This window comes from Fictibacillus sp. Mic-4 (genome assembly GCF_049843615.1).
Lineage (GTDB): Bacteria > Bacillota > Bacilli > Bacillales > Fictibacillaceae > Fictibacillus_A > Fictibacillus_A gelatini.
The window spans coordinates 1-203828 of the sequence record NZ_JBBHZM010000002.1; the positions used below are offsets into that span (position 1 = coordinate 1).

A 203828-nucleotide genomic window follows, 5' to 3' on the forward strand; every position below is an offset into this window, starting at 1 on the left:
AGGGCGGCATGGACGTCTATTGAACAGCAAAAAGTTGATACTGCCACACACCTGATTGAAATGGCACAGAAAAAAAAGAACGTTCAAGTCAAACCGAATGCAGCTCAAATCTTGCGAACGAATATCGATTGGGTTCATTCCAATCAACGTTCGACGGTCAAGCTGTTGGACCATCTCGTTTCGTTATTGCCCAAACGGGGATATTTCATCAGCTACGAGTATAAAGATGGCAGTACGGTCGATCTTTCGGTTCAATTTGATACGCTTGATGAGACTGCACAATATTTACATGATCTGACAGAATCGCCATTTATTCATGAGGCTACACTTCTTGAAGTCACTACGGCTTCATTAGAACAAGATGAAAATGATGCAGGCTCAAACACATCTACTGATCCATTCTCGGTGCTGCCGCGATATATTGCCAAATACGAACTGAACATGAACACGAACGCGCTACAAGCAAGGAAGAAAGGATGATTCGTTTGGCAAGACGCTTTAATTTAACAATAATCTTGACGATAAGCTGCCTCATTCTCTTACTTGGCTTAGTCAGCTATTTATACGTTGGGGTATACCGGCCGTTACATCATCAGTTAAACGAGGCGAAAGCGGAAGCAGCGGGTAAGGAAAAGGAATTGCAGCGATTGGAAAATAGTAAACATAAGAAAAAGAAGGTTGCTCCAATCAACATTGCTTTGTTGCAACAGGAAGTTCCCGTTAAACCGTTAGTGGATCAGTTTTTGTTGCAGTTAAAGAGAGCTGAAACCGTTTCAGGCTGCTCGATTGCAACGATGAAATTTGGAGATGGAGAAGCGGAGCAAGTGCAGCCGGATCGAAATACGGACGAAAATAATCCGCCGGCTGCTGATAGCAACAAGCCGCAATCGAGCACTGTAAATGGCGTGAATGAAGCGGTAACAACGAATGGCACGGAACAAAAGAAAACAAAGCTTGAGGGCATGCCTGAAGAGTTAAAGCAAGTCAACGTAAGCCTGGAAGTGAAAGTCCCTGATTATAACGCGTGGAAAAAGTTTCTCTCCGAGATCGAATCATCGAAAAGAATTACCTACATTACTGCAATAAAGTTTGCGGGGCCTCAAGAGTCGACCGGGATGTCTACTGCAGCGGAGCCATTAACGTACTCTGTCGAGCTCTCGGCCTTTTATTTGCCAGAACTGACGGAATTGGTTAAAGAGTTGCCAGAGTCTCATTACGATCTGCCATCCGGTAAAGAAAATCCATTATTCACTACGCCTAAAGCGCGCTAATCAATAGCAAGAGGATTTAAACCTCCTGCTATTTTTCTTGTTCTATTAACTACTTCTTTTACATACGATTTAGTAGATGATAGATAAAGGAGCGGGTTTGATTGAAGGATCAACGGCAAATTACAGTGCTTATTAATGGGCAAGATAAGCCGCTTAAAGAGACAGGAGAAGGATCCGTGAATACGGCAGAAGAATTAGCTGCATCCGTTTATTCGGATTCTGTGCCTAAAACATTCACCGCCGAGGAAGAAGGGAAAGTTCTTGATTTTCAAGCGATTCTAGAGCGGAAGTCGTCAATCGAATTTCCACAAGTGAAACAAAAAAAGAAAAAGAAAATGACATGGAGACCGGGACGGTTACCGGTAAAGAAAAAAAGCGCTCCTCGTTTTTCAAAGCAATTGCTTATGGCGGTTATAGGAGCGGTTGTCATCGGCTCAGGGTTCGGTGCCGTCCTTTTAATGTTATTTACGGGTGAACTTTCCGGGGCAAAAGGAGAAGTGACCGCAAACCTGCCAGCAAGTGGTGTTGTGCAAACTTCGAAAGTAGCCATACATGATATCGCGCTTGATTTTCATGTCGCACAGGGCGGGATTTATCAATCGAAGGAGACGGCAAACCGATTGGCGAGCAGCATTCGTGCGAAAGGATATGCCGCGACTGTTTACGAACTGGATAGCCGTTATTTTGTTTATATTGGGGTGGGAAATAATGAAGAGCAGGCAAAATCGCTCGCTGACATGTATAAAAACAATGGAATTGACGTGTACATGAAGCCGTTAAATGTGACGTATAAACAACTGAAGGCCACGAACAAGCAGGATGAAGCGTTTTTTGTGAATGGGAAAATTTTGCTTCAAAACATGATAACACTGGCGAAGGCCCCATCTTCCAGCAAGGGAAGTGAACAATCGATCCAAAAAGATTTTTCCAGCTGGAAAGATTATTTAAATCAACAGAAGGGCAGCTGGAACACAAAGCAGAAGCAAGCCGCTTTACATTATGAAAAGGATCTTGAACAGACGTTGAAACAGTTAGGAAGCAAATCAAATGGGGAAGTAAATTGGAAATTCCAACAATCTGCGTTAAACAGCCTTGTCTCCTATACGAAGCTTCTTGATACGTTGAAATAAGCTCTACCGGGTAAAAAATAAATTTTACCCGGTCGCTTTAGTTTTAAAATGAAGTTTTTATTTTCGTTTCGAATTCCTGAACTGTTAAAGCGTTTAATTCATTAAAACCGGAACCTTCAAGTGCAATCGTTTTACCACCGATAATCGGGTAAACCCCTTGCCATCCGCCAACAAGTATATACTGTTTCGTTCCTTTTAACGGTTTAAGGAATGCGATATATTCTCCTTCTGCCATTGGTCCAGGATACACTTTATTTAACGGATTTTCCGGAGCGGGTAGTGGATCAATGCCGGTCGATACGACAGAAATAATCTGTGGTCCGCTGCCTTTGATATATCTTTTCGTTTGAAAGCTTTGAACGAAATTTACAAGCTTGCCGCCTTGTACCGATTTCCCCAGCGAACGCTCCAGATGGGCTGTATTAAACCAGCCAAATGCGATGATGGTCGACTCATTCCGCAATTCTTTCAAATTTGCCATTGGCTTCGTATCGACAACAACTGTAGGAACGCCAGGTTGCCTGGCGTTTGCGTTTGTGTGAAAACCTAAAAAAATGAGCAAACAAATAACCGTTTTCAACAGTTTCATAACGAATCACCTCTTTTTCTATTGTTCATAACCATCAGTGCCATTATGTATTACAAAGTGGTTACAATTGAAAAAAATTAGTCATAAACTGGCGGAAAATGACGAAAGACTAAAAGAAGCAATTTAACGATACAAATTATTGTCTAATTTTAGGGGATTTGATATGCTAAAGGTAAGCCCTTTTCAATTAGACATGATGTAATAACGTTTAAAAGGAGATAATTTTTTCCTCAATCCTTTTAAACAACTTCTAAAAAAGGGTGAGATTTCATGCCAAACCTCATTTTAGCCTCTTCTTCTCCTCGGAGAAAAGAACTTCTATCTATGGCCGATTTTCTATTTGAAGTGATTCCAAGCCGTATTGAAGAGGTCATGGATCCTACTTTATCCCCGGACAAACTCGTTTGTTCACTTGCCGAACAAAAAGCCAGAGATGTGTTTGAGTCCCATCCGGAATGTGTCGTTTTAGGTGCGGATACGATTGTCGTCTTTGGCGGCCAAATGCTTGGAAAGCCGAAAGACCGGGAAGAAGCGATAGCAATACTTACAATGTTATCCGGACAAACCCACTCGGTTTATACGGGCAATTGCATCATTTCAAAAGACAAGATCAGTTTGTTTTCCGACCGGACGGAAGTTACTTTTTGGCCATTAACGGAAAAAGAAATTTTGCACTATGTGAATAGCGGAGAACCAATGGATAAAGCGGGAGGATACGGCATTCAAGGAAGAGGTGCGACTCTCGTTCAATCGATCAACGGCGATTTTTACAATGTGATGGGGCTACCAATCTCGAAGGTTGTTCGAGAACTTGAATCGTTTGGTATCAGCGCAGTCAGTCAAAGAGATATCAAATAAGGAGGAAAGACGTAAGTGGAAAGTACACCGCTTATGATTCGAGATTATCCCGCCCATGAAAGACCGCGTGAAAGAATGCTAAATGAAGGCCCTGAAGCATTATCGAATCAAGAGTTGCTTGCGATATTGCTAAGGACTGGAACAAAGAAGGAATCGGTTTTGCATCTGGCAAACCGAATCGTTCAACATTTTGAAGGATTGCGTATGTTGAAAAATGCGACGATTGGGGAATTAAAAGAAATTAATGGCATTGGTGATGTAAAAGCGGTAGAATTAATAGCGGCAATTGAACTTGGAAGAAGAATTAGCCGGCTTCAATTTGATGAACGTTATGCCATTCGTTCACCGGAAGATGGCGCCAATTATTTAATGGATGAACTTCGCTTTCTTGAACAAGAACATTTCGTCTGTCTCTACTTAAATACGAAAAACCAGGTCATTCACAAGAAAACGATTTTTATTGGCAGTTTGAATTCTTCTATTGTTCATCCGCGGGAAGTATTTAAAGAAGGAATTCGCCGGTCCGCTGCGTCATTGATTTGTTTTCACAATCATCCAAGCGGCGATCCCTCGCCAAGCAGTGAAGATATAGATGTGACAAAGCGATTGGTCGAGTGCGGAAAGATTCTCGGAATCGAAATGCTCGATCATATTATTATCGGTGATCGAAAATATGTCAGTTTAAAAGAAAAAGGGTATGTTTAACATTGTCTTTTTTGCCCCGCTTGTCGTATAATCATATTTATGAGTTTTGCTTGATATGAAAGGAGTTTACATAAATGTTTGGTGGATTTTCAAAAGACTTAGGGATTGACTTAGGAACAGCAAACACCCTTGTATACGTGAAGGGGAAGGGTGTTGTTGTGCGTGAACCTTCCGTTGTTGCGCTGCGTACAGATACAGGATCAATTGAAGCTGTAGGTAATGCCGCAAAAAATATGATCGGGCGTACACCCGGAAACATCGTTGCAGTAAGACCGATGAAAGACGGGGTTATTGCAGATTTTGAAACGACAGCTACAATGATGAAATATTTTATTCAACAGGCGCAAAAGAACCGTTCGGTGTTTGCTAGAAAACCAAACGTTATGGTATGTGTGCCTTCAGGCATTACAGCTGTTGAAAAGCGTGCCGTAGAAGATGCGACAAAACAGGCCGGGGCAAGAGAGGCTTTTACCATTGAAGAACCTTTTGCAGCCGCGATCGGAGCGGATCTTCCTGTTTGGGAACCGACCGGAAGCATGGTTGTTGATATTGGCGGTGGAACGACTGAAGTTGCAATCATTTCTCTTGGTGGAATTGTAACGAGCCAATCGATCCGAGTCGCCGGTGATGAAATGGACGACGCGATTATTCAATATATTAAAAAGACGTACAATTTAATGATTGGGGAACGTACAGCTGAGACATTGAAACTTGAGATCGGTTCCGCCGGTTCGGCTGAAGGTGTACAAGATATGGATATCCGTGGGCGAGATTTGTTGACGGGTCTGCCGAAAACGATTACGATTACAGCTGAAGAAGTTTCCGGTGCACTTCGTGACACGGTAAACAGCATTATGGATGCGGTTAAAGTGACGCTTGAGAAGACTCCTCCGGAACTTGCGGCTGACATTATGGACCGAGGCATTGTATTGACAGGTGGCGGGGCGCTCTTGCGTAACCTTGATAAAGTGATTAGCGAAGAAACGAAAATGCCTGTCATTGTTGCAGAAAATGCCCTTGACTGTGTAGCGATCGGAACAGGCCGCGCGCTTGAGAACTTACACCTTTTCCACTCTAAAGCGGGGATTACCGCACGTAAATCAAAGGTTTAAGAAGGTGTTAAATCATGCCACAGTTTTTTTCCAATAAGCGGCTTATTATTCTTCTCGTAAGTATTATTATTTTAGTGGCACTGATTGGTTTTTCAATGAAAGATCGTGAAGAATTAACATGGCCGGAGAAATTTTTAAAAGATACGGTAGGATTCACCCAATCTATCTTTTATAAACCCGCTAACTTAGTAGCGGGTTTCTTTGAGAATATCGGTGAAATGAAAAATATGTATCATGAAAACAAGCTCTTGAAAGCTAAATTGGACGAATATGCCCAGATGGCTGTCGATGTCAAACGATTGAATAAGGAAAATAAAGACCTCAGAAAGCAGCTAGGGATTCAAGGAGATCTCTCAGACTATAAGGTGAGACAGGCGACCGTCATTGGCCGCTCCCCTGATAAATGGAATAAATTTATTTTCATTGATAAAGGGTCAAATGCCGGTGTTCAGCCGAAAATGGCCGTTCGGACGACGGAAGGATTCATTGGCAAAGTTGTTAAGGTTGGAGCGTTTTATTCAACCGTCCAACTGATAAGCGATAACGATCGAACCAACCGCGTTTCCGCCATTGTTCAAGGAAACAAACGTGTTTTTGGTACAATTGAAGGCTATGATGACAAAAAACGAAGATTGCTTTTAAAGAAGATCCCGATTGAAGCGAAAGTTAAAAAAGGGCAAAAAGTCGTGACGAGCGGATTGGGCGAAGTGTTCCCAAGCGGTTTATTGATCGGGGAAGTAACCGATGTGAAACCGGACGAATATGGCTTGACCAAAACGGCTTATGTAAAGCCTGCAGCTGATTTGTACGATCTCGACCATGTGATGATTTTAGATCGAACAGCGCAAAAGTTAGATGAAAACGTGTTGAACGAGAAGGGGGAAGAATAATGTACCGCATTCTTCTTCCTTTTCTTACCTATATTGCTTTTGTTTTTGAAAGTACCGTAATGCAAGTCGTTAATCCCAAACAGGATTGGGGAATTCTATTAATCCCTCATTTTTCACTCGTAATCATTATTTTCGTAGCGAGTTATTTAAAGCCTTCTTATGGGATTGTTTACGGATTAATATTTGGGTTGTTAACTGATTTAATGTACACAGATTTAATCGGCATTTACATGTTTTCAACCGCACTGGTCGCTTATATTACCGCGGTTTTATCCAGATTTTTGTTTGGGAATCTATTTGTAACGCTCGTTCTTACGATATTAGGTGTTGCCGTGCTTGAGTTTTTAGTTTATGGGCTTAATACTTTAGTTGGGGTTGCAAATGAGAGTGTCGATCTTTTTCTTTATAATCGACTAATCTCAACTCTCATTTTAAACGGAGTATTTGCGATACTCATTTATTATCCACTCCTTAAATTTTTGCGAAAAATGAAAGATAGCATCGGTGAAAATTAGGTGTGCAGAAGGTTTTTTAACATTTTCGTCGAATGTTAACATGTTGAGGTGAACGATAGGATGCAAAAACAACTCCAACATCATGTAACCATTAAAGGAACGAAAGATGGCCTCACTTTGCTCTTGGATGATACATGTTCGTTCGGGCAGCTCGTTGAAGAGCTTGAAAATAAATTATCGGCGGACCATGGTCAATTATTTAACGGGCCGCTTATTACTGTAAGGGTAAAAACGGGGAATCGCTATTTAACGGATGAACAGTGTGATACCATTCGCGAAATTATTGGTCAGAAGAAAAATTTACTTGTCGATCAATTTGAATCGAATGTCATTACGAAGGCCGAAGCCGAAGAAATGAAAAAAGATGCTACAGTCGTCACCGTTTCAAAAGTGATTCGTTCCGGCCAGGTTTTAAGCGTACAGGGGGATCTCCTTTTAATCGGAGATGTCAACCCGGGAGGTATGATTAAGGCGACGGGAAATATATTCGTGTTAGGAGCGCTCAATGGGATGGCCCATGGCGGATGCACCGGTAACAGGCAGGCAGTTATCGCGGCATCCCTCATGAAACCATCACAGCTTCGGATTGCAGAGTTGATTAATCGGGCACCGGATCATTATGACGAAGCAGGTCACGAAATGGAATGTGCTTATATTCCTGATGATGACGAGCGCATTGTAATTGAACGATTAAGTATCGTACATAAAATCAGACCCAATTTGAATCGTTTGTAGCGGATGGACTTCGCATTCATATAGAAAGGGGAATAAAGCATGGGAGAGGCAATCGTTATTACGTCTGGAAAAGGTGGAGTTGGCAAGACGACAACTTCTGCTAATATTGGTACATCTCTTGCCCTTTCAGGCAAAAAAGTTTGTTTAGTGGATACAGATATCGGTCTTCGCAATCTTGATGTGTTAATGGGTCTGGAAAACCGAATTATTTATGATCTCGTTGATGTTGTGGAGGGACGCTGCAAGCTTCATCAAGCTTTAATTAAAGATAAACGTTTTGAATGCCTGTATTTGCTTCCAGCTGCACAAACAAAGGATAAATCGTCCGTTCAGCCTGAGCAAATGAAACAAATTATTCAAGAATTAAAGCAAGATTATGATTATATCATTATTGACTGTCCTGCCGGAATTGAACAGGGATTCAAAAACGCGGTTGCCGGTGCGGATAAGTCGATTGTTGTGACCAATCCTGAAACAGCATCTGTTCGTGATGCGGACCGGATTATCGGGCTCCTGGAACAAGAAGATGTTGAGCCACCGAAGCTCATTGTGAACCGCGTACGAAGCAATTTGATGAAAAGCGGGGACAGCCTCGATGTCGATGAAATCGTCTCCATTTTAGCGATTGAATTAATCGGAGTTGTTGTCGATGACGAAAATGTCATTAAAGCAGCAAATAAAGGAGAGCCAATTGCGTTAAATCCAAATAGCAAAGCATCGATCGCCTACCGCAACATCGCAAGGCGGATATTGGGCGAATCGGTTCCTTTGACGCCAATTGAAGAGGAAAAAGGCTTCTTTTCTAAGATTAAGATGCTATTAGGAATGAAGTAAGAAACGGAGGGGAATTCCAATTTCTCTCCGTTTTTTTTGTAATAACTTCTCCGGACAAGTCATAGGATGAGGTAAATACTTTATGGACGGGGGGGTTGCCGGTCGTGAGAAATCGTGCTGATGAAATACGACAGCGCTACAGGGATCGAATAAAATCAAGTTCAGTAGTCGAAAATCATTATTCATATCCAAAAAACATTCATTTCGAAGAAGATGATGATCAAGAAAAAAAGAAACATCCGCTTTTTCATTTTCCATTCTTCTTATTTCAAATACTCGTTTCTATTTGTTTGTTTTTAGCAGTGGGGATTGCATTTAAAAATCATAATGATGAGGCCATAAAAGCACAGCGATTTGTGAAGAAATTATATAACGAGGAATTTCAATTTGCGTCCGTGAAAAAATGGTATGAAAACCAGTTTGGAAAACCACTTGCTCTTTTTCCGGATAAACAAAAGACATCGACATCCAACGATAAGACGAAATTGGCAAAGAAAAATGATTTTTCTGTACCAGTTAACGGAAGAGTATATGAAAGCTTCCAAAAAAACGGAAAGGGTATTTTAATTGAAACGGGCAAAAATTCAAATGTTGATACGTTGAAAGATGGCTATGTTACGTTTGTTGGCGATAAAGGGAATTTAGGGAAAACAGTCATCATCCAGCATAGCGATGGAGAAGAATCGTGGTATGGAATGCTTGATAGTGTGAATCGCCAGATTAAACTGTACAGCTACATTAAAAGCGGCATAACGCTTGGAAAAGTGACGCCAAATAAAGATGGGAAAACGGGTACGTATTATTTAGCGATTAAAAAAGGAGATGAATTCATCGATCCAAGCAAGGTGATCAATTTTGAATAATTTCTTTTTTTCTTATTTAAAAAAGGTGAAAATTAATCCTTTATTCTGGCTTGTCATCGGGCTTGCGCTAATGACTGGCCACTTTCGGCAAATGATTCTTTTGTTTCTGATTGTTTTTTTTCATGAGATGGGTCATTTTATGGGGGCTCATCTTTTTCAATGGCGAATTAAAAAAGTAGAATTGCTGCCATTTGGGGGCGTCGCGGAAGTAGATGAACACGGAAATCGGCCTTTTCAAGAAGAGTTTATCATTACTATTCTCGGACCCTTGCAGCACATATGGATGATTGGGGTATCCTTTCTTTTATGGCATTTTGGCGTTTGGACGAATAGCGAACATGAATGGTTCCTCCACATGAATATGACAATCGTTTGTTTTAATTTATTACCGATTATGCCACTCGATGGCGGGAAACTGCTTTTTATTTTCTTTGCCCGCTATCTCCCTTTTAAAAGAGCGCATTCTCTATTTCTTATCGTTTCATTTCTTTTTTTGCTTCTCTTTTTCATCGTGTTCGTTTCACGCAATCCGCTTCACTTAAATTCATGGATCATTTTTATTTTTTTAGTCATTACCCATTTTTTCGAATGGAAGCAGCGCCCTTATGTATTTATGCGTTTTCTGATGGAACGAATTTATCACGCTTCTTCTTCCTCACGTAAAGAAAAAAAGCTTATTTATGTTGATCGGAATACCATTGTTTCTGATGTTCTTGCCCTGTTTCAAAAAGGGGTTTACCATGTGATCATCATAAAAGAGCCGCTTCGAAAAAAAGAGATTGAAGAAAAGCAATTGTTAGATGTCTATTTTGCTTCCAATCAAGTGCAATGTGCGATCGGCCGCCTTTTTCGATAAACGAAAAAGAGGGGTCTTTCTTTGTATTGGTCTGTTCGGCCGGAATGTTTTATTATGATAAAATAAAAGCAGTATGATTGAAGTGAGGTCTTGAAGTTTGGATATAAAAATTATTATCGATGCCCGAATGATTGAAAAGCGGATCGCTATATTGGAAAATGGCAAGCTGGTTGATTTAAAGATAGAACGGCCAAGCAGTCAGCCGATGCCAGGCTCCATCTATAAAGGGCGAGTGACAAAGGTGTTGCCCGGTATGCAGGCGGCCTTTGTCGACATTGGAACGGAAAAAAACGGATTTATTCATCGCGATGATTTAGTTTCTTTTCAACGATCTTCTTATGATCATGGAAAAAAACAGCAAATGAACATTTCATCGTTTGTTAAAGAAGGGGAAGAACTGCTCGTACAAGTCGTGAAAGAGGAGTTTGGCACAAAAGGCGCGAAACTGACGGGAATGCTTTCGATTCCAGGCCGTCATCTTGTTTACTTGCCTAAATCCGCCCATGTAGGGGTTTCAAAGAAAATAAAAAGCAGCGATGAACGGGAAAAGTGGCGGGAAATCGGCCAAAAGTGGGTCGGAGATGAAGACGGGATGATTTTTCGGACATCAAGCGAAGGACAGAATGACAAAGCGCTGAAAATAGAATATGATCATTTAGCCCGGCAATATGAAGCGATCATTCAACAGGTGGAAGCGGCAAAATGCCCATCCCTTATTCATCAAGAAAATAATTGGTATGAGCGGATTGGCCGTTACATCGTCACTAAATCCGTTGAAGAAATAATTATAGATGATCGTGATGGATATGAAACATTATTGAAATGGGCAGAAAATGCCTCCGGCTTGAAAGAAAAAATAAAATTATATACAGGGAAAGAAAATATTTTTGCTCATTATGCTATTGAAAGTGAAATTGAAAAAGCCTTATGGCCTCACGTCTGGTTAAAAAATGGCGCTTCATTGCGAATTGATCATACGGAAGCGTTAACCGTCATCGATGTCAATACGGATAAATACATAGGAAGAACGAACAGACAGGAAACCGTGTTAAATACAAATTTGCTTGCAGCAGAAGAGATCGCCAGGCAGCTCCGTCTTCGTGACATTAGCGGTATGATTGTAATTGATTTTATTACAATGAAGGAAAAAGAAGATCAGAGCAAAGTCATCGCCGCTTTAAAAAGATGGCTAACGAATGATCCAATGACAACGGTGATTTACGGTTTTACCGCAATGGGTGTCCTTGAACTTACGAGGAAGAAGGAAAGGCGCCCGCTATATGATGTATTATCAAGTAAATGCCCTGTCTGTTCGGGGACGGGTCATGTTCTTTCGGCGGAAACTATAGCGTATCAACTCGAACGTGCCTTATGGGAGCGGCGCTTTATGGATGAGGAAGGAATCTGGATAGAATGCTCGGGGCAAGTGGCAGGGCTCCTTAAAGAAAAGTATGGTGAAGAGCTAAATGAGCTCGAAAATATATTAAATTATAAAATCACGATGACAGAGACGGAATATCCTTATGCGAAATTTGAAATTCGTCATGTCGGCACAATCGATGAAATACAAAAAAGAATCAACCGATATCATTGACAATCATGGATCAAACGTGGTATGATTCTTCCGTTAGTGTTTTTGGAGCACCCGCTCCAACCGCGCAGATCAGGTTTTAAGCATTGATGCACCTGTGATGGCGAGTCTGAGTTTAAGAGGAGGTGCACATCGATGTACGCAATTATTCAAACGGGTGGTAAACAACTTAAAGTTGAAGAAGGTCAAGCAATTTACGTTGAGAAGCTTGATGTTGAAGCCGGCGAAACTGTAACATTTGAAGATGTTCTTATGATTGGCGGAGACAACCTTAAAGTAGGTTCTCCTTTAGTGGAAGGTGCGACTGTAACTGGCAAAGTTGAAAAGCATGGTCGCGAAAAGAAAGTGATCGTTTACAAGTTTAAAGCGAAGAAAAACTATCGCCGCAAACAAGGTCACCGTCAACCGTACACTAAAGTTGTAATCGAAAAAATCAACGGTTAATTCCAATGATTAAAGTTTCGATTATTCGAAATCAAAATGGCGTTATCCGCTCCTTTATAATGAAAGGACATGCGGAGTCCGGACCCTATGGACAAGACCTTGTCTGTGCTGGAGCATCTGCTGTGTCATTCGGAACGATTAATGCTATTGAAGAGCTCTGTCAGTTTACTCCGGATGTAGAAACACGCGAAGATGGCGGTTTCTTGCGGATGGATTTACCTGATATGGCTTGCGATGAACCTTTTCGTAAAGCCCAGGTTTTATTAGAAGGTATGATCGTATCGTTAAAGACGATAGAACGTGACTATAGTCAATATATTCAAGTCAATGAAGAAAAAAAGCGGATTTGACCGCTGAAGATACTCAAATAGCAGGAGGTGGAACAAATGCTTAAATTGAATCTTCAATACTTCGCATCTAAAAAAGGTGTTGGTAGCACAAAGAACGGTCGTGACTCCATCTCTAAGCGTCTTGGTGCGAAACGTGCAGACGGACAATTTGTAACAGGTGGTTCTATTCTTTACCGTCAACGCGGTACGAAAATCTACCCTGGAACAAATGTAGGTAAAGGCGGAGACGATACTCTTTTCGCGAAGGTAGACGGTGTCGTTCGTTTCGAACGTCTTGGTCGAGATCGTAAAAAAGTAAGCGTATATCCAATCGCAAACGAAGCGTAAGGAATTTAGCTCTAACCTGATTGGTTAGGGCTTTTTATTTTTTAAGACTTAATAAGCAATTCATGAGAAGAGGGACAATATGGCTAAAAAATGGACGACAGTTGAAGTTTTGCGCCATGCGAGACATGACTGGATGAATGATCTCCAATTAATTAAAGCGAATTTGTCATTAAATCGAATCGAGAGGGCAAATGAAATTATTGATGAGATTATTCGTTCCGCCAGAAATGAATCCAACGTAATGAATTTGAACACACCGGAGCTTTTCGAGTATTTAATTACATTTAATTGGAGCAAACATCCGATTGACTTAAAATTCCAAGTGGATGGAAAAGTCAGGGATTTGCATACATACGAAGAAACATTGCTAAATGGATGCCGGTTGATTTTGTCTTTACTTAATAGCCATGCAAGTATGAAGACGGAAAATAAAATTCGATTAACGATAGCGACTGATCCACTCCTCCTATCGTTTCATTTTACGGGTGGCATAGAGAACCGTGAAATGATGGAAGATGCCCTGGAAGATTTCAAAAAAACACATAAAACGTTTTCCATTATCGAAAGCTATATTCGTCAAGATGAATTGTTTTTGAGTCTAACGTTTGTCGATTAAAAACATATATAGTTTTACAGAAAAGAGGTGAGGAACATGTTTGTCGATCAAGTCAGAGTATTTGTCAAGGGCGGTGACGGAGGAAATGGCATGGTTGCGTTTCGTCGCGAAAAATACGTTCCAAACGGAGGTCCTGCAGGAGGCGATGGCGGACGTGGAGCAAACGTTATTTTTGAAGTTGAAGAAGGGCTCCGTACGTTAATGGACTTTCGCTACAATCGCCATTTTAAAGCTCCCCGGGGCGAACATGGAATGTCAAAAGGGATGCATGGAAAAAATGCGGAGGATATGATCGTTAAAGTGCCTCCGGGTACCGTTGTTACAGATGCGGAAACAGGACAGGTCATCGCCGACCTGGTTCATCATGGCCAGCGCGCCATCATCGCAAAAGGCGGCCGTGGCGGAAGAGGAAATACCCGTTTTGCGACGCCGGCTAACCCGGCTCCTGAAATTGCCGAAAATGGAGAGCCCGGTGAAGAAAAAGAAGTCGTTCTCGAGCTTAAGGTTTTAGCAGATGTCGGACTTGTCGGCTTTCCGAGTGTAGGAAAATCAACACTATTGTCCGTTGTCTCAGCTGCGAAACCGAAAATCGCCGCATATCATTTTACGACGATCACACCAAATCTTGGCGTAGTCGCGGTAGAAGATGGCAGAAGCTTTGTCATGGCCGACCTTCCGGGATTAATTGAAGGCGCCCATCAGGGAGTGGGCCTCGGTCACCAATTTTTGCGGCATATTGAAAGAACGAGGGTTATTCTTCATGTGATTGATATGTCCGGCATGGAAGGCCGGGATCCTTTTGACGATTATGTGAAAATCAATCAAGAATTAAAAGAATATAACCTGCGCCTGACAGAAAGGCCGCAAATTGTTGTCGCCAATAAAATGGATATTCCGGGAGCGGAAGAAAACTTAGAGCGTTTTAAAGAGCAATTAAAAGAAGAAGTGCCGGTTTTCCCGATTTCCGCTGTAACGCGAGAAGGCTTGCGCGAAGTGTTATTTGCTACAGCTGACCTATTGGAGGAAACACCTGAATTTCCGCTTATTCATGAAGAGAAAGAAGGGACGAATCGAGTCGTTTACAAGCATGAAAAAGAAGAAGCAGGGTTTTACATTACAAGAGACCCTGACGGCACCTTCGTTTTAAATGGCCCGAAAATTGAAAAACTGTTTAAAATGACGGATTTCTCCCGGGATGAATCGGTTAAACGTTTTGCAAGGCAAATGCGGTCACTCGGTGTTGATGAAGCATTGCGTGAAAGAGGCGCCGAGAATGGTGACACGATACGAATCTTAAAATATGAATTTGAATTTATTGAATAGATTGCACATTTGTGCAGTCTATTTGTCTTTTTGAGATAGACATTTTTGACCGAAATCGTTTATACTAAGGGTGAAGAATGATGGGGGTTAAAAATGATGAAGGAACACCAATTTTACATGGTTCGAGAAGATGTTTTGTCGGAATCGATGCAAAAGGCATTGGAGGCAAAATCGTTAATTGAAAGAGGAAAAGTGAAAACGGTTGCAGAAGCGGCTGCGCAGGTTGGTTTAAGCCGCAGTGCGTTTTATAAATACCGCGACGGAATCTTCCCTTTCCATACGATGGTGAGGGAAAAGATCATTACATTGTTCATTAATTTAGAAGACCGCTCAGGTGCACTATCCAGCCTGCTAACGGTAGTGGCCAGCATGGGATGCAATGTTCTTACAATTAATCAAACCATTCCGCTTCAAGGAAGGGCGAATGTCACCTTAACAATCGAAACAAATGCATTAAAAGGTGAAATTAATGACCTGTTAACAACGCTGAAAAAAATGGAAGCCGTTGAACGAGTTGAAGTGATTGGCTCAGGGGCATAAAAAAGAAGCTGAAATACAGCCTCTTTTTTATGCCCTTTGTTCTCATCAGCTTTGTTCAAACAAGTAGCCTTTTATCCTTAATGCCTCGCATACTGCATCCAGTTGCTTTTTGGAAGGTGCCTCAAGCGTATGGAGGTGGATGCCCTCTGTCAATACGCTTAAAAGAACGGCATTGGTTTCTTTTAAGCGTTCCATGAAATCTTCCACTTCCTTCCGGTTGCTTAACATAAGAGAGGCTGTTAAATCTCCGTATATCGGATGTTCAACCATTACATCTTTTACCGTTACGCCATGATCGACGATCGTGAAAAGCTCATCTTTTGTTTGCCCGGGTGTATGAATGGAGGCGATAACTTGAATGTATGGTTTATCCTTCGGTTCGTTCTTTATATAGACATACCCTTGTGAAGTAGCGATAATCGGCTCCTTTTTCGCTTTTAAAAGAGATATGTCCTGGACAATCACTTGTCTTGATACATTCGTTTTGGAAGCTAATTCGCTTCCTTTAAGAGGCTTGTCGCTTTCTTTAAGCCATTTTAAAAGTAGCGACCGCCTGTCCTCTCCTAAAATCTTTTCTTCTTTCAATGAATGGTCAACTCCTTTTCGCTAAATAACTTTGAGCTATATCTTGAAATGCTTGTGTGACCACTTCTATATCTTCTTTCGTCGTTTGCCATCCGAGTGTCATTCTAATGAGTTCGCGTGCCTCGTCAGGTGTTCTTCCGATCGCTAGAAGAGAGGGGGAAGGGTTTTGTTTCCCGACCTGGCATGCAGAACCGGTTGAGACGGCAATTTGGCGCCGGTTTAATTCAAGCATAGCAAGCTGCCCTTCCATTCCTATAATTCGAATCGGAATATAGTGAGGTAACGAATAGTCGTTATGCCCTTCATAAAAAAATAGCTCGTCTCTATCCATTATACGCGATAAAAAATAGGAGCGCAGTTTTTCAACATGAGTTTGCCATTCCTTCATCTTAGCCACCATCGATTGGGCAGCGGTTACGAAAGAGACGATTCCCGGTGTATTGAGCGTTCCGGGACGCATCCCTTTTTCATGGGTAACCCCGGAAAGAAACGGCCGACTGGAACGTTCAGGTGAAATATAAAGCGCCCCAACCCCTTTTGGTCCGTAAATTTTATGAGCGGAGAGAGTGATGGCATCCAGATTCATTTTTCTTACATCTAATGGAATCTTTCCGAACGTTTGGACACAGTCGCTATGAAACAATATGCCTTGTTCTTTTAAAAAGCGTCCGATTTCTTCAAGAGGTTGGATCGTTCCAATTTCACTGTTTCCATGATGAATTGTGACTAGAATTGAATCTTCACGCAAGTGCTTCCTTACTTCCGAAAGAGAAACACGCCCATCTGAACCAACATTGATATAGGTCACATCAAAACCTTGATCTTGTAAATAGCCAAGTGTATGTTTAACCGAGCTATGTTCAAGGTGGGTACTGATGATATGTCTTCCCTTATGTTGATAGCCGCGAACAAGGCTCGTAATCGCCAGGAAGTTTCCTTCTGAGCCGCCGCTTGTAAACGTAATTCCTTCCGACGTGCCGCCAAAACAGCCCGCGAGTTCCCTTCTTGCATATTCTACTAAGTCATGAGCCTTTGTTCCGATATTGTGAAGGCTTTCTGTATTTCCAAAAAAGTTTTTCGCAGTTTGAGTGTATGCATTAAGGGCTTCTTCTGACATTGGCGTCGTCGCAGCATAATCTAAATAAATCATTTTTCATCCTCTTTTCTTAAACGATGGAATTTCCAACCTTTCTTAAAAAAACTCTTGTCATAAGTTTAAATCTGTGTAAAGATAAGTGTCAAGACAGGTGTTAACTAAACCAAAAATTGGTGGTGGGATAGGCATGAATGTAACTCAAAGTGATGTACTCATCATCGGCTCTGGTGTTGCCGGTTTAATGGCAGCAGATTTTTTGCGTACGAAATTAAATGTGACAATTATCACAAAGTCAACCTTTCAACAAAGCAATTCGTATTATGCACAAGGGGGCATATCAGCTTCCATTGATCCGAATGACCATTGGACCGATCATTTTCTCGATACGATAACAGCAGGATGTTTTCATAATGAAGCAACGTTAACAGAGTTATTAGTCCAGGAAGCACCGGATATTATCGAACGGCTTGTTTCGATCGGCGTTCCTTTTGATAAAACCGCGAGTGGCGGTCTTTCTCTCGGCAGGGAAGGGGGGCACCGCTATCCGCGAATCGTCCATGCCGGCGGGGACCAGACCGGCGCTTTTATCGTCAAGACGCTCTACGATCGGCTCAGGAAAAGCATAAGAATAGAAGAACACGAATTTGCTGGTGACTTGATCATACAGGATGGCAAATGTATCGGTGTTTGGACAAAAAATAAAGATGACAATATTCATTTTTACTATGCCAAACATATTATTTTGGCAACCGGGGGGATGGCCGGATTATATGAAGTGACGTCCAATGACGAAACGATTACCGGGGACGGGATAGCAATGGCTTATCGAGCCGGTGCAGCTTTATCAGATTTAGAATTTGTCCAGTTCCATCCGACGATGCTTTATTCTCAAGGAAAAGTGCACGGTCTTGTTTCTGAAGCGGTTCGCGGGGAAGGTGCACGTCTTGTGACGGAAGATGGGACGCCAATTATGGAAGGGAGGCACCCTCTTGAAGACTTAGCTCCACGCGATATCGTGGCGCGGGCGATATTCGAAAAAATGGAAGAAGGTTTGCCCGTATATCTTGATATTACAGCGGTGAAAGATTTCACAACGCGATTTCCTTCGATTACAAAACTTTGTGAAAAAGCTAACATACCGATTGAAAACGGACGTATTCCCATTAAGCCAGGGGCCCATTTTTCGATGGGCGGTGTCATAACCGATGAATGGGGAGAAACATCGATTCCGCATTTGTACGCGATCGGAGAAGTCGCACGCACAGGGGTTCACGGCGCAAATCGGCTCGCAAGTAATTCACTGTTAGAAGGAATGGTATTTGCCAAACGGACGGCAACGCATATTTTATCTGCTGATTGTGACATGGCACAACCGGTTTATACGATTCCATCAACGTATTCGCCATTAATTCTTCCTGATAAATTGGCGATTAAAAAGACAATGGGCGAAAAGGCTGGCATCGTTCGTCATCCCGTAGAATTAAAAGAAGCGATTTCATGGTTTGAAAGCTTTGACTTTAGTAAATGTAATATGTTTTGTTCGACCTATGATCTTGAAGTGATCAATATGCTTACTGTCGGATGGCTTACTGCAACATCGGCACTTATGCGGACGGAAAGCAGAGGTGGGCATTATAGGAGCGATTACCCTGTTCCAAATGATCAAGAATGGCTGAAACGACAACTGATTAGAAAGAAGGTTAACGATGAATACGTTACAAGTGAAAAAGAAATTGCAAGAGTTCTTTCTTGAAGATATAGGAGAAGGCGATTTAACAAGCTCCACCCTTTTTTCCGAAAATGATTGGGCGGAGGGCCGGTTGATCGCCAAACAAAAAGGAGTGTTTTGCGGAGTTGACGTTTTAGGTGAAGGTTATCGCCTGCTTGATGACCGCTTTGAAATCACTCCATTCATAAAAGACGGAGATCCAATAGAAGAAGGACAGTTGCTCGCACTAGTAAAAGGGCCGGTTCAGGCTTTGCTCACGGGAGAACGTGTCATTTTAAACTTAATACAACGGATGTCAGGTGTGGCAACATTGACAAAAATAGCGGTTGATACCGTAAATAGTGAGCATACAAGAATTTGTGATACGAGAAAGACGACGCCAGGTCTTCGAATGTTTGAAAAATATGCGGTCACATGCGGAGGCGGCTTCAATCACCGATTGGGACTATATGATGGCGTCATGATTAAAGATAATCATATTGCGCACACGGGAAGCATTACAAATGCCGTTTGCCAGGTGAAAGAAAAATTAGGACACATGGTGAAAATTTTAGTCGAAACAGAAAAAAGAGAACAAGTTGAAGAAGCTGTCCAGGCCGGGGCAGATGTCATCATGTTTGATAACCGTTCTCCGGAAGAAATTAAAGAATTTATAAAGCTTGTACCTGAATCGATTATGACAGAAGCATCCGGAGGAATTACGCTTTCAAATTTGGCCGAGTATGGAAAAACGGGTGTTGATTATATTTCCTTAGGAATGTTAACCCATTCAGCTGTTTCGCTTGATATTAGTTTAAATATAAGTGGAGGAATGAAAGATGAGCGTATTGGAAGCTTTTCAACTTAAATCCAGTCTTCCTGACAACTATCTCTCAATGAATAATCGCCAGATGGAAGAGCGGGTACGAGAAATTAAAGAATTGTTCGGTGCACGTTTATATATTCCGGGCCACCATTATCAAAAAGATGAAGTGATTCAATTTGCCGATGCTACGGGAGATTCACTTCAACTTGCACAACTTGCCGCTCAAAATAAGGAAGCCGAGTATATTGTCTTTTGTGGCGTTCATTTTATGGCAGAAACGGCGGATATTTTAACTGAAGAGAGGCAAAAGGTCATTCTTCCGGATATGCGGGCGGGCTGTTCAATGGCCGATATGGCGGACATTTATCAAACCGAACGGGCGTGGGAAAAGCTGCAAACCCTTTTTGGCGACACAATTTTACCATTGACATATGTCAATTCAACAGCGGCTATTAAAGCGTTTTGCGGAAAACATGGCGGTGCAACGGTCACTTCTTCGAATGCGGAGAAAATGGTTCGGTGGGCATTCACCCAGCAAGAACGCATCTTATTTTTGCCAGATCAGCATCTTGGAAGAAATACCGCTTATCAAATTGGAATCCCGCTTAACGAAATGGCCATTTGGGACCCCATAGCCGAGCAATTAGAATATGATGGAGATGTCCAAAATATAAAAGTCATTTTGTGGAAAGGACATTGTTCGGTTCATGAAAAGTTTACGGTCGAAAACATAAACGACATTCGCCGGAAAAATCCTGATATGAACGTGATTGTTCACCCAGAATGTAGCTGGGAAGTAGTTCAACAAGCTGATTTCGCAGGATCAACGAATTATATCATCCAGCAATTAGAAAAGGCTCCGGCAGGCAGCAGCTGGGCGATCGGTACGGAAATGAATCTTGTTAACCGTTTAGCAAAACACCACACGGATAAAACAGTCATTTCCCTTAATCCAAACATGTGCCCTTGTTTGACGATGAACCGAATCGATCTTCCGCATTTACTGTGGGCACTTGAATCGATTGAAAAAGGAAAATTAATAAATGAAATTAAAGTAGATAAAGAAACGTCCGAGTATGCTATTTGTGCATTAAACCGCATGCTTGATCGTGCATAATTTCGAAAAGTGAAGGCATTCGCCTTCACTTTTCTTATGTCATAAGGGTAAAAAAAGAGGCATAAATTTGTAGAGGACGAAATGTGAGTAGCAAAATGCCTAATTTTTCATATACTGTAAAGAAATTTGGCAGGAGGGAGTTTTGTTCTCGTGAGAATTCACATTGTGCAAAAAGGAGATACGTTAGAGAAAATTGCAAATAAATACAATGTCTCCGTTGAAGAAATTAAAAATGTAAATATCGGTATTGGCACAGGGGAACTTGAACGCGGTTCGAAAGTGAAAATACCGTCACCGGAAGTTGTGATCAATCGTTATGAAAAAAAGAAAACGCCATTTAAAATGCCGGGGTTTAAAAAAGAGGCACCGAAAGAAATGCCTAAAAAGGAAATGCCGGTAAAAGAAATGCCTAAAAAGGAGATGCCGATAAAAGAAGCACCGAAAAAGGAAGTGCCAAAAAAAGAAGCTCCGAAAAAGGAACAGCCTCTTAAAGAGTTTCTAAAAAAAGAAGTGCCAAAAGCAGTGCCGAAAGTTATTCCAAAAGTTGTGCCAAAATTTATGCCGAAAAAAGAAGTGCCGAAAGAAGTAAAAAAAGAAGTACCAGCAAAAGAAATTCCAAAAAATATACCGATAAAAGAAGAGATTCCTAAAAATGTCCCACTGAAAGAAACAGTGCCTCCTAAAAAAGATGTCGTTGTTCAAAAAGAAGCGGCTAAAAAGGATATCCCTCTACCAATGCCGCCAATTGCTCATCCAATTCCGGTCATGCCAGGTAAGGCGGAAATGCCCGCCGCGCCAATTCCGGTTATGCCAGGGAAAGCAGAAATGCCCGCTGCACCGGTGCCGGGAAAAGCCGAAATTCCTGCTGCGCCGATTCATCCTTCTAAAGATATGCAGCCAATGTATATACCGAAACCATTAACACCTATGCATGAAAAAGATTTTATCGGACTTGCGGAATCTTCATCCATACCACCAAACTTGCACTGGAGTCACCCGAATCCCGCTCCTTATCCACAAAATATAAATTATGTTCCACCTATGTATATGGCGCCAAACCAGGAATATGGGAAAGATGGGATGGATCTTCATCTCGCAAAACATCCATTTCTTATTGAAGAATCTTCGACAATGATGAATCAAATGTACACAGGGATGCCAACAATGTTTGGCCAGCCATATGGACATCTTGACCCGCCGCAAGAGTATACGATGCCTGGTCATGACTATCAGGCAATGCAGACGCCGGGAATGGATCAGGGAATGACACATGTTCAAAGCGGCAAGCCAGCGTATTCAGGAACTGCTCCTTATATGCCGCCTGCACCTTATGGAGGAGGTGCTTCACCTTATGGAACAATGGGAACAGGTCAGCAACAGGCAGGATCACCAATGGGAAGTCCATATATGCCGCAAGGGCCGCAGCAAATGTCCCATAGTCAAATACCGGGTGGACCATCATATGGCCATATGCCGGCACCGACACATGGATCGATGTATTCTCCATCCGGACCGCAATATGACATGTATGGAAGCTATCATCCACAAATGATGCCGGGGCAAATGCCTTTAGGCGAAACGAGAATACCAATGGATTATTACGGCGGTTACCAAATGCCGTTTATGTCCCAATATAGCCAGGTTCCACAGATGTATGAACCAATGCCGACCTCTCCTGATGTGACGATGCAGCCGAGAGGATTCGCGGGAATGCATGCAAATATGTCCGAAAACATGCCAAATCCATACAGCCAGGCTCAAGCGAAAAATGAACCAGGTAAAATGCATGGAGAGAACGATGAACAATAAAGGATATGGAGACGGTTTCGGGCGAAATCGTCTCTTTTTAAACAGCTTAATTTCAATGGGATTAGATGTTCAGTCGTATTATTTTATCAAATGGAATGTTTGCATGGTTGAAACGAGATTTCAAAATTTCGTATTAAAAGGTTTTCAATCAAAAGATGAGTGCAAAAATCAATTGGAGTTATCCAATTGGTTTTCCCAATTCAAAGATCCTTCAATCGGGACATATACAATCTATCCAAATCGAAAAAGAATCATGTATTCAGAAAATATGTATTGGGGCATTATGCCTTATTATTCGGGAAGTGGTCTTGATTTAAAATATTTTCGTGATGTTAAGCACGGTCTAAGGTGCATTCATGAATTTCATAAACAAAGCACGTTGCATGGCACCGGCCCCCTTTTAGCATCGCTGCCGACTTATAATTTGTATAAAAAATGGAAAAAGCGCCATAATAAATTTGTTGAAAATGTAACGAAAACAAGAGTATCCGATTCGATGCGAAATGAATTAAAGGAAATGATGAAATGGGGGAAATGGTCGTTAGAGCATCTTCCAAAAACGGAATTAATTGAGCTTGAAAATTCCGCAAGACAACATGGGTACGTCTGTCATGGAGATGTCGCACCTCATAATTTCATTCGTCTTTCGGAAAAAAAAGTGATTCTTATTGATTATGATTTATTATCGGTTGTTCCTCACGAATATGATTATCTTCAATACGTTAATCGATGCATGCCTTATTGGAACTGGTCAAACCAACTTTTGAAAAAATTAAATCATGCCGTACTTGAATCTTGCCTTGAAAAACGCTGGTTTTTAATTGCCCTGGTTTTCCCGACGGATTTGTACCGGGAATGGAACCGCGTATTGGAAAGAAGAAATAAAAACGAATTAAGTGAAATGATCCGTTTTACGAAAGATGATTTTGGCTACCGGAAAAAATTTATAGAAAAACTCATGAAAGAATTGTCATGAGGAAAAGTTACCTAAAACTAACAGTGTAAGAAAGGTCTCCAAAAGCCATTCTATTGGTGAAAGGAGGTTTTTTGCATTGAAGAAAATGGTTTGTGGTTTAACGGTTTTAACATTGGCAGCAGGACTTGCGGGATGTAATACGAAAAAAAATGCGTTAAATACGCGTTACAATAATGATGTAAGACCGATTGGATACTATACAAATGAACCAGATAACCGTTATGATTTAACAAAAGGTCCGATTACAGATATGGCGGATAATGACCGTTATGATGTAACAAGAAGACCTGGCACAACGATTACGGATAACCGTATGAATGTCACTTCTTATGACAGGAATTATAACGGGGCCCTTGCCAAACGAATTACCGATAAAGTTACGGCTATGAAGGATGTAAACGATGCACACGTTATTATTACTGATAACACCGTCATTGTAGGATATACACCAAAACATATTCGTAACCGAACATTGGATGATAAGGTTCATGATGCGGTAAAACGTATGGTACCGAATCGAGATGTTGATGTCGTTTCCGATAAAGCGGTTGTCAATCGAATTAAAAATGTGGATAAAAGACTGCGCCAGGGACGACCATACAATGAAGTGTCTTCTGATGTCAATGCGATTTTAAATGATATAACAAATGCGGTAAAACGTCCTTTCCAAAACAACGTTAGATAAGAGAACAGTTTCGAGCTGTTCTCTTTTTTTCTTTTGTCCGAACTTCCTCTATGGTATGATAATATAAAAACATATGCTCGGCATTTTGTGGGAGAGAAGAAATTTTGATTGAAAATATAAGAGGAACGATTGAATACATATGTGCAGAATATGCTGTAATTAAAACCGGGGGAATTGGATATAAAATTCTTTGCCCTAATCCGTTTATTTATCAATTGGACAATGAAGAGACGATCTATACTTATCAATATGTCAGAGAGGACATTCTTGCACTTTACGGATTTAAAACAAGAAAAGAGCGGGATCTTTTCATTAAATTGTTAAATGTTTCGGGAATCGGGCCAAAAGGGGCTTTAGCTATTGTCGCTTTCGGTCGGCCGGAACAAGTCATTTCGGCGATCGAAAAGGAAGATGAGGCCTTTTTAATCAAGTTTCCCGGAGTAGGCAAGAAAACGGCGCGGCAAATGATTCTTGACTTAAAAGGGAAGTTATCCGATTTTGCCTCCGACGTTCCTGAAGAAGGCCTTTTTGCTAATGTACCGGTTGAACCATCGGAAAGTCTTGAAGAAGCGATCGAAGCGCTGGCGGCTTTAGGGTATGCGAAAAAAGAAATTAACAAAATATTACCTGAGCTGAAAAAAGAAGAAATGACAACGGACCAATATATCCGGTTAGCGTTACAAAAGCTTGTGAATCGTTAGGAGTGTGATTCATATGGATGAGAGGCTTTTATCTTCTGAAGGAAATCATGAAGAAGAATTATATGAACTAAGCTTAAGGCCGGAATTTTTGCATCAATATATTGGCCAAAAAAAGGTTAAAGAAAATTTGCGGATTTTCATTCAAGCGGCGAAAATGAGAAATGAGCCGCTTGATCATTGTTTATTATATGGACCTCCAGGATTAGGAAAAACGACACTGGCTGCCATTATTGCAAATGAGATGAATGTCAACTTTCGATCGACGAGCGGTCCGGCCATTGAACGGCCGGGGGATCTTGCCGCCATTTTAACTTCTCTTGAAGCGGGAGATGTTCTTTTTATTGATGAAATTCATCGGCTTTCGCGGGCGATTGAAGAAATTCTTTATTCGGCAATGGAAGACTTTTGCCTTGATATTGTAATTGGAAAAGGGGAGACAGCAAGATCTGTCAGGCTTGACCTTCCTCCATTTACGCTCGTTGGCGCAACAACAAGAGCCGGGTCCTTGTCCGCACCGTTAAGGGACCGATTTGGGGTAATGGCAAGACTTGAGTATTATACAAATGAAGACTTAACCGAAATTGTAAAACGAACCGGAGAAGTGTTTGGAATGGAGATTGAACATGAGTCTGCAAGCGAAATAGCAAGAAGGTCGCGAGGAACACCACGTATTGCCAATCGCCTGTTTAAACGGATTCGTGATTTTGCCCAGGTCGAGGGGAATAAGGTTGCAACACTTCCGCTTACCATTAAAGCGCTTGAATTGTTGCAAGTCGATCGTTTAGGATTGGATCATATTGACCATAAATTATTAAAAGGGATCATTAACCATTATAAAGGCGGTCCTGTTGGTTTAGAGACAATTGCAGCAACAATTGGGGAAGAGGCGCACACGATTGAAGATGTATATGAGCCATACCTTTTGCAAATCGGTTTTTTGCAGCGGACGCCAAGAGGGAGAATGGTAACGGCTAACGTGTATGACTACTTTGGAATGGAGGCGCCCAAATTGCAATGAACATGTCCAAATTATTGATTCTCGTTGGTATAATCTTTATTATTATCGGGGGACTATGGACATTTATAGGAAAATTGCCAGGTGACATCGTATTCAAAAAAGGGAACACAACTATATATTTTCCCATTGTGACAAGCATTGTCGCCAGTATATTGTTATCATTGATTTTTTACATTATCGGACGTTTTAAGTAACAGAAAAAAAGTAAGGTGAAGATTAAAAATGGACATCAATTTATTTGACTTTCACTTGCCCGAAGAGCTAATTGCGCAAACGCCGCTGAAAGACCGGACTGCTTCCAGGCTGATGGTGTTGGATCCGGCGACAGGGGAAGTAATGCATGACCAATTTAAACATATTATTGACTATTTCGAGCCGGGCGATTGTTTAGTATTGAACGATACGAAAGTATTACCCGCAAGACTTTACGGTGAAAAAGAAGATACGAAAGCAAAGATCGAAGTCCTTTTATTGAAAGAAATTGGAGACGATCAATGGGAGACGCTTGTGAAGCCGGCAAAACGGGTAAAGGCCGGAACGGTTGTTTCTTTTGGAGATGGTCGTCTTAAAGCGACTTGCATAAAGGAAACCGATCAAGGTGGAAGAATTTTTAAATTTAGCTATGAAGGGATTTTTTATGAAATCCTCGATTCATTAGGAGAAATGCCTTTGCCGCCATACATAAAAGAACAGTTGGAAGAAAAGGACCGTTATCAGACCGTTTATGCCGTTCATCAGGGTTCGGCGGCGGCTCCAACTGCTGGATTACATTTTACGACCGAATTGCTGGAAGACATTCAAAAGAAAGGTGTTCATGTGACGTTCATCACCCTGCACGTCGGACTCGGTACATTCAGGCCAGTTTCGGTTGAAAAGATTGAAGAGCATGATATGCATGCGGAATTTTATCAAATGACAAAAGGAACAGCAGACCTTTTGAACCGCGTAAGAAAAGAAGGAGGACGGATCATTTCTGTCGGGACGACAAGTACAAGAACGCTCGAGACGATCGCGCAAAAATTTAATGGCGAATTCCATGAAGATTCAGGCTGGACCGATATTTTCATTTATCCGGGCTACACATTTCGAGCGATCGATGGAATGATCACAAACTTCCATCTGCCGAAATCAACATTGATTATGCTCGTTAGTGCACTTGCAGGCAGAGAAAATGTATTGAGGGCATATAATGAAGCCGTTAAAAATAACTATCGATTTTTCAGTTTCGGTGACGCCATGCTTATTTTGGAAGGGAGAAAGAAACACGAATGACAGCCGCTGTCCGCTATGAATTAATTAAAACATGTAAACAATCAGGAGCGCGTCTTGGGAAGCTCCATACCCCGCATGGAGTTATCGAAACACCAGTCTTTATGCCGGTCGGGACACTTGCCACTGTAAAAACGATGAGCCCGGAAGAATTGAAAGAAATTGGTGCCGGAATTATTTTAAGCAATACGTACCATTTATGGCTAAGGCCGGGACATGAAATTGTTCGCGAAGCCGGTGGTCTTCATCCATTCATGAACTGGGATCGGGCGATTTTAACCGATTCTGGCGGTTTTCAAGTGTTTAGCCTGAGCGACCTTCGCGAAATAACTGAAGAAGGCGTTCATTTCCGCAATCATTTAAGTGGGGAAAAGCTATTTTTAAGTCCAGAAGGTGCAATGGAAATCCAAAATGCTCTCGGGTCGGACATTATGATGGCGTTTGACGAATGTCCGCCATATCCAGCTGAATTTGAGTATATGAAGGCTTCTGTTGAACGGACAACAAGATGGGCGGAGCGCTGCCTTAACGCACATAAACGGCCTGAAGATCAAGCGTTATTCGGAATCGTACAGGGCGGGGAATATGAAGAACTTCGTAAATTGAGCGCGGAATCTCTCGTATCTCTTGACTTCCCTGGATACGCCATTGGCGGACTATCCGTTGGCGAACCAAAAGACATTATGAACCGCGTCCTCGAATTTACGACACCATTATTGCCGCAAAATAAACCGCGTTACTTGATGGGGGTTGGGTCTCCTGATTCTCTCATTGACGGTGCTATTCGCGGTGTTGATATGTTTGATTGTGTTTTGCCTACCCGCATTGCAAGAAATGGGACATGCATGACGAGCAAGGGACGCCTCGTCGTTCGAAATGCGAAATATGCCCATGACTACAGGCCGCTCGATGAACATTGCGATTGTTATGCGTGCAAAAACTATTCACGCGCATACATTCGCCATTTAGTGAAGTGTAATGAAACGTTTGGATTTAGACTTACAAGTTACCATAACCTTTATTTTTTGGTAAACTTAATGGAGCAGGTAAAACAAGCTATTCGCGAAGACCGCTTGCTTGATTTCCGTAACGAATTTTTTGAACAATACGGATTTAATAAACCTGACGCTAAAAACTTTTAATAATCATTGGACTGCTTGAAAGGGGGGAATAAAATGGGAGGCTCGTTAGTAAGCTTGTTGCCGATTCTTTTAATGTTTGTCATTTTTTATTTCTTGTTGATTCGGCCAAACCAAAAAAGACAAAAGGCCGTACAGCAAATGCAGGCTAGCCTGAAAAAAGGGGACAAAGTTGTCACGATTGGCGGTTTGCATGGAACGATTGAAGCGATTGAAGAAAACACAGTCGTCATCCGTTGCCATAACGCAACATTAACGTTTGATCGAAATGCGATCAGGCAAACAGTAGAACAATCATAAAAACTAAAACCCGCGAGTAGCGGGTTTTTTATTTTTGGCTTGAATTAACGCCCATAATGCCGCCAAGTATGCTTAAAAGCAGAAAAATGCCGTGATACATATATTGCTTGGAATTAAACGTGCTATCAAATCCAAGAAATTGAACGAGAAAAACGAGAAGAGAAAAGACAATGGCGGTCGTAGCGCCTAAAAGCCAGCCTTTTTCCTTTCCGCTTTTCCCTGAGACAAACCCGCCTATAAACCATGAAATGAGTGATAAAGCTAACGTTACCCAGTTAAGCTTCGATTCGGTAACTGAAGAAAAGCGAAGAATTAATGAAAGTATAACGCTGCTTAATAATATTAAAATAAGAATTGTGATTAAGCCTCTGACAATAGCTGATCCCATATGCCTTGTCTCCATTTATATTTCCTCCTCATTTTTTGTTTAAAAACTTGTCCTTTGTATAACCATATTCGCTTGTTTGAAAAATAGAAGTAAATATCGCCAATTTACGATTTCCAAAACCTGCGACTTATGAATAGATGTTGCAATGGTCACACTAACCATTGATATGAAAAAGGAAAGGAGGGTAGGCATTGGAATATTATACAATTATTTTGCGAACGCTTGTCATTTATTTTCTAATCATTGTCGTCTTTCGAATTATGGGAAAACGTGAAATCGGGAAATTAAGCATCGTCGATTTTGTTGTTTCGATAATGATTGCCGAAATAGCGGTCATTGCTATTGAAGACCCAAAGCTTCCAATGTTATACTCTCTAATCCCTATTTTTGTCCTGATGGCGATTCAACTGATTCTTGCTTTATTTTCTTTAAAAAGTAAAAAAGTGAGAGAACTGGTGGATGGAAAGCCGTCGGTCATTATCAACCATGGAAAAATTGATGAGCATGAAATGAGGAAACAGCGATATAATTTCGATGATCTAATGATCCAACTGAGAGAAAACAACATTAAAAATTTAACGGATGTTGAATTCGGCATTTTAGAATCGACGGGAAAATTATCCGTCATAAAAAAAGATGAAACATTAATGCTTCCCGTTATTTTAGATGGGTTAATTCAGGAAGATCATTTAGAAAAATTCGGGAAAACCCCCTTCTGGTTACGGCGCGAATTAAAGAAATTAGGAATAAAAGATATAAAAAACATCTCTTTTTGCGTAATTGATGATCATGATCAATTGATTATTGATCTAAAGGATGAAAAAAAATAACCTTTTTGTCCAAAAAAGGTTATTTTTTATATCCATCTTTTAATGATCGGGAAATGGCCTAAATCTTCGCGTTTAATTAATTTAAAGAGGAAAAGGCAAAGTAGATAAAAGAATGTAGTGATTGAAACGCACAATAATGTTCCGATGAGCTGACTATACATCGGAAATATATAACGATAAAGAAAAGCGGCAAATAAAGCAGTTACGACAATACATAAGAAGCCTTTTATATAGTCTTTTATGACAATCGTATAACTTATCGCTTTTACAACGGTTGCAAAATGAAGCAGGGTGACCACGACTGTCCCTAAGGCAATGGCAATCGCTGCTCCCATAATTCCGAATTCAGGTCTTGAAGCGATGACGAATATCGCCGCTAATTTAACGATCGCCCCAATCAAGCTATTGATCATCGCCGCTTTCGCAAGATCTAATGCCTGTAATACAGCCTGGAGCGGCCCTTGAAAATAAAGAAAAATGAAAAGCGGCGTCATCACTTTTAAATAAGAAGCGGATGAGGGTGCATCATACATTAAATCCATAATTGGAACGGCAAATACATAAGTGACAATAACTGCGATTCCACCTGAAATGAGCGAAAGACGAAGCGCCTGATTTAAACGATGTTCGATTAAAACGAAATTTTTATTTGCATTTGCTTCACTAATGGCAGGGACTAGCGAAATTGATAACGAATAAGTAATGAATGTGGGTAATAACAATAAAGGCATGACATAGCCTTCCAATTCACCGTATTGGCTCGTGGCAACGGCAGTGCTAATGCCGGCAATGGCTAAACTGCGGGCAACGACAATCGGCTCGAAAAAATAAGAAACAGAGCCGATAAGCTGGCTTCCAGTTGTAGGAAGGGCGATGTTAAGTAATTCTTTGAATGTTGATTTTCCTCCTTTCAACTGGTTGAAAAACCCTTTTCTTACTTTCATCGTCTTTTTCATTTTAAACATGGAAAACATATAAAGAAGAGAGGCTGCTTCTCCTAAAATAACGGAAATCATTGCACCTGCTGCAGCATACTCAACACCATACGGCAAGAACAGGCTGGATAATAGGGCAACTAATGTAATGCGGACAATTTGTTCAATGACCTGTGAATAAGCGGAAGGACGCATATTCTGCAATCCCTGGAAATAACCGCGCAGGACCGAAGAGACTGCAATAATAGGGATGACAGGGCTGATCGCGATCAATGGGTAAAAGGTGCGCCGGTCTGTAAAGAAATAGTTTGCTAAAATAGGAGCAGCCGAGATCATGATCGTTGTAAAAATAATACTAAGTACACCGGTAATGGCTAAGGAAACGACTAAAATCCGTTTAATTTTTTTACGGTCACCCTGTGCGTCGGCTTCGGCGACTAATTTTGAGATAGCGACTGGAAGTCCGAGCCGTGTTAATGTGATCGTTAAAAGAAAGGTGGGGACGGCCATCATATAAAGTCCAACACCTTCGCCGCCCATAATGCGGGCCATGACCATTCTATTAATAAACCCAAGCACTTTTGTAATTAATCCTGCTAAAATTAATAATAAAGTCCCTTGAACCAATGTTTGTTTTGACATGCAAACTCCCCGCCTTTAACAAATAGGAAATCTAAAGAATAGGACATCTATCCTTAACCTATTTATATGGATGAGTGGGACAAAGCATGACAAGTAGTTTTAATTTCACGGAAAGAAGCCGATGATAAATAAAGAGGGGTGAACCTGATGGCTGTAGATGAGATGGATCAGATGAAAGAGGATGTAAAGCCTGCGATTATAAGTAAGCTAGAGGAATTCCACAGTTTAGGGTATGAAAGTGTTACCGAAGATGAATTATGGGAATTTATCCTTCATCAGTCAAAAAAGAAAAAGCTTCAAGGAAGATTGTATGAAGTCGTTAACTGTATACTTACATTAAAGATCCATGATTTTATGAATTGGCTAACATTAGAGGCTTATAAAAAAGATGCGGAGCTCTATCGAGGTCAGCCGTAGGGAGGTGATCTCTTTATTTTTGCTTTAAGAGCAAAAATTGTTCATCAACCGACATAAAATTGACAGAAAAAAACACCAATCGATATAATAGTTTAGGTTACTACAATACATAATGGTTCGTATTTTAGTAAGTTCAGCATGAAGGGGGAAAGTCAGCTAATGAAGAAGAAAAAAGGCAATATCGTTACGTTTTTTATCCTTTTAGCCGCCTTTGCAATACTTATCGCATTTACAACAGGGCCAATCGTTAAAGGGATTAAGCTTGGCCTCGACCTTCAGGGAGGATTTGAAGTCCTCTATCAAGTCAAGCCGGCAAAAGAAGGCCAGAAAATCGATAAAGAAACGTTGAACAGTACTGTTCAGGCGTTGAATAACCGGATCAACGTCCTCGGCGTATCCGAGCCGAACATCCAGATTGAAGGAAAAGACCGGATACGGGTTCAACTCGCGGGTGTGAAAGATCAAAACGAAGCGAGGAAGATTTTGTCCACGCAGGCGAATTTAACGTTTCGTGATGTGAACGACAACGTGCTCCTCGACGGTTCTGATTTAAAAGGCGGCGGGGCAAAAGTCGGATATGACCAGGCCAACCGACCGATTGTTACGTTGAAATTAAAAGATGCGAATAAGTTCGCTCAAGTGACGAAAAAGGTAAAGGATATGGGTCCTGGAAAAAACTTGCTCGTCATCTGGCTTGATTTTGAAAAAGGAGATTCCTATAAAAAAGAAGCGGCGAAAAAAAAGCCGAAATTTATTTCAGCTCCCAGGGTGGATGAGGTGTTAAACACGAAAGATGTTCAAATTACGGGTGACTTTACCTTAAAAGAAGCGCAAAATTTGGCGGACATTTTAAATGCCGGTTCGCTGCCTGTAAAACTATCTGAAAAGTACTCGACGTCAGTAGGCGCGAAATTTGGACAGGAAGCATTGCATGACACATTATTCGCTTCGTTTATTGGCGTAGCCGTCATCTATTTGTTTATGTTGTTCTATTACCGTTTTCCAGGCTTTATTGCCATTATTACCTTAACGATTTATACGTGGCTCATTCTCGTTCTCTTTTATGCGATGGGCGCCGTCCTTACATTGCCAGGAATTGCGGCGTTAGTGCTCGGGATCGGGATGGCGGTCGATGCCAATATTATCACCTATGAACGGATTAAAGATGAAATGCGGAGCGGAAAATCGGTTATGAGTGCCTTCAAGGCAGGGAATCGCCGCTCGTTTACGACGATTTTTGATGCAAACATTACGACGATCTTAGCGGCAGCCGTATTATTTGCTTTTGGGACAAGCTCTGTTAAAGGATTCGCGCTCGTCTTGATCATTTCCGTCCTCGCCAGCTTTTTGACAGCGGTCTATGGAACGCGTATTTTCTTAGGACTCTGGGTGAAGAGCCGGGTTCTTGACAAGAAGCCGGGTTACTTTGGCGTAAAGGAGCGTGACATCCGTGAACTTTAAATATGATTTTGTGCACCATCGAAAAATTTTCTTCATGTTCTCTGCGATCATAACGATTGCCGGCATTTTATGCTTGTTCATTTTTAAATTAAACCTGGGGCTCGATTTTTCGAGCGGTACCCGTGTGCAAATTACGAGTGATCATCGGCTAAACGATATCGATATAAAAAATGATTTTGAAAAGATGGGATTAAAACCCGAATCGGTTGTTCTATCCGGGGCAAAAGATAATATTGCCAGTGTCTCGTTTAAAGGGGTATTATCGAAAGAAGAAATCGCGAAAGTGAAAGAGCAGTACGGGGATAAAAATACGAATGCCAACACCGTTGACCCGATGATCGGAAGGGAATTGGCACGAAATGCGCTCTTTGCCGTATTGATCGCTTCGATCGGAATCATTATTTATGTTTCCATCCGCTTTGAATGGCTTATGGCGTTAGCTTCAATCATCGCTTTATTGCATGATGCCTTTATGATCATCGCTATATTTAGCATTTTGCGACTTGAAGTTGATCTTACATTTGTTGCCGCCGTTCTAACGATCGTTGGTTATTCGATCAATGATACGATCGTTGTTTTTGACCGGATTCGGGAAAATATGAAGCTATCGAAAGTGAAAACATCTGAACAACTGGCAAAAGTGATCAACGACAGCATTCTCCAAACGTTTACACGGTCGATCAATACCGTTTTAACCGTTATCATCGCGGCATTGGCTTTGCTTATTTTCGGAAGCGAATCGATCCGTAATTTCTCGATCGCCCTATTGATCGGCTTAGTATTCGGAGCATACTCATCGATTTGCATCGCTTCACAAGTATGGTTTGTCTGGAAAAGCAAACAAATGAAAAAACAAAAATTAAAGCCTGCAACGAATAAAGCATAGGTTTCAAAACATTGTCCATTGTCACCTCCTAACTCGTCTAGTATAATAAACGAGTTAAGAGGTGATTTTTATGTTAAAGGCGAAAACGAGGTGGAACGTTCTGCCCGTTGATGAAGAAAAAGCAGCAACTATAGCCTCTTCACTAAAACTGCCAGAGCTTCTCGCAAAGCTTTTAGTGTCACGGGGAATCGACACACCGGAAGATGCAGAGCATTTTTTATTTGATGGATCGGATCATTTGTACGATCCTTTTTTAATGGACGGTATGGATGTAACTGTTAAACGTATACATAAAGCCATTTCCGATAAAGAAAAAATTCTCGTTTTCGGAGATTATGATGCTGATGGTGTCTCGAGTACATCGGTCATGGTATTTACGTTAAAGGAATTACAAGCGGATTTTGATTACTATATCCCGAATCGTTTTACAGAAGGATACGGCCCTAATGAAAATGCCCTTCGCTGGGCAAAAGAGGAGGGCTTTCAATTAATCATTACGGTCGATACTGGTATTAGCGCTGTTCATGAAGCACAAGTCGCAAAAGAACTTGGGCTGGATTTTATCGTGACGGACCATCATGAACCACCGCCTGTGCTTCCCGATGCCTATAGCATCATCAATCCGAAAAAGCCGGGCTGCCCTTACCCGTTTAAAGGTCTTGCGGGTGTTGGTGTCGCTTTTAAAGTATCACATGCGCTTTTAGGACGAGCGCCTCTTCAGTTGCTAGATATTGCCGCCATCGGAACGATCGCCGACCTTGTTCCGCTTATTGGAGAGAACCGGATATTAGCACGCGAAGGAATCAAGGCACTAAAACAAACGGATAAACCGGGTTTAAAAGCATTGTTAAAGGTAGCGGATTTGCATGATAAAGATTTAAATGCAGAACATATCGGTTTTGCGATCGGGCCGCGCGTCAATGCTGCTGGTCGCCTCGATTCGGCCATTCCCGCTGTTGAACTGTTTACTACTGATGATCATGAGGAAGCGAAATTGTTAGCCGAAGAAATTGATCAAATGAACAAAAGCCGCCAGACGATTGTCAATGAAATGACGAAGGAAGCGATTGATGTCGTCGAATCTAATTTTCCGCTGGAAGAAAACCGCGTGCTCGTTGTCGCAAAAGAAGATTGGAATCCTGGCGTCATCGGAATTGTCGCATCAAGGCTTGTGGAAAAATTTTATCGGCCGACGATCGTCTTAAGCATTGATCAAGAAAAAGGGGTGGCGAAAGGATCGGCGCGAAGCATTGAAGGATTTGACATGTTTGAAAATTTATCAACGTGCCGTGATATTTTGCCGCATTTTGGGGGACATCCAATGGCTGCGGGGATGACGCTTGCCATCGATGATGTTGATGAGTTGAGAGAACGTTTAAACCGGTTGGCATTTGAAAAATTGGCGGAAGAGGATTTAAAGCCAATTACACAAGTTGATATTGAATGCCGGTTGGAAGATATTACGATTGAAACGATCGAACAAATGAACAAACTTGCACCATTTGGAGTCAGTAATCCTGTTCCGAGAGTGCTGCTTAAAGACATGCAAATCCGGGAAATGAAAAAGATTGGAAGCCAGTCTAATCATTTGAAATTGCAGTTTACCGATGGACAAGCAGTGCTTGATACAATCGGGTTTCAAAAAGGAGACCTGATGGATGAAATGACATACCATTCTACTGTATCCGCCGTTGGTGAACTTTCCATTAATGAATGGAACGGTTACCGCAAGCCGCAGCTAATGATTCATGATATGGCGGTTAATGAGTGGCAGCTCTTCGATTTTCGCGGAATAAGGGATGTTAAAAAGAGGATTCATGACATTCCTGAAGAAAAAGCGGTCTATATCGCTTTTCGTGAAGAAAGTCTTGAATGGTTTGGGCTTCATGAATGGAAGGGACGCGTCATTATGCCGCAGTCAAATAAAGAAGCGGCGTTTGAAGGCAAATATGTCATTTTTCTGGATGTCCCGAATACGAAAGAAGAACTCGATTGCCTGCTAGAAAACACGGCTGTGCCAGAGCGAACTTACGTCGTTTTTCATCAAGATAACGACCATTTTTTCTCGACGATTCCGTCTCGTGACCACTTTAGCTGGTATTATAAATTTCTTTACAAACGAAAAACATTTAATTTGCAAAAAAACGGAAACGAATTGGCGCGATTAAAAGGATGGTCGGCTGAGACGATCCAATTCATGTCCAGGGTGTTTTTTGAGCTGGAATTTGTTACAATAAAGGATGGTGTGATTTACTTAAATGACCATCCGAAGAAAAAAGATTTACAAGAGTCAAATGCATACAGGAGAAAATTAGAACAAGTGGAAATCGAAAATGAACTAGTTTACTCCTCCTATAACGATTTGAAAAATTGGTTTAAAAATAAACATGCTTGTAAGATGAAACAGGAGGTTTAAAAATGAATTATAAACAGTATATTTCTGTCGTAGAAAATTTCCCGATGGAAGGGATTCGCTTTAAAGACATTACGACTTTAATGCAAGATGGAGAAGTTTACAAAAAGGCAATTGACGATATTGCCGCATATGCAGAGAAGGTCCAGGCGGACGTTGTCGTTGGACCAGAGGCGAGAGGATTTATCGTTGGATGTCCGGTCGCTTATAAGCTAGGTATCGGTTTTGTTCCTGTACGTAAAGATGGAAAGCTTCCTCGGGAAGTGGTGAAAGTAGACTACGGGAAAGAGTACGGAAAAGATGTGTTGACGATGCATAAAGACGCGATTCAACCGGGACAGCGCGTTCTCATCACAGATGATCTTTTGGCGACTGGCGGGACGATTGATGCAACCGTTCAACTAGTAGAAAAACTTGGCGGGATCGTAGTTGGGATCGCTTTCATGATCGAGCTCACGTATCTTGACGGCCGCAATAAACTTTCAGGTTATGACATTTTTACGTTAACACAATATTAATATAATAAAAAAAGGCACTCCTCAAGTGCCTTTTTTTATTATAGGATAAAGAAAAATCGACAAATTTCGTTGTTCTCCTTTACAGCCTACAAGATTTTGAAGATAATAGAAGCTATATACTATTTCTAGACAAGGTGATCCGATGACGATTGAAGAAGTGTTACAAAAAGCGGGGAACTATTTATCTGATGAAGATTTACAATTAATTGAGCGTGCTTATGAATACGCAAAGGATGCACATGAAGGGCAATTGCGTCATTCGGGCGATCCTTATATCCAGCATCCTGTTGAGGTAGCCGGCATTCTCGTAGACTTGCAAATGGATCCGGTGACCGTTGCAGCCGGATTTCTTCATGACGTAGTGGAAGATACGCCTGTTACTTTGAAAGATATTAGCGAAAAATTCAATGAAGAAGTAGCCATGCTTGTCGACGGGGTTACGAAGCTGAAAAAAATTAAATTTAAGTCAAAAGAAGAGCAGCAGGCGGAAAACCACCGGAAAATGTTTGTCGCCATGGCTCAGGACATTCGCTGCATTTTGATCAAATTAGCTGACCGCTTGCATAATATGCGGACATTAAAATATATGACGAAAGAAAAACAGATCCAAAAAGCGAACGAAACGCTTGAAATCTTCGCTCCGCTTGCCCATCGGCTAGGGATTTCAAAAATTAAGTGGGAGCTTGAAGATATTGCGCTTCGATACTTAAATCCGCAGCAATATTACAGGATCGTCAATTTAATGCAACAAAAGCGAACCGAACGGGAGCAATATGTCGAAAAAGTCATGGATCAAATCCGCGATCAATTGAAAGATGTAAATATTAAAGCGGAAATCTCCGGACGGCCAAAACATATTTACTCCATCTACCGCAAAATGGCAAAACAAAACAAACAGTTTAACGAAATTTATGATCTCCTTGCCGTTCGAGTCATCGTTAGCAGCATTAAAGACTGCTATGCGGTCCTTGGAATCATCCATACATGTTGGAAGCCAATGCCGGGAAGGTTTAAAGACTATATTGCGATGCCGAAAGCAAACATGTACCAGTCCCTTCATACGACCGTTATTGGGCCGAAGGGCGACCCGCTCGAAGTGCAAATTCGAACGGCGGAAATGCATAAAATTGCCGAGTACGGTATTGCTGCACACTGGGCCTATAAGGAAGGCGTGAAAAAAACACCGCAAAACAGCTTTGAAGATAAATTGACATGGTTCCGCGAAATTCTTGAATGGCAAGACGATGCGACGGATGCTGAAGAATTTATGGAATCGCTAAAAGTAGATTTGTTTTCAGACATGGTCTTTGTTTTTACGCCAAAAGGAGACGTGTTCGAACTCCCGGCCGGATCTGTCCCGATTGATTTTGCCTACCGGATTCATAGTGAAATCGGCAATAAATGTATCGGGGCAAAAGTAAACGGAAAGATGGTAACCCTTGATTATAAATTAAAAACGGGCGATATTGTTGAGATTTTAACGAGTAAACATAGTTACGGACCAAGCCAGGATTGGCTAAAAATAACGCAAAGCTCGCATGCGAAAAATAAAATCCGGCAATTTTTCAAACGGGAACGGCGCGAAGAAAATGTCGCAAAAGGAAAGGAACTCGTTGAAAAAGAAGTGAAAAATCACGGGTTCGAATTGAAAGATGTCTTTACAAATGAAAACATCGAGGCCGTTGTCCGCAAATTTAATTTTTCAAATGAAGAAGACATGTATGCTGCGGTCGGTTATAACGGCATTACTGCCGCGCAAATTGCGACAAGGCTGACGGAAAAATTACGCCGGCAAAACCAGGCGGCGCAAAATGACCAGGTCATTGAAAAGGTTGTTGAATCAAAAAATTATCCTGCGAAAAAGAAAACGGATACCGGCATTGTCGTGAAAGGGATCGACAATTTGCTCATTCGGCTGGCCAGATGCTGCAATCCTGTGCCCGGTGATGAAATTGTCGGTTTTATTACAAAAGGACGTGGCGTTTCTGTCCATCGTGCGGATTGTGTCAACGTCAGTACAGAAGACGTGGAAGACCGACTTCTCTCCGTTGAATGGGAAGGCGATTCTGAGCAGCCAAAAAGCTATAATGTCGATATTGAAATCAATGGTTTCGACCGCCGCGGCTTGCTGAATGAAGTCTTGCAAGCTGTTGCTGAGACGAAAACGAACATTACGGCCGTCTCGGGACGCTCTGACCGCAATAAAATGGCGACAATCCATATGTCGATTTCGATTCATAATGTAAACCATTTGCAGAAAGTGGTCGAAAGAATTAAGCGGATACCGGATATTTATGCCGTCACACGGATTATGCAATAAATGAAGAGGGGATCGGTTATGAGAATCGTTTTACAGCGTGTAAAACAGGCATCGGTAACGGTAGGCGGCCAAATTGTAGGAAAGATCCATCACGGCCTTTTACTTCTCGTCGGTGTAACCCATGATGATACAGATGACGATGCCAGAGTACTGGCTGAAAAAATTCCTAATTTGCGAATTTTTGAAGATGACGAGCAAAAAATGAATCTGTCTCTCATCGATGTTGGAGGAGAAGTATTATCCGTCTCCCAATTTACGTTATATGGGGACACCCGAAAAGGGCGCCGTCCGAGCTTTATAGGCGCGGCTAAGCCAACATATGCACGTGCTCTCTATGAAGCTTTTAATGAAAAATTGCGTGAAAAAGGCTTGACGGTAGAAACCGGAGAATTTGGTGCGATGATGGACGTTTCGCTTATCAATGATGGTCCTGTTACGCTTATTTTAGATACAAAAGAATGGCTTAAATAAAACGCTCCGTTTGAAAATTCACCTTTTGGAAACACTAAAGAAAAAGGTGAAGGAGCGGTACAATGCGTCAAGGTGATCGAGAAAATCAAACAACTAACGGACTTAATCAGATGATGGGCGTTGACTTTCATGATTTTTTACAAAAAGAACAGGGCTTAACGAATCTTGAACTTGCCGAAGAATTTAACCTGTCACTAAACCATGTCCGAAAATTAAAGAAAAAAATTAATCGCTAAAACTATTGACAGATTTCTGCTTCATGAGTAAGATAAAAGACAATTCTAAAAAATACTGCCAATGACGGAGAAAAGTAATTAAACCCCACATGTTAAGAGAGGAAATGCCTTAGGCTGTGAGCAATTCCCATGATGATTTAATGAAAGACACTCCAGAGGTTTCAATTCGAACGGATTACCTTGTAGAGTTGGACGTAAGCAAACGTTACTTGCAAGAGCGGAAGCGTAGAAAGCTTCAATTCAGGGTGGCACCGCGGGTAAATACTCTCGTCCCTATTTTTTCGGAAAATAGGGGTGGGAGTTTTTTTGTTGCTATAAAAAACCCTTTAGTAGTATCAGGAGGTTATAAGAGTGAACATTCAAATTCCAAGAGGTACGCAAGATTTATTGCCGGGTGTAGTTGAGCATTGGCAATATGTCGAACAAAAAGCACGTGAAATTTGTGCCCGTTTTAATTACAAAGAAATACGGACGCCGATTTTTGAACATACCGAACTTTTTAAACGGAGTGTTGGAGATACAACGGACATCGTTCAAAAAGAAATGTATACTTTTACGGATCGTGGGGACCGGAGTTTGACGCTTCGTCCAGAAGGGACTGCGCCTGTCGTTCGCGCATTTGTGGAAAATAAATTATTTGGGGCACCACAGCAACCGGTGAAATTATATTATAATGGCCCGATGTTCCGCTATGAACGGCCGCAGGCAGGAAGAATGAGGCAATTTGTCCAGTTCGGTGCTGAAGCGTTAGGAAGCGCCGATCCTTCTATCGATGCCGAGATAATCTCACTTGCGATGACCGTTTATGAAGAGCTCGGTTTAAAAAGCTTACGTCTTGTCATTAACACGCTCGGGGATTCAGAAAGCCGGAAAGCGCATAGAGAAGCGCTGATTGCTCACTTTAAACCGAGAATTGAAGAGTTTTGCCACGATTGCCAAAATCGAATTGAGACAAACCCACTCAGGATTTTAGACTGCAAGAAAGACCGCGATCATGAGTTAATGGGAAGTGCTCCTTCCATTTATGATTACTTGAACGAGGAATCCCGCCACTATTTTGAGGCAGTCAAACAGGCACTTGATAGCATGGGAATGAATTATGTCATTGATCCAGCGCTTGTCCGCGGGCTCGATTATTATAACCATACCGCTTTTGAGATTATGAGTGAGGCGGAAGGATTCGGGGCGATTACAACGTTATGCGGCGGCGGCAGGTACAACGGACTTGCCGAAGAAATAGGCGGGCCAAAGACGCCGGGAATTGGTTTTGCGATGAGCATTGAGCGTCTGCTTTTGGCCCTTAATGCTGAAGGTATTTCGCTTCCGATTCGTGAACAACTTGACGTATTTTTAGTCACGATGGGGGAAGAGCCAAAAGCAAAAGCGCCAGGTTTGCTTTACCAATTCCGCAAAGCGGGCCTCTCGGCTGATAAAGATTATCTTGATAAAAAAATGAAAGCACAATTTAAAGCGGCCGATCGGCTGAATGCAAAATTTGTTGCAGTACTTGGTGATGACGAGCTAAATAGCGGAGTCATTTCTGTAAAAGAAATGGAAACAGGGGCACAGGAGGAAGTGCCGCTAACGAAAGTGATTCAGTTTATAAAGGAACGGATGTAGGAGGAGAAACAATATGCCAGCAAGAACACATCAGTGTGGAAAGTTACACGAAAAACAAATCGGGCAAGTCGTCCAGCTTCAAGGGTGGGTGCAAAAGCGCCGCGATCTTGGAGGGCTTATTTTCATCGATTTGCGGGACCGTTCAGGAATTGTTCAAGTCGTGTTTAATCCAGAAGTGTCTAAAGAGGCAATAGAGCTTGCGGAAAAAGTCCGCAGCGAATATGTGCTATCGGTTAAAGGAACGGTTGTTGAACGGGCTCCTGAAACCGTCAATGAAAAACTAGCAACGGGTAAAATCGAAATTCAAGCGGAAGAACTCGAAATTATAAATGCCGCGAAAACACCACCGTTTTCGATTAGTGATGACATTGAAATCAATGAAGATGTGAGATTAAAATATCGCTATTTAGATCTTCGTCGCCCTATGATGCAAGAGACAATTAAGCTCCGCCATCGAGTGACGAAAATGATCAGGGATTACCTTGACAAAAACGAGTTTTTTGAAATTGAAACACCGATGCTCACCAAAAGTACACCTGAAGGAGCGCGGGATTATCTTGTTCCAAGCCGGGTGCATCCAGGCCAATTTTACGCATTGCCGCAATCGCCTCAGCTCTTTAAGCAATTATTGATGGTCTCCGGTTTTGAACGGTATTACCAGATTGTTCGCTGTTTCCGTGATGAAGACTTGCGCGCCGACCGTCAGCCTGAATTTACGCAAGTCGACATTGAAACATCGTTCATGACACAAGAAGAACTTTTAAACATGATGGAAGCGATGATGGTTGAACTCGTGAGAGAAACGAGAAATGTAGAGATCGAAACGCCGTTTCCGCGTATGACCTATAAAGAAGCGATGGACCGATACGGATCAGATAAGCCAGATACCCGCTTCGCAATGGAACTTGTCAATGTCTCAGAACTTGTGAAGGAGTCAGGTTTCAAAGTATTTGCCGATACGGTTCAAGCGGGCGGAGAGGTTAAAGCGTTAAATGTGAAAGGACAAGCTGCTAACTATTCCCGAAAAGATATCGATCAATTAACCGAATTCGTGAAACGTTATGGGGCTAAAGGCCTTGCCTGGCTAAAAGTCGAAGAAAATAGCTTAAAAGGGCCGATCGCCAAATTCTTTACGGAAGAAGAGACTGTAGCTTTATTGCAGGCACTCGCAGGTGAGGCAGGCGATTTGTTTTTATTTGTCGCCGACAAACCGAAGGTAGTAAGCGACAGTCTAGGGGCACTTCGTCTGAAGCTCGGAAAAGATTTAAACTTAATTGACGAGAATCAATTAAATTTCCTATGGGTATTAGACTTCCCGCTATTGGAACATGACGAAGAAGAAGATCGTTATGTGGCGATGCATCATCCTTTCACAATGCCAAAAGATGAGGATATTCCACTATTAGAATCTGCACCCGGTGAAGTTCGAGCGAAAGCATATGACCTTGTGTTAAATGGTTATGAGCTTGGTGGCGGTTCACAGCGGATTTACCGCCGCGAGATTCAAGAGAAAATGTTTGCGGCACTTGGATTTACTCCGGAGGCAGCACGTGCGGAATTCGGCTTTTTAATGGATGCATTTGAATATGGCACACCGCCGCACGGTGGAATTGCCCTTGGATTAGACCGTCTTGTCATGTTGCTTGCCAAACGAAACAATCTTCGTGACACGATTGCCTTCCCGAAAACGGCAAGCGCAAGCTGTTTGATGACAAACGCACCATCCAGTGTCAGTGACAAGCAGTTAAATGATCTCCATCTCGAGGTGAAAATAGGAGAAAAGAACGAATAATTAGAATTTTATAAAATAAGACGCGTTTTGTCTTGTATTTCACCTTTATGTATGCTATGATTCAATCATAAGAAAGAGTCCTGAGGTGCTCGTCGCTACCGAATGTTTTGAGCCAACACTTTTTAAATGGGAGCCTGGTGTTTCTGAATGGCGTATATGCCTCTTACCTACATAGGGGACATACAAATTTCAGAACAGGGCACCCACCTGCGAGAGCAGGTTCAAAACTAGGGAATGGCGGCACAGTTGGGACTCTTTTTGTTCGTTTAAAATCCACCGGATCAATTCCGGTGGGTTTTATTTTTTAATGCTAAATCCTGCCAGCAAAAAACAAAATAGCTTTAGAATTTGTTACGCAGTTGATTTTACATAGCAAAATGGTTTATTCTTTAAAAATGATAATGGATAGACGTTTGAAAGGAGAACTATATGTTACATCAGTTTTCACGTAATGAGCTTGCTGTCGGTGAAGACGGCTTACATGCATTAAAAAACAGCACGGTAGCAGTGCTCGGGGTCGGTGGTGTCGGTTCATTTTCGGCAGAAGCGTTGGCGCGCTCCGGAGTCGGTAAATTGGTTCTTGTTGACAAAGATAATGTAGATATAACGAATATTAACCGCCAAATCCACTCGCTACTTTCGACAATTGGACAATCAAAAGTAGAGTTAATGAAACAGCGCATTGCTGACATCAATCCTGATTGTGAAGTGATCGCTTTACAAATGTTTTATACGGAAGAAACGTATGAACAATTTTTTGCGTACGATCTTGATTATGTTGTCGATGCATCCGATACGATCACATACAAGGTTCACTTGATGAAAGAATGTCTGAAACGAAACATTCCGATCATTTCAAGCATGGGCGTGGCGAACAAATTAGATCCTACAAGGCTAAAGATTACAGATATTTCAAAAACAAGCCATGATCCAATTGCAAAAGTCGTCCGCGCCCGCCTGCGTAAAGAAGGAATCCATAAAGGAATTGATGTCGTCTTCTCGGATGAAACGCCGGTTCAAATCAGGGAAGATATTCGTGAGAAAATTGTTCCGGAAGACGCGCCCGGAATTCGCAAGGCTAAAATGCCTCCTTCATCCAATGCTTTCGTTCCGTCCGTCTCAGGACTTTTTATGGCGGGACACGTCATTAACAAGCTGCTAGAAAAACATCAAATCAAGATCAATCGTCTTCATTAAAAAAGGCCGCAACAGTGCGGCTTTTTTATTTTGCTAATTTTTCTAAATTCCCATTTTTATCCATGCGGAAGCTTTGTGCAGGTTCAGTATCGTCCTGAAGAAGAACCATTCTCCTGGCCCGGTCCATAATTTGCAATAAAGCTTGATAATCTTCCTGGACGGTTTTAAACTCTTTTTCAAGCTTCAGCAATTGGTCGGTCAATTCTTTATTCTTTTGCATAAGTTCATTTGTTTGTCTGCGAAGAGTGTTGTTTTCATCTTCGAGTTTTCCGGATGATAAGCCGTTTTGACGGATATTCTCCAAAAATTGAATGCAATCGTCAAGTGTAATTTCATTTTTCGTTGATGGTTGATGAACGCTTGAGAATTCGCTCGTGTAAACGGATGATTGTGGCATGGGCCGTTCAATATAAGGCGTCTTGAAAAATTCATCCGGATTATATGTTTCTTCATCAAGCGGAGCCGTTTGCTTGACCGCCCCTTTCGGTTTTGCCTGCTGGGCTTTCGCAAGCGCCCGTTGCCGTTCTTTCCGTTGCTTTTTCGCTATTTTTAATGCTTGCTCATAACGTTTTCGAACGATTGCATTCCATCTGAAACCGACCGCAGCACTCGTCCGATCAAGCTTATCGCCAACTTCCTCAAACGCGTGAAGCTGTGTGCTTCCTTCCCGAACATGGCGAAGAACCGTTTCGGCAAGCAGTAAATCGTCTTCTTCCGACCATGCATCTTGTCTTACTTTTATCACGATTCGATCTCTCCTTATCTGGTATTGATTCATAATTTTCAAGTTTATAGTTTCATTTTTTGCCAAATAGGAGAAATCTATACGTGATTAGATAAAAAATTGCTAGATTGGATAAAAGACTGCTAGATTATTCATTTCGCTTTCGTTCATTAAAATAATCAAGGCGTTTTTGAATATTTTTTTCATACCCGCGTAAAGTCGGTTCATAAAACGTTTTTCCTTCCATATGATCTGGCAAATATTGCTGAACGACATAACCGTCCTTAAAATTGTGCGGATATTGATAACCTTCCCCATGTCCTAAGCCTTTTGCCCCTTTGTAGTGGGCATCCCGCAAGTGAAGCGGAACTTGTCCGGTTTTTTCATTTTTTACCGCATCCATTGCCCGGTCGATCGCCATAATCGTCGAATTGCTTTTTGGGGCGGTGGCTAAATAAAGGACAGCTTCTGCAAGTGGTATTCTTGCTTCGGGCATGCCGATAAAATCGACGGCATAGGCTGCGGCCTGTGCGATGAGCAGGGCATTCGGATCAGCTAGGCCGATATCTTCGGCTGCATGGACATAAAGCCTTCTCGCAATGAAACGTGGATCTTCGCCTGCATAGATCATTTTAGCAAGCCAATATATGGCGGCATCCGGGTCCGAACCACGGATGCTTTTAATAAAGGCGGATATTGTATCATAATGGTTGTCCCCTTTTTTATCATATTGGAGGACACGCTTTTGAATCGATTCTTCAGCGATTTCAAGCGTAATGTGAATCTCTCCATGTTTGCCCGGTCTAGTCGTTAAGACGGCCAATTCAAGCGCATTTAATGCCGTTCGTGCATCGCCGTTGGCAACAGATACAAGGTGGTTTAACGCGTCTTCGTCCATTTCAATATCGTATTTACCATAGCCTCTTTCTTTATCTTGTAAACTTGTAATGATAATTTGGCGGATATGATGATCCGTCAATGGCTCGAAACGAAACAGGCGGCTTCTGGAGAGAAGAGCGGGATTGATTTCGAACATAGGACTTTCTGTCGTCGCGCCAATTAAAATGATGGTTCCATCTTCGACAAACGGAAGAAGTGCATCTTGTTGACTTTTGTTAAACCGGTGGATTTCATCGATAAATAAAACCGTTTTTACCTTGTCCATCATTAATCGATCTTTCGCTTCTTGAGTGACCCGCTTAATGTCAGCGACGCCACTTGTTACGGCATTCAATTGCGAGAAGAAAGCCGCCGTTGAATTGGCGATAATTTTTGCAAGTGTTGTTTTCCCTGTACCCGGCGGGCCGAAAAAAATCATCGGGGTTAATTGATCGGCCTCAATCGCGCGACGAAGCAGTTTTCCCTCGCCGACGATGTGGGATTGCCCGATAAATTCATTCACTGTACGCGGCCGCATACGATTGGCAAGCGGCCCCATCTTTTCTTTTTCATTTTCATGATGTGCCGAAAATAAATCCATGTCGCTCCCCCTTGATTTAAAAACGTTATGCAAGTTTAATTTCGCTTATTGACTCTACTATACACTTCTTTTTTATGCAAGGAGAAGTCTTTCATGCTATAATAGTACGGATTTATGTATGGAACGGAGTGAGCAATATGAAAATTTCTACAAAAGGACGTTACGGATTAACGATTATGATGGCATTGGCGAAAAAGTACGGTGAAGGGCCCGTTGCGCTGAAAGTCATTGCCAAGGAGCATCATCTATCAGAACACTATTTGGAGCAGTTAATTGCACCATTGCGCAATGCAGGACTTGTGAAAAGTATAAGGGGGGCATATGGAGGTTATATTTTAGCTAAAGATGCTAAATCGATAACTGCCGGAGATATTATTCGAGTTTTAGAGGGGCCAATTACCCCGGTTGAAGTGATGGAAGATGAAGAACCGGCAAAACGGAATTTATGGATGAAGATTCGCGATGCGGTTAAAAATGTACTGGACAATACAACATTGGAAGACCTGGCAACGTATCAAGATGACGGCAGCCAAGAAGGATATATGTTCTATATTTAAAAAAATGTGAAAGGATTAGGAACAGATGAACCATATTTATGTCGATCATGCCGCCACATCTCCCGTACATCCGGAAGTTGTAGAGGAGATGCTTCCCTATTTAACAGAGCATTTTGGGAATCCTTCGAGCATTCATTTTTTTGGCAGAAAAACGAGACAAGTTCTCGATGAAGCGCGGATGATTTGCGCGAGGAGCATTGGGGCCACTGCAAATGACATTATATTTACAAGCGGCGGAACGGAAGCTGATAATGCTGCATTATTTGGAATAGCGAACGAAAATAAGGCACGCGGCAAGCATATTATTACAACACAGATCGAACATCATGCTGTACTGCATACGTGCCATGAACTTGAAAAAAGAGGGTTTGAAGTAACGTATTTGCCTGTCGACCAATTCGGGCGCATCGCGCTTTCTGATTTACAGGCTGCACTGCGGGATGATACGATACTTGTGTCCATTATGTATGGAAATAATGAAGTCGGGACACTCCAGGATATACCGGCTATCGGAAAAATGCTGGAGGAACATCCCGCTTATTTTCATACGGATGCTGTTCAAGCATATGGTCTTGTGGACATCGATGTGAACGAACTGCATATTGATTTATTAAGTATATCAGGTCATAAAATTAATGGTCCTAAAGGAACGGGATTTTTATATGTGCGTGAAGGCATCGCCTTTCGCCCTCATCTTTTTGGTGGGGAACAAGAGCGCAAAAAGAGGGCAGGAACTGAAAATGTGGCCGGAATTCATGGACTCGCTAAAGCGGTTTCCATCATGTCCCAACAACGCCATGAACGGTTGAAAACGTACGAAAGTTTCCGAGATAAGATGTTATCGATCTTTAATGAAGAAGGAATTCAATTCGAATTAAATGGAGACAAGGAGCACTATCTCCCTCATATTTTAAACGTCAGCTTCCCGGGTATAAAAGCGGAAGTGATGCTTGTCAATCTTGATCTTGCCGGTATTGCGGCATCGAGCGGTTCCGCCTGTACGGCAGGTTCCGTCTTGCCTTCACACGTACTAGTTGCGATGTTTGGAGAAACAGACCGTGTAAAAACGGCTATTCGCTATAGTTTCGGGCTTGGCAACACACTCGAGAAAATCGAACAAGTCTCATGTGAGACAGTGAAAATTGTTAAACGGCTGCAAAAATAAAATACTTATATGAAGTGAGGTGAATCGCATGGCATCGAGAAACTTACAAAAGGCGCCTCAAGAAACCCGGGTCGTTATCGGAATGTCCGGCGGTGTTGACTCCTCTGTTGCCGCACTTATGTTGAAGAAACAGGGGTTTGATGTTGTCGGCATTTTTATGAAAAACTGGGATGATACCGACGAATTTGGCGTCTGCACGGCTACGGAAGATTTTAACGATGTAATTAAAGTATGCAACCAGATCGGCATCCCTTATTATGCGGTTAATTTTGAAAAAGAATATTGGGACAAGGTGTTTACCTACTTTTTAGAAGAATATAAGGCGGGACGGACACCGAACCCGGACGTTATGTGCAATAAAGAAATTAAGTTTAAAGCGTTTCTTGAGCATGCGTTAAACCTAGGAGCTGACTATGTGGCGACTGGCCATTATGCCCGTATTCAAGAGACGGGCGATGAAGTCCAAATGCTCCGGGGAATCGATGACAATAAAGATCAGACCTATTTTTTAAACCAGCTTTCCCAAGAACAGCTCTCGAAAGTCATGTTCCCTATCGGTGAGCTGACAAAACCAGAAATTCGCGAGATCGCAGCTGAAGCTAATTTAGCGACGGCAAAGAAAAAAGACTCGACCGGCATATGCTTCATCGGCGAGCGAGACTTTAAAGAATTTTTAAGTCATTATTTGCCTGCACAGCCAGGGACAATGCAAACACTTGATGGAGAAGTGAAAGGCAAACATGACGGGTTAATGTACTATACGATCGGCCAACGCCATGGTCTTGGCATTGGTGGAAATGGCGATCCATGGTTTGTTGTCGGCAAAAATTTAAAAGAAAACATTCTATATGTTGAACAAGGGTTTCATCATGAAGCGTTATACAGTGATCGTTTAACGGCCATTAACGTGAATTGGGTGAGCGATAAACCGATGAAAGACTTGTTTCATTGCACGGCCAAATTCCGTTATCGCCAGCCGGATAGAGGGGTGACGGTTAAGGTCGGAAAAACGAATACGGTAGAGGTCATCTTTGATGAACCACAACGTGCAGTCACTCCGGGACAGGCTGTCGTTTTTTACGATGGCGATGTATGCCTCGGAGGAGCGACCATCGATCAAGTGTTTAAAAATGATAGGCGCATTCCTTATTTGTAAAACCAACCTTAAAATGAAGGTTGGTTTTTTGATATACTTATTGTGAAACAAAGTCAGGAGGGTCAGTTGTGTCAGTAAATGACTATTTGAAAAAAGGTAAATTTGAAGAAGCCGCTAATATATTAAATGAACAAATTGAAAAAGACCCGGACAACCCGGTTCATTATATCAATTTTGGCAATTTACTTACAGCTGTTCATGAGCATGAAAAAGCACTCGTTTTCTTTGAAAAAGCGCTGGAGATCGATCCAGCTGCCGCCAGTGCCCATTATAGCGCAGGCATTACTTTCTATAAATTGGAGCGGTTCGATGAAGCGATTCAAATGTTTTTAAAAGGAATTGAAAAAGGCCTGAATGACGCAGATAGTTATTTTATGCTCGGCATGTGTTATGTACATAAAGAGGAGTCCATCCGCGCATTGCCCCATTTTTTACGAGCTATCGAGTTAAATGATGAAGATGTTGATTCGTTATTTCAATACGGATTATGCCTGGCTCGTGTAGGTCAAGTCGACCAGGCTTCCAGTATGTTTAAAAAAGTGATTGACAAAGATTCAAAGCATGCAGATGCGTATTATAATCTTGGCGTCGCTTATGCCTTTTTTGAAAACGAAGAAGAAGCACTCGACATGTTTAATGCGGCTCTCCGAATTCAGCCCGATCATTATTTGGCAGCAAACGGGAAAAAGAAAATGGAAGAAAAGTTAGGAAAATGATGAAAATGGAGTTTTGAAGGATGGAAAAACAGCCTTCTTTTGATTTATTTGGCGAACACGGGCGTTATATTAAAGGAACATTGCTGGCAACCGTTTTTGTCAATCATGAAAATTTATATACTGTAGCTAGAATTAGAGTCCGTGAAACGAATGAAAATTACGATGAAAAAGAAGTGATGATCGTAGGAACGCTTCCGCCTTTGCATGAAGATGAAACATATATTTTTTTCGGTTCGTTTAAAGAACATCCGAAATACGGAAAGCAATATACAGTCACACATTTTCGCAAAGATTTGCCGCAATCGCGAGAAGGGATCATTCACTATTTGTCAGGTGATTTTTTTCAAGGAATCGGGAAAAAAACAGCTGAGGCGATTGTCGATACGCTTGGTGAAAATGCGATTACAAAAATACTTGAAAATCCCGATGTTTTAAATTCGATACCGAAATTAACGGAGGAGAAAGCGCAAAAGCTTTATGCTTCGCTCATCGAACATCAAGGTCTCGAGCAAGTGATGATTACATTGAGTCAGTACGGCATCGGCCCACAATTGTCGATGAAAATTTATCAAACATACGAAGAAAATGCGCTTTCGATCATACAGAACAACCCCTATCAATTAATTTATGATATCGAGGGAATCGGTTTTCAGCGGGCAGATGAAATCGGAAGGGGAATCGGTCTTTCCTTATTGCATCCTGACCGGATACGGGCGGCCTGCCTTTATATTCTTCAGGAAATCGGAGCGGAATTTGGACACGTTTACCTCCCGATGCAAACAGTCATCAAGGAAGTTCAAAAACTGCTCGGGAGCGGAAAGGACACGATTGAAGAATCGACAGTTTTTCGCGAAATTGAAGGATTGCGCGAAGAAAAGAAAATCATCATTGAGGAAGACAGGGTGTATATCCCATCGCTTTACTATGCGGAAAAAGGACTGGCAAACATCATCCGTTCCATTTCGGCTCAAGATGAATATAAGGACGCGTTTGCAACATCCGAATTTCTAAAAGCGCTCGGAGATTTAGAAGAACGACTTTCGATTGAGTACGGAGAGTCACAAAAAGAGGCCATCGAAACCGCGCTATATTCACCGATAATGATATTGACAGGTGGTCCAGGAACGGGGAAAACGACCGTTATTAAAGGAATTGTTGAGCTTTACGGCGAGCTTCACGGCGTATCCCTGGATCCTTCTATGTATAAAAAAGATGAACCTTTCCCCATTTTGCTCGTTGCCCCTACTGGACGGGCGGCAAAACGAATGACCGAATCGACAGGTATTCCGGCCAGTACCATTCACCGATTGCTTGGATGGAAAGGCGGTTCGGGATTTGAACGGGATGATGATCATCCGTTAGAAGGGAAGTTGCTTATCATCGACGAAATGTCAATGGTTGATATATGGCTCGCCTATGCATTATTTAAGGCGTTGCCAAAACAAATGCAAGTCATTATTGTCGGCGATGAAGACCAACTCCCGTCTGTTGGACCGGGGCAAGTGTTAAGTGACCTCATTTCGTCGGGTGTCATACCTACTGTTGCTTTGTCTGATATATACAGACAAGCTAAAGGGTCCTCCATTATTGATTTGGCCCACCATATTAAAAATGGCGAAGTACCTAACGATTTACTGGGCAAACACAGTGACCGGCGTTTTTTTCCATGTACGCAAAACCAGGTGATGGATGTAATCAGGCAAGTTTGTGAAAATGCGTATCGAAAAGGATATTCAAAAAAGGATATTCAAGTGCTTGCCCCGATGTACAAAGGGAATGCAGGGATTAATCAGTTAAACGAACAGCTGCAACAATTATTTAATCCAAAATCCGATCAAAAGCGGGAAATTGTAATTAATCATCTCGTATATCGGGTTGGCGATAAAGTACTCCAGCTCGTGAATCAGCCAGAAGACCATGTATACAATGGAGATATTGGTGAAATCGCATCCATTATTTATGCGAAAGAAACAGTGGATAAGCAAGACCAAATTGTCGTCCGTTTTGATGAAGTTGAAGTCGTCTATAACCGACAGTCTTTTCATCATCTTACACATGCTTATTGCTGTTCCATTCATAAATCGCAAGGAAGTGAATTCCCTATAGTCGTATTGCCGATTGTGAAAAGTTACTATCGAATGCTGCGGAGGAATTTAGTCTACACGGCTGTTACAAGAAGTAAAGAATTTTTAATATTATGCGGTGAAATTAACGCCTTTGAAATGGCCGTTAAACGAAATAATGAGGCGAATCGATACTCAATGCTAAACGAACGGCTGAAAAAACAGGGCATGGAAAACGTTTCAAGCATGAACAACCAACCATAGAGGAAAGCTAAGAAATGTTCGGAAGGGTGGGGGTACTTTGCGAACATTTTCCTTATTAAAAAGGATAAGCGTCATCGATCAAAAGAGCCAGAAGTCAGCAGGAAAAGTGGAAGACATTTTCATTGACCAAACTGGAAAAGTCCATGGCTTTGTCATATGCAAGCAAAGATTTTTTGCACGAAAATGTTTCGTTTCTTTTTCCGACGTTTCTTTTCCTAATGACCAGACGATGTTCGTTTCTGAGTGCCGAATGTCGCCTAAAGGGTTTAAAGAACAAAGATTAAAACCTTTCTTTACGATGACACTAAAGCCGCGATTTTTCCTTAAACAACCGATATATTCAAACGAAGGGGAAACGGTAGCTGTCATTGAGGATGTATATTTTTCCACTGATTGGGGCACCATTGTAGCTATTGAGGTGACGGAAGGATTGTTTTCAGATTTAATGGAGGGCAGGAAACTTAAATATGCCAACCAACCTCTATTAATTGGAAAGGATTCCTTTTTCGTCCGGTAGTTATAAAGGAGGCCTTCAATCAATGGTTTGTCCGAACTGCGGCCGAAAAGACATCGGTAAAATTGGTGTTAACCAGTATTATTGCTGGAATTGTTTTATTGAACTTTCCATTATCAACGGGCGGCTCTCTTTGCATCAAGTGGAAGAAGACGGCTCGCTCACAACACTCGATGATTTATTTGAAGATTATGATTTAACGATTGATGGACAAGCGCCATAAAGAGGGGCTCATGCCGAACATGAGCCCCTCCTTCATAGAAACATTTCCATAAGGTTAAGCTAACAGGTAGGAGGTGATCAAATTGAGTCGCCAGGAAGGGATAAAATGGATGACCCGCTTATCTGTGATGCTGCTCGCCTTTTTATGCTTTTTTGTTTTTTTGAAGCTTTCGCCGATTTGGAAGCCCATTTTATCGATTATTAAAGCCGCATTTATTCCGTTTTTTATTGCCGTATTTATTACGTATTTGCTTCATCCTCTTGTCGAAAAGCTATATGCAAAAGGATTTCCAAGGACGTTAGCTATTCTGCTTATTTATATTTTATTTTTTGGCGGAATTGGATTGGGTCTTTACAAAGGAATTCCAAATATGATCGCTCAAATGAGAGAGTTGATGACAAATATTCCTGATATAACAAAGACGTATGAGCAATGGCTCATGGAAGTAGATCATCATACATCTAAACTTCCGCATACCATCCATGTTCGGATTGAAGAATATATTCAATCCATTGAAAAATATGTCGAAAAAATGGCCTCGACAGCCGTAGATTCGATTAGAAAAATTGTTGATTATTTTTTTGTATTCATTATTATCCCATTTCTTGTGTTTTACTTTTTAAAAGATATTGAAAAAATTAAGCGAACCATCTGGTATATCACGCCCAGGAAATGGCGAAAAGAAGGAAAACGACTTCTGCATGATATTGATGAATCGCTGGGTGGATACATACGGGGGCAAATTCTTGTCGGACTGATCCTTGGTGGAGCAGCTACACTGGCATTATGGGCAATTCATATGCCTTATCCGATATTGCTAGGAGCGCTAATAGCGGTTACGGATATTATTCCTTATTTTGGACCTATTTTAGGAGCGATTCCTGTTATTTTTATCGCATTGACGATTTCCGTAAAAATGGTCATCATTGTTATTGTCATAATGCTCGTACTTCAATTTATCGAAGGGAATTTGCTCGGGCCGTTTATTATCGGCAGAAGCTTACAAATACATCCGGTACTGATTATTTTTGCCCTTTTAGTAGGCGGTGAAATTGGCGGAATACCCGGCTTGATTCTTGGTGTTCCGGTGTTTGCCGTTTTAAAAGTTATTTTTATGCATATTCGCAATTATCGATTGTCATTAAAGTTTGACAAAGAAAGTTAAGAATGCTTATACTACTAATTAGATATGCAGTAAAAACGATGAGGGAACTTAGTATGTGCAAGGCCTTTTTAAGAGAGGAGTGCCCGAGGCTGAAAGGCATTCTAAAAGAAGCGGCACAGAAGCTATTCCAGAGTGCAGCTAATCACTGCCGTCACCCTGCGTTAAAGGGTTTTAAGGTGATGAATGATTTTTTTATTATTCATAACCAGGGTGGTACCGCGTGAAACAACTCTCGTCCCTGATTTTAGGGCGGGAGTTTTTTGTTTTTCCGAATTTGTATTCAATTAAGAAGGGAGATAGGGAAATGAAACAATTAACTTCAGCACAAGTAAGGCAAATGTTTTTAGATTTCTTCCAGGAGAAAGGCCACCATGTTGAACCAAGTGCATCACTCGTTCCGCATGATGACCCGTCGCTATTGTGGATTAATAGCGGTGTCGCTACATTAAAGAAATATTTTGACGGCCGGGTCATTCCGGAAAATCCCCGTATCGTTAATGCGCAAAAATCGATCCGTACGAACGATATTGAGAATGTTGGGATTACAACGAGGCACCATACATTTTTTGAAATGTTGGGGAACTTTTCGATTGGCGATTATTTTAAAGAAGGCGCTATTCTCTGGGCATGGGAGTTTTTAACGAGTGACAAGTGGATTGGCTTCGACCCATCGAGGCTGTCAGTAACCATACATCCGGAAGATGATGAAGCATATGACATTTGGCTAAATAAAATCGGTATCCCGGAAGAACGTATTATTCGGTTGGAAGGAAACTTCTGGGATATTGGTGAAGGCCCGAGCGGACCAAACAGTGAAATTTTCTATGACCGAGGCCCGGCTTACGGAAATGATCCGAATGATCCAGAGCTTTATCCAGGAGGGGAAAATGACCGTTACTTAGAAGTTTGGAACCTTGTTTTCTCTCAATTCAACCATAATCCCGATGGTACATATACTCCGCTTCCGAAGAAAAACATTGATACGGGAATGGGTCTTGAACGGATGGTATGCGTCATTCAAGATGTACCAACCAACTTTGATACTGATCTATTTATGCCGATCATCCGCAAAACAGAGGAAATTTCTCATGTCCAATACGGTCAGAGTAAAGAACAGGATACTGCGTTTAAAGTGATTGCAGACCATATTCGTACGGTGACGTTCGCGGTATCAGACAATGCGCTTCCGTCCAACGAAGGACGGGGATACATTCTTCGCCGCCTCATACGCCGGGCAATCCGGTTTGCGAAAAAAATCGGTTTAGATCGTCCGTTCATGTTTGAACTCGTACCAGTTGTTGCTGATATCATGGTTGATTATTATCCGGAAGTAAAAGAAAAGGTGCCATTTATTCAAAAAGTCGTGAAAAATGAAGAAGAACGCTTCCATGAAACGATTAATGAGGGTCTGGCAATTTTAGAAGAAGTGATTGCAAAAGAAAAGAAAAAAGCCAGTACGGTCATTAGCGGCGAGGATGCTTTTAAATTATATGATACATTCGGTTTCCCATTTGAATTGACCGAAGAGTATGCTGAAGAACATGGCATGACGGTTGACCGAGAAGGATTTGAAACAGAAATGGAAGCTCAGCGCGAGCGGGCGCGAAAAGCAAGACAAGACATTGATTCCATGCAGGTGCAGGGCGGCGTGCTTAGCGAGATTAAAGTCGAAAGCGAATTTGTCGGCTATGATCAGGAGAAAAGTTCCTCTGTTATTTTAGAACTCTTGCAAAACGGCGAAAGGGTTGAAGCGCTTGGCGAAGGGGATGAAGGTCAAATCATTCTCGATGTCACCCCATTTTATGCGGAAAGTGGGGGCCAAATTGCCGACCAGGGAACGATTACTGGTGAAGGGCTTGAACTATTTGTAAAAGATGTCCAGAAAGCGCCTAATGGCCAAAACCTTCATACGATCGTTGTGAAAAAAGGAATCGTTCAGCCGGATATGAAAGTGAGAGCTCATGTGAACGAAGAAAAAAGAGCATCCATTGTGAAAAACCATACGGCCACACACCTATTGCATCAGGCGTTAAAAGATGTATTAGGCAAACATGTCAATCAGGCGGGCTCGCTTGTCGCACCTGATCGCCTGCGTTTTGACTTTTCGCACTTTGGCAGCATATCTCCTGAAGAATTGGAACAAATCGAAGAAATTGTAAATAAAAAGATCTGGCGAAATATCGCTGTCACGAAAATGTACAAACCGCTTGATGAAGCAAAAGCAATGGGTGCAATGGCGCTTTTCGGTGAAAAATATGGCAAAATCGTTCGTGTCGTGCAAATTGGCGACTATAGTTTAGAGCTATGCGGCGGTTGCCATGTGAACAATACAGCGGAAATCGGATTGTTCAAAATTGTTGCTGAAACAGGTATCGGTGCAGGAACGCGCCGCATTGAAGCTGTTACAGGCGAACATGCCTATCGGTTGTTAAAAGAACAAGTAAACCTTTTGAAAGACGTTTCGCAGCTTTTAAAAACAAACATGAAAGAGGTTCCTTCAAGAGTCGAAGCCTTGCAAGGTCAACTGCGCGATCTTCAACGTGAAAAAGAGTCTCTTGCAGCTAAACTCGGGTCAATGGAAGCAGGAAACCTTCTTAATGAAAAACAAGAAATAAATGGTGTTTCCGTTCTCGTAAAAAAAGTAAATGCAGCGGATATGAACAGCCTTCGATCAATCGTTGATGATTTGAAAAATAAACTCGAAAGCGGAATTATTGTTCTAGGTAGCGTCAATAATGAAAAAGTAAATATTGTAGCCGGGGTGACAAAAGATTTAATCGTGAAAGGCTATCATGCAGGAAATCTTGTAAAAGAAGTCGCAAGCCGCTGCGGAGGTGGCGGAGGTGGCCGTCCGGATATGGCTCAAGCCGGCGGGAAAAATCCGGAAAAATTAGAGGAAGCCTTGCAATCTGCAATAAATTTAATTAAAACTGTTTCCTAAATTTTCTTAGATAGGGTACAATGTGAGTATAATCTTATATTTTGTATAAAATTTAAATGAAATTTGTACAAAAAAAGGGAGAAGCTAGAGAAAGAGGTGTTGGCGTGTGAGTTCAATGGACAAGACGATGAAGTTTAGTTTTAATGATGATTCAATGGATACGAATGTCAAAAAAGTGCTGTTAACTGTTTATAATGCATTGCAGGAAAAAGGCTATAATCCAATTAACCAGATCGTAGGCTACCTTTTGTCCGGGGATCCCGCCTATATTCCTCGCCACAATGATGCAAGAAGCATGATCCGTAAACTCGAACGAGACGAGTTAATTGAGGAGCTTGTTAAATCTTATTTAGCCAATCAAAAAGAAGGAACGATCTAATGGCAAGAATTCTTGGGCTAGATGTCGGCTCGGCTACGATTGGCGTCGCGGTAAGCGACGAACTAGGCTGGACCGCACAGGGAATTGAAACGATTAAGCGAAAAAGCCATCTCCCTGATGAAGCATTTGACCGCATCGGTGAATTAATCAACGATTACGCCATTGAAAAAGTGGTCGTTGGTTTACCGAAAAACATGAATGGGACGATTGGTCCCAGCGGCGAGGCGTGCCAGGCATTCGCCGGGCAGCTGAAAGACCGTTTTGGGCTACCTGTTGAATTATGGGACGAGCGATTAACAACAATGGCCGCCGAAAGAACGTTAATTTCGGCAGATGTCAGCCGGAAAAAACGAAAAAAAGTGATAGACAAAATGGCAGCCAGCTTAATTTTACAAAGTTATTTAGATCATAGCGGTCGATAAATTGAAAGAGGTGACGAAAATCATGGCAACTGAAGAAAGAGAACAAATTGTGATTCCTGGCGAAAATGGAGAAGAAAACTTATTTGAAGTGCTGCTAACGATTGATGGAAGTACGACACCAACGGGACATTCGTATATGCTGCTTGTACCTGTCGGAGAAGACCATGACAACGATGATGAGGAAGAACAGGAAGTTTTTCCTTTCCGCTATGTTGAAAAGGGCGAGAATGACGACGATTTAGAGCTTTACCCTCTTGAAACTGAAGAAGAATGGCAAATGGTTCAAGAAGTGCTTGATGCGTTGTCTGATGAAGATTTAGAGGAATAATCGAGAAACGGCCAATGGAAAAGATTTTCCATGGCCGTTTCTTATTAAAAAAAGATCCTGTATTCTTCTGACATTTTTCGATTTTTTCTTATAAAACTAGACATGTTACCGACTTATAGTATAATAAAGCAGAATGAAAGGGGAGAATATGGTGGTTCAAGGCGACTCTTTTAACTCTGCTAAAATCCAAAAGAAACGACCTGTTTGGAAGATCTTGCTATTCGTATTTGTAGCGATTATCGGGGTCATTATCCTTTTATGTATCGCCGGATCGATTTATATAAAAAATGAACTTGGTCCAGTTGATCCTGGCAATAAAAAGCCGGTTACAGTTGAAATTCCAATTGGTTCGTCAACCCAGGATATCGGGCACCTTCTTAAGGAAAAAAACTTAATTGAAAGCAGCACGCTTTTCCGTTACTATATCCTTTATAAAGAAGAAAGCGGCTTTAAAGCAGGGGTTTATGAACTGAACCGATCAATGGACGCCGATCAAATTATTGCCGCATTAAAAGATGGGAAACATCTTAAAAAGCAAAGAAAGGTGACGATCCCTGAAGGATTTACAGTCCCGCAAACGGCTGAAGCGATTAGTAAAGCAACAGGAAAAAATAAGAACGATATTTTAAAAATAATGAATGATGAAACGTTTTTAAAAGACTTAAAAGCGAAATATCCGGTACTTGGAAAGGAAATTTTCAATAAAAAACTATACTATCCTTTAGAAGGATATTTATTCCCGGCTACCTATGAGATTGACGCGAAAGGCGCAGATCCAAAAAAAATCATCGAAAAAATGGTGAAGAAAACAAATGATGTCATAAATGAATATGGTGCTGATTTTGAGCAAAGCAAAAAATCGACGTTTACCATTCTTACACTGGCTTCGCTTATTGAAGAAGAATCGCAACGGCCGGAAGATCGCGCCAAAATTTCGGGTGTGTTTTATAACCGATTAGCCAAAGGAATGAAGCTCGAATCAGATCCTACTGTTAAGTATGCAATGAAAAAATTCAATGTGAAAGTGTATTATAAAGATTTGAAAATTAATTCGCCATATAACACGTATAAATATAAAGGTCTGCCTGTCGGTCCTATCGCTTCCCCGGGAGAAGAATCCATTAAGGCGGCGCTGCACCCGACGAAATCAGATTACCTTTTCTTCTATGCAAGACCGAACGGTGAAGTAATTTATACAAAAACGTTAAAAGAACATGATGAAGTGTATAAAAAATATCACCATGAATGGGACAAGATCGCAAGGAAAAGCTAACATAGAAACAAAATGGTACGTATCTCAGAAAGAGGAGGCTTCCTATGGTCAAAACAGATGTAGAACGTTATATTGAACAGTTGATCCCGAAAAGGGGAGCTCTTATTGAAGAGATGGAAGAGTATGCGAAAAATAATGGTGTTCCGATTATGGATATTGTCGGAATCGAAGCTTTGTTACAGGTGCTTCGTTTATATCAACCAAAAAAAATTCTTGAAGTCGGAACAGCCATTGGCTATTCTGCCATTCGAATGGCTCTCTGCTTGCCGGACTCCATCATTTGGACGATCGAACGGGATGAAGAACGGTATGACCTTGCGCTTGCCAATATTAAAAAGGCAGGCTTAGATGGAAGGATCGAAGTATTATATGGTGATGCAACCGATCTAGTGGATGAAGTAGCCGAAAAAGGACCGTTCGATTTTATTTTTATTGATGCGGCCAAAGGACAATATGAACGTTATTTTGAAAATTATGGTAATGCACTTGGGGATAAGGGAGTCATCGTTTCCGACAATGTCCTGTTTAAAGGGTATGTAGCCAATGATGAAAATCTGGAAAGCAGACGAATGCGCTCCCTTGTGAAAAAAATCCGAAATTATAATGATTTTATAATGAAGCATCCCGGATTTGTGACAACAATACTGCCTGTAGGAGACGGAATGGCAATCAGCATTAAAAAAGAAAAAGCAGATTAGACCTGAGGCCAGGGCTGGAAGGAGAAGATAAATGGCAAGAAAACCAATTATAATCGGAGTAGCTGGCGGCTCGGGTTCAGGAAAAACGACGGTAGCAAAAGAAATTTACCGCCAGTTTTCGGATCAGTCGATCTTGATCATTGAACAAGATTCCTACTATAAAGATCAATCCGAAAAAACGATGGAAGAGAGATTAAAAACGAATTACGATCATCCTCTTGCGTTTGATAATGATTTGCTTATTGAGCAAATTAACCGCCTTTTGGAATATAAAACCATCGAAAAGCCAGTATATGACTATACAGTTCACACAAGAAGTGATAAAATTATTCCAGTTGAACCGAAAGACGTCATCATTTTAGAAGGAATTTTAATACTGGAAGACGAGCGGTTACGCAACTTAATGGATATAAAGGTATTTGTCGATACTGACGCAGATGTGCGTATAATACGTAGAATGGTTAGAGACATCAGGGATCGCGGGCGAACCCTGGAATCGGTAATTGACCAATATATATCCGTAGTTCGTCCGATGCATAATCAATTTATTGAACCTACAAAACGTTATGCTGATATCATTATCCCTGAAGGTGGACAAAATCGTGTCGCTATCGACCTGATGGTAACGAAAATTCGAACCATATTGGAAGAAAAGGCGATTTTGGGAAAAATGAGGTGAATGTTGCCTCATTTTTTCCCATATAGTAAAGCAATTCCCGTGTAACCGCTTTATTTTTAAAGGATTGCTATACATATCTAACCGTTTGAAAAATATATAGTAATCAAGGACATTCAATTATCGAAGGAGTGAATACGCCGATGGCAGAGGAAAAAAAACACTACATGACATTAGAAGGTAAAGAGAAGTTAGAAAAAGAACTTGAATATTTAAAAACCGAAAAGCGTAAAGAAGTTGTTGAACGCATTAAAGTAGCTCGCAGTTTCGGTGATCTTTCGGAGAACTCTGAATATGATGCAGCGAAAGATGAACAAGCTTTCGTTGAATCAAGGATCGTTCAATTGGAAAAGATGATTCGCAATAGCGTGATCATAGAAGATTCGCAGGAAGCGCCGGATACCGTTACGATTGGTAAATCCGTTAAATTTGTTGAACTTCCTGATGGCGAAGAAGAAACGTACATGATCGTCGGAAGCGCCGAAGCCGATCCTTTTGAAGGGAAGATTTCAAACGATTCCCCAATGGCAAAAAGTTTATTGGGGAAAAAGATTGGTGATGAAGTAGCTGTTCAAACGCCTGGCGGGGAAATTCTCGTAAGGATTTTAGAAGTGAAATAACAAAAATAGCAGTTTCACGATTTGTGAAGCTGCTATTTTTTGTTTTAACCGAATGGTATTCGACCACAATAGTAAAAAGAGGTGGTCGGGTGAATATTCAAAAACGTCTAATCCTATTAGGGGTCATTTTTTTATGCTGCATGTCCTTGTTGATTGCGAGGCTTATGCAAATTCAACTCATTTCTACCGAGTCATTTTCTAAACATCAAATCAATTTAATAGCTGAAAGCGTGAAACAAAGGACTCATTCGTTAACGATTAACGATGGGAGAGGACAGTTTGTTGATCGTAATGGCTTACTTATATCTGCTGAAATGAAGCCTGCGATCGTTTTATTTCCGTTTTTGCAAAATAAGCATTGGCCGATTGATAAAATAGCTGAAATATTACGTATTCGTCCGTCCTTTTTAACACAGTCATTGAAAACAAAAGATCGGCCGTTTATTTTAGATTGTCAGTTAACAGAACAGCAAATGGAACAGGTGAATGATTTGAAAATACCTGGTGTTTATGCACAATATATCGCCAGAAAAAAATCAGCCCCATTTGCCAATCATCTCCTCGGGGTCACAGGGGAAGATCCGGATTATATTCGCAAAATGTATCCTGAAAGACTAGAAAAAGGAGACATTGCCATAAACACGAAAATAGGGAAGACAGGTTTGCAAAAAGCATTTGATCCTTTTTTGCTTTCTGAAGGGGAAACGAAACTGATTTACCATGTTGATAGAGCAGGTGGGCCATTATTCGGGCTTGATGTGAAATATGCTGCACAGGCTAACCCGTATTACCCGGTTACTGTTCAAACGACCATTGACAAAAGAAAGCAGCAAATTTTAGAAAAGGCGATTGACCAACAACGGATTCGAATGGTGGGGCTGTTCTGCTTGATGTGGCAACAAGTGAATTACTTGGGATGGTAAGCCGCCCTGTAACCGATGGTTTAAGCGCAAACGAAATGTTACGAAGGCATTCACCAGGCTCTATCTTTAAGATTGTAACAGCCGCCGCCGCAATTGAAAATGACACAGTTTCATCTTGGCGGACGTTTAATTGTGATCTTGGAATCGATCAAAAAAAGGCGCGAATTCCAGCGGGCAGGCTATCGTTCAATGAAAGCTTTGCCCAAAGTTGCAACGCGACATTCGGCATATTGGCGAACGAGTTGATTTTAAAGAAACAAAACGTTATTGAAAATTATGCGAAGCGGCTCGGATTGTTAGGGATATCCGGATGGACGGGTGATATTTACCACTTTGAGCATTTTCGCCAATTTCCTGAAGAAGAGAAAGGAGTCGTATGGAAAAGGAAAAGAGATAAAACGATCCCGCTCGCTGTCAGCCAAACAGCGATTGGCCAGCTGAACGTTCAAGTGAGCCCGCTTGCCATCGCTAATATGATGGCGACCATCGCCAGGGGAGGTAAAGGTAAAGAAGTACGAGCTGTAACGTCCATTCGTTATAAAAATGGCTCAACATTGGCGAGTTTCCCTTCCCATCAATTGTACAAAGAAACGATTTCAAACTATACAGCGATGAAGCTTCAGGAACTTCTCCGCCTTGTCGTTACCCATTCTAAAGGGACAGGTATGGCACTGAATGGTCTTCCTTATGCTGTTGCGGGTAAATCCGGGACGGCGGAAAAAGGCAAAGGTAATTCAAAAAATAATAAATGGTTTGCCGGATATTTTCCGTTCGATCGCCCAAAGTATGCTTTAGTTGTCGTTGATCTCGATCAAAAAACGGAAAACCGAACGATTAAAGCATTCTCCCAAATCGTGACTGAACTATATAAAAGTGACAGTAAGTAGTGCAGGGATCTTTCTAAGAAATCACAATGTCCGCAAAATATTTTGTTGAAAGGATGTATCGTGTTAAAATTGGGGTAGCAAATTGAAGGGGGTAGCTATCCATATGGCAAACAAACTACGATACCAATCACGGCATGAAAAACGGAAACAAAATCGGATGTTAAATATAGCGATTGGAATTGTGGTCATCTTAATTCTTATTGTAGGTACCAGCATTTTTCTGGGTGGAAATAATGATTCCGCGACAGATAACAGTCATAAAAATGTCACAACGGCTACTTCACCTCGCGAGAAGGATAAAAGCAAAGATGATTTCGTCGTAGATGAAGGAAAGAAGAAAGAGGAAAAGAGTGACAAGTCGACCGATGATAAAAAGTCGAAAGATGAAAAGGAAAAGTCGAAAGATGAAGTAAAAGGAGGAGGACCCGAGGGACCGTGGGAACCTATCGGCACTTCGCAAAAAGAGCCGCATACGAAATCATACGATATGAATTCCGAAGACTGGAAGGAAATGACGAAAGCATTATCTTATGCTTCGGGAATTTCCGAAAGTGACATGACCATATTATGGCTTGGGAACGGAGGGGGTCCCGATAAATCGTTAGGACGTGTAAAGTCCAAATCGGATCCATCAAAAAAATATACGATTATGCTTCAATGGGTGCCTGAAAAAGGTTGGCAGCCAACAAGCGTTGAACCTTTACAATAAACCTGCCTCAATTTGGCAGGTTTATTTCATTCTTGAAATAATAAGAAATCTATGTTATCTTGTAACCTGTAAACGATTAAAACATAGTATATTGATAGGAATTATAATATTAATTATACTGGAGATGGACATCATGGGCAGAGAATTTATCGATATGTTTGATGAGTGGGCGGATTCGTATGACTTATCCGTTACAGGCCACGATAAAGAATATAGAGAAGTGTTTGATCGTTATGATGATATTTTAACGACGGTAGCATCTAAATCAATTGGGACCGTTGTTGAGTTTGGCGTCGGGACAGGAAACCTCACCGAAAAGCTGCTTTCGTTTGGAAGGACCGTATATGGCATTGAGCCATCAAAAGCAATGAGGGAAAAAGCGAAAGCCCGCTTTCCGCAGATTTCTTTTTTTGACGGGGATTTTTTACAATTCCCTGCTCTGCCGGAAAAAGTAGATTCGATTGTAAGCACATATGCTTTTCATCATTTAACAGATGAAGAAAAGGATCAAGCCCTCCAATTATATAGCCAGCTTTTAAATGAAAATGGTAAAATTGTATTTGCAGATACGGCTTTTCTTCATGAACAAGACAGACAGGAGCGTCATGAAATGGTTAAACGGCAAGGGTATTACAATTTGTTGAACGACCTTAAAACGGAATATTATACAACCATTGATATATTGCATGACCTCTTTACAAAAAACGGATTTGACGTTTCATTTAAAAAATTGAATGTATATGTCTGGTTAATGGAGGCCGTAAAAAAATAACGTAAATGGAGTGTAATGATGAGAATCGGTATTATTGGCGCAATGGAAGAAGAAGTAATCATACTTCGCGATCAACTACAAAACAAAGAGGAAAGGCAATTGGCCGGTTGTGAGTTTTATGCAGGGCAAATTAACGGGATCGATATCGTTTTGCTTAAATCCGGAATCGGCAAGGTGAATGCGGCGATTGGAACCACCTTGCTGATTCAATTGTATCGTCCAGACTACATTATTAATACTGGTTCCGCAGGAGGATTTCATAAAGAATTAAATGTTGGGGATGTTGTCATCTCGACAGAAGTCCGTCATCATGATGTCGATGCAACGATTTTTGGCTATGAATATGGCCAGGTGCCGCAAATGCCTGCTTATTATAAGCCTGATCGCTTATTGATTGATATTGCCAAAAAAAGCGGCGAAAAGGTTAGCGGTATTCAAGTCGTAAAAGGACTCATCGCCTCAGGAGACTCGTTTATGAGCGATCACGAGCGAGTGGAATTTATCCGGACAAAATTTAACGACTTGTACGCAGCGGAAATGGAATCGGCTGCGATCGCACAGGTATGTTACCAGTTCAACTTGCCATTTGTGATCATCAGGTCGCTTTCCGACATTGCCGGAGTCGATGCTAGATTATCTTACGACCAATTTTTAGAAACGGCCTCCAAACATTCGGCTGAGCTCGTACTATTAATGATAGAGGAGTTGAAGAAGCATGGTTAAAAAAATGAATGTAGAAAGTTTTAATTTAGATCACACAAAAGTAGCGGCGCCTTATGTTAGGCTCGCCGGGATAACGGAAGGGAAAAACGGCGATATCATTCATAAATACGATATTCGTTTTTGCCAGCCGAACAAAGAGCATATGGAAATGCCGGCTCTTCACTCATTGGAACATTTAATGGCCGAAAATATTCGCAACCATCACTCTACTGTTGTTGATATAAGCCCAATGGGGTGCCAGACAGGATTTTATTTATCGGTTATCAATCATGACAATTATGAAGAGATATTAGAAGTGCTCGAAAAAACATTGAATGATGTACTTGAAGCTGATGAAGTCCCTGCATGCAATGAAGTACAATGCGGGTGGGCGGCAAGTCATAGCCTGGAAGGCGCAAAAGATATCGCCCGAAAAATGCTTTCAAGGAAAAACGAATGGACAAAAATTTTTGCAGACTAATTTATCGGTTCGAAAAACCAGGGTCCCAGGCCCGCTTTTTGGACCTTCCATAAGGAGTCGTTTTTATGACGGTATACAAAAGCATACATGACGTCATCGGAAATACACCGCTCTTAGAAATTACTCAATTTAACTTGCCAAACAGTGTCCGTCTTTTTGCGAAATTGGAGTATTTAAATCCGGGCGGCAGCGTGAAGGATCGATTAGGAAAAGAATTAATAGAGGATGCAATGCGGACTGGAAAACTGAAACCCGGCGGAACGATTATTGAACCGACTGCGGGAAATACAGGAATTGGACTTGCACTTTGCGCCATTAATAAAAATATTTCAGTCATTTTTGTTATCCCCGAAAAATTTAGCAGTGAAAAGCAAGCATTGATGAAAGCATTAGGTGCACAAATTGTCCATACGCCGACTGAGTTAGGAATGAAGGGTGCCATTGAAAAAACAAATGAGCTGCTGGCCGAAATTCCCGGATCATACTCACCCGCACAGTTTTCCAATCCCGCCAATCCCCTCGCGTATTACAAAACGCTTGGGCCTGAAATTTGGAGGGATCTACAAGGAAAAGTGGATATTTTTGTTGCCGGTGCCGGAACTGGCGGCACATTTATGGGTTGTGCCAGCTTTTTAAAAGAAAAAAATCCGAGAGTAAAAACAGTTATTGTCGAGCCGGAAGGATCAATCTTAAATGGCGGCAAGTCCGGACCGCACAAAACCGAAGGAATTGGAATGGAGTTTTTGCCGGAATATATGGATCCAGCTTATTTTGATTCCATTCATACCATTTCTGACAGCCATGCTTTTCAACGGGTGAAAGAGCTTGCTGAAAAAGAAGGATTGCTTGTAGGCAGTTCATCTGGCGCTGCTTTTCACGCCGCATTGATCGAAGCGGAAAATGCACCCATCGGATCAACTATCGTTACGATTTTTCCTGATGGCAGTGAACGATACTTAAGCAAAAAAATATACGAAGGGGGCATTTAATATGAAACGAAAAACAAAATTAATTCACGGTGGAATTGACGGAGATTCTCATACAGGTGCCGTTTCTGTACCGATTTATCAAGTAAGTACGTATAAACAAGAGGAAATCGGAGTTCATCGCGGCTATGAATATTCACGAACAGGGAATCCTACCCGTTTTGCGTTAGAAGAATTAATTGCCGATTTAGAAGAAGGAAAACGAGGATTTGCTTTCGGATCCGGAATGGCAGCTATAACAGCTGTCATGATGCTTTTTAATTCAGGTGACCATGTTGTTTTGACTGATGACGTATATGGTGGTACGTATCGTGTGATGACAAAAGTATTGAATCGGCTGGGGATCGATTCAACGTTTGTCGATACAACCGATTTAAGCGAGATAGAGCGGGCGATTAAGCCAAATACAAAAGCGTTATATATCGAAACGCCGACAAACCCGTTATTAAAGGTAACGGACATTAAGGCGGTAGCGAAATTAGCCAACGAGCGGGATCTATTATTGATCGTTGATAATACGTTTAATACCCCTTACTGGCAAAATCCGCTTTCATTAGGTGCTGACATCGTTCTCCATTCCGCAACGAAGTATATCGGGGGCCATAGCGATGTTGTCGCAGGTCTTGTCGTTGTAAACAACGCTGATCTCGGAGAAGACTTGCATTTTATTCAAAATTCAACGGGAGGCATTCTTGGTCCTCAAGATTCCTGGTTGCTAATTAGAGGATTGAAAACGCTCGGTTTACGCATGGAAGCACATGAAGAAAATACGAAAAAAATTGTTAAATTTCTCGTGCAACATCCATCTGTTAAAAAAGTTTACTATCCGGGACTTGAAAGTCATCCGCAGCATAAAATAGCGAAATGCCAGGCCGACGGTTTCGGAGGGATGGTCTCATTTGATGTCGGAAGTGAAGAGAAAGCGGCAGAAGTTCTAAAGAAAGTACGCTATTTTACTTTGGCTGAAAGCCTCGGGGCAGTTGAAAGCTTAATTTCCGTTCCGGCAAAAATGACCCATGCATCTATTCCAAAAGAGCGCAGGGAAGAACTTGGCATTACAGATGGACTAATAAGGATCTCGGTCGGAATAGAAGACGTGGATGATTTAATCGAAGATTTAACTAATGCTTTAAATTAATGCCGGCTCCCTTATTCGTTAAAGAATAAGGGAGCTTTATTTTGACAGTATTTACTTGACGGCAAACGGGACGATTTATGTTATCGTAGTGGTAGAGTAGGAGGTTAAGAGCATGGAAGCAAAAACAAGACAAGCATTAAAAGCGAAAATAGCCGATTTCCGCCGATTTGGATTTATCCTTTTGGCCCTTTCCGTTATCCTTTATCTTGGACTCGTTATTCCTTTTGACGGGAAGGAAATAGGGGGATCGATCGTACTTGGCGCATCTTCGTTTGTTGTACTCATCTTTAGCATAATCATGTTCCTTGTCGAACGAAAGCTGAAAAACAAATTAAAGAAATATCAATAAACAACCGGAAGCTGAACGATTCAGCCGCCGGTTGTTTTATAAAAAGAAAACCTCTTCAATCATGAAGAGGCTTATGATTCGGCAATGCACTCATACATAAAAAATATCATTAAGATAATGCTCAATCCATAAAGTAAAGCTTCCTGCATATGAGGCGACCTCCTTTATGTGTACTTTTTCTTCTTTACCCGGATTTTTAAAATATTAATCATTATTTTGATAAAAGCTGCCGAAAAAAGGTCATTGTCAAAAACAATAGCCTTTTTTAAGCATGTTCGTTATATTGCTGCTTTCGATAAAACTCATGAAACAATTTCATTAACGCCTTTTTTTCAATCCGCGACACATAACTTCTAGAAATCCCGAGTTGCTTAGCAATTTCCCTTTGCGTTTTTTCTTTTTGCAAATCCAGGCCAAACCGTCCGATAATGACTTCTTTCTCCCGCTCATCCAGAACATGGATGTAATCGTAAATCTTCTTTTTTTGCATTTTCAATTCGATTGTATCGACAACATCTTCGGTCTCTGCCTTTAAGACATCAATTAAGGTAATTTCATTAACACTTACTGTTTATCTGTGTACGTTGAAGCCTTGATATATAAGGATAAATCAAAGTCATCATCACGTTGGATTTTTTCTTTTTTATAAACGGCCTTCTCAAGCACCGATTTGAGAAGGTTGTTTTTTATTTGTGGCTCATCTGTTTCGTTGTAAATTTTGAGTACATTCTCAAGTTTCGGGATGATATTTTTTTGTGCTGTTTCACGGTTTAATTCTTCTTCGAGTTCTTTTTTCGCTGTTGATAATGAAAACTTCACTTTGTTTAATCGATCTGCAAGCGTTTTAGATCGTTCCAGATACGTATCTACATCATATATCCCTTTTTCTAATAAGTCGTGCAAATTTCCTATTTGTTTTTCTAGATCAGACTTTTCTTTTTCAAGAGATTTAACTGCATTTTCTTTTAATGTAATCACGTTTTTATTATCGTTTTTAGGCATTTCATTTTGTCTCCACTGAGCTTTAAATTGATCAAGAGTCAATTGAAGCCCTGCAATTAGCTTTCCTTCAACATATTCAAATCGGCTGCTTTTACTTTGACAAAAATCGTTATAGCACTTTATATGTGGTTTCTGATCAGTATAGGGTCTGAGAATCATTGATGCACCGCAATGACCACATCTAATAAGGCCAGCAAGTGGATTCGTTATGCCGTTTTCAAGCTGATAGGGAACATGGTACTTTTCTTTTAGAATTTCCTGTGCTTTGTAATAGGTGTCTGCACTAACGAGTGGTTTATGTTTTCCCTTTACATCAATCCATTCAGCTTTTGGTCTTGTACGGGTATCACGATTTTTATTTGGATCTGTTGACTTTTTACGTTCTTTCTTTTTCCACTGTAACCGTCCGATATAAACTGCATTTTTTAAAATGGTCAAAACAGAAGACGGTTTCCACTCAATACCAGAGTAAGTCCGATACCCCAATTCATTTAATTTGTTTGCGATTTTACTAGATCCCATACGCTGTTTAGGGTCATCATGTGTATACCATTCAAAGATCATTTTTACGACTGGCGCTTGTTCCGGGTGTGGAACTAGATAGCGCTCCTTACTATCTTTGTGTATATTATAACCATAAGGAGGGCGGGTTCCGATATAATTTCCTTCTTCCACGGATCGGATCCTGCCGCCCTGCAGACGACGGTTTATTATTTTTAGTTCTTTACGCGCCATAAAAGCTTCGAATTCGCTGTATTCCTCGTCCCATTCATCGTTAAGATCATATGTTTTTCGTGGCGTTATAATTTTTGTATTCGTCATTTGAAAGGTCTCTAAGATTAAACCTTGTTCTTTCATGTTACCGCGTCCGAGACGATCCATATCCATGCAAAGGACAGCGTCATATTTACCTTGCTCAACTTCCTGAAGTAATTCTAACATTTGCGGCCTAAATGCAAGGCTTTCACCTGAAACAATTTCTTCACGGATTTTAACGACATTTATATTTTTTTCTTTAGCGATTTTTAATAATGCTTTTCTGTGTTTGGCAAGAGTTTCGCCTTCGCCTCGTGCTTCAGCTTCAAGATCAGCACGAGATTTTCTTAAGTACATACAGACTCTTTCCATAAATAAATCCCCTTTTTTTCTAAGTTAATACACATTATTAATTAAAACAGACATTGATGTTAAAGTTCAACACTAAATATTCTTCTTGGGAAAAATGAGGTTAATTCCAGCATGTTATTTGGGGGTATTTAACTCGATTTTCCCAATGTATCAATAATGTTAATAGTTTATAATTAAAGTTAAGATTATGTAATAAATTGACTGGAAGGGTAAAATGATGAATATAATTAGGGGGCGTACTAATTGGGATTCGTTATAGACCAGATTCAAAGAACCATTATCGAAAAAAATTTAACTCCTAGCGATGTGGCAATAGCAAATGGTTTATCGAATTCTTTTATGAGCAGGCTATTGTCTCAAAAGACAAAAGAGCATAATTTTGGCAATGTAATTTTAATAATTAATTGGTTATTCCCCAATTTAGATACTCGTAAAGAGCTGATTTTTGATTATTATAAAAAAATTACAAAGCCGGAAAATATAAGAGCGGCCTATGAATGGCTTTGGATGAACTGGGAAAGAGATGAGTTACGATCTCTAATTTCTATGAGAAAAAAATCAAGAGACTATCGGGATCTTGAATTCAATGAAATATATTCACTGTTACTTGAAAGATCTGAAATAAAATCCGAAAATGAATTGGAACGAAAAAGGGAACTTTCGCGGCTTCTAAATAAAGCAGGAATGATTAAAGAAAAATCCAAACAGGAAAGTGTTAAGTGTTTATGTACCATTTTTCAAATGAATGTTTATGGTGATCTTAACGAATATGACATGGTGGAAAAGCTTTACGATACTATTGATGTAAACAAATTGGGAAAAAAAGAAAAGTACCTCAAATATTCATTTAAAGTACGTTTAAATGAATTGTTATCTCAGAGGTACTGGAAACAAAACAACCTAAATGAAGCACGCAAGGTAACAATTGAACTTATTCAAAACGTTGAAAACAAGTATATGTTAGCTTCAGCCTATCATCGTCTTGGTATGACTTATTGTTTTGTTAACCGCGAAACATCTGTAAATTATGTAAAAAAATCAATCGAAATATTTAGATCAATTAATCGAAACATGATAGCTGATTTGATTGAAAAAAAGAATATTCCCTTTATTTATTCAGTTTGGGGGGAGACATACACCCAAACTGATGATAAAATGGAATTAGCACATAATTACATCTCATGCGGAAACCCCAAAATAGGATTGGAATTAATCAAGGATTTTGATAATAATGATCCGTTTATTTGCTTTTACAAAGGAAAAGCAACCAAAAATGTTAACCTTTTAAAAAAGTCTTATGAAATTTTTACAAAAGAATGGCATGATCATTTTTATGCTCAACTACCTCTTAAAGAATTGGAAGTTTTAAAGGAGGCAATACCATGCTAAAACTTAAAAATCAAATAATGTCACTACTTATTGTTGGAGTAATGGCATTGTCTTTATATTCACCAAACACATCAAGTGCACCAAGCAAATCGTCATACTCAGGTGTTACAGTTCAATATCATCCAGTTGACCCCGGAACCGGGGGCTAAAATATATTACCTTTCAAGCGACAAATCCTTAATGGATCTGTCGCTTGAGTCGTTTTATGGGGGTTTCATTTTTTAGAATGGTATTCAAATTGAAAAAAAATCTATAATTTTCCATCCGGAAAAATGAGTTGAGAATTGCCAGAGTTAGGTATAAAATATAATCACATACAAGAACAAGTGTTCTTGTTCTTACAATGTGGACGTGAGAGGGGAAGTCATTTCGATGGCAAAGACAGAAAAAATCAAAGTGACAAAAGAACTTGCAGATGCTATCCAATTAATTTTACATACTTCAAAAGGAATCGAGGCAGAAATGTTTCTAAATCAAATTAAAAAAAAACCGTAACCTCTGCATAAAAAGAGGAACGGTTTTATTTTTTCTTTTCTTTTGCCTTAATACCCTCCGCGATAGTCAAAGCCATATCGGCAAGCTCTTTTTGCTTTTCATATGGAAGCGATAATAATTGTTCAATAAGTTCTTTTGCTTCTCTTGAAATACTTTCATCTTTTCTAAAATCGTATTCTTCTTCTGGATCCGAATTGCTTTCAATATACCCCGCTGCTTCCATTAATTCTTTATACGTAACATTCTTAAGATGTTTTGAAAGCTTTTTTAAAGTAGATGGTTTTGGTTTTTGGGTACCATCTTCAATTCTGGCTATAGTCCCATTACTTACACCTGATACTATTGAAAGTTGTCTTTGACTTTCATAGCCACTTTTTTCCCTTAATTCTGCAAAATAAAGACCAAATTGTTTTAGATCCATAAATTTGTAAACCACCTAGTTTAAATTTATATTTTTATTTTATCAGACGTGTTGCGTTGATGAAACAATTAGGATGTGTATTCAACAACAAATTTTTTAAAAAATGTGTTGCGCTAACTACACAGTTGATGTATACTTTGTTGTGTAGAGAACGAAACAATAAAAACAACCAGGAAGTAATCGAGGTGAATAAATTGGTAAAAATTAAACTTCGTGTTGATGTTCTAGAAAAATTACAAAGCGAAAAAGGTTGGAACGATACAGAACTAGCAAAACATATGGGTATTTCACGAAGCAGACTTTGGAGAGCTAAATTACCTGAGAACCATAGCGAATATTGTTCTCCAGGAGAAAGTTTAATTATCGGAGCTCTCAGTGCATTCCCGGACAAAAAATTTGATGATTTATTTTTTTTAAAGAATGTGTGTAGTTGAGTACACAATATTAATTACCCATAAAAGGGAGGTGCAATAAATGAAAACACTTAACAGGGCAGTCCAACAGGAATTACCTCATAAGATAGATCGAGGTGATTCCAACATGGAAGGTTACAAATACATCCAAACCATTAACATGGGTAAAACCCGAGTTCACATTTATCAGCCTGAAAACCAGACGGAAGAAGAAAGAAAAAAAGTCCTTCGCGAGTATACTATGGCAGGTTGGGCCCTATGGAATTCACTTTCCGACGAACAAAAAATCCGCATCAATGAAGAAGCAATGGCTACTCAAAATTCTAATCAATAATTTCGCTAATCTGTATGTACCATCGTCCGTACGGTAGCAATTACCAATTAAATTATATCATGCGGATGTGTAGAAAAATGTTAACCAATTCTACAAATTGGAGGGGAAGAAAGTGGGATCAATTTCATTGGATTACTGGAAAGAAGCCCTTGAAAAAGCACATGTTGAAGTTGAGCAATTGAAAACAATTCAAGATTCAGAGGAATTCTTTAACTATCCGTCAGTGGTTCGGCTTGCTATTGTTACGTATCAAAAAGAACTAGAACGGGATAGCATCCCCAATCTACAAGCAATCATTGAAAAACGTACAAAAGAGGAGGAAGAACACATTGAGTATAGGCCAAGCGTTAAAGGAAGGCCTGCACTATCAGAAAATGAAGCAACAAGAATTAGCTAAGGCCACGCATTATTCCGTGAAAAGTGTTTCCGCCTGGACAAATGAAAGCCGGCCGATTCCGGAAGATATGCGATCTGTAGTCAGTCAAATCGTTGACTATCCCGACTTGTATCTTGAACAATGGTTGGAAGCAACAGGCGGTGTCGGGTTGCCGGTTCTCGATGGAGATTTTGTCGATCGTCACCCGGCTGCAATGAAAGAATTAGTTACGAGGGAAACACAAATGGCCCTCGACCGACTGGGACAAGCCTCTTTCACAAAGCCCATACATATTCAGACGAAAGAGGAACGGGAAGAAATGAAAACAGTTATTAAGCAGTTATTAGACGCGGCATGTACCATAATCAACTTGATTTCAATTCTTTGCAGGGAATACCGATTTTCCTTTAGAGAAATTTGTCAGTCGTGGTGTGTGTCGTTGGTCGCAAGAAGAATGATAAAAAAAAGAAAGGGATGGACAAGCTATGGAAATTAGACAAGCAGCAAAAATCCATTTGTTACCGGCTGAATTGGGATTGATTAAAACTGCAATGAGGGCTTACAGTTACCAAATTGAAGGTTGGAAAAAGCGCCTGTTTGACATTGCCTTTGGGAGAGTACTCAAATCGAATGGGACACTTGAAATGGACGGTATGGAAATGGAATACGTCACGATGGCTTTAAGAAAGTATGGATGGTTTCATTTCATGAATCAGCGAAAAGAAACGGCAAAGATTTATTTTGAACTTGCTCAATGGATTAAAGAGAAAAAAGTTGAGTTCCAACAAAAAAACAATCCATTAAAAAAAGCAGCAAGCGCGTGATCCAGACGGCTTACTGCAGAACCAAAGTAACTAATACAATTGTACAATTCCCTCCACATAATTGCAAACTATGTCGAAACCGGGATTTATCCCGGTCTGACCGGGGATAGCCTCCCGGCACTGATGAGACAGGCTATTGAAAGGAGAAGAGAAAGTGGATCTCGAGAAAAAAGCATTTGAATTAGAAAAACGTGTTGCTGAATTGGAAAAGAAAATAGCAGCATTGTTAGATTCAACCCCTGCTGCAACAGAGGCTGAATCATATTTTGAAACAAGAGTTAGAAAAATTGTTAATGAAGAATTTGATAATTTTTTCCACGAATTAGCACTAGGTAACTAATTTATTCCCTCTCTTAGCATGGACTACTTGGTCCCTGCATCAGGATCAGGAACGATAGCTCCCCATTTCTCCCCCAATTTGTTCCTGGTTCTGATGGTGCGACTAAGTTAAGCACCGGAAAGAAGGTGAAATTATGACCAAAAAAGAGAAGCAAGCTATCCGCCTACAGATTTGCATGCTGCTTGATCAACATCGAGAGGATCCCACATCTGATCATCTAGAGCAAGCTAAAAAGCTGTCAAAATTGCTGTTGGAAGACGAATACGAACCAAAGAAGGGGGAGTGGTCGATTGCTGAAAAATATTACCTGGTCAACCATGTGCCGGTTATTGGTTTTAACAAAACAGCAAAGAACCTTAAGCGATCATTGAAGGATGCAAAAGTAATGTACACGAGGCTTATGAAAGGACAAATCAATACCGTAGGTGTTTTTGACGAAAAAATAACCCGCCTGGGGTAGAAGGCGAGTTACATTTCAATATATTCATAAGTCAAGTTTACCAGAATTTAAGATTCATAGCAAAGAAGGTGAAATATCATGGCTGGGCTCATCATGGACGTTTATGTATGCGATTGTTGTGACCAATGCTTTGCTGTGGAAGATGCGGAAGAACCAAAGTTTTGCCCGGTTTGTGAAAGTGAAATTTTTGAGTTCTCACATTCAGGCGAACTGGAAATGAAGGAGGAGTAGGTTCATGAAAAACGGAAAAAATCCAACTCGAAAGCAAAAAGCTCTTATTAAGGAAATGGGACTAAATCCTGAAAACTGGTTGGTCAGCAAGAGTCTACATAATCAACTGCTTCTCATACATCGCTGGACTGGTGCAAAAAGAACATTGCAGGCTTAAAAACTGATAAAGGGAGAGATCGGGGTAATGGAAAATGAATTAAGGGCAATGGGGTTTGTGATCCAGCCCCGGCTGTCCTTTAAAAATGTTCGTGATCAAATGATTTATCAATTTTTTATGTGTGGAGCTAATTTTGAATCGAATTCGGTCTGTAAAAGAGGGCAACTTGTTATCTCTATTTCCTCTCTTTGTGAAGAAACTGGTTGGCCATATGGAGTGATCAGGGGAGCCATTAATCGGCTTGAAAAACACGGTTACATTTCAACTGAAACCTTAAGTCAAAAAAGAGGGATTAAGGTGACAATCACCGATTACAACAATTTACAATCACTCGAAAATTACCGAAAAATGAACAAAGAGAATAACAATGAAGATAACAAAGAGGGTAACAAACAGGATAACAAATGGATTAACAAACAGGATGAAGCTGAAATCCCTTTTGCACCAACGGGTGAAGGCGATTCTAAAATAGCTATTAACAAAGAGAATAACAAACAGAATGACAAAGAGAACAACAATCAGAATAACAAACAGGTTAACAATACTATAACATCATTTAATAACATCATTATAAACAGCAATATAAACAACATAAAACATTATTTAAAAGACTTACCCGGACGTTTGTTAAATTTAACGTCTGAAACGGAAATCGAGTCCTTTGTTGACTTTGCAGAGAAAGTCAACCCCTTATCCCTAACTAAAAAGATTGTGGTTAGATATTTTAATACCATTCGCCTGACAAGAAGCACTTGCAAAATTTCAGCCAATGTTTTGGCGACACTTTGGGAGAAATTCCAGAAATACAACACGGATCAGCTTCACTTCGCCATGTTACAACATTGTATTCACCATGACGACAAAAAAGAACAATATACGCTCGGTATCTTGCGAAATACGGATATTCATGAAGCGCGGCGAAAGCTTCTGGTCTTAATAAATAAAAATGCAAGGGAGGAAATTGTGAATGCAATCAGTCAGCAAAGTGATGGGGAATATCACTATGGCTTTTAAGGTACTCGATACTTTTGAATGCGAATGCGGACAAGTTGTAGAACTGATTGAAACACCGATTCTTGGCGGCCCGCAAAAAGGGCAGCTGATGCAATACAAAAAAAATTGCAGATGTGAGGATTTGAAGATCCTAGAGAAAATTCGCCAGGACAACAGGGAGCAAGCCAAGCGGAAAGTTACCAAAATTTTCGACCTTCACAGTTTAATTAATCCCAAATTGAAAGAAGCGACTTTCGGCAGCTTCCGGAGGGATTTACCTGAAAATACGCCTGAACAAAATCAGTCCCTTTCCGCAGCCTATTTCAAAGCTACGGAATATGTCAAAACATTTAAGTTAGAGGAGCCGAAAAACTTACTTTTTCAAGGAACTTTCGGAAACGGAAAAAGCCATTTGGCCGTATCAATTGCCAAAGCGATCCGTGATAAAGGCTACAGCGTAATTTTTATCTCAACTCCTAAACTCCTGACAAAAATCAGGTCTACATACAACAAGAATTCGGAGCAAACAGAGCTTGATGTTATCCGGCACATTGAATTGGCCGATTTAGTGGTCTTCGATGATATCGGCGCGGAAAGCACAAATGAAGGATGGGCCATGCAGAAGCTTTTTGAAGTTTTTGATCAGCGTAGTGGAAAGCACAATGTCTTTACAACCAATCTCAGTTCGCAGGAATTTGAGGCGAAGAAAGATCTTAAACGAATTTTTTCACGGTTGATGCAAGATACCGAACCGGTTGTTATCAATGCAAAAGATTACCGTAAACGACATTTGAAAAAGGCGGTGTCTTCCTAATGCCAGATTCACTTGGATATGGAATGTATCTTTTTCAGCCGGAAACGGATCCGAAAAAAGTTAAAGAGGCAGCGAAAGCCTGGGAAGAATGGTGCCGTAAATTTTTAGAGGAACATTATCCTGAAAAGGCAGGGGAAACGGCTTGATGATAAATTCGCCGAACATTTTACGCCGGGCGGTCGAGCAGAGAAAAGAAATGATCATTCGTGAATTGATCAGCTGTGGGGTTTTCGAACATCCAGACGGGAGGCAACTTTATGAATTAACTCTTTCCGAGCTTGAGGATGAATATCGATATATCAATTTGCATCGGGAAGGGGATGTGGTGTTTTGAAAGCAGGAAAAGAACTCGATGCACTGATCGCTGAAAAGGTCATGGGGTGGCATCGAAAAGGTTTTCCCGGGGGCGGAGGAGGTTTTATTGCTTGGGTTGACAAAAAAGGAAACATACAACGATATATTCAAGATTGTACTTTTCATGCTTGCCGTTGTGAATATTCGGTGATTATTCAGCTTTCATTCCCAAAAACAACGAATTTGGTATCCCTCGTGATCTACATTTGAATGCTTGCCTGGAACGTAAAAACGGAGTGGATGAGCTTGTGGAAAGCATCAAAGATCGTACACGTTTCGAAAATGAATTGATAAGAGGATCTCGCCATCCCTTCGTCCTCCTTGTGGAAGACCTGGAAGGGTACCAGAAAATTTTGAACGGAAATTACCGAAGCAGGTATGACCCTAAGGCTTTGCTTGGAAGTTTAAAAACATTTGAAGCACGGTACAATTTTTCAACGGTTTTTATTTCGCCGGTTACATCAGGGAACTACATATATCATCATTTCTTATACCGTGCTCGTGAGTTGTTAAAGAACTAATAGGAGGGATAAATATTGGACAGCATCAACCCTGATCATTACAAGGTTGGAGGCATCGAGACAATCGATATTATGAAGGCGAAGTTAACGAAAGAACAATTTGAAGGCTATTTGCTAGGCAACATTTTGAAATACACGTCCCGTTATCGGCATAAGAACGGAGTGGAAGATTTACACAAAGCAGGGTGGTATCTTAGCAGGCTTATTGATTTACTTGAAGATAACAAGTAAAGGAGCGCTAACCATGTGGAGGGTATATGAGCAGGGGTTAAACGAACGGATTGCGGAATTGAAACTTGAACGAGAGAAGTTAAGGAAAAATTTAGCCAATTGTGAGCTACGGTTGCAGCTGGCCAACGAAGAAAAAGAAGCCTTCGACAAAGCTTTCGAGGAAATGGCTATGAGGGAAGGATGGGCAGAATGACCAAAAATGAAATCAAAGCTCTTCGAGCAAAGCACCATAACAATGAAATTGTGCTTATGCTTCTTGAGGAAATTGAACGCCTGGAGAAAACACGAATACAGCAAGCAGACCGGATCGGTCGGCAGAAAAAACGGCTGCGTGAACTGGAGAGGAAGGGGATGGCAAAGTGAACCTTAAAAAACTGTTCGAAATGCAACAGGAATTGGACGACCATATTATCAAAGAACACGGGTTAGAGGGGCAGAATCTTTTACCTGATAAGAATCTCGCACTGCAAGTAGAACTCGGTGAACTTGCCAATGAATGGCGTAGGTTTAAGTTTTGGAGCCATAATCGGGAGCCACGGTTAAAAGAACTTGACCGTCAAGCTTCAAGAATTGATAAAACGGTCTACAAAAACCCACTCCTAGAAGAGTACGTGGATTGTATCCATTTCACCCTTTCTATTGGGTTAGAGCTTTATATTGAAAATGGTGACCTTTATATTGATGACCTTTGTAGAGGAATTGCTCTTGAAAAACGTGTAAACGTTCATGAACAATTTAGTTACTTATTTTTCCTTTCGTCTGGAATTTTATCGGGGAAATGGCAAAGGTTTATCAATGCACTACTAGGCCTCGGTGAAATGCTCGGCTTTAGCTGGGAGCAAATCGAAGCAGCGTACATGAAAAAGAATGCAGTGAATCATAGGAGGCAGGAGAGTGGTTATTGATGCAATCTTTCACTCCGGAATACTGGAAAGCCTTTAATGCCGGTAGAGAATACGAGCGAAAACGCTGCATGGCTGTTTTTATCGCCAAAATTGAAAAGTTGCAAGAAGTGAAAGGCATTGGCGAGACCACTTTGCAAAAAATTATTGAGTCGATTAATACGCCTTTGAAACTTGGGGGTGACAAACATTGAGTAATGAAGAACGAGAATCGATGATCGAATGGCTTTATGCCATGACTGGATATGGGCCATCTTGTTTTAAAGACTGGTCGGATGAAAAACTTACAAACTACTATTACAGTCTTTTGGAAAAAAGGGCGAATGAATAATGGCCCGCCGGAAATGGTATCTGCTCTTTCGACTTGAGGAAGGGCAGAAAGTCTTCCTTTATGAGCCGTTGCAGAAACATGAATTGAACAGCCGAAAAAGAAAGGGATGGAAAGTCATTTAAGTGAATGGAGGGCGAGGAAGTCATGAGCCAGTTAGACATTTTCGATATTCTTGACGGAAATCCAAAGGTCTTTTTCAAGTACGGCGCAATGTATGCCCGGGTGATAGATGGGATACAGCCGGTTCCCGTTGAATTAGGTGACGGTACACTTTATCCAGGGGAATTTGTTTCAAAGTTAGGGGATAAGAAAAGGACTAGTTTTGAAATGGGAAAGGGATATTATCTGCGTTACTGCGGTATGGTAGATTCCCTTTTGTTATTCAGTGTGAATGAGTTTGTTTCTGATTTTTATTACGCCTTTCATTACATTGATCGGAACACGCTAGTGGTTGGATCGCATAAAGGTGTGAGAGATATTCGGATTTCGAGGCTAAAGAAGCTGCCAGGGCTCTGATCCCCTGGCGGAGTTTGTGGAAGTAAAAACAGTATTGACCGATTTTTTTAAAATAAACAAAGCCGGATCGTCTCCGGCTCTCCCTAATTTGATTATACACTAGGGGGCGGTACCGGTGAATAAAGAAAAAATGATGACAGCGGAAATAGATTTGATGCGAAACAATGTTTGTTATGTTGTGAAGGATGGTGCCTTGATTGAACAGGAACTCCCTCAATATGGTGAGACGGTGATCGTCACGCTTGGCGGCAAGGTCGATCGGTTTGAAACAAAGGTGAAAAGGAAGGTATGAATACAGGTAGATTTGAACCAAAATGCGAAGTAAGTGGAGGCGAAAACATGTTAAGAAAAATTAGGCGAATTGTCAAAGAGTTTATTACATTTAAGTATGAATCGGAGGCAGAAATGTTAGAACATGGCGGTTCTATGTGTGCTAGAGGTTACGGTGTATACGAAGTTAAAAATGGATATATAGTCACATACGAGAAAAATATTTAACGTTGGATTCCGGATAAAAACGATAAACTTAATAAAATCAGCCTAACGGAAAAACCGAGGGCACTGATCAAAGCAGGAATTTTTCCTGCCATGATTGGTGTTCTCTTTTATTTTTATAAATGGAGGTTTGTACATGAAGAATAGTTTAAAGGATCAGCTGAAACAATGGAAGAAGCAAAATATGCCACAAGTCAAACAAAAAAGGAAAAGAAGGATAAAGCATTAACACGACGTGATTTTGAGGAACTCATGGGAATTCGACGCCCGAGATATGAACGTGGACGAGGCGGCGCTTTCCGCCAACGATAGAAAAAAGGGGGAACACAGAATATGAAAAAACAAATAAATTTTAATGTGCCTGAAATTAATGTTAAAGCGACTCGTAAAGCAGTTGAACGCATTTTAGAAAAGTACCGTGAGTATTTATTGACATTGCCAAGCGATTTTTTCCCTAAAATCACTCCTTCATATTCTTTGCTTCCTCCTACGAACACTAATGCCTTCCACAGTTCAACGGAGGAAGCTTCCATTGAACGGTTGGAATATGAGAAGGCAAGAAACGATTTTATGGGGAACATTCATGCTGCTGTGAATTCACTTAAACCGGATGAACGGTTCATTATTGTGAAACGATATATGGAAGAATACATTGGCTATGACCCGGATATTTGGGCTGAACTAGGCGTGGGGAAAACCAAATTTTACGACATCAAAGAAAAAGGGATGCTGCGCCTGGCTTTTGCATTAAAAATCGAAGTTTACAAGAAAAGAAACGGGGTGAAAAGTGCATGAACCTCGTTGAACCTATTCGCGATAAAGAAATTGTTGCCGAAATTAAAGCATATTTGAAGGAGCAAAATGAACGGAATTATATTTTGTTCCTTCTTGGGATCAATACTGGATTACGCATTTCCGATATTTTAAACTTAAGGGTAAGGGACGTTGAAGGTTGGTATATTACGATCAGAGAAAAGAAAACCCGGAAACATAAACGAATAAAGATGACCAGTGAATTGAAGAAAGCACTGCGTGATTATATTCAAGATAAACCTAAAAATGAATTCTTAATTAAAAGCCGGAAAGGGAAAAACAAACCGATAACAAGAGGAGCAGCGTACATCATTTTAAATCAAGTAGCCCGGGAATTCGGTTTAGAATCGATCGGAACACATTCATTGCGAAAAACATATGGATATCATTTCTACAAACAATTTAAGGATGTCGCAGCATTACAAGAAATATTTAACCATGCGGATCCCAAGATCACTCTACGCTACATTGGCATCAACCAGGACACACTTGACAGCATGATGAAGAAATTCAAAATTTGAGTCTCTTTATTTTTTGTCTCTTTTTTAATTCGCTTCATTTTTATTTTGTATAATTCGTTTTTAAGATTGGCTGAAACTGTTGATTTATAAAGATCGGTTGGCATGGGGCGAATTATACACTTTATAAGATATGGATAATTCATTGGTGCAAAAAAGAGGGCGAAACAGTATAATTTATTTAAGAAAATGCGGTTTATCATCGAGAAAGGTTGGCATATAAAATGGAAAAGACATATATTAAAACAATATGGGTTAAGCGTTTCGATGAACTTGAGGGACTAATGAAATCTGCTGAAAATCTAGGTTTCGTGTATGAAATAATATGTTTAGAAGTAATGCAACCTAACGAGGTGTTTAAAGAGGGTTTTCCTGGTCCACGATATGAAATGAAATTATTTGAACCAAAACAAAACTAAGCATCCTTTCGTGGAGCTTTTTATATGTAAACTAAGAAAGACCGCACATTAACTATGCGGTCTTTCTTTATAAGATATGGATAATTCATAAGGCTAAAAAGGCGTTAAGGATGAAAGGAGAGATGATTTTGAATACGGCCATTTATGTTAGAAATGATGAAGATGGTAAGACACTTAACGAACTGGTGAGCTTTGCCAAAAGCAAAGGATGGAATGTAATTAAATTTTATGTAGATAATGGGTTCAGTGGTTTAGATGATAATAGACCTCAATTGCAACAATTACTTAAAGATACGCTTTCAAATAATGACATTGATGTTGTTCTAGTTGAGGGTGCAAAACATTTATCGAGAGATTTTACATCATTCCGGAACATTAAAGAAAAATTGAATGAAAATGGTGTGAAATTGTACTCGACTAGTTATGACGCTCATTATCCACATACTTTTTACGAACTTTCTGCGGAGGATTTGCGAACTTTCCGCGAACTTTTTTGAAGATAAATTGTGAACTTTTAACGGACGAATTTTTGTTTAAGGCATGTTATATTTGTATTAAGGAGACAAGTTAATAAAAGGAAGGTGAAAAACCGTACTTACCTTCCTGCTTCTTATGAGGTTAAGCATCCTTTCGAGGATGCTTTTTATTTTGGTTAAAAAAGAGGTGATCAATGCATGAAAAGAAAATGTATCGAATGCTCCTTACCAAACCTAGCATTGCGTCTTCTGATGTTTCACGATCTCGATTCGGATCAGCAGATTCTTGTGCGAAATCGCTTAAAGCTTCATTTACATAAGACTCAGGCATCGGTGCTAAATTAACCTTACTCAACTTAAGCATTTCCAGTAAATCTTTTGGTATTTTTTCCATTTCAGGAACTAATAAAAGATCATTTTCCGTGATTGGTTGGTCTAATTGAAAAATAGCCTCAACTCTTGCAATATCATAAGGTTGTCCATGTCTTGAGGTTGGTATAACAGTAATTAGAGTTTCTTGATTGTGACAAGTATACAATAAATTTTCCGCCTTTCTTCTTTTTCTCTATGTTTACTACTTCTTCCATAATTGCGTTTTCGACATGAAATATCATAATCCTTTTTGACACGACATTATTTGTGGTGTTTTTTATTTGTTGCTTATAGGTAATGACGGCGGACTAAGAATTGGAATTGGAGTGATTTGTAGTGGCGAAAAATCAATTTATTTCAACAGAAAACTTTGCAAAGGTAAGATACTCAGAAATCCCTATTCATGAAACGAGCCATTCTCAAGCTCACTGGGCTTTGATGTATTTATTAAAAAATTCATATGTAAAAATGAATGCCTATAATGAAATAGAAGTCCAAAAACTCATTAAGTGCCTAAAGATTTTAAAGCTTAAAGTGACAATAAAACAAAATTATTATCCGAAAAACTCAATACAGGCTGATAATGAAGTGGGCATTTATGAGTTTATGTTGGATAATTTTCTTGATGATAGAATAGACGGATGCTTGCCGCCGTCCAATCAACGTAAGAATTAACGCCTAAACAGTAGGTGTTTTTATTTTGCCGTCTTTATCTATAAGGAGTAAATAATTTAACTGTTTTCTCTAAAGAAAGTAAACAAATAGTCAACTTAATTGCAGGATATTATCCTTTTTTGGCGAAAAATGTAGCCGAAGGGGGGATTAATTTATGAAATGCGGACACTGTCGAATGCAACGAGATCATCATTAAGAGACCACACAGTCATTATTGTGAAAAGTGTTTTTTAAAAATACTGAATGAGAAGTTGAAGTGAAGTTAAATGGAATACAAAACAAGAGAACAGAAACGTAAGTTCTATGACAGTCCAGCCTGGAAGCAAAAGCGTAAGCAAATAAAGCAGCGTGACAACTATGAGTGCCAGGAGTGCAAACGGCAGGGGCGAGTATCAATTGATACGAATGAATACAGCGAAGGTGCCAAGCGTAAAAAGATTCAGCTGCTTGTCGACCATATTAAGGAGCTGGAGGATTATCCCGAGCTTGCTCTCGTTGATGAGAACCTTGAGACCTTATGTGTTCGCTGCCATAATATCAAGCACGGTAGGGAATTCGGTAAGAAGGAAAACAAATGGGCTGATGATGAGCGCTGGTGATTTGGAATTGTATTAAAATACGATACAATTCTGACAATGATACCCCCCGGTCAAAAATTTTGGGGCTTTTCCGACGGCGGGGCACCGGGGGGCGGGCTCGATTTCCGAGATTTTTCATCATTTTATCACGTTAGGGGGTGGGTAAAGTTGGCAGTTAAGATCACAGAATTACAAAAACAGCTTATGGATCGGATTGATACTAGTGATTTAGTCCAAGTCGAGAAAGTCGAACGATATATTGACCTAGTAAAATCATTTAGACGGATAAACAAAATCATCAACAAAGAGGGGGAATCCATAACAACAGAAAACGGATCGCAGCGGTTCACGAAAGCCCACCCTCTAATCAGTGAGCGGAATAAAATCAACGCTTCTTTATTGAGTATCGAAAAGTCATTTGGTTTCGAGATTGAAAAGGAGACCAAATATGGCGCTCGTGACCTTATATGATTAGTCATAAATATGTGGATGAATACATCCGTCTTTATGAAAACGGAAAAATAAAACTCAATAAAGAGCGGATCATGCTTATTGATCACCTTAGAAAGAATGTACTGACCCGTGACGATCTTTATTTTGATGATGTTTTAATTGAAAACTTTGTTAAATTTTCTGAGAAATGGTATTTCAAGCTTGAGGCGTTTCAAAAATTTATTGCGGCTTTCGTGTTTCTATTTTATAAAAAGGACAAGAGTAATTTTTACGAACAGTTTTTAATTATGATGGCCCGCGGCGGTGGAAAGAACGGCTTTATTTCTGCGTTAAGTCATTTTTTCATTAGTCCGTTGCACGGCATTCCGAGATATAACATTTCAATTGTTGCTAATAGTGAATTGCAGGCAAAGACGTCATTTAAAGAAGTGTACGACTGTATTAGTGAAAACAATGTACTCGAAGATATGTTCTACTGCACAAAAGTTGAGATTACAAGTAATGACACTAAAAGTGTTCTACAGTACCACACGTCCAACGCCAGCACAAAAGACGGCCTCCGGGATGGTGCTGTTATCTATGATGAGATTCACCAATACGAAAATTTTGATACTGTTAATGTATTCTCTAGCGGCCTTGGAAAAGTGCCAAATGCTAGAGAATTTTTTATTGGCACGGATGGTTATGTTCGAGAAGGTTTTCTTGACAAAATGAAAGAGCGCGCCATGAACATTTTGGAAGGAAAAGAATTGGATGATCCTCTTTTCCCGTTTATCTGCAAGATTGACGATCCTAAAGAGGTTGACAATCCTGATGTGTGGGAAAAGGCGAATCCAATGTTTTGCCAACCAAGAAGCACCTATGCCAATGGACTGTTTAAAAAGGTACTTGCCCAGTATAAACAACTGGCAAATAATCCTTCTGGTCGTGAAGAGTTTATGACCAAACGGATGAATTTACCGGAAGTTGATCTAGAAAAGTCTGTTGCCAGCTGGGATGACATTATGGCAACTAATAGACCGTTCCCTGACTTAACACATCGAATTTGTGTTGGTGGTTTGGATTTTGCGTCAATAAAGGATTTCGCGGCTGTGGGATTGCTCTTTAAAGTTGGTGAGGACTACGTTTGGAAAACTCACTCGTTCGTCCGTAAAGGATTTTTAGACACAGTGAAATTAAAGGTTCCAATCAAAGAATGGGAACAACAAGGTTTTCTAACGATTGTTGATGAGCCTGTCATCGATATTCGTCATATCGTCGATTGGTTCGTCGAAATGCGGGAGCATTACGGCCTAACGAAAATTGTGGCGGACACATTCCGGCTAGATCTTGTGAAAACTGCACTTGAAGCAGAAGGATTTGAATTGGTATTCATCCGGAACCCACGGGCGATCCATTCGTTGCTCGCTCCACGCGTTGAGACCATGTTTGCGAAACACAAAATTATTTTTGGGGATAATCCACTAATGCGTTGGTATACCAATAACGTTTACGTTCATATCAAGAAGGACGGAAACAAGGAGTATTTGAAAAAGGACGAGTTTAGAAGAAAAACAGATGGCTTCCAAGCATTTATTCATGCCTTATTTGAAGCGGATAATACTCTGTTAGACGATGAGGACTTTTTCTTGGATGCCATTGATTTTTAAAGAAGAAGGGGGTGGGATATTGGGATTTCTGGATTTTTTTAAAACAAGAAATAGAGAATTAGAATTCATGCTCGATTTTGATCTGATTGAGGAAACGACGAATAAAATTCACATGAAAAAGTTGGCCATTCAAATTTGTATCGACATGATCGGACGGACCATCAGCCAATCGGTCTTTCGTGTGAAAAATGGAAATGAAATCATTAAGGACGAATTGTATTACCGGTTAAATGTACGGCCGAATTTGAACATGACGGCTTCAATGTTTTGGCAAACACTTATCCACAAACTGATTGTGGATAATGAAGTACTCGTAATAAAAGCGGATAATGATGATCTGCTAATCGCCGATTCGTTTTCCCGAACAGAATATGCTGTATTCGAAGACAGTTTCAAAGATGTTACAGTTAAAAACTACACGTTCAACCGGACGTTTAAATCAAGTGAAGTCATTTATCTTCAATACACGAACGAAAAATTGTCTGCTCTATTGGATGGTCTATATACCGATTACGGGGAATTGTTCGGTAGAATCTTAGAGTTTCAAAAACGAAAGGGGCAAATTCGTGGAGTAGTTGATGTAGAGGGGATTTATGACAAAAGCGATAAAAACACTGATAGGATACAAAACTATATCAATAAGATTTATAAGGCGTACAGTGAAAAATCCGTTGCCGTAGTCCCTCAACAAAAAGGTTTTAAGTACGAAGAGATGCAAAATGGCCAATCGCAAAGCGTGGATGAAGTAAACAAGGTGACCGATGGATTTTTGGACCAAGTTGCAAGGGCATTAGGGATCCCCATTGTTTTATTGCGCGGTGATATGGCGGATGTGGAAAATCTCACGAGAAACTACATGAATTTTTGCATTGATCCTTTGCTTAAAAAAATAAAAGATGAATTGGATGGAAAGCTTTTTGAAAAAGACGAATACCTAGCAGGAAAGCAAATTGATATTAAGCGTATTTCTTATTCCAACATTTTCGATGTGGCTACCGCCGTTGATAAGTTAAGGGCCTCCGGAACGGTTACCGGAAATGAATTGCGCGAGGAATTAGGATTAGAAAGGGCTGACGATCCGATGCTAGATAAATTCTTTATGACAAAGAACTATCAAGAAAGTTCTCAGGCGCTTGAAGGGGGTGAAAATGAGTGAAGCATAAAATTGAAGGTGACATTATTAGTTGGAATTCAAGCATTTGGGATTTCAATTATAAAATGAAAAACGTTAAAGATGATGAGGATATCGAGTTAGAAATCAATTCTTATGGCGGTGATTTGTTTCTAGGGATAGATATCTGTAACACTTTAAAGAGCCACCAGGGGAATGTTACTGTTACAATCACAGGTATTGCGGCGAGTGCGGCATCGTTAATTTGTATGGGTGCAGATAAAATAAAAGCGCATGCTAATACGATGATGATGGTCCATAATGCTTGGACTTATGCAGCTGGGAACGCAAAAGATTTGCGTAAGGTGGCTGATGATCTTGAGAAAATGAGTATGTCGGCAATGAAATCTTATACCCATCGGATTGATAAAGATACTATACAAAAATTAATGGATGAGGAAACGTTTTTAACAGCTGATGAATGTTTGGAATACGGTTTAATCGATGAAATTATCGATGCGGAACCAGAAACTGTGGAATCCGAAGTGTTTCAAAATAAAGTTAAGGAAATAAATAGTAAGCTAGCATCTAAAAAGTCAGCTATAGCAACAAGTTCAATCGCCGTCATTGATGAAGAAATGGTTCAATCGATGATTTCTAAATTGGAAGAGAAATTAAGAAATGAAATTAAAAAATTAAAAAATCAAAAAGAAAAAGAGCCTGCCCCGGATCCTGTTCAACCAAAACAGAATCTTGGCAAGCTCTTTTTAAATTTATAGGAGGTTATGGAATTGGCTATCAAATTCAATAATTTTGAAGAAAAGAAGTTGGCTTTTGCGAAAGCTACACAAGACGGAACACCGGAAGAGCAATCAAAAGCGTTAAATGACATGATTGAAGCACTTGCATCAGACGTACAAGCTGACATTTTGAATTCAGTCAATGAATCTATCGTTGACCGATCTATTATGCAAGCGCGCGGGGCAAATGTCCTTACCAGCGAAGAATATAAATTTTTTAATGCGGTTGTGCAGGACGGGGGATTTAAAGACACTGAAACGCTCCCAAAAACGACACAGGAACGAATCTTCGATGATTTGGTTGAATCGCACCCACTCTTAGAGCAAATCGGACTTCAGAATCTTGGTGCGGTAACCGAATTTATTTATGGGGATCCTGAAGGTGCGGCAGTATGGGGACCATTATTCGGTGACATCCAAGGTCAATTAAATGCTACATTCCGAAAAGAAAAAATTGATCAGCTCAAATTAACAGCGTTTATCCCACTCGCAAACGACATGTTAAATCTGGGGCCTGTTTGGGTTGAACGCTATGTTCGTACGATGATTTCAGAAGCGATGGCCGTTGGGTTAGAACGGGGATTTGTTGCAGGAACCGGAAAAAATGAGCCAATCGGGTTATTAAAAGACTTGAAAGGAAACGTTGTGGACGGTGTCTACCCGGATAAGGCGTCTGCTGGAACACTTACATTTAAACCAGGGCGTACGACAATCAATGAATTAAAATCCGTAGTTAAGAAACTTGCTATTCGTCCAGTTGGCAAGGATCAAGAAGAAAAAGTGCGTAATGTTGCTGGCAAGGTAGTAATGGTAACTAACCCGTTTGATACTTTTGATATTCAAGCGAATGCGACTACCCAAAATGCTGCTGGTGTATATGTAACGAACTTGCCATTTAATCCAATAATGACGGAATCGGTGTTTGTGCCACAAGGGAAAGTTGTATTTTTTGTTAAAGGGGAGTACATCGCGGCATTGGGCGGTTCGGAGCCAATTAAAAAGTTTGACCAAACGCTTGCCATGGAAGATGCCACACTTTATATTGCAAAACAATACGCAACAGGAAAGCCAAAAGATAATTTTGCTGCCCAGGTCTACAATCTAAACCTTGATTTAACCGAACAACCTGCAGGAGCATAAGAGAGGTGATCTAATTGGTCACTCAAGAACTTCTAAACGAATTTAAAGAACGAATGCACATATCCCATTCGAGTGAGGACGACAATTTAAAACGGTTGTTGTCCTTTTCCATTGCTGATTTGCAAGAGAAATGCGGCCCATTTAATGTGGAAGAAAATGAGCGTGCGAAGGAGCTTGTTTTTGAGCGTACCCGTTACGTTTATAATGATGCTCTTGAATACTTTGACAACAATTTTTTAAGCCAAATGACAAGCTTGGGAATATCTCTAATGCAGGAGGACGATGATGCAACCGTTTAAATATAATCCTCCACGTGTCAATACAGGTGATTTACGCACGCCTGTTATTTTTTATGAATATGCGCCGAATGAAGGGCCTGAACCCGGGGAAATGGAAAAGCGCGTTCTTTATGAGTGTTTGGCAAAAGTTGATCATGTGTGGTTGAAGGATTTAGAGTTGGCTAAATCCAACGGTACGCTGTCCGACTTGACCATTACGATTCGTGATCCGCACGCCGATTATGTACCGACCAACAAACATTATCTTTCTATTGATGCCCCCGAATACAAAAGCAATCGGTATAACGTTAAACACGTTCAACCCGATCTGCAAAATAAAAAATTTATTACTATAATAGCGGGGTTGGTCGAATGAGTGCGGAATTAAGAGGGCAAAAAGAATTGCTCGCGGCACTCGAAAAGCGGATCGGGAAAACAGCTGCTCTACGAATAACCGATAAGGGTTTAAAACGAGGCGCCCAGGTATTTGTTCAGGAACTAAAAAGACAATTTGAAACATTTAAAGATACGGGTGCATCGATTGCAGAAATCAACGTGTCCGAACCGATGTGGGTTGGCGGTGTTCGGACGATCAAAGTTTATTGGAAAGGGCCAAAAAAGCGTTATGCGATTATCCATTTGAACGAATGGGGAACGGTTAAAAATCCTAATCCACGCGGCAAGGGGGCTATCGCTCGTGCCATGCGCAATGCGGAAAGTGCATATAAAAATGCGATTATTCAAGCGATAAAGGAGGGAATCTAATGGACGTTCTGGATATTGTATATGATGCGTTGATTGACGACAACTTCATAAAGCTGCAGGCACAGGGCAGGATCAAATTTTATGAGTACCCGGAATCTGGGGATGTTTCAGCGCCATATATCATTATCTATCCATTGGATGTTCCCCTCCCTTCTGAATTTGCCGATGACAACTGGCTGGCGAATGATTTTTTATTGCAAATTGACGTATGGACAAAGAAGCGTTCCAGTACACGGGAAATTGCTGAACACATTCAAAAAATCATGTGGAAATTGGGGTTTTGCCAGATTGGCGGAATTGACGAATACGATGAGAGTGTTTACCGCGACGCCAGGCGTTACCGTGGGAAATTGTATAGGGAAGATTTCGACAGCTTATAGGGCTGTCTTTTTATTTTAATAAAGGAGTGATTTATTTTGGCTACAACAGAAAAAAGCTATCGGGCTGCAACAGGAGTAGATGAATTTTACTACGCAGTACTGACTTCTGAAACCGACACATCTATTGCTACGGGTGAAATTAACAGAGTAAAATTTTTACAAGAAATCGAAGTGGAAATGCCGCAAGAAGCGGTTCGCGCGTATGGCGATAATAAAACAGCTGAAATTGCGGTCGCCGGTGGGGATATTTCGGTAAAAACGACATTCCACAAGGTTCCGATTGAGGACAAAAACATTCTTTTCGGATTAGAAAAAGTGGACGGCATTTCTGCGGTAAGTGGAACGGACGTTCCGCCATATGTAGCAGTTATTTTCACAAAAACATACGAAGACGGTTCGAAAGAATGGGTAGGCCTGCCAAAAGGAATTTTCATGCGTTCCAAAATTACTGGGAAAACGAAAGAGGACAAAACTGAATTCGAAAACGAGGAAGTAACAGGCGAATTTATGGAACGTTTTGTTGATGGTTTTTCTACTCAAAAATCTGTTTTGTTCGGTATGGATAAAAAAGGTCAAACAACGAATCGGGACGCCCTTTTCATGAAAATTTTCGGAAAGGCATATCCGGGTTCCGTTCCACAGGGGGCGTAATCAATGAGTAAAAAGAAGTATATTGTTGTGGAGGATTTTACCGATTTGCAGGACAAAAACAAAGTTTATCGAAAAGGTGACGCTTATCCAAATCCACCAAATAAAAAAGTTAGTCAAAAGAGGCTTGATGAACTGGCATCGGACAAGAATCGGATTGGAGCACCATTAATTAAGGAAATTACGGAGCAGGAATAAAATCCTGCTCTTTTTATTTTGAAAGGAGACCGTTAAATGGCAAATTTAAAAAGAAATATGATCGAATTGGTAAAGGAAGTACGGGAAGGGGAAATTATCACGGAAAAATATCTTACGCCCGTTTTTATTCCGTTTTCCGTTGTTTATGAAGCGATTGACATGACTGAAGAAATTGAAAAAGCTGAAGACAAAAATGAAAAAGACCTAATTGATAAATTGATGGATTTTGTCGCAAATAAAATTTACAAAGGTCAATTTACTAAACAGGATCTATACAATGGTCTGCATGCGCCGGACGCCATTCAAGTGCTGCAAGATCAGATTCTGTTTGTTGCTCAAGGCAGACAGACGGATGAAACAAAGGAGTTTTTGGCGAAGAAAAGTTAACGGATGAGGACTTTTCCCCTGCCAAACAAAAAGAATACATGGACAAACTCATCCTTAGTCTGGTCGAAGAGGGCAAAGACATCAATGAAATTTTAGCCATGCCCTACCACTTTTTAGTTGAGCTATTAGAGGAGCGAAATAAACCACGAAAAGAAAAGTCTTTAATCGCTGCTTTTGGCGGTTAAGGCTTTTTTCTTTCGCGTCAAGAAGGGAGGTAGCAAATGGATAGGATCGAAGGTTTATCGATTAGTTTAGACCTGGACACTACAGCTTTAAACCGTGGTCTTACAGGACTAAGAGATAAGCTAAGAAATGTGAACTCTGAAATCAAAGCGAATCTTTCCGCATTTGATCGGGCGGATCGATCGGTAGAAAAGTATGAAACTCACTTGAACGGTTTGAACAAAAAGCTCGAAGTCCAAAAACGTGTGATCCAGGAGGCGAAGGCACACTATGAAAAAATGGTTCAAGAACACGGTGAAGGCTCTAAGCAAGCCGATAAAGCAGCGCGTTCCTATAATAATGAAGTTGCCTCCTTAAGAAATTTAGAGCGCCATGTGAACCAAACCAAAAAAGAGTTGGAAAAGCTGCGCGATGAACAACGAATAGCCAATACCAACTTTGGAAAATTGAGCAGTCGTTTAACCGATGTTTCCGGCAAAATGAGCAAAGTCGGAGACAGTATGCAGAACGCGGGAAACGGCATGACTAGTTCGTTTGGTATTGCAACAGCAGCAGTTGGAGGCGGATTAGCGCTAGCTACGAAAAAAGCGATGGATTTTGAGTCGCAGATCTCTTCTATGAAATCGGTTATGTCTCCTGCCGAAGCCAAACAGTTTGGTGGACAACTTGAAAAGTTAGCGATCACGATGGGGGCAAAAACCAAGTATTCCGCAATCGAAGCCGCCCAAGGAATTGAAGAGTTACTCAAAGCCGGTGTGTCCGTAAAAGATGTTATTAACGGCGGTTTAAAAGGTGCCCTTAGTCTTGCGACGGCAGGCGAATTGGAGCTTGCGGATGCAGCGGAAATCGCTTCAACTGCACTCAACGCGTTTAAAAAGGACGGCATATCCGTTACACGAGCAGCTGACCTTTTGGCAGGGGCGGCAAACGCTTCGGCTACTGATGTTGGTGAACTTAAATATGGGCTGTCTATGGTATCAGCTGTTGCAAGTGGTGTAGGGCTTTCGTTCGAAGATACGACTACGGCTCTTGCGACATTCGCACAAAATGGGTTAAAGGGCAGTGATGCTGGTACATCGCTCAAAACTATGTTACTTAACCTTTCCCCTTCTACGGATGCTCAAACGGAGGCTTTTGATGCCTTGGGTTTAGCAACGTATAATACTGCAGCCGGTTATAAGTTTTTGATTGATCGGGGCATAAAACCTGCAGGCAGAAGTGCCGAAGATATAAAGAAAGGTTTACAACAATTAGCAAGAGAAGAATTAGGAGCTGGGGCAACGAAAGCCAAACTGGCAAAAGAATACGGGAAACTGGCCAAACAGTCCGGTTTCGCATCTAGTGCGTTTTACGATGAAAATGGTAAGTTGAAATCGATGTCCCAAATTGCCGGACGATTGCGTGAAGCCTTATCTGGATTAAACGATGAACAAAGGCAAAATTATTTACGTACCATGTTTGGCACTGATGCTATCCGTGCGGCGAATATCCTCTATGAGGAAGGTGCGGACGGCATCAAAAATATGAATAAAGAAATGAACAAAATAAAAGCTGCCGATGTTGCAAAACAAAAGCTTAACAACTTCAAGGGTACGATTGAAGAATTGAAAGGCTCATTAGAAACTGCGGGAATTAGTATAGGGGCTGCGTTAATCCCAGCATTACAGGGCTTAACCAAAGTGTTGCAAAAAGCTGTGGATTGGTTTAACAATTTATCACCTGGTATGCAGAAAACAATTGCTATAACCGGTGCGGTAATAACCGTTTTGTTAGGATTAGCTGCGGCCTTCGGCGTGATCTTAACTGTGGCAGGCGGCGCCATTACCGGAATTAGCACTGTTGCTGGTGCATTTGGGAATCTGGCTAAATCTATATCAACAGCAGGTGGACTATTAAAATGGCTGGGATCCGGCTTCACCTTTTTGACAGGGCCAGTAGGTTTAACCATTGGAGCCATTGCTTTATTGGTTACCGGTTTTGTTATAGCCTATAAAAAATCAGAAACGTTTAGGGCGATTGTTAATAAGGTAAAAGATGCTTTTGTTACTGCCTATCAAAAGATTAAAACGTTCCTAACTACTAATAAAACGCTGTTAGCCTTTATAGACAGTGTGAAAAATGGGTTCAATACTATAAAAGGTGCGGTATCCAAAGCGTTAGGCGCTGTGGTTACGTTTATTAAAGGTAAATTCAAAGAAATAAAGTCATTTTGGGATTCAAATGGCCAGCAAATTTTAGCGGCATTCCGGAATATTTTTAACGGTATTATGCTCGTTGTGGGCCCAGTATTAAAGGCCATTTGGGCCACAATTAAGTTTATTCTTCCTGCGATCAAAGGACTTTTTAAAATCACTTTTACCATCATTTTAACCATTATTAAAAGCGTATGGAACAACATTAAGGGGATTATAACCGGCGCTCTAAATGTCATTATGGGCATAGTAAAAATATTCTCCGGCTTGTTTACTGGTGATTTTAGAAAGATGTGGGAAGGTATTAAACAAGTATTTTTTGGTGCAATTCAATTTGTTTGGAATTATATCAATCTATTATTTGTTGGTCGAATATTAAAGGCGGGAAAATTTTTATTTTCTGGAATGAAAAGCGTTGTTTCGGCCGGATGGAATGGTATTAAGTCTATTTTCAGTACGGTTATTAAATGGATCGTCAACTTTGTTAAAAACAGTTGGACGAATTTAAAAAATGTGACTTCCTCCGTTTTTGGTGCTATTAAAAAATTCTTTTCGACCATTTGGAACGGGATTAAGTCCATTTTCAAAAGCCTGATTTCTTCAATTGTTTCTTTTGTAAAAAACAGATGGTCATCAATAAAAAATGCGACAACATCTGTTTTTTCAGCAGTTAAGAAGTTTTTAACTAGCATTTGGAGTGGCATAAAAAACAGCATCGGGAATTTAGTTGGCAAGCTAAAAGATGGTGTGATTTCCGCATGGGGCACATTAAAAAGCAAAACCGTCTCCATTTTTTCCGGTATCAAAACGACACTCAAAAACTTATGGGAAGACATTGTAGATGGCGCTAAGGCTCTTCCAGGAAAAATCGGAAAAGGCATCAAATCCATGGCTAAAAAAGCCTGGGAAGGCGCCAAATATATGGCAGGAAAACTAATAGACGGAATAAGTAAGGGTGTCAATGGCGTTATTGATGGCGTGAAATGGGTACTCGTAAAAATCGGAGCTGATGAATTAGCCGATAAACTCCATCCATGGAAGCCGAAAAAATATGCTAAGGGGACAGACGGACACCCGGGCGGGCCCGCAATTGTCGGTGATGGCGGTGGAGAAGAGTTAATACGTACACCTGATGGAAGAACATTTTTATCACCGGCCACGGACACACTTGTCAATTTACCGCGTGGTACGCAGGTCTTGCCACATAAGGAAACGAAAGCCTTGCTAAACATGTTCCCTGCCTATAAAACCGGTGTTGGGAAAAAAATTAAAGAAGCTGCCGGAGAGGTACTTGAGGCTGGAAAAAGAGGAGCAATGACCGTCGGCAGAGGCATCAAAACAGGCGCCATTGCCGTAAAAGATTTAACACTCGATGTGTGGGATTATGCCAGCAATCCTTCTAAACTTTTGAATTTGATTTTGAAAAAGACAGGGATAGCCATTCCGAAAATAGGCGGATTGTATACCGATATCGCAAAAGGAGCATTTTCTTTTGTGAAAAACAAAGCAATCAGCTTTTTGAAAAAACAATTTGAAGTTTTCACATCTGTAGAAGGAGGCTTTGGCCCGCCGTTTATAAAATCTTCTGGTTATGGTCCACGAGACGGCGATTTCCACTGGGGTGTAGATTATGCTGCGCCTGCTGGTACGCCAATTCCTGCACTTGCTGGAGGGAACGTTATCTTTTCAGACTACGGTCAGCGTGGCAGCGGCTATGGCGGTTACGGAAATGCAGTTGCGATTCAAGGATTAAACGGGCTTATTTATTTATACGGCCATAACTCGAAAAACCTTGTTAAAAAAGGTCAGTCCGTTAAGCCGGGCGACATCATCGGCCTGGTTGGTTCTACCGGGGATTCAACGGGACCGCACGTTCACTTTGAAATTCGCCAACCGGACGGAACAAAGATTAATCCGGAACAATTTTTACAATCAAAAGGCGGCGGAAAAGTAAGTGGCAGCCTTCGGACGTGGATTAAAGCCGGGATGGCCCGGGCGGGTGTGTCCGGATCTAATTGGTTCGACGGTCTTGCGTGGATTATTAATAAGGAATCCGGAGGTAATCCAAGCGCCGTCGGTGCTCCGACCAGCACAGGCAGAGCGAAAGGCTTGATGCAGCTAAAGGATTTCAATATCCAAGGTGATCCGTTTGATCCGGTAAACAACATCTATTGGGGCATTCGCTACATCAAAGGTCGATACAAAAGCATCGGACGTGCTCTCTCATGGTGGAAAAAACATCATTGGTATGCGACGGGAGGACTTATTAATAATAGTGGCCTTTACGCTTTGGCTGAAGACGGCTGGCCAGAATTTGTGATTCCGACCAATCCTGCTCGCCGAACTGACGCTATGAAACTATTAGCGCTTGCAGGAAAAACAATCGGTAATAAACGTCCACATCAATTACCAAGCGCGGATTATAGCGGCAGCGATAACAATCTACGAGACGTTGTGAACCGGCAAGATCAACAAATTGCTTTGATGCAAAAACAAATTGATTTGTTGACTCAACTATTGTTAAAAGATAACAGTGTGTACATTAGTACCAAGCAGATCTATGACGCGAATAAAAAGGAAAAAGACAAAAAAGATCGACTAAGAAACATCTTTAAGGGGGTGCCTGCTACTTAATATGACAACGACATTTAATTTTTGTGGCGTCGATTCGAAAGACTTGGGTCTCATCGTAAATGAAGTGAAAAAGCCGGTCACTCCCGAGATCAAAGAAAATACTCAAGATGTCCCGGGGATGCTCGGGGAAATCTTTTTGGGTAACAGCTATGGACAAAAAACTTTTGAAATCACCGTAACCATCAAGGCATCATCTGAACAAGAGCGCGTTCAAAAAATTGATCAACTGAATGAGTTGGTCATGACGTTTGGCAGTGGTGAATACCCGATGATTTTTAGCACAGAGGCTGATTACACTTATTACGGTCATTTTAGCGCTATATCAGTTCCCGAACGTCTCTCTCAAACCCACTGGGCAACATGCACATTAACTTTTTCCTGCAGCGATCCCAGAGGATACGGAGAATATGAGGCATACGATCTTATACAAAATCCAGTAACAATTACACCTAATGGGAAGGCGGAATGCTTTCCCATTTTTACTTGCATGCCTAAAAAAGACGTGACTAAAATCGCGATTACTGACGAGGAAGGCAACTATATCTACGTAGGAGCAGATGTTGACCCGGACACTGGCGACTCCCCGGTCAATAAAGAGCCACTAGTCCTGCACGATCCGTGCAACACGCTTGCAACGTGGACGGAAATAACGAAATCTAACCTTACATTTGAGCTAGAGAACGGAATTCCATCGGGAACGATGAGAAGCACGGCTGATGCCATCAAAGTGGGGTTAACATCAGATGGCTATGCGGATTTTGGTCCTGCCACAAACGATAAAAAGTGGCATGGTCCTGTTAGGCTTCAATGGCTGCCGAACGGATATGATGATTTTCGAATTCGGGTCAGGATGTGGAACAATCAATATTATCCCCGTTCGCGTGGTAAATGCGAGGTATATTTGCTCGATTCGAATGGCGTCCGATTCGGAAAATTCATGCTCAAGGATAACGGGAACAGCGAAGAAGTCTACGCCCAAATCCAACTTGGAAAAAGTAACGACTTCCATAATCTTTATTACGGCAAGGGGAAAATCAGGAAAGGGAAGAAAACGACAAAAACGATTAAACTTGGCGCGGGAACCAAAGAAGTGAAATCGAAGGGAAAGACTAAAACCGAACAGCAATGGAAAACGGTAAAGATCGACGAGGACACAACAAAGTCCACGTTCACTAATTTTTACGGTTACTTGGAACTACAAAAGATCGGGAATAAGTACCGTGCTGAAATCATGAAGTTTGACGATAACTCTAACCCCGCATGGGATAAACCGATTGTCGTGACCTGGACGGATACGCAAAAAAAATATGGCAAATCGCTAGCCGGCATAGCTTTTTATACAGCCAAAATGGACATTGAAGAAGATGCGGCTAATCCAGTCAAACGCTACACAAATAACGGAATGGCGCTTTCAGATGTGAAAGTGTGGAGTATTATTAATGGCGGTAACGGATCGACTTCAAAGCCGACGGTAATTGCTCACAAAGGGGACGAAATAAAACTGAATTGCGAAGATCGCACCGTGTATAAAAATGGTGCGTTTTTCATGAAAAATCTTTACATCGGCAGCCAATTCCCTACCATGCAAGGCGGCGTTCCAAAAACGTTTGCTTTTGAACCCGGTCTAGAAGATGCCGATTGGTACATCGAATACCGCCCCACTAAAAACTAGGAGGTGATAATTTGTATGTCATTTTAGACCCGGATTTAAACGTATGCGGTGTCCTGGACCTTAATGGAAGAGGATGCAAATTTTATGATGACCTTCGTTCAACTAAAATCGCAGACGATCAGGGCAAAATATGGTCTGATACTTTAGAACTCTCCGTTCCATACGGCTATCGAGAAACTGAATATATGGCACAAGGCTATCACCTTCTGAAACAGGGGAATGATGGCTTTTTTTATTGCTATCGGATTACCGAGTGGGAAGATGATGCTGGAGGCCCTACTCATGTTAAAAAAGTGCAAGCAATCAATCTATTAGCCTGGGATCTGACTCATAAAATTGTTCCCGCCAAAACATTTAGTGCGGCAAATAGCCAGGACGCTTTTGAGCACATTTTGCAGCAAACTGGCTGGGAGATCGGCGAAAATGACTTTTTTGGGGGCACAAAATCATTAGAATTCAGTGCCGGGAACAACGCTCAATATTGGCTGGATCAATTGACAAGCCAGTTTAGTGTAGAGGTTCGGGCGCGTGTAGAAGTTTATAACGGTAAGATCGTCCGTAAGTTGATTGACATTGTGGAAGAATTAGGCGAATCCACGGGCTATCGTCTGGAATATGGTCACGACTTGTTAGGATTAACCCGCACCGGCAGCGACCAGGAAATGTACACAAAACTTTATGTGTACGGCGGCACCAACAGTAAAAATGAAGTGGTTTCCATCGCTAGCGTCAACGGCGGGCGTGAATATCTTGTGGATGATGACGCAAATGATTTATACAACAATGGTGGGCCGTATCTTGAGGGTTACATTGTAAATGACCAGATCCTCAATCCATCTGGTCTACTCGACTGGGGAAAAGAGCAGCTGAAAAAATGGAATCACCCCAAATACAACTACACTGTAGACGTCGCCTATCTGGGGTATAAGCCGAACCTGGGCGATCACTTTCAAGTGGTGGACTTTTCAATGCAACCGGCTTTAACTATTTCAGCTCGGGTTTTGCAGATAGACGAGTCGGAAGCGAATCCGACCAATAACAAGGTTATCCTTGGCGAATTTGTTGAGATCGTTGCTGTTACACCTGCCGACATTTGGGAATTACGGGCAAAGGCAGCACAAGCCGCACAGGATGCTGCCCAGGCAAAAGCATATAAAGTGGAGTATTTCACACCGGACGGCACGGATTTTAGTGACAACACCGAAAAACGAATTATTGTACGAGTTTATTTCGGGAGAGAAGATGTGACGGCTAAAAAGCCCGCCTCATCTTTTGTGTGGCAAAAAATCAATCCCGACGGCTCGCACGACACTGATTGGGAATCCCGTTATGCAAATACCGGCAATGTGATCATCGTTGGAAGCGAGGTTGCCGGCTCCACCATTCGGTGTCAGGTAAATGATGAATTAAGCGATCCTATTATTTTCGCAACCGAAGAGGATGCAGCTTATTTTTTGACGTTCCCGATGGATGCAGTCGGAATTGACGGTGTAAACCAACGGGTGGTCCAATACGCTCAAATAGATTTTCCGCGCGGCCATGTTTATTACACGCAATTGTACAGCGGTTCAAAGTACAGACCGCCCGATTATAAAACAGTTGAATCTTTTGAACTATCCCGATGCACAACAGACGGAACTTTTATAGATTCTATGCTTTGCCTCCACGGCGGTCACGGAAGCCATTTCGGAATAGAGTACGTAAACGGCAAATTGTGGATTTGGTCGCTCTATTTTGATCCGACAAATAAAAAGTATCATGTGGTTAAATTCCCGTATCAGCCGGGCAAAGTCATAGATTGGGGAGATTCCAGCATTACCGATTTGCTTGCATTTGGTTCCACTGGCTATCGGGTTAATTTAGACGTACGAAATGGCTATGTTTTGTTGGTGAATGGGGTTACAAACCCCACTTTTTATGTGTGCAAAAAATCAGATGTGGAAGCAAAACAATTCAAACCACTATATACCGCAAGGGGAAGCGACATCAATTATTTTGGCACTGATCAAACCTATCAATCTGCTTGTTTGGATTTCCCATACGTCTATCTTGCGAGTGGGAATGCAGATAACAGTGATCAGCGGGTAATGTATTGTTTTGACATCCGTTCAAAATCGTTGGTGTATCGAATTGTTTACACGTTCGATAAAGGAACGATAAATCCGATCGGCAGTGTCCGCGAAAGTGAAACGATCTCCTATTATTATGATACGAGCGGTAAAAAGTGGCTCATTCAAGGATTTGCATTTTCCAATGAAAATGCGGAAGAGACACAAAAAACAAACCAACTTTTTAGAATCAACGAACATAAGCGAGGTGAGTGACAATGGCAATCATGGGTAGTGTGGACATTCCGTTTACGAATTCCACTCAAATCGCGAAAACAGCTGAACAAATAGCCAATGATGCTAAAACAAAAGCTGAACAGGCTCAAAGAAAAATCACTCAAGGCGATTCCCCTCCGGATTTTCCGGATTTATACGCCATTTGGTTGGACACAAGTGTTAACCCGTATGTGTGGAAACAGTGGAATGGCACAGAGTGGGTAAAAGCATCAATCACAAATTTTGATGAATTAGCTGGCCAGCTTCAAAGCGCTCAAATTGCTGTCGGGGCGATTAAAACCGACCATCTATTTGATGGTGCTGTCGTTTCAAAAAAACTAGCTGATGCTGCCGTAACTCTTGAAAAGATAGGAGAAAATGCGGTTGACACATCCAAAATAATCGACGATGCAATTACCCAGGCAAAAATTGCAATGGGTGCTGTCGGAGCAGATGAAATCAAAAACAACGCGGTAAATAATGAAAAACTCGCAGATTTAGCCGTTACAGCTGCCAAGTTAGCAAACAATTCCATAACAACTGAAAAAATTGTTCCTGATGCGGTGACAAGGGAAAAACTTGCACCAGGTGCAGTAGGGACAAATGAAATTGAAGCAGGTGCGATTAACGAAGCCAAAATGGCTTGGTCAACGCACTTGCTTTTTTAATTGAAAAGGAGGAAAAAAGATGTTTAAGCAAATTATTCAAAAATGGGTTCGTGAAGTATTGACAAGAGAATTTCAAGAAGCAAGAAAACAAATTCAGGAAGAGTCAGCAAGTCTTCTCCATGACATTACCTATCGTTTGAATGTGTTAAAAGAAGCGACAAACGGAGTTGGACAACGTATCCATACGTCAGACTTGAATATTGCAACACACATGATTGATGGTTATGCGTTTACAAACAACTCTCCTTCAAATGGTTCAGTAGCATGGACGGACGTAAACATTGTCTACAAAGGAACAACCTATACAATTACGAACGGAAACACCGCAAACAAATACATCTGGTGGCAGTTTTCTGCGACGGATAAGACCAAATTGCAAACTTCAAATACAAAGCCAAACCTTACACAGGACGATATTTTGATCGGTGTGAACGATGGCGGTGTGTTCACTCTAACAATGGCACCCGGTAAATTTACCCCGGGCGGCGCATTGATGGATGGTTCTGTTGGTACCGGTGAACTAGCTACTGGCGCCGTAACTAGTGCTAAACTAGCGGCTTTGGCGGTTGACGCTTCTAAACTAGCCGATGGTGCGGTGACTGATACAAAACTAGGCGCAAATGCCGTTACTTCCTCAAAGATTGCTTCTGGTGCTGTTGGTTCAAGTCAGCTAGCAAATGGAGCAGTGACGTCAGGAAAGTTAGGAACGGGGGCAGTTGGGTCAGGAAATCTAGCCGATGGTGCGGTAACAGGAGTGAAGCTTGGGGCAGGTGCGGTTGCCGAAGATAAATTAAACGTTGCAACGCACTTTTTGTTTTGACAATCAAACAAATGAAAGGAGGTCGGTTAGTCAATGCAAGTATTAGACAATACACCACAGGCAGGCTTCATTCAATGGTCAGATGTTCACATCAGTTATAAGGGGAAGGTCTATAATATCGCAAACGGCGCAACTGACTTCCGGTACATCTATTGGAAGTATTCTGATCCCAACTCTTTTTATGGCTCAAACGTTTTTCCTACACTTGGAGACAATGACCTTTTAGTTTTTTTAAATAAAAACGGTATCCATTTGACGGTTCCGACAGCAACGATTATCGATGGTTCGTTAATCGTTCCGGAATCAATATATGCAAATGCTTTAGCAGCAAACAGCATTACATCTGAAAAGATTGTTGCCGGAGCAATTTCATCCGATAAAATTGCTGCGAATGCTATCGGTGCCGATAAGATTGCTGCCGGTGCAATCATGACAAATCACATTCAAGCTGGAGCAATAACGGCTAACAGTGGAATTATTGCATCTGCAGCTATCGGAACGGCAGCCATACAAGATGGTGCTATAACTAATGCGAAAATTTCAAACTTAGATGCTGGGAAAATCAATACGGGCTATTTAAATACTGCAAGACTACAAGCCGGCACAATAACGGCTGATAAATTAGTCCTTTCCGATTTTACTAATCTTTGCGAAAACCCCGATTTCGAGACGGACTCAGTTGGTTCGTCTCCAAAAGGGTTTAATTCAACATTTAATGCAAGGGTTACAGATATTTCAGGTTTCACAAATGGGAATGGGTCAAATAGAGCATTAGAGATCGATTCTATGAATGGAAGTAATAGTAGTATATACGCATCAAATTTGATTTCTGTTACTCCAGGGCAACAATTTTTCGTTTCAGCAGAAGGTAGGTATTTGAATACGAATGGTACAGGTTACGGAATAATAGGGTTTAGACAATATGATGCGAAAAAGACTGCATTGAATCTATGGGATAAAGTAGTATCATGGAGTTCCACAAATAAAGAGACGACATTCACTACAAAGACAGGGATCTATACGGTTCCAAATGGGTGTTACTATCTTCAAATATGGATTTCGTTTTATAATAACGCCGAAACAACAAATAAATTTTATATTGATAATATAAGAATTAATAGGGCAGCAAATGCTGAACTAATCGTAGACGGAGCTATCACCGCACAAAAAATAGCATCCAAAACTATCACAGCCAATGAAATAGCATCAAATACAATTACAGCAAACGAGATAGTTTCTCGTACTATCACATCAGATAGAATCGCAGCTAATGCAATAACTGCGAATGAACTTGCAGCTAATGCGGTCACAGCAGGGAAAATAGATGCGAATGCTATCACAGCTAGAGAAATCAAAGCAGGAACAATAACTGCGAATGAAATTGCTGCAAATACCATTACAACGAATTTAATTTCTACTGCTGGTCTTGATGCAGCGGTAATTAAATTTGGAACAATGAGCGGCGAGAGGATCGAAGCCGGTACATTAAGCGCAGATAAAATAAAGGGCGGAACTATTTCGGGTGTAACTATTAAGGTGGATACAACCGCATATGTCGGCAATACCCTTTACTTAGGAGTTTCTGATCCGAATGGACAGAAAACAATACTTTTTAATACAAATTCCATTGTTCAATCAATTAGTGGCGGCATTCAAGTAGTTGGAGACGGCACAGCCAAATTACTAACTCAATCCGGAATCGGGATTTCAGTCAATAACCTTGCTGGCGGCCGAATCGAAATGACTGGAGAAGTTTTTTGCAACACTACTATGAACGCCTCAGGGGTACGAACTAATAGCCAGTCAATGGACAATTTATATCTGGGCGTAAACAACGAGGTTAGATGCGTGAATTTGAGCATGTATAATAATGGAAGTCCAGTTTATAAGCCCATAAAAGCGGAGAAAGCAATAGTTAACCGAGTTGAAATTAATGACGGAAACGTTCTTTATTTAAGTGGTCGTTCGGGATATTACGTAAAAGTTGTCGAGCCTGGGGAAACGAGTGTTTATCAAGATTTATATGTGAAAAATCTTCGTGCTAGTGGCCAAGTATATACAGGTTCGTCGGTAGCATTAAAAACGAACATCAAACCATTTGATGATGATGCTATTGATATTTTAAAGACAGTAAATATCTACACTTATTATTATCAAGATGATATTGATAATGGAGACTTTGATAATGTTCAGGTCGGGGTTCTTGCTGAGGCAGTTCCGCAATTAATGCGTGGCCCAGATGCAAGTTCAGTTAGTCCTTACGCGATGGTTTCTATTCTTTGGAAAGCAGTTCAACAGCAACACAGTTTGATTGACAATTTACAAAACCAAATCAATGATCTTGAATTGGCGTTAGATACGCACATCGGATCAATAGGAGGAAATGTAGCATGAACATTGATATAAACGATATTGTTACACAATTAAGCCAAAGAATCGCTCAATTGGAAGTGGATAAAGCTTTACTTTCAGCACAACTCAATCAATTACTGGCGGAAAACGCGAAACTGAAAGAAGAAATCGTCAAAAACGAAAAAGAATCTGAAACAGACAAAGCCGAATAAAGGCTTTTTTATTTTGCATTAAAAAAGAAGGAGAGAAAACAACATGACTTTAGAAATTGTTCGATTATATCTGTTCGGCACGGTGAAATTTTTGGATTTATTAACGATCGCAATGGTAATCGACATTATAACAGGCGTGATCAGAGCCTGGAAAGAAAAAAGGCTGCGAAGTCGTAATGCGCTTTTTGGTTATGCTCGTAAAATTGGCATTTTCGGGATTATTATTGCTGCAAATATCATTGATACCATTCTCGGTTTAAACGGGGCTGTGGCGTACGCTACGGTCATTTTTTATACAGCAAACGAAATTCTCTCAATCCTTGAGAATTGCGCACAGATTGGGTTAAAAGTGCCAAATGTGCTTATAGACAAATTGCATGTGATTCAGCAGGACAATGAAGAAAAAACAATCAATGGAAATGTCTACTTGGGAACTGCGAAAGAAGTTAAGATTGTTTCGCATTCTGGAAATTCGGATGAAAAGACGGGCAGCGAGTGATCGTTGCTCTTTTTTATATTTAAAAAGGAGTCGATGAAAAATGAGTTTTAATGTTGTCACTGATTATGTAAAGGTCAACCGATTCACAAGGCCTGGCATGAAGCGTTCTGCCACAAAAGCGATTGTAATGCACTATACGGCAACGCCGGGCGCATCAGCAAAGAATGAGCGTGACTATTTCAACGGAACATGTATTGCCGACCGGCGCTATGCGTCCGCCCATTATTTTGTGGACGATGATGAAGCAAGGCTCATTATGCCAGAAGATGAGGTTGCCTACCATGCCCATGATAATAACCGTTGCTATATCGGGAAGTTAAACGGCAATGCAAATTTAACCGCAATCGGCGTGGAAATGTGCATTGATAAGGCGGGAAAAATCACTGATAAGACCTTCGAAAATACTGTACAGTTGGTTGCTCAACTCTTGAAAAGATACGGACTAAGCGTAAATGACATCTACCGACACTACGACATTACGGGTAAAAATTGCCCAGCTCCGTGGGTGTCTGACACCTCACAGTTTAGCAAGTTTAAAAATCGTGTATCTGAGATTATTTCTGGATCGGCAAAGCCTGCCTCTAAACCAGTTGTAAAAGAAGCCCAAAAGAAAACATTCCGTATTCGTGTGAAAGCATCTACTTTGTGGTACTACAATAAACCGAATTGGGATGCAAAGAAGGATACTGTTAAAAAAGGTGATGTGTTTACCGTAGTTGATACGCTCACTGTAGCTGGTTCAAAAATGTACAAGCTTAAAAGTGGTAATTACATCACGGCCAATCCAAAATATGTTGAGGTTCTGAAATAATAAAAACAGCCCGCCTCTTATGAGGTGGGCATTCTCTTCAAGTTTAATTAATCAACTATTGCTATAACACGAGCATCCACGATTCTTATTTCACCTGGGTCAAAAGCGCCGTCGTTATTGGTTTGATTACCCGCGATTATAACTTGCTGTCCTTCTCCGTAATAAGCATTTTGTTTAATTGTCTTTTCGATTCTTTGGGCTAACTCCGATATTTCATCTTCTGTTTCAAAATATTGCGTATCAACATGAGTTGCGCAAGTACCGTTTGCTGTCTCTCCTGTTGTGTAATATGTAGAGCAATCATTTTCAAAATCCCAATCATAGGATTCACGGCAAACATCACCGATTTTGTATTGTTCATCTTCGTAAGTTCCACGTACACCAACAACAAAGTAATTGTTTTCAATGATTTGTTTTGCCAATTCTCTATAATTCATTGTTCATTCCTCCTAAGATTTTAATAATTTGCGTCATCCCCTGCTGTACTTATAATATAACATATAAATAATTGCATGTAAAGTATTATATGATAAAATCCTAAAATTATTCAGCGCTTTTTTTCTTTCGGGCGTACTCCTCAAGATCAGATCGTAAATAAAGTCTGGTTTTCCGTACTTCTCCGAATTCTACAAATGGGATAATTTTTCTGGTTGCAACCGACTGATTAAATGCGGATACAGACTGGCCAGTGATAGAACGAGCCTCTTCCTGCATAACAAGATTATCTTCAATCCATTTCTTTATTTCTTTGATGTCCATTTGGTTTCCCCCTGTTCTTTTAAGGCTTTAATGTATGGCTCATGATATTCGGACTCTGCTTGTTTTCTCGCGGCAATAGCATCCTGTAAGTCTTTAAAAGTACCTAAATACTTTCGTTTGCCTTTTACTGTTATGCTGGCTTCGTAATAGTCTTTTCCTCGTCTCTTTCTTTTGGTTACTCCCTTGTGGCCCGTTTTGCTATCTGAACGTACTTTTTTTGTTAAAAGAGGCACTTGCACACCTTCAACCGATTTATCCTCTATTAATGTTTTCCGAGCATTTTTTATTTGACTATCCTTACTGCAACCGCATGATGTCGTATCGCCACGTCTTAAACTTGTAGCATTTGCTTTTGTTGTTTTACCGCATTCACATCGACATAGCCAAAGAGCATTATCATTCTTTGTTTTTCCTGCGCGTTCTACCACCGTTAACTTCCCAAATTTACGACCCGTTAGATCAAGCGCGTTAGATGGAGTTCTCTTTCTTAAACAGCCGCATGATTTCTTTGCGCCGCGTAATAATTGCCCTCTAGTGGCAGTCGTTTCATTTCCACAAGAACACTTACAAATCCAAGCTACTTCGTTGTATAGTCGTTCAGGACTTTCTTTTATGGCAGTAAGTTCGCCAAATTGTTGGCCGGTTAGATCAATTCGTTTAGACATTCGATCACGCTCCGTAAGAAAAAGGAGCTAATTCTTTTGTGCCTAAGAAAGTTTTAACTCCGTTTTCGATGCAAAAGAAGTCGATGACATTAGCACCTCTTCTGTAAAAGTTTTTGTAAACGGAAGCATATTCAACTTTCGAAAGATCAGACATAACCTCAACGCGCTCAGAACCCATATATCTTTCCACAGTGTAAGTCATGCTTGCCTTGTTACCGATGACTACCATTTTGTGAACGTAATTTGCTTTTTTAACTTCTGCCCACGCCATGCGAAGCGCTTCTGCAAAGTATTCTTTAACTTTTCCGCCGAACCTTTCAACACCTTTTCTTGCGATTTCCCAAGCTCTTTTCATTACGTTCATCTTCATTTCCTCCCGTTATTTACTATCTGTATAAATAATAACATGTAATTAATTATATGTAAAGTACTTTCCGAAAATTTTTTTCGACAAAAGAGGAACGTAGAATAAAAAGTACATGGAGGGTAGGACTTCCGATACAAAAAAGCTCACCTTGCCGAAAGGTGAGCTTCCCCATTAAGGTTGCTTCATTTTTGTCCACGGATCGTACCACGTTTCCTCTTTCACCATATCCTTTTCACTTCTCGAATAGGTGTATTTAGCTATATTCTTGCTTTCCGCAAGGTAAGGAGCTTCCCAAAATACAGTGATTTCACTTATTTTTGTTTCCTTTGCAAGTTTAGCTGCTAGGTCTTCACTATACATATCCAGCAGTTTTTTTGTTGTTTTGGCGGTATTCGCAGCATCCCATTTTAGATATGGTAACACTATATAGCTTCCATCGTTCAGCCCATAATTTTTATTTACTTTAATTTCTTTAATTTTAATGGAGGAATTCTGTTCTTTTACAATAGCTTTAATATTCTTTTTTATAATGTCTTCCTGAGATAGTTTAGGTTTTTCTTTTTTTGAAACAGTCTTTTCTTTTTTATCCTCTTCTTGTTTCTTTTCCTGGTTATTTGTCGCGGCAGTGGTTTCTTTTACCTCTTTCTTATCTTCTTGTTTTAAATTTTCAACAATACTGATAATACCAATTATTATTAAAACCCCTATGAACAATTTTTTTACTTTCTTCATCTTTAATCCCCTTTTCTCACCCAAATTTCTTCAATCGGTTTTCCGATCACACTTGCAATTTTAAAAGCAACTGGAAGCGTTGGCAAGGATTTCCCTCTAACAATCATACTTAAAGTTCCCTGGGTTATCCCAGCTTTTTCTGCAATATAGCTTTGTTTTATTCCGTTATCCTTTAACAGCTCTTTTAATTTGCATTCTATTTCCATTTGCATCACCCTATAACTTTATTCCATAAAAATTTTGTTTGTCCTCTAAATTTTTTTATTTCCGGACAAACAACGGGCAAGCCCGCCGCCCATAATCTTTACCAAGGTAGTTACCACGGTAACTACCATGACAATTACCTCGGTATCTACCAAAATAATTACCACAGTATATCTACCACAGTAATACAAGCAAAAAGGCCAAAAATAAAGCAAAATCAAGATCTGTTAAAACGAGCATGCGAAGAATGAGGGAGGGAGTTTTATGCGGCGAGAGATATTAGATTTCAGACAATTTATGAAAGGGGAGAAAGTTCAAAAAAAGAAAAAAAGAAAGGACGTAGTTTTAAGAAGCGCATGGATAGGCGGAGTCACTTTACAAGGAATTATCAACACACCGCAATTTGTCTCTAATGCTTATTTAGTGATGGGAGGAATCGGATTAGTTGCGATCAGCATTGCTACGCTAGAAAGAGCACTTGCGAAAAACAATAAGCACATCCAGGCTGATTGGGTAGCTCATGTGGGAAGGTTTATTTTCCCTGTAACTTTTGCGGGGATACTTGTTTATTTCGCAGTGTGGTGTCCACTATGGTAAATGTCATCAGAAAGAGATTCCACCGAACCAAACTAATGAATTTGTTTCGGACAGCTGATATCTGTTTCAGGTTCGAGCGTAATAAAAGACAGCTGACATCCTTTCCAAAAATTTTAGACATTCGCTTTCCGCCTGGTCGAATCCAGTACGTTTTTTCATTGCCAGTGGGTCTTGATCCAACAGACCTCAAGAAGAAGGAGTATATCTTTAAACAGGTCTTTGGAAATATCGAATTGCGGGGAGATACGGAAAAGTTTGTTCTTGAAGTGTATCAAGAATTACAGAAGACAACGTACAACTATAGTTATGAGGAATTCGCAGAGGAGATGGAAAAGTCGAAACTTCCGATTCTTGCAGGGAAGGATTTAAAAGGGAACCTGCATGTGTATGACATGGTGGAGCACCCGCATCTTTTAATCGCCGGCGAAACTGGGTCCGGTAAGTCAGTTACTCTACGCAGCATACTAACCTCGCTCATTTTACACAAGCGGCAGGGGTTGGAACTTTACCTGGCAGACTTAAAACGTTCCGAATTTCACGTCTTCCGCCACATAGATATCGTAAAGGCGGTAATGACAAGAAAAGAGGATATTTATCGTTGCTGCGTACGTCTCCAAAAAGAAATGCAGGAAAGAGGAGATCTACTTGACGCTTACGAAGTGGCTCACATTGATGATTTTAACAAGCTGAAAGACGTTGAAAAAAAGCCATATATCGTCTTTTGCATTGATGAGTTTGCATTGCTGAAAAAAGAAAAAGAGATCATGGCGATCATCGAAGAAATAAGCTGCATTGGTCGAGCGCTCGGCGTATTCCTTATCCTTTCGCTACAGCGACCTGATGCAAAGATTATGGAGGGTCAACTCAAAAACAATCTAACCGTTCGTTTTGCATTCCAACATTCAGACAAAATTAATTCTGATATTACGCTTGGCCGCGGTACGAAAGAAGACGCATCTAAATTAGAACGTCCAGGGCAATTCTATATTAAAAATGTCGAAATCACCGAACTGCAAGCTCCTTTTTTAGACCTGGAACCCGCAAAGGAATTATTAGAGAAAATCAAGATTCGGAAGCATCAAGTGAACGTTAATGATGAAGTTATAGATATTAAGGCGGATGAAGTAGAAGAGGAAACATTCGCCGATCTACTGCCGCCATTTGAATTCAACTTACTGGAGGTAGAGGATGATGAGGGAAAGAGACAAAGCGATTTTGAACGATCTCAAAATGTTTCGGGTTCTTTCCAGGGATCAGCTGATTAAGTTGCATTTTAACAACACAAAGAAGAAAGTAGATGTATGCAATAGTGTAATGAAGCGATTAAGGCGCGATGGTTACGTTACTGCAGATACAACGGTACATCCCTACAATTATTTCGTGAATCCCGCGCCAATTAAAAAAGATTCATCAAAATTACTGCACTTCAAAGCAATCGTTGATTTTTATATTGAATTATGCCGATACAAAAAACCTTCCACTTTTGAAATCGAACCAAAGGTAGGAGAAAAGGGAGCAATAGAGCCTGACATCTTTATGATCTGGCAAAACTCCCCTTTCTATGTGGAGATACAGCGGACGTTATATTCTCAAAAGGTCATGGACGCAAAAATAGAACGATACAAAAAATATTTTTATGGCGAGTCATGGAAATTTGAACAGTGGCAGCCAAAAGGCAAAAAGTTTTTTCCTTATATTTGGGTTCTCACGGATCACGTTTACAAAATTGATATGCAGCCATTAAAAATTTTTCAAACAATTTCAGTTAATGAGTTTTTGAACTTAGTGAAAAAAGAATATATAAAATAGAAGAAAAAAGTTGAAAAGCACAGATAAACAGTAAGTGTTAATTCATTCCCCTCCTTATCAGTTCCGATCGGATCATGCAAGGAAACGTCCTTTTTTGTCTTTTTAAGTGCCCGTAAATGCATAAGAATTTCGTTTTCAATACACCGGGCTGCATATGTTGCCAATTTCGTCCCTTTTCCATGTGAATAGCTTTCGATCGCCTTGATTAAGCCGATCGTTCCGATAGAAATTAAATCTTCCGTATCTTCTCCTGTATTTTCGAATTTTTTTACGATATGTGCGACCAACCGCAAGTTATGTTCAATTAAGCGGCTTCTGGCAACTTCATCACCTTCAGCCATTTCAATTAAGTACCTTTTTTCTTCACTTTCTGACAAAGGTTGTGGGAATGCATTGTTTTTGACGTAGGAGACAAATAGCATCACTTCTTTAAAAAAATATGCAAACACGGCAAGTAAACCTGACATCATGACACCCCCTTTAAGTTTTGTTCTACGTTTTTACTCTATGTCATTCTGGGCTAGGCCGTGTCTGTACAAAGAACAATTTTGCTTTGGCGAATTTGTTCTAAAATGAAGGGTGGAAAGATAAGATATGTGCGATACTGGAATTTATTTCGCTGAGGACGTGTAACGTTGTCAGGGTACAATATAGTAAGAAGCAAATTATTTGACTTAAATTTAATTATTAAGTCATTATATATAAGTAACTTTTAAATAGAGGAATCAATGGAGGTAAGTAAATGACAATCTCTGCTACAAAAGCAAAAGACTTTTTTACCGTTGCAAAAGAAAGAGCTTCTGTTCGTCTTTATGATAAAAACTTCAAAATGAGTAAGGACGATATTGAAGAATTGCTCGAACTAACGATGCATGCGCCATCAGCATGGAATTTACAACACTGGCATTTCATGGTATTTCACGGAGATGATGTTCAACAAAAGCTTTTGCCGATTGCGTATAATCAGCAACAAGTTGTTGATGCGTCTGCGGTCATTGCTGTATTAGGAGACCTTGAGGCGAATAAAAATTTTGATCTTGTAATAGATATGGACATTCAAGCAGGAATGGCTACAAATGAAGTGAAGGAAACATTGGGGCGTCAAATTGCGGGTGCATATGAAAACAAACAATATGCAAGAGATGCGGCATTTAGCAATGCTTCACTTGCTGCAATGCAACTAATGCTTGCAGCGCAGGCAAAAGGATATAGTACTGTTGCGATGGGCGGATTCAATAGTGAAGCATTTATGAAAGAATTTTCCGTTTCCTCTCGTTACGTGCCAGTCATGCTTATAGCGGTTGGAAAAGCGGCTGCACCAGCCCGTCCTACACAGCGATTAGACATTAATCAGCTAACAACATGGGTTTAAAATAAAATCACCTGCCAAAAATCGGCAGGTGATTTTATTAAAATATGGTCATTGAACGATTCATTTTTTCACGCGTCGATTCATATAAACGATCGATACGTTTGTTATCCAAATATTCTTCATATGACATTTCTTTTTTCCGTACAGAAATGCTAATAGTTACAAAGAATAAGTTTAAATGTAACATACGATTCCCTCCTTTACCCATTTATTTGCCTTTCAGGTCGAATCTTTCTCCGTTAAAATCCATGCAAGTACTGCAATTCTGCTCATCATTTGTACTCCTCCTTTAACGAATTTTTAGCCGCTTTTCAATTCCCGGAAAAGCTGAAAGGTTAAGTAGCATACACTATAAGAAAAAACGCAAAAAAGCCACAGGATCCCCCTGCGGCAAATCGTAAAAAGGCACAAAAAAACCGCAGGCATCGTTCGTCCTGTGGCTAACTTTTTCTCATTCATTAAAAAAGCATTCTACGCCCGCTTAAGGCCGAACAAAAAGCTCATATCCAATTGTACATCTGTTGAAATTGTAAAAACTTCATCATTTTGTTCGACCTCCTTCTTTTCCAATATTTTATGCTACGCACCAATTATAACCATTAGTTCACTATTTGTAAACCCCTGTTAAAAACATTTTTTACTAAAAATTTATCTCGATTTTTATTTGAATATTTCTTATAATGGAAAAAGACTTGGAACTTAAAAGGAGGAAACCATCTTGATCATCGAAGGGTTACGCGAAAGCTGGGATCTTGAATCGATTTTTCCAGGTGGAAGCGATTCAAAAGAGTTGCTTGCAGCTATAACGAAAGCAGAACAAGAAATCGAAACGTTAAAAAGCACGATAAAAGATTTTACATATTCTCAAGAAGGTTTTATCCAGTTCATAAAAAACATTGAACAAACATCAATGTTACTATCTGAATGCATTTCCTATGTAGGCTGTTTAGCCGCGCAAAATGTAAAAGATAAAGCCGCCTTATCTCTCCGTGGAAAATTAGAAGCGATGTTTGCTCAATTTGAAACGATTATGGTAATGCTTGATGAAGCAATCATGCAAATTGAGGAAGACGATTGGAAAGCGCTCACAGAAACTGAATCGTTAAAAGGAATTGGCTTTTCGTTGAAAGAGCGCCGAAAAAACGCAGCAGATAAGCTTCCTTTTGAACAAGAAGCATTAATCAACGATCTATCAGTTGATGGCTACCATAGCTGGTCAACGCTCTATGATAGGGTTGTTGGAAGAATGACGGTTGAGACAAAAATCGAAGGAAAAGAGGAATCCCTTTCAATCGGCCAGGCGGAAAATCGGATGACTGACCCGGATCGAAAAGTGCGTGAACACGTTTTTCAAAGCTACAGCAAGGCGTGGGAGGAAGAAGCGGAATTTTGCGCTGAGGCATTAAATCATATTTCCGGCTTTAGAAACAGTGTTTACAAAAATCGCGAGTGGTCATCTGTTTTGAAAGAACCTCTTTCGATTAACCGAATGTCTGATAAAACCCTTGAAGCGATGTGGGAAGCCATCGTGAAAAGCAAAGAAGTGTTTGTCGAGTATCTCAAAAAGAAAGCTGAGCTATTAGGAATTGAAAAATTAAGCTGGTATGATGTGGAGGCTCCGATTTCAAAAACAAGCAGTAAAATGACGTACGATGAGGCTGCTAATTTCATCATTGAACAGTTTGCTGCCTTTAGCCCGAAAATGGCAAAGTTCGCTGAAATCGCTTTTGTAAACGGTTGGATTGAAGCGGAAGATCGTTCTGGAAAACGTCCGGGAGGTTTTTGTACTGGTTTTCCGCTTAAACAGGAGTCGCGGATATTTATGACGTTCTCTGGTACAGCGGATAATGTTTCAACGCTTGCCCATGAATTAGGCCATGGATTTCATTCATATGTGATGAAAGATATGCCTTATTTTGCGCAAAATTATGCGATGAACGTGGCGGAAACGGCTTCTACGTTTGCAGAAATGGTTGTTGCTGACGCCGCAGTAGGAAAAGCAAAATCGAAAGAAGAAAAAATTGCATTATTGGAAGGAAAATTGCAAAACGCTGTCGCCTTTTTTATGAATATTCATGCGCGTTTTTTATTTGAAACGAGATTTTATGAAGAAAGGAAAAAAGGCCTTGTCCCGGTTGAGCGGTTAAATGAATTGATGCTTGAAGCGCAAAGAGAAGCTTATTGCGGTGCCCTTGATCAATATCATCCGTATTTCTGGGCTTCGAAACTTCATTTTTATATAACGGATGTGCCATTTTATAACTTCCCCTATACATTCGGCTATTTATTCAGCGCCTCAATTTATGCGAAAGCAAAAGAAGAGGGGGAAGGCTTTGAGGATAAATACATTGCCCTTCTTCGGGATACCGGAAGCATGACGGTCGAGGAGCTTGCATTGAAGCATTTAAATGAAGACATAACGAAACCGGAATTCTGGACGAAAGGCATCAAGCTTGCGGAACAAGATGTGAAAGAGTTTTTAGAATTAACCAGATAAAAAGAAAAACCATGACCAAAATAAATTTGGTCATGGTTTTTAACGTTTTTTGATCGAAATATTACTTACCATGAGAAAAGCCATAATGAGTATTAAAAACATGAAGAAAACAGTAGGCAAAAAATTGATGAATAAAAAACTCATGGCAACAATACAACCTGCAACGGTGATAGGAACACCGACAAACGATCCGGTAAATTCGGTTATATTAAATCGTGCTAAACGAATGGCACCGCAAACGATAAATAAAATCGTAAAAATAATGCCTGGTACGCCAAATTGATGCAAGCTTGCCTCATAAATTAAAAAAGATGGCGCAATCCCAAATGATATTAAGTCACAGAGGGAATCCAATTGTTTCCCGAATTCGGACTCAATGTTTAGCTTGCGTGCAACCATTCCGTCAAATCGGTCAAATAAGCCAGCTAGAAAAATAAGAATAAATCCAACCTTTAACGCATCTTTAAAAATAAATAATAGTGCCAGAGCTCCGAGCGAAAGGTTAATAATTGTTAAAACATTAGCCGTTTGACCTTTCATTTTTTTCACAGTAGAATCTACACGCTCTCTTTCAATCATAAACATCCATCATCACACTCCCTTTTTACTCTCTTTTAATAAGGGATGGAGAGCATCTTTTAGGAAATATATTTGGTTTCATTTCATTATATGTTATATTTGTCAATTTTGAAAGGGGTAAATACGAAACAAAAGTCCATTACTTTCATAATGGACTTTGTTACGGTATAGTCTTGATAAGCCTATTTTGCAATGATCGACGCTCGATTTCTTGTCTGATAAGTTGGATAAAATCTGAACTAAGCCGGAGTTCCTTCGCTTTATAATAGGATTCAATTAATAAGTCGTCAGATAAATTTTCCATAAGGTATGCCGCTGGCGGCAACTTCACCTCCCTTACTTCTTTTAAATGACGTAAAAAATTATTTGTTTTTAACATTACCTGTACGAGGTAAGCATAAAATAGTAAGTACTATTTCTTATTTGTAGATTAACATGAAATGGGAACAAGAACAATCGTTCGAATATCCACAATAAATAGTGGATAACTTGTGAGTAACCCGTTAATAACATGAATGATGTAAGGACTACCTTATTGAAAGTATGTGTACAAAGTTATCCACAAGGTTGAAGAAGCAAAGAAATTGTCGAAAACTTTTTGTTCTAATCCTGAATCCATCGTAAAAAAAGTTGTAAGTGGAATATTTATTGGTAAAATAATTAAGTAAAGTCGAAGTTCACTTTAGAGGTGCTGTAAAAATGTTAAAACAATTTTTGCCGAATGAGCATGTGAAAAGCATATTAGATATTTCACCAGAGAAGCTCGTGGAAAAAGGAATAAAAGGAATTATTACAGATTTAGATAATACCCTTGTTGAATGGGATCGGCCTGAAGCAACCCCTGAATTAATTCAGTGGTTTAAGGCTATTAAGGAGAAAGGGATTTTAATTACCATTGTCTCAAACAATACACAGGCACGTGTAAGTTCATTTTCAAATCCGGTAGAAATACCGTTTATTTATAGTGCACGAAAGCCGATGTCGAGAGCTTTTAAACAGGCGCTATCCGATATGAAATTAAAACGCGAAGAAGTTGTCGTGATCGGTGACCAATTATTGACCGATGTGTTAGGGGGAAACAGGCTCGGTCTCCATACAATTCTTGTTGTCCCGGTTGCAAGCACAGATGGAATATGGACAAGATTCAATCGGCAAATGGAGCGTTTTTTACTTGCACGAATGAAACGAAAAGGCATGATTCATTGGGAGGAATAACGATTGGAAAAGCAGTATACATGTATCGGGTGTGGGGTTACGATCCAAACAGAAGATAAAAACGCTCTTGGCTATGCGCCGCCTTCTTCACTTGAACGCGATGTTGTTATTTGCCAACGATGTTTTCGCTTGAAAAATTATAACGAAATTCAGGATGTCTCTTTGACGGATGATGATTATCGAAAAATATTGATGGGAATCGGAGAACAAAATGCTCTTGTTGTAAAAATCGTAGATATTTTTGACTTCAATGGAAGTTGGCTCCCTGGATTGCAGCGGTATATTGGGAAAAATGAAGTCCTTCTTGTTGGCAATAAAGTGGACTTGCTTCCTAAATCGGTCAATAAAACGCGTCTTTTACATTGGATGAAAAAAGAAGCAAAAGAGCTTGGGTTGAAACCGGCAGATGTCCATTTAATTTCGGCAAGCAAAGGATATGGGATTGATGAATTGGCGGAAAGCATCGATCGCCATCGTCATGGAAGAGACGTGTACGTTGTCGGTTGTACGAATGTTGGGAAATCGACGTTCATTAACCGGCTCATTCAACAATTTGGAGCTGAAACAGATCAGCTTATTACAACGTCCCATTTTCCGGGTACAACATTAAATTTAATTGACATACCGCTGGATGATGAAAGCACGCTTTTTGATACGCCGGGTATTATTAATCATCATCAAATGGCTCATTTTGTAAATAAAAACGAATTGAAAACGATTATGCCGAAAAAAGAAATTAAGCCGATTGTTTATCAGCTTAATGAAGGACAAACTTTGTTTTTTGGCGGATTAGCGCGTTTTGATTACATAAAGGGCGATAGAAGATCTTTTGTTTGCCACGTATCAAATGATATTAAAATTCATCGGACGAAATTGGAAAACGCAAACGATCTTTACGAGCGTCACCTCGGCGGGATGTTGACACCTCCTTCCGACCCTGAATCGTTTCCTCCTTTAAAACGGCATGAGTTTATGATAAAAGAAGGAAAGACAGACATCGTTTTGTCAGGTTTAGGTTGGATCACGGTTCCCGAGGCGGGAGCGAAAATCGCAGCGTACGCGCCTGAAGGAGTGGCTGTCACCATTCGAAGATCACTTATATAGGGGGGAGAACATGAATATTGGATTAATCGGATACCCGGTCCATCATTCCTTGTCGCCGGAAATGCAAAATTCGGCGTTTCGGGAACTCGATTTAAATTACAAATATGAAAAGTTTAATGTCGAGCCCGGCAAGCTAGGAGATATCATTTGCTATTTTCAAGCAAACGGCTTTAAAGGATTTAATGTAACCATCCCACATAAGGAAACAGTGATGCCGTTTTTAGATGAAATCGATGAGGAAGCTTTAGCCATCGGAGCGGTAAATACGGTCGATATAAAGGATGGGAAATTAATCGGTTACAATACAGACGGCAAAGGCTTTGTCAACGGGCTTAAGCAAAAATTAATAAAGCCAATTTCTGAAAGCCACATTCTTATATTAGGGGCGGGAGGGGCTGCAAGGGCGATTGCGCATTCATTATATTTGCATCAACCGATGTCGATCGTGATTGCGAATCGTACAACCCGGCGGGCTGAAAAAATTATCCAGGAATGCTTAAAAGGAGACGGAAATGCCCTTACTCTTCAAGAGGCAGAGCATATGCTCAGCCGTTTTGATATTGTTGTGAATACAACGCCAATTGGAATGCATCCTAATTATAATGAGATTCCGCTAGATTTAAGAAGGTTAAACGAAGGCACGGTTTTATCAGATATTATTTATAATCCGTTAAAAACGAAATGGCTTAAACTTGGAGAACAAAAAGGAGCTATTATCGATAACGGACTGTCCATGTTCGTTCATCAAGGGGCACTGGCGTTTGAAATTTGGACCGGAAGGAAGCCAAATGTCAATTTAATGAAAGAAACGGTAATAAAGCAATTAGGAGGAAGTTATGTTAACAGGTAAACAAAAACGGTATTTGCGTTCCGAAGCGCATCATCTCAATCCTATTTTTCAGGTCGGAAAAGGCGGCGTGACCGAAAATATGATCAAACAAATAAATGAAGCATTAGAAGCGCGAGAATTGTTAAAAGTGAGCGTTCTTCAAAATTGTGAAGAGGACCGCGAAACAGTGGCTGAAGCTTTAGTCAAAGGAACAAAAGCGGAGCTTGTTCAAATTATCGGGAATACAATTGTTTTATATAAGGAATCAGTGAATAATAAAGAAATCGAACTTCCGTAAGTAACTGGCAAAGCGAGAGAGGGATAATCAGAAAATGGCGAAAATCGGTATTTTAGGTGGGACGTTCAACCCACCTCATAACGGCCATCTATTAATTGCCCAGGAAGCATTGGCCGCCTTTTCCCTTGATGAAATCTGGTGGATCCCAACAAACATTCCACCTCATAAAGAAACGAAGGATCTTGCGAGCAATGAAGCGCGAATTGAAATGATTAAGCGGGCGATTTCAACGAATGAGCAATTTGCCCTTTCATTAATCGAGTTTGAAAGGGAAGGTCCTTCATACACTATTGATACGATAAAAGAATTAAAGAAGAGGTATCCTTATCATGACTTTTTTTTCATTATGGGCGGAGATATGCTTTATACCTTACATAGCTGGCATAAAATCGATCAGTTAAAACAGTTAGTTACCTTTATCGGTGTGAATCGCCAAAATTATCCCGTGGACCAATTTGAAAATCCGTATCAAGTAAAATTGCTGACGGTTCCATTATTTGATATATCTTCTTCCATGATAAGAGAGCGGTTCGCCACCGGGAAAAACACAAAATATTTAGTGCCGGATGAAGTGAGAGGGTTTATTGAGGAGAGTGAACTTTATGGAGCGGGAAAAAGCACTTGAATTAGTAAAGCGGCAACTAACCGACCACCGCTATGAACATACGTTAGGCGTTGTTGATACAGCGGTGAAATTGGCTGAACATTACAATGCGGATAAAAAAAAGGCGGAAATAGCCGCTATTTTTCATGATTATGCCAAATTCCGCCCAAAAGAAGAAATGCGGCAAATTGTCCGCGACAATCAAATGCCGCTTGACTTGCTCGAATTCGGAACGGAATTGCTCCATGCTCCTGTTGGAGCCTATCTTGTCGAGCGGGAAGTGGGTATTTATGATCAAGAGATTTTAAATGCGATCCGTTATCATACAACGGGCCGACCAGGTATGAATTTGCTTGAGAAAATTATTTTTATTGCGGATTACATTGAGCCGGGCAGACGTTTTCCGGGTGTCGAAGAAGTAAGGCAACTTGCATTTGAAAATTTAGATAAGGCCTGCACCCAGGCTTTGAAAAATACGATGCAATTTCTTATGAGACAAAATCAGCTGATTTACCCTTTAACGGTAGATACATATAATGATTTCATCTCCACCATAAAAAAACGGGAGGAAACGTAATGAAGGAACAAGAACTAGTTGAACTTGTCGTAAAAACAGTTGATGATAAAAAAGCAGAAGACATTATCGTCCTTGATATGAAGGGAATTTCATTAGTGGCGGACTATTTCCTAATTTGTCATGGGAATTCTGAAAAACAAGTTCAGGCAATTGCGAAAGAATTAAAGGATGTATCGATGGAACATCAAATTCCTCTTCGCCGAATGGAAGGATTTGACCAGGCAAGATGGGTTCTTGTTGATTTAGGCGATGTAGTTGCACATATCTTTCATCGTGATGATCGTTCCTATTATAATCTTGAAAAACTCTGGGGTGATGCGCCTCAGCTAAATATTAATAAAATGCTTTCGTAAAGGAGATTGTATGAGTTATCAACAATTTGCGTATTATTACGATCGGCTGATGCAAGATGCTCCTTATGAAAAGTGGATTGATTTTTTGGAACGTACGGCGGATTGCAAAGCCGCCCGCATTCTTGATATCGGCTGTGGGACAGGGGCCGTATCGATTCGTCTGGCAGAAAAGGGGTTTGATGTTACGGCTGTTGATTTATCCGAGGACATGCTGGCAATGGCAAGAGAAAAAGCGGAAAATCAAAAATTAAACGTTCGTTTCTTTCACCAGGATATGCGGGAGCTTGACGGATTAGGGGTTCATGACATTGCGGTTATTTTTTGTGACTCGTTAAATTATCTTCTATCTGAAGAAGATGTTTATCAAACCTTTCAATCGATCTATAACCATTTACATATGGATGGCAAACTGTTATTTGATGTCCATTCGCTTTATAAAATTCACCATATTTTTTCGGGGAATACATTTGGGAGCAACGAAGAACATCTATCCTATATTTGGCAATGCTTTGATGGCGAGTTGCCGGATAGCATTGAACATGAATTAAGCTTCTTTGTCCAGAAAGATGGAGCGTATTATGAAAGATTTGATGAAATACATATTCAACGTACATTTTCGATAGAAACGTACGAACATTTGCTTCAAAAAGCAGGGTTTGTTGTCGAACGAGTAACGGCCGATTTTTTGGAAACGCCACCGGATCATCAATCCGAACGATTATTTTTTGTCGCGAAAAAAGCAGAAAAACCATCTTTTTGATGGTTTTTTGTTTTGAAGAAATCTATCGCTGCATTTTTAAGGTGAAAAAGACGCATTCTAAAGAAAGAAGGCATACGCGATAGAGGAGGATAAAAATGAGTGTCGTTTTTCTTCTGACGGGCCTAGCTCTCGTTTTCATACTAGCCTTTTTAGCAAGTTACAATCGGAAAGGAATTAAATATAAAGCGATTGCAGTTATGATTGTCATCCAGCTCGTATTATCATTTGTTTTATTAAATACGAGGATAGGGGTAGCAATCATCCGGTCAATATCGAAAGCTTTTGACCAATTAATGAAAATTGGGATCAGTGGTGTCGATTTTGTTTTTGGAGGACTGGAAAATAAAGGGGTTTCCACTTTCTTTTTGGATGTTTTATTACCGATTATTTTTATTTCGGTTTTAATCGGCATTTTGAATTACTTTAAAATTCTTCCTCTAATTATTAAATATGTAGGGCTCTTGTTAAGCAAAGTGAATGGAATGGGCAAGCTGGAAAACTACATCGCGGTTTCTTCCGCATTTTTAGGGCAATCTGAGGTTTTTTTAACGACAAAGGAACAATTGCCGCATGTTTCGAAACGGCGTCTTTATACATTATGTACTTCTGCTATGAGTGCCGTTAGTATTGCCATTGTCGGTGCATATATGACAATGATTCCTCCAAAGTATGTTGTAACGGCCATAGTGCTTAACATATTGTCGGCCTTAATTATTGCCAATATAATTAACCCATACGATTTAAAAGAGGAAGAAGATTTATTGATTGTCGATCATGACAAAAAAAAGCCGTCCTTTTTTCAAATGATTAGCGAAAGCATTATGGACGGATTTAAAGTAGCGGTCATTGTCGGGGCGATGCTTATCGGTTTTATTGCCTTAATCAATTTAATCAACTATTTATTCGATTTTATTTTTGGGATTTCATTCCAAAATCTATTGGGATATGTATTTGCGCCAATTGCGTTCTTAATGGGCATTCCATGGGCAGAAGCGGTCAAAGCGGGAAGTGTGATGGCGACAAAATTAGTAACAAATGAATTTGTCGCTATGGGTGATCTTGGGAAAATGGCACATTCGCTATCTGAAAAAACGCTTGCGATTACATCGGTCTTTTTAGTCAGCTTTGCGAATTTTGGCTCGATCGGAATCATTACAGGATCCGTTAAAGCATTAAGCGAAAATCAAGGGGACATCGTCGCAAAGTTCGGACTAAAGTTATTGTACGGTTCCACTCTAGCTTCTATTTTATCTGCAACCATCGCGGGCCTGTTTTTCTAAAAAAACCATCAAATATTTTTTTGATGGTTTTTTGGTTTTTTAGAAGGAAAATAAATGTTTATGTCGAATCAAAATAATCGACGGGTCATATTTTTTTAAATTGTTCTCTAATTTTCTCCCGTTCTTCATCGTATTTTTCATGCGTGCGGGCAATCAGTTTATTAAATACATCACCGATTTCCTCGTTTAATATTTTTATGCCTTCTCCCGTTATACCGCCTTTTACACAAACTTTTTCGATAAGAGTAGGGAATGTATAAATATCTTTTTCCAACAATTTTCCGAGCCCAATGAGCATTTCGCTGGCCAATTTTGTCGCTTTGTCTTCCGAAATGTTTGTTTCGCTTGCTGCGCTTTTGATGAAGCATTGAACGATGAACCCGATAAATGCGGGCCCACAACTGGCAATATCGGATGAAATTCTCGTAATAGAATCATCGATAATGACCGGATTAGAGATGGATTTCATTAATTGAAGCAGCTTCTTTCGGCAGTCTTCACTGCAATTTTTTCCGAAAGTGATAAGAGATGATCCAGAAAGTGCCTGGTTCGTAATGCTTGGGATGGCCCTTGCAATGTTGCAGCTTAATTCATCTTCTAATTGTTCGCACGTAATGGGACTAGTAATCGAGACGATCAATTGGTCTTTTGAAATGTTGCTTTTATGCTTGGACAATAAAGGATAAAACTCATGCGGTTTAACACAGAGGAATATAATATGGGCAAAGTTTATGACATCTTCAATTGAAGAAGTAATTTGGATTCCAGGATATGTTCTTTTTAAACGCTCCGCTTTCGAAATCGTTCGATTTGTGATCATCAACTGCGGGGGCGCAACGGCTGAAGAATCGATAAAGGAAGAAATCAACATGCTTCCCATATTACCAGTGCCTATTACTCCGATATTCAAAACGAGCTCCTCCTTTCCCCTGCTATTTCTACCTTCAAATGTATGACGGGAAACTTTCTTTTATGTTTAAAAAAGGGTGGATGAGATGAAATTGTGGTTCAAGCAAAATCTCCGTTACATTATTCCAGGTCTTTTATTGTTCGTTGTTTTTATTTTTGCTGTATCAAAAACGGCAACGAAAGAAGAAAAAAATACACTGCCGGTTGAGTTATCGGGAGAGAAAACGATCAGCAATAAGTCGAAAGCGAATGCCTCATCTTTACACGGGAAAAATGGAAAAGAAATTATGGTCGATGTTAAAGGGGCCGTTGTTCATCCGGGCGTTTATAAAATGAGCGCTGGAGACCGTACAATTCATGCGATTCACCAGGCCGGCGGTTTTCTAAAAGAAGCGGATGAACGAGCGGTTAATTTAGCCGCCGTCCTTCAAGATGAAATGGTCATTTATGTCCCGAAAAAGGGGGAAGTGCAGCATTCAACCCCCTCCGAACCTGATGCCACCAGGGCAAATGAAAGTCAATCGGCGAAAATTAATGTCAATATCGCTACAGCGGAAGAGTTGCAAAAAATTACTGGAATTGGTCCTGCAAAAGCTGCCGCCATCATTAGTTATCGCGAAGAAAACGGGCCATTTCAAAAAGTTGAAGATTTATTAAATGTTACTGGAATCGGAGAAAAGTCGTTAGAAAAAATGAAAGATGAAATTACGATAAATTAAAACGCAAAGAAAAAAAATTGACTGTAAGACGAGCCCATTCTACACTTATAGAAGTGACCTAAGCTTTTATGGAAGAAAGGAGATAAAATGAGCCGAATCTCTTGGAATGAATATTTTATGGCCCAGAGCCACTTGCTTTCCTATCGAAGTACATGTACAAGGCTGGCGGTTGGAGCTACCATCGTTCGAGATAAACGAATTATTGCCGGAGGATATAATGGATCGATTTCTGGTGGAGTTCATTGTATTGATGAAGGCTGTTATGTCATTGACGGACATTGTGTCCGCACCATCCATGCCGAAATGAATGCCCTCTTGCAATGTGCAAAATTTGGTGTCCCAACTGCCGGAGCGGAAATGTATGTTACCCACTTTCCATGCCTACATTGCTGTCGTTCGATCATTCAAAGCGGCATAAAAAAAATATATTATGCGAAAGATTATAAAAATCATCCATATGCGATTGAGCAATTTAAAGAAGCCGGCGTCTACTTGGAGCAAGTAGAATTTAATGAATATCAACTTCACCCGGCCTATAAAGAACAGGCAGAATTAGTTAAAGAATTGCTTGAAGCTTTGAAAGAACAAACAAGCGGGGAAAAATATGAAAAATTCAAGGAAAAAGCGAACCAACTTTTTCCGAATTAATACGATATGTTTCCCTACTTATATGTTTATGCTCTTTGTGCCATTTTCGGAATTGTGTCTGCAAGATTCGAATGGTTTTGGGCAATTTTTATAATTGCCCCTTTTTATTTTTTAAAAAAATATTCCCCGCAACAAACGACAATCTGCATCTGTTTTTTTCTCTTGTTCTACGCTTACTTTCAGTTCATCGATACTCATAATCATACGGGTTTATCTCCTTCAACCACTTCATTTAAAGGAACAATCGCTTCGATTCCTGAAATTAATGGCAATTTTTTAACCTTTCGATTTCAAGTTCAAAGCGAAACCCTCCAGGTAAACCATTCGATTCATTCAGAATCTGAACAAAGACTTCTTAAAAAACGCCTTAAAATGGGCATGATCTGTTCATTTACGGGACGATTAAAAGAACCGCGGGCAAAAGAAAACTTTGCCGGAATGGATTACAGGCTCTATTTAAAACAGGAACATATTCATTGGCTCGTTCAAACGACAAACGTTCGCCTGTCCAATTGCACTCTTTCCAATCCGGATCGATTCGATGAAATATGGAAAATTAGAGAAAGCGGCATTCGTTACATTGAAACGAATTTTCCTGAAGAGATGTCAGGACTTATGAATGCCCTCATTTTTGGGTATAGAAATGGGATTAGTCGTGAAGTAATCAACGCTTATCAGCAAATGGGGCTGACTCATATTCTTGCCGTATCGGGTTCAAATGTTGCTATTTTAGCGGCGGCTTTCTTTTTTGTATGTATTCGATCAGGACTAACACGGGAGGCAGCTATCCATCTAATTGTGGCAATTATTCCGGTTTATATGCTTTTAACGGGTGGGGAGGCATCGATTATACGGGCCGGTTCGATGAGTATATTTGTCCTTCTTTTTGTTAGATTAAGATGGAAAATGCACCCTTTAGAAGCGATTAGCTTTGTTTGTCTTCTAATGCTGCTTTATAACCCGTATTTTGTTTTCAATCTTGGTTTTCAGCTTTCTTTTTTAATTTCGATGGGCTTGTTGCTTTCAGCGAATTCGATTATGAAACATTGTCGCTATTTTCTTTCGAAGCTAATCGCTACTACTTTTTTATGTCAATTGATCTCGTTTCCACTTCTTATTTACTCTTTTTACGAATTTTCTATTTGGTCCATTCCGCTAAATGTATTGTATATCCCATTAATTTCAATTGTTATCTTGCCTTTTTCGATTGTAACATTCATCATCCATCTCATCATTCCTCAGGTGAGCTATCTACTTGTCATCTTGCTCAAGTACCTCATTCGCTTGTCCAGCGAATTTCTTCTTTATATGACTGAACATACGGGAACTTTTATTTTTGGCAAACCGCCTATTTTCTTTCTCCTTTTGTACTATGTCGCCATTCTATATTATCTCATCCAATGGGAAGCAAACGGAGTAAGCAAAAAACTTGTGCGGCCGGTCTCTGCCATTAGTTTAGTGCTTCTTTTACACTGGTTTTATCCTTTTTTACTTCCGTTTGCGAACGTAACATTTTTAAACGTTGGCCAGGGGGATAGCATATTAATTGAGCTTCCTTTTAGAAAAGGTGTGTATTTAATTGATACAGGGGGGACGGTTTCTTTTCAAGAAGAGAAATGGGAAGAGAAAAAATCAGAGTACAACGTTACCGAACAAGTTGTACTTCCCGCATTAAAGTCGCGAGGGATCCGCGCGGTCGACAAATTGATTTTAACACATGGCGACCTCGACCATATCGGCGGGGCAAACATTATCTTATCTGAATTGAATGTCAAAGAGGTATTGTATCCAACAGGAAAACTTAAAGAAAAAGTGGAAAAAAAGGTGTTGCAATATGCAGTCAATCAACATATCCCTATCCAAGTGGCACGTAAGGGATTGTCCTGGAAAGAAGGTAACGATCAATTCTTCATTTTATCGCCTTATGGCAATGAAGAAAAATCGAATGATCGCTCAATTGTAATTTATGCCAGGATCGAAAACGTTTATTTTTTATTTACGGGAGATCTTGAAAAGAGTGGAGAGAAACGTATCGTTCAGGATACAAAACCATTTAAAGTAAATGTTTTAAAGGCAGGACATCACGGCAGTAAAACTTCTTCATCGTTTGAGTTGATAAAGCATATCGGACCCGATTATGTAATTATTTCGGCCGGGAAAAATAACCGCTATGGACATCCTCATGAAGAAGTTTTAAAGCGATTGAAAGAGCAAGGTACAACTATTATACGAACGGATGAATCAGGCGATATATCATTTAAACTTGAAGGGAAAAGAATGAAAATTATAACAACAAAAAAGTAAAAAGGGATCCGAACCTATTGGGATCCCTTTTATGTATGAACTTAGTATTAACTTAAAGCTTTCATAAGTACACCAATTGCAAAAATGATCGTAAAGAAAAGAAAGGAAAACGTAAATCCATTGCCGGCATCAATTAAATCATTCCGTTTACATTGAACGTCTTTTTCAAATTCATTCATTTTTCAGACCCCTCCTATTTCGATTTTAGTATAAGCTATTTTTTCATAAAAATCCATAAACAAAAATGGAAAATTAGAAGATCCGATATCTGGTCTCCGGCTTTAGATGCAAAGTTTCGGCTTTTTAAATTTGTTCTTCCTTTTTTGCTAAGAGTTGTCACCAATAGATTGAATTTGCATAGGATATCCTAACATATAAGAAGCTATAATTCGCTAACGGTCGGGAGTCCCGGGGTCTTGGCGGTTAGCGTTTATTATAAATGAAGGGATGGCGAAAGCCATTCCTTCTTTTATCTTGAAATAATGTGGCAGAACGACTACGATTAATGTAGAGGTGAAGACATTGTCACTGTCCAATATAGTAAAAAAATTAAAACAACAGAAAGTTGCCCCATTTTATCTTATTACCGGAACGGAAGGATACATTATCGATGAGGCGCTATCGTCTATAGAGAAGGCCGTTTTAAATGATGAAGAAAAAGATTTTAATTTATCTGTTTACGACTATCAGGAGACGCCAATCCAGGTGGCGGTTGAAGATGCGGAAACACTTCCTTTTATGGGCGAAAGGCGCATTGTCATTTTAAAAAATGCAATTTTTTTAACAGGCGCAAAAGAAAAAAGCAAAGTGGAACATGATTTGACATCATTTGAACAGTACGTCAATCATCCTGTTGATTATACGATATTCATCATTGTTGCACCTTACGAAAAACTAGATGAACGAAAGAAAATAGTCAAATTATTAAAAGCAAGGTCTGAAATGATTAATGCTTCATCCGTTGGTCATGATGCGGCTAGCGATTGGGCAAAAAATCGAGCGGCGGAACAAAATGTTCAAATGGAAAATGATGCCGCCCAATTCCTTATTTCAAAAATTGGCACGGAATTAAGTTTACTGGCGCAGGAAATTGACAAAATGGTATTGTATGTTGGTGAGAATGGGGTAATTTCCGTAGATACAGTTAATGAACTTGTAAGCAGAACGCTTGAAGAAGACATTTTTTCTCTCATTGACGACATTGTACATAAACGGATTGATCAAGCGTTACGTACGTTTTATGACCTTTTAATCCAGAATGAAGAGCCGATCAAAATATTATCGTTAATGGCAAGGCAATTCCGCATTATTTTCGGAGTTAAGGAACTTTCCCAGAGAGGCTATGGAGAAAAACAAATCGCGAGCATGTTAAAGTTGCATCCTTATGTGGTAAAGCTTGCGGGAGGGCAAGCTCGTTTATTCACTGAAAAAGAATTATTGTCGATTTTAGACCGGCTGGCAGAAGCAGATTACGAAATGAAGACGGGAAAAATGGATAAAGTGCTGCTATTAGAATTAATTATTATGGAAATGAATCATGTAAAAAGCAACGGAGCATAACGTCCGTTGCTTTTTTGCAATAAAAAAACGACCTTTAAATAGAGGTCGTTCTTTCATATTTAAGCAGTAATCCCGTTTAATGATTTTGCAAGACGAGATTTATGACGAGAAGCTGCATTTTTATGGATAAGTCCTTTAGTTGCCGCTTTGTCAAGCTTTTTAGTCGCAACAACAAATGCTTCTTTTGCACCTTCAACATCGTTGTTTGCAACTTTCACTTCGAAGTTTTTAATCGCTGTGCGCATTGCAGATTTAATAGATGCATTATGGGCACGACGCTTTTCGTTCGTTTTTACGCGTTTAATTGCAGATTTAATGTTAGCCAATCCATTCACCTCCCTATGCCATTTGCAACCGAGATTGCCAAAAAAATAGGACACACAGTATTCTATCAAAGTCGCCTTTTAATTGCAATACAAGAATGAAAAGGTTCGTACACGGAAAGAATATTAACAGTTTGGAAAGGGCGGTGTTTTTCGGAATGAATAAAGAGTTAAACCTGGATAAATATGCTGTGCGAACTGATCTTGCCATCGAAGCGCGGGAAATGTTGATTGACGAACAAAAGCTTGAAGAAAAAGAAAGTGCGATCCAGGGAATTATTATTAAAGAACGTGACGAGGAAGGCATTAAATTTACACGGGTTGAAATTGATGAAAAAGGGGCGGAGGCAACGGGTAAAAAAGCGGGGACGTATTTAACCTTTGAAGTGCAGGGTATTCGTGAAAAAGATTCCGCCTTGCAGGAAAAAGTGCAAGAAGTATTTGCTCACGTTTTTCATTCGTTTTTGAAAGAGTTAGGAATTACCGAAGAGCAAACATGTCTCGTTGTCGGTCTTGGAAACTGGGCAGTGACACCGGATTCGCTTGGTCCTCATGTTGTTGAAAACCTTTTAATAACAAAGCATTTATTCGATTTAGCCCCGGAAAATGTCCAGGAAGGGTTCCGGCCCGTTTGTGCGATTGCTCCGGGAGTTATGGGAACGACGGGTATTGAAACGAGCGACATCATTGATGGTGTAATAAAAAAAGTAAATCCTGATTTCGTTATTGCCATTGATGCTCTTGCCTCCCGTTCCATTGAGCGTGTCAACACAACGATCCAAATTTCTGATACCGGCATTCACCCGGGTTCCGGAGTCGGGAATAAACGAAAAGAACTAAGTAAGGAAACACTCGGAATTCCAGTCATTGCAATTGGGATTCCAACTGTAGTGGATGCCGTCACAATAGCGAGTGACACTATTGATTTTATTTTAAAACATTTTGGTCGTGAAATGAAAGAAATCGATAAACCATCAAAAAAGCTGACACCTTCGGGAATGACATTCGGAGAGAAGAGAAAGCTGACAGAAGAAGATTTACCGCCTGAGGAAGAGCGGAAATCGTATTTAGGTATTATTGGGACGTTAGATGATGAAGAGAAGAGAATGTTCATTCGTGAAGTGTTAAGTCCGCTCGGGCATAATTTGATCGTCACTCCGAAAGAAGTAGATATTTTTATTGAAGATATGGCCAATGTCATTGCCGGAGGATTAAATACGTCGCTGCATGGACAGGTAAATCAAGGAAACAGTTCATTATATACACATTAAGCGGCCTTTTTAAAAAAACACCTCAGCGTTTTTCTTAAGTCATAATTGGACAAGCGTTGCATAAGGTAAGAGTAATACTGTTGTACAACCCAATAAAGTGAGGGTAGTCGCGATGATTAAATTTATGATGATTTGCTTTATGCTGACATCCATACTGTTATTTGGTGTCCTATTAGGTATGCAAAAAGCGAATGAGGGAATAAAGCATTTAAAAGGAAGCACAAGCGAAATGGACGCTTTGACGATCGAAAAAAAAGACGGAAAAATGGAAGCGGAAGTGCTAGGGAAAAATATTTCAAGCCACGAACTGGAAGAAAAACAAAAAAAACTTGAAAAACTGCATTCATATAATTTTTTCTCGAGCATTGGCGAAAAAATTTCAAATGCGGTTAGTGCACTCGTTAAAGGCGTTGTTTCATTGATTGTTACTCTATTCGAATTCGCCTTTGACTCGGTATTATAAGGTCATTTCCCGGACAAGGGGAATGACTTTTTTATGATTGAATAAGAACGGGGGTATTGCTATAATCAATGCCAGTAGTACTTTGCTTAAATGTGGTTGTTTAAAAAGTCCGGGAATATAAAGCATTATGATCTCGAAGGAGCTAACTTTTTAAACACGCACTAATTGTAGGAGTGAATCGAATGAATCGAGAAGAAAAATTAGCCCGGCAATCGCGTATTCGGAATTTTTCCATTATCGCACACATTGACCATGGGAAATCCACGCTTGCAGACCGGATTCTTGAACAAACAAGCGCGTTATCACAGCGGGAAATGAAAGAACAGCTTTTAGATTCGATGGATCTTGAGCGTGAGCGCGGAATAACGATTAAATTAAATGCTGTTCAATTAAATTATAAAGCGAAAGACGGGGAAACTTATATTTTTCATTTAATCGACACCCCGGGACATGTTGATTTTACGTACGAAGTGTCGCGAAGCCTTGCCGCTTGTGAAGGAGCACTGCTTGTTGTAGATGCGGCCCAGGGTATCGAGGCACAAACGCTTGCCAATGTCTACCTGGCTTTAGAAAATGACCTTGAAATCGTACCGGTCATTAATAAAATAGATCTTCCAAGTGCTGAGCCGGAACGTGTTCGCCAGGAAATTGAAGACGTGATCGGTCTTGATGCATCAGATGCGGTTTTAGCTTCTGCGAAAGCGGGAATCGGGATTGAAGAAATTTTAGAGCAAATTGTTGAAAAAGTGCCAGCGCCAACAGGCGACCCGGACGGCCCGCTGAAGGCCCTTATTTTTGATTCTCTTTATGATCCTTATCGCGGGGTAGTAACGTATATTCGGATAGCAGAAGGGACCGTCCGTGTAGGAGACAAAATCAGGATGATGGCAACTGGCAAAGAATTTGAAGTAGTGGAACTCGGCGTTTTCACGCCAAAAGCAGTACAGAAAGATTTCTTGACCGTTGGGGATGTTGGATTTTTAACAGCATCAATCAAAAACGTAAGCGACACTCAGGTCGGGGACACGATTACAAGCTCGAAAAACCCGGCAACAGAACCGCTTCCTGGCTATCGCAAAATGAATCCGATGGTTTATTGCGGTCTATACCCAGTCGATACGGCAAAATATAATGACTTGAGGGAAGCTCTTGAACGTCTTGTCTTAAATGATTCTGCCCTGCAATATGAATCGGAAACATCGCAGGCGCTCGGCTTTGGATTCCGTTGTGGATTTTTAGGGCTTCTTCACATGGAAATTATTCAAGAACGGATCGAACGGGAATTTAATATTGAATTGATTGCGACCGCACCAAGCGTAATTTATAAGGTAAATTTGACCAGCGGGGAAGATATTATTGTAGACAACCCTGCCAATATGCCGGAATCACAGCTTATCCAGCGCGTGGAAGAACCTTATGTCAAGGCATCTATTATGACACCAAATGATTACGTTGGAACGATCATGGAAATATGCCAGAAAAAGCGCGGAAACTTTTTAACGATGGATTATTTGGAAAACAATCGCGTCAATGTTATTTACGAAATTCCGCTATCAGAAATCGTTTATGATTTTTTTGACCAATTGAAGTCTAATACAAAAGGATATGCTTCATTAGATTATGAACTTATCGGGTATAAGCCTTCGAAGCTTGTTAAAATGGATATTTTGCTAAATGGAGAAAAGATTGATGCACTCTCGGTGATTGTTCACAAAGATTTTGCTTACGAGAGAGGGAAAGTAGTCGTTGAAAAATTAAAAGAGCTTATACCGCGTCAGCAATTTGAAGTGCCTGTTCAAGCGGCAATCGGGAATAAGATTATTGCCCGGTCTACCATTAAAGCGCTCAGGAAAAATGTCCTTGCCAAATGCTACGGTGGAGATATTTCGCGTAAACGCAAGTTGCTTGAAAAGCAAAAGGAAGGTAAGAAGCGGATGAAAACGATTGGCCGTGTCGATGTCCCTCAGGAAGCGTTTATGGCCGTTTTACGCATGGACGATGATAATTGAATAATCGAATGAAAAAGACCGCGATTGCTTAGCGGTCTTTTATAAATCATAGCAGGAAAAGAGGGAGAACAATGCCAGAAGCGGTTTATCTCCATATTCCGTTTTGTGTGAATATTTGTCATTATTGTGATTTTAATAAAGTTTTTTTACAAGGTCAGCCGGTTGCTCGGTATTTAGAATTCATGGAAATGGAAATGAAGAATACGGTAAAAAAGTACCCTTATGACTTTATTGAGACCATTTTTGTCGGCGGAGGCACACCTACTGCGTTGGATGAGAAACAATTAGAATACTTTTTGCAATCGGTTAAAAACCACTTTATAACATCTAAATTAGCGGAATTTACAGTAGAAGCAAATCCGGAGCAAACGACGAAAAAGAAACTTGAAATCATGAAAAAATACGGCGTCAATCGATTAAGTATAGGGGTGCAGGCGTTCCAAACATCATTGTTGAAAGAACTTGGAAGAACGCACCAGCAAGAAGATGTATTTGCGACGATTAAAAATGCGAAGGAAACCGGGATTGAAAACATTTCGCTTGATATAATGTTCGGGTTGCCGAATCAAACGGTTGATATGTTAAATGAAACGCTGGACATAGCATTTTCACTTCAGATCCCTCATTTTTCTGCGTATTCATTGCAAATAGAAAAGAAAACAGTCTTTTATAACCGGTTCAGAAATGGAAATTTGCCGCTTCCAACCGAAGAACAAGAAGCCGAAATGTACAAACTGTTAATTCATAAAATGCAGCAAAATGGGTATCATCAATATGAAATCAGCAATTTTGCCCGTCCAGGTTATGAAAGCAAGCATAATCTCCAATACTGGAATAATAACGAGTATTATGGGATCGGTGCTGGTGCCCATAGCTATGTTGAAGGCGAGCGCAAAGTCAATGCAGGTCCGCTGAAAAAATATATGGCATTAATTGAGGAAACTGGATTTCCTTATATAGAGAGCCATAAAGTGAGCTTTCAAGAAAAAATGGAAGAGGAGTTGTTTATGGGCCTGAGAAAAATAGCAGGCGTGTCTGACTCAACATTTAAAAGAAGATATGGAAAATCGATGTTTGAAATCTTTAAGCAGCCCATCCATTCTTTAATGCAAAGAGGCTTGCTTAAAAAAGAAGGCGACACAATTGCGTTGACAAAAAAAGGAGTATTTCTCGGGAATGAAGTATTTCAGGAATTTATAACGTTGGAATCGTGAGAGGAATTTTCATCATGCCTAAATCATTGACAATTTGATTTCAGGTTGGTAACTTTATAATAGATTTAGCACTCAGAGTTAAAGAGTGCTAACAAAGGGAGGTGGAGGGATGTTATCAGAAAGACAATTGTATATTCTTCAAGTATTAATTGATGACTATATTCAACACGTTGAGCCCATTGGTTCAAGAACAATTTCTAAACGCGATGATATTCCTTATAGTCCGGCCACGATTCGAAATGAATTGGCTGATTTAGAGGAGATGGGATTTCTTGAGAAACCCCATACTTCTTCAGGAAGAATTCCGTCAGAAAAAGGGTATCGGTTTTATGTCGACCATCTGCTTCCTCCACCGGCTTTATCACCAGTTGATGTGCAAAAGATGCGGTTACTATTTAATAAAAAAGTGGAAGATACGGAAAAAATCTTTGAACAATCAGCCAAAATATTATCGGAAATGACGAATTATACGTCGATTATTCTCGGCCCGGAAGCGCTCGAAACAACGTTGAAACATATGCAAATTATTCCATTAACGACGCATTCTGCGGTCGCGATATTTGTCACGAGCACCGGACATGTGGAAAACCGGCAATTCACTTTGCCTGAAGGAATCGAACTAAATGAAATTGAAAAACTCGTCAATATTTTGAATGAGCGGTTAAGCGGGGTTCCGCTTTCAGAGTTAAGCTCAAAAATCCATCACGAATTAGCTGTGGTGTTTAAAAACCATTTGACGAATTATGAGAAAATCGGAAAAGTTCTTGACGGCATTATGAAATGGGGCAAAAAGGATAAAATTTTTTATGGCGGAAAAACAAAAATTTTATCACAGCCCGAATTTCGCGATGTTGATAAAGTAAAGAGCCTCCTGGAAGCATTAGAAGAAAAGACGATCGTTGAACGATTAATTTCTTCTGATACTGACGGAGTCATTGTTACGATCGGTCATGAGAATAAGATTGAAGCGATACAAAATTGCAGCATTATAAAAGCATCTTATTCAGTCGGCGGAAATCATGTCGGTTCGATTTCGTTAATTGGTCCCACACGAATGGAATATAAACGTGTCATCAGTTTAATTGATACGCTTGCTAACGAATTCTCCAAAGCATTTAGCGATCAGTATAACTAAATTCGGGGTGAATATTACATTCGCCTCGGCTATTCATTCCTTTTAGGGAGGTGACAACAATGGAAAAGAAAGAATTGGATGAACAGTTAGTGTCTGAGGAAACGACCCAAACCGATAACGTTGAATCGGAACAAGAAATAGAGGTGTCGGAAGAAGTTGAATCAGCTGTCCAGGAAGAAAAGGAAGAAGAACTTTCTGAAGAACAGCAGAAAATTAATCAGCTAGAGCAGCAGCTTGAGGAAACGACTCAGCGGATGCTTCGTATTCAAGCAGACTATGAAAACTTCCGTAGACGAACACGGGAAGAAAATGCGAAACAGCTCAAATATAAATCGCAAAGCTTAATTGAACAAATTTTGCCTGCTTTAGATAACTTCGAAAGAGCGCTGAACGTAGATGCCGGTCAAGATCAAACTAAAACGCTCCTGCAGGGAATGGAAATGGTATATAGGCAGCTTAAAGAGGCGCTTAAAAGTGAAGGCCTTGAAGAAATTCAAGCAGTGGGAGCAGCATTTGACCCGAACCTTCATCAGGCTGTTATGCAGGTCGAAAGTAATGAACATGAAGCTAACACGGTAGTGGAAGAGCTTCAAAAAGGTTATATGCTAAAGGATCGCGTGATACGGCCGTCGATGGTAAAAGTAAGCAGTTAAAAGGCAATTGAAGAACAGCACTACATATTGACTTGGAGGGAAAAAGGCATGTCTAGAATTATTGGTATAGATTTAGGTACAACAAACTCATGTGTAGCTGTAATGGAAGGCGGTGAAGCTGTTGTTATCCCGAACCCTGAAGGGAACCGGACAACACCTTCCGTCGTAGCATTCAAAGATGGGGATCGTACTGTAGGTGAAGTTGCAAAACGTCAGGCGGTAACGAACCCGAATACAATCATTTCCATTAAACGTCACATGGGAACAAACTATAAAGTAAATGTAGATGGAAAAGAATACACACCTCAAGAAATTTCCGCCATCATTTTGCAAAAGTTAAAATCCGATGCGGAAAGCTATCTTGGTGAAAAAGTAGATCGTGCCGTTATTACGGTTCCTGCATATTTCAATGATGCTCAGCGTCAAGCGACTAAAGATGCGGGTACGATTGCCGGATTGAAAGTAGAACGCATCGTGAACGAACCGACTGCTGCTGCCCTTGCATATGGACTTGAAAAAGGCGAAGATCAAACAATTCTAGTATTTGACCTTGGGGGCGGAACATTTGACGTTTCTATCCTTGAACTTGGCGACGGCTTCTTTGAAGTAAAAGCAACTTCGGGGGACAACCAACTTGGCGGCGATGATTTTGACCAGGTGATTATTGATTATTTAGTGGATCAATTTAAAAAAGAAAATGGCATTGATTTATCGCAAGATAAAATGGCGTTGCAACGACTTAAGGATGCTGCGGAAAAAGCGAAAAAAGACCTTTCCGGCGTTTCTCAGACGCAAATTTCATTACCGTTCATCACGGCGGATGCAACCGGGCCGAAGCATCTTGAGTTAACGCTTTCCCGCGCAAAATTTGAAGAATTATCTTCTCATTTAGTTGAGCGTACGATGGGACCGACTCGTCAGGCGTTAAATGATGCTGGTTTATCGCCAAGTGACATCGACAAAGTCATCTTAGTCGGCGGTTCTACCCGTATTCCTGCTGTTCAAGAAGCGATCAAGAAATTTATAGGTAAGGAACCTCATAAAGGTGTAAACCCTGATGAAGTTGTGGCACTTGGAGCAGCCATCCAGGGCGGAGTGCTCGCAGGTGATGTGAAGGACGTTGTCTTGCTTGATGTTACCCCGCTTTCACTTGGGATTGAAACAATGGGTGGTGTATTCACTAAATTAATTGAAAGAAATACAACCATTCCAACATCGAAATCACAAATTTTCTCCACAGCCGCTGACAACCAAACATCGGTTGATATCCATGTACTTCAAGGGGAACGTGAAATGGCTGCGGATAATAAAACGCTTGGACGCTTCCAATTATCCGATATTCCGCCAGCACCTCGCGGGGTTCCGCAAATTGAAGTTTCCTTTGATATTGACGCAAACGGCATTGTTAATGTTCGCGCAAAAGATCTTGGAACGAATAAAGAACAATCGATTACGATTAAATCTTCTTCAGGACTTTCAGAAGAAGAAATTGAACGTATGGTGAAAGACGCTGAATTAAACGCAGAAGCGGATAAAAAGCGCCGTGAAGAAGTGGATCTCCGCAACGAATCGGATCAATTGATTTTCGCAACGGAGAAAACGTTAAAAGAACTTGAAGGAAAAGTTGACGATGCGGAAGTCAAAAAAGCGAACGATGCGAAAGAAGAGTTGAAAAAAGCGCTTGAAGGAAAAGATATCGAAGATATTAAAAATAAGAAAAATGCATTAAATGAAATTGTGCAACAACTTTCCGTTAAGCTTTATGAACAAGCCGCCCAGGCAGCCGGTGCCGCGCAGCAAAACGGAGCGGAAGAAGGAAAAAAAGCCGGCGACAATGTTGTAGATGCTGAATATGAAGAAGTAGACGATAACGATAAAAAATAAGTTTTCTTTTAAAAAAGAAAGTCAAAGTCAGGCGGTTTCTTGGCTTTGACTTTTTTAATGATTATCACTTATGTTTTACAAATAATGACATGTTACGAATCGTTGTCGCATCTTGCATCGTGATAAGTGAAAATGATATGATAATTTTTATGTGAATAGTCGGGAGTGGAATGGATGAGTAAACGAGATTACTATGAAGTGCTCGGTTTAACGAAAGGTGCCTCCGCAGACGAGATAAAAAAAGCATACCGGAAATTAGCTCGGCAATACCACCCGGATGTTAATAAAGAACCGGATGCGGAAGCAAAATTTAAAGAAGTGAAAGAAGCGTATGAAACGTTAAGCGATCCTCAGAAAAAGGCGCATTATGACCAGTTTGGCCATACGGATCCAAATCAAGGATTTGGTGCGGGTGCCGGGGATTTTGGCGGTTTCGGCGATATTTTCGACATGTTTTTTGGCGGAGGAGGTAGACGAAATCCGAATGCGCCAAGACAGGGAGCAGATCTTCAGTACTCCATGAGGCTAGAATTTGAAGAAGCTGTTTTTGGCAAAGAGACGGAAATCAGCATTCCGAAAGAGGAAGATTGTGATACATGTCATGGAACGGGAGCCAGGCCGGGAACGAAACCGGAAACGTGCAGCCATTGCGGTGGATCGGGACAATTAAACGTGGAACAAAATACGCCGTTTGGCCGAATTGTAAATCGCCGTGTTTGTCATTATTGCAGTGGAAAAGGAAAAATCATTAAAGAGAAATGTATGACTTGCCATGGCACTGGAAAAGTGAAAAAGACGAAAAAGATTAGCATTAAAATTCCAGCTGGCGTCGATACTGGCCAACAAATTCGAATGGCAGGGCACGGAGAGCCGGGTGTGAACGGAGGTCCTCCTGGAGATTTATATGTCGTCTTCAAAGTTGCTCCGCACGAATTTTTTGAACGAGACGGGGATGACATATACTGTGAAATGCCGTTAACGTTTGCGCAGGCGGCGCTTGGAGATGAGATTGAAGTTCCAACATTATATGGAAAGATTAAATTGAAAATTCCTGCCGGGACGCAAACTGGAACAAATTTCCGTTTAAAAGGAAAAGGAATTAAAAACGTTCACGGACGAGGTCAGGGAGATCAGCATATTCAAGTGAAAGTCATCACACCGACAAGATTAACCGAGAAACAAAAACAATTATTGCGTGACTTTGCGGATATAAGCGGTTCGGTTCCGGATGAACAGACGGAATCCTTCTTTGATAAAGTAAAAAGAGCATTTAAGGGCGAATAACGAAATTAGGAGTGGAGTTGATAGATATGAAATGGTCTGAAATTAGTATTCATACGACACAAGAAGCGGTTGAGCCGGTATCTAACATATTGCATGAAGCGGGTGCAAGCGGAGTCGTTATTGAAGACCCACAGGACCTCGTTAAAGACAGAGAATCTGTTTTTGGGGAAATCTATCAACTCGACCCTAATGATTATCCTGAAGAAGGGGTCATCGTTAAAGCTTATTTGCCGGTAACAAGCTTTTTAGGGGAAACAGTTGAGGAAATTAAAGCATCTATCAATAATTTAGTGCTTTATGACATTGATCTTGGATTTAACAAAGTAACAATTAGCGAAGTGAATGAAGAAGAGTGGGCAACTGCCTGGAAGAAATATTATAAACCTGTCAAGATTTCCGAAAAGATTACGATTACCCCTACGTGGGAAGATTATACACCTGTCAGCTCGGATGAAGTGATTATTGAACTTGATCCGGGAATGGCTTTTGGAACAGGGACACATCCCACGACGGTCATGTGCCTTCAGGCCATTGAAAAGTATATTAAAAATGGAGATACGGTCATTGATGTTGGCACGGGGTCTGGAGTATTAAGTATCGCTGCCGCAAACTTGGGCGCAAGCAACGTAAAGGCATATGACCTGGACGAAGTTGCCGTCAATAGCGCCAGGTTAAATGTGAAATTAAATAAGGCACAAGACCGCGTTGAAGTCGGGCAAAACAATTTATTGAACAATATTGACGGACCCGTAGACATGATTGTCGGGAATTTGCTGGCTGAAATCATTCTTCGCTTTGTTCAAGATGCGGCAAGGGTGCTTAAAAAAGGCGGATTATTTATTACATCTGGAATCATACAGGGGAAAAAGCATGAAGTGAGAGAAGAACTTATAAATAGTGGCTTTTCAATTGTAGAAACGCTGGAGATGGAAGATTGGGTAGCGTTTATTGCAAGAAATGAAAAGCGATCGATTTAGGCGGTGGGGGTTTTGCAGCGTTATTTCGTTAAACCTGAACAAAAGAGTGACACTTTCGTCACGATTGCCGGCGATGATGCAAACCATATTGAAAAAGTAATGCGAATGTCAATTGGTGATAAAATCATATGCAGTGACGGTAAGTCGCCGGCAGTACTGTGCGAGATTGCAAACATAAACCGGGAAGTTGTCAATGCCCGGATACTTTCGGAGATTGAGCAAATATCGGAACTTCCTATTTCCGTCACTATCGCTCAAGGGTTGCCAAAAGGGGACAAGCTCGACTTCATCGTTCAAAAAGGAACGGAACTCGGAGCCAGTAGCTTTTTGCCATTTTCATCAACAAGGTGTATTGTAAAATGGGATGAAAAAAAAGGTGAGAAAAAGACGGCAAGGCTGCAAAAGATAGCGAAAGAAGCAGCCGAACAATCTCATCGCAGCTTCATTCCTGACGTGCTCTTGCCAGTTTCATTTCAACAATTGCTGAAGGACGCACAAAGGTATGATATAAAAATCGTTGCTTATGAAGAAGAGGCAAAAACAGGTGAGACTAGACAGCTTCATAAAACATTAAATGCCGCAAAAAAGGGGCAATCACTACTTTGTGTGATTGGACCTGAAGGGGGGCTGACCGACAATGAAGTGCAGGCACTTCGCGAGAGCGGCTTTATTGCATGCGGATTAGGCCCCCGCATTTTACGGACAGAAACAGCAAGTTTATATTTATTATCAGCATTATCTTATCATTTTGAACTAATGGGGTGATCATTATGCCACTCGTTGCTTTTCATACACTTGGCTGTAAAGTCAATCATTATGAGACGGAAGCTATTTGGCAGCTGTTTCAAAATGCAGGCTATGAACGAACGGACTTTGAAAATATGGCAGACGTCTATGTTATCAACACTTGTACAGTAACCAATACAGGGGATAAAAAAAGCCGCCAGGTCATTCGTCGTGCGATCCGAAAAAATCCGGATGCCGTTATTTGTGTAACGGGTTGTTATGCCCAGACTTCACCAGCGGAAGTTATGGCCATTCCCGGAGTAGATATTGTTGTTGGAACACAGGACCGCTCCAAAATGTTAGCCTATATTGAGCAATTTAAACAGGAGCGTCTGCCGATTAATGGGGTAAGCAATATTATGAAAGCCCGCGTTTATGAAGAACTTGATGTGCCTCAGTTTACTGACCGCACACGGGCATCGCTAAAAATCCAGGAAGGCTGCAACAATTTCTGCACATTTTGCATTATACCGTGGGCAAGGGGACTCTTGCGCTCCCGCCAGCCGGAGGAAGTTATTAAGCAGGCGCAGCAATTAGTAGATGCCGGGTATAAAGAAATTGTTCTTACAGGCATTCATACGGCCGGTTATGGCGAAGATATGAAAGATTATAGCTTCGCTAAACTTTTATCCGATCTTGATGAAAAAGTCGCAGGCCTTAAACGACTCCGCATTTCTTCCATTGAAGCAAGCCAGATTACGGAAGAAGTGATCGAGGTGATGAATCGATCTGAAAAAATCGTTCCGCATCTTCACATCCCGCTTCAATCCGGCTCGAATACAGTTCTTGAGCGTATGCGCCGCAAATATACGATGGAAATGTTTGCAGAACGTTTAAACCGGTTAAAAGAAGCATTGCCCGGGCTTGCCGTTACTTCTGACGTGATTGTCGGATTCCCGGGAGAAACGGAAGAAGAATTTATGGAGACATATAATTTTATACGTGATCATAAATTTTCCGAGCTTCACGTCTTCCCGTATTCGAAACGAACGGGAACTCCGGCCGCGCGTATGGAAAACCAGGTGCCGGAAGACGTTAAGAATGAGCGCGTGCACCGTTTAATCGCTCTATCTGATCAATTGGCGAAAGAATATGCTTCACATTATGAAAATGAAGTTGTCGAAGTCATTCCGGAAGAAGAATATAAAGATGAGCCAAATACTGGATTGTATGTCGGCTATACGCCAAATTATTTAAAAGTCAAATTCCCGGCAACAGAGGATATGATCGGGAAAATTGTAAAGGTAAAAATTACGAAAGCAGGGTACCCTTATAATGAGGGACAATTTGTAAAAGTAGTCGATGAGGATTATTTGAAGCAAGCTGCTAATGCATAAAAAGTCCGGGTTTACCGGACTTTTTTTTGTATCTGTCTTTTGATACAATACTTGTGAGAGGTCTGACAACTAATTGAATGAAAAGGATGGGAACTATGTCGAATTTAAATATCGCCCGAATGATCGATCATACTGCACTTAAACCAGAAACAACAAAGGAGCAAATTATAACGCTTTGCCAGGAGGCAGCAGAACATCACTTTTTTTCAGTATGTGTTAATCCAACATGGGTTAAAACAGCTTCTGAGCAATTAAAAGGGACGGGCGTAGCTGTTTGTACTGTAATCGGATTTCCGCTCGGCGCAACGACTCCTGAAGTGAAAGCGTTTGAAACGAAAAATGCGATTGAGAACGGTGCAACTGAGGTTGATATGGTTATTAATATCGGCGCTTTGAAGGACAAAAATTATGATCTCGTTGAAGAAGATATTCGTGCGGTAGTTGAAGCCGCAAAAGGGAAAGCATTAACAAAAGCAATCATTGAAACCTCTCTTTTAACCGATGATGAAAAGGTTAAAGCGTGTGAAATTGCTGCAGGCGCAGGGATCGACTTTGTCAAAACGTCAACAGGCTTTTCTTTAGGAGGAGCAACAGTCAAAGATATTCGATTAATGCGAAAAACAGTCGGTCCTGACATCGGTGTGAAAGCTTCTGGCGGAATACGTAATCGTGAAACTACATTGGCCATGATTGAAGCCGGGGCAACGAGAATCGGTGCAAGCGCCGGAGTTTCGATTGTCAAAGGAGAAGAGTCCGATTCTAGCTATTAATGAATTCGTACGTCCTAATATTCCCTCGAAGTCTTCCAAATTAAGTTGACCACAAACAGTTGTTATATTATAATTGCAAAAGATATGTGACGCATTCTTAACATGATTTATTGTTAAGGTGGTCTGGAGGGAGGGAAAGAGAATGGCAGAAACCCGTGTTCGCAAGAACGAATCCATTGATGATGCTCTTCGTCGTTTCAAAAGATCCGTTTCCAAAGAGGGAACGTTGGCTGAAATTAAAAAGCGCAAGCATTACGAAAAGCCAAGCGTGAAGCGTAAGAAAAAGGCTGAGGCAGCAAGAAAGCGCAAGTTCTAAGAGAGGGTGTAGGTTTTATGAGTCTTCTTGAACAACTCAATCAAGATATGAAACAAGCGATGAAGGACAAAAATAAGCAAAAACTATCCGTGATTCGAATGTTGAAGGCTTCTCTTCAAAACGAATCCATTAAATTGGGACATGAATTGAATCCGGAAGAAGAGCTCACTGTCCTTACACGCGAAATGAAACAAAGAAAAGACTCCCTCCATGAATTTGAGAAAGCCGGCCGGGATGATCTCGCTGCCGGTGCAAAGCAAGAAATTGCTGTATTAACAGAATATATGCCTGAGCAGTTATCGGAAGACGAACTGAAAGACATTATTTCTGCAACGATTCAAGAAGTTGGAGCTACTGCGCGTAGCGATATGGGGAAAGTCATGGGTGCTTTAATGCCTAAAGTAAAAGGCAAGGCAGACGGCGCCGAAGTCAATCGCCTCGTCCAACAATATTTATCTTAAATGTGAACAACGCCTTGAAGGGCTTAGCCCATCAAGGCGTTTTTAATTTGTTCAGGAAACGAAGTAATATGATTCCAACAAAAAATGAAACTGTTTAACATTTCTTTCGTAATATATAATGAATTGGAAAGGAGGGAAAATAAATGAAAAAGTGGAGAGGGCTCATTCTTTTATGTTTCTTCGTTTGTCTTTTGTTTGTGTACATAGGTATATCGGAAATGACAGACGGTGGCTTTGTCCATTTCAATAACGAGATCGCCGGATTTGTCACTCATCCGATCGTTGTTACGGTTTTATTATCGTTAGGCTGTCTTGGTCTCGTTCTTGAATTGTTTACGTCCGGTTTTGGCATTCCAGGGTTTATCGGCCTATCATCACTATTTTTATTTTTTTTCGGACACGCTCTAAAAGGGCTTGCCGGGTGGGAATCGTTCATTTTTTTCGGAGTCGGTTTAATATTGCTTGCTCTAGAAGTGTTTCTGCCCGGGGGAATGGTAGGGATGATTGGCCTTATTTCTGTAATCACAGGACTTGTCATGGCGGCTGGATCGCTCACGACCATCCTCATTGCATTATTCATTGCCCTTTGTGTGACGGCAATAGGTTCTTATTTATTTTATAAAACTTTCGGATACAATGGCCCTCTTAAAAAAATGGTATTGTATGATAGAACAACAAATGAAAAGGGTTATGTTTCAAATGAAAGCCGGATTGAACTCATCGGGAAATGCGGTGTTGCCATAACGGACTTAAGACCGGCTGGCACGATAACGATGGGCCAGGAACGCCTGGATGTGGTGACAGAAGGAAGCTATATTCGAAAAGGGATTGTCGTTGAAATTATTAAAGTGGAAGGTTCTCGGATTGTTGTCCGTGAACAAAAAGAAGAGGAGGAATAAAAAATGGAACCGGGTTCAATTGCAACACTATTAATAATCGGACTGATCATTATCGCATTAATTATTCTTTTTACTTTTGTGCCTGTAATGCTCTGGATCTCTGCATTAGCAGCAGGCGTACGTGTCGGAATCTTTACATTAGTCGGGATGAGACTTCGCCGTGTCATTCCATCACGTGTTATTAATCCATTAATTAAAGCGGTGAAAGCGGGGCTTGATTTAAGTACGAACCAGCTTGAGAGCCATTATCTCGCAGGAGGGAATGTCGATCGCGTGGTTAATGCGTTAATTGCCGCACATCGCGCAAATATTGAACTTTCTTTTGAGAGGGCGGCTGCAATCGACTTAGCTGGCCGGAATGTTTTAGAAGCCGTTCAAATGAGCGTAAATCCAAAAGTCATTGAAACTCCGTTTATTGCCGGTGTAGCGATTAATGGAATTGAAGTAAAGGCAAAAGCAAGAATTACAGTACGGGCAAATATTGACCGACTTGTTGGAGGTGCGGGCGAAGAAACCGTCATTGCCCGTGTCGGTGAAGGAATTGTAAGCACGATTGGCAGCTCAGATAGCCATAAAACCGTATTGGAAAATCCAGATACCATTTCTCAAACAGTACTTGCAAAAGGACTTGATTCCGGAACGGCGTTTGAAATTTTATCAATCGACATCGCCGATATTGATATTGGAAAAAATATTGGGGCTGAATTGCAAACCGATCAGGCATTAGCGGATAAAAACATTGCACAAGCAAAAGCGGAAGAGCGAAGGGCGATGGCTGTTGCGACAGAACAAGAAATGAAAGCGAAAGTACAGGAGATGAGGGCAAAGGTGGTGGAAGCAGAAGCAGAAGTGCCGTTAGCTTATGCAGAAGCGCTTCGTTCCGGGAAGTTGGGTGTAATGGATTATATGAATTTAAAAAATATTATGGCTGATACAACAATGAGAGATGCCATCAGCAAATCCACCGATCCAAAAAATACGGATGATACACCTGGAAGGAAATAAAGCACATGAATATCGATCAATGGATGGAAAGAGTGTTTGACCTTTTGGATCATTTTATTCCTTTCATCATCGTTATCCTTGCCGGTATTTTCAGTTTTATAAAAAAATGGTTTCAAGATAGCACGGCAAATGAACGCAGCAAGACAGGCACTTTGCGGGAGAAAAGAAAGAAAAGCCCAACACGTCATCCGAACTATAAAATAAAACAAAAAACAAAAACGATTGACCACCATGCCCATATCCATGATGAAGTAAGCATGATTACAAATGCAGATCATGACCCTCATCGCGCTTCATTGAAAAAGGAAGCATTAGAAGCAACGGGAATAGGCGAGATGAGGGAACGCTATACCGATCGAAGTGAAGAAATTCTTGTTCCATCGATTCAAATTGATCCGAAAAACGTCCGTGAAGCAATCATCTGGGCAGAAATAGTAGGGAAGCCAAAAGCATATCAAAAAAATAAGTAAACGAAAAAATCGAAATGGGAAATAAGATCCATTTCGATTTTTTCGTTTGTAAAGTGATAGTTTAACTCAACCATTCATAAAAATGAGATGAGAGGGGGTTCGCAAATGGTGAAATGGCGGCAACAAGTATCGAAATGGATGATGCAAAAATTAGAACTTCCTGCTGATATCGTGATGGATCTGCCTCGTATTACGATGATCGGCCAGCTCCATATTTATATTGAGAATCATAGAGGGGTAAAGGCATTCTCAAAAGAGGAGCTGCGGCTTAATTTAATCAATGGAGTATTAATCGTAAAAGGTAATGATTTTGTCATTAAAACGATCTTGCCTGAAGAAATACTGCTCGAAGGGAAGATCGATGGTGTTTATTATGAAGAATTAAACAACAAAGATCCTGCTCAAAAAAAGACGAAGTAATACAGGAGGCCAATATGAAAAAATTCCCGATTGAGCCGATCTATGGGTATGTGAAAATTGGAATCATTGGAGAACACGGGGAAAGCATTATCAATGAATGCGTCGCGCGGGACATTCCAATTTGGGAAATTGAGCGAAAAGATGATTATTCAATGACGGCTAATATTTTCGTACGGGATATAAAACAGGTGAAACAACTGCTTAAACAGAAAAAGTGCAAAATCCGTTTCCTTAAAAAAAGAGGGTCCCCATTTTTTCTTCTCCGCCTTTGGAGGAGAAATGGTTTTTTGCTTGGACTTGCAGGCTTTATTCTAATTATTTTCCTATTGTCAAACATGGTATGGAATATAAATGTAACTGGTGCAGATCCTAAAACAGAGTTCGAGTTACGAAAAGCTGCCGCTGAGCTAGGCATTAAAAAAGGGCAATTCATTTTTCTCTTGCCTAATAGCAGGCAAATTCAGCAAAAACTGACGGATAAAATGGATAATGTCACATGGATTGGTGTGACCCAAAAAGGGACGACCTATCAATTTCAAGTAGCGGAGAAAGAAATACCTGAGAAGGCAAAACGGCTCAAACCAAGAAATTTAATCGCGAAAAAGAAAGCAATCATTCATGATATTTTTGTGAAAAGAGGACAGCCTCTTGTTTCGCCAAACGATTATGTTCAAAAAGGACAAACATTAGTATCAGGATTTATCGGAAAAGAAGGGGAGGAAAAACTCGTTCCTGCTGAAGGGACTGTCCTTGGTGAGACGTGGCACGTCGTCCATGTAACGGTTCCGTTAGAAACTAATTTTAAGACGTATACAGGAGATAGCAAGAAAAGGCATTATGTTTCTATTTTCGGTTTGAAAGTTCCGGTCTGGGGACTTTCTAACGGGAATTTTAAACATAGCAAAACGGAAGAAAATAAAACTCCGTTTCGGTTTATTAAATGGGAGCTGCCGATCGCTTACGTCAAAAAAGATATTCGTGAGACCGATGGCGTGAAACGAATATATACGAAAAATGAAGCCATTTCAGTAGGAAAAACGATGGCGAAAAAGGAATTGCAAAAAAAATTGCCTAATGATGCAAAAATAATTGGGGAAAATATTTTGCAAGTCTCGGTTTCGAATGGTAAAGTTAATTTATCGATGCACTACCAGGTTATAGAAAATATTGCATCTGAACAACCTATAACATCCAGCAAGGAGAATGAATAGTTTGTCAGAACCAATTAAATTGCAATCATTACAACTAGAAAATCAAAATGAGGCACTTTCGTTATTCGGTCCAAATGATGCGCATTTGAAAATCATTGAAGACGTCCTTCATGTGACGATCGTCACGAGAGGAGAGGCTGTTTCGGTAACGGGAAATCCTGAATCGGTACAGGTAGTTGAAGAAGTGCTGGCTGCCCTTCTCGTTCTTGTGCGTCGCGGAATTCATCTTTCAGAACGTGATATTGTTTATGCGCTAAATTTAGCCGAAAGAAATATGCTCTCTGTCTTAACGGAATTGTATGAAGAAGAAATTGCAACAAATGTAAAAGGGAAACCGATCCGGATTAAAACGTTGGGTCAGCGTCATTATGTATCTTCGATGAAGAAATATGATCTCGTGTTTGGAATAGGGCCTGCAGGAACGGGAAAAACCTTCTTAGCCGTGGTTATGGCAGTTAGCGCATTGAAAGAAGGTAGTATAAAGCGAATTGTCTTAACACGCCCTGCCGTTGAAGCGGGGGAAAGCCTCGGCTTTTTGCCGGGAGACCTGAAAGAGAAGGTCGACCCTTATCTCAGACCTTTATATGACGCCCTTCACGACCTATTTGGCGTCGAACATACGGAGCGTTTAATCGAGCGAGGTACTATTGAAATTGCTCCGCTTGCCTATATGAGAGGGCGTACGTTAAACGATAGTTTCGTCATTTTGGACGAGGCGCAAAATACGACTCCAGAACAAATAAAAATGTTTGTCACTCGCTTAGGTTTCGGTTCCAAAATGGTGATTACCGGTGATTTAACGCAAATTGATTTGCCTAAAGGAAAAGAGTCCGGCTTAAAAGTTGCCGAGAGAACACTTCAATCCGTACAGGGCGTAGACTTTATTTATTTAAAAGAATTGGATGTTGTGCGCCATCCGCTTGTACAGCGTATTATTACGGCATATGATGAAAAGGAACGGTAAGAATGGACCTCATTTTTTGAGGTCCATTCTATTGAAAGGCAAGTTTTACGGTATCTTATTTGTCCATATTTTGTTAATATACATATAAATATGGTACCGCAAAGGAGGAACCGATTTTGAAACGGCTGAAACCAATATTGAAATCAAAACCAAAATTGAATTTGAATAGCATATTATTTGGTTTGGTGGCCGTCGTACTTTATCTTCTTCTTTTAAGCAATGTAACGCCAAATACAGTCAATGTTGACATGTATTCCATTTCTCCCCGCGATATTCAATCCCCCATCCGGATTGAGATGAAAGAGGAAACGCTAAAAAAGCAAAATGAAGCCGCGGAAAAAGTAGAGAACCGATATACGTATAAAGAAGATAATGCCCTTCAGCAGGCAGAAAAAACAATCGATATTTTTAAAACCATTCAAAAAATAAATGAAGAATCTGATAAGAAAACGAATAAAAAAGATGCGTTAACACTTGATGAAAAGATTGACCAATTAAAAGGGATGGTCAATTTTGACGAGGTGTCGCCGGAAGCGTTTAAGGCGCTTTTTAATGCTACGCCAAATGAATTGGAAACGGCAAAAGATTTAACAAGTTCTGTTATAAATGACACGATGAGCAATAAAATTAAAGTGGACGAGGTAGGACTGTATCGGGAAAGGGCGGAAGAAAAGATTCGCCAGAATACAAACTTTTCAGGCGCATTAAAAAATGCTGTTATTGAACTAACAAGAGCGGCGATCGTTCCAAATTATGTCTTTGATGCTGAAAAAACGAGAATTGCAAGGCAAAAGGCAATTGATGATGTTGACCCGGTTGAGATAAAAGAAGGGGAAATTATTGTTCGCGAAGGAGAAGTCATTACTCCTGAAATATTTAAACAGTTAAAATTAGTTGGTCTGCTTGATAAAGATTTATCGGTTTATCCATATATTGGATTGCTCATTTTTGTTATTGTTATCGTCAGCGGTTTATATTATTTAACAAAGGATCATTTAAGCGATCAGAAAAAACAGGCAAGCCTTACTATTTATACGATGTTATTTGTATTCTCGCTTTTGTTGATGAAACTTGTAAGCTTAACAGAAAAAATGGATGTGTCCGGAATTTATTATGTCGTTCCGATCGCCTGTGGGACGATGATGATTAAAATCCTTCTTGACGAACATGTCGCAATCATTACAAGTTTAGTTTTGGGAATTTGTGCAGCCCTTATTTTTAATGAAAGCACATCCGGCACGTTTAATTTTACGATGTGCTTATATGTGGCATTAAGTGGCGTTGCGGGTGTCATTTATCTCGGCAAGCGGCATCAGAAAGCAAAAATCGTCAAAGCCGGCTTATTTGTCGCTTTAGTGAACATATTGTCGATCGCCATTATTTTGCTATTGCAAAACGGGAAGTATTCACTCATTCAAGTGGGGATAGACGTTGCTTTTGCGATTTTATCAGGCTTTTTAGCTTCCATTTTAACGCTTGGCTTTATGCCGGTAATGGAATCCTGGTTTAGCATTTTATCGCCGACGAAATTGATCGAGTTATCCAACCCAAATCATCCTTTATTGAGAAAAATATTAACAGAAGCGCCGGGGACGTATCATCATAGTGTTATGGTCGCAAATCTTTCAGAAGCAGCGTGCGAATCAATAGGCGCCAACGGTCTTCTTGCCAGGGTTGGATCGTACTATCATGATGTAGGCAAAACGAAGCGGCCGCATTTTTTTATTGAAAACCAGATGAACATGGAAAATCCTCATGATAAAATCGCTCCGCAATTAAGCAAGACAATTATTATTGCACATCCTTATGACGGCGCAGAAATGTTAAAAAAATATAAAATACCGAAAGAAATTATTGATATCGCGGAGCAGCACCACGGAACAACGTTATTAAAGTTTTTTTATCATAAAGCAGAGCAACAAAGTGAAAAAGAAATTCCTGAATCGGATTTCCGTTATCCGGGCCCGAAAGCGCAAACGAAAGAAGCAGCCGTCGTTGGAATTGCGGATAGTGTGGAAGCGGCTGTTCGTTCGCTTTCCAAACCGACACCGGTTAAAATTGAAAGCATTATCCGGAAAATTATAACGGACAGGCTGGAAGATGGGCAATTTGATGAATGTGATTTAACATTAAAAGAGCTGGATACGGTAGCCAGAGCCTTATGCGAAACATTACAGGGCATTTTCCATTCACGAATTGAATATCCAGAAGAAGGAAAGAAAAAGGTGGAGTAACAATGGCACTACAAATTGATTTTACCGATGAAACAAACTTAATTTCTGAAGAGCAACTACACACACTTAGAGAGCTGTTTGATATAGCCGCTCGGATGGAAGGGATTGCAGGCGAGGCCGAGCTTTCCGTAACATTTGTAACGGATGAGAAAATACAAGAAATCAATAAAGAATATCGCCATAAAGACCAACCGACAGACGTTATTTCATTTGCATTAGAAGAAATGGTGGAGGATGAAGTTGAGATTATCGGCGCAGACTTGCCGCGAATGCTTGGAGATATCATTATATCGGTTGAAACTGCTAAAAGGCAGGCTGCGGAATATGGCCATTCAATCATGCGCGAGCTCGGGTTTTTAGCTGTTCATGGATTTTTACATCTGATAGGCTATGATCATATGAATGAATCCGATGAAAAAAAGATGTTTGCCCGTCAGGATGAAATTTTAAATGAGTACGGATTAACAAGAGAACAATGAAATTTTCTTTCGCTAAATTTCTTAAAAGCTTTGGATTTGCTTTTGAAGGAATTGTTTATGCCTATAAAAATGAACAAAATTTCAGGATTCATCTTGGAGCAGCTACGATTACCATTCTTTTTGCATTCTGGCTTGACTTTTCATCCATTAGAATGTTATTGCTCTTGATCGTCATTGGCGTCGTACTTGCTTTAGAGCTTGTTAACACCGCAATTGAACGAGTAGTTGACCTGGTGGCTAAACATCATCATCCTCTGGCGAAAGAGGCAAAGGATGCGGCATCAGGCGCAGTTTTGGTTTTTTCCATAATTGCTGTTATAATCGGAGTACTACTGTTTATTGAACCATTAATAAACAGAATGAAATAAACTGAATATTGTAGGATTGGCGAAAGGTGGAAACAAAAAATGGATAAGGAAATGCTAATAGAAGAGGCAAAACGTGCTAGAGAGATGGCATATGTCCCTTATTCGAAATTTAAAGTTGGAGCAGCGCTTCTCACGAAAGACGGAAAAGTATACCGCGGGGCGAACATCGAAAACGCAGCGTACAGCATGTGCAATTGCGCCGAACGAACCGCGCTTTTTAAAGCGTATTCAGAAGGAGACAAAGATTATAAGGCGATGGCTGTCATTGCCGACACCCCCCGTCCAGTTCCTCCATGTGGCGCTTGCAGACAGGTGATGAGTGAACTTTGTCCTCAAGAGATGACCGTTTTCTTAACGAACTTAAATGGAGATGTCAAAGAAGTAACGGTTAAAGACCTTCTCCCGGGCGCATTTTCACCGGAGGATTTAAAATGATGAAAGAAGGGTATAAGTCAGGTTTTGTTTCCATTATCGGCAGGCCGAATGTTGGAAAGTCAACATTGCTTAATTACATTGTTGGACAAAAGATCGCGATTATGAGTGATAAGCCACAGACGACGCGAAACAAAATCCAGGGTGTTTATACGACGGATGAAGCGCAAGTCATTTTTATCGATACACCAGGCATTCACAAACCGAAGCATCGATTAGGTGACTTTATGACGAAAATCGCTCAACAAACATTAAACGAAGTTGACTTAATATTATTTGTTGTGAATGCAGACGAGGGCTATGGCAGAGGAGATCAATTTATTATCGACCGATTGGAAAAAGTGAACAAACCGATTTTTTTAGTCATTAATAAAATTGATCTTGTCCATCCTGATGAGCTACTTCCGTTGATCGATTCCTACCGTTCAAAAGTCGATGTGGATGAAGTGATTCCGATCTCTGCAGCACAGGGGAATAATGTCAATACATTAATGGAGCAAATTATTCACTATTTGGACGAAGGTCCGCAATATTATCCGGAAGACCAGGTAACTGATCATCCGGAACGATTTATTACGGCTGAATTAATCCGCGAAAAAGTGCTTCATTTAACACGAGAAGAAGTTCCCCATTCCATTGCGGTAGTTATTGAACAAATGGAAAGACGAAAGGACAGCGATGTCGTTTATGTCAATGCGACCATCATTGTTGAACGCTCTTCGCAAAAAGGAATTGTTATTGGAAAGCAAGGCAAAATGTTAAAAGAAATTGGAGCCCGGGCAAGAAAAGACATTGAAGCGTTATTGGGATCGCGTGTCTTTCTTGAATTGTTTGTCAAGGTGCAGGCAGATTGGCGAAATAAGCTGAGGAATTTAAGAGAATATGGCTTTAATGAAGATGATTATTAACTTCCTTTTCTGTTCGCTGAATTAAAATGTCAAATTTTCCTTCACATGAAAACCGTATTAAAGGTCAACCTATTAACACGAGAGTTAGACAACAAATAGAAAGGTGGAGCATTCCCATGAAAGAATTTACCTGGAAGGTATTTTGTGAAACGGGCAGCATCGATACCTATTTGTTATTTAAAGAACTTGAAAAGGATGGTACTGGGAATCCATTAGATCCGGATATTTCGGTACAGACGGACTCTCCCATTCAGTAAAATTAGGTTGCCTTCATTAAACTGGTGGTGATGATATTGCTGCAAAAAGTTGAAGGAATAGTGATGAAAACCATTGATTACGGTGAATCCAACCTAATTGTCACAATGTTTACAAGAGAAAATGGAAAAATTGGTGTAATGGCAAGAGGGGCGAAAAAACCAAAAAGTCGCCTCTCTTCTGTTGTGCAATTATTTACATATGGACAATATGTTTATCAAAAAGGCTCGGGGCTCGGGAGTTTAAGCCAGGGAGAAATTCTTTCTACATTTCGCCATGTGAAGGAAGATTTATTTAAGACCGCCTACTGTGCGTACATGCTCGAATTTCTTGATAAAGTAACAGAGGAGAAAAAAAGGAATCCGTATTTATTTGAATTGCTCCTTCAATCATTGCAATTGGTCGATGAAGGAGTTGACCCTGAAGTGATCGCTTTTATTTTTGAAATGAAAATGCTTAGAGTCGCTGGAGTAGGCCCTGAGGTGAACCAATGTGCAAATTGCGGAAGCCGGGAGGGACAATTCTCATTTTCGATCCGGGAAGGTGGCCTGCTTTGTGAACGCTGTGCTGAAATAGATCCTCACCGGATAGTCATCTCCTCTCAAGTGGCCAGGTTACTCAGGCTCTTTTTTCATTTTGATTTAAACCGGCTTGGCACCATTTCTTTAAAAAAGGAAACGAAGAAACTGCTGCGGATGATTTTATCACTCTATATTGAGGAATTTACAGGGATCACATTCAAATCGAAACGCTTTCTTGATCAATTATCGAAACTTGAATAAGAACACTTTTTTCAAGCTAGTTATTTCGCTTGTTCCACTTATTAGTATATAATGTTTAGTAAAGAGTATAACACATTTCATTGTGTAAGGTGGTGCGAACGATCGAACTGAATAAAAGACAAGAAACGATATTGCGTATTGTTAAAGAAAATGGACCTATCACCGGCGAACATATTGCCGAACAATTGAAGTTAACCCGGGCCACTCTCAGACCAGATCTGGCGATTTTAACAATGGCGGGTTATTTAGATGCAAGACCACGTGTCGGTTATTTTTATACTGGGAAGACCGGTTCTCAATTATTAACTGAAAAAATCAAAAAAATCAAAGTTCACGAATTTGCTTCAATACCTGTCGTAGTAAGCGAATCGGCAACCGTTTATGAAGCAATTTGTACAATGTTTCTTGAAGATGTCGGTACATTGTTTATTGTTAACAAAGATGCCCATCTCGTCGGCGTTGTTTCGAGAAAGGATTTGTTGCGGGCAAGCATGGGAAACCAGGATTTAAATTCAATTCCGATCAACATTATTATGACAAGAATGCCCAATATTACGTATTGCTTTAAAGATGATTATCTTCTTGATATTGCGCAAACGTTAATCCAAAAACAAATTGACGGTGTCCCGGTCGTAAAAGCTTCTGAAGATCAAGACGGTTTAGAGGTCGTCGGCAGGCTAACGAAGACGAATATTACGAAAGCCTTCGTAGAACTTGCATCTGATGAAATTATATAATTTGAATGGAGGTTACAATGACCAACACACGACGAATCATTTATTTAGTCTCTGATTCCGTAGGGGAAACGGCAGAACTAGTCGTTAAAGCGGCAGCAAGTCAATTTAACTCTCAACAGCTAGAAATAAGACGTATTCCTTATGTCGAGGATACAGGAACTGTCCAAGAAGTTATTGACCTTGCCAAAGAACAAGGGGCGCTGATCGCATTTACACTGGTTGTTCCGGAAATTAAATCCTATTTAGTTGATCAAGCTCATAAAGAAGGCGTTATTGCGGTTGATATTATCGGACCAATGATGAATCAAATGGAACATTTTCTTGGCCAGGTACCCCGATATGAACCAGGAATTGTCCATCAATTGGATGATGATTACTTTCGCAAGGTAGATGCGATTGAATTTGCTGTTAAATACGATGACGGAAGAGACCCGAGAGGAATCTTAAAAGCGGATATTGTTCTTATCGGCGTGTCCAGAACTTCGAAAACTCCGCTTTCCCAATATCTCGCCCATAAGCGATTAAAGGTCGCCAATGTTCCTTTAGTGCCTGAAGTGGAGCCGCCAGAAGAAATATTCAACGTTCCGAGCGAAAAATGCTTCGGTTTAAGTATAACACCCGAAAAGCTAAATGATATAAGAAGAGAAAGGTTGAAAGCACTCGGGCTTGATTCAGGGGCAAGTTATGCGAATATTGAACGGATTAAAGAGGAATTAGCGTATTTTAAAAAAATCGTAGATCGAATCGGCTGCAGGGTAATCGATGTTTCAAATAAAGCTGTCGAAGAGTCTGCTAATTTGATCTTTAATATCTATCAAGGTAAAAGCTACCGGTAGCGTGTAACGTACAAAATTCATTGAATTTTGTACGTTTCTTCTTGATCAAAAAAAATATAAATTAGTGGAATTATTATTTCTTTTTGATTATAATATAACATTGTGATTAAAAAGTATAACATTGATCTAAAATAGAAGATTATTAACGAAAAACAGTAGATCTGTCAAAATCAGGTTTTGTTCGACAAATTGAAAACATAGAAGGATTCCGGTAAAGGATGTAGAAATTAAAACTATGACGAAACAAAATCCATTAGTGTTGATTGATGGAGATGCGTGTCCTGTTCAAATCAAGCAATCAACTTTTGAAATTTGCAATGACTATCAATTAGAAGCAGTAATGGTCATTTCTTATGCACATATGTCAGAACAAACATACGGTATGCGATATGTATTGGTCGATTCAAACAGAGAGGAAGTCGATTTATACATCATGAACCATGTTAATCAAGGTGATGTCGTCATTACCCAGGATCACGCACTGGCAAGTATTTTAGTAGCGAAAGGAGTTTACGTCATCTCTCCAAGAGGGAAAGTGTTTCGTGAGGAGGAAATGGAGAGGATGCTGTTTGAACGTTTCGTTTCTGCAAAACAAAGGAGGGCAGGGAATCGGACAAAAGGACCTTCCAAATTTACAGAAACAGACCATGGCAATTTTTGCTTCGAATTTAAAAAAATATTGTCGAATCTTGAAGGATTTTATTAATTTATAACGAATAAGTATAACTTGTCTGCTTTTTTTCTTTATTTTTTAAGGGCTAGAAGCAGGAAGTAAGTACGGTGATGAACATGGCTGAACGGATTCCTGAAGAAACTATCGAACGAATAAGAACATCAATGGATATTGTTGACCTTGTCAGTGAATACGTTCCATTAAAAAAGCAAGGCCGAAATTATTTCGGACTGTGCCCGTTCCATGGGGAAAAATCCCCATCTTTTTCTGTCTCGCCTGAAAAGCAAATATATCATTGTTTCGGTTGTGGGGCAGGTGGAAATGTATTTTCGTTTCTAATGAATATTGAAGGGTATACTTTTATTGAAGCCGTCCGACATATCGCTGAAAAGAACGGCATCGATTTGCCCCAGTTAAAGGTTCAAGAGTTTTCCGATAAAGAAGACTTTCGAACCAAAATGGTCGAAGCCCATGAACTCGTTGCAAAGCTTTATCATCATTATTTAGTCAATACTAAACAGGGGATAAAAGCTCTTGGCTATTTAAAAAATAGAGGGTTTACGGATGATGTGATTCAAACCTTTCAAATCGGCTACGCTCCTGATTCATGGGATGCTGTTACCAACTTCCTCGCCAAACGGGGGTTTTCCCTCGAAGTTGTCAAAAACGCAGGTCTACTTGGCAAACGGGAATTTGACGGTAAGTTTTTTGACCGTTTCCGAAACCGCATTATGTTTCCGATTTGGAATCGCAATGGCAAGGTAATCGCATTCGGTGGAAGGGTATTGGGAGAAGGTGAACCGAAATATTTAAACAGCCCGGAAACGAAGATTTTTAATAAGGGCAAAAATTTATATGCCTTTCATTTAGCCAGAGCCGAGATGAGAAAGAAGCAACAGGCGGTTTTATTTGAAGGATATGTTGATACAACAAGTGCTTTTAGGGCCGGAATAACAAATGGTGTGGCTACACTTGGAACTTCATTAACGGAGGAGCAGGCGGCGCTGCTCGCAAGAAATGTTCAAAGCGTCACAATATGCTATGATTCTGACCATGCAGGGATTGAAGCGGCATTTCGAGCCGCGAAAATATTAGAAGAAGCGGGCTGTTTCGTAAAGATAGCCCAAATGCCAGGCGGATTAGATCCCGATGACTACATTCAGACCTATGGACCTGAGAAGTTTCAAAAGGATGTAATAGGGACGAGTTTAACCGTAATGGCCTTTAAAATTCAATATTACCGCAAGGGAAAAAATCTCAATGACGAAGCGGAACGAATGCTCTATATCGAAGAGGTAATCAATGAGATAAGCAGGCTTCCGAAAGCTGTTGAACGAGACCATTATTTGCGGCAGCTTGCTGATGAATTTCATCTTTCCCTTGAAGCGTTAAAGCAACAACAATCCCAAGTCTATAAGCAGATAAAGCGGCAAAAGGATAACGTTAACCAAAATAGGAATAATAATTCTAGGTTTCATTCATTTATTAATAAACCTCTATTGCCAGCTTATCATAATGCTGAAAGAATTCTTCTTGCCCATATGCTGAAAGACAGAGAAATTGCTTTTGCAATTCAAGAACGTCTTCCCGGAGCATTTAATATAGAAGAGCACAATGCGATTGCAGCATATTTATATGCCTTCTACGAGGAAGGAAATTTGCCGAATGTCGGCCTTTTGCTTGAGCGCATTGATGACGAGAAGTTACGTAAGATTACGTCTGAACTGGCGATGATGACAGTAACTGATCACCTTTCTGACCCTGAGTTAAACGATTATGTTAAACAAATCAGTTCCTATCCAAAAAAATTGGAAATACAGGAAAAAGAAAGGCAAAGAAAAGAAGCGGAACGACAGCGAGACTACACCCTGGCAGCCCGCATTGCAATGGAAATATTGCAAATGAAAAAAGCATTGAAATAAGTGCTCGATAAGGCAGAGTTTAAAAATCTTTTAACGTTTATAAGGTTTATAATTTGTTGGTTGAAGTGTGGAAGGAGGGGATCGAATGGCTGAGAAACCGAACCGTGAAAAAACGGAAGGCGAATTAACCATCGATCAAGTTAAAGAACAATTAATCGAAACAGGAAAAAGACGAGGTGCACTCACTTATTCAGATGTGACAAACAAATTAGCGCCGTTTGATCAAGATTCTGAGCAAATGGACGAATTTTTTCATTACCTTGAAGAACAGGGCATTGAAGTTATTGACGAGCCGGATGACGATGAAGAGCCGAAATTTGAAGAAAAAGACGAAGAAGAATTCGACCTTAACGACCTTAGTGTACCGCCCGGTGTTAAAATCAACGATCCGGTAAGAATGTATTTAAAAGAAATCGGACGGGTTGATCTTCTCTCTGCAGAAGAAGAAATTGAATTGGCGAAACGGATCGAAGAAGGCGATGAAGAAGCGAAGCGCCGATTGACCGAAGCCAACTTAAGGCTTGTCGTCAGCATCGCCAAACGTTACGTAGGGCGGGGCATGTTGTTTCTTGATTTGATCCAGGAAGGAAATATGGGCTTAATTAAAGCCGTTGAAAAGTTCGATTATGATAAAGGGTTTAAATTCAGCACATATGCAACATGGTGGATTCGCCAGGCGATAACAAGAGCGATTGCTGACCAGGCGAGAACCATTCGTATTCCAGTTCATATGGTCGAAACGATCAATAAATTAATTCGAGTTCAACGTCAACTCCTTCAAGATCTAGGGCGTGATCCATCACCTGAAGAAATTGGAGCGGAAATGGACTTATCGCCAGACAAGGTAAGGGAAATCCTTAAAATTGCTCAAGAACCTGTATCGCTTGAAACACCAATTGGTGAAGAAGATGATTCCCATCTTGGTGACTTTATTGAAGACCAGGATGCGCTTGCCCCTTCTGAAGCTGCAGCATATGAATTGTTAAAAGAACAGCTTGAAGATGTTCTGGATACGTTAACGGACAGGGAAGAAAATGTGCTCAGACTCCGCTTTGGACTTGATGACGGCAGAACGCGAACGCTCGAAGAAGTAGGAAAAGTGTTTGGAGTAACGAGAGAGCGTATTCGCCAAATTGAAGCAAAAGCATTGCGGAAATTACGCCATCCTAGCCGAAGCAAGCGTCTGAAAGACTTCCTTGAATAATTGTTGAAAAATAAGTCTGCCTTTTGAGCAGGCTTATTTTTTTATGTCTAAGTTCCTTTAGTAACTTTCGTCTTTGTATATATTTTACTGATTCTTTTTCTGTAATGCAAATGGCCTTCTAAAAAAAGCTTATTAGAATAAAAATATTGTAAAAATTCAGCCTTTAACTCTATAATAAACTTGAAAGCGTATACAAACAATATTTTTTTTACAAAAAGGAGGTCAATATGAATTTTGCTTTAACGGATGAACAATTGATGATCCAGAAGATGATTCGCGAGTTTGCAGAAGAAGTAGTAGCCCCCGATGCAGAAAAACGGGATAAGGAGAAAAGGTTTCCGAAAGAAGTGTTTCATAAACTATCCGAATTAGGGATGATGGGGCTTCCTTTTCCTGAAGAATACGGAGGAGCCGGGGCTGATACCGTTAGTTTTGCAATTGTTGTCGAAGAACTGAGCCGTGCCTGCGGATCTACAGGCATTACATACGCGGCACATATTTCTCTCGGCGGTGCTCCTTTGAATATGTTTGGCACAAAAGAGCAGAAAGAAAAGTATCTCGTTCCGATTTGTACCGGGGAATCACTTGGAGCATTTGGATTAACGGAAGCGGGGGCGGGATCTGACGCCGGCGGTACGGAAACAACGGCAGTGCAGGAAGCGGGTGATTGGGTCATTAACGGAAGCAAATGTTTCATCACAAACGCAAGTTATGCAAAGCATGTGGCCTTAACAGCTATTACAGGACGGAATGGCGGAAAAAAAGAAATAAGCGCCATTATTGTTCCAACCGATACGAAAGGATTTTCCGTTCTGGATAACTATGAAAAAATGGGACTTCATGCCTCCAATACGACAGAACTTGTTTTGGAAGATGTCAGGGTGCCCGCAGACCATCTTCTCGGCAAACGGGGCGAGGGCTTCAAACAATTTTTAGTGACGCTTGATGGGGGAAGGATCGGAATCGGTGCAATGGCGGTTGGGATCGCCCAGGCGGCCTATGAAAAAGCGATTCAGTATGCAAAGGAACGAAAACAATTCGGCCGTCCGATTTCCAACTTCCAGGCGATTCAATTTAAACTGGCGGATATGGCGATGAAAATTGAACTGGCAAGAATGATGGTTTATAAGGCAGCATGGTTGAAGGATTCGGGCAAGAAGTTTTCAAAGGAAGCCTCTATGGCGAAGTTGTTTGCTTCTGAAGCATGTACATCTATTTGTTCAGACGCTGTTCAAATTCATGGGGGGAACGGCTATATGAGAGACTACCATGTTGAACGTTATTATCGAGATGCGAAGCTATTAGAAATCGGAGAAGGAACATCGGAAGTTCAGCGAATGGTTATTGCGAGAGAAATTGGCTGCCGATAATAAAAAAATTGTTCCAGGTAGAGGTGAACTATGGGGGATCTATGGAATAAAACGGTTGGCGAATGTTTAAAAGAGCAAGTTCAAAAGTATGGCGGACAAGAGGCGGTTGTATATAGCAGCTTAAATTTACGGTACACGTATAAAGCGTTTTATGATATGACAACAAAAGTGGCAAAAGGACTGTTGGCGTTAGGTATACAAAAAGGGGATCATATCGCGGTGTGGGCGACCAATGTTCCGGAATGGCTCCTTTTGCAATTTGGATCGGCCAGAATTGGCGCCGTTCTCGTCACGGTAAATACAAATTACCAATCTTCAGAGTTGCACTATTTATTAAATCAATCGGATACGAAAGCATTATTTTTAATAGAAGGCTACCGTAATACTTCCTATGTAAAGATCGCTCTAGAAACAAAGGAGCAGGCTGAGAGGTTCCCGTATCTCGAACATTTAATCTATCTTGGAAAAGGTGCGCCTGAAGGAATGCTCGGTTGGGAAGAGATGCTCAAGAAAGGGGAACAGCTTTCGGATGATGAGCTCATGCAATATGAGAAAACCCTTCATCCTGATGATGTCATTAACATGCAATATACATCAGGGACAACCGGCTTTCCAAAAGGGGTAATGCTCACACATAACAACATTGTAAACAATGCCCATCAAATAGCCGAAGCTATGAACTTAACAAATGACGACCGACTATGCATTCCTGTACCTTTTTTTCACTGCTTCGGCTGCGTGCTCGGAGTGCTGGCGGCCGTTTCAGTCGGGGCGACGGTAGTTCCTCTCGTTCAATTTGATCCGGAAGAAGTGCTTGAAACCGTACAGCGTGAAAAATGTACAGCGCTCCACGGTGTTCCAACGATGTTTATCGCCGAATTAAATCATCCAAGATTCAACGAATTTGACCTATCTACATTAAGAACGGGGATCATGGCAGGATCTCCTTGCCCGATCGAAGTGATGAAAAAAGTTATTCATTTAATGGGAATGGCGGAAGTTACAATTGCTTACGGACAGACGGAATCGTCTCCTGTCATTACGCAAACACGAACGGATGACCCAATTGAACGAAAAGTAGAAACAGTTGGCAGAAAACATCCAAATGTCGAAGTGAAAATTATTGATCCTGTTACCGGAAAAGAAGTTCCCTTTGATGTACAAGGAGAACTTTGTACACGAGGCTATCATGTCATGAAGGGCTATTATAAAATGCCGGAAAGCACAGAAGAAGCAATTGATCAGGACGGTTGGCTTCACACCGGTGACCTTGCAACAATGGATAAGGAAGGTTATATAAAAATAACAGGACGGCTGAAGGATATGATTATCCGCGGAGGAGAAAATGTGTATCCGAGGGAAGTGGAAGAATTTTTGTACACTCATCCTGATATTCTCGACGTGCAAGTCATTGGGGTTCCAGATCCGAAATATGGGGAAAAAGTAGCCGCCTGCATTCGCTTAAAAGAAGGCGCCCATTTAGAAAAAAAAGCAATTAGAGATTTTTGCAAAGGTCAAATCGCAAATTTTAAAATTCCTGAATACATCTTTTTCGTTAATGAATATCCGATGACAGCTTCAGGGAAAATTCAAAAATATAAGCTCAGGGAAAGTGCCAAAAAGTGGGTAGAAGAAATTAATGTTTAATTGAAAATACCGCCAAGAATGGCGGTATTTTTTCCATTCAATAGGAAAGGATAATGATAGCAGATAGATTTTCTGGGAAATGATAGAATGTTGTGACAAAACGAGTAAAAATCGTCTTGCCTCTTTTCTTTGAAACTTATTTCAGATACAATAGGAAATGGATTATATTTTACATAACCAGAGCAAAAGAGAATCAGCAAAGTGTGACAGTTGAAGGAGGAAATAAGATGAAACGTAATCCGCTTGTGCCTTTTTATGTAATCGCAATAATAGGAATTGTTGCCATTATTTCGGTATCCGGTTGGGGAATCCATAATAAAAATGAGGCACAAAAAGCAAAAGAAAAAGCGGCATTAAATCCGGAAACAATTGTTAAGAAAAATTGTACTTCATGCCATGGACAAAATTTGGAAGGTGCAGTCGGACCTAACTTACAACACATCGGAAAAGAGCTGTCAAAAGATGATATTTTAAATACCATTAAAAACGGTAAAAAAGGTGCAAAAGGGCAAATGCCTGCCGGTGTAATCCAGGGGGATGAAGCGAACATTGTGGCTGACTGGCTCTCAAAGAAAAAATAAGAGAGAAAGCTTTCTGTTTATTTCGACAGAAAGCTTTTTTATTCAATACATTATTAAAATTCAGGTGAAGAAAAATGAATGTTGAAAAACTATCATTACGTTTGGAAAAAGTGGCGAAATATGTTCTTGATCACTCGATTGTTGCTGATATTGGATCGGACCATGCGTATTTGCCATGTTACCTTGCCGTAAATAAGCGAATAAAAGGTGCCATTGCAGGCGAAATCAATGAAGGTCCGTATCAATCGGCTAAAAAGCAAGTGGAAGAATCGGGACTCGAACATGTCATTACTGTTCGAAAAGGAAACGGTCTTGCGGTTATTTCCGCAAATGAGGCAGAGGTCATTACCATTTGCGGAATGGGTGGACAATTAATCGCCACTATCCTTGAAGAAGGAAAAGAAAAGCTCGAGGGTGTAAAACGTCTGATTCTACAGCCAAATGTTGGATCAGAGTCGGTAAGAAAATGGCTGTTAAAAGAAAATTGGATTTTAGTTACGGAAGAAATATTAAAAGAAGACGGAAAAATTTATGAAGTTCTTGTGGCCGATCGAACCGGGGTACAGCCTTATAGCGGAAATCCTACATATGAGTTACTGTTAGGACCATATTTATTAAAAGAAAAAAGTGACGTTTTTCGCGAAAAATGGCTTGGAGAAATTGCCCAATGGACTAACATTTTAAAGCAAATGAAGAAAAGCGGTTCACCAGGGGTGGGGTTGAAAATCGCAGAGTTGAAAGAAAAAATAGAAACAGTAAAGGAGTTGATTAATTATGGTTAAACCAGCGAATGGACAATGGATCATATCAATTATGGAAAAGTTTGCGCCAAAATCATTGGCTGAAGAAGGAGACCCGATCGGACTACAAGTTGGAACATTAAATAAGCCGGTCAAAAAAGTGATGATTGCGCTAGATGTGCTGGAGACTGTCGTTGATGAAGCGATCGAAAAGGGTGTCGATCTCATTATTGCACATCATCCGATGATTTATCGCCCGTTAAAGCGGATTGATACGTCCCGTTCGCAGGGGAGGGTCATTGAAAAGTTAATCAAAAATGATATAACGGTTTATGCTGCCCATACAAACCTTGATGTTGCTCAAGGGGGGGTTAATGATTGGCTGGCTGAAGCATTAAAGCTTACCAATACGACTGTATTAAAGCCAACGACCATGGCTAAATATATAAAACTTGCTGTATTCGTTCCAAAAAGCCATGTGGACAAAGTGAGAGATGCGATTAGCTCCGCGGGTGCCGGCCATATCGGAAATTACAGCCACTGTACATTTAATTCAAGCGGGCTAGGAACTTTTAAACCTTTAGAAGGCACGAATCCGTATATTGGCAAACTAGGGGAATTAGAAATCGTAGATGAGGTAAAGATTGAAACAATTGTCCCTGAAGCATTAAAAAAAGCTGTTATTTCGGAAATGCTTCACGCACACCCATATGAAGAAGTAGCTTACGATGTATACCCACTTGAAAATGAAGGGGAGTTTCTCGGAATTGGTAAAATCGGCCAATTGGAGAAAGCGATGACACTTGAAGAATTCGTTCAGCATGTGAAAAACAGTCTTCATGTAAACGCGTTAAGGGTAATCAAAGGACACAATCGCCCGATTCAAAAAGTAGCCGTTGTCGGAGGAGATGGAAATAAATTCATATCAGCCGCTCAATTCAAAGGAGCCGATGTCCTTGTTACAGGTGATATTTATTACCATAATGCACATGATGCACAGGCAGAAGGGTTAACGATTATTGATCCAGGGCATAACATCGAGAAAATCATGAAAAAAGGATTGCAACAAGTCATCGCCCAATCTGTAAAAGAAAAAAAATACGATACGGAAGTCATTTGTTCTGAAGTCAATACTGATCCATTTATGTTTATGTAAAAAATCCCCTTTATAGGGGATTTTTTACTTTAGGTAAAATTCGATCAAGGCTTACTTTACGTTCGCGTTTCCATGTGGATGGATCATTTTCATCATATTGGGTAAGAAATTGAATAACTTCTTTTGTGATCGGTGTTGGGGTTGATGCACCGGATGTCACTCCGACTTTTTGAACTCCTTTTAACCAATCGAGCTCAATTTCTGTAACATCTGCAATACGATACGCTTTTGTTCCGGCAATTTCTTCAGAAACTTGTGCTAGCCGGTTCGAATTATTACTTCTCGGGTCTCCTACAACAATGACAAGATCACAGTCTTTTGCCTGCTCAGCTACCGCTTCCTGGCGAACCTGTGTGGCTAAACAAATTTCTTTATGAACTTCGGCATGTGGATATTTCTTCAAAAGCTGTTTAATAATTTCTGCAACATCCCATTGGCTCATAGTCGTTTGGTTCGTGATTAAAATTTTCTCGCTAGTAATTTTAAGATGATCAATATCTTCAGGTTTCTCAATTAAATGCACAATCTCCGGAGCGATGCCGATTGCTCCTTCAGGTTCGGGGTGGCCCTTTTTCCCGATATAAATGACTTCATACCCTTCACGTTCTTTTTCACGGATAAGGTCATGTGTCTTCGTCACGTCAGGACATGTTGCATCAATTTCATACAATCCTTTTTCATGGGCGATTCTTCTCACTTCGGGTGAAACCCCATGTGCGGTATAAATAACTGTTCCGGAATCAATGTTTTTGATTAAGTCAAGCCGGCTTTCGCCATCAAGTGTAATAATTCCCTCTTCATTGAAGGCTTCGGTCACATGCTTATTATGGACAATCATACCCAATATATAGATAGGTCTTGGTAAAGTAGGATTTTTCGCTGCCTGTCTTGCGAGTACCATGGCGTCAACGACACCGTAACAATAGCCCCGAGGAGATATTTTGATGACTTCCATTATGATCTCTCCCTTATAGTGAAAACTTTTCGTACGATATAAATTTATGGTTTACTTATGCATCTTCACTTCATTATAAAGGAGAGAGAGGTTGAACACAATGAATGAGATTATATATAGAGCTTCGGACGGGGCTGAGATTTTTCAATTATTCCTTTTGCTTCGATTTTACGTGATAAAGAGGGTGCTTTATATCCTTTAGGACCCGTGATTTTCATTAATTCATTTTCATCACTTTTTTGAAATTCCTTATTTTTATTCTCGTCTTTAATGTTGCTTGTTTTTTTGCGTTTTTTATGCGTTACAATGTTTGTATCCGGCAAGCTTTTCCTCTTCGTTTGCTTCGTTTGGATCGTTTCCTCATTGATAGAAATTGACTCATTTAAATTTTTATTTTTTTCAGGCCGGCTACGATTGATTTTTTCTTTTAGTTTTTCTTTAAAAGATAGACTCTCTTCAGCTTTTGGACCGTCGCTTTGACTTTCACTTTCTTTTTCTTTTGGCATAAAACTTGTTAGGCCGTTTTGGAATTTTTTCACTAAATTCGGCAAGTTTTTTACTGCAGGTCCATACTGTCTGAACATTGGCCCCATTGTTTCAGCCACTTGAAACATTTTTTGGACATTTTCAAGCACCGTCATAATATTGACAGGAGCTCTTGCAGCACCCCCTGTCCCGATTAATCCGGGGGCACGGGCGAAATTAGTAAGTCCGCCAGTTCGTGCGGGAAACATTTGCCCTGGAGGAAAAGAATTAGGTGCTCTCATTTGTGGGCCGGGTGAAGGAAATGGATTCATCTTGCATAACCCTCCTTTCGAAAAAAATACTCTCATTTAAGGATATGAAAAATCAGGCTAAAGGTGTGTCTTTCATTTGGGAATGGGTATTTACCTGGTTCAATCGGTCAAAAATATTATTCATAGCTTATTTTTACTACTTCCTCTATAATACTTAAAGGAGCAGCACAACAAGAAAACAGGTGATAAAGAAAATGAGTAGTCCTTTTGAACGATTAAATATATCGGATTTTTTAATTAAAGCGCTGGAAAAACAAAATTTTAAAAAACCGACTGAAATTCAGGAAAGGGTAATTCCCGGTGCGATTAATGGCCACGATATAATCGGACAATCACAAACCGGATCGGGAAAAACATTGGCCTTTTTGCTTCCGGTCATTCACCGGGTTGACCCTTCAAAAGATGAAATACAGGCGATTATTACAGCGCCGACTCGTGAACTAGCGCGGCAAATTTATCAAGAATATGAAAAGCTGGCACAATATTTCCCGGAAGATCAATATGTAAGGGCCAAGACAGTAGTTGGTGGTACGGACAGGAAACGAATGGTGGACAAGTTGAAAAATGTCCCGCATGTGTTGATCGGAACCCCCGGCCGCATTAAAGACATGGTCATAAACGAAGGTATCAATGTTTATACCGCTACTGCTTTAGTCGTGGATGAAGCCGATCAAATGCTTGATATGGGCTTTATTGAAGATGTTGACCAGGTGGCAGCCCGAATGGCAGCTAATCTGCAAATGCTTGTTTTTTCTGCTACGATACCTGAAAAATTGCAGCCATTCTTGCGTAAATATATGGAAAATCCACGTTACGTGCATGTAAATCCGGAACAAGTGACGGCACAGGACATTAAACATGTACTCATTCCAACGAAGCACCAGGATAAAACGAAACTTCTGATTAAAGTAGCAAAAGCGTATAATCCGTACCTGGCAATTATTTTTGTAAACACGAAAAAGACAGCCGATGAGGTGGCGGATGCAATGCTTGCCGAAGGAATGAATGTTGAACGCCTGCATGGGGATGTGCCGCCAAGAGAACGAAAGAACATTATGAAACGGGTCCAAAATGCGGAGTTCCAATATCTTGTCGCGACCGATCTTGCCGCAAGAGGCATTGACATTAAAGGAATCAGCCATATTATTAATTATGAATTACCCAGAGATCTAGACTTTTACATTCATCGAACGGGCCGTACAGGACGTGCGGGGATGTCGGGAATTGCGGCTACCCTGTTTGAGCCTTCGGATCAATTAGCCATCCAAAAGCTTAAAAGCTGCAACATTCATTTTGTACTGGAAGAGCTAAGAGGCGGTGAATGGGTAGAAATAAAAACGCGGACGAGAAAAAACGCATCCAATCGCGAGAAAGGGATTGTTCTCCCAAAACCAAAGAAAGTAAAGCCCGGCTATAAGAAGAAATTGTTAGAAGAGAAAAAGAAATTGGCGAAAAAACGTAAAGGTTTTAAATAGAATTTTGGGGGAGAGGGGATTAATATGCTTAAATTAGGTTCACATGTATCAATGAGCGGTAAAAAAATGCTTCTTGGAGCTAGCGAGGAAGCCGCATCATACGGTGCCAACACATTTATGATTTATACCGGAGCGCCGCAAAACACAAGACGCAAGGCAATTGAAGATTTAAATATTGAAGCTGGAATCCAGCATATGAAAGAACATGGGATGGTCGATATTGTTGTGCATGCACCTTACATCATTAATATCGGCAACTCTGTAAAACCTGAAACGTTTCAATTGGGTGTCGATTTTCTTCGTTCAGAGATTGAACGGACAGCGGCAATCGGGGCAAAACAAATCGTCCTGCATCCCGGAGCCCACGTTGGTGCAGGATGCGAAGAGGGAATTAAGAAAATCATTGAAGGATTAAATGAAGTATTAACGCCTGATCAAGATGTTCAAATTGCATTGGAAACGATGGCTGGAAAAGGCTCGGAATGCGGAAGGTCGTTTGAAGAATTAGCAGCCATTATTGATGGCGTTACACATAATGAGAAATTGTCAATCTGTTTTGATACGTGCCACACACACGATGCAGGTTATGACATTGTTAATGATTTTGATGGCGTGTTAAATGAATTTGATAAAATTATCGGCATTGATCGGATCAAAGTTCTTCATATTAATGATAGTAAAAACGAGCGGGGAGCGGCCAAAGACCGCCATGAAAATATCGGGTTTGGAAAAATCGGCTTTGAAGCATTAAATTATATTGTGCATCATCCGCAATTAATGGAGCTACCGAAAATTCTTGAAACGCCTTATGTCGGTACAGATAAAAATAACAAAAAGCCGCCTTATAAACTTGAAATTGAAATGTTGAAAAATAAAACATTTGATGAAAGCCTTCAGGAAAAATTGCTAACGGTTTAAAGAAAGAGCCGAAGTGAACGTTCACTTCGGCTTTCCCTGTTAATTTAAGTAGTTGTCAATTAAATATTGCACCATGTTCGCTTTTTCTCTGCTAACCTCTCTAGCGATCGTCTCAACAATCATTTTTCGTTGTGTTACATTTTTAACATCTATTTTTTGTCTTCTTAAGATGGCCACTACTTTTTGTGCCTCTGCCTGCGTAATGTGGACATTATATTGTGCTGCCAGATTCATCAATTCCTGTGGAGTCAAACTATTAATTTTTTGGTTTAAAAAATGAAGTGTTATTGGATTCATTTTATAATAACCTCCCATCTTCCATATCATATGAAGGAGCCCAGAGAATGTGAACTTAAAAAATCACTGTTTTGCAAGGACGGAGCACCGGGAAAGGAATTGATTAGTGTTTTATGTCATAATGGATAGAGAAGCTAACTTTACGAGGGGGACTAGAATGACAAAAAAACAACATAAAAAAGAAAGTCTTTCGCATTTGATTTATCGTTTCATTATGATATTGCTAGGTGCAGCGCTTGCGGCTGTCGCTATCGAACTTTTTTTAATTCCAAATAAAATCATTGATGGTGGAATTATCGGCATTTCCCTCATATTGGATTATTTAACACCTCTAAACTTCGGAATTCTCGTTTTCCTTCTGAATTTACCGTTTGTTCTTTCGGGCTATAAACAAATTGGAAAAACGTTTGTCATTTCGTCATTATTCGGCATCCTTTGTCTTGCTGTTATCGAAACGTTTTTACATGGCGTTCAACCGTTTACCGATCAGCCTGTACTTGCTACCGTGTTCGGCGGACTGCTTTTAGGAGCGGGCGTCGGAATTGTTATCCGACATGGCGGAGCAATGGATGGGACGGAAATGCTCGGCATTATGTTGACGAAAAAAATTCCATTTTCCATCGGCGAGTTTGTTATGTTTATCAACATTTTCATTTTTGCCTGGGCGGGGTTCGTGTTTGGTTCAGAACATGCAATGTATTCAGTCATGACGTATTATATTGCCTTTAAAACGATTGATACTGTTATTCAGGGGCTTGATGAAACGAAGGCTGTTCTTATCGTGTCAGACCATTATGAAGAAATTTCAAGTGGCATACTTGACCGTCTCGGCCGGGGAACAACGAAGCTAAAAGGAAAGGGCGGCTATACGGATGAAGAGAAAGAGGTGATTTATGCTGTTGTAACCCGCCTTGAAGTGACAAAATTAAAAAATATTGTGTATGAAATTGATAGCAATGCATTTATTACGATTATGAATACACAAGAAACGAGAGGGGCAAAGTTCAAATCCCCAATCCATTAGCGTATCTATTATGGATACGCTTCTTTTATTTACAATAGGGTCAGCGTAATGTATACTAAATGCGGAATATAAATCGTAATTATTACTATTTATTGTTGGAGGAATATATGAAAGGAAAAGAAGAGGCAGCCATTTCAATAAGAAACCTTTCGTATCATTATGGTGAGCGAAATGTGCTTGAAAATATATCATTAACTGTGCAAAAGGGGGCATTTTTAGGGCTGGTTGGTCCAAACGGTTCCGGAAAATCAACCTTGATTAAATGTATTCTTGGCTTTCTTAAGCCGCAAGAAGGAAGCATTTTTTTGTTTGGCGAAAAGGTGGAGCGTTTTAAGGAATGGAATAAAATAGGGTACGTTTCACAAAAAGCTAACAGTTTTAATACGGCGTTTCCGGCAACCGTATTCGAAGTCGTATCGATGGGTCTCGTGGGCAAACTCGGGCTTTTTCGCTTTTTTAAAAAACAGGATAAAGAAAAAGTAATGAAGGCGATTGAAGCGGTAGGGATGGAAGAGTTTGCCCGCCGTAACATTGGAGAATTATCAGGCGGTCAACAACAACGTGTTTTTATTGCAAGAGCGCTTGTAAGTGACCCTGAGCTCTTGATTTTGGATGAGCCGACAGTTGGTGTCGATGCACAATCGGCAACTGATTTTTACGGTATGCTAAAAACTTTGAACGAAGAGCGGCATATGTCGCTGCTTCTAGTGACCCATGATGTCGGGGTTATGAGCGACTACGTAACGGATGTTGCCTGTTTGAATCAAACCATTCATTTTCATGGAAATAAAGAAGAATTTAAGAAAAACAAAGAAGAAGGATTATCCGGCGTTTACGGGCACCATGTTCATGTTTTAAACCATCAACATTAAGCGAGGTCATTTTGAATGGATTTACCGTTTTTAAAATATACGTTTTTACAAAATGCTTTTTTAACCGGTGTAATGATTGGTCTTTTGGCACCTATTCTCGGCGTCTTTATTGTCGTAAGAAAACAATCGCTAATTGCCGATGCGCTTTCCCATATTTCATTGGCTGGGATTGCAGCAAATTTAATGCTTGGAAAAAAATATTCATTTTTTGACGGATTGAACCCCATTTATATGGGAATGTTCTTTTCGGTCGCCGGTTCATTATGTATAGAAAAATTGCGAAAGGTATACAAACATTTTGAAGAGTTGGCGATTCCGATTATTATGTCAGCTGGAATCGGGTTAAGCGTCATTTTTATTTCGATTGCACAGGGATTCAATACAGATTTGTTTAATTATTTATTTGGGAATGTTCTTGCGGTTAAGCAATCGGATGTTATAACGATCTTTTTCATATTGATCGCCGTTGTGCTTGTGATCTTTTTATTATATAAGGAGCTATTTGTCTTATCGTTTGATGAAGAGCAGGCTGTTGTATCTGGAATAAAGGGGAAATGGATTCAATTCGCGTTTATTGTAATGGTCGCTCTAGTTATTGCCGCTTCTATGAAAATTGTCGGGATCTTGCTTGTTTCTTCATTAATGACATTACCAGTTGCTGCAAGCATCCGGATTGCGACAGGATTTAAACAAACCTTTTTTATTGCTGTTTTGTTTGGCGAAATAGAAGTAATTGGAGGATTAATTTCTTCGTATTACCTCGATTTAGCCCCTGGTGGAACGATTGTCATTCTCGGCGTGTTGATCTTACTGCTATCAATTTTATGGAAAAAAAGAAAAGTAACAAGAAAATTATCACATTAACCGTTTGGAGGATACCTTCATGGATGTTTTGCGCGCGATCAAATTGCTAAAAGAGGAAGGCTATAAATATACAGATAAACGAAAACATATGTTGCAGTTATTTGCAGATGAAAAAAGATATTTATCGGCGAGAGATGTGCAGGAGTTTTTAAAGACGAATTTCCCTGGTTTAAGCTTTGACACAATCTACAGGAATTTATCCATTTTTGTTGATCTTGGGATATTGGAAGAAACTGAACTCGATGGGGAAAAGAAATTTCGATATACTTGCCCCTCAGGAAAGCATCACCATCACCTGATTTGCTTGAAATGCGGGAAGACGAAAGAAATTGATGCATGCCCGATGGAAAAAGTGACGACCGATTTGTCCGAATTTCAAATTACCGGCCATAAATTTGAAATTTACGGGTATTGCAGCCAGTGCACCGCATAAAAAAACCGGATTCTCAACGTAAGGAGAATCCGGTTTTTTTTATTTATTTATACTGATTTCAGATCGAACTGCCAACAATGCCCACCTTTACCGGTGAAAAGATGGTCATTGTTTTTATGAAAAGGAGATATATCGGTCATACTAAAAACGCTCCTTATTCTTGGAAAGAGAGGGATCTACATGGCTGATGATACTCGAGATTTAAACCGCAATGAAGATGAGAGAACAAACGATTATCGCGAGGAAACGGCGGCTGAAGTTGTACCGCTTACTGGAACAACATGGGATAGAGTAAATGACCGCCGGGAAGAGCGAGAAGAAAATATAGAAAGAAATGAAGCTGAAGATCGGGAAGAAGTTGGAGGAAGAGGACTTGGAGTATTTTCAATTATTGCTTCGATAGCGTCCCTTTTCTTTTTACCCGTCATATTAGGTGCAACAGGGATTATACTCGGATTTTTTGCTGTAGGCCGAGGAGCGCGTACTTCTGGATGGTGGGGCATTGGCATTGGAATTGCCTCTATCGTTATTTCCTTATTGTTTGCACCTTTCTTTTAACACACAAGGAGCAAAAAAAACGGGACATTTCGTCCCGTTTTTTTAATTGACTTGCCCGGCTTTTTGTTTCGCGTAATGTTCTTCGGCAAGTTTATCGACTTCTTTTTTTAATTCATCAAGCAATTGATCTTCAGGAATCTTCCGTACAATTTCACCATGCCTGAATAATAAGCCTTCGCCCCGTGCGCCGGCAATACCGATATCCGCTTCTCTTGCTTCTCCTGGCCCGTTAACGGCACATCCAAGCACCGCAACTTTAATTGGCGCTCGAACTTTAGAAATATATTCTTCAACTTCATTCGCGATCGATATAAGATCAATTTCAATTCGTCCACATGTCGGGCATGAAATTAAAGTTGCAGCGTCCGAAAGCAACCCGAATGATTTCAACAGCTCACGCGCTACCTTCACTTCTTCTACCGGATCGGCACTTAGTGAGACACGTAATGTATTGCCAATTCCTTTATTTAAAATTACCCCAAGGCCAGCTGCACTTTTCACTGTTCCAGCAAACAGCGTACCAGATTCGGTAATGCCAAGATGAAGCGGATAGTCGAATGCTCTCGCTGCTTTTTCATATGCCTCAATGGCGAGATTGATATCTGATGCTTTCATTGACACAATAATATCATGGAAATCAAGGTCTTCAAGAATTTTAATATGGTCTAAAGCACTTTCCACCATGCCATCTGCAGTTGGATAACCGTATTTTTCAAGATATTTTTTTTCAAGAGAACCTGCGTTAACACCAATGCGAATGGGAATGCCTTTTTCTTTTGCTGCTTTAACAACAGCTTCTACCTTTTCCTTCCGGCCGATGTTGCCAGGGTTAATACGAATTTTATCGGCTCCACCTTCAATTGCTTTAAGGGCTAATTTATAATCAAAATGTATATCTACGACAAGCGGAATATTAATTCGTTTTTTTATTTCCGGAATCGCCTCTGCCGCTCTCATATCAGGACAGGCCACACGAACGATTTGACAGCCGGCTTCTTCAAGCCGTTTTATTTCAGCAACTGTCGCTTCTACATCATGGGTTTTTGTCGTTGTCATACTTTGAACTATTACTTGATTGTTCCCGCCAATTGTTAAATTTCCAACTTTTACGGGTCTCGTTTTTGAACGATGCGTTATTTCACTCATTCGTGAATCGCTCTCCTTTTACATCATTTGATACGAATTGCACCTATCATCAGTCCATTGTAGCAATCGTTTTAAAGGTTTGGCAAGAAACAAGTTATTATACGTGGCCCTGTTTATTTTTTATCCGGATAAATCGGGAATTTATATACATGCCCGATTTGAATGTCTTCCGGATGAATATTGTTAAGCAAGCGAAAATCACGGATCAGTTTAGCCATTGATCGAGGAGCGCTTTTTTGATGCAATTGTTCAACAACGGATAAAACCGTATCACCTGCTTTAACCTTCACTCGTTGATAGAAGATTTTTTCCTGGCTGTTTTTTGGAGCCATTTTTGTTTTCGCCTGAAGCGGCTTAAGCGTCCCAATTTTTAAATCATAGGCCATTGTATATATAATAAGCAAGCTTAAACAGAACAAAAAAAACTTTTTCATTAGCTTGTCCTCCTTGAACAATCTTTGGGACAAATATATGTGAAAACGATGAAATTATGACACCCATCTTTTAAAAAATAATATTTCTAGCCGATATAGAAATTGTGGTGTAAAATGATGTGCATAGCTTTTTGTATAAGCTATATATACTTTTTAAGAGGTGGATCTTTTATGAAGAATATTTGCAAATGGTTATTGCCATTATTTTTAATTACGCTAATTTGGGTTCCGAAACATGCATTTGCTGATAGTGCTCCAGGGGATGTTATCGTTACATTGGGTGAAGATTTAACTTCTGAACAAAAAACAAAAATCTTAAATGAGATGGGTGTACCTTCAAACGTTGAAGCGATTACCGTTTCAAATAAAGAAGAATACGAATATCTTGGTAAGTATATTTCCAGGGCGAAAATCGGAACGAGAGCCATTTCTTCGGCCAAAATAACACTTGCTGAAACAGGGAAGGGACTTCACGTAAAAACGAATCATATTAATTGGGTTACCGCTGATATGATCACAAACGCACTTGTAACCGCAGGGGTTAAAGATGCCGATATATATGTTACGGCCCCATTTGACGTATCAGGAACGGCCGCATTAACCGGTATCTTAAAAGCTTATGAAACAAAGACAGATATTACTATTCCAGAAGGCCAAAAACAAGTGGCCAATGAAGAAGTCATTAAAACAGCGCAGCTTGGGGATCGGATTGGAACAGATAAAGCAACTCAATTAATAACGGAAATTAAACAAGAATTAGCAAAAAATCCGGCAAAAACTCCTGAAGAAATGCAGGCGCTTATTCAGCGGGTTGCCGACAGGCTCGGGATCACATTAACCGATGCGGATTTAAAGAGTCTTGTTGCATTATTTGATCATATGAAGGATGTTCATATTGACTGGGATAAAGTAAAAGACGGATTACAAAATGTAAGAGATAACTTAAATCATGTCATCAACAAAGAGGAAACGAAAAATTTCCTTGAGAAAATACTTGATTTTATCATGAATATAATTAATGCGATTATAGATTTCTTTAAAGGGTTGTTTGCATGAAAAAAGAGGCTGGATTTCAGCCTCTTTTTTAAACCCTTCGCGGTGGAACTTCTTTTATTACGAGCCAGATCATGATAATTGCTACAGCCCAATAAATGATAAATGAAAAAGGAACAAAAATCCGAAAAGCATCCATTAATGCGAAAAAGACGGTCGGCAAGGTAACGGAATAAGCGGATAGTCTCCATAAATGGCGGAAAGAAAGTTTTCTATTCACCGCATTTTGAATAAACAAGCCGATAACCGCTAATACGGTTACACCAATAAATTTCGATGCCGTTGTAAATATATAAAGAATGACCATACTTATCATTATAATAATAGGCAGTAAGTCGGAAAGATCTTTGCTAAACTTAAGTACATCATTTTTCGTAACTTCAATAGTGCCTAACACTGAATAAGGCATTTTGCTTACATTTCCTCCGGCCTTAACAACAAGCTCATTTGGAAGCAATGCAATAACATTCGAATAATTGTTAATGTCACTCATTGAAATCGTTCCTGTAGTATCTAAAATGATCGTTTGATCGTCTTCTGTTTGAATATAAGGCTTTTTTTCGTTAGAAGTTAAATGTCCATTTGATAATTGAAAAGAAGGAATATCTGTTTCTAATGATTGTTTAAATTCTTCAACACCATTTTTTAATGAGAGTGAGAAGATAATTCCAAACGGCAACGTTGTCAAAAACGTAAGAAAAAAGATATAGCCGATGGTTTTACCAATCCCTTGAAAACGAAATTTCACGATATCTTTCGGTGAATACAAACTTAAAATAAGCTGTTTGACGATATTCATTAATTTTTTCTCCTCACTTACACTTGTTGATTACTTTATCATTTTAGCGGAAAATTCATTTGTAAACAATGGATATACAAATGTTCGTTATCATTGTACATAGAAAAGAAAAAAGGTAAAATAATAGAAGAAAAACGACAATCTCATAAGGAGCTTATCTGGTGGATACGTTATATTGGATTTTGATCGCTCTCTCGTTTTTGCTTGCCTTTGTCGCATTGTTTTACCCAATTTTGCCTGGTGTTCTTTTTTTGGCGTTAGGATTTATTTTGTATGGCGTCTTTTATTCATTTACGCCATTTACGATACCGTTTATCATCATTCAGGCGATTTTATTTATTAGCCTTTTCGTCGTCGATTATGTAAGTAATTTGTATGGAGTTAAGAGAAAAGGAGGATCGAAAGCGGCGATTTGGGGAAGTACAATTGGTTTATTAGTCGGACCATTTGTTATTCCTATTGCTGGACTTCTTGTCGGGCCGTTTTTAGGAGCCGTATTGGCAGAGATAATTGTTCATAAAAAATCGTTTCCCGAAGCTTTTCGTGTAGGAATTGGCTCGTTGTTAGGGTTTATTGGAGGAACGATTGTAAAGATTTTTGTTCAGTTAATTATGATCTGCTATTTTTTATGGGTTGTTTTGTGAAATGCCGCTTGCGTAGAAAGGAAGGCGCGTGCTATAGTAAATCTTGCCGAAGAATAAAGGCGTTAATTAGTGATTAATTATTGACAGTATAGCATTGGTTGTGATATAGTAATACTTGTCCATAATTGACACTTAATTATTCCACAGTAGCTCAGTGGTAGAGCTATCGGCTGTTAACCGATCGGTCGCAGGTTCGAGTCCTGCCTGTGGAGCCATATGGCGGTGTAGCTCAGCTGGCTAGAGCGTACGGTTCATACCCGTGAGGTCGGGGGTTCGATTCCCTCCGCCGCTACCATATTGGAACTTAGAAGTGGGAAGTTGGAAATTAGACGAAATGTTTTGCTTCGTTGAATTACAAGAAGTTCCAACCTCTAGACTTCGCATCTAATATTTAGAATATGGCGGTCGTGGCGAAGTGGTTAACGCACCGGATTGTGGTTCCGGCATTCGTGGGTTCGATTCCCATCGGCCGCCCCATTTTCCAATACATAGCATGGACCCTTAGCTCAGTTGGTCAGAGCGGTCGGCTCATAACCGATTGGTCGTAGGTTCGAGTCCTACAGGGTCCACCATACTAGAAATTAGAAGTGTGAAGTTGGAAAGTGGATTTACAACTAAATCCGGAGAAGTATTTTATAGATCTAACTTCTTACCTTTTAATATCTAACATCCAACCCGGAGGTATACCCAAGTCTGGCTGAAGGGATCGGTCTTGAAAACCGACAGGGGTGTAAAAGCCCGCGGGGGTTCGAATCCCTCTACCTCCTCCATTTTAATTTACTTCTTCATATCATCGCGGGGTGGAGCAGTCTGGTAGCTCGTCGGGCTCATAACCCGAAGGTCGCAGGTTCAAATCCTGTCCCCGCAACCAAAATACATATTGGCTCGATAGCTCAGTCGGTAGAGCAACGAGCAAATCATCATGAATTAACGGCGAGTTGTCCCGACGCAACCTGCTACAGAGAGAAAGCTAGTAGAGGAAGGGACAGAGGACTGGTTATTCCTCAGATCAGATTATGCGATATTAATAATGGCTCGATAGCTCAGTCGGTAGAGCAGAGGACTGAAAATCCTCGTGTCGGCGGTTCGATTCCGTCTCGAGCCACCATACATAGCGAAAGATATACCCTCATGGAAAATGAATCCGTGAGGGTTTTGTTTTTAACTTTGCTTTCGTATAAAACAAAAAAGTGGAGCAACGAGCAAAGCTGCGATGAAAAACTGCGAGTTGTCCCGACGCAGCCCGCTACGGAGCGATGCGGGAAGAGGAAGGGACAGAGGACTGAAAATCCTCGTGTCGGCGGTTCGATTCCGTCTCGAGCCACCATACATAATCCAACCCCCTTACAGAAATCCTTTTCTGTGAGGGGGTTTACGTTTGTTTTAACAAATAAAACATAATATGAGGTTTATTCGTTGATAATAACGGTTAAATCTGATAATGTAAGTAATAGAAAGACTTAATAAACTTTATTGTTGCTTAACTCTGGTTTCACTTTCCGGGGGATTCCCTCGGAAATGAAAATAAATTTGATTACATATAGGAGGAGATTAGTATGGCTTTTGAATTACCTGCATTACCTTATGCTGCAAATGCACTTGAACCTCATATTGATGAGCAAACAATGAACATCCACCATGACAGACATCACAAAACTTATGTGGACAATTTAAATGCTGCAATTGAAGGTCAGGCTGAACTAACTAGCAAAAGTATTGAAGAATTAATTTCTAATTTAGATGCAGTACCTGAAAACATTCGCACTGCTGTACGCAACAATGGTGGCGGACATGCAAACCACAGTCTGTTCTGGGAAATCTTAAAGCCAGGTGGGGCAAAAGAGCCAACCGGAGCTCTTGCTGATAAGATCAACAGCAAATTTGGAAGCTTTGATAAATTCAAAGAAGAATTTGCAAATGCTGCAAAAGGCCGCTTCGGTTCTGGATGGGCATGGTTAGTTGTTAACAATGGAGAGCTTGAAGTAACAAGCACACCTAATCAGGATAACCCATTAATGGAAGGGAAAACGCCGATTCTAGGCCTTGACGTTTGGGAACATGCCTATTATTTAAAATACCAAAACAAACGTCCGGACTACATTAACGCATTCTGGAATGTAGTTAACTGGGATGAAGTAGCAAAACGTTACGAAGAAGCAAAATAAAAAGATGTTAAAAATCCGTTGTCTTAAAAAGCAACGGATTTTTTCATGCAATAGTATCCAATTTCAATATATACGAATAGCCCTTTTTTTAATGAGAAAACTACGATTGTATTAAAAAGGGGCGGTTTTAAATGAAAAACGGTAAAAAGCTTGGGAATTTAATATTGACAAAGGATCTTCTTCTTCTTTTAGTCGTGGGGGGGTTATTTTATTTAAGCACTTCATTATCAAACACGTTTGTTAACATTTATCTTTGGAAACAATCCGGTAACCTTGTTGATATTGCTTTATACAATTTGTCGATTGTTGTCGTACAACCTGTTTCATTTTACTTTGCAGGAAAGCTGGCTAAGCGAATAGACAGAGTCATCATCATTCGGATTGGTGTGACCATGTTGTCGATATTCTACATAACCGTCTTGCTGTTGAACCAGCACGCCGATCAATTTATGCTTTTACTTGGCGGGTTGCTTGGACTGGGGCTCGGGTTTTATTGGCTGGCATTTAATGTTTTAACTTTTGAAGTGACAGAACCGGATACGAGGGACTTTTTTAACGGTTATTTAGGTGTTCTTTCCTCATTTTCTGGAATGATTGGCCCATTATGTGCAGGCTTGCTGATTTCAAAAATGAATAAATTTACAGGGTATAATGTGATTTTCAGCTTATCCCTTTTTTTATTCGTTGCCGCGGTACTCACCACCTTTTTTTTAGGCAGGAGAAAAGCGGAGGGAGATTACTGTGTCAAAGAAATTTATAAAGCCCGCCAGGTGAATAAAAATTGGGGAAGAATTTTAAAAGCGCATTTTCTTCAGGGAATGAGGGAAGGAGTCTTTGCTTTCGTTATTATTATCTGGGTGTATACAGCATCGAAAAGCGAAATGGCTCTTGGCACATTCAGTTTTGCGCAGTCCGCCGTTTCTTTTGTTTGTTACTATCTTGCGTCGCGTATCATTACGCCTAAACGCCGGAAAGAAGCTATTTTTCTAGGTGGTTTGCTTCTTTTTATAACCCCTTTTTTATTGCTTTTTAAACTATCGTTTCCATTGCTGATGACTTATGGCATTATTGTTTCATTTGCTTTTCCGATCTTGCTTGTTCCATATGTTTCATTAACATATGATGTCATTGGACGCTCAAAAAATGCCGGGAAGATGCGAATCGAATATGTAGTTGTTCGCGAATTGTATTTGAATGCCGGACGAGTTTTTTCGATTGTCGTATTACTCTTTACGCTGTTGTTTGTAAAAAGTGAGACAGCCATTCCTGTTTTGCTCCCGATCCTCGGGGCTGGCCATTTTTTCATCTATTTTTTTGTCAAACCGATTCATTTATCGAATCCCAAAAATAGAAATGCCATGGAGGAAGTTGCGGAAAATTTAGCAGATGGCGATGGTCGGTCAAACCTGTAATGATATTCTTTTGAATTACTTATGAACCATGTTAAAATTATTTCGGTATAATTTTTTTAAAAACGACACCACTTTAAAAAGTTGGTGTCATCATTTTTCGCAAGGGTGGATGGAATGCAGAAAAAAAAGAAAAAAAGTCATGTTCCGTTTCGGCTAAACGCCTTATTTTTATCCGTTTTTCTTCTTTTTTCAATCCTTATTTTCCGATTAGGATATGTTCAAATTGTAAAAGGGGCTGAATATAAACAAACGTCAGATCAGACGGATAATGTAACGACAAAATTGGATGCGCCGCGTGGTAAAATATACGATAGGGATCACCGGGTAGTTGTAAATAATAAGCCTGTTTATTCGATTACCTATACGCGAATGCAAAATTCGACGGCTGAAGACCGTCTGAAGCTGGCAGAGAAGCTTTCTCACTTTATTCATAAAGATACGAGTGAAGTAACAGAAAGAGATAAAAAAGACTTTTTCATTCTATTGCATAAAAAAGAGGTAGAAAAAAGAATAACTGCGAAAGAAAAAAAGAAATTGAACGATGATCAAATTTACCAGCTGGAATTGGACAGGGTGACCAAAAAAGATCTTGATCAGCTAACTGACCATCAATTAGAAGTGCTTGCGATCAAACGAGAATTGGACGGTGGCTACAGCATGTCGCCGCAAAGGGTAAAAGTGGGCGTTACAGAAAAGGAGATTGCGAGAATCAGCGAACATTTAAAAGAATTGCCAGGAATCGACATAAAGCCTGATGCCCAGAGGGATTACCCGTTTGGCAATTCATTTAAAGGAATTCTCGGACAAGTAAAGCAAATTCCGAAATCAAAAATGGACTATTATTTAGCAAGAGGAAATGATAGAAATGATCTTGTCGGGACTAGCTTTTTAGAAGAACAGTATGAATCGGTGCTAAGAGGAAAAAAATCAAAGATCGAGTATATGACAGATAAAGCAGGAAATCCAATAGGCGATCCGATCGAAAAGAAAGGAGAACGGGGCGATGATTTAGTATTAACCGTTGATATGGATTTCCAAAAGAAAGTCGAAAACATTATTGAAAGTGAACTAAAAGAATCGAAGTCTGGAAGTTTCGCTTATGCTAACAGGGATCTGAAAGAAGCGTATGTCACGGTGATGAATCCGAATACTGGCGAAATCTTGGCGATGGCCGGAAAACAATATGATCCGAAAACCGGACGCTATAAAAATGACCCGTATGGGAATGTTTACGACTCCTTTGCAGCGGGATCGGTTGTTAAAGGGGCAACGGTTTTAGCAGGGCTCCAATCTGGCGTGATCACGCCAAATACGCATTTTTATGATGCCCCATTAAACTTTGGGGATGGACGTGTCATGAAATCCGTAGAGAATATGGGCAGTATCGGACCATTAACGGCCCTTGAGCGGTCATCTAATGTTTATATGTGGAATATTGCGATGAGACTAGCTGGTTATGATTATAGTAAAAAGCGGTTTATCCACGAAAACGTTGAGGGGGCTTTCCGCACGCTCAGAAATACGTATGCCCAGTTTGGTTTAGGTGTTCCAACCGGGATTGATTTACCGTCAGAAGCAACCGGTTACCATACAGGAATCAGCGATGATCTTGCGCAGGCGATGTTTTTTGCAATTGGTCAATTCGATACGTACACACCGCTTCAGCTTGCTCAATATGTCTCAACGATAGCAAACGACGGATACCGGATGCAGCCTCATCTTGTCAAAGAAATAAGAGAACCTTCTGAGGATCCAAATAAACTAGGTAAACTCGTTACACGCATCGAACCGAATGTGTTAAATCGGATTGATATGAAAAAGTCTGATATTGAGCTTGTCCAAAAAGGCTTTAGGTTGGTAATGTCTGGGGCTCACGGGACAGCAGCCCCACGCTTTTCACATAAAAGCTATATGCCTGCGGGTAAATCAGGTACGGCACAGGTTGACATCAAAACAGGAATGGATAACCGAACATTAATTGCGTATGCTCCGTATAAGCATCCGGAAGTTGCCATTTCTGTCGTCGTACCGAACGTTAGAGCAGATACACCGAACTATGAAATTGGTGAAAAAGTATTGGACACTTATTTCGAGATGAAGGATAAGGGTGAACCAACTAAATAAAAAAGCAACAAAAAAGTGCGCTTTAAGCGCACTTTTTTTCATATTGGGGAAAGCTAAAGAGTAAAAAGATGAACGGGTGAAAACGATGAAATTTGTTAACATATCGCTCATTTTGCTGTTTCTGTTTTTATTTCCTTCAGGTGGCGCTTCTAGCGGGAATGAAAAGCTAAACGGGGAAGTGAGAATCAATGGCTCATCAACCGTCTTTCCCATCATGGCAGCTGTTTCAGAGGAGTTTCGCTATCGCTATCCGCTTGTTAAAGCTCCTGTCGGCATTTCCGGGACGGGAGGAGGTTTTGAGAAATTTTTAAAAGGGGAAATTGATATCAGTAGTGCTTCAAGACCGATTAACGAAGAAGAAAAGAAAGTGGCAGCTAAGGCGGGCATTCGTTACACGGAATTTCAAATCGCATATGATGGTTTAACGATCATTGTCAAGAAAGATAACAATTTCATTGATTTTTTAACGCTAGAGGAGTTGCGAAAAATTTTCAGCGAATCGTCTTTCATCAAAACATGGTCTGATATCCGAAAAGGGTGGCCGAAAAAAAAGATCGAAGTGTATAGTCCGGGGGCAGATTCAGGAACGTATCAATATTTCGAAAAAACGGTTCTTCAAAATCACCCGATCAGGCATGACGTGCAATTTTCGGAAGATGATAATGTCCTTGTTCACGGGGTAGCAGCATCCAATTATGCGATCGGCTATTTTGGATATGCGTATTATTCAACAAACCAAAATCGGTTAAAAGCGATTCCAGTTGACAGCGGTTCTGGGCCTGTTTCCCCGAATGCAAAATCGATCAAATCAGGCCAATATTCACCTCTGTCTCGTCCGCTATACATTTATGTAAACAATAAAGCGATCAAGGAACGCAAGGCCGTTTATTCCTATGTGAAATTCGCGATTACATACGGGGGCAAGCTTGCTTCATCAAAAGAAATAGGATATGTGCCGCTCCCAAAGCGCCAATATGAATGCCAATTAAAAAAACTAAAAATGCTGAAACGTTTGTAGTAAAAAGAGGAACCTTTTAAGGTTCCTCAAGTAATTGTGTCAGCGAGTTTTTTATATGTCATTTTACTATTCACTTTATATTTACCGGCCCTGACAGCACCTTCAAGTTTGTGTTTTCGCAAGTATTTTAAGAAGTCATCTCCGTCTTTAATGATTTTATGTTTTTCCAAGAAATCACAAACTTCACTTGTAGCCATTCCTTTAGATACAGTTAATGTCGCTTTTTCGACAGTTTCTTGTTTTGGTTCTTCTTTTTTTTCTGTTGGCTTGGCATTTTTTTCTGGTTGATTTGCTTCAGTATTGGCAGTTGTAGTTACCGTTTTTTGTTTTTCAGTTAAAGCTTTCAGCTCATCATTGGAAATAGCTACTTGATTATGATTTTTTAAGTATTGATCTACTTCTTCGCTAGATAAATTAGCATTATTTTTCGTATCGGATGTATAATAAATAGCTGCAAGAATTCCGGTGGCTACAATGATCCCCGCTGCAAATGCGCGTATTGTCGTACTGTTCATTATAGGATCCCTCTTTAATTATAGTTTAATTATTTTTATCATTAATCATGATCTCATCTTCTAAAATCTTTAGCTTTTTATTTACCTGGTACATTTCCTTCATTAATTGTATCGAGAAATTCTCTAATTGAACTTCCAGGTTATTGCTTTTATCCTTTTTAATAGACACAAGCAATAAAATGACTCCTATTAACAATAGTCCGAAAATTGCGTATTCCATAATATCCTCCTCCAAAAGCATTCTACACTATATCTTTATATCATAGACTTGTCTTTCATAGTATAATTTTCGCCAAATCTCGTCAAAAAATCTATGATTCCTCGCGCTTCCATTCCTTTAAAATCCAATTATTCCAGCAGTTATGTAGATTCCTGTAGATTTTTTGGTTTATTTAGAATATTGCTGTAAAATCGTTGGAAAGCAAACGGTTCCAAAAAATTTACAATGTTAGAAAAGGCAGATACGCTCTATTGTCTACATTTTTCTACATTTTTAGTTTATTGTGAGGAATTCCTATCGATGTTATGATTGCTTCGAATCTCGGAAACAAACAATAATACGTTCTTATGGACGTTAATATATTGATGTAGAGACTAATTAAGAGGTGAAAAAGCTTGATTAACGAGATTGTGAAATTAAAAGAAGAAGGTCTGACTCTTCAGCAAATTGCTGAAAAAATGAATACGACAGTAGGAAAGGTACAGTACAGGTGGAATAAGTACCGGCTGAAAATGAACCATTCAGCTAAACTTGCCGAACTTCCGGAACGCGAGAACGATCAAAAAGAGGAACTTCATGAGAATTTCGAATGGACGATACCCCCCGAATATAATGAGGATGATCTATTTTCAATGGTTCATTCACCTACCGCTATTTTCGCTTATTGGAGTCTATCTGATTCAAAACGACATATGGTTGAACATCATTTCCGCACTCCGTGGCAATCCCTGCCAAAACGTTTGAAAGTTTATGATGTGACTGATATTGAGTTTCACGGGCATAATTCTCATCGCAGTTTTGAAATAGAGTTGCCTGAAATGACGAATAATTGGTTTATAAGAGGGCTTGAGCCGAACCGTTCATACTGTGTTGATCTTGGAACGAAAACGTTTGACGGCAGCTTTTTTACTATTTTACGGTCCAATACAATTGAAACCCCGAGAATCGAAGCCGATAGTTTACAGGCTGAAAAAGTGCTGAATTGGAAATCGGGAAATGTAGCAGAGCCGGAATGGCTTGAAAATTTCTGCAGCTATTCATATTACCAAAAAATTAGATAGGAGTTTACTAGAATGAAAAACGGGTACTTCTCATTTATTTTACATGCTCATCTCCCTTATGTGAGGCACCGGGAGGCCAACCGCCTGGAAGAAAGATGGGTATTTGAAGCAATGACCGAAACCTATATCCCGTTATTATGGGTTCTACAAGAGCAAGAACAACCTGCATGCTTTGGCATTTCATTTTCGCCCCCTGTACTCGAAATGCTTTCTGATCCTGTCGTGCAGCGGAGATATGTTCACTATCTTGAAAACACCGAAGAACTCATTCGGAAAGAAAAGAGTTTGAATCCATCGGGAATGATAGCCGATATCGTTCGATTTTACGAAAAACGCTATAAGAAAATACGAGAGACGTTTTATCAATGGGGGCAAAATTTGATCAATGGCTTTAAGCATTACGAAGCCGAGGGGAAAATTGAATGTTTTACAACGGCAGCGACACACGCTTTTTTGCCTTACATTCAAACAAAAGAAGCATTAAGAGCCCAGATCGTCCATGGAATACTTACGTTTGAAAAACATTTCGGCAAACGGCCGGCCGGTTTCTGGTTGCCTGAGTGTGCCTATACCCCGGGAGTCGATAAAATTTTATTTGAGGAAGGGATTCGTTATACCTTTGTTGATGAACATACGTTAAAAAACGGAAGCCCAAAACCGGACAGGGAAGTGGGGGCACCAGTCTATTCGCCGCATGGAATTGTTTTGTTCCCAAGATGTGAAGCAATCAGCCAGGAAGTTTGGAGTTCGATTACTGGCTATCCTGGTGATTTTGATTACCGTGAATTTTACCGCGATATTGTCTATGACAGGGATTGGGAATATATTAAGCCACACGTTCATCCAGAAGGCTTTCGAACGGATTCCGGATTAAAATACCATCGCATTACCGGACCAACTGAAGAAAAAGCATATTATGTAAGAGAATGGGCGGAAAATAAGGCGAAAATACATGCCGAAGACTTTATTCAAACGATTGAAGAACGTTTGGAAAAGAAGAAGGAAGAATGTTACCCGCCACACCTCATTACGTCTCCGTTTGATGCGGAGTTGTTCGGACATTGGTGGTTTGAAGGACCTGACTTTCTCTCATCCGTTTTAGAAAAAGGAAGAGGACGAATCGAATTTATCACCCCATCTGAATACATTAATCGTCATTACCGCGATCTTGAAACCATTCATGCTGCCTTTTCAACATGGGGTAGGGATGGTTATGGGGATGTTTGGCTGAATGAAAAAAATGCCTGGATGTATCGCCATTTACATAAATGTGAACGGGAGATAATTTCCACGGTTGCCCGCTACTCGACTCAAGAACCACTTAGAAAACGATATATTCAACAAATGATCCGTGAATGGATGCTTGCATCAAGCTCTGACTGGGCGTTTATTGTAGACAATGACAGTGCTACGGCGTATGCCATTAACCGATTTACCGAACATATTGAACGTTTCCATAAAATTTATGAACAACTGAAATCGAACCGTATATCCTCAAGCTTTATCGTAGAGTACGAAAAAGATTATCCATTCTTAGAAACGATTGATACTACTATTTTTCAAACATCACATGATCATTACATTAAGCAACACTATAAAAATTTAAATAGCGATACTGAAAAAATGAATATTGCCATGCTTTCATGGGAATTTCCACCAATGGTCGTCGGAGGGCTTGGCCGGCATGTGTTTGATTTAGCAAAACAGCTTGTCAAACTTGGTGCGAACGTTTATGTCATTACATCGGATGTAGAAGGCTATCCCACTCATGAGATCAATGAGGGGATCCATGTATACCGGGTAAAAGGACTTCAACCGCAAAACGAAAATTTCTTCCATTGGGTTGGAAGCCTCAACTTAGCGATGATGGATCAAGTAAGAAACCTTGCCAAATTAATCCCATTCGATTGTATCCACGCCCACGATTGGCTCGTTAGCGTGGCGGCTAAAGGATTGAAGCAAGAACTTTCCATTCCGCTTATTGCGACCATTCATGCAACCGAACATGGCAGAAATAATGGCATTCATGACCCGCTTCAATTTGAAATTAACCAAAAAGAGTGGGAGCTTATGTTTGAGGCAGATGAAATCATTGTTTGCAGCAACCATATGAAAAATGAATTATGCGAGGTGTTTCAAGTACCTGAAAACAAAGTCACGATCCTACCAAACGGAGTCGATCCAGAACTGTTTAAACCGGAAGCTATACATGACTATAAATACAAACAGCATGGCGAAACACTCGTTTTCTCCGTCGGTCGGATGGTAAAGGAAAAAGGGTTTCAAACGATTATTGAGGCAGCCCATCTATTAAAGAACGAACAAGATACTATTAAATTCGTAATTGCAGGAAAGGGGCCGCTTCTAGAACATTATCGCCGGGCTGTTCACGAACAGCAGCTAAGCGATATCGTCCATTTCATCGGATATGTGTCGGATGAAGAGCGTAACCGCCTTTTAGCAGAATGTGATATTGCGCTATTTCCAAGCCATTATGAACCGTTTGGCATTGTCGCCCTTGAAGGAATGATCGCGGGAAAAGCTACCGTCGTTTCGGAAACAGGCGGATTAAAAGATATTGTGAAACATGAAGAAACCGGGCTGACCATCTATCCGAATGACCCTGCAAGCCTTGCCTCTGCTGTATTAAGGCTGGCGAGAGAGCCCGGTCTAAGGAAAAAGCTTGCTTTAAGCGGAAAACATGTGGCCAAGAACGTGTTTAACTGGGAGCGAATTGCAAAGAAAACATTGAAGCTAATGGAACAAAATACACAAAAAAACAATCACGTAGGGAGCGGTGTATAAATGAAGGGTGTAATTATGGCCGGTGGAAAAGGGACACGTCTTCGCCCATTAACTTGTAATTTGCCAAAGCCAATGGTGCCTATCCTACATAAACCGGTAATGGAGTATAGCATTGAGTTATTAAAGAAATACGGCATTACAGATATTGCTGTAACGGTCCATTATCTTCCGGACGCCATTAAAAATTATTTTGGGGATGGAAGCGAGTTTGGGGTTAACCTTCATTACTTCGAGGAAACCACTCCGCTCGGCACGGCAGGAAGCATAAAAAATGCCGAAGAGTTTTTGGATGAGCGATTTATCGTCATCAGCGGTGACGCTTTAACCGATTTTAATTTACAAAAAGGGATTCAATACCATGAAGAAAAGGAATCCCTCGTCACAATTTTTATGAAACAAGTGGAATCTCCGCTTGAATATGGCGTCATTATGACAAATAAGGATGGACAGATTATCCGGTTTTTAGAAAAGCCAAGCTGGAATGAAGTGTTTAGTGATACAGTAAATACAGGCATTTACGTATTGGAACCGGAAATCTTTAACTATATCGAAAAGGACGTCCCGACGGATTTCAGTAAAGACCTATTCCCGCTTTTAATGAAAGAAGAAAGAGAATTGTACGGATATGAAGCACAAGGATATTGGTCTGATATTGGCAGCCTCCAGCAATATCGGCAATCGCATTATGACATGCTCGATGGAGCCGTCAATATCCCTATTCCGGGCAAGGAATTTAAGCCAGGCGTCTGGGTGGGAAATAACGTGGTCATCGAAGAAGGGGCTAAGCTTGAAAAGCCGGTGCACATTGCAGACGGAACCGTCATCCGAAAGGGTGCGGACGTCAAAAGTTACTCGGTTATTGGGAAAAATAATGTCATCTGCTCAAAATCTTCATTAAAGAAAAGCATTCTATGGCATGATGTGTATGTCGCCGATGAGTGTGAATTAAGGGGAGCAACCATTGCCAATGGTACGTTAGTTGAACAGGGCGCAGCGATGTATGAACATGCAGTGGTAGGAAATCATTGTAAAATAGGAAAGCGTTCAACATTAAAGCCGGAAGTGAAAATATGGCCGGAAAAGGAAATTTACGAAGAAGCACTCGTTCACACGTCTCTTATCTGGGGAAGAAAAGCCACGAAATCATTATTTGGATCAAGAGGAATTACCGGTATCGCCAATGTTGAGATCACGCCTGATTATATTGCAAGGCTGGCATCAGCGTATGGAGCAGTTCTTCCACATGGTTCGACAATTGTGATTGCAAGTGATTCCCATGACTTTTCCATTATGATTAAGCAAGCATTCATTCAAGGCCTTCACTCTTCAGGAATCCATACGCTTGATACAAGCCCAACTGTTGCACCAGTTGTTCGGTATACGATCGTATCCGAAAATTTGCAAGGGGGCGTTTATGTTCGATTTACAAATCGTAAAGGCGAAAAACAGTTGAATGTAGAATTTTATGATTATAAAGGACTTCCGATTCATCCGGATGTTGAGAGAAAAATTGAGAATGCATTCTGGCAGGAAGATTATCGTCGGGCGACGTTTGATCGAATCGGCAAAGGCAGGCGATCAACACATAAAAACGAGGAGTACATCGATTCCATCTTGAATACGATTGATCGCAAAGCGATCCAGCAAACAAAATTCAGGGTTGTCGTTAACTATAATTATCAGCCGTATTTGAGCTTCATCCCTACTTTGTTTAATCGTTTAAATTGCGAAATATTGACCGTTCCGTATGAAACTAAAAATGAGGAAATGGCTAAGCTTGTCCAAGTGACAAATGCCAATCTCGGCATCCTTGTCGGAGAAGAAGCAGAGACGCTAAAGCTGATCACGGAAAAAGGTGAAATGTTAGATGAAGGTACGATGCTATCGTTATACGTACTCGTTGCCTTTTATGGCAGAAAGGCAAAACAAATCACCATTCCGGTATATGGCTCCTCCGCGCTTGATCCACTTGCCGAAAGCTTGAATGGGAAACTCATTCGTACCAAAGCGAATCCTCGGTCCATAATGGAAAGTGATGGCGGGGTGTTTAACTATCAATATGATGCCCAGTATGCATTTACCCATTTACTTGAAATGATGGCCACACAAGAACTCACATTAACAGAAATCGTAGCACTTCTTCCAAACGTCCATATGCTGCAGGAACATGTTCCATGCCCGTGGGATAAGAAAGGGAGGGTCATGAGAAGGCTAATGGAAGACATTCGGGGCAACAATGTTGAGCTCGTTGACGGGATCAAAGTATTTCACCCTGAAGGCGGTTGGACATTGATCTTGCCGGATGTCGAAAAGCCGCTATTTACCGTTTATTCGCATTCTACAGACATTGATCACGCACGGGAAGCGGCGGATCAATATGTCAATAAAATAAGACTTTATCAAAAGGTGTAGACGTACAATGGCTGGAGAGCTCGTTGTAGGAAATGGAAATATTTTAATTAATCTCGACCCTCATTTGCAAATTCGTGATATTTATTTTCCGTATGTCGGGTACCAAAATCATGTTCAAGGATACCCGAACCGTCTGGGAGTCTGGGTGAACGGTTCATTTTCCTGGCTCTCTTCAAATGAATGGGAAATTGATGCGCGTTATCATAAAGATTCACTGATTACGTTCAGTAAAGCGAAAAATGCGAATTTAGGAATCTCTCTTTTAGTGGAAGATGGCGTCCATCAACGGGAAAATATTTTCCTGCGAAAAATTTCCGTCACTAATCACTCGGATGAAAAAAAAGACGTACGTCTTTTTTTTCATCAAGATTTATCGATATATGAAACGGAAATCGGGGATACGGCTTTTTATGACCCTGAGACGGATACGATCATCCATTATAAGAAAAATCGCTACTTTTTGTTTAATGGAGAATTTGAACATACAGGGATTCAACAATATACAACTGGAATTAAACGGTTTCAGCTGGCGGAAGGTACGTGGCGTGATGCGGAAGACGGCCTTCTGCACACGAATCCGATCGCTCAAGGGTCAGTTGACAGTACGTTTTCACTTGAACAATCGATCGGACCTCATGAAACAAAGATTGCTTATTATTGGCTGACGCTGGGAAAGAAAAGAGAAGAAGCGGTTTCTTTAAATTATTATCTAAAGGAGATTGGCCCATCTTTAACACTTGATAAAATTACGGTCTATTGGCGAAAATGGATTCAAAAAGCAAATAGCATTAAAGCGGATTTATCAGAAGATATTATTGATTTATATAAAAGAAGTTTATTAATTGTTAGAACGCAAACGAATCAAAATGGTTTCATTATGGCAGCTAACGATTCGAGGATCCAACATTATAACAGGGATCATTATAGTTACATGTGGCCAAGAGATGGTGCGCTAGTCGCTGCTGCTATGACAAAAGCAGGATATCATCGGATGGTCGAAAATTTCTATCGGCGCTGTGCAGAATTAATTACTGAAGATGGCTACTTGCATCATAAGTACAATCCTGATGGCTCGATCGGTTCAAGCTGGCATCCTTTAGTAGGCAAAGACGGTGAAGTCCAGCTTCCGATTCAAGAGGATGAAACAGCTCTCGTGTTATGGGCGCTCTGGCAAGATTATACGCACACGGAAGACATTGAATTTGCCCAATCCCTTTATCGTTCGTTTGTCCGTCCTGCTGCCCGTTTTCTACTCGATTATTTTGATGACCATTTTGAACTTCCAAAACCGTCTTATGATTTATGGGAAGAACGCAGGGGCATTTTTGCCTTTACGGCAAGCAGCGTTTACGGAGGGCTGATAGCCGCCTATTCATTTGCCGAACTTTTCGGTGAGCAGGAACGAGCATTAAAGTATAAACAAGGAGCCGAACGAATTAAACAGGGGATATCTACACATTTGTATGATTCTGAAATCGGGCGGTTCATCCGTGGAATTTATGTAGATTCATCAGGGAACGTGACAAAAGATTTGACGATTGAAAGTTCATTGTACGGTTTATTTGCTTTCGGTGTATTTAAGCCAGATGATGAGCGCATGATCGCGACGATGAACGCGATCGAAAATGAACTTTCCATCCAAACGGAGATAGGCGGGATCGCGCGCTATTATAACGACTACTATTTTCAACAAACCCATCATATCGAAATCGTTCCGGGAAATCCATGGATCATTTGTACGTTATGGCTGGCTAAATGGAAGATCGCTAAAGCTAAAAAACTATCCGATTTAAAAGAAGCATTGGCTGTTTTTCATTGGGTTGTAAAACATGCTTCTCCGAGCGGGTTATTGCCTGAGCAACTCCATCCGATGACTGGCGAGCCGTTGTCTGTCTCACCGCTTACATGGTCGCACGCAACCTTTGTTGATGTCATTGTAGATTATGTTACCGCATTTGAACGTATTTCTCAAAACACCACTTGATGAAAATAGATGTGTCTGCTATGATAGTAAAGTATGAATTATTTTTGAGATAATCAATTCAACAATGAAGTAAACCATCAATTGGTTAGGTTTGGAGGGAAACAACATGCGTGTAAACATTACTCTTGCTTGCACTGAAACAGGAGATCGCAACTACATTACAACAAAGAACAAGCGTACAAATCCTGAACGTCTTGAGCTTAAGAAGTATTGCCCAAGACTTAAGAAATACACTCTACACCGTGAAACAAAATAAGGAAAAAATGAAGTCGTCTAATCTTTTGATTTAGGCGACTTTTTTATAAGGAGTTTAACGATGGACGACAAAAACATGTTGCGGAAAGATATGAAGCAAAAATTGACGCTGCTGGATCCGGCTATTCGTGAGGAAAAAAATGACCGCATTCAACAACACATCCTTTCACATCCTTACTGGCATGAGGCAAAAGTGGTCGGGTTGACGGTTTCTCGTGGCTTTGAAGTGAATACACGGCCAATTATAGAAGAGGCCTGGACCGAAGAAAAAAAAGTCTGTGTCCCAAAATGTAACCCGAAAACAAGGGAAATGACGTTTTATTCCATTACCTCTTTTTCCGATTTAGAAAACGTCTATATGGATTTATATGAACCGATTATTGATAAGACATTTGCTGTCCGGCCGGAAGAAATCGATTTGATGATCGTTCCAGGTTTGCTTTTTAATGCAAAAGGGTACCGAATTGGGTTTGGCGGCGGTTACTATGATCGTTATTTGGAGTACTATAAAAACAGAACCCTTTCATTAGCATTTGATTTTCAAGTCATCGAACGGCTTCCAATAGAATCGTTTGACAAGCCCGTAAACGGAATTGTAACGGACAAAAGCATTTTCATGGTAGATGACAAATGATAATCATTGTAACCATCGTTCTCGGATTTTTTGTTTACATAGCATACCGGCTTTCTTTTCTGACAGCAGGTGGGGCGATCGCAAGCTGGCTCGTCGGTCTGTTTGTCTGGGTTTCTTTTCAGATCGAAGGAATTGTGCTTCTTTGTCTCTTTTTTATCACATCATCCCTTTTAAGCAAGTTTAAAAAGAAGAAAAAAATGAAGCTAAAAACGATCGAAGATGAGAGCAAAGGGAGAGAAGCAGGCCAGGTTTTTGCAAATGGCGGAGTGGCATTCATAGCGAGCGCCGGCCATTTAATTGTTCCTCATCCTTTTTGGATCGGCTTGCTTGTTGCAAGCCTGGCAGAAGCAACGGCGGATACGTGGGCCTCCGAAATCGGTGTGCTCTCCAGAAGAAAGCCGTTTCATCTTCTTCGTTTGCGACAAGTGGAAAGCGGAATTTCTGGAGCAGTTTCCATTCCTGGTTCTATAGCGGCACTTACGGGCGCCTTTGTAATGGGGGTTGCTGGAACTGAATTTCTTTTTGATCATTGGTGGCCGTTATCTATTTTGTTTACGACAGCCGGCTTTTTCGGAAATATCGTTGATACGTTTCTTGGCGGTTCCGTTCAAGTGGCGTATCGCTGCCCTATTTGTAAAATTGAAACGGAAACGACGATTCATTGTAATCACCCGACAAAACAGATCAAAGGCTATGAATGGTTGACAAATAATGTCGTGAATTTCTTATCGAGCCTGGCAGCGGGGGTTCTTGGAGGAGTGGCGGTTTTATGGATGTGAAACAAAGGAATGACTATACGGGAATTGTCTTGGCTGGAGGATGTTCATCCCGTTTTCCTTTCCATAAAGCGTTCGCTAAACGGGATCGCCAATTTTTTTATGAATATGCTATTTCTGTTCTCGAGCTCTTTACAAAAGATGTCCTCTTGCTCGTTCATCCATCGATTAAAGAGCGAATAACATTTTCAGGGGTGAAGCTAGAAGATGAGGAACCGTATAAAGGACACGGACCATTGGCCGGAATCTATACCGGTATGAAACACTCGAATAGTTCCTGGTATGCTGTTCTTTCTTGTGATATGCCATGTGTTATGGCAGATTTATTTCAGAAGCTTCATTTTGTAAAGGAAAAAAAGAGTAATGTGCAGGCCGTTATACCTGTAACAGATGGCCATATTCATCCGCTTTGTGCGATTTACCATCGAAGCTGTTTTCCCATCATTGAACAATTATTGAAAAAGGGGAAAAGGAGAGTGCGGGATTTGTTGGCGATAATTAATGTAGAGTATGTGAATGCGGGCGATCTGGGGCTAATTGCGACACAATTTCAAAACGTCAACACGATAGAGGATTATCGCACTGTCCTCGGTAGAAACGTTTCGGATTGAATAAAAAACCGTAGCTTAGCAAAAAGTAAAAGCAAGGAGGAATGAAGCGTGAAAATCCTTGTGAAAATAATCTTGTTTTTGATCTTGCTTTTCTACGGTTATCAAATGAGATACCGGTTGCTCAATTTTGTCCTTGGACAAAACATCATTCGCCGTTTTCTCGTAGGAAGAATGATGTCAATGCCGTTTGTACGAAGCCGTTTAATGAAGGAGATGTTTTAAGCGCCGAATGTGATCGTGGCGCTTTTTATTTTTTTTCCGAAGAAGGAAATCAAAAATTTTTAGCGAATATAATTATGTTTAATGTTATAGAGAAAGCAGGGAGAGAAATGGACCATCCAATTAACGGACAGGCGATCATAGACTACATAAAAGAGCTCGTATCTATTCCAAGTCCATCGGGATATACTGAAGAAGCCATTGCATATGTGGCTTCGTTTATGAAAGAAAATAATGTTCCTTTTTACATTAACCATAAAGGCGGACTGGTTGCGACACTAAAAGGTAAAGATGATACGAAACACCGGATGTTAACCGCACATGTTGATACCCTTGGGGCGATGGTTAAAGAAATTAAAGCGAGCGGACGTTTGAAACTAACGGCAATTGGCGGATTCAGGTGGAATACGGTTGAGGGAGAATATTGCAAGATTCATAGCGGAAACGGAAAAACGTATACTGGCACGATCCTCATTCATCAAACAGCTGCCCATGTTTATAAAAATATGGGAGAAGTAAAGCGAAATGATGAAAACATTGAAGTTCGGCTTGATGAAGCAGTGAAATCAAAAGAAGATGTCGAAAAGCTTGGCATTTCCGTCGGTGATTTTGTCTCGTTTGAACCGAGGGTGGAAGTTACCGAAAGCGGCTTTATTAAATCAAGACACCTTGATGATAAGGCTAGTGTCGGTATATTAATGTACCTTATTAAAGTGATACAAGATAGAGAACTAACACTTCCCTTTACGACTCATTTTTTAATTGCGAACAATGAAGAAATCGGATATGGAGGAAATTCGAACATCCCTGAAGAAACCGTTGAATATTTGGCGGTTGATATGGGAGCAATCGGGGATGGGCAGTCAACGGACGAATATAGTGTATCCATCTGTGCGAAAGATTCGAGCGGCCCGTACCATTATAAACTTCGCCAACATCTTGTAAAGCTTGCCAAGGAACATCATATCGATTATCGGGTAGATATTTATCCATTTTATAGCTCGGATGCGTCTAGCGCTGTTCGGGCAGGATTTGATATTGTCCATGGGCTGATCGGACCAGGCATTGATGCATCACATGCCTTTGAGAGAACACATATTCGTTCCATTGAACATACCGCCCGACTGATCTATCATTATTTGCTTTCGAAAATGGCAGGCCAATGAAAAATTACCCTGTTCCGGACGTGGAATAGGGTCGTTTTTTAAGGAAATCTATCGGTCTGATATAATGAATTGGGTGATGATCATGAAAACATTATATGATGTACAACAGTTATTAAAACGCTTTGGGACGATTATTTATACGGGGGATCGACTTGCCGATATCGAAATGATGCAGGACGAAATTACGTTGCTTTTTAAAGAAAAATTAATCGAAGTTCAAGATTATCAAACGGCTATGCTCGTGTTAAAAAGGGAATATCGCAAATCAAGTTATTAGAGATTTTTTTGAACGAAACGATTCTTTGAGGAAAAGGATGGAAGAATGATGGATAAATGGTATGTTGGTGTTGATTTAGGCGGAACAACTATTAAAATGGCGTTTGTATCGGATAATGGAGAAATCATTAAAAAATGGGAGATTCCAACGGATACATCCGATCAAGGAAAAAATATTACAAAACAAATAGCGGAAAGTATTGATTTTCAATTAAAAGAACTGAATGAGCCGAAAGCGCGCGTATCAGGAATCGGTATGGGGGCACCTGGCTTTATCGACATGTCCCGCGGATTTATTTATCATGCAGTAAATATCGGCTGGAGGGACTTTCCGCTTAAAAATACACTGGAAAAAGAAACAGGGCTTCCTGTCGCCGTAGACAATGATGCCAATATCGCCGCGCTTGGTGAAATGTGGAGAGGAGCAGGAGAAGCTGCCCGTGATTTACTATGTATAACGCTCGGCACTGGAGTTGGAGGGGGCATTATCGTTAACGGCCAAATTGTTCACGGAAAAAGCGGCACGGCGGGGGAAATCGGCCATATTACCGTCATTCATAAAGATGGAGTGCCATGTAATTGTGGAAAATCAGGCTGTCTGGAAACCGTCGCTTCTGCTACTGGCATCGTGCGGTTGGCGAAGGAAGGATTAATTCGATATCCACATTCCAGTCTTGGGGAACTGCAGCATAAACAGGGAAGGTTAACTGCAAAAGACATTATTGAAGCAGCCGAAAAACAAGACGAGCTGTCCCTTAATGTACTGGAAACTGTAGGTTTTTATTTAGGCCAGGCGATAGCTGGTCTTTGCAATGCCTTTAATCCAGGTAAAGTCATTATCGGAGGAGGGGTTTCTAAAGCAGGAAAAACACTTCTAGATCCTGTTAAAAAACATTTTGACACATTTGCGCTCCCGCTTGTTGCAAAAGATGCAGATTTTGCCATTGCCACTCTAGGGAATGACGCCGGAGTTATTGGCGGAGCCTGGATTGCGAAACAGCAATTTAATTAAGAAACTAGCGGTTGGCAGGGTATAGCATCTACATGTAATAAAAGGGAAGATGTCTTGCCTGACGCTTCATAGACGCAGCATTTCTTTTTTCTCATACAAATGTTTCCCTTACATAAATTGAAAGTAGAGCGAAGTATGGAGGGAAAACAATGATTATTCAAGTGAGAAAAGGAGATACACTTTCCTATTACAGTATGTTGTTTCACGTACCGCTGCCAATCATTGAGGATTCAAATGAAATCGGAAGTACTTCTCTTCAAATTGGTCAAAAGCTTCACATTCCGGGATATACTATCGTTCGACATCATATCAGTAAAGGCGAGACACTATATTCAATTGCAAAACAATATCAAGTGCCGCTGGATAGCTTATGCCTTTTAAATCCGCTTGTTGATCCAATGACACTAATAGAAGGCCAGGCTATCGATATTCCGAGGCAAATTACAGGTCGGAGCATTATTGGGAAAAAAGAGTATGATTACTCGACATTGCGAGATGATGTAAAGCTTCTTCAAGAAATTTATCCATTTGTGAAGATAAACACATTTGGCTATTCTGTAATGGGGAAAGAGCTTATTCAACTAAAGTGGGGAAGAGGAAAGAAGAAAGTCCACATTAACGCTTCATTTCATGCGAATGAATGGATTACAACTGCCATCTTGATGCTTTTTATAAATGATTACTTATTAAATTTGACAACGAGCGCCTCGATCCTCGGTGTCAATATCCTTGATTTGTATAAAAATACGACACTTTCCGTTGTTCCGATGGTTGATCCGGATGGCGTTGATCTAGTCCTTCACGGCCCGCCTAAAGTTGAGCCATATCATCATTTAGTCATGGAATTAAATAAAGGGGATTCGGATTATTCAAGTTGGAAAGCCAATATAAGGGGTGTTGATTTAAATAATCAATTTCCGGCCAGATGGGAAATTGAAAAAGCTAGAAAACCTAAAAATCCAGGACCGAGGGATTATCCCGGGGATTTCCCACTATCGGAACCGGAAGCAAAAGCGATGGCGGAATTAACAAAAATGGAAACGTTTGATCGAGTGATTGCCCTTCATACTCAGGGAAAAGAGATTTATTGGGGATTTGAGCGAGCAGAGCCACCAGAATCAAAAGAAATTGTTGATGAATTTTCTAAATGGAGCGGTTATAAAGCAATTCAATATTTGGATAGTTATGCAGGCTATAAAGACTGGTTTATTCAAGAGTGGAGAAAACCGGGATTTACAGTTGAGCTTGGAAAAGGGGTTAACCCCCTTCCATTGAGTCAATTTGACGAGATCTATAAAGATACGATCGGCATTTTTCTTGCCAGTTTATATATGTAAAGAAAAAATCATCAATGAAACAGGATTCATTGATGATTTTTTCTTAAAATCGCGTTCATTAACCTACGCCGGTTCCACCGTGGAATACATCCCAGATGGTCATAACTGTAAACCATCCGAAAACAGCGAATGTCAGAAAAGAAAATGCTGCCGCCAATAAATTTTTCCCTTTAAGAGATCGGAGAATACCGAATAAAGCTAAAATAGTAACTAGAGCAAAAATGATGCCTAATCCCATTTTAATGTCCCCCTTATTTGAATGGATTCATTATGTAAAAATCAGACGGGTATCATCTTGTATCATTTTACTTGTTTTTATACATTTTGTCGAGAGAGCATTTATGTTGAAATAAAAACAATTTGAATATTGTATGCTTTCGCAAAACGATGAATTAATTCGCGTTCTTGTTGAGCTATAAAATAAATCGGTTCGCCAGTATGGTCTATCGCGAGTAAATGTTCTTCAATTTGAAATAAGGCCATTTGAATATCAATATCACTTCCAGCAATAATTGAAAAAGGGACCGTCATATTTTCATATAAGTAGTATTTCTCTTTCGCAGAAAAAAATCCATAATCGTAAAAACGAGCGGTAATTGAAGGTGATTCGAGTGCGATTAAAGAAAAGACTTCTTCTGAATTGCCTGCAGACAGCTTTCGGGCTTCATACTCTGATGAAACGACCACGAATTGTCCATCAAAATCTAAAATATGTTCATCTTGGGCCATTTCTGGCTTTGCTTCAACGCCATAACAAATATTCAACGCCTACCCCTCCGTTTCTCTTACAATTTAGTGTAAAATATATAAAGAATAATGACAATGGAGGAGTTAATTATGGAATGGAAACGTTTTGTCGTTGGACCTGTGCAAGAAAATACATACATTTTACATAACAATAAAAAAGAAGCATTGATTTTTGATCCTGGAGCTAATGGAAAAAAGATTAATCAATGGATCGAAGAAAAGGAATTAAAGCCACTGGCAATTTTGCTGACCCATGCCCATTTTGACCATATTGGTGCGCTAGAAGAGGTTAGAAGGAAATGGAACGTTCCGGTTTATGTTCATCAAAATGAAGAAGATTGGCTTGAGAATCCGAAGAAAAATGGTTCCGCATATTTTATGCAAGAAATAACAGCCCGTAAAGCGGACCACCTGATTAATGGGGAAGGAGAACTCGTATTCAGTTCATTCCGCCTTAATGTATTTGAAACACCGGGGCATTCACCGGGAAGCGTTTCTTATTATGTAAAGGACGTAGGGCTTATATTTAGCGGTGATGCCCTTTTTGCCGGAAGTATCGGGCGAACGGATTTATATGGTGGAGATCAAAAAACCCTTTTAAAAAGCATACACGAGAAACTCTTAAGTTTACCTGAGGAGACGGTTGTTCTCTCCGGACACGGACCGGAAACCACAATCGAAAGAGAGATGGATATAAACCCTTTTCTGAGCGGTTTTTAACATGTTGGACATCATTAGACGGGAAATCGAGAGGTCACCCCATTTTGCTATAAATTATGAGCAATATATGAACCTCGTTCTTTATCATCCAGAAAAAGGGTATTACAATCGCGAACAACAAAAAATCGGAAGAAACGGGGATTTTTACACGTCTAGTAGCCTATCGGATCTATTTGGAATGGTCTGGGCGAACTGGTTTTATGAATCGATAAAACGTAACGATTTAAAGCCGATCATTTGCGAAATCGGGGCTGGTAATGGAAGTTTTGCTAAAAGCATGTTAGAGGAATTGAAAAAAACACATCCCGATTTTTATCATGAAGTTGAATATTTGATTATTGAAGCAAGCCCTTATCATCGGGGGAAAATAACCGATTGTTTAAGAAATGAGCCTGTCTCTATTTTCTCTTCAATAGAGGAATGCCAGAGTAAGGTTCCTGATTTTTGCGGCGTCATTTTTTGCAATGAACTGCTTGACGCGCTTCCCGTCCGGGTTGTGGAACAATCAAAGTCTATGTTATATGAAATGGTTGTCACATTAAATGAACGTAGTAAGCTTTCAGAAAAAAAAGTTGTATGCAAGGACGAGAATGTTATTTCGTGGATTGAAAAATATGTAGGAAGATTAAATCAGGGGCAACGGATAGAAATCCCTTTGAAAATGACAGAGTGGCTGTTAAATCTATACGGATGGATCAAACAGGCGGTCATTGTTTTTGTCGACTATGGCTACACTCGCTCGCAATGGAAAGAGCCTATTTTACAATCGGGCAGTTTAAGAGGCTATATGGCGCATCAAATGATTTCGGATCCCATTCTTTATCCGGGAGAAATGGATTTGACTTCACATGTTCATTGGGATGCTGTGAAAATGATCGGAAGGGAACATGGTGCAAATTGCAAGATGTTTCAGTCACAAGGGATGTTTCTTCTTGAAAACGGCATACTGAATCACCTTCAAGAAACTATAAATACAGATCCATTTTCAAAAGAGCATAAACAAAACCGGGCAATCCGTTCACTTGTTTTAAGTTCCATGGCGGACCAATTTCAAGTGATGATTCAAAAAAAGACGGTAACTTGAGGTTACCGTCTCAGCTTGTAGACAAAGTCCATAATGTGGACTATGTCTACAAGCTTTTTTTATAATTAAAGTAGAATTTTCTTTGTGGGGGTTAGGTAGATGTTATCAAAGCGAGAGGAG

General features: G+C 40.4%; 234 protein-coding genes, 7 tRNA genes, 2 other RNA genes, 4 pseudogenes and 3 other annotated features. Of the genes and pseudogenes, 213 read left to right on the plus strand and 34 right to left on the minus strand.

Features of this window, described 5'->3' with window-relative positions; all coding sequences use genetic code 11:
- The 3 genes from WD019_RS02535 to WD019_RS02545 form a co-directional block, all read left to right on the plus strand.
- On the plus strand, window positions 1–480 hold a 480-nt coding region (locus WD019_RS02535; protein ID WP_425710559.1), incomplete at its 5' end, for a PilN domain-containing protein.
- Window positions 477–1271 carry a hypothetical protein gene (locus WD019_RS02540; RefSeq protein ID WP_425710560.1) on the plus strand — a complete coding sequence of 265 codons (795 nt, stop codon included), beginning with the start codon at window positions 477–479 and terminating at the stop codon, window positions 1269–1271. The genes WD019_RS02535 and WD019_RS02540, both read left to right, overlap by 4 nt.
- Before the next feature lie 101 nt (window positions 1272–1372).
- Window positions 1373–2401, plus strand: a complete 1029-nt coding sequence (locus WD019_RS02545) for a hypothetical protein (RefSeq protein WP_425710561.1) — start codon at window positions 1373–1375, stop codon at window positions 2399–2401.
- 43 nt (window positions 2402–2444) lie between these two features.
- On the opposite strand, the gene WD019_RS02550 is transcribed toward WD019_RS02545, so the two are convergent.
- The gene (locus WD019_RS02550; protein ID WP_425710562.1) at window positions 2445–2990 is read right to left on the minus strand and encodes a hypothetical protein; all 546 of its coding nucleotides are present in this window, start codon (window positions 2988–2990) and stop codon (window positions 2445–2447) included.
- Between the two features lie 270 nt (window positions 2991–3260).
- Here WD019_RS02550 and WD019_RS02555 point away from each other — a divergent pair, with 270 nt between their 5' ends.
- From WD019_RS02555 to WD019_RS02630, 16 genes are all read left to right on the plus strand, one after another.
- Window positions 3261–3848, plus strand: coding sequence for a Maf family protein (locus WD019_RS02555; RefSeq protein ID WP_026676447.1), 588 nt, complete (start codon window positions 3261–3263; stop codon window positions 3846–3848).
- A gap of 33 nt (window positions 3849–3881) precedes the next feature.
- Window positions 3882–4553: a RadC family protein gene (gene radC, locus WD019_RS02560; RefSeq protein WP_081412582.1), complete on the plus strand. Its 672-nt coding sequence runs from the start codon at window positions 3882–3884 to the stop codon at window positions 4551–4553.
- Between the two features lie 74 nt (window positions 4554–4627).
- A complete protein-coding gene (locus WD019_RS02565; RefSeq protein WP_026676445.1) occupies window positions 4628–5665 on the plus strand; it encodes a rod shape-determining protein in 1038 nt (345 codons plus the stop codon).
- A gap of 14 nt (window positions 5666–5679) precedes the next feature.
- A complete protein-coding gene (mreC, locus tag WD019_RS02570) occupies window positions 5680–6555 on the plus strand; it encodes a rod shape-determining protein MreC (protein WP_026676444.1) in 876 nt (291 codons plus the stop codon).
- Window positions 6555–7070 (plus strand): rod shape-determining protein MreD, encoded by a 516-nt coding sequence (gene mreD / locus WD019_RS02575; protein WP_425710563.1) that lies wholly within the window; start codon window positions 6555–6557, stop codon window positions 7068–7070. Before mreC ends, mreD begins: the two co-directional genes overlap by 1 nt.
- 60 nt (window positions 7071–7130) lie before the next feature.
- Complete coding sequence (gene minC, locus WD019_RS02580) at window positions 7131–7805, plus strand: septum site-determining protein MinC (protein WP_425710564.1); 675 nt, start codon at window positions 7131–7133, stop codon at window positions 7803–7805.
- A gap of 39 nt (window positions 7806–7844) precedes the next feature.
- Window positions 7845–8639, plus strand: a complete 795-nt coding sequence (gene minD, locus WD019_RS02585) for a septum site-determining protein MinD (protein ID WP_026676441.1) — start codon at window positions 7845–7847, stop codon at window positions 8637–8639.
- A gap of 104 nt (window positions 8640–8743) precedes the next feature.
- Window positions 8744–9502 carry a peptidoglycan DD-metalloendopeptidase family protein gene (locus tag WD019_RS02590; RefSeq protein ID WP_425710565.1) on the plus strand — a complete coding sequence of 253 codons (759 nt, stop codon included), beginning with the start codon at window positions 8744–8746 and terminating at the stop codon, window positions 9500–9502.
- Complete coding sequence (locus tag WD019_RS02595; RefSeq protein ID WP_425710566.1) at window positions 9495–10358, plus strand: M50 family metallopeptidase; 864 nt, start codon at window positions 9495–9497, stop codon at window positions 10356–10358. Before WD019_RS02590 ends, WD019_RS02595 begins: the two co-directional genes overlap by 8 nt.
- A gap of 97 nt (window positions 10359–10455) precedes the next feature.
- The gene (locus WD019_RS02600; RefSeq protein ID WP_425710567.1) at window positions 10456–11952 is read left to right on the plus strand and encodes an Rne/Rng family ribonuclease; all 1497 of its coding nucleotides are present in this window, start codon (window positions 10456–10458) and stop codon (window positions 11950–11952) included.
- 48 nt (window positions 11953–12000) lie between these two features.
- Window positions 12001–12070 (plus strand) — a sequence feature (ribosomal protein L21 leader region).
- 14 nt (window positions 12071–12084) lie between these two features.
- On the plus strand, window positions 12085–12393 hold the full coding sequence (gene rplU / locus WD019_RS02605) for a 50S ribosomal protein L21 (RefSeq protein WP_026676437.1): 309 nt from the start codon (window positions 12085–12087) through the stop codon (window positions 12391–12393).
- Between the two features lie 5 nt (window positions 12394–12398).
- Window positions 12399–12743, plus strand: coding sequence for a ribosomal-processing cysteine protease Prp (locus WD019_RS02610; RefSeq protein ID WP_026676436.1), 345 nt, complete (start codon window positions 12399–12401; stop codon window positions 12741–12743).
- 36 nt (window positions 12744–12779) lie between these two features.
- Window positions 12780–13070 carry a 50S ribosomal protein L27 gene (gene rpmA / locus WD019_RS02615; protein WP_026676435.1) on the plus strand — a complete coding sequence of 97 codons (291 nt, stop codon included), beginning with the start codon at window positions 12780–12782 and terminating at the stop codon, window positions 13068–13070.
- A gap of 79 nt (window positions 13071–13149) precedes the next feature.
- The gene (locus tag WD019_RS02620; RefSeq protein ID WP_425710568.1) at window positions 13150–13686 is read left to right on the plus strand and encodes a Spo0B domain-containing protein; all 537 of its coding nucleotides are present in this window, start codon (window positions 13150–13152) and stop codon (window positions 13684–13686) included.
- A gap of 36 nt (window positions 13687–13722) precedes the next feature.
- On the plus strand, window positions 13723–15009 hold the full coding sequence (gene obgE / locus WD019_RS02625; protein WP_425710569.1) for a GTPase ObgE: 1287 nt from the start codon (window positions 13723–13725) through the stop codon (window positions 15007–15009).
- 96 nt (window positions 15010–15105) lie between these two features.
- On the plus strand, window positions 15106–15549 hold the full coding sequence (locus WD019_RS02630) for an ACT domain-containing protein (protein WP_026676433.1): 444 nt from the start codon (window positions 15106–15108) through the stop codon (window positions 15547–15549).
- A gap of 45 nt (window positions 15550–15594) precedes the next feature.
- Here WD019_RS02630 and WD019_RS02635 read toward each other — a convergent pair whose 3' ends face one another.
- Both WD019_RS02635 and WD019_RS02640 read right to left on the minus strand, forming a co-directional pair.
- Window positions 15595–16134 carry a transcription repressor NadR gene (locus WD019_RS02635; protein WP_425710570.1) on the minus strand — a complete coding sequence of 180 codons (540 nt, stop codon included), beginning with the start codon at window positions 16132–16134 and terminating at the stop codon, window positions 15595–15597.
- A gap of 7 nt (window positions 16135–16141) precedes the next feature.
- A complete protein-coding gene (locus WD019_RS02640) occupies window positions 16142–17284 on the minus strand; it encodes an IscS subfamily cysteine desulfurase (protein ID WP_425710571.1) in 1143 nt (380 codons plus the stop codon).
- 133 nt (window positions 17285–17417) lie between these two features.
- On the opposite strand from WD019_RS02640, the gene nadB reads away from it, so the two are divergent.
- The 12 genes from nadB (at window position 17418) to yajC (ending at window position 28778) form a co-directional block, all read left to right on the plus strand.
- Entirely contained in the window at window positions 17418–18983 is a 1566-nt protein-coding gene (nadB, locus tag WD019_RS02645) for an L-aspartate oxidase (RefSeq protein WP_425710572.1), read from the plus strand.
- Window positions 18937–19806, plus strand: a complete 870-nt coding sequence (nadC, locus tag WD019_RS02650) for a carboxylating nicotinate-nucleotide diphosphorylase (RefSeq protein WP_425710573.1) — start codon at window positions 18937–18939, stop codon at window positions 19804–19806. Before nadB ends, nadC begins: the two co-directional genes overlap by 47 nt.
- Complete coding sequence (gene nadA / locus WD019_RS02655; protein ID WP_425710574.1) at window positions 19778–20881, plus strand: quinolinate synthase NadA; 1104 nt, start codon at window positions 19778–19780, stop codon at window positions 20879–20881. The genes nadC and nadA overlap by 29 nt, the downstream gene beginning before the upstream one ends.
- Before the next feature lie 150 nt (window positions 20882–21031).
- Window positions 21032–22690 (plus strand): LysM peptidoglycan-binding domain-containing protein, encoded by a 1659-nt coding sequence (locus WD019_RS02660; RefSeq protein ID WP_425710575.1) that lies wholly within the window; start codon window positions 21032–21034, stop codon window positions 22688–22690.
- Entirely contained in the window at window positions 22680–23666 is a 987-nt protein-coding gene (locus tag WD019_RS02665) for a hypothetical protein (RefSeq protein WP_026676427.1), read from the plus strand. Before WD019_RS02660 ends, WD019_RS02665 begins: the two co-directional genes overlap by 11 nt.
- Window positions 23667–23751: 85 nt before the next feature.
- On the plus strand, window positions 23752–24351 hold the full coding sequence (locus WD019_RS02670) for a YhcN/YlaJ family sporulation lipoprotein (RefSeq protein ID WP_245595191.1): 600 nt from the start codon (window positions 23752–23754) through the stop codon (window positions 24349–24351).
- 104 nt (window positions 24352–24455) lie between these two features.
- On the plus strand, window positions 24456–25052 hold the full coding sequence (gene ruvA / locus WD019_RS02675; RefSeq protein ID WP_026676425.1) for a Holliday junction branch migration protein RuvA: 597 nt from the start codon (window positions 24456–24458) through the stop codon (window positions 25050–25052).
- A 13-nt stretch (window positions 25053–25065) separates the two neighbouring features.
- Window positions 25066–26070 (plus strand): Holliday junction branch migration DNA helicase RuvB, encoded by a 1005-nt coding sequence (ruvB, locus tag WD019_RS02680; RefSeq protein ID WP_026676424.1) that lies wholly within the window; start codon window positions 25066–25068, stop codon window positions 26068–26070.
- A gap of 2 nt (window positions 26071–26072) precedes the next feature.
- On the plus strand, window positions 26073–26264 hold the full coding sequence (locus WD019_RS02685; protein ID WP_081412581.1) for a DUF2905 domain-containing protein: 192 nt from the start codon (window positions 26073–26075) through the stop codon (window positions 26262–26264).
- Between the two features lie 28 nt (window positions 26265–26292).
- Window positions 26293–27342, plus strand: a complete 1050-nt coding sequence (queA, locus tag WD019_RS02690; protein WP_425710576.1) for a tRNA preQ1(34) S-adenosylmethionine ribosyltransferase-isomerase QueA — start codon at window positions 26293–26295, stop codon at window positions 27340–27342.
- Window positions 27339–28481 carry a tRNA guanosine(34) transglycosylase Tgt gene (gene tgt, locus WD019_RS02695; RefSeq protein ID WP_425710577.1) on the plus strand — a complete coding sequence of 381 codons (1143 nt, stop codon included), beginning with the start codon at window positions 27339–27341 and terminating at the stop codon, window positions 28479–28481. The genes queA and tgt overlap by 4 nt, the downstream gene beginning before the upstream one ends.
- Before the next feature lie 33 nt (window positions 28482–28514).
- A complete protein-coding gene (gene yajC / locus WD019_RS02700) occupies window positions 28515–28778 on the plus strand; it encodes a preprotein translocase subunit YajC (RefSeq protein ID WP_035350001.1) in 264 nt (87 codons plus the stop codon).
- Window positions 28779–28806: 28 nt separating this feature from the next.
- Here the strand turns inward: yajC and WD019_RS02705 are convergent, their stop codons facing one another.
- Complete coding sequence (locus WD019_RS02705) at window positions 28807–29181, minus strand: TIGR04086 family membrane protein (RefSeq protein ID WP_026676420.1); 375 nt, start codon at window positions 29179–29181, stop codon at window positions 28807–28809.
- A 176-nt stretch (window positions 29182–29357) separates the two neighbouring features.
- Between WD019_RS02705 and WD019_RS02710 the strand changes: the two genes are divergently transcribed.
- Window positions 29358–29996, plus strand: coding sequence for a DUF421 domain-containing protein (locus WD019_RS02710; protein WP_026676419.1), 639 nt, complete (start codon window positions 29358–29360; stop codon window positions 29994–29996).
- A 26-nt stretch (window positions 29997–30022) separates the two neighbouring features.
- Here WD019_RS02710 and spoVB read toward each other — a convergent pair whose 3' ends face one another.
- On the minus strand, window positions 30023–31573 hold the full coding sequence (gene spoVB, locus WD019_RS02715; protein WP_425710578.1) for a stage V sporulation protein B: 1551 nt from the start codon (window positions 31571–31573) through the stop codon (window positions 30023–30025).
- A gap of 147 nt (window positions 31574–31720) precedes the next feature.
- Between spoVB and WD019_RS02720 the strand changes: the two genes are divergently transcribed.
- From WD019_RS02720 to WD019_RS02770, 11 genes and pseudogenes are all read left to right on the plus strand, one after another.
- Entirely contained in the window at window positions 31721–31990 is a 270-nt protein-coding gene (locus tag WD019_RS02720) for a post-transcriptional regulator (RefSeq protein ID WP_051291246.1), read from the plus strand.
- A 159-nt stretch (window positions 31991–32149) separates the two neighbouring features.
- Window positions 32150–34337, plus strand: a pseudogene (gene secDF / locus WD019_RS02725) (protein translocase subunit SecDF).
- A 70-nt stretch (window positions 34338–34407) separates the two neighbouring features.
- Entirely contained in the window at window positions 34408–36753 is a 2346-nt protein-coding gene (recJ, locus tag WD019_RS02730; RefSeq protein ID WP_425710579.1) for a single-stranded-DNA-specific exonuclease RecJ, read from the plus strand.
- Window positions 36754–36755: 2 nt separating this feature from the next.
- Complete coding sequence (locus WD019_RS02735) at window positions 36756–37268, plus strand: adenine phosphoribosyltransferase (protein ID WP_026676415.1); 513 nt, start codon at window positions 36756–36758, stop codon at window positions 37266–37268.
- A 142-nt stretch (window positions 37269–37410) separates the two neighbouring features.
- Window positions 37411–39588, plus strand: coding sequence for a RelA/SpoT family protein (locus WD019_RS02740; RefSeq protein ID WP_026676414.1), 2178 nt, complete (start codon window positions 37411–37413; stop codon window positions 39586–39588).
- 18 nt (window positions 39589–39606) lie between these two features.
- Complete coding sequence (gene dtd / locus WD019_RS02745; RefSeq protein ID WP_425710580.1) at window positions 39607–40059, plus strand: D-aminoacyl-tRNA deacylase; 453 nt, start codon at window positions 39607–39609, stop codon at window positions 40057–40059.
- A 62-nt stretch (window positions 40060–40121) separates the two neighbouring features.
- Complete coding sequence (locus tag WD019_RS02750) at window positions 40122–40295, plus strand: winged helix-turn-helix domain-containing protein (protein WP_026676412.1); 174 nt, start codon at window positions 40122–40124, stop codon at window positions 40293–40295.
- A 52-nt stretch (window positions 40296–40347) separates the two neighbouring features.
- Window positions 40348–40573 (plus strand) — a binding site (T-box leader).
- 73 nt (window positions 40574–40646) lie between these two features.
- Window positions 40647–41915, plus strand: coding sequence for a histidine--tRNA ligase (gene hisS / locus WD019_RS02755; protein ID WP_026676411.1), 1269 nt, complete (start codon window positions 40647–40649; stop codon window positions 41913–41915).
- 13 nt (window positions 41916–41928) lie between these two features.
- Window positions 41929–43707, plus strand: a complete 1779-nt coding sequence (aspS, locus tag WD019_RS02760) for an aspartate--tRNA ligase (RefSeq protein ID WP_026676410.1) — start codon at window positions 41929–41931, stop codon at window positions 43705–43707.
- A gap of 74 nt (window positions 43708–43781) precedes the next feature.
- Window positions 43782–43964, plus strand: a non-coding RNA gene (gene ssrS / locus WD019_RS02765) — 6S RNA.
- Window positions 43965–44136: 172 nt separating this feature from the next.
- Window positions 44137–44904, plus strand: a complete 768-nt coding sequence (locus WD019_RS02770) for a tRNA threonylcarbamoyladenosine dehydratase (protein WP_425710581.1) — start codon at window positions 44137–44139, stop codon at window positions 44902–44904.
- 25 nt (window positions 44905–44929) lie between these two features.
- Here the strand turns inward: WD019_RS02770 and WD019_RS02775 are convergent, their stop codons facing one another.
- Window positions 44930–45649, minus strand: a complete 720-nt coding sequence (locus WD019_RS02775; RefSeq protein WP_026676408.1) for an RsfA family transcriptional regulator — start codon at window positions 45647–45649, stop codon at window positions 44930–44932.
- 127 nt (window positions 45650–45776) lie between these two features.
- Window positions 45777–47108, minus strand: a complete 1332-nt coding sequence (locus tag WD019_RS02780) for an AAA family ATPase (RefSeq protein WP_425710582.1) — start codon at window positions 47106–47108, stop codon at window positions 45777–45779.
- 137 nt (window positions 47109–47245) lie between these two features.
- Between WD019_RS02780 and cymR the strand changes: the two genes are divergently transcribed.
- The 25 genes from cymR to WD019_RS02905 all read left to right on the plus strand — a co-directional run bounded on the left by cymR (window position 47246) and on the right by WD019_RS02905 (window position 69215).
- Window positions 47246–47665, plus strand: a complete 420-nt coding sequence (gene cymR, locus WD019_RS02785; protein ID WP_026676406.1) for a cysteine metabolism transcriptional regulator CymR — start codon at window positions 47246–47248, stop codon at window positions 47663–47665.
- Window positions 47666–47690: 25 nt separating this feature from the next.
- Window positions 47691–48830, plus strand: coding sequence for a cysteine desulfurase family protein (locus WD019_RS02790; protein WP_425710583.1), 1140 nt, complete (start codon window positions 47691–47693; stop codon window positions 48828–48830).
- Window positions 48831–48858: 28 nt separating this feature from the next.
- Entirely contained in the window at window positions 48859–49986 is a 1128-nt protein-coding gene (gene mnmA / locus WD019_RS02795; RefSeq protein WP_425710584.1) for a tRNA 2-thiouridine(34) synthase MnmA, read from the plus strand.
- Between the two features lie 68 nt (window positions 49987–50054).
- A complete protein-coding gene (locus tag WD019_RS02800; protein ID WP_425710585.1) occupies window positions 50055–50702 on the plus strand; it encodes a tetratricopeptide repeat protein in 648 nt (215 codons plus the stop codon).
- 20 nt (window positions 50703–50722) lie between these two features.
- On the plus strand, window positions 50723–53029 hold the full coding sequence (gene recD2 / locus WD019_RS02805) for an SF1B family DNA helicase RecD2 (RefSeq protein WP_425710586.1): 2307 nt from the start codon (window positions 50723–50725) through the stop codon (window positions 53027–53029).
- A gap of 37 nt (window positions 53030–53066) precedes the next feature.
- Window positions 53067–53546: a PRC-barrel domain-containing protein gene (locus WD019_RS02810; protein WP_425710587.1), complete on the plus strand. Its 480-nt coding sequence runs from the start codon at window positions 53067–53069 to the stop codon at window positions 53544–53546.
- 22 nt (window positions 53547–53568) lie between these two features.
- A complete protein-coding gene (locus WD019_RS02815; protein WP_026676400.1) occupies window positions 53569–53766 on the plus strand; it encodes a hypothetical protein in 198 nt (65 codons plus the stop codon).
- An 82-nt stretch (window positions 53767–53848) separates the two neighbouring features.
- Window positions 53849–54931 carry an AI-2E family transporter gene (locus tag WD019_RS02820; RefSeq protein ID WP_425710588.1) on the plus strand — a complete coding sequence of 361 codons (1083 nt, stop codon included), beginning with the start codon at window positions 53849–53851 and terminating at the stop codon, window positions 54929–54931.
- A gap of 29 nt (window positions 54932–54960) precedes the next feature.
- Window positions 54961–55174 (plus strand) — a binding site (T-box leader).
- A gap of 61 nt (window positions 55175–55235) precedes the next feature.
- Window positions 55236–57872, plus strand: a complete 2637-nt coding sequence (gene alaS, locus WD019_RS02825; protein ID WP_425710589.1) for an alanine--tRNA ligase — start codon at window positions 55236–55238, stop codon at window positions 57870–57872.
- 106 nt (window positions 57873–57978) lie between these two features.
- Window positions 57979–58251 (plus strand): IreB family regulatory phosphoprotein, encoded by a 273-nt coding sequence (locus WD019_RS02830; protein WP_425710590.1) that lies wholly within the window; start codon window positions 57979–57981, stop codon window positions 58249–58251.
- Window positions 58251–58673, plus strand: a complete 423-nt coding sequence (gene ruvX, locus WD019_RS02835; RefSeq protein ID WP_026676396.1) for a Holliday junction resolvase RuvX — start codon at window positions 58251–58253, stop codon at window positions 58671–58673. Before WD019_RS02830 ends, ruvX begins: the two co-directional genes overlap by 1 nt.
- Before the next feature lie 22 nt (window positions 58674–58695).
- Complete coding sequence (locus tag WD019_RS02840; RefSeq protein WP_026676395.1) at window positions 58696–59001, plus strand: DUF1292 domain-containing protein; 306 nt, start codon at window positions 58696–58698, stop codon at window positions 58999–59001.
- A gap of 148 nt (window positions 59002–59149) precedes the next feature.
- The gene (mltG, locus tag WD019_RS02845; protein ID WP_425710591.1) at window positions 59150–60274 is read left to right on the plus strand and encodes an endolytic transglycosylase MltG; all 1125 of its coding nucleotides are present in this window, start codon (window positions 59150–59152) and stop codon (window positions 60272–60274) included.
- Window positions 60275–60318: 44 nt separating this feature from the next.
- Window positions 60319–60972 carry an O-methyltransferase gene (locus WD019_RS02850; protein ID WP_425710592.1) on the plus strand — a complete coding sequence of 218 codons (654 nt, stop codon included), beginning with the start codon at window positions 60319–60321 and terminating at the stop codon, window positions 60970–60972.
- A gap of 31 nt (window positions 60973–61003) precedes the next feature.
- Window positions 61004–61651, plus strand: a complete 648-nt coding sequence (gene udk, locus WD019_RS02855; protein WP_026676392.1) for a uridine kinase — start codon at window positions 61004–61006, stop codon at window positions 61649–61651.
- Window positions 61652–61791: 140 nt separating this feature from the next.
- On the plus strand, window positions 61792–62268 hold the full coding sequence (gene greA, locus WD019_RS02860) for a transcription elongation factor GreA (RefSeq protein ID WP_026676391.1): 477 nt from the start codon (window positions 61792–61794) through the stop codon (window positions 62266–62268).
- An 89-nt stretch (window positions 62269–62357) separates the two neighbouring features.
- Window positions 62358–63191: a hypothetical protein gene (locus tag WD019_RS02865; RefSeq protein ID WP_425710593.1), complete on the plus strand. Its 834-nt coding sequence runs from the start codon at window positions 62358–62360 to the stop codon at window positions 63189–63191.
- Complete coding sequence (locus tag WD019_RS02870; RefSeq protein WP_425710594.1) at window positions 63161–64078, plus strand: penicillin-binding transpeptidase domain-containing protein; 918 nt, start codon at window positions 63161–63163, stop codon at window positions 64076–64078. Before WD019_RS02865 ends, WD019_RS02870 begins: the two co-directional genes overlap by 31 nt.
- A gap of 103 nt (window positions 64079–64181) precedes the next feature.
- Window positions 64182–64787 (plus strand): YrrS family protein, encoded by a 606-nt coding sequence (locus tag WD019_RS02875; RefSeq protein ID WP_425710595.1) that lies wholly within the window; start codon window positions 64182–64184, stop codon window positions 64785–64787.
- Between the two features lie 133 nt (window positions 64788–64920).
- Window positions 64921–65559: a class I SAM-dependent DNA methyltransferase gene (locus WD019_RS02880; protein WP_026676388.1), complete on the plus strand. Its 639-nt coding sequence runs from the start codon at window positions 64921–64923 to the stop codon at window positions 65557–65559.
- Window positions 65560–65577: 18 nt separating this feature from the next.
- Window positions 65578–66282, plus strand: a complete 705-nt coding sequence (mtnN, locus tag WD019_RS02885; protein WP_425710699.1) for a 5'-methylthioadenosine/S-adenosylhomocysteine nucleosidase — start codon at window positions 65578–65580, stop codon at window positions 66280–66282.
- On the plus strand, window positions 66275–66742 hold the full coding sequence (locus WD019_RS02890; RefSeq protein WP_026676386.1) for an S-ribosylhomocysteine lyase: 468 nt from the start codon (window positions 66275–66277) through the stop codon (window positions 66740–66742). Before mtnN ends, WD019_RS02890 begins: the two co-directional genes overlap by 8 nt.
- A 65-nt stretch (window positions 66743–66807) precedes the next feature.
- On the plus strand, window positions 66808–67731 hold the full coding sequence (locus WD019_RS02895) for a PLP-dependent cysteine synthase family protein (RefSeq protein WP_425710596.1): 924 nt from the start codon (window positions 66808–66810) through the stop codon (window positions 67729–67731).
- 1 nt (window position 67732) lies between these two features.
- Window positions 67733–68866, plus strand: a complete 1134-nt coding sequence (locus tag WD019_RS02900) for a bifunctional cystathionine gamma-lyase/homocysteine desulfhydrase (RefSeq protein ID WP_425710597.1) — start codon at window positions 67733–67735, stop codon at window positions 68864–68866.
- Between the two features lie 112 nt (window positions 68867–68978).
- Window positions 68979–69215 carry a YrhC family protein gene (locus WD019_RS02905; protein WP_051291244.1) on the plus strand — a complete coding sequence of 79 codons (237 nt, stop codon included), beginning with the start codon at window positions 68979–68981 and terminating at the stop codon, window positions 69213–69215.
- 265 nt (window positions 69216–69480) lie between these two features.
- Here WD019_RS02905 and WD019_RS02910 read toward each other — a convergent pair.
- Window positions 69481–69774, minus strand: a pseudogene (locus WD019_RS02910) (sigma-70 family RNA polymerase sigma factor); the annotation flags it as partial.
- 5 nt (window positions 69775–69779) lie between these two features.
- The gene (locus WD019_RS02915; RefSeq protein WP_425710598.1) at window positions 69780–71345 is read right to left on the minus strand and encodes a recombinase family protein; all 1566 of its coding nucleotides are present in this window, start codon (window positions 71343–71345) and stop codon (window positions 69780–69782) included.
- Between the two features lie 243 nt (window positions 71346–71588).
- Between WD019_RS02915 and WD019_RS02920 the strand changes: the two genes are divergently transcribed.
- The 3 genes from WD019_RS02920 to WD019_RS02930 all read left to right on the plus strand — a co-directional run bounded on the left by WD019_RS02920 (window position 71589) and on the right by WD019_RS02930 (window position 73229).
- Complete coding sequence (locus WD019_RS02920; RefSeq protein ID WP_425710599.1) at window positions 71589–72734, plus strand: AimR family lysis-lysogeny pheromone receptor; 1146 nt, start codon at window positions 71589–71591, stop codon at window positions 72732–72734.
- Complete coding sequence (locus WD019_RS02925) at window positions 72728–72883, plus strand: hypothetical protein (protein ID WP_425710600.1); 156 nt, start codon at window positions 72728–72730, stop codon at window positions 72881–72883. Before WD019_RS02920 ends, WD019_RS02925 begins: the two co-directional genes overlap by 7 nt.
- A gap of 223 nt (window positions 72884–73106) precedes the next feature.
- Window positions 73107–73229: a hypothetical protein gene (locus WD019_RS02930; protein ID WP_425710601.1), complete on the plus strand. Its 123-nt coding sequence runs from the start codon at window positions 73107–73109 to the stop codon at window positions 73227–73229.
- A gap of 25 nt (window positions 73230–73254) precedes the next feature.
- Here the strand turns inward: WD019_RS02930 and WD019_RS02935 are convergent, their stop codons facing one another.
- The gene (locus tag WD019_RS02935) at window positions 73255–73650 is read right to left on the minus strand and encodes a helix-turn-helix domain-containing protein (protein WP_425710602.1); all 396 of its coding nucleotides are present in this window, start codon (window positions 73648–73650) and stop codon (window positions 73255–73257) included.
- 185 nt (window positions 73651–73835) lie between these two features.
- On the opposite strand from WD019_RS02935, the gene WD019_RS02940 reads away from it, so the two are divergent.
- The 29 genes from WD019_RS02940 to WD019_RS03080 all read left to right on the plus strand — a co-directional run bounded on the left by WD019_RS02940 (window position 73836) and on the right by WD019_RS03080 (window position 84189).
- Entirely contained in the window at window positions 73836–74084 is a 249-nt protein-coding gene (locus WD019_RS02940; RefSeq protein WP_425710603.1) for a hypothetical protein, read from the plus strand.
- Between the two features lie 40 nt (window positions 74085–74124).
- On the plus strand, window positions 74125–74397 hold the full coding sequence (locus WD019_RS02945) for a hypothetical protein (protein WP_425710604.1): 273 nt from the start codon (window positions 74125–74127) through the stop codon (window positions 74395–74397).
- Window positions 74398–74509: 112 nt separating this feature from the next.
- Entirely contained in the window at window positions 74510–74794 is a 285-nt protein-coding gene (locus WD019_RS02950) for a hypothetical protein (RefSeq protein WP_425710605.1), read from the plus strand.
- Entirely contained in the window at window positions 74727–75269 is a 543-nt protein-coding gene (locus tag WD019_RS02955; protein ID WP_425710606.1) for a hypothetical protein, read from the plus strand. Before WD019_RS02950 ends, WD019_RS02955 begins: the two co-directional genes overlap by 68 nt.
- Entirely contained in the window at window positions 75259–75597 is a 339-nt protein-coding gene (locus WD019_RS02960; protein ID WP_425710607.1) for a hypothetical protein, read from the plus strand. Before WD019_RS02955 ends, WD019_RS02960 begins: the two co-directional genes overlap by 11 nt.
- A gap of 71 nt (window positions 75598–75668) precedes the next feature.
- Window positions 75669–75735: hammerhead ribozyme type II (locus WD019_RS02965), an RNA gene on the plus strand.
- Window positions 75734–75937 carry a hypothetical protein gene (locus tag WD019_RS02970; RefSeq protein WP_425710608.1) on the plus strand — a complete coding sequence of 68 codons (204 nt, stop codon included), beginning with the start codon at window positions 75734–75736 and terminating at the stop codon, window positions 75935–75937. The genes WD019_RS02965 and WD019_RS02970 overlap by 2 nt, the downstream gene beginning before the upstream one ends.
- A 133-nt stretch (window positions 75938–76070) precedes the next feature.
- Complete coding sequence (locus WD019_RS02975; protein ID WP_425710609.1) at window positions 76071–76397, plus strand: hypothetical protein; 327 nt, start codon at window positions 76071–76073, stop codon at window positions 76395–76397.
- 78 nt (window positions 76398–76475) lie between these two features.
- Entirely contained in the window at window positions 76476–76628 is a 153-nt protein-coding gene (locus WD019_RS02980; RefSeq protein WP_425710610.1) for a hypothetical protein, read from the plus strand.
- A gap of 4 nt (window positions 76629–76632) precedes the next feature.
- A complete protein-coding gene (locus WD019_RS02985) occupies window positions 76633–76785 on the plus strand; it encodes a DUF6906 family protein (protein WP_425710611.1) in 153 nt (50 codons plus the stop codon).
- A 27-nt stretch (window positions 76786–76812) separates the two neighbouring features.
- On the plus strand, window positions 76813–77799 hold the full coding sequence (locus WD019_RS02990; RefSeq protein ID WP_425710612.1) for a hypothetical protein: 987 nt from the start codon (window positions 76813–76815) through the stop codon (window positions 77797–77799).
- The gene (locus tag WD019_RS02995) at window positions 77753–78592 is read left to right on the plus strand and encodes an ATP-binding protein (RefSeq protein WP_425710613.1); all 840 of its coding nucleotides are present in this window, start codon (window positions 77753–77755) and stop codon (window positions 78590–78592) included. The genes WD019_RS02990 and WD019_RS02995 overlap by 47 nt, the downstream gene beginning before the upstream one ends.
- Window positions 78592–78738, plus strand: coding sequence for a hypothetical protein (locus tag WD019_RS03000; protein ID WP_425710614.1), 147 nt, complete (start codon window positions 78592–78594; stop codon window positions 78736–78738). Before WD019_RS02995 ends, WD019_RS03000 begins: the two co-directional genes overlap by 1 nt.
- Window positions 78738–78926, plus strand: a complete 189-nt coding sequence (locus WD019_RS03005) for a Fur-regulated basic protein FbpA (RefSeq protein ID WP_425710615.1) — start codon at window positions 78738–78740, stop codon at window positions 78924–78926. The genes WD019_RS03000 and WD019_RS03005 overlap by 1 nt, the downstream gene beginning before the upstream one ends.
- Window positions 78923–79156: a hypothetical protein gene (locus WD019_RS03010; RefSeq protein ID WP_425710616.1), complete on the plus strand. Its 234-nt coding sequence runs from the start codon at window positions 78923–78925 to the stop codon at window positions 79154–79156. The genes WD019_RS03005 and WD019_RS03010 overlap by 4 nt, the downstream gene beginning before the upstream one ends.
- The gene (locus WD019_RS03015; RefSeq protein ID WP_425710700.1) at window positions 79087–79467 is read left to right on the plus strand and encodes an ERCC4 domain-containing protein; all 381 of its coding nucleotides are present in this window, start codon (window positions 79087–79089) and stop codon (window positions 79465–79467) included. Before WD019_RS03010 ends, WD019_RS03015 begins: the two co-directional genes overlap by 70 nt.
- A 15-nt stretch (window positions 79468–79482) precedes the next feature.
- Complete coding sequence (locus WD019_RS03020; RefSeq protein WP_425710617.1) at window positions 79483–79698, plus strand: DUF3310 domain-containing protein; 216 nt, start codon at window positions 79483–79485, stop codon at window positions 79696–79698.
- Between the two features lie 13 nt (window positions 79699–79711).
- Complete coding sequence (locus tag WD019_RS03025; protein WP_425710618.1) at window positions 79712–79891, plus strand: hypothetical protein; 180 nt, start codon at window positions 79712–79714, stop codon at window positions 79889–79891.
- Complete coding sequence (locus WD019_RS03030; RefSeq protein ID WP_425710619.1) at window positions 79888–80061, plus strand: hypothetical protein; 174 nt, start codon at window positions 79888–79890, stop codon at window positions 80059–80061. The genes WD019_RS03025 and WD019_RS03030 overlap by 4 nt, the downstream gene beginning before the upstream one ends.
- The gene (locus tag WD019_RS03035) at window positions 80058–80603 is read left to right on the plus strand and encodes a dUTP diphosphatase (RefSeq protein ID WP_425710620.1); all 546 of its coding nucleotides are present in this window, start codon (window positions 80058–80060) and stop codon (window positions 80601–80603) included. The genes WD019_RS03030 and WD019_RS03035 overlap by 4 nt, the downstream gene beginning before the upstream one ends.
- Window positions 80600–80794, plus strand: coding sequence for a hypothetical protein (locus tag WD019_RS03040; protein ID WP_425710621.1), 195 nt, complete (start codon window positions 80600–80602; stop codon window positions 80792–80794). The genes WD019_RS03035 and WD019_RS03040 overlap by 4 nt, the downstream gene beginning before the upstream one ends.
- The gene (locus WD019_RS03045) at window positions 80791–80931 is read left to right on the plus strand and encodes a BH0509 family protein (RefSeq protein WP_425710622.1); all 141 of its coding nucleotides are present in this window, start codon (window positions 80791–80793) and stop codon (window positions 80929–80931) included. The genes WD019_RS03040 and WD019_RS03045 overlap by 4 nt, the downstream gene beginning before the upstream one ends.
- 144 nt (window positions 80932–81075) lie before the next feature.
- On the plus strand, window positions 81076–81447 hold the full coding sequence (locus WD019_RS03050) for a hypothetical protein (RefSeq protein WP_425710623.1): 372 nt from the start codon (window positions 81076–81078) through the stop codon (window positions 81445–81447).
- A gap of 115 nt (window positions 81448–81562) precedes the next feature.
- Complete coding sequence (locus WD019_RS03055) at window positions 81563–81739, plus strand: DUF3954 domain-containing protein (protein ID WP_425710624.1); 177 nt, start codon at window positions 81563–81565, stop codon at window positions 81737–81739.
- On the plus strand, window positions 81736–81945 hold the full coding sequence (locus WD019_RS03060; protein ID WP_425710625.1) for a hypothetical protein: 210 nt from the start codon (window positions 81736–81738) through the stop codon (window positions 81943–81945). The genes WD019_RS03055 and WD019_RS03060 overlap by 4 nt, the downstream gene beginning before the upstream one ends.
- 330 nt (window positions 81946–82275) lie before the next feature.
- Entirely contained in the window at window positions 82276–82737 is a 462-nt protein-coding gene (locus tag WD019_RS03065) for an ArpU family phage packaging/lysis transcriptional regulator (RefSeq protein ID WP_425710626.1), read from the plus strand.
- Window positions 82734–83276 (plus strand): site-specific integrase, encoded by a 543-nt coding sequence (locus tag WD019_RS03070; protein WP_425710627.1) that lies wholly within the window; start codon window positions 82734–82736, stop codon window positions 83274–83276. Before WD019_RS03065 ends, WD019_RS03070 begins: the two co-directional genes overlap by 4 nt.
- A gap of 221 nt (window positions 83277–83497) precedes the next feature.
- Entirely contained in the window at window positions 83498–83692 is a 195-nt protein-coding gene (locus tag WD019_RS03075) for a hypothetical protein (protein ID WP_425710628.1), read from the plus strand.
- A gap of 128 nt (window positions 83693–83820) precedes the next feature.
- A complete protein-coding gene (locus WD019_RS03080) occupies window positions 83821–84189 on the plus strand; it encodes a recombinase family protein (protein ID WP_425710629.1) in 369 nt (122 codons plus the stop codon).
- 121 nt (window positions 84190–84310) lie between these two features.
- Here the strand turns inward: WD019_RS03080 and WD019_RS03085 are convergent, their stop codons facing one another.
- Window positions 84311–84706, minus strand: a complete 396-nt coding sequence (locus WD019_RS03085) for a hypothetical protein (protein WP_425710630.1) — start codon at window positions 84704–84706, stop codon at window positions 84311–84313.
- A gap of 170 nt (window positions 84707–84876) precedes the next feature.
- Between WD019_RS03085 and WD019_RS03090 the strand changes: the two genes are divergently transcribed.
- The 24 genes from WD019_RS03090 to WD019_RS03205 all read left to right on the plus strand — a co-directional run bounded on the left by WD019_RS03090 (window position 84877) and on the right by WD019_RS03205 (window position 107969).
- Window positions 84877–85215: a hypothetical protein gene (locus WD019_RS03090; RefSeq protein WP_425710631.1), complete on the plus strand. Its 339-nt coding sequence runs from the start codon at window positions 84877–84879 to the stop codon at window positions 85213–85215.
- 266 nt (window positions 85216–85481) lie between these two features.
- Window positions 85482–85814 (plus strand): HNH endonuclease, encoded by a 333-nt coding sequence (locus tag WD019_RS03095; RefSeq protein WP_425710632.1) that lies wholly within the window; start codon window positions 85482–85484, stop codon window positions 85812–85814.
- A gap of 147 nt (window positions 85815–85961) precedes the next feature.
- Window positions 85962–86264 carry a P27 family phage terminase small subunit gene (locus tag WD019_RS03100; RefSeq protein ID WP_425710633.1) on the plus strand — a complete coding sequence of 101 codons (303 nt, stop codon included), beginning with the start codon at window positions 85962–85964 and terminating at the stop codon, window positions 86262–86264.
- Window positions 86261–87895 (plus strand): terminase TerL endonuclease subunit, encoded by a 1635-nt coding sequence (locus WD019_RS03105; RefSeq protein WP_425710634.1) that lies wholly within the window; start codon window positions 86261–86263, stop codon window positions 87893–87895. The genes WD019_RS03100 and WD019_RS03105 overlap by 4 nt, the downstream gene beginning before the upstream one ends.
- The gene (locus WD019_RS03110; protein ID WP_425710635.1) at window positions 87879–89051 is read left to right on the plus strand and encodes a phage portal protein; all 1173 of its coding nucleotides are present in this window, start codon (window positions 87879–87881) and stop codon (window positions 89049–89051) included. Before WD019_RS03105 ends, WD019_RS03110 begins: the two co-directional genes overlap by 17 nt.
- Window positions 89048–89785 (plus strand): head maturation protease, ClpP-related, encoded by a 738-nt coding sequence (locus WD019_RS03115; RefSeq protein WP_425710636.1) that lies wholly within the window; start codon window positions 89048–89050, stop codon window positions 89783–89785. The genes WD019_RS03110 and WD019_RS03115 overlap by 4 nt, the downstream gene beginning before the upstream one ends.
- Window positions 89786–89797: 12 nt before the next feature.
- Window positions 89798–90946, plus strand: coding sequence for a phage major capsid protein (locus tag WD019_RS03120; RefSeq protein WP_425710637.1), 1149 nt, complete (start codon window positions 89798–89800; stop codon window positions 90944–90946).
- Window positions 90947–90999: 53 nt separating this feature from the next.
- Entirely contained in the window at window positions 91000–91245 is a 246-nt protein-coding gene (locus WD019_RS03125; RefSeq protein ID WP_425710701.1) for a phage gp6-like head-tail connector protein, read from the plus strand.
- On the plus strand, window positions 91229–91600 hold the full coding sequence (locus tag WD019_RS03130; RefSeq protein WP_425710638.1) for a phage head-tail adapter protein: 372 nt from the start codon (window positions 91229–91231) through the stop codon (window positions 91598–91600). The genes WD019_RS03125 and WD019_RS03130 overlap by 17 nt, the downstream gene beginning before the upstream one ends.
- The gene (locus WD019_RS03135; RefSeq protein ID WP_425710639.1) at window positions 91597–91989 is read left to right on the plus strand and encodes a hypothetical protein; all 393 of its coding nucleotides are present in this window, start codon (window positions 91597–91599) and stop codon (window positions 91987–91989) included. The genes WD019_RS03130 and WD019_RS03135 overlap by 4 nt, the downstream gene beginning before the upstream one ends.
- Entirely contained in the window at window positions 91989–92369 is a 381-nt protein-coding gene (locus tag WD019_RS03140; protein ID WP_425710640.1) for a hypothetical protein, read from the plus strand. The genes WD019_RS03135 and WD019_RS03140 overlap by 1 nt, the downstream gene beginning before the upstream one ends.
- A 36-nt stretch (window positions 92370–92405) precedes the next feature.
- Window positions 92406–93020, plus strand: coding sequence for a major tail protein (locus WD019_RS03145; protein ID WP_425710641.1), 615 nt, complete (start codon window positions 92406–92408; stop codon window positions 93018–93020).
- Window positions 93021–93023: 3 nt separating this feature from the next.
- Window positions 93024–93215 (plus strand): hypothetical protein, encoded by a 192-nt coding sequence (locus tag WD019_RS03150; RefSeq protein WP_425710642.1) that lies wholly within the window; start codon window positions 93024–93026, stop codon window positions 93213–93215.
- Between the two features lie 36 nt (window positions 93216–93251).
- A complete protein-coding gene (gene gpG / locus WD019_RS03155; RefSeq protein ID WP_425710643.1) occupies window positions 93252–93602 on the plus strand; it encodes a phage tail assembly chaperone G in 351 nt (116 codons plus the stop codon).
- Window positions 93603–93640: 38 nt separating this feature from the next.
- Complete coding sequence (gene gpGT / locus WD019_RS03160) at window positions 93641–93787, plus strand: phage tail assembly chaperone GT (protein WP_425710644.1); 147 nt, start codon at window positions 93641–93643, stop codon at window positions 93785–93787.
- 204 nt (window positions 93788–93991) lie between these two features.
- Entirely contained in the window at window positions 93992–98611 is a 4620-nt protein-coding gene (locus tag WD019_RS03165) for a phage tail tape measure protein (RefSeq protein ID WP_425710645.1), read from the plus strand.
- A 1-nt stretch (window position 98612) separates the two neighbouring features.
- The gene (locus tag WD019_RS03170) at window positions 98613–100283 is read left to right on the plus strand and encodes a distal tail protein Dit (protein ID WP_425710646.1); all 1671 of its coding nucleotides are present in this window, start codon (window positions 98613–98615) and stop codon (window positions 100281–100283) included.
- Window positions 100284–100294: 11 nt separating this feature from the next.
- Window positions 100295–102607, plus strand: coding sequence for a phage tail spike protein (locus tag WD019_RS03175; RefSeq protein ID WP_425710647.1), 2313 nt, complete (start codon window positions 100295–100297; stop codon window positions 102605–102607).
- Window positions 102608–102609: 2 nt separating this feature from the next.
- Window positions 102610–103275: a hypothetical protein gene (locus WD019_RS03180; RefSeq protein WP_425710648.1), complete on the plus strand. Its 666-nt coding sequence runs from the start codon at window positions 102610–102612 to the stop codon at window positions 103273–103275.
- A gap of 19 nt (window positions 103276–103294) precedes the next feature.
- The gene (locus tag WD019_RS03185) at window positions 103295–104095 is read left to right on the plus strand and encodes a hypothetical protein (protein WP_425710649.1); all 801 of its coding nucleotides are present in this window, start codon (window positions 103295–103297) and stop codon (window positions 104093–104095) included.
- A gap of 33 nt (window positions 104096–104128) precedes the next feature.
- Window positions 104129–106489: a tail fiber domain-containing protein gene (locus tag WD019_RS03190; RefSeq protein ID WP_425710650.1), complete on the plus strand. Its 2361-nt coding sequence runs from the start codon at window positions 104129–104131 to the stop codon at window positions 106487–106489.
- Complete coding sequence (locus WD019_RS03195; RefSeq protein WP_425710651.1) at window positions 106486–106659, plus strand: hypothetical protein; 174 nt, start codon at window positions 106486–106488, stop codon at window positions 106657–106659. Before WD019_RS03190 ends, WD019_RS03195 begins: the two co-directional genes overlap by 4 nt.
- A gap of 43 nt (window positions 106660–106702) precedes the next feature.
- On the plus strand, window positions 106703–107158 hold the full coding sequence (locus tag WD019_RS03200) for a phage holin family protein (protein WP_425710652.1): 456 nt from the start codon (window positions 106703–106705) through the stop codon (window positions 107156–107158).
- A gap of 40 nt (window positions 107159–107198) precedes the next feature.
- Window positions 107199–107969: an N-acetylmuramoyl-L-alanine amidase gene (locus tag WD019_RS03205; RefSeq protein WP_425710653.1), complete on the plus strand. Its 771-nt coding sequence runs from the start codon at window positions 107199–107201 to the stop codon at window positions 107967–107969.
- A 47-nt stretch (window positions 107970–108016) separates the two neighbouring features.
- On the opposite strand, the gene WD019_RS03210 is transcribed toward WD019_RS03205, so the two are convergent.
- The 6 genes from WD019_RS03210 to WD019_RS03235 all read right to left on the minus strand — a co-directional run bounded on the left by WD019_RS03210 (window position 108017) and on the right by WD019_RS03235 (window position 110698).
- Window positions 108017–108406, minus strand: coding sequence for a hypothetical protein (locus WD019_RS03210; RefSeq protein ID WP_425710654.1), 390 nt, complete (start codon window positions 108404–108406; stop codon window positions 108017–108019).
- A gap of 106 nt (window positions 108407–108512) precedes the next feature.
- Complete coding sequence (locus tag WD019_RS03215; protein ID WP_425710655.1) at window positions 108513–108728, minus strand: hypothetical protein; 216 nt, start codon at window positions 108726–108728, stop codon at window positions 108513–108515.
- The gene (locus WD019_RS03220; RefSeq protein WP_425710656.1) at window positions 108710–109393 is read right to left on the minus strand and encodes a hypothetical protein; all 684 of its coding nucleotides are present in this window, start codon (window positions 109391–109393) and stop codon (window positions 108710–108712) included. The genes WD019_RS03215 and WD019_RS03220 overlap by 19 nt, the downstream gene beginning before the upstream one ends.
- 4 nt (window positions 109394–109397) lie before the next feature.
- Window positions 109398–109757 (minus strand): hypothetical protein, encoded by a 360-nt coding sequence (locus WD019_RS03225; RefSeq protein WP_425710657.1) that lies wholly within the window; start codon window positions 109755–109757, stop codon window positions 109398–109400.
- A 174-nt stretch (window positions 109758–109931) separates the two neighbouring features.
- Entirely contained in the window at window positions 109932–110492 is a 561-nt protein-coding gene (locus WD019_RS03230; protein WP_425710658.1) for a hypothetical protein, read from the minus strand.
- A gap of 2 nt (window positions 110493–110494) precedes the next feature.
- Window positions 110495–110698, minus strand: a complete 204-nt coding sequence (locus WD019_RS03235) for a helix-turn-helix transcriptional regulator (RefSeq protein ID WP_425710659.1) — start codon at window positions 110696–110698, stop codon at window positions 110495–110497.
- 262 nt (window positions 110699–110960) lie between these two features.
- Between WD019_RS03235 and WD019_RS03240 the strand changes: the two genes are divergently transcribed.
- The 3 genes from WD019_RS03240 (at window position 110961) to WD019_RS03250 (ending at window position 113102) form a co-directional block, all read left to right on the plus strand.
- A complete protein-coding gene (locus WD019_RS03240; RefSeq protein ID WP_425710660.1) occupies window positions 110961–111293 on the plus strand; it encodes a hypothetical protein in 333 nt (110 codons plus the stop codon).
- Between the two features lie 233 nt (window positions 111294–111526).
- Complete coding sequence (locus tag WD019_RS03245) at window positions 111527–112558, plus strand: FtsK/SpoIIIE domain-containing protein (RefSeq protein WP_425710661.1); 1032 nt, start codon at window positions 111527–111529, stop codon at window positions 112556–112558.
- A 1-nt stretch (window position 112559) separates the two neighbouring features.
- A complete protein-coding gene (locus WD019_RS03250) occupies window positions 112560–113102 on the plus strand; it encodes a replication-relaxation family protein (protein WP_425710662.1) in 543 nt (180 codons plus the stop codon).
- 32 nt (window positions 113103–113134) lie between these two features.
- Here WD019_RS03250 and sigK read toward each other — a convergent pair.
- Window positions 113135–113569 (minus strand): annotated as a pseudogene (sigK, locus tag WD019_RS03255) (RNA polymerase sporulation sigma factor SigK); the annotation flags it as partial.
- A 275-nt stretch (window positions 113570–113844) separates the two neighbouring features.
- Here sigK and WD019_RS03260 point away from each other — a divergent pair.
- On the plus strand, window positions 113845–114474 hold the full coding sequence (locus WD019_RS03260; RefSeq protein WP_035349997.1) for a nitroreductase family protein: 630 nt from the start codon (window positions 113845–113847) through the stop codon (window positions 114472–114474).
- 37 nt (window positions 114475–114511) lie between these two features.
- Here the strand turns inward: WD019_RS03260 and WD019_RS03265 are convergent, their stop codons facing one another.
- Complete coding sequence (locus WD019_RS03265; RefSeq protein WP_161627193.1) at window positions 114512–114661, minus strand: YrzI family small protein; 150 nt, start codon at window positions 114659–114661, stop codon at window positions 114512–114514.
- Window positions 114662–115192: 531 nt separating this feature from the next.
- Here WD019_RS03265 and WD019_RS03270 point away from each other — a divergent pair.
- On the plus strand, window positions 115193–116971 hold the full coding sequence (locus WD019_RS03270) for a M3 family oligoendopeptidase (RefSeq protein ID WP_425710663.1): 1779 nt from the start codon (window positions 115193–115195) through the stop codon (window positions 116969–116971).
- A 39-nt stretch (window positions 116972–117010) separates the two neighbouring features.
- On the opposite strand, the gene pssA is transcribed toward WD019_RS03270, so the two are convergent.
- Both pssA and WD019_RS03280 read right to left on the minus strand, forming a co-directional pair.
- Complete coding sequence (gene pssA, locus WD019_RS03275; RefSeq protein WP_425710664.1) at window positions 117011–117556, minus strand: CDP-diacylglycerol--serine O-phosphatidyltransferase; 546 nt, start codon at window positions 117554–117556, stop codon at window positions 117011–117013.
- Between the two features lie 154 nt (window positions 117557–117710).
- Complete coding sequence (locus WD019_RS03280; RefSeq protein ID WP_081412580.1) at window positions 117711–117854, minus strand: sporulation histidine kinase inhibitor Sda; 144 nt, start codon at window positions 117852–117854, stop codon at window positions 117711–117713.
- 392 nt (window positions 117855–118246) lie between these two features.
- On the opposite strand from WD019_RS03280, the pseudogene WD019_RS03285 reads away from it, so the two are divergent.
- The 9 genes and pseudogenes from WD019_RS03285 to WD019_RS03325 form a co-directional block, all read left to right on the plus strand.
- Window positions 118247–118765 (plus strand): annotated as a pseudogene (locus WD019_RS03285) (YqeG family HAD IIIA-type phosphatase); the annotation flags it as partial.
- 3 nt (window positions 118766–118768) lie between these two features.
- On the plus strand, window positions 118769–119869 hold the full coding sequence (yqeH, locus tag WD019_RS03290; protein ID WP_026676378.1) for a ribosome biogenesis GTPase YqeH: 1101 nt from the start codon (window positions 118769–118771) through the stop codon (window positions 119867–119869).
- A 10-nt stretch (window positions 119870–119879) separates the two neighbouring features.
- Window positions 119880–120719 carry a shikimate dehydrogenase gene (gene aroE / locus WD019_RS03295; RefSeq protein WP_425710665.1) on the plus strand — a complete coding sequence of 280 codons (840 nt, stop codon included), beginning with the start codon at window positions 119880–119882 and terminating at the stop codon, window positions 120717–120719.
- Complete coding sequence (yhbY, locus tag WD019_RS03300) at window positions 120706–120996, plus strand: ribosome assembly RNA-binding protein YhbY (RefSeq protein WP_026676376.1); 291 nt, start codon at window positions 120706–120708, stop codon at window positions 120994–120996. Before aroE ends, yhbY begins: the two co-directional genes overlap by 14 nt.
- 34 nt (window positions 120997–121030) lie before the next feature.
- Window positions 121031–121621: a nicotinate-nucleotide adenylyltransferase gene (locus WD019_RS03305; RefSeq protein ID WP_026676375.1), complete on the plus strand. Its 591-nt coding sequence runs from the start codon at window positions 121031–121033 to the stop codon at window positions 121619–121621.
- Entirely contained in the window at window positions 121599–122177 is a 579-nt protein-coding gene (yqeK, locus tag WD019_RS03310) for a bis(5'-nucleosyl)-tetraphosphatase (symmetrical) YqeK (protein ID WP_425710666.1), read from the plus strand. The genes WD019_RS03305 and yqeK overlap by 23 nt, the downstream gene beginning before the upstream one ends.
- Window positions 122177–122530 (plus strand): ribosome silencing factor, encoded by a 354-nt coding sequence (gene rsfS, locus WD019_RS03315; protein WP_026676373.1) that lies wholly within the window; start codon window positions 122177–122179, stop codon window positions 122528–122530. The genes yqeK and rsfS overlap by 1 nt, the downstream gene beginning before the upstream one ends.
- A gap of 10 nt (window positions 122531–122540) precedes the next feature.
- On the plus strand, window positions 122541–123290 hold the full coding sequence (locus WD019_RS03320; RefSeq protein WP_026676372.1) for a class I SAM-dependent DNA methyltransferase: 750 nt from the start codon (window positions 122541–122543) through the stop codon (window positions 123288–123290).
- A gap of 95 nt (window positions 123291–123385) precedes the next feature.
- On the plus strand, window positions 123386–124570 hold the full coding sequence (locus WD019_RS03325; RefSeq protein ID WP_026676371.1) for a NupC/NupG family nucleoside CNT transporter: 1185 nt from the start codon (window positions 123386–123388) through the stop codon (window positions 124568–124570).
- 85 nt (window positions 124571–124655) lie between these two features.
- Here the strand turns inward: WD019_RS03325 and comER are convergent, their stop codons facing one another.
- On the minus strand, window positions 124656–125480 hold the full coding sequence (gene comER / locus WD019_RS03330; protein ID WP_026676370.1) for a late competence protein ComER: 825 nt from the start codon (window positions 125478–125480) through the stop codon (window positions 124656–124658).
- An 85-nt stretch (window positions 125481–125565) separates the two neighbouring features.
- On the opposite strand from comER, the gene WD019_RS03335 reads away from it, so the two are divergent.
- The 3 genes from WD019_RS03335 (at window position 125566) to WD019_RS03345 (ending at window position 129150) form a co-directional block, all read left to right on the plus strand.
- Window positions 125566–126198: a helix-hairpin-helix domain-containing protein gene (locus tag WD019_RS03335; protein ID WP_425710667.1), complete on the plus strand. Its 633-nt coding sequence runs from the start codon at window positions 125566–125568 to the stop codon at window positions 126196–126198.
- A gap of 87 nt (window positions 126199–126285) precedes the next feature.
- On the plus strand, window positions 126286–126846 hold the full coding sequence (locus WD019_RS03340; protein WP_425710668.1) for a ComE operon protein 2: 561 nt from the start codon (window positions 126286–126288) through the stop codon (window positions 126844–126846).
- Between the two features lie 6 nt (window positions 126847–126852).
- On the plus strand, window positions 126853–129150 hold the full coding sequence (locus WD019_RS03345; RefSeq protein WP_051291242.1) for a DNA internalization-related competence protein ComEC/Rec2: 2298 nt from the start codon (window positions 126853–126855) through the stop codon (window positions 129148–129150).
- 47 nt (window positions 129151–129197) lie between these two features.
- Here the strand turns inward: WD019_RS03345 and WD019_RS03350 are convergent, their stop codons facing one another.
- Entirely contained in the window at window positions 129198–129329 is a 132-nt protein-coding gene (locus tag WD019_RS03350; RefSeq protein WP_026676367.1) for a YqzM family protein, read from the minus strand.
- Between the two features lie 343 nt (window positions 129330–129672).
- Between WD019_RS03350 and holA the strand changes: the two genes are divergently transcribed.
- Window positions 129673–130710 carry a DNA polymerase III subunit delta gene (gene holA, locus WD019_RS03355; protein WP_026676366.1) on the plus strand — a complete coding sequence of 346 codons (1038 nt, stop codon included), beginning with the start codon at window positions 129673–129675 and terminating at the stop codon, window positions 130708–130710.
- A 59-nt stretch (window positions 130711–130769) separates the two neighbouring features.
- On the opposite strand, the gene rpsT is transcribed toward holA, so the two are convergent.
- Window positions 130770–131036: a 30S ribosomal protein S20 gene (rpsT, locus tag WD019_RS03360; RefSeq protein WP_026676365.1), complete on the minus strand. Its 267-nt coding sequence runs from the start codon at window positions 131034–131036 to the stop codon at window positions 130770–130772.
- A 155-nt stretch (window positions 131037–131191) separates the two neighbouring features.
- Here rpsT and gpr point away from each other — a divergent pair, with 155 nt between their 5' ends.
- The 37 genes from gpr to WD019_RS03545 all read left to right on the plus strand — a co-directional run bounded on the left by gpr (window position 131192) and on the right by WD019_RS03545 (window position 166886).
- On the plus strand, window positions 131192–132304 hold the full coding sequence (gene gpr, locus WD019_RS03365) for a GPR endopeptidase (protein ID WP_026676364.1): 1113 nt from the start codon (window positions 131192–131194) through the stop codon (window positions 132302–132304).
- A 112-nt stretch (window positions 132305–132416) separates the two neighbouring features.
- Window positions 132417–132767: a DUF3679 domain-containing protein gene (locus WD019_RS03370; protein WP_051291240.1), complete on the plus strand. Its 351-nt coding sequence runs from the start codon at window positions 132417–132419 to the stop codon at window positions 132765–132767.
- 182 nt (window positions 132768–132949) lie between these two features.
- Window positions 132950–134776, plus strand: coding sequence for a translation elongation factor 4 (lepA, locus tag WD019_RS03375; protein ID WP_425710669.1), 1827 nt, complete (start codon window positions 132950–132952; stop codon window positions 134774–134776).
- 71 nt (window positions 134777–134847) lie between these two features.
- Entirely contained in the window at window positions 134848–135990 is a 1143-nt protein-coding gene (hemW, locus tag WD019_RS03380) for a radical SAM family heme chaperone HemW (RefSeq protein WP_425710670.1), read from the plus strand.
- A 109-nt stretch (window positions 135991–136099) separates the two neighbouring features.
- The gene (gene hrcA, locus WD019_RS03385; protein WP_026676361.1) at window positions 136100–137125 is read left to right on the plus strand and encodes a heat-inducible transcriptional repressor HrcA; all 1026 of its coding nucleotides are present in this window, start codon (window positions 136100–136102) and stop codon (window positions 137123–137125) included.
- Between the two features lie 59 nt (window positions 137126–137184).
- Window positions 137185–137778 carry a nucleotide exchange factor GrpE gene (gene grpE / locus WD019_RS03390; RefSeq protein ID WP_081412564.1) on the plus strand — a complete coding sequence of 198 codons (594 nt, stop codon included), beginning with the start codon at window positions 137185–137187 and terminating at the stop codon, window positions 137776–137778.
- 48 nt (window positions 137779–137826) lie between these two features.
- Window positions 137827–139662, plus strand: coding sequence for a molecular chaperone DnaK (dnaK, locus tag WD019_RS03395; protein WP_026676359.1), 1836 nt, complete (start codon window positions 137827–137829; stop codon window positions 139660–139662).
- A 174-nt stretch (window positions 139663–139836) separates the two neighbouring features.
- Window positions 139837–140946, plus strand: a complete 1110-nt coding sequence (gene dnaJ / locus WD019_RS03400) for a molecular chaperone DnaJ (protein ID WP_425710671.1) — start codon at window positions 139837–139839, stop codon at window positions 140944–140946.
- A gap of 26 nt (window positions 140947–140972) precedes the next feature.
- Window positions 140973–141923, plus strand: coding sequence for a 50S ribosomal protein L11 methyltransferase (gene prmA, locus WD019_RS03405; protein ID WP_425710672.1), 951 nt, complete (start codon window positions 140973–140975; stop codon window positions 141921–141923).
- A 12-nt stretch (window positions 141924–141935) separates the two neighbouring features.
- Complete coding sequence (locus tag WD019_RS03410; protein ID WP_026676356.1) at window positions 141936–142688, plus strand: 16S rRNA (uracil(1498)-N(3))-methyltransferase; 753 nt, start codon at window positions 141936–141938, stop codon at window positions 142686–142688.
- Between the two features lie 5 nt (window positions 142689–142693).
- Window positions 142694–144046: a tRNA (N(6)-L-threonylcarbamoyladenosine(37)-C(2))-methylthiotransferase MtaB gene (gene mtaB / locus WD019_RS03415; RefSeq protein ID WP_026676355.1), complete on the plus strand. Its 1353-nt coding sequence runs from the start codon at window positions 142694–142696 to the stop codon at window positions 144044–144046.
- A 95-nt stretch (window positions 144047–144141) separates the two neighbouring features.
- The gene (gene deoC / locus WD019_RS03420; RefSeq protein ID WP_425710673.1) at window positions 144142–144816 is read left to right on the plus strand and encodes a deoxyribose-phosphate aldolase; all 675 of its coding nucleotides are present in this window, start codon (window positions 144142–144144) and stop codon (window positions 144814–144816) included.
- Between the two features lie 142 nt (window positions 144817–144958).
- Complete coding sequence (gene rpsU, locus WD019_RS03425) at window positions 144959–145132, plus strand: 30S ribosomal protein S21 (protein WP_026676353.1); 174 nt, start codon at window positions 144959–144961, stop codon at window positions 145130–145132.
- Between the two features lie 17 nt (window positions 145133–145149).
- Window positions 145150–145593, plus strand: coding sequence for a GatB/YqeY domain-containing protein (locus tag WD019_RS03430; protein ID WP_026676352.1), 444 nt, complete (start codon window positions 145150–145152; stop codon window positions 145591–145593).
- Window positions 145594–145736: 143 nt separating this feature from the next.
- The gene (locus WD019_RS03435; protein WP_425710674.1) at window positions 145737–146492 is read left to right on the plus strand and encodes an NfeD family protein; all 756 of its coding nucleotides are present in this window, start codon (window positions 145737–145739) and stop codon (window positions 146490–146492) included.
- Window positions 146493–146495: 3 nt separating this feature from the next.
- Entirely contained in the window at window positions 146496–147497 is a 1002-nt protein-coding gene (gene floA / locus WD019_RS03440) for a flotillin-like protein FloA (RefSeq protein ID WP_026676351.1), read from the plus strand.
- Between the two features lie 5 nt (window positions 147498–147502).
- Window positions 147503–147967, plus strand: a complete 465-nt coding sequence (locus WD019_RS03445; RefSeq protein ID WP_425710675.1) for a hypothetical protein — start codon at window positions 147503–147505, stop codon at window positions 147965–147967.
- A gap of 105 nt (window positions 147968–148072) precedes the next feature.
- Window positions 148073–148387 carry a sporulation protein YqfC gene (gene yqfC, locus WD019_RS03450; RefSeq protein WP_026676349.1) on the plus strand — a complete coding sequence of 105 codons (315 nt, stop codon included), beginning with the start codon at window positions 148073–148075 and terminating at the stop codon, window positions 148385–148387.
- 14 nt (window positions 148388–148401) lie between these two features.
- Complete coding sequence (gene yqfD / locus WD019_RS03455; protein WP_425710676.1) at window positions 148402–149598, plus strand: sporulation protein YqfD; 1197 nt, start codon at window positions 148402–148404, stop codon at window positions 149596–149598.
- Window position 149599: 1 nt separating this feature from the next.
- Window positions 149600–150562 (plus strand): PhoH family protein, encoded by a 963-nt coding sequence (locus WD019_RS03460; protein WP_026676347.1) that lies wholly within the window; start codon window positions 149600–149602, stop codon window positions 150560–150562.
- A 116-nt stretch (window positions 150563–150678) separates the two neighbouring features.
- Entirely contained in the window at window positions 150679–152796 is a 2118-nt protein-coding gene (locus WD019_RS03465; protein WP_245595189.1) for an HD family phosphohydrolase, read from the plus strand.
- Between the two features lie 2 nt (window positions 152797–152798).
- Entirely contained in the window at window positions 152799–153275 is a 477-nt protein-coding gene (gene ybeY / locus WD019_RS03470; RefSeq protein ID WP_425710677.1) for an rRNA maturation RNase YbeY, read from the plus strand.
- Window positions 153272–153643, plus strand: a complete 372-nt coding sequence (locus WD019_RS03475) for a diacylglycerol kinase family protein (protein ID WP_425710678.1) — start codon at window positions 153272–153274, stop codon at window positions 153641–153643. Before ybeY ends, WD019_RS03475 begins: the two co-directional genes overlap by 4 nt.
- A 39-nt stretch (window positions 153644–153682) precedes the next feature.
- Entirely contained in the window at window positions 153683–154078 is a 396-nt protein-coding gene (locus WD019_RS03480) for a cytidine deaminase (protein ID WP_026676343.1), read from the plus strand.
- Complete coding sequence (gene era / locus WD019_RS03485; RefSeq protein WP_026676342.1) at window positions 154075–154983, plus strand: GTPase Era; 909 nt, start codon at window positions 154075–154077, stop codon at window positions 154981–154983. The genes WD019_RS03480 and era overlap by 4 nt, the downstream gene beginning before the upstream one ends.
- Before the next feature lie 116 nt (window positions 154984–155099).
- Window positions 155100–155240, plus strand: coding sequence for a YqzL family protein (locus WD019_RS03490; protein WP_081412563.1), 141 nt, complete (start codon window positions 155100–155102; stop codon window positions 155238–155240).
- 36 nt (window positions 155241–155276) lie between these two features.
- Window positions 155277–156020, plus strand: a complete 744-nt coding sequence (gene recO, locus WD019_RS03495) for a DNA repair protein RecO (protein ID WP_425710679.1) — start codon at window positions 155277–155279, stop codon at window positions 156018–156020.
- Window positions 156021–156109: 89 nt separating this feature from the next.
- Entirely contained in the window at window positions 156110–156757 is a 648-nt protein-coding gene (locus tag WD019_RS03500; RefSeq protein WP_026676340.1) for a helix-turn-helix transcriptional regulator, read from the plus strand.
- Between the two features lie 17 nt (window positions 156758–156774).
- Window positions 156775–157593 (plus strand): pyruvate, water dikinase regulatory protein, encoded by an 819-nt coding sequence (locus tag WD019_RS03505; RefSeq protein ID WP_026676339.1) that lies wholly within the window; start codon window positions 156775–156777, stop codon window positions 157591–157593.
- A gap of 235 nt (window positions 157594–157828) precedes the next feature.
- Window positions 157829–158299, plus strand: coding sequence for a YaiI/YqxD family protein (locus WD019_RS03510; protein WP_425710680.1), 471 nt, complete (start codon window positions 157829–157831; stop codon window positions 158297–158299).
- Between the two features lie 83 nt (window positions 158300–158382).
- On the plus strand, window positions 158383–160188 hold the full coding sequence (gene dnaG, locus WD019_RS03515; RefSeq protein ID WP_026676337.1) for a DNA primase: 1806 nt from the start codon (window positions 158383–158385) through the stop codon (window positions 160186–160188).
- An 85-nt stretch (window positions 160189–160273) separates the two neighbouring features.
- Window positions 160274–161392, plus strand: coding sequence for an RNA polymerase sigma factor RpoD (rpoD, locus tag WD019_RS03520; protein ID WP_026676336.1), 1119 nt, complete (start codon window positions 160274–160276; stop codon window positions 161390–161392).
- Window positions 161393–161619: 227 nt separating this feature from the next.
- Window positions 161620–162762 (plus strand): acyl-CoA dehydrogenase, encoded by a 1143-nt coding sequence (locus tag WD019_RS03525; protein ID WP_026676335.1) that lies wholly within the window; start codon window positions 161620–161622, stop codon window positions 162760–162762.
- A gap of 30 nt (window positions 162763–162792) precedes the next feature.
- Window positions 162793–164409 carry an AMP-binding protein gene (locus WD019_RS03530; RefSeq protein ID WP_425710681.1) on the plus strand — a complete coding sequence of 539 codons (1617 nt, stop codon included), beginning with the start codon at window positions 162793–162795 and terminating at the stop codon, window positions 164407–164409.
- Window positions 164410–164636: 227 nt separating this feature from the next.
- Window positions 164637–164990, plus strand: a complete 354-nt coding sequence (gene cccA, locus WD019_RS03535; RefSeq protein ID WP_026676333.1) for a cytochrome c550 — start codon at window positions 164637–164639, stop codon at window positions 164988–164990.
- 74 nt (window positions 164991–165064) lie between these two features.
- Entirely contained in the window at window positions 165065–165772 is a 708-nt protein-coding gene (locus WD019_RS03540) for a tRNA (adenine(22)-N(1))-methyltransferase (RefSeq protein ID WP_026676332.1), read from the plus strand.
- Window positions 165765–166886, plus strand: coding sequence for a Nif3-like dinuclear metal center hexameric protein (locus tag WD019_RS03545; protein ID WP_026676331.1), 1122 nt, complete (start codon window positions 165765–165767; stop codon window positions 166884–166886). The genes WD019_RS03540 and WD019_RS03545 overlap by 8 nt, the downstream gene beginning before the upstream one ends.
- A 10-nt stretch (window positions 166887–166896) precedes the next feature.
- Here the strand turns inward: WD019_RS03545 and WD019_RS03550 are convergent, their stop codons facing one another.
- Together WD019_RS03550 and vrrA are read right to left on the minus strand one after the other, a co-directional pair.
- On the minus strand, window positions 166897–167841 hold the full coding sequence (locus WD019_RS03550) for a 4-hydroxy-3-methylbut-2-enyl diphosphate reductase (protein WP_026676330.1): 945 nt from the start codon (window positions 167839–167841) through the stop codon (window positions 166897–166899).
- A gap of 110 nt (window positions 167842–167951) precedes the next feature.
- On the minus strand, window positions 167952–168638 hold the full coding sequence (gene vrrA / locus WD019_RS03555) for a VrrA/YqfQ family protein (RefSeq protein ID WP_425710682.1): 687 nt from the start codon (window positions 168636–168638) through the stop codon (window positions 167952–167954).
- A 194-nt stretch (window positions 168639–168832) separates the two neighbouring features.
- Between vrrA and WD019_RS03560 the strand changes: the two genes are divergently transcribed.
- Together WD019_RS03560 and WD019_RS03565 are read left to right on the plus strand one after the other, a co-directional pair.
- Window positions 168833–170113, plus strand: a complete 1281-nt coding sequence (locus tag WD019_RS03560) for a DEAD/DEAH box helicase (protein ID WP_035349978.1) — start codon at window positions 168833–168835, stop codon at window positions 170111–170113.
- A gap of 24 nt (window positions 170114–170137) precedes the next feature.
- Window positions 170138–171031, plus strand: coding sequence for a deoxyribonuclease IV (locus WD019_RS03565; RefSeq protein ID WP_026676327.1), 894 nt, complete (start codon window positions 170138–170140; stop codon window positions 171029–171031).
- A gap of 39 nt (window positions 171032–171070) precedes the next feature.
- Here the strand turns inward: WD019_RS03565 and WD019_RS03570 are convergent, their stop codons facing one another.
- Window positions 171071–171328, minus strand: a complete 258-nt coding sequence (locus WD019_RS03570; RefSeq protein WP_051291238.1) for a DUF2624 family protein — start codon at window positions 171326–171328, stop codon at window positions 171071–171073.
- A 157-nt stretch (window positions 171329–171485) separates the two neighbouring features.
- Here WD019_RS03570 and WD019_RS03575 point away from each other — a divergent pair, with 157 nt between their 5' ends.
- The 5 genes from WD019_RS03575 (at window position 171486) to WD019_RS03595 (ending at window position 175079) form a co-directional block, all read left to right on the plus strand.
- Window positions 171486–172352, plus strand: a complete 867-nt coding sequence (locus tag WD019_RS03575) for a YitT family protein (RefSeq protein WP_026676326.1) — start codon at window positions 171486–171488, stop codon at window positions 172350–172352.
- Window positions 172353–172459: 107 nt separating this feature from the next.
- Window positions 172460–173224, plus strand: a complete 765-nt coding sequence (locus tag WD019_RS03580; RefSeq protein ID WP_026676325.1) for a metal ABC transporter ATP-binding protein — start codon at window positions 172460–172462, stop codon at window positions 173222–173224.
- 15 nt (window positions 173225–173239) lie between these two features.
- The gene (locus WD019_RS03585) at window positions 173240–174088 is read left to right on the plus strand and encodes a metal ABC transporter permease (RefSeq protein WP_425710683.1); all 849 of its coding nucleotides are present in this window, start codon (window positions 173240–173242) and stop codon (window positions 174086–174088) included.
- A 19-nt stretch (window positions 174089–174107) separates the two neighbouring features.
- Window positions 174108–174521, plus strand: coding sequence for a Fur family transcriptional regulator (locus WD019_RS03590; RefSeq protein WP_425710684.1), 414 nt, complete (start codon window positions 174108–174110; stop codon window positions 174519–174521).
- A gap of 180 nt (window positions 174522–174701) precedes the next feature.
- On the plus strand, window positions 174702–175079 hold the full coding sequence (locus tag WD019_RS03595; protein ID WP_425710685.1) for a DUF4190 domain-containing protein: 378 nt from the start codon (window positions 174702–174704) through the stop codon (window positions 175077–175079).
- 42 nt (window positions 175080–175121) lie between these two features.
- Here the strand turns inward: WD019_RS03595 and ispG are convergent, their stop codons facing one another.
- Window positions 175122–176225 carry a flavodoxin-dependent (E)-4-hydroxy-3-methylbut-2-enyl-diphosphate synthase gene (ispG, locus tag WD019_RS03600; RefSeq protein ID WP_026676714.1) on the minus strand — a complete coding sequence of 368 codons (1104 nt, stop codon included), beginning with the start codon at window positions 176223–176225 and terminating at the stop codon, window positions 175122–175124.
- Window positions 176226–176338: 113 nt separating this feature from the next.
- Window positions 176339–176659, minus strand: coding sequence for a hypothetical protein (locus WD019_RS03605; RefSeq protein ID WP_425710686.1), 321 nt, complete (start codon window positions 176657–176659; stop codon window positions 176339–176341).
- 171 nt (window positions 176660–176830) lie between these two features.
- Between WD019_RS03605 and WD019_RS03610 the strand changes: the two genes are divergently transcribed.
- Window positions 176831–177715: a DUF1002 domain-containing protein gene (locus WD019_RS03610; protein WP_425710687.1), complete on the plus strand. Its 885-nt coding sequence runs from the start codon at window positions 176831–176833 to the stop codon at window positions 177713–177715.
- A 28-nt stretch (window positions 177716–177743) separates the two neighbouring features.
- Here WD019_RS03610 and WD019_RS03615 read toward each other — a convergent pair whose 3' ends face one another.
- Window positions 177744–178511 carry a DUF1189 domain-containing protein gene (locus WD019_RS03615; RefSeq protein ID WP_026676717.1) on the minus strand — a complete coding sequence of 256 codons (768 nt, stop codon included), beginning with the start codon at window positions 178509–178511 and terminating at the stop codon, window positions 177744–177746.
- Between the two features lie 161 nt (window positions 178512–178672).
- On the opposite strand from WD019_RS03615, the gene WD019_RS03620 reads away from it, so the two are divergent.
- The 12 genes from WD019_RS03620 (at window position 178673) to WD019_RS03675 (ending at window position 185874) form a co-directional block, all read left to right on the plus strand.
- Window positions 178673–179155: a DUF456 domain-containing protein gene (locus tag WD019_RS03620; protein WP_425710688.1), complete on the plus strand. Its 483-nt coding sequence runs from the start codon at window positions 178673–178675 to the stop codon at window positions 179153–179155.
- Between the two features lie 140 nt (window positions 179156–179295).
- Window positions 179296–179370, plus strand: a tRNA-Asn gene (locus WD019_RS03625).
- 3 nt (window positions 179371–179373) lie between these two features.
- Window positions 179374–179450, plus strand: a tRNA-Met gene (locus WD019_RS03630).
- A gap of 106 nt (window positions 179451–179556) precedes the next feature.
- Window positions 179557–179632: transfer RNA gene (locus WD019_RS03635), tRNA-His, on the plus strand.
- Between the two features lie 18 nt (window positions 179633–179650).
- A tRNA-Ile gene (locus WD019_RS03640) sits at window positions 179651–179727 on the plus strand.
- 105 nt (window positions 179728–179832) lie between these two features.
- Window positions 179833–179925 (plus strand) — tRNA-Ser (locus WD019_RS03645).
- Window positions 179926–179949: 24 nt separating this feature from the next.
- Window positions 179950–180026: transfer RNA gene (locus WD019_RS03650), tRNA-Met, on the plus strand.
- A 161-nt stretch (window positions 180027–180187) separates the two neighbouring features.
- Window positions 180188–180263: transfer RNA gene (locus WD019_RS03655), tRNA-Phe, on the plus strand.
- A gap of 448 nt (window positions 180264–180711) precedes the next feature.
- A complete protein-coding gene (locus WD019_RS03660) occupies window positions 180712–181320 on the plus strand; it encodes a superoxide dismutase (RefSeq protein ID WP_026676719.1) in 609 nt (202 codons plus the stop codon).
- Between the two features lie 131 nt (window positions 181321–181451).
- Complete coding sequence (locus tag WD019_RS03665; protein ID WP_425710689.1) at window positions 181452–182732, plus strand: MFS transporter; 1281 nt, start codon at window positions 181452–181454, stop codon at window positions 182730–182732.
- A 114-nt stretch (window positions 182733–182846) separates the two neighbouring features.
- On the plus strand, window positions 182847–184856 hold the full coding sequence (locus WD019_RS03670; protein WP_425710690.1) for a peptidoglycan D,D-transpeptidase FtsI family protein: 2010 nt from the start codon (window positions 182847–182849) through the stop codon (window positions 184854–184856).
- 85 nt (window positions 184857–184941) lie between these two features.
- A complete protein-coding gene (locus tag WD019_RS03675) occupies window positions 184942–185874 on the plus strand; it encodes a PstS family phosphate ABC transporter substrate-binding protein (protein ID WP_035350187.1) in 933 nt (310 codons plus the stop codon).
- Window positions 185875–185900: 26 nt separating this feature from the next.
- On the opposite strand, the gene WD019_RS03680 is transcribed toward WD019_RS03675, so the two are convergent.
- Together WD019_RS03680 and WD019_RS03685 are read right to left on the minus strand one after the other, a co-directional pair.
- Window positions 185901–186389, minus strand: coding sequence for a hypothetical protein (locus WD019_RS03680; RefSeq protein WP_425710691.1), 489 nt, complete (start codon window positions 186387–186389; stop codon window positions 185901–185903).
- A gap of 25 nt (window positions 186390–186414) precedes the next feature.
- Window positions 186415–186609: a hypothetical protein gene (locus tag WD019_RS03685; RefSeq protein ID WP_026676722.1), complete on the minus strand. Its 195-nt coding sequence runs from the start codon at window positions 186607–186609 to the stop codon at window positions 186415–186417.
- Between the two features lie 395 nt (window positions 186610–187004).
- Here WD019_RS03685 and WD019_RS03690 point away from each other — a divergent pair, with 395 nt between their 5' ends.
- From WD019_RS03690 to WD019_RS03745, 12 genes are all read left to right on the plus strand, one after another.
- Window positions 187005–187670: a DUF4912 domain-containing protein gene (locus WD019_RS03690; protein ID WP_026676723.1), complete on the plus strand. Its 666-nt coding sequence runs from the start codon at window positions 187005–187007 to the stop codon at window positions 187668–187670.
- Between the two features lie 12 nt (window positions 187671–187682).
- On the plus strand, window positions 187683–190475 hold the full coding sequence (locus WD019_RS03695; RefSeq protein ID WP_425710692.1) for a 1,4-alpha-glucan branching protein domain-containing protein: 2793 nt from the start codon (window positions 187683–187685) through the stop codon (window positions 190473–190475).
- Window positions 190476–192887, plus strand: coding sequence for a sugar phosphate nucleotidyltransferase (locus tag WD019_RS03700; RefSeq protein WP_425710693.1), 2412 nt, complete (start codon window positions 190476–190478; stop codon window positions 192885–192887).
- Between the two features lie 7 nt (window positions 192888–192894).
- Entirely contained in the window at window positions 192895–194871 is a 1977-nt protein-coding gene (locus WD019_RS03705) for a glycoside hydrolase family 15 protein (protein ID WP_425710694.1), read from the plus strand.
- Window positions 194872–194977: 106 nt separating this feature from the next.
- Window positions 194978–195127, plus strand: coding sequence for a 50S ribosomal protein L33 (rpmG, locus tag WD019_RS03710; RefSeq protein WP_026676727.1), 150 nt, complete (start codon window positions 194978–194980; stop codon window positions 195125–195127).
- Between the two features lie 60 nt (window positions 195128–195187).
- Window positions 195188–195760 (plus strand): 5-formyltetrahydrofolate cyclo-ligase, encoded by a 573-nt coding sequence (locus tag WD019_RS03715; RefSeq protein WP_026676728.1) that lies wholly within the window; start codon window positions 195188–195190, stop codon window positions 195758–195760.
- The gene (locus WD019_RS03720; protein ID WP_425710695.1) at window positions 195757–196539 is read left to right on the plus strand and encodes a DUF92 domain-containing protein; all 783 of its coding nucleotides are present in this window, start codon (window positions 195757–195759) and stop codon (window positions 196537–196539) included. Before WD019_RS03715 ends, WD019_RS03720 begins: the two co-directional genes overlap by 4 nt.
- Window positions 196530–197147 carry a molybdenum cofactor guanylyltransferase gene (mobA, locus tag WD019_RS03725; protein WP_051291302.1) on the plus strand — a complete coding sequence of 206 codons (618 nt, stop codon included), beginning with the start codon at window positions 196530–196532 and terminating at the stop codon, window positions 197145–197147. Before WD019_RS03720 ends, mobA begins: the two co-directional genes overlap by 10 nt.
- Before the next feature lie 329 nt (window positions 197148–197476).
- Window positions 197477–198532, plus strand: a complete 1056-nt coding sequence (locus tag WD019_RS03730; protein ID WP_035350278.1) for a M42 family metallopeptidase — start codon at window positions 197477–197479, stop codon at window positions 198530–198532.
- A gap of 82 nt (window positions 198533–198614) precedes the next feature.
- Complete coding sequence (locus WD019_RS03735; RefSeq protein ID WP_026676731.1) at window positions 198615–198809, plus strand: YqgQ family protein; 195 nt, start codon at window positions 198615–198617, stop codon at window positions 198807–198809.
- A 45-nt stretch (window positions 198810–198854) separates the two neighbouring features.
- Window positions 198855–199820, plus strand: a complete 966-nt coding sequence (locus WD019_RS03740) for an ROK family glucokinase (RefSeq protein ID WP_425710696.1) — start codon at window positions 198855–198857, stop codon at window positions 199818–199820.
- A 149-nt stretch (window positions 199821–199969) separates the two neighbouring features.
- Window positions 199970–201157, plus strand: a complete 1188-nt coding sequence (locus WD019_RS03745) for a M14 family metallopeptidase (RefSeq protein WP_026676733.1) — start codon at window positions 199970–199972, stop codon at window positions 201155–201157.
- 58 nt (window positions 201158–201215) lie between these two features.
- Here the strand turns inward: WD019_RS03745 and WD019_RS03750 are convergent, their stop codons facing one another.
- A complete protein-coding gene (locus WD019_RS03750; protein ID WP_026676734.1) occupies window positions 201216–201395 on the minus strand; it encodes a DUF2759 domain-containing protein in 180 nt (59 codons plus the stop codon).
- Between the two features lie 101 nt (window positions 201396–201496).
- Window positions 201497–201922 (minus strand): hypothetical protein, encoded by a 426-nt coding sequence (locus WD019_RS03755; protein WP_026676735.1) that lies wholly within the window; start codon window positions 201920–201922, stop codon window positions 201497–201499.
- 72 nt (window positions 201923–201994) lie between these two features.
- Between WD019_RS03755 and WD019_RS03760 the strand changes: the two genes are divergently transcribed.
- The gene (locus WD019_RS03760) at window positions 201995–202624 is read left to right on the plus strand and encodes an MBL fold metallo-hydrolase (protein WP_425710697.1); all 630 of its coding nucleotides are present in this window, start codon (window positions 201995–201997) and stop codon (window positions 202622–202624) included.
- 1 nt (window position 202625) lies between these two features.
- Window positions 202626–203708 (plus strand): class I SAM-dependent methyltransferase, encoded by a 1083-nt coding sequence (locus WD019_RS03765; RefSeq protein WP_425710698.1) that lies wholly within the window; start codon window positions 202626–202628, stop codon window positions 203706–203708.
- The last annotated feature ends 120 nt before the right edge of the window (window positions 203709–203828 follow it).

Excerpts from the sequence above, each read along its gene's own strand:
- mnmA (WP_425710584.1), top strand. The coding sequence starts at position 48,859 with ATGGCATCGAGAAACTTACAAAAGGCGCCTCAAGAAACCCGGGTCGTT.
- WD019_RS03740 (WP_425710696.1), top strand. The coding sequence starts at position 198,855 with ATGATGGATAAATGGTATGTTGGTGTTGATTTAGGCGGAACAACTATT.
- WD019_RS02840 (WP_026676395.1), top strand. The coding sequence starts at position 58,696 with ATGGCAACTGAAGAAAGAGAACAAATTGTGATTCCTGGCGAAAATGGA.
- rpmG (WP_026676727.1), top strand. The coding sequence starts at position 194,978 with ATGCGTGTAAACATTACTCTTGCTTGCACTGAAACAGGAGATCGCAAC.
- hemW (WP_425710670.1), top strand. The coding sequence starts at position 134,848 with ATGCCAGAAGCGGTTTATCTCCATATTCCGTTTTGTGTGAATATTTGT.
- WD019_RS03570 (WP_051291238.1), bottom strand. The coding sequence starts at position 171,328 with ATGAATCCAATAACACTTCATTTTTTAAACCAAAAAATTAATAGTTTG.
- WD019_RS03130 (WP_425710638.1), top strand. The coding sequence starts at position 91,229 with ATGATGCAACCGTTTAAATATAATCCTCCACGTGTCAATACAGGTGAT.
- WD019_RS03260 (WP_035349997.1), top strand. The coding sequence starts at position 113,845 with ATGACAATCTCTGCTACAAAAGCAAAAGACTTTTTTACCGTTGCAAAA.
- era (WP_026676342.1), top strand. The coding sequence starts at position 154,075 with ATGATGAAAGAAGGGTATAAGTCAGGTTTTGTTTCCATTATCGGCAGG.
- WD019_RS03070 (WP_425710627.1), top strand. The coding sequence starts at position 82,734 with ATGAACCTCGTTGAACCTATTCGCGATAAAGAAATTGTTGCCGAAATT.
- WD019_RS02935 (WP_425710602.1), bottom strand. The coding sequence starts at position 73,650 with ATGGATCTAAAACAATTTGGTCTTTATTTTGCAGAATTAAGGGAAAAA.
- mreD (WP_425710563.1), top strand. The coding sequence starts at position 6,555 with ATGTACCGCATTCTTCTTCCTTTTCTTACCTATATTGCTTTTGTTTTT.
- WD019_RS03430 (WP_026676352.1), top strand. The coding sequence starts at position 145,150 with ATGAGTCTTCTTGAACAACTCAATCAAGATATGAAACAAGCGATGAAG.
- rpoD (WP_026676336.1), top strand. The coding sequence starts at position 160,274 with ATGGCTGAGAAACCGAACCGTGAAAAAACGGAAGGCGAATTAACCATC.
- yhbY (WP_026676376.1), top strand. The coding sequence starts at position 120,706 with ATGTTAACAGGTAAACAAAAACGGTATTTGCGTTCCGAAGCGCATCAT.
- WD019_RS03105 (WP_425710634.1), top strand. The coding sequence starts at position 86,261 with ATGATTAGTCATAAATATGTGGATGAATACATCCGTCTTTATGAAAAC.
- WD019_RS03610 (WP_425710687.1), top strand. The coding sequence starts at position 176,831 with ATGAAGAATATTTGCAAATGGTTATTGCCATTATTTTTAATTACGCTA.
- WD019_RS02705 (WP_026676420.1), bottom strand. The coding sequence starts at position 29,181 with ATGGAGACAAGGCATATGGGATCAGCTATTGTCAGAGGCTTAATCACA.
- WD019_RS02670 (WP_245595191.1), top strand. The coding sequence starts at position 23,752 with ATGGTTTGTGGTTTAACGGTTTTAACATTGGCAGCAGGACTTGCGGGA.
- gpGT (WP_425710644.1), top strand. The coding sequence starts at position 93,641 with ATGGACAAACTCATCCTTAGTCTGGTCGAAGAGGGCAAAGACATCAAT.
- WD019_RS02815 (WP_026676400.1), top strand. The coding sequence starts at position 53,569 with ATGGTTTGTCCGAACTGCGGCCGAAAAGACATCGGTAAAATTGGTGTT.
- mtaB (WP_026676355.1), top strand. The coding sequence starts at position 142,694 with ATGCCACTCGTTGCTTTTCATACACTTGGCTGTAAAGTCAATCATTAT.
- minD (WP_026676441.1), top strand. The coding sequence starts at position 7,845 with ATGGGAGAGGCAATCGTTATTACGTCTGGAAAAGGTGGAGTTGGCAAG.
- WD019_RS03505 (WP_026676339.1), top strand. The coding sequence starts at position 156,775 with ATGACCAACACACGACGAATCATTTATTTAGTCTCTGATTCCGTAGGG.
- minC (WP_425710564.1), top strand. The coding sequence starts at position 7,131 with ATGCAAAAACAACTCCAACATCATGTAACCATTAAAGGAACGAAAGAT.
- WD019_RS03345 (WP_051291242.1), top strand. The coding sequence starts at position 126,853 with ATGTTTCCCTACTTATATGTTTATGCTCTTTGTGCCATTTTCGGAATT.
- nadA (WP_425710574.1), top strand. The coding sequence starts at position 19,778 with ATGAGCGTATTGGAAGCTTTTCAACTTAAATCCAGTCTTCCTGACAAC.
- lepA (WP_425710669.1), top strand. The coding sequence starts at position 132,950 with ATGAATCGAGAAGAAAAATTAGCCCGGCAATCGCGTATTCGGAATTTT.
- WD019_RS03530 (WP_425710681.1), top strand. The coding sequence starts at position 162,793 with ATGGGGGATCTATGGAATAAAACGGTTGGCGAATGTTTAAAAGAGCAA.
- WD019_RS02925 (WP_425710600.1), top strand. The coding sequence starts at position 72,728 with ATGCTAAAACTTAAAAATCAAATAATGTCACTACTTATTGTTGGAGTA.
- gpG (WP_425710643.1), top strand. The coding sequence starts at position 93,252 with ATGGCAAATTTAAAAAGAAATATGATCGAATTGGTAAAGGAAGTACGG.
- WD019_RS02790 (WP_425710583.1), top strand. The coding sequence starts at position 47,691 with ATGAACCATATTTATGTCGATCATGCCGCCACATCTCCCGTACATCCG.
- WD019_RS03590 (WP_425710684.1), top strand. The coding sequence starts at position 174,108 with ATGGATGTTTTGCGCGCGATCAAATTGCTAAAAGAGGAAGGCTATAAA.
- WD019_RS03025 (WP_425710618.1), top strand. The coding sequence starts at position 79,712 with ATGTGGAGGGTATATGAGCAGGGGTTAAACGAACGGATTGCGGAATTG.
- udk (WP_026676392.1), top strand. The coding sequence starts at position 61,004 with ATGGCAAGAAAACCAATTATAATCGGAGTAGCTGGCGGCTCGGGTTCA.
- dnaJ (WP_425710671.1), top strand. The coding sequence starts at position 139,837 with ATGAGTAAACGAGATTACTATGAAGTGCTCGGTTTAACGAAAGGTGCC.
- WD019_RS03480 (WP_026676343.1), top strand. The coding sequence starts at position 153,683 with ATGGATAAGGAAATGCTAATAGAAGAGGCAAAACGTGCTAGAGAGATG.
- WD019_RS02900 (WP_425710597.1), top strand. The coding sequence starts at position 67,733 with ATGAAACGAAAAACAAAATTAATTCACGGTGGAATTGACGGAGATTCT.
- WD019_RS03095 (WP_425710632.1), top strand. The coding sequence starts at position 85,482 with ATGGAATACAAAACAAGAGAACAGAAACGTAAGTTCTATGACAGTCCA.
- WD019_RS02555 (WP_026676447.1), top strand. The coding sequence starts at position 3,261 with ATGCCAAACCTCATTTTAGCCTCTTCTTCTCCTCGGAGAAAAGAACTT.
- yajC (WP_035350001.1), top strand. The coding sequence starts at position 28,515 with ATGGGAGGCTCGTTAGTAAGCTTGTTGCCGATTCTTTTAATGTTTGTC.
- WD019_RS03000 (WP_425710614.1), top strand. The coding sequence starts at position 78,592 with ATGCCAGATTCACTTGGATATGGAATGTATCTTTTTCAGCCGGAAACG.
- WD019_RS03030 (WP_425710619.1), top strand. The coding sequence starts at position 79,888 with ATGACCAAAAATGAAATCAAAGCTCTTCGAGCAAAGCACCATAACAAT.
- WD019_RS03660 (WP_026676719.1), top strand. The coding sequence starts at position 180,712 with ATGGCTTTTGAATTACCTGCATTACCTTATGCTGCAAATGCACTTGAA.
- WD019_RS03340 (WP_425710668.1), top strand. The coding sequence starts at position 126,286 with ATGAGCCGAATCTCTTGGAATGAATATTTTATGGCCCAGAGCCACTTG.
- WD019_RS03230 (WP_425710658.1), bottom strand. The coding sequence starts at position 110,492 with ATGAAGAAAGTAAAAAAATTGTTCATAGGGGTTTTAATAATAATTGGT.
- mltG (WP_425710591.1), top strand. The coding sequence starts at position 59,150 with ATGGTGGTTCAAGGCGACTCTTTTAACTCTGCTAAAATCCAAAAGAAA.
- WD019_RS03075 (WP_425710628.1), top strand. The coding sequence starts at position 83,498 with ATGGAAAAGACATATATTAAAACAATATGGGTTAAGCGTTTCGATGAA.
- WD019_RS03335 (WP_425710667.1), top strand. The coding sequence starts at position 125,566 with ATGAAATTGTGGTTCAAGCAAAATCTCCGTTACATTATTCCAGGTCTT.
- WD019_RS03595 (WP_425710685.1), top strand. The coding sequence starts at position 174,702 with ATGGCTGATGATACTCGAGATTTAAACCGCAATGAAGATGAGAGAACA.
- WD019_RS03525 (WP_026676335.1), top strand. The coding sequence starts at position 161,620 with ATGAATTTTGCTTTAACGGATGAACAATTGATGATCCAGAAGATGATT.
- obgE (WP_425710569.1), top strand. The coding sequence starts at position 13,723 with ATGTTTGTCGATCAAGTCAGAGTATTTGTCAAGGGCGGTGACGGAGGA.
- WD019_RS02720 (WP_051291246.1), top strand. The coding sequence starts at position 31,721 with ATGGCTGTAGATGAGATGGATCAGATGAAAGAGGATGTAAAGCCTGCG.
- WD019_RS03265 (WP_161627193.1), bottom strand. The coding sequence starts at position 114,661 with ATGTTACATTTAAACTTATTCTTTGTAACTATTAGCATTTCTGTACGG.
- yqfD (WP_425710676.1), top strand. The coding sequence starts at position 148,402 with ATGAAAAAATTCCCGATTGAGCCGATCTATGGGTATGTGAAAATTGGA.
- WD019_RS02540 (WP_425710560.1), top strand. The coding sequence starts at position 477 with ATGATTCGTTTGGCAAGACGCTTTAATTTAACAATAATCTTGACGATA.
- WD019_RS02890 (WP_026676386.1), top strand. The coding sequence starts at position 66,275 with ATGGTTAAAAAAATGAATGTAGAAAGTTTTAATTTAGATCACACAAAA.
- WD019_RS03575 (WP_026676326.1), top strand. The coding sequence starts at position 171,486 with ATGACAAAAAAACAACATAAAAAAGAAAGTCTTTCGCATTTGATTTAT.
- WD019_RS03745 (WP_026676733.1), top strand. The coding sequence starts at position 199,970 with ATGATTATTCAAGTGAGAAAAGGAGATACACTTTCCTATTACAGTATG.
- nadC (WP_425710573.1), top strand. The coding sequence starts at position 18,937 with ATGAATACGTTACAAGTGAAAAAGAAATTGCAAGAGTTCTTTCTTGAA.
- WD019_RS03240 (WP_425710660.1), top strand. The coding sequence starts at position 110,961 with ATGCGGCGAGAGATATTAGATTTCAGACAATTTATGAAAGGGGAGAAA.
- ruvB (WP_026676424.1), top strand. The coding sequence starts at position 25,066 with ATGGATGAGAGGCTTTTATCTTCTGAAGGAAATCATGAAGAAGAATTA.
- dnaG (WP_026676337.1), top strand. The coding sequence starts at position 158,383 with ATGGCTGAACGGATTCCTGAAGAAACTATCGAACGAATAAGAACATCA.
- WD019_RS02740 (WP_026676414.1), top strand. The coding sequence starts at position 37,411 with ATGACGATTGAAGAAGTGTTACAAAAAGCGGGGAACTATTTATCTGAT.
- WD019_RS03050 (WP_425710623.1), top strand. The coding sequence starts at position 81,076 with ATGAGCCAGTTAGACATTTTCGATATTCTTGACGGAAATCCAAAGGTC.
- ruvX (WP_026676396.1), top strand. The coding sequence starts at position 58,251 with ATGGCAAGAATTCTTGGGCTAGATGTCGGCTCGGCTACGATTGGCGTC.
- WD019_RS03150 (WP_425710642.1), top strand. The coding sequence starts at position 93,024 with ATGAGTAAAAAGAAGTATATTGTTGTGGAGGATTTTACCGATTTGCAG.
- WD019_RS03065 (WP_425710626.1), top strand. The coding sequence starts at position 82,276 with ATGAAAAAACAAATAAATTTTAATGTGCCTGAAATTAATGTTAAAGCG.
- tgt (WP_425710577.1), top strand. The coding sequence starts at position 27,339 with ATGACAGCCGCTGTCCGCTATGAATTAATTAAAACATGTAAACAATCA.
- mtnN (WP_425710699.1), top strand. The coding sequence starts at position 65,578 with ATGAGAATCGGTATTATTGGCGCAATGGAAGAAGAAGTAATCATACTT.
- cccA (WP_026676333.1), top strand. The coding sequence starts at position 164,637 with ATGAAACGTAATCCGCTTGTGCCTTTTTATGTAATCGCAATAATAGGA.
- WD019_RS03170 (WP_425710646.1), top strand. The coding sequence starts at position 98,613 with ATGACAACGACATTTAATTTTTGTGGCGTCGATTCGAAAGACTTGGGT.
- recD2 (WP_425710586.1), top strand. The coding sequence starts at position 50,723 with ATGGAAAAACAGCCTTCTTTTGATTTATTTGGCGAACACGGGCGTTAT.
- WD019_RS02915 (WP_425710598.1), bottom strand. The coding sequence starts at position 71,345 with ATGGAAAGAGTCTGTATGTACTTAAGAAAATCTCGTGCTGATCTTGAA.
- WD019_RS03195 (WP_425710651.1), top strand. The coding sequence starts at position 106,486 with ATGAACATTGATATAAACGATATTGTTACACAATTAAGCCAAAGAATC.
- WD019_RS03585 (WP_425710683.1), top strand. The coding sequence starts at position 173,240 with ATGGATTTACCGTTTTTAAAATATACGTTTTTACAAAATGCTTTTTTA.
- WD019_RS02995 (WP_425710613.1), top strand. The coding sequence starts at position 77,753 with ATGCAATCAGTCAGCAAAGTGATGGGGAATATCACTATGGCTTTTAAG.
- WD019_RS02565 (WP_026676445.1), top strand. The coding sequence starts at position 4,628 with ATGTTTGGTGGATTTTCAAAAGACTTAGGGATTGACTTAGGAACAGCA.
- WD019_RS03325 (WP_026676371.1), top strand. The coding sequence starts at position 123,386 with ATGAGTGTCGTTTTTCTTCTGACGGGCCTAGCTCTCGTTTTCATACTA.
- WD019_RS03605 (WP_425710686.1), bottom strand. The coding sequence starts at position 176,659 with ATGAAAAAGTTTTTTTTGTTCTGTTTAAGCTTGCTTATTATATATACA.
- WD019_RS02980 (WP_425710610.1), top strand. The coding sequence starts at position 76,476 with ATGGCTGGGCTCATCATGGACGTTTATGTATGCGATTGTTGTGACCAA.
- recJ (WP_425710579.1), top strand. The coding sequence starts at position 34,408 with ATGTTAAAGGCGAAAACGAGGTGGAACGTTCTGCCCGTTGATGAAGAA.
- WD019_RS03445 (WP_425710675.1), top strand. The coding sequence starts at position 147,503 with ATGAATATCGATCAATGGATGGAAAGAGTGTTTGACCTTTTGGATCAT.
- vrrA (WP_425710682.1), bottom strand. The coding sequence starts at position 168,638 with ATGAATCCATTTCCTTCACCCGGCCCACAAATGAGAGCACCTAATTCT.
- WD019_RS02610 (WP_026676436.1), top strand. The coding sequence starts at position 12,399 with ATGATTAAAGTTTCGATTATTCGAAATCAAAATGGCGTTATCCGCTCC.
- greA (WP_026676391.1), top strand. The coding sequence starts at position 61,792 with ATGGCAGAGGAAAAAAAACACTACATGACATTAGAAGGTAAAGAGAAG.
- WD019_RS02975 (WP_425710609.1), top strand. The coding sequence starts at position 76,071 with ATGACCAAAAAAGAGAAGCAAGCTATCCGCCTACAGATTTGCATGCTG.
- prmA (WP_425710672.1), top strand. The coding sequence starts at position 140,973 with ATGAAATGGTCTGAAATTAGTATTCATACGACACAAGAAGCGGTTGAG.
- WD019_RS02640 (WP_425710571.1), bottom strand. The coding sequence starts at position 17,284 with ATGATTTATTTAGATTATGCTGCGACGACGCCAATGTCAGAAGAAGCC.
- WD019_RS03730 (WP_035350278.1), top strand. The coding sequence starts at position 197,477 with ATGGACCATCCAATTAACGGACAGGCGATCATAGACTACATAAAAGAG.
- WD019_RS02770 (WP_425710581.1), top strand. The coding sequence starts at position 44,137 with ATGTTACATCAGTTTTCACGTAATGAGCTTGCTGTCGGTGAAGACGGC.
- WD019_RS03545 (WP_026676331.1), top strand. The coding sequence starts at position 165,765 with ATGGTTAAACCAGCGAATGGACAATGGATCATATCAATTATGGAAAAG.
- WD019_RS03280 (WP_081412580.1), bottom strand. The coding sequence starts at position 117,854 with ATGGAAAATTTATCTGACGACTTATTAATTGAATCCTATTATAAAGCG.
- aspS (WP_026676410.1), top strand. The coding sequence starts at position 41,929 with ATGCCAGCAAGAACACATCAGTGTGGAAAGTTACACGAAAAACAAATC.
- WD019_RS03715 (WP_026676728.1), top strand. The coding sequence starts at position 195,188 with ATGGACGACAAAAACATGTTGCGGAAAGATATGAAGCAAAAATTGACG.
- WD019_RS03760 (WP_425710697.1), top strand. The coding sequence starts at position 201,995 with ATGGAATGGAAACGTTTTGTCGTTGGACCTGTGCAAGAAAATACATAC.
- floA (WP_026676351.1), top strand. The coding sequence starts at position 146,496 with ATGGAACCGGGTTCAATTGCAACACTATTAATAATCGGACTGATCATT.
- mreC (WP_026676444.1), top strand. The coding sequence starts at position 5,680 with ATGCCACAGTTTTTTTCCAATAAGCGGCTTATTATTCTTCTCGTAAGT.
- pssA (WP_425710664.1), bottom strand. The coding sequence starts at position 117,556 with ATGTTTATGATTGAAAGAGAGCGTGTAGATTCTACTGTGAAAAAAATG.
- WD019_RS03350 (WP_026676367.1), bottom strand. The coding sequence starts at position 129,329 with ATGAATGAATTTGAAAAAGACGTTCAATGTAAACGGAATGATTTAATT.
- WD019_RS03695 (WP_425710692.1), top strand. The coding sequence starts at position 187,683 with ATGAAAAACGGGTACTTCTCATTTATTTTACATGCTCATCTCCCTTAT.
- WD019_RS03005 (WP_425710615.1), top strand. The coding sequence starts at position 78,738 with ATGATAAATTCGCCGAACATTTTACGCCGGGCGGTCGAGCAGAGAAAA.
- WD019_RS03490 (WP_081412563.1), top strand. The coding sequence starts at position 155,100 with ATGAAAGAATTTACCTGGAAGGTATTTTGTGAAACGGGCAGCATCGAT.
- yqeK (WP_425710666.1), top strand. The coding sequence starts at position 121,599 with ATGGAGCGGGAAAAAGCACTTGAATTAGTAAAGCGGCAACTAACCGAC.
- WD019_RS02990 (WP_425710612.1), top strand. The coding sequence starts at position 76,813 with ATGGAAAATGAATTAAGGGCAATGGGGTTTGTGATCCAGCCCCGGCTG.
- WD019_RS03615 (WP_026676717.1), bottom strand. The coding sequence starts at position 178,511 with ATGAATATCGTCAAACAGCTTATTTTAAGTTTGTATTCACCGAAAGAT.
- WD019_RS03580 (WP_026676325.1), top strand. The coding sequence starts at position 172,460 with ATGAAAGGAAAAGAAGAGGCAGCCATTTCAATAAGAAACCTTTCGTAT.
- WD019_RS03060 (WP_425710625.1), top strand. The coding sequence starts at position 81,736 with ATGAATACAGGTAGATTTGAACCAAAATGCGAAGTAAGTGGAGGCGAA.
- WD019_RS03720 (WP_425710695.1), top strand. The coding sequence starts at position 195,757 with ATGATAATCATTGTAACCATCGTTCTCGGATTTTTTGTTTACATAGCA.
- WD019_RS03475 (WP_425710678.1), top strand. The coding sequence starts at position 153,272 with ATGAAATTTTCTTTCGCTAAATTTCTTAAAAGCTTTGGATTTGCTTTT.
- WD019_RS02930 (WP_425710601.1), top strand. The coding sequence starts at position 73,107 with ATGGCAAAGACAGAAAAAATCAAAGTGACAAAAGAACTTGCAGATGCT.
- WD019_RS02620 (WP_425710568.1), top strand. The coding sequence starts at position 13,150 with ATGGCTAAAAAATGGACGACAGTTGAAGTTTTGCGCCATGCGAGACAT.
- WD019_RS03540 (WP_026676332.1), top strand. The coding sequence starts at position 165,065 with ATGAATGTTGAAAAACTATCATTACGTTTGGAAAAAGTGGCGAAATAT.
- WD019_RS03670 (WP_425710690.1), top strand. The coding sequence starts at position 182,847 with ATGCAGAAAAAAAAGAAAAAAAGTCATGTTCCGTTTCGGCTAAACGCC.
- WD019_RS02780 (WP_425710582.1), bottom strand. The coding sequence starts at position 47,108 with ATGGATTTATTTTCGGCACATCATGAAAATGAAAAAGAAAAGATGGGG.
- WD019_RS03125 (WP_425710701.1), top strand. The coding sequence starts at position 91,000 with ATGCACATATCCCATTCGAGTGAGGACGACAATTTAAAACGGTTGTTG.
- WD019_RS03235 (WP_425710659.1), bottom strand. The coding sequence starts at position 110,698 with ATGGAAATAGAATGCAAATTAAAAGAGCTGTTAAAGGATAACGGAATA.
- WD019_RS03215 (WP_425710655.1), bottom strand. The coding sequence starts at position 108,728 with ATGGACATCAAAGAAATAAAGAAATGGATTGAAGATAATCTTGTTATG.
- WD019_RS03765 (WP_425710698.1), top strand. The coding sequence starts at position 202,626 with ATGTTGGACATCATTAGACGGGAAATCGAGAGGTCACCCCATTTTGCT.
- nadB (WP_425710572.1), top strand. The coding sequence starts at position 17,418 with ATGAATGTAACTCAAAGTGATGTACTCATCATCGGCTCTGGTGTTGCC.
- cymR (WP_026676406.1), top strand. The coding sequence starts at position 47,246 with ATGAAAATTTCTACAAAAGGACGTTACGGATTAACGATTATGATGGCA.
- WD019_RS03565 (WP_026676327.1), top strand. The coding sequence starts at position 170,138 with ATGCTTAAATTAGGTTCACATGTATCAATGAGCGGTAAAAAAATGCTT.
- WD019_RS03735 (WP_026676731.1), top strand. The coding sequence starts at position 198,615 with ATGAAAACATTATATGATGTACAACAGTTATTAAAACGCTTTGGGACG.
- WD019_RS03750 (WP_026676734.1), bottom strand. The coding sequence starts at position 201,395 with ATGGGATTAGGCATCATTTTTGCTCTAGTTACTATTTTAGCTTTATTC.
- WD019_RS03685 (WP_026676722.1), bottom strand. The coding sequence starts at position 186,609 with ATGGAATACGCAATTTTCGGACTATTGTTAATAGGAGTCATTTTATTG.
- WD019_RS02850 (WP_425710592.1), top strand. The coding sequence starts at position 60,319 with ATGGTCAAAACAGATGTAGAACGTTATATTGAACAGTTGATCCCGAAA.
- deoC (WP_425710673.1), top strand. The coding sequence starts at position 144,142 with ATGTCGAATTTAAATATCGCCCGAATGATCGATCATACTGCACTTAAA.
- dtd (WP_425710580.1), top strand. The coding sequence starts at position 39,607 with ATGAGAATCGTTTTACAGCGTGTAAAACAGGCATCGGTAACGGTAGGC.
- ispG (WP_026676714.1), bottom strand. The coding sequence starts at position 176,225 with ATGAGTGAAATAACGCATCGTTCAAAAACGAGACCCGTAAAAGTTGGA.
- WD019_RS03665 (WP_425710689.1), top strand. The coding sequence starts at position 181,452 with ATGAAAAACGGTAAAAAGCTTGGGAATTTAATATTGACAAAGGATCTT.
- WD019_RS03680 (WP_425710691.1), bottom strand. The coding sequence starts at position 186,389 with ATGAACAGTACGACAATACGCGCATTTGCAGCGGGGATCATTGTAGCC.
- radC (WP_081412582.1), top strand. The coding sequence starts at position 3,882 with ATGATTCGAGATTATCCCGCCCATGAAAGACCGCGTGAAAGAATGCTA.
- spoVB (WP_425710578.1), bottom strand. The coding sequence starts at position 31,573 with ATGTCAAAACAAACATTGGTTCAAGGGACTTTATTATTAATTTTAGCA.
- grpE (WP_081412564.1), top strand. The coding sequence starts at position 137,185 with ATGGAAAAGAAAGAATTGGATGAACAGTTAGTGTCTGAGGAAACGACC.
- hrcA (WP_026676361.1), top strand. The coding sequence starts at position 136,100 with ATGTTATCAGAAAGACAATTGTATATTCTTCAAGTATTAATTGATGAC.
- WD019_RS03210 (WP_425710654.1), bottom strand. The coding sequence starts at position 108,406 with ATGAATTATAGAGAATTGGCAAAACAAATCATTGAAAACAATTACTTT.
- WD019_RS03140 (WP_425710640.1), top strand. The coding sequence starts at position 91,989 with ATGGACGTTCTGGATATTGTATATGATGCGTTGATTGACGACAACTTC.
- WD019_RS03305 (WP_026676375.1), top strand. The coding sequence starts at position 121,031 with ATGGCGAAAATCGGTATTTTAGGTGGGACGTTCAACCCACCTCATAAC.
- rsfS (WP_026676373.1), top strand. The coding sequence starts at position 122,177 with ATGAAGGAACAAGAACTAGTTGAACTTGTCGTAAAAACAGTTGATGAT.
- WD019_RS03185 (WP_425710649.1), top strand. The coding sequence starts at position 103,295 with ATGTTTAAGCAAATTATTCAAAAATGGGTTCGTGAAGTATTGACAAGA.
- WD019_RS03560 (WP_035349978.1), top strand. The coding sequence starts at position 168,833 with ATGAGTAGTCCTTTTGAACGATTAAATATATCGGATTTTTTAATTAAA.
- WD019_RS03320 (WP_026676372.1), top strand. The coding sequence starts at position 122,541 with ATGAGTTATCAACAATTTGCGTATTATTACGATCGGCTGATGCAAGAT.
- WD019_RS02905 (WP_051291244.1), top strand. The coding sequence starts at position 68,979 with ATGGAAGCAAAAACAAGACAAGCATTAAAAGCGAAAATAGCCGATTTC.
- WD019_RS03135 (WP_425710639.1), top strand. The coding sequence starts at position 91,597 with ATGAGTGCGGAATTAAGAGGGCAAAAAGAATTGCTCGCGGCACTCGAA.
- WD019_RS02550 (WP_425710562.1), bottom strand. The coding sequence starts at position 2,990 with ATGAAACTGTTGAAAACGGTTATTTGTTTGCTCATTTTTTTAGGTTTT.
- rpmA (WP_026676435.1), top strand. The coding sequence starts at position 12,780 with ATGCTTAAATTGAATCTTCAATACTTCGCATCTAAAAAAGGTGTTGGT.
- mobA (WP_051291302.1), top strand. The coding sequence starts at position 196,530 with ATGGATGTGAAACAAAGGAATGACTATACGGGAATTGTCTTGGCTGGA.
- WD019_RS03510 (WP_425710680.1), top strand. The coding sequence starts at position 157,829 with ATGACGAAACAAAATCCATTAGTGTTGATTGATGGAGATGCGTGTCCT.
- WD019_RS03550 (WP_026676330.1), bottom strand. The coding sequence starts at position 167,841 with ATGGAAGTCATCAAAATATCTCCTCGGGGCTATTGTTACGGTGTCGTT.
- WD019_RS02945 (WP_425710604.1), top strand. The coding sequence starts at position 74,125 with ATGAAAACACTTAACAGGGCAGTCCAACAGGAATTACCTCATAAGATA.
- WD019_RS02880 (WP_026676388.1), top strand. The coding sequence starts at position 64,921 with ATGGGCAGAGAATTTATCGATATGTTTGATGAGTGGGCGGATTCGTAT.
- aroE (WP_425710665.1), top strand. The coding sequence starts at position 119,880 with ATGAATATTGGATTAATCGGATACCCGGTCCATCATTCCTTGTCGCCG.
- WD019_RS02750 (WP_026676412.1), top strand. The coding sequence starts at position 40,122 with ATGCGTCAAGGTGATCGAGAAAATCAAACAACTAACGGACTTAATCAG.
- WD019_RS03675 (WP_035350187.1), top strand. The coding sequence starts at position 184,942 with ATGAAATTTGTTAACATATCGCTCATTTTGCTGTTTCTGTTTTTATTT.
- WD019_RS02985 (WP_425710611.1), top strand. The coding sequence starts at position 76,633 with ATGAAAAACGGAAAAAATCCAACTCGAAAGCAAAAAGCTCTTATTAAG.
- gpr (WP_026676364.1), top strand. The coding sequence starts at position 131,192 with ATGAATAAAGAGTTAAACCTGGATAAATATGCTGTGCGAACTGATCTT.
- WD019_RS02875 (WP_425710595.1), top strand. The coding sequence starts at position 64,182 with ATGGCAAACAAACTACGATACCAATCACGGCATGAAAAACGGAAACAA.
- WD019_RS03220 (WP_425710656.1), bottom strand. The coding sequence starts at position 109,393 with ATGTCTAAACGAATTGATCTAACCGGCCAACAATTTGGCGAACTTACT.
- WD019_RS03200 (WP_425710652.1), top strand. The coding sequence starts at position 106,703 with ATGACTTTAGAAATTGTTCGATTATATCTGTTCGGCACGGTGAAATTT.
- WD019_RS02895 (WP_425710596.1), top strand. The coding sequence starts at position 66,808 with ATGACGGTATACAAAAGCATACATGACGTCATCGGAAATACACCGCTC.
- WD019_RS03700 (WP_425710693.1), top strand. The coding sequence starts at position 190,476 with ATGAAGGGTGTAATTATGGCCGGTGGAAAAGGGACACGTCTTCGCCCA.
- queA (WP_425710576.1), top strand. The coding sequence starts at position 26,293 with ATGGACATCAATTTATTTGACTTTCACTTGCCCGAAGAGCTAATTGCG.
- WD019_RS02960 (WP_425710607.1), top strand. The coding sequence starts at position 75,259 with ATGGAAATTAGACAAGCAGCAAAAATCCATTTGTTACCGGCTGAATTG.
- WD019_RS02735 (WP_026676415.1), top strand. The coding sequence starts at position 36,756 with ATGAATTATAAACAGTATATTTCTGTCGTAGAAAATTTCCCGATGGAA.
- alaS (WP_425710589.1), top strand. The coding sequence starts at position 55,236 with ATGAAACAATTAACTTCAGCACAAGTAAGGCAAATGTTTTTAGATTTC.
- WD019_RS02665 (WP_026676427.1), top strand. The coding sequence starts at position 22,680 with ATGAACAATAAAGGATATGGAGACGGTTTCGGGCGAAATCGTCTCTTT.
- rpsU (WP_026676353.1), top strand. The coding sequence starts at position 144,959 with ATGGCAGAAACCCGTGTTCGCAAGAACGAATCCATTGATGATGCTCTT.
- WD019_RS03705 (WP_425710694.1), top strand. The coding sequence starts at position 192,895 with ATGGCTGGAGAGCTCGTTGTAGGAAATGGAAATATTTTAATTAATCTC.
- WD019_RS03370 (WP_051291240.1), top strand. The coding sequence starts at position 132,417 with ATGATTAAATTTATGATGATTTGCTTTATGCTGACATCCATACTGTTA.
- yqfC (WP_026676349.1), top strand. The coding sequence starts at position 148,073 with ATGGTGAAATGGCGGCAACAAGTATCGAAATGGATGATGCAAAAATTA.
- WD019_RS03190 (WP_425710650.1), top strand. The coding sequence starts at position 104,129 with ATGCAAGTATTAGACAATACACCACAGGCAGGCTTCATTCAATGGTCA.
- rplU (WP_026676437.1), top strand. The coding sequence starts at position 12,085 with ATGTACGCAATTATTCAAACGGGTGGTAAACAACTTAAAGTTGAAGAA.
- WD019_RS02630 (WP_026676433.1), top strand. The coding sequence starts at position 15,106 with ATGAAGGAACACCAATTTTACATGGTTCGAGAAGATGTTTTGTCGGAA.
- WD019_RS03110 (WP_425710635.1), top strand. The coding sequence starts at position 87,879 with ATGCCATTGATTTTTAAAGAAGAAGGGGGTGGGATATTGGGATTTCTG.
- WD019_RS03180 (WP_425710648.1), top strand. The coding sequence starts at position 102,610 with ATGGCAATCATGGGTAGTGTGGACATTCCGTTTACGAATTCCACTCAA.
- WD019_RS03205 (WP_425710653.1), top strand. The coding sequence starts at position 107,199 with ATGAGTTTTAATGTTGTCACTGATTATGTAAAGGTCAACCGATTCACA.
- ybeY (WP_425710677.1), top strand. The coding sequence starts at position 152,799 with ATGGCACTACAAATTGATTTTACCGATGAAACAAACTTAATTTCTGAA.
- WD019_RS03225 (WP_425710657.1), bottom strand. The coding sequence starts at position 109,757 with ATGAACGTAATGAAAAGAGCTTGGGAAATCGCAAGAAAAGGTGTTGAA.
- dnaK (WP_026676359.1), top strand. The coding sequence starts at position 137,827 with ATGTCTAGAATTATTGGTATAGATTTAGGTACAACAAACTCATGTGTA.
- WD019_RS02685 (WP_081412581.1), top strand. The coding sequence starts at position 26,073 with ATGTCCAAATTATTGATTCTCGTTGGTATAATCTTTATTATTATCGGG.
- WD019_RS03435 (WP_425710674.1), top strand. The coding sequence starts at position 145,737 with ATGAAAAAGTGGAGAGGGCTCATTCTTTTATGTTTCTTCGTTTGTCTT.